Below are 230686 nucleotides of genomic sequence, written 5' to 3'. Positions count from 1 at the left end.
GGCATTTGTGAAACGCTAACTGGCTTAAATTTACCACTGCGCATTAGATCAGCAGCAATAACATCGCTAAGCTGCTCTGGAATAGGGCCAATACCTTGGTATTTAAAAGGCACAATCGCAATCGGTCTTGCACCGTCTATTCCTTCAGTAATAACAATTTCAAGTGCCGCGTGTGCAACGCCCTGAAACCCTAATATTAAAACTAAACAGGCTATTTTAATTTTGTTAAACATGTCATCCCTTAAAACTCTGGCGCGATGGTTATATTAATATTCTTTAATTGTTCGAATACGTCTTTATCTTTCGATACCGGTAATGTGTCAGCCATGCGAACCGCTCTTAAAGCAGCTTCACACACTAACTTATCACCGCCTAACGACTTAACCTGCGTAACCAAGCCATTAAACCCAAGACGGAGATTAATGCGGCATTGCTGGTTTTTCATTTTTTCATCAATTAATAAGTTTTGCTGAATACGCGCCATAATTAATGCACGGTATTTATCAACTTCACTCACTACTTGCTGTTGACGTATTTTATTACGAGCAGCCTGCTCTTTGGCAAGTTGCTCTTGCAGTATTTGTTCTTGCAATGCTTGCTGACGTTTACGCTCGGCTTCTTCAGCACGTTTTTTACGCTCTTCTTCCGCTTTTTTAAGCGCGGCTTCTTCGGCTTTGCGTTTGTCGGCAGCCGCTTTAGCAGCATCTTCAGCCTCTTGCTTTTGCTTTTGCGCTTGTTTGGCCTTTGCTCGCTCACGTTGTTCTATTTCGCGGGCTTTTTTAGCTTGAGCTTCGGCTTCAGCTCTTTCTTTCTCTTTAGCTTTGCGCTGCTGCTCTAGCTTTTTAATGCGTCTTGCTTCAGATTCACTTTGCTTACGTGCGTCTGCTGCGCGGCGTTCTAAATCACGAATGCGTTTATCTTCAGCGCGCCTTTTATCTTCTTCTTTTTTGCGTAACTCAGCAATTTTTTGCTCAACCTGCTGTTGATCCACGGTCACAGCAGACACCGCATTTTCTGGCTCAGGAATGGCGGCATTAAGCGTCACTTCCATTACTTTAGGTTTAGGTGGATGAATGTTTGCTGATGCATACAAAAATCCCCCTAATGCTAAATGCAGTATTACTGATTTGATTAACGACGTATTCATATGACTACTTGGTCCCCTCAAAGGATTCGGTCATTAAGCCTACCGATGGTACACCTGCATTCTTCAAAAAATCCATAAGCAGTAACACTTCTTGATACGACACTTTGCCTGAGCCTTTAATCATTACTGGAGTATCAGGGTTTTTCATTAGTTGTAGTTTAATTACAGCGGCTACATCTAATGCTTCCATTGGCTCTTCCGGATCAGTACCTATGCTTACATAATACTTACCTTGCGAATCAATAGAGGCAATAATGGGCGGCGTATCTTTGGTATCAACCAAGTCTGACTCTTCCATTTTTGGTAGGTCTACTTTTACGCCATGGGTTATCAATGGCGCAGTGGCCATAAATATAATAAGCAACACCAACATTACATCAATGTATGGTACTACATTAATTTCTGCGACTGGGCGACGCTTTTTACGCTGGTACATTCGCTTGAGCCTCTATTTGGGTAGCTGCTTGACGGTGTAAAATATTGGCAAATTCTTCCATAAAGTTAATGTAATGAGATTCTAACTTTTCAACTTTATTAGCAAATCGGTTATAGGCAATAACGGCAGGAATAGCCGCAAATAAACCCATCGCTGTTGCAATCAAAGCTTCTGCTATACCTGGTGCAACCATTTGTAAGGTTGCTTGTTTTACTTCACCTAAGGCAATAAAGGCATTCATAATACCCCATACTGTACCAAACAAACCTATGTAAGGGCTAATTGACCCAACGGTTGCTAAAAACGATAAGCTTGATTCTAGTTTTTCTATTTCACGAGAAAGCGCAACCCGCATTGAACGGTGCGTGCCTTCCATAACAATGCCTGCACTTTGAAAGGTATTTTTTTTGTGGCGTGCAAACTCTTTAAAACCTGAGGTGAATAACGCTTCAATACCCGTTGATTGACCACCGCGTGATGAAATTTCGTTATATAGCTTACTTAAGTCAACACCAGACCAAAAACGTTGCTCAAATTTTTTGGCATTTGCTAAGGCGTCAGAGATGGCTTTTTTACGTTGAAAAATAATAGCCCACGACATAACCGACATAGCAACCAACGCTAGCATTACTAATTGCACAAGCAAACTGGCTTCTAGAATTAGATCTAAAAAATTAAGCCCTGATCCCACGTTAAACTCCTAAATAATTAAAAACATCAAATTGATTTATTTGAGTAAGGTAACTTTGTAACACATTAGCCACCATTAAAGTTCAGCTAGTGTATCTAGTGTATTTACTGCTGACAACGATATTGCTGTGAATAGCCAACAAAAAACGTTAAAAAAATAGTTTTACTACTTAACTCTTGTTTTACTGTATAAATAAATAACAATAAAGCTATCTGTAAGCCCGCTTAATTTCACTAAAGAGTCACAAAAATACGCTGTTTATTCAAAATTAATGCATAAGCACTCATAAACACTACACACTTACCTTAACGTAATAGTAAAACTAATACCGAACGTTTATATGTTAATATACATAAACAAAGCATTTCATTAACTTATAGAATTAATGGTTAATTAACATGCAACATTAAGTAAAAACAGAAAACCCCTGCTATTAGTTTTTTTAATCTGAAAATATAAATTTTCTAGTTTGAACAAATTCTGCCGCTTCGGTATTATTCTCCCATACCGAGCTAGCGCATTAAATGAAAGCTATTTCATTGAATCCAGTTCTTCGTAATATGATTTATTTCGTATTACTTTTTTACTTCTTGGGGTATGACCTCAATAAGTAAAACGTAGTTCCCTAGATTACTTCCTTAAACTTGTTGTTTGCCCGCATTATTTGCGGGCTTTTTTTTGCCCGCAATTTGTCAAATCAGCTACACTCGGCCTCAGTAACGTTACAGCAGGCGCACAATAGCCTGATATGTCTTAACGCTCAGTGAATTATTGGCAAAGTAAAATACGTCTAAATTTAGCTTTTGCTCATACTAAAAAGCCACTGTCGTTAAAATGACAGTGGCTTTAGAAAGAGTCTAGTTATTCTGGTTATTTAATCTTTTTTAGGTAACAAGCCAAAATGGTGGTACGCATTATCAGAGACAATTCGCCCTCGCGGCGTACGCTGAATAAATCCTTGTTGAATTAAAAAGGGTTCAATCACATCTTCTATGGTTTCTTTCTCTTCGCCTATTGCCGCGGCTAAGTTGTCAAGGCCAACAGGGCCACCCATAAACTTTTCGATGATGGCGAGTAAATATTTACGATCCATGTAATCAAAACCGCTTTTATCAACGTCAATCATGTCGAGGGCTTGTTGGGCCACCTCAGCATTAACCGTACCGTCTGACTTTACTTGGGTGTAATCGCGCACTCGGCGCAATAAACGATTTGCAATACGTGGCGTACCGCGCGAACGTTTGGCTATTTCGGCCGCGCCATCGTCACACATTTCTAAACTAAGATAATGCGCTGAGCGCCCCACAATATGCGATAAGTCTTCCACAGAGTAAAACTCTAAGCGCTGAACAATACCAAAACGGTCACGCAGTGGAGAAGTTAATGATCCCGCACGGGTAGTTGCACCAATGAGTGTAAATGCGGGTAAATCAAGCTTAATAGAACGCGCTGCAGGGCCTTCACCTATCATAATATCGAGCTGGTAATCTTCCATTGCCGGGTAGAGTATTTCTTCAACTTGCGGGCTCAAACGGTGAATTTCATCAATAAACAGTACATCACCCTCTTCAAGGTTAGTGAGCAATGCGGCTAAATCGCCCGCTTTTTCAAGCACAGGTCCAGACGTGGTTTTAATATTTACGTTTAATTCGTTCGCCACAATATTAGCAAGCGTGGTTTTACCTAAGCCTGGTGGGCCAAATATCAATAAGTGATCCAACGCTTCGCTACGACTGCGCGCAGCTTCAATAAATATTTCCATTTGTTGCTTAACATGCGGCTGACCACGATAGTCGGCCAATAACTTAGGCCTAATAGCACGGTCTATGGTGTCTTCGTTGGTTTTTTCAGCAGCATCTATTAAGCGATCAGCTTCGATCATAATTTACTCACAGCATTGATTTCAAAGATTCTTTAATTAGAACCTCAGTCGACATATCGGGTTTGCTTACTGATTTTACTGCTTTTTGCGCTTGTGGCAATTTATAACCGAGCGCCACTAACGCCGAAACCGCATCATCGGCCGCATTATTGGCTATAGTTGCATCGCTCGCAGGCTCTATTACGGCGCTATCGCTAAATGGGGTAAATAAGTCATTACCCCAATTTTTTAATCTGTCTTTCATTTCGAGCACTAAGCGCTCTGCGGTCTTTTTGCCCACCCCTGGCAATTTAACCAAGGCAGTGGCATCTTCATTATTTACACAACTTACAAACTGCTGCGCCGACATGCCCGACAAAATGGCTAAGCCTAATTTAGGCCCTACTCCATTGGCTTTTAACAGCTCTCTAAATAACGCACGTTCGGTTTTATTATTAAAGCCAAACAATAACTGTGCGTCTTCGCGTACTACAAAATGAGTGTACACAATGGCGTTGTCGCCTACTTTAGGCAAATCGTAAAAACAGGTCATTGGCATTTGTACTTCGTAGCCAACGCCGCTCACTTCTAATAGTATTTCTGGGGGCTGTTTTTCAACTAACACGCCGTTTAAGCGACCTATCATTGTTATTTCCTTAGACGTCCTCTAACGGTTTTGCTTGCGCTACCCGCTAGTTTTATTAAATTTTGTTCAGAGTGGGCATGGCAAATTGCAATTGCAAGCGCATCCGCCGCATCGGCTTGCGGCGTACCTGGCAGTTTAAGTATGTTTTTAACCATATGTTGAACTTGCGATTTATCTGCCCCACCGTTACCCACAACGGCTTGCTTTATTTGCCGTGCTGAGTATTCAAAAACCGGTAAGTCGGCCATAGAGGCACCGACAATCGCAGCACCACGGGCTTGACCTAGCTTTAAAGCAGAATCAGGGTTATGCGCCATAAATACTTTTTCTATAGCAAATGTTTCAGGCGAAAATTGCTCTATAAGTTGCGTAATGCCCTGGTAAATCATTTTAAGTCGGGTGGGAAAGTCATGATCGGCTAATTTAATACAGCCACTGCCTAAGTATGTAAACTTGGCACCTTGATGCGCAACCACACCGTAACCCGTTAAACGCGAGCCCGGATCGATCCCTAAAATTATGGCCAAACAGCACTCTCATTATTGTTATTTATTAATAGTGCTAATAATGCCAGAGCACTGTATAAATTACCAGTACAAAGCAAAAACAAAAATGCCTACTTAAAAAGTAGGCATTTAAACGCTATTTGGCCGCAAAGTTTACGCTAAAGCGCGCACTAAGCTTTGAGTATTTTGTTTAAGCGTACGGGCAATCATAAAATAGCCTAACCCTGCTACAAACACGCCACCAGCAACGGGGCCAATAACCCAAATATTAGGATGCAGCTTACCTGCCAAATCAAACATTTGCTGCTGTACTATTAACAGTGCTATATCACTGAAAAATGCAGCCACCAGTCCGGCTAAACCGCCCAGTAATAAAAACTCATACAAGGTGGCATTCTTTATTAATCGGCTTTTAGCGCCTAACGTACGCAATATTACAATTTCTTGCATGCGCTCACCTAAGCTTGCTTGCACCTGCGATATAAGTACCAACGCGCCACACAACACCACAATAGCCAGTACAAAGCCAATAGCTAACGACACTTGCTCAATAGTCGATTGAATTTGTTTAACAAAGTTGTCTACATCAATCGCTGTAATAGTAGGGTATGCTCGCAATAGCTGGCTAAAGTCGCGCTTTTGCTCAGGCTCAATACGTACTGATGAAATATACGTGGCCGGAAAGCTGCTCAACACATCAGGGCTTAAAATAATGAAAAAGTTAGGTTTAAGCGTGGCCCAATTAACTTTACGTACACTGGTAATTTTAGCGTCGAACGACTGCGCACCAATTAAAAACGTGAGGGTATCGCCCATTTTCACATCAAGGCGCTTCATCATCGACTCTTCAAGTGAGGCCTCAGCTACTGCGTCATCGCCAAACCACTGGCCATCTATAATGTCATTTTGTGAGGGGACTTCGTTAAGCCAAGTTAAGTTAAGCTCGCGGCCAATGCCTGAGCGGGCTTCTTCGTCTTTTTTCTCGTTGTCTTGCAATGACACTTCACGTGCTACTGCTTCGCCATTTACTGCATTCACGCGGCCACGAATCGTTGGGTAAAACTCCGACACTTGAATGCCTTTTTGCGCTAAGTATTCATTTACCGGATCCAGCTCATTTTGCGTAATATTAACCAAAAAGGCATTAGGTGCATCGCTTGGTAACTGAGACTGCCAATCCGAAATAATGTCGTTTTTTAGCACAATTAAAAACAACAGTAATTTAATCGCTAGCGAAAAACTAATTAGCTGCACCGCATTAACGTTGGCGCGCTTTTGAATAGACGCAATAGCCAACGACCAGCTGTTACCTGGCTTTAAGCCAAGCTTTCGGCCCCCGCCAAATATTAATTTAGAAATTAAAAACAACACTAAAATAAGCGCAAGCGTTGAGGCAAATAAAATAAGGGTAATTTTAATATTGTTACTAAATAACCACATTAATAAAAATACCGTTAAGGCGCTAAGCCCTAAATGGATTTTACTTACCGCAAGGCGGTCGCCTAAATTACGGCGAAGCACTCTAAGTGGTGGAATATCAAATAAATCTAACAATGGCTTAATAGAAAACATAACCGCACAAATAACCCCGGTGCTAATAGCCACTAACCACGGTTTAAACCCTGCCATGGGCAGTTCGGTTCCCATGCTTTTTGCAAGGTAACCAGTTGCAACTTCTTGTAAACCGTAACCAATAGCAAGGCCAACGACTACCGCCATGGTACACACCATTAATAAGTGCATAAGGTAAATTTTGCGGATCATATCGCGGCTGCCACCTAAGGTTTTCATCATTGCGACTGGGTCATATTGGCGCTCACAATAGCGCTTAGCCGATACTGCAATAGCAACCGCGGCTAATATAATGCCCAGCAAACCTGCTAACAATAAAAAGCTTTCGGCTCTGTTTAAGCTATTTGAAATAGGAGACTGGCGGTCTTTTACACCATACCAGTTTTGGTTTTCTTTGAGTTGCGGCTTTAACCAATCGTAAAAACTATTGATGTCGTTTTCATCACCTGCATATAACTGGCGGTAAAATACACGACTGCCTGGCTGTATTACTTCGGTTTTTGCCACATCATCTATGTTTATGAGCACCCTACGGCTACTAGAGAACACATTAAATGGCGCGTCGGGTTCTTCTACAATCACCTTTTCAACGTTAAATAACGCGGCACCTAATTCAACTTGGTCGCCTACGTTTATGTTTAAGCTATAAAAAACTGACTCACTTAACCATACGTTACCAGGGCTTGGCGCACCGGGGGCAACCTCAGTTTGAGCATTCAAACCCGACTTAACTTTCAATTGGCCTTTAAGCGGGTAACTGTTTGATGCAGCCTTTACCGAGCTAAACTGCATTTGATCGTTTGCAAACAGCATAGTGTCAAAGTACACCATTTGTGCAGTTTGTAAGTTTTGTTGTTCTGCTTTGGTTATAAAGGCGGTATCTATGGCGTGATTGCTGGCAAGAACACGATCTGCTGCTATAAATGCACTGCTTTTTTGTGCAATACTTTGTGCAATTCGCTCAGTTACCATAGATAAAGTAAGCACGGTTAATACCGCTAAAGCAATGGCAGCACTTATTACGGTTAGTTCACCGCGGCGAAACTCACGAGAAAATAATTTAAGCGCTAATTTAGCCCACATTTGCCATTTCCTCTGTTGAATTTTGTACCAGCTCCCCCGCCTCTATTTGAATAATGCGTTCACATTTTTGTGCTAAGGCTTCATCGTGAGTGACTAAAATGAGGGTTGTACCGTTTTGCTTATTTAAATCAAATAATAACGACTCAATCATATGGCCATTTTTGCTATCTAAGTTAGCTGATGGCTCATCGGCAAACAATATTTTTGGTGAACCCACAAATGCACGGGCAATCGCAACACGTTGTTGCTCACCACCAGATAACTGCGACGGGTAATGATCAACCCGATGGCTTAAGCCTACTTTTTCAAGCAAAGCGAGCGCTTGTTCTTTGGCGTCTTCTTTACCTGCAAGCTCTGCCGGTAGCATCACGTTTTCAAGTGCAGTTAAACTTTGTACCAACATAAAAGACTGAAACACAAAGCCAACTTTTGCAGCTCTGAGTGCGGCCCGCGCTTCTTCGTCTAATTCGTGCAGCGGCTCCCCATCTAACATTACTTCACCGCTGCTTGCCGTATCAAGCCCTGCTAATAAACTTAATAAAGTGGATTTACCTGAGCCCGACGTGCCAACAACAGCAACAGACTCACCGTGCTTGACATTAAAGCTGATGTCGCTGAGGATGGACAACTCACCTTCAAGGGTAGATACAACTTTAGACAAACCATTTACTTGAATTATATTTAATTGAGAAAGCGCTGACATATGACTCATTCAATCCTACGTTTTGTATTTATTTTATTTTTAGTTATTAACCCGCTTACTGTGGCAGCTAACAACACGATTTTAATACTTGGTGACAGTTTAAGCGCAGCCTATGGCTTAAAACAAGAACAAGGCTGGGTGCAATTGTTACAAGATAAATACGATGCCGAGCAACGTAATCTCAATTTAGTTAATGCCAGTATTAGCGGTGAAACCACTGGTGGCGCCCTGCGCAGACTTGATGCATTGCTTGAGCAATATCAACCAACTCATGTGCTCATAGAGCTTGGCGCTAATGACGGTCTACGCGGTTTCCCAATTACTAAAATGCAAGACAACTTGACCGCTCTAATTGAAAAAAGCCAAGCAATAGATGCACAAACCGCGCTAATGGAAATTTATATTCCACCTAACTATGGCCCACGTTACAGTAAAATGTTCACCGATAGCTTTGCCAGTGTTAGCAAAGCCACAGGCTCGTATTTAATGCCGTTTTTTGTACTTAAAGTAGCAGGCAAAAGCGAGCTAATGCAAAACGATAACTTACACCCTAACAAAACTGCGCAACCAATACTACGAGATGAAATGTATAACACGATCAACCAGTGGTTAAATAAAGAGTAAAGCCGTGTAAAACTTCTGGCGCAAGCGCTTAATATTAAACGCTTGCGCAATAAACATCCAAACAAACAAATGCTTATTGATTTTTTTAAAAATACACGTACTATTGCAGTCGAAGTCGGTATGTGGCGCAGCTTGGTAGCGCACTGTCATGGGGTGGCAGGGGTCGAGAGTTCGAATCTCTCCATACCGACCATTTAAAACTCTTCAGAATTCAGTTTCATCCAATAAAAACCATTTTACTTTCGTACTAGCTAATTTAATAATAAAAAATATCGCACATTTATCGCACCAACCAATTTATTGACTGTTTTCCTGCTTTTTATGATTTCAAAGATATTGAGATTATGTGACCCCACAGTTAAATACTTTTCAAATAATAAAGAAGCACGTAACTGCTTTAATTATTGATGTATTGGTTTGAGGTCATTGATATGCAGCTATGAGTAGATGCTAAATAGCCGTAATGTCTGAAGTCAAGATTTACCCCTATGGTTTTCTTCAACTCAAGCTCAACGGTGTAACAAAATAACGTATGTTATACATACAGCTCACCGAATGTTCCATAGATACCGGCGGGAGTTAGAAAGCGTTTGAGAAGAAGTTTCATTTTGGAGCTTTCTTACACGCATAGCCCTCCCCGCAGGGTGCGGGTTACAAACTATTCAAATAAACTACTCTTTCAATATTTTGTCAATATTTCTTAAGCTTTGTATTGCTAGTATCAATTCATTCTTTGTTGGTGTAGTTATATTGCTTAGTGTATTAAGCTTAAATACGTTATTAAGCTTACATGTTTCAGATTTAATTAAATCCATCTTTCCATTAAGTGATTCATTATCGAATACAAGCTTTCGGTATGCATTTCTATTTTTCTCAAGCTCTTTTGTTAATTCTATAGTTTTATTATGAGCATTGAGATAAAGTTTATCAGCTTCAAGCAGTATTAGCTTATTGCACCAATAAGTATCGCAATTAAAAATCGCGACAAAGCTGCTGCCGTTTGTGTTAAGACTTCAGGCAAAGTTTACTTTGGTAGCGAGTGCCACACATAAATAGGCGTTTGGTAGAAATATTTAAGTTTGATCACTTTAGTTGGTTTATGTAATGGCAAAGCGAAGGTATTACTCACCATGGTCATTTTGTTAGCTACATCATATTTGAGTCTATCTTCAAACGCTAGCATACCAACAGGAAACAAGTAACACACCTGAGTAGACGCAGTACTGTGATAAGCATTTTTGAAGTCTTTGCGATAAAGAGTAAGGTTATTTAAACCCAAACTATATTTAATACGCACTAAAACCAACATACCCCAACCCGATCCTAAATCAATGTGCCTTTTTTAACCATAATGACTCGCTAAAATATAAGAAGAAACTATTAAAATGGGCATTTATATAACATGATCTTTCGCTAGATTTGCTGTTCATTACTTGTTCGACTATTACTATATTATGGGAACTAAATTTACTTGCGGGATGCTTGATGGACCTTAAAAAAGTAAATAAAAAATCTAACTCACCAAGTTTAACTGTAAATATGGATGAAGCATTTTTAACTCAACTAGTTAATTGTTTACCCATGGGGGCAATGGTAGTTAATACTGATGCTCAGATCCTTTTTGCCAATAATCAACTGTCTGAAATACTGGGCTATGAGGATTCAGAACTCATAGGGATGAACATAGATAATTTACTTCCAGCTCAATTTAAAGCCAATCATACCCACTTGATGAGTCAGTTTTTTGCTAACCCTCGAAAACGCTTAATGGGTGAAGGCCGTGAGTTATTTGCGAGTCAAAAAAGTGGTAAGCAAATCCCAATTGAAATAGGTTTAAACCCAATACAAGGACAACAAGAATTAGTTTTAGCCACACTGGTTGATATATCGCAAAGGCTGCGCGCTAATAATATGTTTCAACGCTCTATTCAAGCTGCACCACATGGTGTGTTAATAGTTGACCAAGCGGGCATTATTCAAGCGGTTAATCAATCGTTATGTAAATCTTTTGGTTACAGTGAAATAGAACTACTCGATAAAAAAATGGAAATGTTATTACCGCAGCGCTACCAAGGGCATCACTCAGCACTTCGTCATTCATTTCACCGTGAACCCAGTGTAAGAAGTATGGGAGTAGGTAGAGATTTAACCGCGTTACACAAAGACGGTAAAGAATTCCCGGTTGAAGTAGGCTTGAGTCCTTTTATAAACACCAATGATGAAGACATGGTGTTTGTCTCGTTGTTAGATATAACAGAACGAAAACAAATGGAAACTGAGCTAAGAGAAAATAACACTAGCCTGAAAGAGTTTACCTATGTGGCCTCTCATGATTTACGCTCTCCATTGCGTGGCATTTCAAACTTAATTGAATGGATAAAAGAAGATTTAGGCACTACCACGCCTGAAGTAGAGTACAACTTAACGCGTATTGATGATCGTATTCATAAAATGGAGACGTTAATTGATAATTTATTGGCCTATGCAAGAGCTGGCAAAGCTACCCTAGATACTCAAGTAATCGATATGCATAAATTAATCTCTAACGTTACCGAACTATTAGATTTACCTGCTGGAATGAAGCTTCATAAAGACGTTCAATTAGATACTATCGTCACTGCATGGACGCCACTTGAAACCGTTGTCCGCAATTTATTAAGTAACGCCATTAAACATCACGACAGTAAAGAGGGAACTATAGAGATTCGTTGTGTAGCAGAAAATACGCTTTGCCATATCACTGTGACTGATGATGGCCCCGGTATACCACCAGAAGCTTACGAACGTATTTTTAGTTTATTTCAAACAACCTCTGACGATAAGTCAGGCTCAGGTATTGGGCTGTCTATTAGTCGGCGTCTGGCACAAGCTCATGGTGGGCGCATTTCCGTTAGCTCAAATGAACCGCAAAAAGGGTCTACATTTCATGTTTGGTGGCCGCGCTTTGCAAGGAAAGAGAATTTATGATCAAAAATCTATCTATACTGCTTGTTGAAGACGATGATGTTGCCGCGGAAGCCGTAACAAGAAGCCTAAAAAAAGTGGATCCTAAAATTAAAATAATTTGGAAACAAAATGGAAAACTTGCGTTAGATGCGTTACGAGAAAAAGCACAACAAAAAGTAATATCAGAGCCCTACTTAGTATTGCTAGACCTGAATATGCCAGTGATGAATGGGTTTGAATTTTTAGAGCATATTCGTAAAGATAAAAAATTAAACGATACCGTTGTATTTATACTCACGACCTCCAATGAGGATAACGATCGTACTCGCGCGTACCATAACAACGTAGCAGGTTACATGGTTAAACATGCAATTGGCCCGCAGTTTGCCAAATTAGCGACACTTATGGATGCTTATATACATGCCGTTGAGCTTGAATAAGCCATTTTGCAAGAGATATGGATATGATAACTTCAATAGATAATTTTGAAACCTGCGACAGTATTAACCTACTCATTGTTGATGACGATGCGGTTGATAGAGAACAAATACGTCGTATGATATCTCGCTCAAATATACAGGCGAAAATTTCAGAGGCATCCTCTATTGAAAGTTCGATGTCTTACCTTGAACATGGTGAGTTTGATTGTGTCATAGTTGATTACCGATTAGGTATCGGATCGGGGCTTACCCTGCTAAATAATATTAGAAAGACTGAAAATAACCACTGTGCTGTGATTATGATCACGGGCTTAGGAGATGAAAAAATAGCAGCAGAAGCTATGCGGCTAGGAGCAAGCGATTATTTACTTAAAAATCAATTAAAAAGCGATCAGTTGATACACTCTATATCTAGCTCAATTCAACGCGCAAACTTAGAAAAAAAACTTCATGACATGGCACACTACGATAGCCTAACAGGCTTAGCAAGCCGCCCTATTTTAATTGATCAACTCCAACAGGCCATTACATCTGAGCAAAAGCTCGCCGTTGCCTATTTAGATTTAGATAATTTTAAACCCATTAATGACAAATACGGTCACGAAACCGGTGACTTCGTTTTGAAAACTATTGCCCAAAGACTAAAAAGCACATTACGCAAAGAAGATACACTCGCGCGTATTGGCGGAGATGAGTTTATCTTTTTATTAAGAGGGGCTGCGCACACGATACAAGAATATGAGACTCTGTTACAAGAGGTGCTGATTGAGGTAAACGACCCAATAAAATTAGCAGAGTTTTCGTGCTCCGTTCAAATTTCAGTCAGCATCGGCGTTGCACTTCCCAGTGATGATGGCTTAACTTGTGATGACATTTTACGCAGAGCCGATCAAACAATGTACCAAGCAAAAAGATCAGGAACAAACCGAATTCTGTTTTTTGATCCAGAAGAAGAAAGCCTAAGGCATGCAAAACATGATTTATTATTGGCTGCTGAAAAAGGCATTGCTCGCAAAGAGTTTATTTTACATTATCAACCAAAGGTAAATTTGATGGATCACCAGTTGATTGGCGTTGAAGCCTTAATACGCTGGAATCACCCTACTTTGGGTTTACTTTATCCTGGTCACTTTTCAGAGGCATTAGAGCATCCACACATTGGTATTTTAATTGGTGAATGGGTACTTGCTGAGGCCTTAAAACAGCATAAAATTTGGACAAGAAATCATCTTTCTATGAGTGTAAACATCTCTCCAGCTCATTTACTTAGTGAGGGCTTTGTTGAAAACCTCAGAGAGTTACTCATCAGCACTAATAATATAAAACCAAAAACCCTCGAATTGGAAATTTTAGAGAGCACTACAATTGGAAACGTTGACCAAGCAGTCGACGTTCTCAATGGCTGCCGCGATTTAGGGGTAAGTATTGCGCTAGACGACTTTGGTACAGGTTATGCTTCGTTGAGTTACTTAAAAAAATTACCTTTAGATACATTAAAAATAGATCAAAGCTTTGTTAAAAAGCTCCTATCAGACCATGAAGACAAGTCCATCGTTACGTGTATCGTGGCGCTAAGTAAAGCATTTGGGTATAACCTAGTTGCAGAGGGGATAGAGTCACAAGAGCTCGAAAAAGTACTTATAGGCATGGGTTGCTATCATGGGCAAGGTTATTATATTGCCAAACCAATGTCTGCAGAGAAGATGAACTTATGGATAAAAAATATGACATCCACTAAGCACTGACCCGAAATAATACTCATCTATTTGGGTTGCCAGTGATACACATAAATCGGTGTTTGGTAAAAATCTTTAAGCTTGATAACGTTAGTTGGTTTGTATGATGGCAAAGCGAAGGTGTTACTCACAATAGTGATTTTATTATTAACTACGTCATGTTTTAACTTTTCTTCAAGCGCTACCATACCACCTGGAAACAAGTAACACACCAGAGTAGACACTGTACTAAAATCGGCATTTTTAAAGTCTTTACGATAGAGGGTAAGGTTATCTAAACCTAAACTATATTTAAAAAGCATTGAAATTAACCAGGGAAACCACGATAACTCATAGCCAATAACCTGTTTATTAGGATGCTTTTTGGCAACCGCTATAACGAGCGTTCCCCAACCTGAACCTAAATCAATTAATGCGCCTTTTTCATCCATGCTTATTGCATTAAGCATAGCTTGTCGCGCTTTGCTTGAGCTCATCATCGGTGAAATTCCCGTTTTTAGCGTGCTCCAAACAATAGATAAAGCGATTAGAAGAACTAAAAAGAAAAATGCGGTAGCAATAAAGTCCATACTAACTAACACCTAATAACGGTTGAATCATCATAATCTCACCTTATCGATTATTTGTTTCTATATAGTAAAACCATTACAAAGAGCACCGTTAGTATAAATTTATTTTATATTTAACAACTGTTTAAAATAAACCACAAAAAAAGCGCCATTTGGCGCTTTTTAGATTAGTAGCAAGGAATTAATGCTTACGCCCTACGCCGTTGCGCACCATGTCTTGGCCGCTTTGAAAAATCTCTTCGGTAATTTCGCGTGCTAATAAAAGTTGTTGCTTGTCATCAAACACCGCAACAAAACGGCTGCCGTCAGCATTGTTAGTTGCCATGCCCACGCCTGCTACGCCGGTTAAACCTAAGCCGCCGTTTTCAACTTGCAGTAAAAAGCTTTCAAGTTCAGCGAGGGTGTCGATTGCAGTTAGTTTGTTTTCCATTGTGGTTGCTCTATGTGTTGCTCGCCATAGCGAGTCTGTCAATAATATGCGGTTATTTTACAGCACACAGTAAAAACTTAAACCACCTTATAGGCAAAGTCATAACAACATTCTGTAAAGCAAAATTAAAAGTATTTGTAAAAACCCCGCAAATGCGGGGTTTTAAGTATTAGCTTTGCTTCATTGTGCCTTGTTGTTCAAGGCGGGTATGCCAGCTGAATGCTTCTTCTAAAATATGAGGCGTATGGCCGCCACGTACACAAGCACGCTCGTAGTAATCAAGCATAGCGTTGCGATAATCTGGGTGTACACAGTGTTTAATTACTTCAACAGCCCGTTCGCGTGGCGCTAATCCACGTAAATCAGCAAGGCCTTGCTCGGTCACTAAAATATCAACATCGTGCTCGGTATGATCGACGTGGCTTACCATAGGTACCACGCTTGAAATAGCGCCGCCTTTAGCAATTGATTTAGTTACAAACACCGATACATGGGCATTACGTGCAAAGTCGCCTGAACCACCAATACCGTTCATCATTTTAGTACCGCATACATGGGTTGAGTTAACGTTGCCATATATATCAAACTCAAGTGCCGTGTTAATTGCAATAATACCTAAACGACGCACAATTTCAGGGTGATTCGACATTTCTTGTGGGCGAAGTACTAGCTTATCGCGGTACTTTTCAAGGTTATTAAATACTTGTGCGTTACAACGCTCTGATAAAATAATTGAACACCCAGAAGCAAAATTAAGTTTACCCGCATCAATTAAATCAAAGGTAGAATCTTGTAGTACCTCTGAGTACATAGTGAGGTCTTTAAAATCTGAGTCTAATAAACCCATCATGACTGCATTGGCTATGTTACCAATACCCGCTTGTAATGGGCCTAAGTTTGCAGGCATGCGCTGTTGCGCTACTTCTTCTTTAAAAAAGTTAACTAAATGGCGGGCAATAGAGGCGGTATCGGCATCTGGGTCGGTTACTGTTGAAAATGAGTCACTTTGATTGGTAAATACAATACCCACAATTTTAGCCGGATCGATTGGAATAGCAGTACTACCGATACGGTCATCTACTTTCACTAGCGGCACTGGAGTACGCGTAGGACGATACGATGGAATGTATATGTCGTGCAGCCCTTCAAGCTCTGGCTGATGTAACATGTTAATTTCTACAATTACTTCTTTAGCAAAAATAGCAAAGCTTGCTGAGTTCCCCACTGACGTTGTAGGTACTATGTGGCCTTCTTCTGTAATAGCTACGGCTTCAATGACCGCTACATCTGGCATAGTTAACTGATGATTACGTAACTGTTCAACAGTTTCTGATAAATGCTGGTCAATAAACATGACCTCACCGTTGTTAATTGCTTTACGTAATGTGCTGTCTACCTGAAATGGCATACGACGCGCTAACGCACCTGATTCAGTAAGTAGCTTATCTAAATCGTTACCTAATGACGCGCCCGTCATTAGGTTAATTTTCATTGGGTTTTCACGTACACGCTCGGCAAGTGCACGTGGTACAGCTTTCGCTTCACCAGCACGAGTAAAGCCACTCATGCCCACGGTCATGCCGTCTTTAATAAATAAACTGGCCTGCTCTGCAGACATCACTTTGTTGTGTAAGTCACTACGACGAATTCGTTCTAATTGCATTTGGAACCCCTTAAACCCCATTATTATTTGGGCGCTATTCTAAGTATTTCCTTATGCTTCGTAAGCTAGACCTAAGTCTCATTTACGCATAGTTGGTATAAAAACGTTGCAGAGCGCTTTAATTTTGTACACTTTATTACTTAACTTATTGCTGTTATTGGGGTTAGAATACCAAAAGATTTATTCAGTGATTTAACTAAACAAGCTTAAAAGAAAATATAATTAATTTAAATCAATTGCTTATAAATCCAGCCAGGAAAGCTGAGATTATAAATTGTATAAAAATAAAGCCGTACAGGCCAAATCTTACAAAATAATAAACTGGTCATTCATTGGGCAGTAACCTTGTAAGGAATAGAATCTACGATTTACGTATTAAGGAAAATACATGGATTTGTCTGACGAAGAAATTAACTTTTTATCTGGGTTGTTTGAACCTAGTCAAAGTACAGCATTAATTAATGAAACAAAACTAACAGTACAAACATCAATACCAGATGGTATTGCGCATTTACTTGGTCAGGCTAAATTAACCCTATTAGCAGAAGTAGCTCATTACCAACTGTGGTTTCCACTTCAATTTAAAACTGATGAATTAGGCCATTTCAGTACTGTGTTAGCAGCCCCAGAAGTGATTGATACTAAAGGCACTCAACGTAGCTGGCGATTAAGTGAATTAAATATTCAAAGCCAAGGTTTTTGCATTGAATCTATCTCAAGCACAGGAATATTTTTAAAACCCACATCAATAAACAGTGAACTTGATGAGTTACAAAATATGCAATTTATTTTACCCAATGAAGCGGCTATATCATTAGACATAGAACCCGTTAGGCACAGTGAGTGTGGCATAGCAGCTAAAATAAAGCATATTCACCATGGTAAAGAGCAACTGAGAGCGTATTTATTTGAAGTGCATAAACGTGAATATTCAAGCTTATATCAACTTGAGCATAAGCAAGAACTGGGGCTATCAAACTAAAAAGCCACACTAATTAAGTGTGGCTTTACGGATTAAATAAACTTAATTTAGGTCATTTTTACTTTAATCGTTTTGCTATTTCAGCAACGCGCTCACCGTATAAACGAGCCGTTTCTAAATCGCCTGATGGAATAGCCGTTTCGTCAGCATCAGTAGGTGATTGTACTAATACGCCAACCGAACCGCCTAAGTTATTGATGTCTTGACGGGTTGATTCCAATTTATTGGCGGGTGGTAACCCTAGGCTTACCCAAAGTCCACCATGCTGTGAAGCTAACGTTTGCATACTAATTAGGGTGACTTGTTTGTCGCCATTTAGGCTGCCGCTATTAGTAAAACCGCCAAACACTTTATCTTTCCAACCCATGGTAAACCACACTTTAGAGGTGGCATCGACAAACTTTTTAAACTGCCAAGGGTATGAGCCCATATAGGTAGGTGCACCAAAAATAATGGCGTCTGCATTGTTTAATGCATCCCAATCGGTGTCTTTAATATCACCATTTTCATCGATTGCAATAAGCTGAGCGTTTGCTCCATCAGCCACAAATTCCGCCACTTTTTTGGTATGGCCATATCCAGAAAAATAAATAACCGCTACTTTACTCATGAACCTTCCTTTTGTTGTGATTTAATAACACGCTTTAAGTATAGTATGGCCGCTTAATCTAAAATCAACTAAGCAGCGTGTTTAATTAAATTAAAAGGTACTCACTGAAATTTCTAAATTACTCACCGCACAGCCATACTGCTCAGCACTAATACGGTGATAAGCCGACTCAGGCTTAGTTGATAGACTAATAATAAACGCATCTTGCTGACCAACAGCTGTTTGTTCTTGGCTCAAGCACATGGCTTGCGTTAAAGAGCGCAATTTGGCATCCGTTAAAATATTGCCGAAACGCTGAACCGGCAAAGGCGGTATTTTAATTGCTGGCAATGCTTGGCTAATACTGCGCTGACTTAAGGTAAAATCATTATTTTTAATATCAATCACACTGCCAGCAGGCCAGTACGAGTAACTGTAGGTTTTAGTTTCAGCCTGAGCCTGCCCTGTTGATTTAACCATCACCACACCATTTTTACCAATTACGGTCATTAAATTCCCTGATTCAGATTTAATAACCACTAAGGCGGTGGTTTCGTCTACACCAAAACCAAATGCGGGTTGAGCTTGATTTGCACCAAAGCTGTCGAGCAAAGTGCCTAGTCTTAATGTACGGTTTCGCTCGCTAAAGTGTGTATCGAGTACACCGTAACTAAATGTGCCTAAACCCCCAAAGCGGTTGTAAGTTAAACTATCGCTGTTTGAGCGCTCACTGGGCGCATCAATGGCTTGCGCGCCTTCTTTCAATGCCGATAAACTTGTGCCATTAGTGATCATAACCACATTACCACCGTGCGCTTGCCCGCCACTTTGCACTGCGGTGCCTGCACTTGTACCTACAACAGGGCGAGACTGTAACGCTTTTGTCCATGGATATGGCTGATTATTTTCATCAAACAATACCTTGCGCGTTAAGCTTTGATCGCCGCCATTAAACATAACACCGGTACTATTTTTGATTAGCTGCACTAAAGCGCCTGTGCCGTTTTTACACAGCAAATATTCTGCTTGAGTGCGATCAGGGTAAATATGTTCACGTTGATATAGCCCCATTTCAGAGTGCCTAAGCGTGTTTAAATCATCACATTTATTGGTAGTTATTGCTTTAGCAAGCGCAGGAGTTAATGCAAGCCATTGTGAATTTATATTGGGAAAACGAAGTAATCCTTCGTAAAAATCAGCAGATTCATAAGGGTCTCTGCTTGAGGCGGTAATGGCTAGTATGCTCGGGTTAGTACTTTTTACTTTTAAACTGCCCGATATAAATTGCAAAATATCTGTCGCGGCGGATTCGCTATTAAGCGCGGTATTGACCTGCTCTTTTAGTCGCGTATTGTCGCCCTGCAGCTGCGCTACTTCAAGCATATCTATTACAAAATTGTATTCTTGATCCGTTAAACTATTGAGCTGTTTACTATCAATATCGCGCCATAACCATAACAGCTCTTTTTTTGACAATGTGGGTGATGATTTAGCCTGCATTGTTGCTAAATTTTTAATAGTTTTGTTTTTAGCTTGCGTATTTTTACTTGGCCATTGTTGCTTTATTTGACTAATTTTAGCGTGGGAGAGCGTAAATACATTATGTATTTTACCCGGAATTTGTGTGTTTTTTTCACAATTTTTAGGGCTTAAACTAGCACACGTTGTGAGTGCACCGCCGACTAATACTAACGTTTGTTCAGATTCTTTTGCGCTTAACTGCAGCGAAAAAGCAATAAAAAACGAAAAAAGAGCCGTTATTATGCGCGATTTAGCTAACCGTTTGTTTGGTAAATATATTCGTTCCATTATGTTATACTCATGTAAAAAATTATAAGAAATAACTTGCGAGAGCGTCTCTCACTTGCTATAAAAAAAAGGAACTTTAAAACGCGAGTAAGCTAGCACCCCTTTGCTGGCTTTGTCAAAAACCTTTTGGAATGAGAATTATGTTTAAAAAAGCACGTTTGCTTACAACATATTTCTACTCACCACACTATCTTTCGGAGTGGTTTGACGAGTAGCCCACCACCTCACTTTTTCACAGTGAGGGGCTTAGCGTGTCATTTCACCACTGCCCTGTCTAAAAATATAACAATTAAAAGCCACAGATCTGTTTGTATGTTTTTGTGCGCTTAAAAGACAAAAGGTATTTAAGATGTTTCGTCAACTAACAATTGCGGCCACAGTAAGCGCATTACTGAACCCGATCACTTTTGCACATGCACAAGAAACCAACACCGACACCAACATTGAACGAGTAGAAGTAACAGGATCTCGCTTAAAAGGCGTTGATCTTGAAGGAACTATCCCATTAACCGTACTAGACCAAGATGCAATCAAACGCTCTGGCGCTAATACCATTCATGAATTACTCAAAGATTTATCTGTTTTTAAGGGCGGAAGCGGCACATTTTCAACCTCTGAAAGTGGCGGTACGTCTACCTCAACACCAGCGGGTCAATCAGCTGCGAGCTTAAGAGGCATGGGGCCATCAGCAACGCTGACATTAATAAATGGGCGAAGAGTTGCACCTAGTTCATTTGCTGCAGGTACTGAAAACTTTGTAGATGTAAACTCTATTCCACTAGCCGCCATTGAGCGCATTGATATTTTAGCCACAGGCGCATCAGCCGTTTATGGTGCCGATGCTGTGGCAGGTGTTATTAACTATATTTTAAAAGATGATTTTGAAGGCGCTGAAATCAATACTTCGTTTGCCGATAGCTTTGATCAGCATGACGAAAGTAAAAAACAATTAAACTTAGTTTATGGTACAAAAATAGGCGAAAGTAATTTAACGGTATTTGCTGATATATATGACCGTAACGCTTTTAAAGCGACCGATCGTAATTACACGGCCTCTCCCTCTTTAGTGAATGGTTACTCCTATTTACCTAAGCTGGAGAACTCACCTAATATTTATTATTTCAGCAGCCGAGATGGTAACGAACTTCCATCACCAAACTGCAAAACCGAATTAGTTACTACTGAATTAGATGAACAAATTTGTGCTTACTACCCTAATCAAGATGATTACCTAGAAACGCCATTTGAAAGCATTTCAACCGGCTTTATGTTTAATAGTGAGCTTGGTGGTATGCAATGGCATACTGACTTTTTTTACAGTCAGACCAAGGCAAAAGCGTACTCATCGCCCTCACCTATTAACCAAATTAATGACGACGACGGCCCGTATGTTTTAGAAGACGCCTTATTTATTTACGATAATGCCGATGGTAGTAATGATTTATTAGATCAACTCTACATTGACCCATTTGATACCCAAAGTGGTCGAGAAGTGTATGGTTTTGCATTTGATGCGCGCTTTAATGCCCCAAGAACGGTGGAAGTAGAAACGAAAAACTTTCGCTTGGTAAGCAGTCTAAGTGGTGAAATTGGTGATTGGGGTTGGGAATCTGGGGTAACCTTTTCTCGCTCACGTTCAGAGCAAGAAGCGATTGCAGGAGTTTATAATCGTTACCAGTTCCATGGCGCTATCACCGGCGAGCTATGTTCAGACGGTACGCTGGCAAGTTATGACGGTACTGACTTAAACTGTGCATCGGGAGAACTGCTGCCTTTTTACAACCCTTTCCTTCAAGGCGACGCCGCTAATGATGCCGTTTTGGCAACAGCGCAAGCTCGCCCAACACGCAGCGGAGAAAGTACAGTTTACGGCTGGGATGCTAATTTTAATGGTGAGCTATTTACCTTTAACGACCTACCTGCCTATGCCTCATTTGGGGTAGAAGCACGCCGTGAAGAGCTAAGCGACATTCCTTCGCTTGATTCACAAGCTCAAGCAGATAAAGACTATCTTGTTGATGTATTTGGCTTTGGCTCTAGTTTATCAGAAGCCGATCGCACTCAATATGCAGCGTTTGCTGAATTAAGTATTTCACTCACAGAGCAAATAGAGCTGCAAGCAGCAGGTCGATACGATCATTACGATGATTTTGGTGGCACCTTTAATCCTAAAATAGGTTTGAGCTATCGCCCAACTGATTCGTTAGTTGTTCGTGGTTCATGGTCAACCTCGTTTAGAGCACCATCATTAACACAGGCTGGCGTTAAATTAAGAACCACACAATCTACTTTTGACTGTGGTGCAAACCAAGCTGTAGCCGATTTATACTGTATGGGTGATGGCACCCAAGTGAGTGTTAATTCGTTAGAGTTAGGTAACCCAAATCTAAATGCAGAAGAATCTGAGGCTATTAGTGTTGGTTTTGCATGGAGTCCCTCGGCTAATACTAATTTAACCATTGATTATTGGCAGTTTGATCATGAAGAAGTAATCGATACCAACATGACCGCTGTGTTAGATCGCGCCATAACCGATGCATCACTTCGTCACTGTGGCATTGTACCACCGGGCGAGCAAGGCATATCGTACGATGAAGCATTATGTGATGTCACCGACAACAGTGGTTTAAACATAGAGCAAGACGGCGCTAATTTAACTGAGATTTTAGCTAACTATGTTGATGAAGATAACAAAGCTGGCGATAAAAACCCAGATAACTTTAATCCCCGTCCTGGTGAAGACTACTTACCCTTATTCCGCGACCATGTCATTCCGCTTGAAAACACTGGTACACAAACGTTAGCGGGTATTGATATTAAATTTGACCATCGCTTTGCGTTATCTGGCGGCGACTTAACCTTCGCTTTTGACGGTACTCACTACCTTGAATTTGAACGCAACAAACCGGGCTCAGACTCAATTGAAAAGCTAGTGGGTACATATCGTTATCCTGAAAATATTGCGCGTATGTCAATAGATTGGGAAGCGCAAAGTTACTACCTTAACTTAGGTGCAAACTACACCAGCAGCTACGAGGATGATATAGAAGGCCTGCGTAGCCGTGAAATTGATGAGCTAGATTCACTTGGCGTATTAGACTCAAAAGGTGAGCATCAGGTTGATGACTGGCTCGTTTGGGATTTATCAGCGGGTTACTATGTTAATAAATCGCTGACTTTGCGCGCGCGCATCAATAATATTTTTGATAAAGAGCCACCCACACTTTATGGTTCAAGCCGTGGCTTTGATTCAATCAACCATAATGCCCTAGGTGCTAATTACAAATTAAGTATTAGCTACCGTTTTTAACCGCTTAGCCGCAAAGCAAACGCTTTGCGGCATTCCTTTTATTACAGGTCATGGCTACAGTGACACTGCCTATTAAGTGCTAAAGTACGTTTAAGCGTTTATTTACGCATCAACACAATGACCTTTTATTAAAGTGAAATTATGAAACAAAAACAATTTTCTATGCCCGATGCAAGCATCATTTTGCTTTGTGTGGCTGTGATTGCCTATATGGCCACGGTATTTATTACCCCTGGGGTATTTAATGCAGAGCCTGACAGCCATACTGTGCAGCTTTCACAATATCAAGCCGTTAACGACCAACAATCACCACCTGTTTTTGCACAAGGTGGCGAGATTGGTTTAGCTAATGTATTGTTTGAAGGCCTCGTGTCGGGTGATAAATATGGTGCAGCGATTGGCGTAATGGCGTTTATTTTAATCACTGGCGGTGCCTTTGGCATTATTATGAAAACCGGTGCGATTAATAACGGTATTATGGCACTTATTAATAAGACCCAGCGGGTTGAATGGCTGTTTATTCCCTTACTGTTTTTACTATTTTCGTTAGGCGGCGCGGTATTTGGTATGGGCGAAGAGGCTATTGCCTTTTGTATTGTGCTGCTCCCTATTATGCAACAACTTGGCTACGACGCTAAAGTCACTGTACTTACAACTTATGTGGCCACGCAAATAGGCTTTGCCACCTCATGGATGAACCCTTTTAGCATTGCTATAGCGCAATCGATAGCTGAAATCCCAGTGTTTTCAGGTGCGGGCTTTCGTATGTTAGCATGGGCTTGTTTTACCCTTGTAGGCCTTGTGTTTACTATACGCTATGCAAAACGGATAAAAACACAACCCCAAAAAACGGGTGATCAGCCAACGATTAAACTTAGCCTAGCCGATGCACTCACATTATTAGTGTTTGTATTGGGCATAGCTTGGGTTGTATGGGGGGTGATGGCGCGCCAATATTATATTCCTGAGCTTGCTGCACAGTTTTTTTGCATTGGCCTTATCAGTGCAATAATTGCCATCGTGTTTAAAAAGCTAACCGCGAATGAGTGCGCGGATGCGTTGAAACACGGTGCACAAGAATTATTGCCAGCGGCGTTATTGGTCGCATTGGCTAAAGGCATTGTATTACTATTAGGGGGTAGTGATTTAACCACTCCCTCAACCCTCAACACCCTGCTTTATTACTGTGCAAACAGCATAGCCAGTGTGCCAGATTACATTGCAGCTTGGGGAATGCTGGTGTTTCAAAGTGTATTTAACTTTTTTGTTTCATCGGGTTCAGGGCAAGCTGCCATCACTATGCCACTGATGTCTCCACTTGGCGATTTGCTCAATGTATCAAGGCAAATTGTGGTATTGGCCTTTCAATTAGGCGATGGATTAACCAACATTTTAATTCCCACCTCAGCTAGTTTAATTGGTTGTTTAGGGGTAGTGAAATTAGATTGGGGAGAATGGGCTGCGTTTATTTGGCGCTTTGCCCTAGCACTTTTTGTATTAGCAAGCGGCTTTATATTTCTTGCTTACTTTATTAATTATCAATAAAAAGAATTTGTTATGTTAACTTTAATTCAAGGTGCAACCGTTTATGCACCTACCTTCCTAGGCACACAAGATGTTTTAATTGGCGGTGGTAAAATCATTGCTATTGACGAAAATATAACCCTCGACAGCAGTGTACTCGTCAAACGGATTGCCGGTAAAAATAAGCTGGTTGCGCCGGGGTTTGTTGATTCTTTAGTGCATATTACCGGTGGCGGTGGCGAGGCTGGATTTGCCAGCCGCACCCCTGAAATGAACCTAACAGATGCAACCTTATCGGGCACCACCACGGTGGTGGCCGCACTGGGTACCGATTCAAGCTCACGTACACTGACCAACTTGGTTGCCAAAGCAAAAGGCCTAAAAGAGCAAGGGCTGAATGTATTTTGCCATACCGGTTCGTATCATTTACCCGCGAAAACACTCACCCACTCAATTACTGACGACATCATGTATATAGAGGAGTTTATAGGTGTTGGCGAAGTGGCGATTTCTGATCATCGTAGTAGCCAACCTACGGTACAGCAATTAGCAGAATTGGCAGCAGAGGCCAAAGTAGCCGGTATGCTCAGTGGTAAAAAAGGCACTGTGAGTATTCATGTTGGCCCTGTTGATAGCCATTTAACTATTTTACATCAGGTGGCTGAGCAAAGTGATATTAAGCTTAAACAGTTTTATCCTACGCATATGAACCGCAATAAAGCACTTCTTGATGCCGGTATTCACTTTTGTGATCAGGGCGGTACTATCGACTTTACCACCAGCACAACCGACTATGATTTAGCCCATGGTGAATATGCAGCAGCCCATGCCCTTGCCTACTGCTTAGAACAAGGCGTAGCACCAAATCAACTCACTATGAGCTCAGATGGCCATGCCAGTTTACCTATTTTTGATAAAGACTTTAATTTATTAGGGCTTGAGGTGGGCAAAGAGGCATCTTTATTAACCTCGTTTCAGCAAGCAGTCAAAGAATATAACGTCCCTATTGAGCACGCTTTAATGAGCATAACCAGTAATCCTGCCGATATTTTAGGAGTTGATAAAGGCCGTCTTAAAGCAGCGAGCGACGCGGATGTTGTCCTTCTCGATAAAGAGACCCTAACCCCTGAGTATGTATGGGCTAACGGCACATTAATGGTGCAAAACACCCATGCAGTTATAAAAGGAGTGTTTGAATAAGCTAGTACAGCTAAAATGCTGCTGAGATATTTCAGCAGCATTTAACACCAAAGAGTTTTTTACCCTAGTTTAAACAAATATCAATCCAACAAGGTCACTAGAACCTAGTTGTTAAATTCAGCTACTTTTCGCCGTAGCTAAGTTTTTTGTCGTAAAAAGCAGACCATTTTGATTTATATATTCAGCATAAACCTGAGCACTCATAGGTTTAGAAAAGTAATAGCCTTGAAACTCTTTACATCCCATTTCGGACATTATTAGGACCTGTTCTTCGGTTTCTACTCCCTCGGCTACACACTTAATATTAAGTTCATCACACATCACATGCACGGCTTTAACTAAGCTTTTTTGGCGTGTAGAGCTTGTAACCTTACTTATTAAAGAGCGATCCAATTTAAGTTTATCAATGGGATAATCAGCAAGTCGTGCAATATTCGAGTATCCAACACCAAAATCATCCACTGTAATAGTGAACCCCCAATCTTGCAGAGTTTGCATAAGTTTTAGAGAGTGAACTTGGTTAGCCTCAAGTGACGTTTCAGTAAGCTCTAATTCTATTTGATTCGGTTTTACATTAAAATCCGCCAAATATTTTACCAACTTTGACATAAAATCAGCTTGGCTAAAATCGAGTAAAGATATGTTTATTGCTACGGGTAAAAGTGGCAAACCAACTTTACTCCATTGGGCAATTTGAGCGCAGACTTTTTGAATAATTAAGTCCGTTAATCGGCTAATCATTCTATACTCTTCTGCAATAGGAATAAATACAGCGGGCGATACACTGCCAAGTACAGAGCTATGCCAACGAGCTAATGCTTCAAGCCCTATACATTCACCTTTTGCATTCACTTTAGGTTGATAATGTACTGACAGATCATTTTGTTGCAAAGCTTCATCAAGTAACATGGAAATTTCATACTTTTCCATAAAGGCCTGTGATTGTTTTTGATTGTAACCATTAAATGGCGAGTTATAGTCTGCGAGTTTGAGCGCCTCACACGCATTACTAAGAACAATCGCACTATTTTCACCATGCTCAGGACACTTAGCAAAACCAAATAAAAATGATTGTTGGTAATTAGTACCAAACACATCATAAGCTTGATCTAAGGTGCTTTTAATTTGTATTAATAACTTGTTTTGCTGTTCACTTGAGCTTGAACCAATAATAAAGCCAAGTTTGCCACCTTCTATAGACGCACAAAGCAAAGGCCCCTCTGACATTGCTTTTAAGCGCTTATAAGCAGTAATTAGCAATGATTGCGAGTCAGCTTTGTTAAGTTTTAAATTTAAATATTCACTATTTGCGCTTTGTGTAACGACAATATAAAACCCTTTTTGGTATTTAGACGTTAACCTATCGCATTGCATTTCAAACCACTCTCGATTAGGCAATTTCGTTTGCGAGTCTCTAAACCTTAGACGTTTGTTCTCTTGCTCCATCATAGACAAGTTTTGTTTAATTAACTGCTCTTGCGTGCAATCATAAAAGTCATACACTCGATAATTTGTACTCATTGCTATTTGCTGATAATTACTCTTATAGTAGCGACTCTTATATTCTATGATTTGATTTTTTATATTTAACTCTTTGCTATTAAGTGCAGGGAATAACCCATCAATTCTGACAGCCTTTTCTTTCAAGCTGTTTTTTAATCCAAACATTTCAATAGCATGTTGATTTAAATCTGTAATTACTAAATTTTCGTCGACAATAATTTTAGCTTTATTAGATTCAGTAAATAAGGTGCGATAAAGCTCGTTTTTATCTTTAAGGAAGCTATTAGCATTTAACATGGTTTTGTTTAAACGTTTGGCAGCAACAATTGTTCGCGCAGTGGCAAGTGGGATACAAATATTAAAAAATAAAAATATTAGGCCTGTAATATATAAGTCAGCTTCTGGTAATTGGCTTGCTATTCCTGAATAGCCGGATAAATCAACATTATTAATAATCATGTAAAAAGGTATGATGTTTAAAATACCGTAGGCCAAAGCCGTTCTGTAACCGAGTAGCATAAGAGCAATGATGGGACATGAATACATAAACATAGAACCCACCTTGGCAAGCTCTAAGTCAGTTAAAAATAAATTCATTGATAAACTACCGGCAACGATAGTTAATAGAAGTGCATTTGCACTAAATGTGTAAAATCGCTTACTTGCTAATAAAAGACTAAAAGCAATAGTGAAAAAACTAATAGTAATAACTGCAATATAAATTAGGTTAAATTCAATTGCGCGGGTGTATGTATAACAAACGACCAAAAAACAGAGCAAAGTAACGAGCGTTAAAATTATCCGTAGTGCACTCACCCGCCAGTGTGCGACTTCATCATGGGCAGTATGATGATCGTTAAGTAAGAAGTACTTATTGAGAAAGTGCATAATAAAAATCAGTTAAGACATATCGCCTCATTAAACATTGATAAGTTGTTAAGATCAATTAAATAAGCTCAAATATCAATCCAATTGAAGTAGCTTATAAAATAAACCTAATACAAAAAGCTAAACAATATGCCCGCTTTCAACTATAGGCGTAACCCAATATTTTAACGGCGTGTACTTACAAACAGGGCTTAACGCCGTTTTTACTATGGCAAGTTCAGGTAATAATATATGCACCTCAAACTGATAAAAGCTGCGATGCCCTTCTACTTGCTCGGCAATGTCAAATTCACTGTGCTCTTTACTGTAGCCTTCAATGTTTTTTAAGTTAAAGCCGGTAATGCAGTCTATGCCAATTAATATATCAACCACGTCATCTTTTATGTTTGTGGGTACATTTAGGGTAAAAAGTAACTGTTCAGCCATGTTTTTTCTCCAACCAACCATAAAAGATAGGTAATAAATAAAGTGTTGTAATTGTTGAGGTAATTAACCCGCCAATAACCACAATCGCCAATGGCTTTTGAATCTCAGCGCCGGGGCCGGTGGCAAATACCAGTGGCAGTAAACCAAACATGGCGGTTGTGGCTGTCATTAACACTGGGCGAAGGCGTCTGCTTGCGCCATCTAAAATGCGCTGCGTTACATTGGCAGAAAACATTTTTATTTGCTCAAAGTAGCTGATCATCACAATACCATTGAGTACCGCTACGCCAAGTAAAGCAACAAAACCAACCGATGCAGGCACCGAGAGGTATTCATTACTAATAAATAGGGCAATCACTCCCCCCATTAATGCAAACGGAATATTAGCAATTATCAGCGTTGATTTAGATAAGGATTTAAACGTGGTAAATAAAATAATGAAAATCAGTATTAATGCCACAGGAATAAGCACCAGCAAGTTTTGTGTTGCACGTTGCTGGCTTTCAAATTCGCCACCAAACGACAAGGTAAAACCACTGGGTAACTTTATGCTGCTATTAATTTTAGCTTCCAGTTCATTTACATAACTAACCACATCGCGGTTATCCACATTAACGCTTACAGAAGCAAAGCGCTTTGCTTTTTCTCGCTCTATTAACAATGGCCCCGTTTTAAAGCTAATATTAGCCACCTCTTCAAGTGGTAGTAGGCTGTTGTCGGGCATTAAAATTAACTTTTGTTTTAATGCGCTCATTGACGATAACTCAAAGTGTGCTGCGCTTTCGCCTTTTTGTGCATTAAACACAATAGGGATCACGCGGTTTCCTTCTTGCAGTGCCGATACCTGTAGGCCTTCTAATTGCGACTTTAAATAATCGCTTAATCCTTCGGTGGTTAAACCAAACTGACTGGCAACCTCAGGAATAAGTTTAATATTTACGTATTTACCCCCTTCAATAAGCGCCATTTGCACATCACTTGCGCCGTCAATATTAGTGGCAAGTGCCGTGATTTTTTCAGCTAATGAGGCAAGTGTCGCAATGTCATTACCGAATACTTTAATCGAAATATCACCGGTGCCACCGGTGAGCATTTCTGATACCCGCATTTGTATTGGCTGAGTAAAGCCAATATTTACCCCTGGAAATTGCGTAAGTGTTTGTCGAATATCCTCGATTAGCCGCGCTTTGGAGTCAAAACGCCACGTATCTTTTGGCGCTAATTCCATAAACACATCGGTTTCGTTTAACCCCATAGGATCAAGCCCGAGTTCATCGGAGCCGGTACGGGCAACAATTTGTACGATTTCTGGGGTGTTTTTTAGCAGTGTGGCTTCAATTTGTTTATCGATATCCAGCGAGGCTTGCAAGGAAATACTCGGCGATTTTTCCAGTTGCACAATAATGTCGCCTTCATCTAAAACGGGCATAAAGCTTTTACCAAGCCCCTGAAATAACACCCCACTGAGCACTAAAACAGCTACCGATATAACACTAATAGCCACCGGCTTTTTAATTGCTTGGGCAAGTGTTTTAGTATAAAAACCTTGTAATAGCGTGACCATTTTAGGCTGGGTTACGGGTTCATTTTTTAATAACAATGAGGCTAAAATTGGAATAACCGTTAACGACAACAACAGCGCACTTAGCATGGCAAACACGATAGTGAGCGCCACTGGGGTAAATAACTTGCCCTCTAACCCTGTTAACATTAATAGCGGTGAAAACACGATAATAATAATAATTGTGCCTGAGAACACTGGCGCCGCGACTTCTTTACAGGCGCGATAAATAACATGCAGCCGAGGGAGGTGCTGATTATTAGCCAACCGATTCACTATGTTTTCAACAATAACTACCGATGAGTCCACCAGCATACCAATGGCAATCACTAAGCCGCCTAAACTCATTAAATTAGCCGATAAATCAAACTGCTTCATCATTATAAACGTCAGCAATGCCGACATAGGTAAAGACAAAGACACCACCAATGAAGAGCGAATATCACCTAAAAACAAGGCAAGTAGCACTATCACTAAAATAATCGCTTGGCCTAATGCGCTGGTAATGGTGCTAATTGCGGTATTTATTAAGTTAGAACGGTCGTAAAACACATTAATTTTTGTGCCTTGCGGTAATGACGCTTCAATGGTGCGAAGTTTATCTTTTACATCTGCAACAACTTGCGCTGTATTACTATTTTTAAGCGCAATTATAAGCCCTTGTACCGCCTCTTCACTGTTTTTAGTGACTGCGCCATAACGGGTTAAACTGCCAACGTGTACCGTGGCAATATCACTTAACCGAATAACCTTATTTTGAGTGGACTTAATCACGGTATTTTCAATGGCGGTTATATCGGTGTATTTGCCCTCAGTGCGCAAAATTAAGGTGTCGTTGCCTTTTTCTAAGCGCCCTATGCCACCGTTTTGATTCGTTTGCGTGATTGCTAACTTCATTTCATCAAAGCTGACTTGATGCTGTTGCATCAATAAAGTATTGGGAAGTATTTCATAGGTTTTTGAAAAGCCGCCAAGGCTATTTACATCAGCAACGCCGGTTACAGTGCGCAGTAATGGACGAATTTGCCAATCTAAAAGCTCTCTTTTTTCAATCAGCGATAAGTGAGTACTTTCTATGGTAAACATGAACACCTCGCTCAAAGGCGTGCTCATTGGCGCCATGCCGCCACTAATATTACTGGGCAAGGTGGGCAAAATATTTAATAAACGCTCATTAACTTGCTGACGGGCCCAATAAATGTCGGTGCCCTCTTCAAAGTCAATGGTAATATCGGTAATAGAATACTTAGTGGTAGAGCGCAGCATTTGCTGTGACGGAATACCCAGTAATTCGGTTTCAATCACCCGTGTTACTTGCGATTCTATTTCAAGGGCGTTCATGCCGGGTAATTTGTAAACTATTTTAACTTGAGTAGGTGATATTTCTGGAAAAGCATCCACTGGAATACTTAACCAAGATTTAGCACCAATGGCCATAGCAACAATAACAAAAATACTAACAAACAAACGCTGAGTAAGTGAAAACTTAATAAGCTGGTTTAACATTTACTCTCTCCCTAAGTGAAGCAACATACCTTGTAGCGCACTTACCGAGCTTATTAGTACCTGCTGATCATCTAGGTTTTTATTGGCAGTAAATACATAGTCTTTGCCTTGTGTACCCTTGAGCTCAATCGGCAGTAACTCAAGGTTATCGCCAGACTTTAAAGCAATGTAATTAACATCTTCAAATTCAAACACCGCTGACTTTGCTATTTTAAAGCCCGTTAATTTATTTACCGGTGTGACTTTGATAGTTTGCCCCAGTCTAAGCTGGCACTCATTTGAGCTTGGCGACGCCCACACTATTTGATGGTATTTATCTGCAATACTGTCATAGCTCTCAATATTTAAGCTGCAACTTTGTGACAGCTTGAAATGCGCTAACGTGTTGGTAAAACTAAGAGGGACTTTAATCTTAACGCGAATACTACTTGCATCGATAATATCAAACGCGGTGTCACCCATCACACGGTTTCCCGACTCATTAGTGAGTTTTAAAATGCCCGTTTTTGGACTCACTAAGGTCACATTTTCATTATCATCAATGTTTAAAAATGCCATTTGATGTTGCATATGTTCAAAATTTAGCTTGGCTTCAAAATAGCTTTTTGTGATTTCAACCCATTCAGAACTTCTTATTATTTTGTTTTTTAAGTGTTGTTGGTTTATGTCGTAATGGCTTTTAGCAATAGAAAGCATGTCTTTTGCTGATTGATAGGCATCTAAAAAATGGTGTACATCACTGCCCTCAACGCTTGCAATAGTAGCGCCCTTTTCAACCATGCTGCCGTTAGGGTATAAGTAACGAACCTGCTGTACATCAAACGCAAACAGCACCGTATAATTGACCCCAGGTTTGAAATTAACTTCACCAATTAAACTTTGCCCGTTAATAAACTCTGTTTTTTGAATCGGCGCAAATTCAACATCAAAACCACTGAGTGACGAAAGCCCTACAGGTGCTAAATTTTGCGAAGCAAACACAGGATTAAATGTTAATAAAATCACCGTAAAGAAGAAAAATAACGTATATTGAATACGCAAAAAATGACGCGTTTTTTTTGTAAAATTTAACTGCATTTGGTTTGTTCGCATGTGATTAATTTTATAGAATAACCATGCCTTTTTTGTGGGGTTATCGCATCAGGCATACGCCTTAATATGCTTATAAACCCTGATTTTGGCAGTACAGTACATATGTCCATTGCAAATTTAACCTACTGATATTAGAGAACTTAATGAGAGATAAAATAATCGCAGCAACGCTATTGGTGATCATGGTGTTAAATTTTTTTGACGTGATCATGGATTTAAAATTAGGGGTGCCGCAGTGGCATATTTTTACTGAGAGCTTAATTGTGATTATTTCTGCCTTGGGTGCTCTGTATTTAATTAAAGATATTAACGCGCGAACTAAAAAAATTATTAACCTTAAGCGCGAATTACACAGTTCTGTGACTCAGTTAAACAACATATCGCAGGAAATGAAAGACGCGCGTCATCAATACAGTGGTGTTATACAAACGCAGTTTTCTCAGTGGACACTCACTCGTAGCGAGCAAGAAGTCGCGATGTTATTACTTAAAGGCTTAAGCTTTAAAGAAATAAGCGCACTAAGAAACACAAAAGAAAAAACCGTTCGCCAACAAGCATCAGACATCTATAGTAAAGCCGATGTAGAGGGCAGACATGAGTTTGCCGCATGGTTTTTAGAAGACTTTATGCAACAAAGGCACTATCCGCATTCAAGCTCAGCCATTAACTAATGCAGTGACTATCGCATATACTTGCGCGCTATTTTAGTCAGCGTTAAGCTAACGCTTTATTTTCGTCATTATGGTCTATGTGCTCTATAGCCCGCAGAGATAATTCAACGTAAAGGTTTAATATGAATAACAGTACCTACCCTATTGGCAACCCTGGTGAAAAGTGGAATAACAATCATAAACTCCAATGGCTTGAAGCCCAGAAAATTAAACGTAGTTATAACGATGAAGTATTAACGCTAATTAATGAGCTAAAAGATACGCTTGTTGTAGATCAATATGGTGAACTTAATTATGCTCAAAACAGTTACCCTTTGTTTGCATTAAAAACCCAACACTTTGATAAAAATAAACACACAGTGCTAATCACTGGCGGCGTACATGGCTACGAAACCAGCGGAGTACACGGTGCGTTAAGGTTTGCAAAAACATTGGCAACTCAATACGCAGAGAAATTTAATCTGGTGATTACTCCCTGCATTAGCCCATGGGGTTATGAAACAATAAACCGCTGGAACCCAGAGGCAATTGATCCAAACCGTTCTTTTTATGAAGGCAGCCCAGCGCAAGAATCTGCATTGGTAATGAATTATGTGCAATCTTTAAATACTGATTTAATCGCGCATATCGATTTGCATGAAACCACTGATTCAGATAACAGTGAATTTCGCCCTGCACTTGCAGCGCGCGAAGGTAAAATAAATACTAATTGGAATATACCAGACGGTTTTTATTTAGTCGCTGACAGCAACAAACCAGAGCCTGCTTTTCAAAAAGCTATTATTGAATGTGTTGAAAAGGTCACACACATCGCTCCAAGCGATGAAAATAAACAATTAATTGGTGTACCTCAAGAACAATTTGGGGTAGTAAACTATGCAGCAAAAGAGTTAGGTTTATGCATGGGGTTATCTGATGCAACCTACGTTACAACCACTGAAGTTTACCCAGATAGTGCAACGGCCAACCCTGAAGAGTGCATATTAGCGCAAGTTGCGGCAATTTCGGGTGCGTTGGACTACATTATTAATAAGTAATAGTTATGGTATTCATCAGCACATAGTAAGGTGCAGACAAAGGAGCGGCTATTGGAATTTAAAAATAATTACGGCAGTTACAGTTTTTATGTTGAGGGAAATATTGTTATTGCCCAATTTAAAGGCAACTTAAACCCTGAGTTATTAAATCACTTTAAAGCCGCTCTGTTAGACACCATTACAACGTTTAAACATCAACCTTGGGGCTATATTAGCCATTCGCCCGACGTTGTGGCCGCCACCCCTGACGCTGAAAAAAATATGATCGATGTTAGCCAAACAATGGGGATAAATAATTGCATAATGAGTGCCTTTATACTCACCTCTCCCATTGCCATAAGGCAACTACAACGTATTATGCACAGCTCAGGTCGTGACGCTTATTTACAAGAATGCTTGTTTGATGACTTGCCAAGCGCTAAGGCATTTATAAAAAGTCAGCTTACCTCAGCCGAGTAAATCAATTACACGACCGAGGTATAGTCAACGAAAAACCAAATGGGCTAGTTTTTATAAAACTGACTCTCTTTAGTAATTGAAATACTATTGTCCTCTTGTGCGGTGATTTTAAACTTCAGCTTACTCACCTTCGTGGGTATATCATATCCATCGGCAGTAACCGTTACAGGAACACTTTTCATCAACCCTGGCTCTACCAACACGGCGTTAGGACTTTGCAAGCTCGCACCTTCTAACCCACTAATTGAAATAGAATAATGCAAAGGTTGCTGCGTTTTGTTAATGATGGTGAGTGTATAAGGGTTTTCGACTAACCCTTCATAATTTACCCGATACAGTGCGTTTCTGTCTCTAAGCACAGAGGCTTCGATAGGCGTACGTTGTAGCATCCAAGCAAACATAGAAATAATTAACAGCGCAGTTAAAGCGCCATAGCCCACTAACTTGAGCCTAAATGGATTAGTTTTTTGCCCCGCCATTTGCTTTTCACTGGCGTATTTAATTAAGCCTTTTTCGTAGCCAAACTTATCCATGGTATCGTCACAGGCATCAATACATAAGCCACAGTTAATACATTCATATTGCAGTCCATTGCGAATATCAATCCCAGCAGGACATACTTCAACACATAAGTTACAGTCTACACAGTCACCTAAATTAAGCGCATTAGGATCGGCTTTACGTTTACGTGGACCGCGGTTTTCACCTCGTTCGCTATCATAGGTTACCACCAGCGTGTCTTTATCAAACATCACTGATTGAAAGCGCGAATACGGACACGCCACTGTGCACATTTTTTCTCGTAAGAAACCTGCGTTGCCATAGGTACAAAACGCAAATAAAAACACCCAAAAACTGGTAATTCCAGACCATTCAAAATTAACCATTTCTAGGTATAAGGTTTTAGCTGGAATAAAATACGCTAAAAAAGAAGTGGCAGTTAAGAGTGAAATAACCAGCCATGCACTGTGCTTAGTAATTTTTTTACGCCACTTGGTAATATCCCATGGGCTTTTATCAAGCTTAATACGCTGGTTACGCGTTCCCTCAATACGTTGCTCCACCCAAGAGAACATCAACATCCAAATTGTTTGCGGGCAAGTATAGCCGCACCACACACGGCCAAGCCAATTGGTCACAAAAAATAACGCAAACGCCCCCACCATAAATAGCATGGCGAGAATCATAAAGTCTTGAGGTAGTAAGGTTAGGCCAAAAATAGTAAACTTTTGGGTGGCAACATCCAATAAAACCGCTTGCTGACCGTTATATTGAATCCAAGGAATGGCGATAAAGCTGAGCATTAGCAGCCAACCTAAATTACGGCGTATACGCTGAAAAAACCCTTTTTGCTCGCGTATATAAATTGGCCCTTCTTCTTTGTAGGGCTTAATGATCATGTCTTCTTCTTTAATATCAAACTTCATGTTACTTACTTAATAGTGACGGGTATTAAGTACGATTTTGCAACTTTCAGACCACAGTGAAAGTTAATTTAACTTATTGATATTAATTAATTTTACATATACTACCCAAGCGAAAATTCGCGACATTTAACGACATGCACGATATATCGCGAGTTAACGTGTGCGTTGCACTGCCAATTTTCGCATTTTTGAGCGAAGCGTACTCTCAGGTAAGCCCAGCTTATTTGCCGCGCCTTGTTCGCCTGCAATTTTCCAGTTACATAACATCAGTACGGAGATAATATGCTGTCTTTGCGCCTCATCCAGTGTAAGCGTTGGGTTAACGGCATTCGCATCACCGGCTTTTAGCGGCTGACTTAACTGCAGTGTGGGCTGTGTAGATAAAATAGCTTCTCTCTCTAACACGTTTTGCAGCTCTCTGATATTGCCTGGCCAGTCATAGGCTTGTAGTTGCCTAATAGCTTTCTTACTTAACCCCTGTAATTGCTTACCTAGCCGCTTGTTTATTTGAGCAATTAAGTTTTGACATAAAAAAGGTATATCTTCTTTTCGCTCTTTTAGTGCTGGCACTTTGATAGGAAACACGTTCAAACGGTAGTATAAGTCCATTCTAAACTGCCCTGCTTGTACCATTTCCCACAAGTTACGATTGGTTGCAGCAATGATACGAATATCGACTTTTAGAGTTTGGCTGCCCCCTACTCGCTCAAATTCGCGCTCTTGTAATACTCGTAATAATTTACTTTGTGACTCTAACGGCAGCTCTGCCACTTCATCTAAAAATAAAGTGCCCTTATCAGCAAGTTCAAAACGCCCTTTACGTCGCTCATTTGCGCCGGTAAACGAGCCTCGTTCGTGTCCAAACAACTCCGATTCTAATAAGCTAGGGGTAAACGCCGCACAATTAACTTTTATAAACGCCTGCTCATTGCGCTTGCTTAATCTATGTAAGTTACGCGCCACCAGCTCTTTGCCAGTACCGTTTTCGCCAAGTATCAACACCGTACTGTCGGTTTCGCTCACTAACTGTATTTGCTGCAACATACGTTGAAATACATCACTGCGCCCTACTAGCCCCGAGTCTTGCCAATCTTGATTTAGCTCGGCAGTAAGGTAGTCGTTTTCATCTTTGAGCTGCTCGCTTAAATGCTTTACTTGCGCTAAAGCATCTTGGAGCGCGGTTTGGGTTCGCTGCTGCGCTGATATATCGCGAAAAACGGCCACGGCACCAATAAGCTGGCTATTTTTATAAACAGGCGTGGAGGTATATTCAACAGCAAAGGCGCTGCCATCTTTACGCCAAAATACTTCGTTTTTAACCTCGCGGCGTTTGCCATCAAACATGGTGCAGTAAATTTGGCATTCATCGGCAGGGTAAGGCGTGCCATCTGCATGACTGTGATGATGATATTGATGTATTTTTTTACCCAGCAATTCATCGGCTGTCCAACCCGTCATTCGCTCTGCCGCTGGGTTTACAAACACCGCATTACCAGATAAATCAAATCCATATATGCCCTCACCTACCGCATTAAGTAATAAAGTAGGATCGTTTAAAAAGTTTTTTATCATTGCAGACCTCGCGAAATATCGCGAGTATTATGCCAATTCTCTCTTGCTTTAGCACCTAGTAATGGCTAAATAATGCCTTAATATCTATTTTTGCTTCTAGCCGTGCTGCGATTAAATACAAGCCCGCTAGCTTACGGTGAATAAACAACGCATCAACAGGAGGCGTATGCCATTGCTGCGACTGTGCGCTTAACTGCAAGCCTGCATCTTTAATATTGCTAGCAAGCGCGCTATTTTTAAAATCAAACTCGCCGTTATAGCGCAGTGGCTCGCAGGCCATTAAAAATAAATCAATCACTTTTTCTTTGTAATTGTCTTTGAGGGAATCTTTAAAATAGCCAATATCGGTGGCGGCATTGAGCACCCCTTCACGATCGTTATTACTACCAGCTTTAAATAAAGCTAGATAGGCATTACTTAGTGCTGGGGTAATTTCTCGTGTGGCACCAAAGTCAAATAATACTATTTTTTGTGATTCAGGTTGGTAATGAAAATTTGCAAAGTTAGGGTCGGTTTGGATTAAATTAAAGACAAACATTTCTTTAAAAAATAAATCAATCAGTTGTTCAGCAACTCGGCTTCGCTCTGATTGTGGTAAATATGTAATGCCCTCTATAGGCTTGGCATCTACATACTCCATGGTTAGCACTTGCGCAGTACTGTGCTGGGGATACACGCTAGGGACTTTGAAATGCGCGTTATTTGCTAACAGATTTTTGTAACGTGATAAATATTCAGCTTCTCGAGTGTAGTCGGCCTCTGCTAATAGCTGTGCCTTGGCTTCAGCCACTAGGGGTTTAATATCCAGCTCTTTAGGTAATAACCGCGATAAAGTAAGTAAAGTGATCACGTTATCTACGTCATTCACTACACTTTTTGCGATTCCAGGGTATTGAATTTTAACTGCCAGTTGCGCGCCATTTTCTTTATAAGCTAAATGAACCTGGCCAATGGACGCCGCCGCAAACGGCCTGAGCTCAATATGAGAAAAACGCGATAACCAATCCTCTCCCCATTGCTCTTTTAAAACACTAACCAGTTGTTTGTGTGGCATCGGGTTGGCATCTGAGCGCAATAAAGACAGCAATTGAGCAAGTTCGGGGGTTAGTAAGTCGCCAGCATCCATTGAAAGCAGCTGCCCAAGCTTCATTGCCGCACCGCGCAGGTGTGAGAGTTGAGTGGCTAGGTTTTCAATATTTTTAGGCTGAAGCAATAAGCTTTTATTATCCCAGCCTTTACCAGAAAGCGCACTTTTAGCCCCGCCCACTAACATATTCGTGGCGACGCCAGTGGCTAATGAGCCTAACTTTGCAAAACGTGAAAGTCGAGATGTGGGAACGGATCGCTCATTAGCCATAATTAACCTAATCTATTAATAATAAGGTCAACTAATACGTTTTATTACGCCTATTGGATCTAAATTATAACCGAGGGACTAGCTTAATAGCGCCTTCTACTACTTTTAAATCTAAAGGTAAATTACTTAATAATGCCATTTTAGGATCGTTCATATTTAACTTATAAACGGGGTTAACGGCTAAAAAAGCATTCATTACATCCATGGCCTCGTTATCCAGCACTTCTAAATTACCTTTAAAGCCACCGGGATCAATGCTTGAGTCGAGTAACTTAACATTACGTAAAAATACCGCTTTTTTCTCGCTGTCATAAAAAGGAGTGCCCTGTATTTGCAGCTTTAAGCGCACTGGGTACTTTAATGCAAAAGCATTAATCTCGGCGCTAGAATCTGCACCTAATAAAACATAATCACTATTATCTGGGCCAATATTAACGCTTAAATCATTCACATCAAACTGCACAGGTAAGCCCATCAGGCTAACTTTTTCACTTAATTTAGGTAACTCTTTATTTAGTAACGACTCAACCTCTGAATTTGTAAATGAATAAACCGAAATACCCTGCGTACTGTTACAGGCAGTTAAAAATAGTAGTGAAATAAAAACAAAAATTTTCATGCAAAACCCTATTGGTTAATCGTATAGGCAGTAAGTAACCATAACAAAAAGCCGCTTTAATAGCGGCTTTTTCATTTTAGTTGATAAAAGTGATTGCGCTTAATTTACAGCAAAAATAACTTTTAACCTTGCTAGTGTGTCAGCTGTGACTGAACCCTCACTGAGTGCTAATAACTGCTTTAAATAATAATTTAAATCAGCGTGTTCGCCACGGTGCTTATCATCAAGCATAGCTACTTGCTCTACCATTCTTTGCGATGAGTTTTGCGAACTTACGCTCGCAAGTATTTCCATACGCGTTAACAGCTGCTCACAGCTCAATGCTGTTTTAACTGCACCATTAAATTGACTCGGGACTGGCTCGTTGTTCTCAAGTGCAACAAATAAAGCATCTAAATTAGCTTGCTCATTTTTAGCCGCTAACCCTGTCAGCTTTTCATCTATGGCTGATAACAAAGCAGACACTTTAGGGGTTAACGATTTAAACTGTTTATACCCTTTAACTTTGGTTTGCAAATCAAGTAATTGGGCTTTACCTTCAACACTATTTAATGCTGCTTCAAGCTCATTCAGCTCAGTTGTTGCCAGCTTATCTGACTCACTTTGTTCGCGCTTTTGCTGTTCAAACTCTTCGCTTCGTTTAGTGAAAGTTGCATCATTAAACTGACGAAATTTTTGCCACAATGCATTTTCAGCTTTTAAGCCTGCAAACCCTATGGTTTGCCACTGTTGCTGTAACTGCTTTAGCTGTTGGCAAGCGTCTGCTAAATTATCGCTTTGTGATAATTGCTGTGCTTGTTCAACGAGCTCATTTTTAAGTGCGGCATTGCCTTTATGAAACGCGTTAAGTGACGCTACAACCTGTTGCTGCTCTGCCTTATAACGCTCGTTTAATACGCGGTATGTTTTCGGGTCAACTTTACCCACACTTCGCCATGCCTTTTGCAAACGGTTATAGTGACTTTCTAGTTGTTTCCAATCTAAATCAGCCGTATCAGTTGCTTGTAAATGCAATGCATGCATATCAGCAATCAATTGCTCGCGCTCTGCTTTTGCTGCTTCACGTTGCACTTCTTGCTCAGCGAAGTAGCTGCGACAAGGGGCAAATAAAAGCTCAATTTTTTCATCGAACTCGTTGCCCTGTTGTTTCTCTTGCTCTGTATCAAGGCGTCCTAGCTCGTTCCAACGCTTGCGAAGTACTTTAACTTGATCAGCACGCTGTTGTGGATCGTTACACGGCTCATCAACTAACGCTGTTACTTCTTCTAAAAGTGCTGCACGTTTTGGTGCGGCCGCATATTTTTGCCAATCTTTAGCATCGGCTAATTGCGCTTCTAGGTCTGCTTTTAAGTTAACCAGCGGCTGTTGATACTTTTCAGTTAGGGCATTAAATAACTCTTCGAAGCCTTTAAATACACCAAATGCAACGTTAAAGCGCCCTTCTTCAATTAAACGTTTTACATCACGTGCCTTGCGTTTAGCTTGGCTCTGGGTTTTTTCAAGCAGCTTAGTGAGTTCGCTCATTGCAGCTAAAAATTGCTTTTTATGCGCATTAAGTTGGGTTTTAAATGACGCTTGTAAATCATTGCTAAGTACATCTAAATGGCTGCGTGCCTCTTTAAATGTGTGATTAAAGGCACTTAGTTGTTGATCGTAATCGCTAAGTTGCTCTGCAGGTTTTATTTCAATAAGCGTACTGTAGGCAATTTTATATTCTTTAATCGCCGTAGTTAGCTCAGGTAACTTGGCTACTTGTAAAAATAGTTGCTCAAGCTTATTAATCACTTGTTTTGATTGCTGATCAGCCATCAATTGCGTTTTATCTAGTGTGTCTTTTGCTTGTGCTACTTTTGCATTAAGCCAATCTTGCTGAATTTGCTCTGGGGTTTCTAATCCAAGTTGCAATGCATTTTCAATTTCTTCACTTAATGCTTCTAACGTAGCTAATGCTAAGACTTGGCGCTGTTGCTGCGCTAAACGTTGCTGCTCTATTTCATGTTGCGCTTTTAATGTGGCAATGTGAGCATCAAGCTTATCGGTAATTGATATATATTTAGCATCAAGGGTTTTTACATGTTCTTCACTTAGCCATTTTAATTCAAGAGCTTGCCACTGCGCCATGAGTTCTGCAGCTTGTGGGTCAACAATAGCGTAGTCATTTTTATCACGAAGTGCATTAAGCTTGGCTAAAATAACACGGGTTGCGTTTTCAACTTGCGATGGCATTTCAAGCGCTAAACGCTCGTTTTCAAGATGACTTTCTAGCGCAACTTTGGCTTCACCTTGAGCATGCTTTAACAGTGCTTTAGTTAACTGCTGAGTAATGACTAAATCAACTAACTGTTTTTGCAGCTCTTCATTTGCTTCTTTAAAGGCTTTTTCAATCAGTTTAGGGTTAGCTAGGCGTTTTAATAGCTTAACTCTCACTTGCAGTTCTTTTTCAGCAAATGCTAGTTTTTCAAGGGTTTTAACCGGTGCAAAGCGTTCAATGTACTCATTTTTAATCTGCGCCGACAAGCTACTTTCACTGTTTAATACAGCCGATGAGATTTGTTGTTCAGCAACATCTTTCAATGCCTGATCTTGTTTGTAAGCTTTCCACCACAGTGGTAAGTCGTTTACTTTTTGCAGTGCTTTACGACGAATTTCAGCCGATGAGTCTTCAAGGGCTAAGGTGCTTAAAATTGTTACGTCACGTGCCACATCAAGTTTTTCAATCGCATCTAAACGAACTTGTTGCTTTGGGTGTTTCCATTTTGGTGTAAAAAGGTGTTTAAAGATCATTTTCACTGAACCTAGCTATTTCGTTATCTGATTTGAATTCTTTTTGTAGTTGCGCTTTGGTTTTTTGGATCATTTCTCCATTTGCACCAATGGTAAACTGCTCGTTTGATTGTGCTACTTTTGCTTGGTACAACATCACTAGTTGCACTGTTTGTTGCTTTTGCTCATCTGATAAAGGCGTGCCATCTGGCCACTTTCCCGTTGCCGCGCCATACTGTAAGCGCTCAAATAATTCTGGAGTAATATTCTGTACTAGGTTGTCAATATTCATGTCATTTTTTCTTTTTCAGAGTCACTAAAATAATACGGTTAATAAGGTACCAAATACAGCCAATGCCAATGGCCGAGGTATACGCATACCACTGAAGTGTTTTTTCTTGAGGTTGTAGGAAGTACAAACAAAAGAAGCCACCTAAAAATAAGATCAGCGCTAAAAAGGAGTGGTTCATAAACATTTGCTGCTTTTTAATTCGCTGCTCACGTTGAAGTTGTTGAACTTGCTCGGCATTTAATTCAGCAACGTTACTTTGGCAATGTGGACACTGCGAATGTTTATCTGAAATTGATTTTGCACATTTGGGGCAACGAATAATCGCCATACATCTCTCTCCATACTACGCATAAAAAAAGCGCCTTTCGGCGCTTTTCATTGTACTTGTTTTATTGCTCTTTGTCTTTTTTGAATTTAACCCAATAGATGATATTAGGTTATTGGGATCTGTTTATTCAGCGTCTTTAGATTGCTTTTCAAGACGTTTTTCCCAGAAGGTGGCGTTTTTAATCCCTAACTTAACGGGATCAAATGTGATTTGGCCACCTTTTTTCTTCTGGTCTTCATAATCACTCAAACATGTTAAGGCCGGTTTAGCGACAAAGAAAATGGCTAATATACCCAATATGTTGATCCACGCCATTAAGCCAACGCCTATGTCGCCAATAGTCCAAATATAACCGGAACTGTTAACCATGCCGTAGGCTACCATAAACATAATCATAAGTTTTACCACTACAAGCGGAATACTTCCTTTAAAGTAGCGATTTAAGTACGCGATATTTGTCTCAGCAATGAAGTAATAAGCCAGTATGGTGGTAAAAGCAAAGAAGAATAAAGCGATACCTACAAACGCTTCTCCAAAGCTACCAAATACACTAAACAACGCCATTTGGGTGAATGCTGCTGATCCCACTTCAGTTGCCGCATCCACATTTTGTATAATGAATTGCCCTTCTGGCAAAGTACCGACTACATTGTATTGCTGCGTCATTAAAATCATTAATGCCGTTGCTGTACATACAAAAAGTGTATCAACATAAACAGAAAAAGCTTGCACTAAACCTTGCTGTGCAGGGTGATCAACTTCTGCTGCCGCCGCTGCATGAGGACCTGTACCTTGACCCGCCTCATTAGAATAGATACCACGCTTAACACCCCAGCCAATTGCAGCGCCAAAGCCTGCTTGGGCTGTAAATGCATCACCAATAATGAGCGAGAAAATACCCGGGACTTTGTCTATATTTAAAAATACGATAATTAAGGCCAATACGATGTAACCAAGCGCCATAAATGGCACTACAATTTGCGTAAAATTAGCAATGCGCTTTATACCACCAAAGATAATAAACGCTAAAACGATTAGAATAATGGCCAACGCAACCAGTTTAAAACTACCTACGTCACCAAAACTTGTAGACACCATAGTGCCATTGCCAAATACTTGAGTGAATGCGTTGCCCACAGCATTTGCTTGCACGCCCGGCAGGAAAACCCCACATGCTATAATTGCCGACACAGCAAATAATACAGCCAGCCACTTTTGCCCTAAACAACGATCAAAATAATACGCTGGACCACCGCGGTATTGGCCGTCTTCTTCTAACTTATAAATTTGACCTAATGTTGACTCCGCGTATGCAGTACTTGCACCTAAAAAAGCAACAACCCACATCCAGAAAATAGCGCCAGGGCCTCCAAAACCAATTGCGGCTGCCACACCGGCAATATTACCAACCCCTACTCGGCCAGATAATGAAACAGCAAGAGCTTGAAAAGATGAAATTCCTTTTTCTGAGGTGTTAGGGCTAAATAATAGCTTACACATTTCTTTAAAATGTCTAACTTGAGCAAATCGAGTTAGTACGGAGTAAAATAAACCTGCGCCTAGGCATAAATAGATGAGTGCATCACTCCAAACAACATCATTAACGGCGCTTACAAAAGCTTCCATGAACATCCTCACAGTTATATTTATTATTATTAATTACCATACTCTGCTACTCAGAATACCTGTCATAAGCTTTACGAAATAAGGGGTTAATCTTTTCCGTTTTTCTTATTGTTCAATCGATATTAACTTAAGTACCCAACCTTGTTAACAGTTAATTTTCAAAACAACTTATTGTTTATTTATATTGAGCCTTCCAGATCAACGTTTAACTAAGTGCAAATTGATTTAGACTATATGGTATTAAATCTGTCGAGAAGGTGTATTGAAACGTTTTAGTGCTGTGGTGGGTAAATGATTCTTATTTTTTGGTACGGTTGGTTTAGCTAAAAGTAAAAAGGGTATCAATATTTATTGATACCCTTTGAAACAAACGTTTTATCTTAAGTTGTCTACAACATTAACAATGGCTGCTAAAGTATCTTGACCAAATTGATATGAACGACGATCTGACCAACCATAATCTGGATCGGGTAAGTCATTATTATCTTTAAATGGCATTTCAACTGTGTAAGTTAGTGCTTTAAATTCTTCTGCTGTCGCTGATGAACCTACTGTTAGGTTAGCTTGACCTGGTTCGTCTTTATCGTAGCCATGCGTATCTTGAAACTCTGGAGTAATAGTTAAAAGCGCGGCCTTAAAGCTATCCTCTAAGCCTTTTAGGCGTGCATCATAGCTTGGTATGCCTTCGCTACCGGCAACAAAATTATATGGAATGGCTTCATCACCATGAATGTCTAGGTGCATGTCTAAGCCGGCTTCGCGCATTTTATTAAGCACTAAGTAAACTTCTGGGCTGTTTTCCATGCTGGGTGTTTGCCATTCACGGTTTAAGTTAACCCCTTTAGCGTTAGTGCGTAGGTGACCGCGTGCACTGCCATCTGGATTCATGTTTGGCACGATATAAAATACCGCTTTTGATAGTAACGCTGCTGCATGAGGGTCTTCATCATCAAGTAGCTTGTGTACTAAGCCTTCTACAAACCACTCTGCCATTGTTTCACCTGGGTGTTGACGAGCAGTGATCCAAATTACTTTTTTATCGGCGCTTGGCTGACCAATTTTAAGCACGCTCATGTCACGCCCATCAAGTGTTTGGCCTAGTGTTTCTAGTTGGCAAATTTCTTGGCTTTGTGCCCATGCTAATAAGTCTAAATGACGATCGTAGCTGTAAGGAGCAAAGTAGGCGAAGTAAACGCTGCTGCACTCAGGCTCAAGCTCAAATGTTAATGTGCCATTTTCATACGAAGACGGTACACGGAACCATGTTTGACGGTCGTATGAAGCGACAGCTTGGTAGTCTACCCAGCCATCAGGGTATGCAGACTTATCAAGATTATTAATATTTAACTGATGAAGTTGATAAGGCGTTGTTTCAAGGCGAAAGTGAAACCACTGATAAAACTCAGACTGATGATCTTTATTGATTTCTAGCTGAATATTTAACGGATCGGTGGCTTCAATAACTTTAATATTACCACTGTCGAAATTGCTACTGATTTTCATTACAACAAACCTATTAGTTAACTGTGTGTCTTTGACTAAGGCATTTAGCCAAGAGGTAAATACGTGTTACTGCACTTTAAAAGTGTATAAACGCGTACCCAATTTAATAAAGCGTACCATAACCGCTACACTTTAAAAATATTCAGGCCTAAAAAAGCCAGCAAGTGCTGGCTTTTCTTAATTGCTCATGTGTTTATCGAGGTAAACTTGGGAATGAGACTTCTGCCATGTCGCGCATACAGCGAACTACCTGGCAGCTATAACCAAACTCATTGTCGTACCATACGTAAAGTACAACACGGTTATCATCAACAATCGTTGCTTGAGAATCAACAACACCAGCGTAACGGCTACCCACTAAATCGGTAGAGACGATTTCAGTTGATGCTGTGTAATCAATTTGATCACGTAGGTCTGAGTGAAGTGCTGTTTCACGTAAAAACGCATTAAGCTCTTCAACCGTTGTACTCTTTTCAAGGTTCAAGTTTAAGATAGCTAACGATACGTTTGGTGTAGGTACACGGATTGCGTTACCTGTTAGTTTACCTTCAAGCTCTGGTAATGCTTTAGATACCGCTTTCGCTGCACCTGTTTCAGTGATAACCATGTTTAGTGCCGCAGCACGACCACGACGTTCCGCTTTGTGGTAGTTATCAATTAAGTTTTGGTCATTAGTGTACGAGTGAACCGTTTCAACGTGACCATTCTTAATACCAAACTGATCGTTTAATGCTTTAAGTGTTGGCGTAATTGCATTGGTTGTACAACTTGCTGCACAGACAATTTTGTCTTCCGGTAAAATATCTTGGTTGTTTACACCGTAAACGATATTTTTAATATTACCTTTAGCAGGCGCTGTTAATAATACTTTTGCAGCCCCTTTAGATTCTAAATGCTGACCAAGGCCGGCTTCATCTTTCCAGATACCTGTGTTATCAACGACTAATGCGTTTTCGATACCGTAGGCGCTGTAATCAACTTCACTTGGCGAGTTAGCGTAGATAACTTGAATGTAGCTACCGTTTGCTTTAATTGCATTACGCTCTTTATCGATGGTGATAGAACCATTAAATGGACCATGGATAGAGTCACGACGTAATAAGCTTGCACGCTTTTCTAAATCGCCATCTTTACCGCCACGCACAACAATAGCGCGAAGGTTTAAATCGGCATACGGGCCTGATTTTTCAATTAATAAACGCGCTAATAAGCGACCGATACGACCAAAACCGTAAAGTACAACGTCACGTGGTGCTTTTGGTTTAGAGTCAACAATTTCAGCAAGTTCATCTTTAACAAACTCTTCTACTGAACGACCATTCGCTGCATCTGTGTATAAATAGCTGTATGCTAATTTACCAATATCGATACGGGCAGAATTTAATTCCATTTTGCTGATAGCTTCTAAGAATGGGAAGCTTTCACGTAGGCGCAGTTTAGTCCCTTCAAATTGAGCTACTGATTTGTGAGACTTGATAATATCAATAGTGCTTGAATTTACTAATGGGCGGCCGTATACAGCGATTTCGATACCACGATTACGGTACAATTTACCAATAATAGGCTGCATGCTTTCTGCGTAATCTTGGCGTTCTTGCCAGCTACTTGTGTATTCTAACTCGTGAGATGAGGTCATTTTTTTTACCTAATTAAACAATTTTGAACGGATAGCCTAAGAATGCATCGAATTTTGAGAGCAACGCATTCCTTCGGGCAGGCCTATTCTAATTTAATCTCATTTTATTCTCTACTGTTAGAGACTAAAGTTTAGGCTAGAATAATACTATATGAGGGTCTGTTGACCTTTGCGGATTAAAATTTGTTCAAACTAGGGACAATTTAATCACGGCGCGAGGTTTGTAACCTAGTGGGCTAAGTAAAAACCGAGCAAAGCTTCCGCGTCCTGCTCACGCCCCTTACCTACATCCATGTAGGCAACAAAGAGTAAATCGCCCCTAGGCAGAACCCGAAGGGCAGCGCCTGTTTGGCATTGATGCTACGTTATCGCCTATTTATGGGGAACAACCACACCACATAGGCTCTGCCTTGTCTCAATACCAAACAGACTGCTGCAAATTCAACCTTGAAAGGTCAACAGACCCTAATAATTTGAGAGACTCGGATGGCTTTTAAGCGCATAACCCTCGCCTTTGCAATTTTGCTTACAGGCTGTGAAGAATCTTTAACCGTTGAAGGTATTTGCGTTCAATCGCCGGCCATATGTAGTGATCTTAACCAAGATAGTCACTGTAAAGCGCAGCGAGAACGTACTATTTTTTCTCGTCACCTTGAATCTTTACAACCAACCGATGAACACAAATATCAATTACTTAAAGCGTTTGAGCATTACAATCAATGTATTGCTTTGGCAGCCAACATTCAGCACATAAAACTAAAAAGCAAAACCACGGCTCGCCGACGTGCCCATTTAACGAGCATGAGGGAAATAGCGCGGATTTATCAACAGACAAAACACACCAGCCACCCGGGCTTGCTTTATTATCATTGGTCAAGAAACAATGACGAAAGTGCATTAACACGTTTGCTCGCTTTAGAACATACTGCAGAAGTTGAACAAAGTGCTGAGATGCAATTTTACTTGGCGTCTTATTACATTAAGGTTGATGAAGAAAAAGCGATTAATTTTTTATACAACACGCTAGCGCTGAATAAAGCCAAGCATGAACCGAACCCTGAAATATATATGTCTTTGATCAGCCTGTTTTATAAACATCAACAATATAAACATGCTTATATTTTTGCCAAAATAGCTCAGCTCTCTGGTATTGAACATATTGATATACTGTTAATTGAGCAGCAGTTAATAGCACAAGGAAAGAATTTAGAGAGTTTAGATAGGTTAGCCGAGCAGACTTTGCAGCAAATAGATCAAGGAACGTTTATTTCCCCCCGGAAATAATAAAACAGATACAAAAAAGGCAGCTTACGCTGCCTTTTTGTTTATTTTTTGCTTGTGCCTACTTCGACACGGGTTTTTAACTTTTGCCCCGGTCTAAAGGTAACCACGCGACGTGCTGAAATTGGGATATCTTCTCCCGTTTTCGGGTTACGTCCCGGCCTTTCTTTCTTATCTCGAAGATCAAAGTTACCAAATCCAGAGAGCTTAATCTGCTCGCCTTTTTCAAGCGCTGAGCGGATTTCTTCAAAAAACGCTTCAACTAAATCTTTGGCATCTTTTTTATTGATCCCGAGCTTTTCAAATAGGTGTTCAGCTATGTCGGCTTTAGTAAGCGCCATATCTAGTCCCTCAACGATGCATTAAACTGTTCGGCCAGTGCGGCCACCACGTTATCAACTACCTGATTGATATCTTTCTCTTCGAGTGTTCTATCAACCGCTTGCAGTGTTAGAGCAATCGCCAAACTCTTATAATTTGGCTCAATACCTTTGCCCTTATACACATCGAATAAGTTTAGGTCAACCAATTGATTTCCGCCAACTTTTCCGATGACGTTTAAAATATCACCTATTTTAACGCTGTCTTGTACTAAAATAGCGATGTCGCGGCGATTTGATGGGAATTTAGACACCCCAACAGCCAGCGGTAAATTTCTTTTTTCTAATGCCGACATTTCAATTTCAAACACAAAAGTAGCGTTATTGATATCTAACGATTTTTGCGCTTGAGGGTGTAATGCACCAAAGAAACCTACTTTTTTTCCATCAACATAAATAACAGCTGATTGACCAGGATGAAGCCCATCTGATTGCTCGGCTTTAATTTCAAAGCGGCTAACATCATTGGTAATAGCAAGTAATGCTTCAACATCCCCTTTTAGGTCGTAAAAATCAACGTTACGTTTTTCTTCAACCCAATGCTCGCCATGCACAAGCCCAGTAATAACACCACCAATAACCGGCACTTGGTAAACGCCATTTTCTGCGCTTTCATCGCTGATAAATTTAAGGCCATGTTCAAATAAGCGAATACGTGGTTGCTGGCGGTTTTGGTTATAGGCAACAGATGCTAATAAGCCAGGCATTAAACTTACACGCATCGCTGACATTTCAATTGAAATTGGGTGCGGCAATACCAATGCATTACACTCAGGGTGTAAAATAGCTTGCGCTTTAGGATCAACAAAACTGTAAGTAATGGCTTCTTGATAGCCACGGGTTACTAGCGCATTACGAAAACGGCTCAGTGCAACAGTTGACTCATCATGTGTGGTCATTTTAAGTTTTGCAGTCGGTGCAACATTAGGAATACTGTTGTAACCGTATACACGTGCTACTTCTTCAATTAAATCTTCTTCAATACGAATATCAAAACGGTAGCTTGGTACATCAGCGCTCCAGCTATCATTGTCAAATTTAACATCAAGACCTAAACGCGTAAGTATATCGGTTACTTTAGCATCGTCAATGTGATGACCAATAACACGGTCTAAACGTGAACGACGTAAACGCACTTCAGTTACTTTTGGTAGTTTATCTGCAGCAACAGCTTCAACGATTGGACCTGCGTTACCACCTACAATCTCCAGAAGTAACGCTGTAGCGCGCTCCATGGCATCGTGTTGTAGTGCAAAGTCGACGCCACGCTCATAGCGATGAGATGCATCAGTATGCAAACCATAGCTGCGTGCTTGTCCTGCAATAGCCACTGGGTTGAAGAATGCGCTTTCTAGTAAAATATCAGCTGTTTTTTCAGTAACACCCGATTGCTCACCGCCAAAAATACCAGCAATGGCTAGCGCTTTATGATGATCGGCAATCACTAATGTCGATTCATTTAATTTAGCCGTATTACCGTCTAATAAAACCAGCTCTTCACCTGGGGTTGCACTACGTACTTTAATTCCACCTTCAATCGCATTTAAATCAAATGCATGCATTGGGTGGCCAAGCTCTAGTAATACAAAGTTAGTCACATCAACAACCGGATCAATTGAACGTACACCACTACGACGTAGCTTTTCAACCATCCATAATGGCGTCTCAGCGTCTAGGTTAATGCCCTTAATAACACGCCCTAAATAGCGAGGACATGCATCATCGTTAACCAACTCAATAGATACTTTGTCTTCAATTGTCGGGGTTACCGCTGGAATGCTTAATGTATTTACATCAATACTGTTAAGTACGCCGACTTCGCGGGCAAGCCCTTTAATACCTAAACAGTCGCCACGGTTAGGTGTTAAATCTACGTCAATAATGTTGTCATCAAGCGCTAAATATTCGCGTAAATCGGCACCAATAGGCGCATCAAGTGGCAATTCCATAATGCCATCGCCTTCTTCACTAATACCTAGCTCATCAAACGCACATAACATGCCGTGTGAAGGCTGACCACGAAGTTTGGCTTTTTTAATTTTGAAATCGCCTGGTAACACTGCGCCAACAGTGGCAACTGCAACTTTAATACCTTGGCGGCAATTTGGTGCACCACAAACAATATCAAGCAGTTCATCACCACCAACATTAATTTTTGTTACACGTAGTTTATCTGCATCAGGGTGCTGGCCACACTCAACCACTTCACCTACCACAACGCCATTAAATTTGGCTGCTGCCGGCTCAACGCCATCTACTTCTAAACCAGCCATTGAAAGCTGTTCCGAAAGAGCTTGCGTATCAATTGCAGGATTTACCCACTCTCTTAACCACTTTTCACTAAATTTCATTTTATCTCTTCACTCTTAACGGAACTGGTTTAGGAATTTTAAGTCATTTTCGAAAAACGCACGTAAATCGTTTACGCCGTAACGCAACATGGTTAAGCGCTCAACACCCATACCAAAAGCGAAACCTGTGTATTTTTCAGGATCGATGCCTACAGACTTAAGTACGTTAGGATGAACCATGCCGCAGCCTAATACTTCTAACCATTTACCATCTTTACCCATCACGTCCACTTCGGCTGAAGGCTCTGTAAACGGGAAGAATGAAGGACGAAAACGAATTTCCATGTCTTCTTCAAAAAAGTTACGTAAAAAGTCATGTAAAATACCTTTAAGCTCAGTGAAGCTTACATCAGTATCAACCATCAACCCTTCCACCTGATGGAACATAGGCGTGTGTGTTTGGTCGTAGTCATTACGGTATACACGCCCTGGCGAAATAATACGCAGTGGCGGTTGCTCAGTTTCCATAGTACGAATTTGTACACCACTGGTTTGAGTACGTAAAACCAGCTTAGGATTAAAGTAAAAGGTATCGTGATCGGCGCGAGCTGGGTGATGCTCTGGTATATTTAACGCATCAAAGTTATGAAAATCATCTTCAACTTCAGGGCCTGATTTAACAGCAAAGCCAAGTTCACCAAAGAAGCTTTCAATACGCTCAATGGTGCGAGTTACTGGGTGCAAACCACCCGATGGCATAACACGCCCAGGTAAAGTTACATCGATTGTTTCTGCTGCTAGTTTTTCTTCTAATGCTTTACTTGCTAACAATTCACGCTTGTCATTAATCGCAACTTGCACGTCTTGCTTAGCTTGGTTAATTACTTGGCCTGCTTCTTTACGTTCTTCAGGGGCAATTTTACCTAACGTTTTAAGTAAGCTGGTAATTTCGCCTTTTTTACCAAGATAGTTAACCCTGATCTCTTCTAGCTGCGCGATTTCACTGGCACTGGCTACCGCCTCAAGTGCTTGCGCTAATATGTTTTCTAAGTTCATTCGATACCTGATCTTTCACAGAAGGTGATTACAATTTAGTTAGCTAATGATAACTGAAAGCAGGGTCTAGATTCTAGACCTACTACAGCTTTAGCGTTGATTTTATAAAAGGAATAGTCAATTTTCGTTGTGCAGCCATGGATGCGTGATCTAATTTGTCTAATACATCCAATAAAGCACGCATATCACGACTCAAACGCGTTAATAAAAATCGCGCACATTCATCGCTCAGTTCAAGCCCACGCATATTTGCACGCTTAACCAGCGCCTGTGCTTTATCATCGTCACTCATAGAACGAATTTGAAACGTAGTGCCCCACTTTAAACGGGATTCTAAGTCGGGCAAGCTAATATTAAGCATGTTAGGCAGTAAATCGGCAGTCACTACCAGCATTTTATTGGGCTCATTAAAGCGATTAAAAAAGTTAAATAACGCTTTTTCCCATGCATCATTGCCTGCTACCAAGTGCACATCATCAATACACAATACATCCAATGCTTCAAGCCCATCTAAAACCATTGGTCCAAAATGAATGACCTCGCGCATGGAAAGCAGCATATTAGATAAGCCACGCTCTTGTGCCTGAATACAAGTGGCATATAGTAAGTGAGATTTACCAGAATCTCCTAAGCCACACAAATAGGTATACTGAAAAGAGTGAGCAAGCTTAGAAAAGCTATCTTTGAGATGATTTACCTCGAGTGAGTCTTCACCGCCAAAGTAGGATGCAAATGTTTCATCGTCCGGTAAAGTAACCGGCAATGCCATTTGTATTGGCTCTTGAGTTAGCATTAATTTACAACCCATTGATACTCTAGGCTTTGCTCATCAACTATGTGATAAAAAGCACGAGGATCAACATAGTCTTTAAAGGCGTTATCCAGGCCAAGGGCTTTTTTAAGGTCACTCACAGTCCCCGTATGATGAAGCTCAAACTCAACCGAATCGGGAGTTTTACGTATAATAACCGCTTGGGTGACAACACTTAGGTTGAGTAGACGACGCTTTGCCAACTCTATATCCACAAAATTATCTGTCCCTTTTAAGGTCAAATTGGCAGTACGTTGCTCATAATACGCATTCGGATCGATCGCATATTCGCCAGCTAAACCTTGCGCTAAATCATCAATCATTTGCGCAACGATTTGCTGTCTATAGCCAATAATTCGGTTAGATTCAAACATTTCGTCATTAGTAAAACGCCAATCTAATACCCAATTATCGGAGTTAAACTCTTGATACATTCTAGCAGTAATACTGCGCTCAGCACTGTAGCGTTTAGATGCCTCTTCTACAGGCCCAGAAAAATTTCCCCAAACTTCAGGGACACCAACAAGCCGTCTGTCTTGTAAATCGAGTAAAGGCACAACAACCGGTAAACCGCGGCGGCTTGCTTTGTCGTAAATCAGTTGCTCTAACTGAGGATAACTCTCTTGAGTAACCAGCTCTCGCTGCCTGTTATCTTCAATGCCTAACCAGATGGCAACCAGTGGGCGTTGAGCTCCCCACAACGGCAAATTAAGATCTTTTATTAGTGCATTGATCTTTCGCGCTTCAAATTTAACTAGTAACTTAAGCGTTCCAGGAATACGCTCATCGTATTCAAATTTAAGCATATAATCAGATATATCTTTGGTGCGTTGCTGTGCTATCTGATTTTCATCTGCACTTTTATCACCACTCACTTTTACTAGTACGTTAAGAAGCGCTTTGCGACTAGCGTCTAAACGCGCATCACGAGATTTATCTTCTACGACCAAAATATCTTGATATAGATCAGTTACTTCAACTGCAGATACAGAAACACAAAAGAAAATGGATAAGGCGCTAATTAATAATCTATACACAGGCAAATCATTCTTGGTTTTAAACTGTTTTGATCCTAAATCAAAGCCACTAACAAAGCAAAATTATATTTTTCTCAGAAACGAGCACCGTTAAGCTTGCTTTAATAATATAAAAACTCAAAGTAAGCTGCGGCTCATTTGAGTCTGTTTGCTACTTCTTAGCAACAGCGCATGGCAAAACAGCGTTGAGAGCCATAATGAAAGCATGCAGGTAGCTTTTGGCTATTATTTTTTCCTTTTAACTAGTGCATTTCACCTTGCAACTTTATTTTTCACTTTTCTGCAGACGTAAAAAAGCCCGACTATTTCTAATCGGGCTTTCTCTTATTTGGAGCCTGGTAGTGTCGTGGTGCCCACAGCGGTAGAGAGCCACATAGCAAATGTATAGAGTCGGCATTAGGCGCTTATTATTTTCCTTTTACCTGATGCCTTTTACCTTTCACCTACGTTTTTACTTTTCTGCAGACGTAAAAAAGCCCGGCTCTTTAGAGTCGGGCTTTCTTGTATTTGGAGCCTGGTAATGTCCTACTTTCACATAACAAATGCTACACTATCATCGGCGCTGTTTCGTTTCACTGCTGAGTTCGGCATGGGGTCAGGTGGGTCCAAAACGCTATTGTCACCAAGCAAATTTGGTGTAAGTTCGATTTAATCGACCTTACTAAAATTTGGAATTTCTGATAATAAAGTCTTCAAGTATCTACTTTAGTTATATTAACTTCTTCGCTTGTTTCACTATCACATAAAACGCGTTTGGTGTTGTATGGTTAAGCCTCACGGGTAATTAGTACAAGTTAGCTTAATGGCTCACACCACTTCCACATCTTGCCTATCAACGTTGTAGTCTTCAACGGCCCTTCAGAGACTTTAAAAGTCTAGTGAGAACTCATCTCGAGGCCTGCTTCGCGCTTAGATGCTTTCAGCGCTTATCAGTTCCGAACGTAGCTACCGGGCAATGCCATTGGCATGACAACCCGAACACCAGCGGTTCGTTCACTCCGGTCCTCTCGTACTAGGAGCAACCCCTCTCAATTCTCAAACGCCCACGGCAGATAGGGACCGAACTGTCTCACGACGTTCTAAACCCAGCTCGCGTACCACTTTAAATGGCGAACAGCCATACCCTTGGGACCGACTTCAGCCCCAGGATGTGATGAGCCGACATCGAGGTGCCAAACACCGCCGTCGATATGAACTCTTGGGCGGTATCAGCCTGTTATCCCCGGAGTACCTTTTATCCGTTGAGCGATGGCCCTTCCATTCAGAACCACCGGATCACTATGACCTACTTTCGTACCTGCTCGACGTGTCTGTCTCGCAGTTAAGCTGGCTTCTACCATTACACTAACCGTACGATGTCCGACCGTACTTAGCCAACCTTCGTGCTCCTCCGTTACTCTTTGGGAGGAGACCGCCCCAGTCAAACTACCCACCAGGCACTGTCCGTAACCCCGATTCAGGGGCCAACGTTAGAACATCAAAACTACAAGGGTGGTATTTCAAGGACGACTCCACAAAAACTAGCGTCTCTGCTTCTAAGTCTCCCACCTATCCTACACATGTAGGTTCAATGTTCAGTGCCAAGCTGTAGTAAAGGTTCACGGGGTCTTTCCGTCTAGCCGCGGGTACACAGCATCTTCACTGCGATTTCAATTTCACTGAGTCTCGGGTGGAGACAGCGTGGCCATGGTTACACCATTCGTGCAGGTCGGAACTTACCCGACAAGGAATTTCGCTACCTTAGGACCGTTATAGTTACGGCCGCCGTTTACCGGGGCTTCGATCAAGAGCTTCTCCGAAGATAACCCCATCAATTAACCTTCCGGCACCGGGCAGGTGTCACACCGTATACGTCATCTTGCGATTTTGCACAGTGCTGTGTTTTTAATAAACAGTCCCAGCCACCTGGTCACTGCGGCTCCAATCAGCTTAGGGAGCAAGTCCCATCACCAATCGGAGCGTACCTTCTCCCGAAGTTACGGTACGATTTTGCCTAGTTCCTTCACCCGAGTTCTCTCAAGCGCCTTAGTATTCTCTACCTGACCACCTGTGTCGGTTTGGGGTACGATTCGGTATAATCTGAAGCTTAGAGGCTTTTCCTGGAAGTATGGCATCAGCAACTTCATCACCTTGGTGACTCGTCTCGTGTCTCAGCCTAACAGCAACCCGGATTTACCTAAGTCACTAGCCTACACACTTTCACATGGACTACCATCGCCATGCTTGCTTAGCCTGCTCCGTCCCCCCATCGCAATTATACCAAGTACGGAAATATTAATCCGTTTCCCATCGACTACGCCTTTCGGCCTCGCCTTAGGGGTCGACTTACCCTACCCTGATTAACATGGGATAGGAACCCTTGGTCTTCCGGCGTGCGGGTTTTTCACCCGCATTATCGTTACTCATGTCAGCATTCGCACTTCTGATACGTCCAGCATACCTCCCGGTACACCTTCAACCGCTTACAGAACGCTCCCCTACCACTCAAAATAAATTTTGAATCCGCAGCTTCGGTGCATAGTTTAGCCCCGTTACATCTTCCGCGCAGACCGACTCGACCAGTGAGCTATTACGCTTTCTTTAAAGGATGGCTGCTTCTAAGCCAACCTCCTGGCTGTCTGGGCCTTTCCACATCGTTTCCCACTTAACTATGACTTTGGGACCTTAGCTGGCGGTCTGGGTTGTTTCCCTCTTCACGACGGACGTTAGCACCCGCCGTGTGTCTCCCGGATATTACTTTACGGTATTCGGAGTTTGCAAAGGGTTGGTAAGTCGGGATGACCCCCTAGCCTTAACAGTGCTCTACCCCCGTAAGTATTCGTCCGAGGCTCTACCTAAATAGATTTCGGGGAGAACCAGCTATCTCCCGGTTTGATTAGCCTTTCACTCCTAACCACAGGTCATCCCCTAACTTTTCAACGTTAGTGGGTTCGGTCCTCCAGTTGATGTTACTCAACCTTCAACCTGCCCATGGCTAGATCACCGGGTTTCGGGTCTATACCTTGCAACTATTCGCCCAGTTAAGACTCGGTTTCCCTACGGCTACCCTAATCGGTTAACCTCGCTACAAAATATAAGTCGCTGACCCATTATACAAAAGGTACGCAGTCACCCAACAAGTGGGCTCCTACTGCTTGTACGTACACGGTTTCAGGTTCTATTTCACTCCCCTCACAGGGGTTCTTTTCGCCTTTCCCTCACGGTACTGGTTCACTATCGGTCAGTTGGGAGTATTTAGCCTTAGATGATGGTCCACCTATATTCAGTCAAAGTTTCACGTGCTCCGACCTACTCGATTTCACTTAAAATGCGTTTTCATGTACGGGACTATCACCCTGTATCGTGGCACTTTCCAGAGCCTTCCATTAACACATAATAAGCTTAAGGGCTGTTCCGATTTCGCTCGCCGCTACTATCGGAATCTCGGTTGATTTCTTTTCCTACGGGTACTTAGATGTTTCAGTTCTCCGCGTTCGCCTCGTTAACCTATGTATTCAGTTAACGATACCTGCAAGCAGGTGGGTTTCCCCATTCGGAAATCCTAGTCTCAAGTGCTTTTTACTAGCTTGACTAGGCTTATCGCAAGTTAATACGTCCTTCATCGCCTCCAACTGCCAAGGCATCCACCGTGTACGCTTAGTCACTTAACCATACAACCCAAACGGGTCTTTGTTTTGTGACAGTTTAACTTCGCCAGAAGTTAATATTGAATACTAAAGTAGATACCAATCAATAAACGTAAACGTTCATTAAATGGCACTGAATGATACTGCTATCATTCTTTTTTACTTTTGAAAACTCTGTACAAATACACTGTATTCATACGAATTTTATTATCAGCTTTTCCAAATTTTTAAAGAGCATATTAATTAGTTAAGCCAGTGGCTTAGCTAACTAACAATCATCTGTGTGGACACTACGAACAAATAAGTTCTAAATCGTATAAGGAGGTGATCCAGCCCCAGGTTCCCCTAGGGCTACCTTGTTACGACTTCACCCCAGTCATGAATCACTCCGTGGTAAACGTCCTCCCGAGGGTTAGACTATCTACTTCTGGAGCAACCCACTCCCATGGTGTGACGGGCGGTGTGTACAAGGCCCGGGAACGTATTCACCGCGTCATTCTGATACGCGATTACTAGCGATTCCGACTTCATGGAGTCGAGTTGCAGACTCCAATCCGGACTACGACGCACTTTAAGTGATTCGCTTACTCTCGCGAGTTCGCAGCACTCTGTATGCGCCATTGTAGCACGTGTGTAGCCCTACACGTAAGGGCCATGATGACTTGACGTCGTCCCCACCTTCCTCCGGTTTATCACCGGCAGTCTCCTTAGAGTTCTCAGCATTACCTGCTAGCAACTAAGGATAGGGGTTGCGCTCGTTGCGGGACTTAACCCAACATCTCACAACACGAGCTGACGACAGCCATGCAGCACCTGTATCAGAGTTCCCGAAGGCACCAAACCATCTCTGGTAAGTTCTCTGTATGTCAAGTGTAGGTAAGGTTCTTCGCGTTGCATCGAATTAAACCACATGCTCCACCGCTTGTGCGGGCCCCCGTCAATTCATTTGAGTTTTAACCTTGCGGCCGTACTCCCCAGGCGGTCTACTTAATGCGTTAGCTTGAAAAACAGAACCGAGGTTCCGAGCTTCTAGTAGACATCGTTTACGGCGTGGACTACCAGGGTATCTAATCCTGTTTGCTCCCCACGCTTTCGTACATGAGCGTCAGTGTTGACCCAGGTGGCTGCCTTCGCCATCGGTATTCCTTCAGATCTCTACGCATTTCACCGCTACACCTGAAATTCTACCACCCTCTATCACACTCTAGTTTGCCAGTTCGAAATGCAGTTCCCAGGTTGAGCCCGGGGCTTTCACATCTCGCTTAACAAACCGCCTGCGTACGCTTTACGCCCAGTAATTCCGATTAACGCTCGCACCCTCCGTATTACCGCGGCTGCTGGCACGGAGTTAGCCGGTGCTTCTTCTGTCAGTAACGTCACAGCTAGCAGGTATTAACTACTAACCTTTCCTCCTGACTGAAAGTGCTTTACAACCCGAAGGCCTTCTTCACACACGCGGCATGGCTGCATCAGGCTTGCGCCCATTGTGCAATATTCCCCACTGCTGCCTCCCGTAGGAGTCTGGGCCGTGTCTCAGTCCCAGTGTGGCTGATCATCCTCTCAAACCAGCTAGGGATCGTCGCCTTGGTGAGCCATTACCTCACCAACTAGCTAATCCCACTTGGGCCAATCTAAAGGCGAGAGCCGAAGCCCCCTTTGGTCCGTAGACATTATGCGGTATTAGCAGTCGTTTCCAACTGTTGTCCCCCACCTCAAGGCATGTTCCCAAGCATTACTCACCCGTCCGCCGCTCGTCATCTTCTAGCAAGCTAGAAATGTTACCGCTCGACTTGCATGTGTTAGGCCTGCCGCCAGCGTTCAATCTGAGCCATGATCAAACTCTTCAATTAAAAAGTTTTATGTCTTTCGACAGCTCAATGAATTCTGAATTATTTAATATCTTTCGATATTGAATTGACTGTGCTGAATAATTACCTAAGTAACTATTCTGTTGGTCACTCAGTTTCAATTGAGACTCTAAATTTGTTTGCCTCACTACCTAAGTAGCTTGGCTGTTAGAACTCAATCTGTACGAGTGCCCACACAGATGATTGCTTTATATTGTTAAAGAGCTATACCGGTTATCCGGTTGCGATTAAAGCGTTTAACTTTATCTCGCTAGGGCTGCGCATATTACGCTTTCCTATTTTTTTGTCAACACTTAATTTCTCTAAACTTGAAAGTTTTCGAAACTAAGTTTTACTCGACTCACTGATTAGCTCGTGCCTCGCTATGCGTTGCGCTCTGCCGTCTCAGTGGGGTCGCATTATAGGGCGAATCGATTTTAACGCAAGCGTTTTTAAAGGCTTTTTTGCATTTAATTTTTACCCCAAAGATACCCCACCTAGACACACACGTTACCCACAAAACCCTGTGGATAACTCATTTTTTTATGCTGTTTACTAAACTATTTACTGTGCTTGTGGTAAGTTGCGCCCGATATTTACAACTCGTTCACTAGGTAACGCACATGACAGATATAATAAATAGTATAAGTGGTCTCTTATGGGGTCATATTTTAGTGTACTTATTAATAGCAGCAGGGCTATTTTTTACAATACGTCTTGGTTTTATCCAATTTGTACAGTTTCCACATATGATTAAAGTCATGTTTCAAAGTCGTCAAGGCTCTGACGGCGGCATTTCTTCTTTCCAAGCATTTTGTACTTCTTTAGCAGCCCGTGTCGGTACTGGTAATATGGCAGGTGTTGCCGTTGCGCTTTATTTAGGTGGCGCAGGTGCTATTTTTTGGATGTGGTTAATTGCTTTAATTGGTATGGCTACTAGCTTTGCTGAAAGTACATTGGCACAAGCTTATAAAACTCGAGATGAAGAAGGTAACTTCCGTGGTGGTCCAGCCTATTATATGGAGTACGGACTTGGCAAGCGTTGGATGGGTGTTGTCTTTTCATTGTGCTTAATTTTAGCCTTTGGTTTAGTTTTTAACGCAGTACAGTCAAATTCTATTGCTGCGGCTTTTGAAGTCGCCTTTGGTATCCCTAACTATATAGTCGGTATCGCTCTTGTTATTGGTTCAGGTATTATTATATTTGGCGGTCTAAAAACCATTTCTCGATTTGCTGAATTAGCCGTTCCATTTATGGCTGCTGCTTACCTTGTGGTTGCACTTTATATATGTGCTGTAAATTACACTGAATTACCTGATGTATTTATGCATGTGATTAGAAGTGCCTTTGGTCTTGAACAAGCGGGTGCCGGTGCAATTGGTTATGGGGTAATGCAAGCGATGATCCAAGGGATCAAACGCGGCTTGTTCTCAAACGAAGCCGGTATGGGTAGCGCTGCGAATGCTGCAGCAACGGCAACGCCAAACCCACCTCACCCTGCTTCACAGGGGTATGTACAAATGCTGGGGGTATTTGTAGATACTATTATTATTTGTACTGCAACTGCCGCTCTTATTTTATTATCAGAGCAATTAGTGCCAGGCTCGGATGTAACGGGTATAGCGCTTACACAAGCCGCCCTTGAAGAACATGTAGGCAGCTGGGGTGCCATATTTGTAGCAGTCGCTATTTTGTTTTTTGCATTTACATCTATTGTGGCTAACTACTCGTATGCTGAAACGAACTTATTATTCTTAGAGCATAACCACGCATCTGGCATGTTGATCTTCAGGTTATTAGTGTTAGGTATGGTAATGTTTGGTGCATTGGGCGAATTACCACTAGTGTGGACATTAGCTGATGTATCTATGGGCTTAATGGCAATAGTGAACGTAATCGCATTATTTATGCTCTCAGGTGTTGTCGTGTGGCTTGCTAAAGATTATAACGCTCAGCGACGCGCCGGAAAGTTACCGACGTTTGATCCAAGTAAGAACGACAAACTCAATAAAACTATTCCAAAAGGTATTTGGCATAAATAATTAGTTTTTATACTTCAAGTTAAAAACCCGAAACGGCCATTGTCATTTCGGGTTTTTTATTGATTTAACTTTAATCTAAAAGTTATTGATAACAGTAGTCACTTATAAATTACTAGTGCGAAGATAGACGTTATTAAAGCCGCCCAACCTACCTATAAGCTCACCTTATCTAAACATTATAAGCATCCTACAAGTAAATTTAATAACCTATGTAGTAGGTCTGAATGCTTATAACGACATCCCTGCTTAGGTTTATATACATTACTGCATAACCATAATAACTAACACTGCGCTTATTATACCAATCCGCAATAATACTCAATCATTTTGCGGGGCTAAACGTGTCGCTATCTGTGTTGAAAAATTCTCATTTAGAACAACTAAATAGCTATTTTTTTGCCTAGCTATCACCCCGTTTTTCCTGCCTCAAAATAGACCGCTTAATTAAGCGAATTGGTATTAAAGAGTCTAGTTTATGATTTAGCTAACGACCTACACTACACCTTGATTAACTTGTAAAAAAGTCTGAAGTGTTCAATGACAGTCTATTGGTGAGCCAAGAGTATGTATCAGACCTTGCAACAAACCATTATTGCTAACAACAGGGGGTAGTAAATTAGTGTGCCTAAAGGGACTTAGTAATAAAGATATGATGATTTAATTAGATTTTACGGAAAGAATATAAAGTGGTGCCCGAGGCCGGACTTGAACCGGCACGACTTGTTAGTCGAGGGATTTTAAATCCCTTGTGTCTACCAATTCCACCACTCGGGCATCGAGTTTGCTAATTAAAGCGTGTGGAGTAATTATTTGGAGGCGGAACCCGGAGTCGAACCGGGGTAAACGGATTTGCAATCCGGTGCATGGCCACTCTGCCATTCCGCCTAAACATATCAAATAATATGGAGCGGCACACGAGGCTCGAACTCGTGACCTCGACCTTGGCAAGGTCGCGCTCTACCAACTGAGCTAGTGCCGCATCATATTAATTCTAAATAAGATTTTTTATAAGTTACATATTGGTATATGTAACCAAACCACAAAGTGGTGCCCGAGGCCGGACTTGAACCGGCACGACTTGTTAGTCGAGGGATTTTAAATCCCTTGTGTCTACCAATTCCACCACTCGGGCATCGAGTTTGCTAATTAAAGCGTGTGGAGTGTTGATTGGAGGCGGAACCCGGAGTCGAACCGGGGTAAACGGATTTGCAATCCGGTGCATGGCCACTCTGCCATTCCGCCTCAATACTAGGTTAGCTTTAAGATAAACTGGAGCGGCACACGAGGCTCGAACTCGTGACCTCGACCTTGGCAAGGTCGCGCTCTACCAACTGAGCTAGTGCCGCTTTGTTTATCTAGGGGGCTATGCCCTCTCAACACGGACGCATTCTACAGAGATTATTAAACGCGTCAACACAAAAAATGCTACTTTTGAACTGTTTGATTATTTTTTATCTAAAATGGTGCGTTATTAGACGTTTACAATCAATTTTTGGTCAATTCTGCCCATGCTGCAACTAAATATTGCACCATAGAACTGAGCGTTAAAAACGTCGCTATATAAAGTAAGCCATAGCTTAAATACATCATCCAGGTATCGTACTGCCAAATTAGGCCAATAATGGCTAACATTTGCGCTGCGGTTTTTAACTTACCCATATCGGATACAGCTACATTGCCGCGTTTGCCTTGCTCAGCCATCCATTCTCGTAGCGCCGATATAACAATTTCACGGCTTATAATAATAAGTGCAGGAATAGTCATATACAAAGATTGATAATGCTCTGATAAAGCAACCAAGGCAGCGCACACCATTACTTTATCAGCAACAGGGTCTAAAAACGCACCAAAAGGCGTTGATTGTTCAAGCTTACGCGCTAAATAGCCATCGAGTATGTCTGTGATTGAAGCAAGCCAAAAAATAAAGGCAGCAACAAAGAATGCCCATGAATAAGGCATATAAAATATCACCAAAAAAATGGGGATAAGAAAGAGTCTAAACGTTGTGAGTGTGTTTGGAATATTCCACATAACTACTTGGATATGTCTTTTTTTCTATATTCGCACATAGGGCTAGCCCTTGTCATGCAAATGGTTAAATATCTTCTCAGCCATGTCAGGACTGATCCCAGGAACTTTCTTTAGCTGTTCTATATTAGCAGCTTTTACGCCTTGCATGCCCCCTAAATATTTTAATAATGTTTGTCGACGCTTTGAGCCAACGCCATCTATTTCTTCTAATAGCGACTGAGTTCGCTGTTTTTGACGCTTATTTCGATGTCCTGCAATAGCAAAGCGATGCGACTCATCGCGAATATGCTGAATTAAATGCAGTGCGGGTGCATCAGAATCCATAGGAATAGTTTTACGCCCACCGTCAATAAGTAAAGTTTCAAGGCCTGGTTTACGGCTAGTGCCTTTTGCAACCCCAACTAATAGTGGCATTTTTGCATGCGGCCAGTTTTCAAAGTATTGTTCTGCCCTACCTAATTGGCCTTTACCACCATCGATAAAAATAACATCAGGAATTTTATCTTCATCCACTAACTTGTTATAACGTTTGTTTAGTGCAAATTCCATAGCGGCGTAATCGTCGCCACCGGTTATGCCCGTGACGTTGTAACGACGATATTCTTTATTGTTAGGCCCTTGAGAATCAAAGACAACACAACTGGCCACGGTGTTTTCGCCCATGGTGTGGCTGATATCAAAACATTCCATGCGATTAATGTCATCAAGACGCAAGGTAGCCTTTAATTGAGCATAACGCTTGTTTATAGAGTCTTGAGTGCTTTGCTTAACCGTAATACTATTTAATGCGTTTTTATTGGCTAACTGTAAGTACTGTGCTCGCTCACCACGAGTAACCACTTTAAGCGATACTTTACGTTCACTAATTTGAGTTAGTGCTTCGCTGAGCGCATCACTTTCTTCAATTTCAAATGGTAAGATGATTTCTTTGGCAATGCGTCCTGTTGCTCCCGGTGCTAAGTAATATTGGCCTAAGAAAGAGGTTAAGATTTCCTGCTCCTGTGAGTCTTTAGGCACCTTTGGAAAGTAAGTCTTACTACCCAGCACTTTATGATCGCGGATCATTAGTAGATGAATCCCATTTAAGCCATTTAAATGGGCAAAACCTACAACATCCATTTCAGCAAAATTACCTGAGATAGACTGCTGCTCCTGCATTTTACGCAATAGCATAATTTGGTCGCGAACTTTAGCTGCGAGTTCAAAATTAAGCTGCTCACTGGCTTTTTCCATTTTAGCGATAAGATCGGCTATTACTTCATGGGATTTACCGGTTAAAAATTTACGGACATAATCAACTTGCTGCGCGTATTCATCTTCAGAGACTTTATTAACACACGGCGCAGAGCAACGTTTTAATTGGTATTGCAAGCATGGCCGACTACGCGCACGGTAGTAAGCGTCTTCACATTGACGTACCGGAAATATTTTTTGCATTAAACGCAAACTTTCTGATACGGCTCCAGCGCTTGGAAACGGGCCAAAATATTCGCCTTTTACTTTTCTGCTACCACGATGAAAGGCTAAACGAGGGTGCTTATGATTCGTGAGTAATATGTACGGGTACGATTTATCATCACGTAACAGAATATTATAACGTGGCTGATATTTCTTAATGAGGTTATTTTCAAGCAGAAGCGCTTCTGTTTCTGTATTAGTAAGTGTCACCTCAATATTACAAATATTACTCACTAAAACACGGGTTTTGCTGTCGGTAATGTTGCTGCGAAAGTAACTACTCACCCGCTTTTTTAAACTTTTAGCTTTACCGACATAAATAACTTGGTTGTCATTATCGAGCATGCGATAAACGCCAGGCTCACTCGATAAAGTTTTTAAAAACTGGGCATGATCAAATTCAGACATATATATCGACTAGTAAGAGATATCTATATCAATCATTTTGTAACGTATGGCTAAATGAGTAAGCTCTACATCGCCTCCTACGTTTAGCTTTTCAAACATACGATAACGATAACTGTTTACTGTTTTAGAGCTTAAATTTAAGCGCTCAGCAATATCCTGTGCTTTTTCACCTTTGGTGATCATTAGCATTATTTGTAGTTCACGCTCAGACAAACTTTGAAATGGGTTTTCATCGGTACGCCCGGTTACCTGTGCAAGTGCAATCTGTTGCGCTATTTCTGGCGCAATATAACGTTGCCCTGCATGCACGCAACGTATAGCACGCACCATTTCATCAGATCCTGCCCCCTTGGTTAAAAAGCCATGAGCACCAATTTGCATGACCTTGCTTGGAAATGGGTCTTCACAATTAACTGTAAGCACAATAATTTTTACATCGGGACAATAACGGCAAACCTTTTTAGTTGCCTCAAGCCCGCCCATACCAGGCATGTTCATATCCATTAATACTATATTTGGCGCATGTTGACGACAAAACTGCACAGCCTCTTCGCCTGTTTTAGCTTCACCTATTACTTTAAAACCACGTATATCATCAAGAATACGTCTGATCCCTGTGCGCACAAGTTCATGGTCATCAACTAAAAGTACGTTAATCAATGGAACACCCTCACTAGCCTAATAAGATGCAAGTTAACAAAATTAATTCTCAACATTAGCATAGATACGACGAAACCATAACTAATATTATGCTTTCGTAATCGGTCTTTATGACCGATATGATTAAAAGCGTATTTACCTACAGCAGGTAAATACGCCCCAATGATTTATGCTGACGCCTTTTCACTAAAACGATCTACCCATAAAGCAATAATACCATCGCCAGTTACATTACACGCAGTGCCGAAGCTATCTTGCGCTAGGTAAAGTGCAATCATTAGTGCCACCGCACCTTCATTGAAACCAAGCATGCTAGTTAATAAACCTAACGCCGACATTACCGCACCACCTGGGGCGCCTGGCGCTGCAATCATCACTACACCTAACATCATAATGAATGGCAACATAGCCATTAGTGAAGGTACTTCCATGCTAGGCGATAAAAACATTACAGCCATAGCACAGGTAACTATTGTAATTGTTGAACCTGACAAATGAATAGTGGCGCATAATGGCACTGTAAAGTTAGCTACATCCTCTTTAACGTTATTTGCTTTACTTGATTGCAAAGATACTGGAATGGTTGCCGCGCTCGACATGGTTCCTAATGCAGTAAAGTACGCAGGTAACATATTTTTAATTAGCTCAATAGGATTACGCTTAAGTAATAGGCCTGAGGTAATGTATAAAACACTCAACCATAACCAATGCATCACTAACGCAGCAATAAGTACTACACCAAATGCTTGTAATGTATCAACAACGGTGCCTGCTACGGTCATTTCAGCAAATACACCTGCAATGTAAAATGGTAATGCCGGAATAATTACTTTTGAAAGTAAACCATCAATAATATCGCGCCCCTGATCCGACACAGTTTTTAATGTGTCTAAGCCAAGCTGGCTCATACCAATACCAAATACAAATGCTGTGACTAAAGCAGTCATTACACCCATTAATGGTGGAATTTCTAAGTCAATAAAGCTACCTACTTCGGTCACTGCTTCAGCTTCAAATGAAATACCGCCGCTTAAAAACGGAATAACCGCCGTCACTAATAAAAACGCTAAAGTACCAGCTATAATTGTTGAGCCATATGCAAAACCCACCGTTTTTCCCAGTAGATGCCCTGATCCTTTAGGAAGCCCGGCAATCCCAGAGGCAATAAAAAATAAAATAATCAGTGGAATTGTAAAACTAATAAGCTGGCCGATAAGCTCTTTTACTGTATATAAAAGCTCAACGCCAGTTAAGGGAATATAGAGCCCGACTAAGATACCGGCCACAATACCGGCAATTAATTTTAAAATTAACTTCATGGTGATTACTTTATTGAATTTAGATAATGTGTTTTTACCATGTTTTGAATAGTTTGTGTCAATAAACTGTTCAACCGCAGTTCATTTGCACAATTAACCGACAAAATATAAGTGTGTTGTGTTGATTTGTTTAAATAACGACTACATAAAGAAAAGATAAAGTACAAAGTTAAAAACGAACAAATGATTTCAAGTTCGCCTTTTTAATAACTAAAAAATTAACAGATTGAGTTTTTAGTTCAATCCGTTATAAGCGTAATTAATATATGTTATAGCCAAAGCTTACTTTAACTTTTTTTATCTCACAGTAAAGTAGGCATATAAAGTTAACAGAATAGTTGTTAACGTGTTGATCAGATTGTACCTAAAGGAACATTATGTCTACTATTTTTGAAGATAACTCACTAAGCATCGGTAACACACCGTTGGTAAAACTTAACCGTGTTACAGGTGGGAATGTATACGCTAAAGTTGAATCACGAAATCCTAGCTTTAGTATTAAATGCCGTATTGGTGCATCAATGATTTGGGAAGCTGAAAAATCAGGTCAACTTACCAAAGACAAAGAACTTATAGAGCCAACATCAGGCAATACCGGTATTGCATTGGCATTTGTAGCTGCTTCTCGCGGTTACAAGTTAACGCTTACAATGCCAAACACCATGAGCTTAGAACGTCGTAAACTATTAAAGGCACTCGGTGCTAACCTAGTGCTCACCGATGGCGCTAAAGGCATGAATGGCGCTATTGCAAAGGCCAAAGAAATTCAAGCAGCAGACCCAGATAAGTTTATTTTGCTACAACAATTCGAAAACCCTGCAAACCCTAAAATTCACTTTGAAACAACAGGCCCAGAAATCTTTGATGCACTTGATGGCAAAATCGATTTCTTTGTTGCAGGCGTTGGTACTGGTGGAACTATCACAGGTGTAAGCCGTTATCTTAAAAAAGAAAAAGGCTTAAATGTAAAATCAATTGCTGTAGAGCCAAGCCATTCTCCGGTAATTAGCCAAACTCTTGCTGGTGAAGAAGTAAAACCTGGACCACATAAAATACAGGGAATTGGTGCAGGCTTTATTCCTGGTAACTTAGACCTATCAATAATTGATGGTGTAGAGCAAGTTTCTAATGAAGAATGTATAGCAATGTGTCACGAACTAATGAAAAAAGAAGGAATTTTAGTCGGTATTTCATCAGGGGCAGCGGTAGTTGCAGCAAAACGTATTGCTGAACGTCCTGAAAATGCAGATAAAAATATTGTGGTTATTTTACCAAGTGCAACAGAACGTTACTTATCAAGCCCGATGTTTGACGAAGAGTTTAGCGAACAAGAGCTTGTTCAATAATCGAGCGTTCTGATTAAAAAAGGATGTTTTTTAACATCCTTTTTTATTGCTTTTTTAATAAGTTACTATCTATTTAGTTCACTCCTCTTTACATCTTCTCCATTCCATCACACACTTTATGTATAAGTAATCAACCTGACCAAATATGAAAACAATTTTAACCATTTTTGTGCTCATTTTTAGTATTTTGATCGTTGGCTGTAATGAAAATACTAAACCTAAAGAGCAGTATATTGACAATGATCGTCCAGGCGACACTGCTACTGTGTATTTTGATGCGCTTTATAACCAGCATAACTTGCAAAAAGCCAGCGATTTCGCAACGCCTAAATTAGCCCGCATAATGAAATCGTATGGGACGGCCAAACAGTTTGCGCGTAGTCTTATTAATTTACAATACGATGAAGTTGTGATTGAAATTGATATGTCAAATTCAAGCCTGCGAGAACAGTATGGCAATCAGGCTAAAATAAACATTGTGTTTACCGGTTATTTTAATGGTAAAAAAATCGATGATTTCCGCAGCATCGAAATGCTTAAAATAAAAGGTAAGTGGTACGTAGATAAAATCATCGCCGATCCTTACGGGCGCTGATCAGTCATTCAGAGCCTTAGTAACGATAACCGTATATTCGAGCTTAAAAAATACACAACATAAAAAAAGCCTTAAATCATAAATTTAAGGCTTTTTTATTATCTTCTTTATTATTATAACTCAGCGTTAGATGTCTTCTGGTTTAAAGTTATCAACCGCAATAGCCTGCATTCTTAGCTTATTAGCATGATGCATTGCCTCACCATCAACCTTCGTTACGAGCTCGTGTTCAAGTGCGTAATCAATCGCTTGTTCAATATCATAGGTGGCAGGCACCTTGCCTTTTCGTTGCCACTGTTTCAACTGCTTAAATTGATTGTGCATATCGTGCATTGCTAAGAAAGCATTTTCCATAACACCCGTTCCGGCATTTTCATCCACATAACACAAATGGGTAAGTCTATTTCTAAATACCCCTGGTTGAGTCATGTGCTCGCAAATACGCTGGGCAATAGCATCACTTGGTTTGTGATAATGGTTACCTAATGGAAAAACAATACGCTTAAGTGCAAAGTTAATCACTGGATTAGAAAAGTTTTTAAAGAAGCCATCAAATGCTTGGCCTATTGCATATAACGATGTCTCTATAGCATATTTTACAAAAGGCAAATCAGCTTGTTGACGCCCTTCATCTTCAAAACGCTTTAATACCGTTGATGCAATATATAAATGACTTAACACATCGCCTAAACGTGCCGATATCATTTCTTTACGTTTAAGTTCACCACCTAACATCAACATTGCAACATCCGTTGTAAACGCCAATCCTCGGCTCATTCTACCTAATTGTTTATAATAGACGGCCGTCTCTCCACACACAGGCGCTTTGGCAAAGTAGCTGCGAGTCAAACCATGCACCAAGGCCATACTTGCATTACTCAGTGCAAATACAATGTGCTTCATTAACAAGCCATCAAATTGCTCAAGTGCAGCATCATCGTCATCCATTGCTGCAACTTCCATTTCTTTTAACACAAAAGGATGACAACGGGTTGCACCTTGGCCAAATATCATAAGGTTACGGGTAAGAATATTGGCGCCCTCTACGGTAATAGAGACGGGAATACCCATATAACCGTGTGCTAAATAGTTATTAGGCCCAACCTGAATCCCTTTACCTGCATGAATGTCCATTGCATCATTCATTACCGTTCGACCCATTTCTGTCATGTGGTACTTTGCAATTGCAGTTACTACTGACGGGCTAAGTTTTAAATCAATTGCACCTGCGGTCATTAATCGGCATGATTCCAATGCATAAGTTAGTCCACCAATACGTGCCAACCCTTCTTGTACGCCTTCAAATTGCCCAATTGACACGCCAAACTGTTGGCGTACAACCGTATAAGCCGAGGTCATCTTAGCTGCCAAGTGCCCTGTTGCAGTGCTTAATGCCGGTAATGAAATACCACGCCCTGCGCTTAAACACTCTACTAGCATGCGCCAACCGCGCCCTGCCCCTTGCTGGCCACCTATAATCCAATCAAGCGGAATAAATACATCCTTACCGTACGTTGTGCCATTCATAAACGCCATGTTAAGTGGGTAATGACGCTCTCCTGTTTTAACACCTGGGTGATCAGTTGGAATAAGTGCACACGTTATTCCGAGCTCTTTTTCATCGCCTAACAATCCATCTGGATCGTACATTTTAAATGCAAGACCTAACACAGTCGCCACAGGCGCAAGGGTAATGTAACGTTTTGACCAATTTAAACGCAGTCCCAACACTTCCTTACCATCATGCTCGCCTTTGCACACCACGCCTGAATCTGGAATACTGCCAGCATCAGAGCCAGCCTCTGGGCCCGTTAATGCAAAACAAGGTACATCGTCGCCTTTTGCAAGGCTAGGTAACCAACGATTTTGTTGCTCAGTTGTTCCGTAATGCAGTAATAACTCACCAGGACCTAAGCTATTTGGTACCATGACCGTTACGGCGGCCGTTAAGCTTTTAGTCGCAATTTTTGACACTATGGTGGAATTAGCAATAGCAGAGAATTCAAGACCCCCAAATTTTTCTGGGATGATCATTGCAAAAAAACCTTCGGTTTTTAAAAAGTCCCAAACCTCTTTAGGTAAATCTTTGTCTTTTTGTACAATTTTATAGTCATCAAGCATGGCTAATAAAGTTTCAACTTGATTATCTATAAATGCAGTTTCTTTTTCACTTAACTTAGGGCGCGGATAATTATGTAATTTTTGCCAGTCAGGCTCACCACTAAATAACTCGCCATCCCACCAAACATCGCCTGCTTCCATGGCTTCTCGCTCTGTTTGCGATAATGGCGGCAACACCTTTTTAAACATCTTAAAAGTAGGTCGAGTAATTAAATTAAGGCGGATATCTTTAATCGCAAACACCACGACCACCACAACCAGTAATATAATAAATACTGACATGAGCACATTCCTTTTACAGTTATAAAAACATTGATTTAATTATGACCGATCTTAATTTAAATACAATGGGCTGTCAGACGAGTGCCACTAAATGATGAAGTTATTCTATTGCGATTAAAATATAACGATGAGTAAAGTCACTAATTTATTACACACAGCAAAAAGCCCACAAAATGTGGGCTTTTTACTACTTAACTGGTTTTAATTATTTAATTAAAACTGAAAACGCATGTTAGCAAAGTAAGCATCGTTATCTGAGTCATCTGCGTTGTTGCCGTAACCCACTTTTAAACCAATGTTTTTATTGATGAAGTGTTGAGCACCAAAGCTGTAGTTGTCTTCTTTATCGTAAGCTGCAAATACAGAAGTCGCTTTAGAGAAGTAGTAGTTTGTTTCTACGTTCCATTGATCATCTGCTTCGTCAAGGCTTACAAATGTACCTTCTACTGTTAAGTAGTTACCTTGTTGTAAATCAACAAAGTATTTAGCAGCTACTGAACGAGAATCAAAATCATCATCTGATTCTACAGTGATACCTACGTAATCTGTATCGTTTAGCATGTGGTTGTATGCTAAAGAAAAGAATGTAACGTTATCACCATCTTTTTGATCAACAAATCTTACTTTTGCAAGTAAGTCAGGGTTGAAGAAGTAACCAGCAGAAAGTGTGTATGACTCGTTGTTAGAGTTGTAATCAGCATTTTGGTAAGACGCACCAACAACAAAATCTTCAACGAAGTATTCACCACCAATAGCAGTCACATCGCCAAAATCGTCATCAGCGTAGCCACCAAATACGTTGCTTTGCTTGTTAATGTATTCGAATTGGTCGTATGGACCTAGTGTGCTCTTTGGAGAGAAGTAGTAAGTAGAGTCCACGCTGATAGTATCGTTGTTATCAGTATCTGTGTAGCCTAAGTTACTGATTGATTGATAGCTATCTGCAGCGTGTGCAGCACTTGATAATAAAAGACCTGAAATAATAATTGCTAACTTTTTCATAATGAAACATCCCTATGTACATTGTTTTTGTACTTTAACTACATTGCTAAAGTGGGGGTATGCTAACGCCGCGAAACTGAACGAAAACTGAATCAAGCAATTGTATTTGTTAGGGAATTTGTAAGAAAGTGTTGGAGTAATTTATGTTAAAGTAATCGCAACAAGCTGTAAACAATTACTTTAATTTTACACCGATTTTTGTTTGTTTCTATAATGAATACTGGCTGATTATCCTATAAACATCATTTATGTTATCACCTGCTTTAAAGTCCTTGCTAATAGGCGTTGGATCTGAACCTACCCATATTTTTAACTCGGCGTCTAAATCAAAGTGCCCCGCACTCTCTTTACTGAATTTAGTAATTTTAGAATAGGCAATACTGATCATTTCCATTTTAGACCCTGTCACGCCTTGCTTATCGATTAAAATAAGTCGCTTATTAGTAAAGATAAACATATCACGGACAACTTTATACGCTTTTTCAACTTGCTCACCTTCAATAAGGGTATTTGCCAACACTTTCTCTAAATCAGCGTCATCCACTTCACTGGCATTACCCATTAAACCACTAAATAGTCCCATTATAGTTTCTCCTGTTTAAATATTTGATTTTCTAATGTATGGCCATTTACTAACTGCCGATACTGCCAATTATGTTGGCGACAAAATTGCAATAGTGCTATATCGAGCGGATCACTGGTTGGTTGATACTCAATCACGTACTCTTTGTGCTGGCTCATATAAACACGACTCACCCCCTCAAGTGCTTGGAGTTGTTGCTCCACATTTTGATACACGTCGCTAAGCATTAAGGTGTAAAAGTGCTTATCGGTGTTCACTGCTTTAGTTTGGTGCTCGCTTAATACGCCTTTATCCAAATGGAGTACTTGGGAACACAGTCGTTCTAATTCAGTTAAATCATGTGAACTTAAAATAAACGTCGCTTGGTCACTTAACTGAGATACCAACTCGCGCACTTCTCTGGCATGAATAGGATCAAGCCCTGCCGTGGCTTCATCTAACATTACAATTTGTGGTGAGCCAATTAATGCTTGCGCTATGGTTACACGCTTGCGCATACCGTGGGATAAATCCCCAGCGCGGTTTTTTGCAATTTCGCTAAGGCCCACTAAATCAAGCACACGAAGTGCCTCTACGTGGCTTTGCTTAGTACTCATGCCTTGTAGCTTGGCATAAAAACTAAGTTGTTTATCTATATTAAAACGCGGATCAAGCTGGGCATCTTGCGGTAATGCACTCACTTTATTAAATAAAGCAGCGCTGCCTGGTTTATGGCCGAGTATTTCAAGCTCTCCCATGCTAGGGGCTATATAGCCGCACAGCAAACTAAATAAAGTAGTTTTTCCTGCGCCATTAGGGCCAACAAGCGCAACGGGAGCACCTTTTTGAATCTCAAAATTCACATTATTAAGAGCCAGTTTTGAGCCGTACGATTTACTTAAATTACGCCCTGTGATTAATGATTTCATAGTGAGCTCCTTGCAAAAACACGTTGCGCAACCACAAGTAGCACCGCTGTTTGCACAAGCGGAATAGCCAATGCACCCAATAGCGGTAAGTTCTGTCCCGCTAATAACTCTATTTGCACACCAGGGAATAAATAATCAAGCACACTTAATGCGGGTATTTGCCACTCCAGCAATCCAACAATAATGCCACCGGCTGTAAAATATAAAATGGCTAACACAATAGATAAGCGAGATGAGCTCGCAAAAGTATTAATCAAACTCATTAACGCAACAAACGGCGCAAAAGTAACAATGAGAATTAAAAATATTGAAACTGCACGGCCAACGCCACCAGCAAGTAAGCTCGGATCGCGAAACCCGAGCACCGCCAATGTCGCTACCAATGTAATGCCAACTAAACAGGTTAGTACCGCTAACTGCCCTAAAAATCGACCAAAGAGTATTTCAAAGCGGGTTGAGCGCAGTGATAAAAACCTTAAAGTCCCCCTCTCTCTGTCACCCACAGTTTGATCACTACAAATAAATAAGCTAAAAACAGGAAAACTATACAAAGCAATTAGCCAATACATAGCAAATTCGGCTTCAGGCCAATCAAGTAACTTATTTAATCCAATAGAGCCGGAAATATCACGGGCTATTTGTTCAAAATCGGGGGAGCTGATAATGCCCACTGCCTGCCCTATGGGGTAACGTAAAATAACAAGCCACACTAGTGCAAAAGCCGCCAGTGCAATAAGTCCTCGTTTAGTTAAAAACATACGTACAAGCTCAAAACCCGCAATTTGAGTTAAGCGCCCTACGTTTATTGGTAATGGTGTTGCCATTGACTATCCTTAATGACGTTGTTCATGCTTTAAAATAAGCGTTATTTAACAACACTAAGTGTAAACACGTTGAATTGCTAGCAAAAAAAAGCCTACTCAGAGGTAGGCTTTGTAACAAATAATGTAATTTAAACAATTAGTAATTATAAATGTTGCTCATAAATAGCTAATGCTTGCTGTAAGTCGGCAATTAAATCTTCAGCATCTTCTAAGCCAATGTGCAAACGAATAACAGGTCCATGCTCCCATCCTGTTTGCGAGCGCAGCCCTTTCATTGATAGGTTTGCCGTTACTAAGCTCTCAAAGCCTCCCCAAGAAAAGCCCATTTTAAAATGCTGCAAGCTATCTAAAAAAGCATCAATGGCCTTTTGGTTACCGGTTTTCATTACAAACGAAAACAAACCATTACTACCGTCAAAATCGCGTTTGAAAAATTCATGCCCAGGACATGTTTCAAATGCTGGGTGGCGAATATGATCAACTAACTCGTGCTGCTCTAACCATTTAGCAACCTCAATAGCCGCTTTTTCATGCTGATTTAATCGCACCGCCATGGTACGCAAACCTCGTAGTGCTAAATACGCATCATCTGCACTGGTGCATTGCCCGAGTAAATAAGAGTGTTCACGAAGTGTTGGCCAATATTTTTTATTCGCTACAGCTACGCCCATCATCACATCTGAATGACCTACAATATATTTGGTTGCCGCTTGAATACTAATATCAACACCATGTTCAAGTGGGCGATAGTGCAAACCATTACCATAAGTGTTATCAAGCACTGTCATCACATTATGATCATTTGCCACTTGCACCATAGCGGGAACATCTTGAATTTCCATGGTAATTGAACCCGGAGATTCTAAAAACAACACTTTGGTATTGTCTTGAATGTACTCTTTTATATCTGCGCCAATCATGGGCGGATAATAGGTCGTAGTAATGCCCAGCCCCGCTAAAATCTTGTCGCAAAAATCACGGGTTGGCTCGTAAACAGTATCCACTATTAAAATATGATCACCGGACTTTAAAAACGATAACAATGTTTGGCTTATCGCTGCCGCGCCACATGGGTATAAGGCACAGCCTTCACCCCCTTCGAGTTCAGTAATTGCCTCTTGCAGGGCAAAATGCGTAGTGGTGCCACGACGGCCATAAAATAACGTTTTATCACCGCGTGTTTTAGCCGCTTCTTTAAGCTCACTCACAGAATCAAACACAATCGTTGAAGCGCGCTGTACCACAGGATTGACTACGCCATGGGTGTACGCTTTTTTGCGCCCTGATGAGACTAACTGAGTATTTTTATTTTTGCTCGACATGATTCATCCTTCTATCTGAGTACGCCAATATTCAATTAAATAACGCGAAATTGAATCAGCTCTAGGTAGCTTTAAATGCTCCCCTTGATGGTGCCAATCTTTAAATTGCGCAAGTTCTTCGCGAGAAAACCACTTTGCATCTTCAAGTTCATCTTGCTCTGTGCTTATTTCATCACTGCTTGCTGTGGCAATAAAACCTAGCATAATTGACGAAGGAAACGGCCAAGGTTGCGAAGCAATGTATTCTGCTTTTTCCACAGTAATACCCGCCTCTTCTTTTACTTCTCGGATCACGGTTTGTTCAAGGGTTTCACCAGGGTCAACAAAGCCTGCAAGGGATGAATACAATCCTTTTGGCCAAGTTGCTTGGCGACCCAATAAGCAGCGTTCAATCCCATCAGAAAATGTTTTAGTTACTACCATAATAACCGCAGGATCGGTACGCGGAAAAGTCTGGTGCAAACACGCAGGATTGTCGCATAATCGAGAGTGACCCGCTTCAACTAAGTGATTTTTGGTACCACAACGACCACAAAAACTATGAGTGGCATGCCAGTAACACAACCCACGGGCAAGCGCTGCATTTGAGCCATCTTCAAGCGCCACCTGTGTACCAAACTGGCGAATATCTGCAAACTGGGCTCCATCAATAATCGTTGCTAATAACGACTCGTCGAGTGCGGTTACATCTAGCGCAAATACGGCATTATCCTGCTCATTTGAACCTAAAAAAATAGCCTGCGTTAAATCTAAATGTGCCACCTGTAGGTAAGCCAAATACACCACCTCAGGGCTACTGTTAGCAAATAAGGTGTGATTGCCTTTAACTAAAAGCCATAAGCTGTCTGCTGTTTTTTTTGCGTCTACCCAAGTAGGGTCTTTGCGCGCATTTGAGCCTCTGTCTAATGGCATATTACTGTAGTTAAGCATGTAATTCCTTGATACTAATTGATTCTTAAAATTACCATAATCATCCACTAAACCCAATTTATTACCGCCATAAAAAAAGCCTAAATTAGGCTTAATTAATCTATGCACCCGCTGTATTAAAAATGCTCATGTTGAAGGTGGGCATTCTGCTCAAAATTACACCGAACCAACGCAGCGCTTATACTTTTTAAAGTAGTAACTGATTGTCAATTAAATGAAATTGCTCAGCACTTTGCTTAAGTACCTCTGCGGTTAATTTATCAGCACCGTATACATCACACGAAACATTGTATTGATTTTTTAAGTGCCCAAGTAATAACGCAAAGTCACCGTCACCCGAGAGTAAAATAACCTTATCAAGCTGCTTTCCCTGCTCTAGCATATCTATGGTTATACCTACATCCCAATCGCCTTTGGCACTGCCGTCACGGCGTTGAATAAAGGGTTTTAGTTTTACTTCAAAGCCAATAGCGCGCAAAATATTTTGAAACTGATTTTGCTTTTCATCACCTCGGTATATTGCATAAGCAAACGCACATTCAATATCGTATTGTTGCTCTATCATTCGCCAAAAGGCATTGTAATCAAAGTTTTTACCGTAGCTTTCGCGACAGGTGTAATAAATATTTTGTACATCGACAAAAATACCTACACGAGGTTTGCTGCTTTGTTGTGAGGTCATTATTATGTCCTAATGAGTAATACTTGCAATTGCGTGTTAAGTAACCTAAATTAGTTACCAAACCCAATGTAACCAAATACGGTTACATTTTAAGATGTAACCAAAATTAGTTACATATAAATAATCTATCTGGATTTATATGATTGGTGTGATCAGCGGCGATATAATTAAATCGCAAAAAATACCTAAACAACAATACGATGCCATGCTTTATCAGCTAGAGCAAAGTTTACGTGCAAATTGTAATAAAACAACATCTTGGGATATTTACCGTGGGGATGCATTTCAGCTGCAAGTAGAAAAAAGTGAACGGTTAGTTACCACCGCTATTCTTATCTATCTACAGCTCAAATCTGCCGGCTATGAATTGCGCCAAAGCATGGCATTGGGACACATAGATAACCCTGGTACGAGTATAAAAACTGCTACAGGCTCTGCATTTACTCTCTCTGGTCATGAGCTAGATAAAATGACAAACCAACGTTTTACATTTGCTATTGCAAAACAACCAGTTGATGAGAGCTTTAAGCTAAACCTAGCGTTTGTCGATGTATTACTGTGTAAAATAACCCAAAAACAAGCAAATGCTTTGTATGTATATTTAACCCATACTAATAACAACCATGCAGCCTTAGCTAATGAGCTCAACACCAGCCGCGAAAACGTTACTAAGCTGCTTAACCTTGCTAACTATCAGCTGATAGAACGATTTATTTTACATGCACAACAACAGCTTAAAAGCATACAGCAAGGACATGACTAATGGAATTTTCAATATTGCTCGTCGCACTGATTATTAGCCACTTACTCGCTGATTTTTATTGGCAACCCATGAGCTGGGTAAACGACAGAAACACCCGTCATTTTAAAGCAAAAAAACTTTACTACCATGTATTGGTTCACGGAGTTACCAGCGCTGTCGTTGTTGCACTTTGGGAATATAGCTTTGGCTGGCAACAACTAAGCAGCGTATTACTGGCCACCGGTATTATTATGATCAGCCACTACTTTATTGATATTGCAAAATCGTATTCAAATAAAGGCGTGGTGCCTTTTTTATTAGACCAAATTGCCCATATCACCGTCCTTGTTGTGATAAGCATTTGGCTCACTGATAATCAGCAATTTACTAACAATTTTATGGCGTTATTGTTCAACGAAAAAGTGCTGTGGGTTATAACTGGTTACCTTATTATTTTAAGTCCCAGTGCGGTATTTATAAGAATGATGTTAGAGCGTTTAACTAATCACTTTTCTAGTGATGGTAGCCTCCCTTTAGCAGGACAAAGTATTGGTATGCTCGAACGAGTACTTATGCTGACATTTATTTTATTAGATCAGTTTGCTGGGCTTGGGTTTTTAATTGCCGCCAAATCCGTGTTTAGATTTGGCGACTTAAGTGCCAGCAAAGATAAACAACTCACGGAATATGTGATGCTAGGCACGTTACTGAGTGTTAGCGTTACGCTGTTTGTTGGCCTAGGCATTAATTACTTACTGATAAATTAAAAACAAAAAAGCGCTAACCTTAAAGCTAGCGCTTTTTTTGCAGCTGCGTTTAACTAAACGCAGTGACAATTAGTCGTTATTTGCTGGACGACGACGGCGCTGACCAGTGCCCCCTACCGATTGGCGTTTTGCCCAAGGGTTTTGTGCATTCTCGTCTGTTTTTGCTGCTGGCTTTTTAGAACCACCACGACGTGGGCCTGTACCATTGCCACCATTGTTAGGCTTTTTGCTATTAGGTTTGCTGCTATCAGATTTAGGCTTATTAAATGGTTGTTTTTTCTTTGGCTTTTTAGCAGGCAGTGGGCGAGCATCGAGGGCGCGCTCAGCAACAGGGTTAGCCGGTTCAAAGCCTTCTTCTTCAGCACGAGGAATTAACTCGCCAATAAAGCGTTCAATACCGTATAAATCCACTGCATCGTCGACCGTTACAAACGAAATGGCATGCCCTGATGCACCCGCACGACCAGTTCGGCCAATACGGTGAACATAATCTTCATATACATTAGGTAAGTCGTAGTTAACTACGTGTGGAAGCTCAACAATATCTAAACCACGGGCAACAATATCGGTTGCCACTAATACGCGCACTTCACCACTTTTAAAGCCTTCCAATGCTTTAACACGTGCGCCCTGAGATTTATTACCATGGATTGCTGCGCCAACAATATCATCACGTTCCAGTTGCTTAACTAAACGGTTAGCACCGTGTTTAGTACGGCTAAATACCAGTACTTGTTGCCAATTGTTGCTACGAATTAAATGGCTTAATAAGGCCGTTTTACGCGCTTTATCTACTGCGTACACGCATTGAGTCACGCTTTTAGCAGTCGTGTTTTTGGCAGCGACTGAAATTTCAACCGGATCGTTAATTAACCCTTTGGCCAATGCACGAATGTCGTCAGAAAAGGTTGCTGAGAACATTAAGTTTTGACGTTTTTCAGGCATTTTTGCAATTAAGCGTTTAATGTCGTGGATAAAGCCCATGTCTAACATACGGTCGGCTTCATCTAAAACCAGTACTTCAATGCTATCAAATTTAACCGCGTTTTGATTGTGTAAATCAATTAAACGCCCAGGTGTGGCCACTAAAATATCAACCCCTTTACGCAGGCGCTGCATTTGTGGGTTAATTTTTACACCACCGTAAACCACAAACGAACTCACATCAGAATGCTTAGCGTATTCTTCAACGTTTTCGCTTACTTGCAACGCAAGCTCTCGGGTTGGCGTTAAAATAAGCGCACGTACATGATTACTTTTTGCTTTAGTGCCCGACGATAAACGCTCAATTAGTGGCAAAGTAAAACCAGCGGTTTTACCGGTACCTGTTTGTGCTGCGGCCATTACATCGCGACGCGCAATAATTGCTGGGATAGCTTGAGCCTGAATAGGCGTTGGCGTTTCATAGCCCTTTTCTAAAACCGCATTAACTAAAGACTGTGATAAACCTAAACCATCAAAACTCATATAAACTCTCTATTTCAAATTAGGCCAAAGTGGCCAGTTGCGCGCATTATACCTTTAGTAGCTCAGAATGCATGCCATTATTTACTTTGTGTCAAATCAATACACACAAATACTAAAAAAAGCGGCTAAACAGCCGCTTTTTATTTACCTGAGCATTACATATGCTAAAGGATTATTTTACACCTAGCTCACGTAAACGCTCTTGTAAGTAGCTATCTGCTGTGTAGCGTTCAGATAACACCACATCTGGACGAGGATGCAAAAACAAAGGTAATGAAATACGTGATTTGGTTGTTGCTTTACCTGATGGATTAATTACACGGTGAATCGTTGATGGGAAATAGCCACCTGATGCTTCTTGTAGCATGTCACCAATATTAATAATTAAACTACCAAAATCACATGGCACATCTAACCAACCGCCATCGGTTTTTTGTACTTGTAAACCTGGCTCGTTTGACGCTGGTAATACAGTTAATAAGTTAATATCACCGTGCGCAGCAGCACGAATAGCACCTGGCTCTTCATCACCTGTCATTGGCGGGTAATGTAAAATACGTAACAACGTTTGCTCAGACTGGGCAATCATATCTTTTAAATCGATAGAGAACTTAGCACGGACTTCTTCAGGCGCTTCAGCCTGAACCCAGCTTAATAATGTTGCCGCAAACTCATTAGCTAAACGGTAGTACTCACGCACATCAGCCTCTAGTTGTGCAGGAACACGGCCTTTAGGGTAAACATGAAAGTACTCTTTAATGTCTTTTACTGTATGGCCTTTAGCAACTTCTGATACCGACGGTGGAAAATAGCCATCTTGCGTTTCTTTTGAAAATAAAAACTCATGCTTTTGCTCTGAGTTAAAAAAGTCTTGCCAATTTTTATAAATAGACTCAACTAAAGATTGCGGAATAGGATGGTTTTTTAATACGCCAAAACCAGTATTTCTCAACGATTCAACAAATTGCGCAGCCGCATCGTCCGCTTTATAATCAACTGTAGGTAATTGCATGGTACATTCCAGTAAGTAGGTTGTTAGAAGCCATTTACCAATTCGCTTGAGTGTAGGTATATTTAACGATAAAAAAATAAAGTTCTAACTAAGCAAAAAATTATATCTAGTTGTTCTAAATAAAATTTTTTTAATAACGTTAGAAAATGATTTAAACCGTTAAATTATTCAAATATTTATACGAATTGGTATTACATTCAAATATAGCTGAACTACTTAATTCAAGTAATAAAGACTGCATTTTTATGCTGTGCGAGGATAGACAAACCCCTTTGAAATTATAAGGACATATGTCCGCACTCAATTGGCAAGCCCTTTCTAGCTTGATCGAGATCAAAATAATGCCAATATTGAATTTTCATCCCACCGTACCAATCTCTTATTTATCAGCACCACACACTTTATCAATTAGTTAAGGTATTCTCATGCGACAAAAAGTCTCTTTTAAAAGCGGTGAATTAGAACTTGCTGGACAACTTGAACAGCCCTCTGGTGAGGTGAAATTTTATGCCTTATTTGCCCACTGTTTTACCTGCTCTAAAGATGTAGCGGCTGCAACACGAATAAGCCGCGCACTCACTCAGCAAGGCATTGCTGTATTACGCTTTGATTTTACAGGGCTTGGTAATAGCGATGGTGACTTTGCCAACAGTAACTTTTCATCAAACATTCAAGACTTAGTGGCTGCTGCCAATCACTTAAGAACACACTTTAAAGCACCTCAGTTATTAATAGGTCACAGCTTAGGTGGTGCTGCGGTGCTTGCAGCAGCAGAGCACATACCCGAAGTGTCAGCTATTACGACTATAGGCGCGCCATCAGATGCCCAGCATGTTACTCATAACTTTGCTGCTCATTTAGATGAAATAAACCAATCGGGTGAAGCAAAAGTGTGTTTAGCTGGGCGTGAGTTTACGATTAAAAAGCAATTTATAGATGACATCGCCAAATACGATAACAGCCATATAGGCAAGCTTAAGCGTGCTTTGTTGGTTATGCACTCTCCTATTGATGCCACCGTGAATATTAGCGAAGCCGAAAAAATTTACGCCGCTGCCAAGCATCCAAAAAGCTTTATAAGTTTAGATAATGCCGATCACTTACTCAGCAATAAAGAAGACGCTAACTACGCAGCCGATGTCATTGCTACGTGGGCTAATCGCTATGTTAAATACGAGAAAACACCCTATAGTGCAAAATTAACTAACGGCAGTGTATTAGTTGAAGAAAAAGATCATCAATTCACTCAGCACGTGAGTACTAAAAACCATACATGGCTTGCTGATGAGCCTACTGATGTTGGTGGTAAAAACTTAGGCCCAGACCCTTATGATCATTTACTCGCTGGGCTTGGAGCGTGTACTGCAATGACACTTCGCATGTATGCAAGTCGCAAAGAGTTACCGCTAGAGCATATAAAAGTAGAGCTTAACCATACCCGCAATTACAACCAAGATTGTGATGATTGCGAAAAAACCGGCAATTTAGAGGCTATTACTCGCAAAATAACCTTACAAGGAGATTTAACTGACGCTCAGCGAAATCGATTACTCGAAATAGCCGATAAATGCCCTGTGCATAAAACGCTACATAATAGCCCTTTGGTGGTGAGTGAACTGGTAGAGTAACTTAAAACTAAAATAGCGCAGTAGGCCTGCGCTATTTTTAGGATTTTAATTTAAAAGCTGACTGTATCGTTTAATTTTCTAAAAACGCCGCTACCTCTTTACTCATTCTATCCACCAGCCATTTAGGGCCGCCATCGTACATATCGTTATGACGTGATTCTGCTATCAACGTTTGTGTAACAGGATAAACAGTTAACTCTTGGTCGGTTAAAAGCACGTTCACATCGGCTGGGTAATCACTACCTCGAAGTGTGAGCACATGTATGTTTTTATTGCGTGGCAATAACATGCGGCGGTGATCGAGCGTAATTAATTGGCTTACTTCACTTGGATAAATAGCTGTATACAAGGCTGAGATATCCCCACCATTTGAGTGGCCAAATAAAGTGAGTTTTGTAAAATCATACTCAGGGTATTTAACACTTAGCTCATTAACTAAAAATTTGAGGGTTACAACACCCCGGTGCCAATTTTCCATACGAGTAGTTAGGTATGGCTGCGCACGATTAAGCGCAGGGTCACTTTTAAGCTCATGTGCTACCGCGATGCTTAAATAGCCTTGCGCATTAAATAACTTACTTACAAAGGTATATTCATTGTGGCTAATGCCGTACCCCGCATTTACAAATACCACTGGGCATTTTACTTGCGCGCTGCACTTAAGGTGGTTAGTTGGTAGGGTAATATTTACAGGTATAGAGCGATTACGACTATCATCAATGATTGCATCGTCTTGGGCATAACTTGATGATGCAAATAGCGTAGTACTTAAAGTAAGCGCACTTAATATTAAACGCTTTTTTATAATTTTTAACATGCATTTCATTGTATTATCTATATATTTTTAACTAGTATTAATTTTTATTATAAAGGTTAGCGCGCGCCTTTGCTAATTTGTGCGATAATAGCGATTATTGTTTTACTATTATCGCAAAAGAATCCATTCATGAAATCATACAGCAGCATTGAACAGCGCATCAATATTTTACAAAGCAGAATTGAAGCCTACCAAGAAGAAATTAAAGTGTTACAAGCCGAGCCGAAAAGTAACAACGAACGCATTATTTTTAAGTTTATTGAAACCGGCAGTACAGGTAAAACCAAAGACTTTGTGAGAGAGCTTGGGATTAAATCACCGCGTGATAGCTTATATTCATCTGGTGATGTAACTAAACTGATTAAAGATGGCGCTGATGATATTTCGCCTGAGCTACTGAGCATAGCCCGCGCACTTGCTAGTGCACGTAACAAAAATGGCCCTGCTTGCTAATAGTAAATATACGTATTAGCCGTAAGCTCTTGCGGCTAATCAACCAGCTCGATATCAAGTCCTGTTAATAGATTTAACGCTTCAAGCCGTTCAAACTTTGCATTACTCACATCATTGCTTGTTATATCAATATTAAATTGCGTTGCGCCAACAAAATTTGCTTTTCTCACATTAGTTTGATGAAACAGGCTGTCTCTAAAGTCAGTATCCGAGAAGTTGCTTTGAGCTAAGTTAGCGTGTCTAAAATCGACATCTTTGGCAAAACAGTTCGTCATTGTTAAGGCTTTTAACTGTAATTCAAAAAACGAACTATGGCTCAGCTCACACTGTTTAAAACTCACCGGTGACGTTAGCGCTAATTGCGGCCAATTTACTTGCCCCCACACTATGCTATTGAGCTTACAATTTGCAAAGCTCACCTCTTCTAAGGAGCTGTAATTCCAATTAAGTTCAGTCAAATTACAGTTAATAAATTCACACTCTATAAACCGACAGGCACTAAACTGGCTGTGACTAAAATCGCAATCAATAAACTGACATTGTTCAAACTCAATATCGCTAAAGCGCTTTGCATTTGCTGTAAAGTTTGAAAATGATTGATCAAAATAATGACTATCTTTAAATAACTCGCTCATAAAAATAAAGCACCTAAATTGGGTTATGCCAAACAAAAAACCCCTTAGGTATTCAGCCTAAGGGGTTTTAATCTAACTAAAAGCTAGCTTTATTCTGCGCTTGGTAATTCTTTCTCAACTACACTAATAGCAAGCTCTGTCAGCGAATCGCTGTTTGCTTTGCTAGGCGCATCGGTTAATAAACACGATGCTTGTGTGGTTTTAGGGAAAGCAATAACGTCACGAATGTTATCAGTACCACATAACAACATAACTAAACGGTCTAAACCGAACGCTAAACCTGCATGCGGCGGTGTGCCGTATTTAAGTGCATCAAGTAAGAAACCAAATTTATCTTGCTGCTCTTGCGCTTCAATACCTAAAATTCTAAATGCCGCTTCTTGCATATCTGCATTGTGAATACGTACCGAGCCACCGCCCACTTCGTAGCCGTTTAATACCATATCGTAAGCATCTGAAATAGCCGCTGCTGGGTTTGCTTCAAGCTCACTGGCACTAATATCTTTTGGTGCAGTAAATGGATGGTGTACAGCGTGTAATGTGCCTTCGTCATCTTCTTCAAACATTGGGAAGTCAACAACCCAAAGTGGTGCCCAGCTATCTAAATTAGTGATTTCTAAATCAATACCAATTTTTAAACGAAGTGCGCCCATGGCTTCATTTACCGTGTTGCGTTTATCCGCACCAAATAAAATGATATCGCCTGTTTGTGCATTAGTACGTTCAAGTAACTGCGTGATCACATCTTCATTTAAGAATTTAGCGATTGGCGATTGCACGCCCTCAACGCCTGCATCGCGGTCATTTACTTTCATCCATGCTAAACCTTTAGCACCGTAAATACCGATAAACTTAGTGTAGTCATCTAGTTGCTTACGAGAAAGTGATGCACCACCTGGTACCGTTAGTACTGCAACACGGCCTTTTTCATCATTTGCTGGACCCGAGAATACTTTAAACTCTACGTCTTTTACTAAATCGGCTACATCAATTAGCTTCATTGGGTTACGTAAGTCTGGCTTATCAGAACCATATAGGCTCATTGCCTCAGAGTAAGGCATAATTGGGAAATCACCTAAATCAACATTTAGTAATGACTGCCACATTTCACGGATCATTTTCTCTGTCATGCCACGTACTTGATCAGAGCTCATGAACGAGGTTTCTAAATCTATTTGAGTAAATTCAGGTTGACGGTCAGCACGTAAGTCTTCATCACGGAAACATTTGACAATTTGGTAGTAACGGTCAAAACCCGACATCATCAACAATTGCTTAAATAACTGTGGCGACTGCGGTAATGCGTAAAAGCTACCTTTGTGTACACGACTTGGTACTAAATAATCACGCGCACCTTCTGGCGTTGCTTTAGTTAATACTGGCGTTTCGATATCTAAAAAGCCATTTTCATCTAAAAAGCGACGTACAAAGCTGCTTGCTTTAGCACGTAATTTAATACGGTCGCTCATTTCTAAACGACGTAAATCTAAGTAACGGTATTTTAAACGACGCTCTTCTGAGTTCACTTGGTTAAAATCAAGTGGCATAGGCTCAGAGCGGTTAATAATCGTTAAACCCGTGCCTAAAATTTCTACTTCACCGGTAGCCATGTCTTTATTTACTTGGCTGTCTGGTCGAGCGCGTACAATCCCTTTTAACTGAACACAAAATTCTTGACGAAGTTTGTTAGCTGTTTCCATTAATCCTTCAACTTCCGGATCGAATACAACTTGTACTAAACCTTCTCTATCGCGTAAATCGACAAAGATAAGTCCACCAAGGTCACGTCGTTTGTTGATCCAGCCACATAGTTCAACTTCCTGATCTACGTGAGTTTTATTTAGCTGTCCGCAGTATATAGAGCGCATAGTTTTCCTGTCAGATAAAAGGCATATAGCGGTTAAACACTGTTGTTTTAAAAGTTTTTATAAACACCAAAATGAAAATAAAACCGCTAGCAATTCAAAATAATCAAATTAAGCCCTGCATTATACCCAAGTAGGTTGAAGATGCTAGGGCGTGTTTACCTTTCGAGGTTGAATTTACAGCGCACTGTTTTGTTATTTGTTACACTACAGGCACTTTATAACAAGGCTTTTGTTTGTATGCTATATATTGGATGCCCGCAGTGGTCGAGCAGCGCATGGAAAGGAAATTTATTTTCACGCCAGTGTAAAAATGCCGATATGCTTAGCGAATATGCGCAGCATTTTAATTCGGTAGAAGGTAATACTAGCTTTTACGCCGATCCCTCGCCTGACACCGTATTACGATGGGCTGCCAGTGTACCTGATGAGTTTAAATTTACCTTTAAATTTCATCGGCGCTTTAGTCACGAACTCCAACTTACTAACGTGCAACATGAGCTAACTAATTGGCTTAATTTATTCGCCCCTCTATTTGAAAAAACAGGGCAAATAATGCTGCAATTACCTAAGGCGTTTGCGCCACAACATTTAGCTAAGCTTGCCGCTTTTATTGAGTTACTTCCTAAAGAGCTAAACTATGGGGTTGAGGTACGCCACCCTGATTTTTTTAAAAAAGGTGAGGCCGAAATCGCACTTAATCAGCTTTTAATGGCAAATAATATAAACCGTATTGCTATGGATACTCGGGCGCTCTTTGCAGTAAAGCCAACCACCGAAGCGCTAATAGACGCACAACAGAAAAAACCGCATTTACCAGTTCACGCTATTGCTACGGGCTCGCAGCCTATGGCACGTTTTGTTATTGCTGATTTAGAAAACGATTATAAGACCTTTTATCAGCCTTGGCTTAGCAAAGTAACTCAGTGGCTTGATGAGGGCAAAAGTCCTTATGTGTTTTTTCATACCGCTGATAACCGCGAAGCGCCGCTGCTTGCTCGTCAGTTTTGCCAAGATTTGGGGTATAATCACAATGTACTCAACCCATTTAGTGGCGAAAAAGAAGCCCACCAGCAAGCACTTTTTTAAAAATAAATTCAAAATACAGAGACAATAATGAGTGAATACGCACGTTACTTTACCGGCTACCCTGCCAATATCGTTGAGCAAGTATTAAGCCTAATAAAAGCAGGAAAAGTAAGTGAGTATTTACTTAAAAAATACCCGCAGGCGCATCGAATTACCAGTGATAAGTTACTGTATAGCTACGCCACTGAGCTTAAAAAGCAGTATTTAAAAAACGCCCCGCCATTTGGACGCGCTGCGTTTAAAAAACAAGGTGATATGGTTACCAATGCACTCGGTACCCACACGTACCGTATGCATGGTAAAACCCGCAAGCACGATTTAGCAATAAACAGCGATTTACTGCGCGCGCCAGAGCCATTATTAAAAGCATTAGTGGTGCACGAACTCGCGCATTTTAAAGAAAAAGACCACAATAAAGGCTTTTATAAACTGTGCTGTCATATGGAGCCACAGTACCATCAGCTAGAGCTAGATTTACGGATTTTTTGTGTGGCTATTGCGATGGGTGAGAATCCGTATAATTGAGCGGTCAGCGGTCAGCGGTCAGCGGTCAGCGGTCAGCGGTCAGCCAAAATAATGACACACGAGTTCACAATGAAAGCCCTCGTTAACAAAAAACGCGATATACATCGCGTTTTTATTATTGTCACTTTCTAATCTGACAGCTAAGAGCTTAAAAGCGTGTTAGGTTTCGTTTCACTTAACCCAGCCTACGTAAAAACGTTAAAGCCCTAATTCGGCCATAAAGTCGTCATCGCTATCATCTTGCTTTGGCTGTTTCGCTTTTTCTTTATCCGCTTTTTGCTTAGCCTCATTTTCGATAATATCGTCTGGGTCTATCGCTTCTACAATGTCAAAGTCGTGAAGTTTAATAAACTCTGTTTTATCCATCGCCAATTCTAAATAGAAGATATTTTGATTGCGAGTTGTAAACGTTACACGGCGAGCTTGCGGGCGATCCATAGTGGTATCAACCGATATTTGCACCTGTTTATTAATAGCCATCATTTTTGGCTGATTTTGGGTAATAGAGGTATGCAGTTGTTCACGCACTTTTGACGTGAAGTCGCCCACTATTTGGTTCATCAACTCACCCATCACGTTTGAAACGTCATCAGATAAGTGACTATGCGCGATTTCGTCTTCTGGCATACCCATGTTACGCATATAATCGCCGTAAATTTCCATGGCCGCTTGCGCTGTAAAGTTGGTAACAACTAAGCCGGTAAAGCCCCCGTCAAATAAAACAAAACAGCCTATGTCTGGTCGCATACAAGTACGCGTTATTTTTTGTACCATGGCTGAATAGCTGATCTCGTTGCCGCTGGCTGATGAAAGTACACCCGTTACTGAGTGGCATAATGTTGCTAATATATCGTCGGTACTAATAACCTTACTTTTGCTCATTTAATAATCTCTTTTATACTTATTCTTCATAATTCTAGTCAAGCTACTGAATTTATCACTGACTATCCAGCATAAAATGTTAAAATAGCACTATTATTTTCAAAGAGACTGCCTTCGTGAGTATAAAAGACAGTATTTATGCCTCTGAGCAACAAGTAAAAGACTTTAGTTTTGATCAAAACGTGGTTGAAGTATTTCCCGACATGATCCAACGCTCGGTACCCGGTTACGCCACCATAGTAAGTACCATGGGAAAATTAGCGGGCGAGTATGCTCAGCCAAATTCAAATTTGTATGACCTAGGCTGCTCGTTAGGGGCGGTTACCCTAAGTATGCGCCGTAATATTCAAACAGATAGCTGCCACATTATTGCTGTAGATAACTCACAAGCCATGGTGGAGCGTTGTAAGGTCCATTTACAAGGGTTCAGATCGGACGTTCCTGTAACGGTTACATTAGGTGATATTAACGAGCTTGATATTCAAAATGCCTCAGTAGTAGCGATGAATTTTACTCTGCAGTTTATTCCACCTGCGCAGCGCAAAGCGGTACTTGAAAAAATATACGCTAATTTAAAGCCCGGTGGCGTTTTGCTATTAAGTGAAAAAATTAAAGCCGAAAACGAGCAATGCGATAACTTACTGATTGACTTGCACCACGACTTTAAACGTCATAATGGCTACTCTGAGCTTGAAATAAGCCAAAAGCGTACCGCCATTGAAAACGTAATGCGCCCCGATACACTTAGCACACATACACAGCGTTTAAGCGACATTGGTTTTAGCCAAACGCAAGTGTGGTATCAATGTTTTAATTTTTGCTCAATGGTAGCAATTAAATAATTTAGAGAGTGACACATGTCTGCATGGTTTAACCAATTTTACGCTGCAATTGCACAAAGCCCACTTAGCCACTGGCTAGAAACCTTGCCTGCGCAATTAAAGCATTGGCAACAAGAGGCTAGCCATGGCGATTTGCCTCAATGGCAAAAAGTACTAAAAAACTTACCTGAGGTATCAACAAACCACGTTGATATTGTCAGCAAAGTAGCAATAGGCGCGCCTGGCGAAATGACTGAAGGCGAAAAAAAGCAAACCACGCATTTATTAAAACGAATGATGCCTTGGCGTAAAGGCCCGTTTAACGTTCACGGTATCGATATTAATACAGAATGGCGCAGTGACTGGAAATGGGATCGACTCCTACCGCATATTGAGCCATTAAAAGGCCGTACTGTATTAGATATTGGTTGTGGCTCGGGATATCACTTATGGCGTATGCGCGGTGAAGGTGCACAGTTTGTGGTGGGTATTGACCCATCTGACTTATTTTTGTGCCAGTTTCAGGCAATTAAACACTTCAACCCTGATGAAAACGTGCATTTATTACCATTAGGTGTAGAAGCCCTGCCAGAGCTTAAAGCATTTGATACGGTATTTTCGATGGGAGTACTTTATCACCGTCGCTCACCTATCGACTTTTTAGCGCAATTAAAGGCACAGCTTCGCCCTGGTGGTGAGCTAGTACTTGAAACTTTAGTTATTGAAGGCGATGAAAACACCGTACTGGTTCCGACCGACCGCTACGCAAAAATGCGTAATGTATGGTTTATTCCAAGCACTGCGGCACTAAAGCTGTGGATGGAACGTGTTGGCTTTAAAGATGTGAAAATTAAAGATTGTGCTATTACAACGCTCGACGAGCAGCGTAAAACTGACTGGATGGAAAACGAATCTTTAGTTGACTTTTTAGACCCCGCTGACACCAGTAAAACCATTGAAGGCTACCCTGCACCACTTAGAGCGATACTTACAGCTAAAGCCTAATTTGTAGTATTAATTTTTATTTCCATATTAAAAAGCGCCATTGGGCGCTTTTTTTGTTTACTAATACAGCAACTAGCGGACAAGTGTCCTTGTCTTTAAAATCAAATCCAGATTTCAACTAGCCGCGCCCTTGCAATTGTTGTAAAATACGCGCGTTTCTAAGTAAGCATCAAAACAACTATTTTGAGGAAAACCTGTGAGCGAACAAAAACAGTCTCTAAGCTATAAAGACGCGGGCGTAGATATCGACGCTGGTAATGCACTTGTTGAGCGTATTAAAGGCGTAGTTAAAAAAACTCGTCGTCCTGAAGTGATGGGCGGAATTGGTGGTTTTGGCGCACTTTGCGAAATTCCTGAAGGTTATAAGCAACCTGTACTTGTAGCAGGCACTGACGGTGTTGGCACTAAGTTACGCTTAGCAATTGACCTTAAAAAGCACGATACTGTAGGTATCGACTTAGTTGCGATGTGTGTAAATGATTTAATAGTACAAGGCGCTGAACCCCTGTTTTTTCTAGATTACTATGCAACGGGTAAACTAGATGTAGACACAGCAGCCGACGTAGTAACCGGTATTGGTAAAGGTTGTGAAATTTCAGGTTGTGCCCTAATTGGTGGCGAAACAGCTGAAATGCCAGGTATGTATGATGGTGAAGACTACGACATGGCAGGCTTTTGTACCGGTGTGGTAGAAAAATCAAAAATTATTGATGGCACTAAAGTAGCTGCAGGCGATCAACTTATTGCCCTTGCTTCTAGCGGTCCTCACTCAAATGGTTTCTCTTTAATTCGTAAAGTTTTAGAAGTCTCTAACGCTGATACTAACCAAGTGATTGATGGCAAAACCTTAGGTGAGCACCTTTTAGAACCAACACGTATTTACGTTAAACCATTACTTGAGTTGTTCAAGCAAGTAGACGTGCATGCCCTTTCGCATATTACTGGTGGCGGTTTTTGGGAAAATATCCCACGCGTATTACCTGAATCTGCTAAAGCGGTTGTTAAAGGTAATAGCTGGCAGTGGCCAAGTGTGTTTAGCTGGTTGCAAGAAAACGGCAACATTACAACACACGAAATGTACCGCACATTTAACTGTGGTGTAGGCATGGTGTTAGTTGTACCTGCGGATGAGCTTGAAAATAGCTTAAATATCTTAAAAGATCTTGGCGAGAACGCATGGCACCTTGGTGAAATCCAAGATGCAGTTGCTGGCGAAGAGCAAGTTGAAATTGTAGGTGGTGCTGCGTAATGGCACCCACTCGTCTAGTAGTTTTGATCTCAGGCAGTGGCTCAAATTTACAAGCCATTATAGACGCCTGTGAAAGCGGCGAGATAAACGCCCATATAGCGGCTGTTATTAGTAACAAAGCAGACGCTTATGGGTTAGAGCGTGCAAAAAATGCAGGTATTGCCACACACGTGCTGAGTCATAAAGAGTTTGACTCACGCGAAGCGTACGATGCCCAATTAATGCATATAATTGACTCTTTTGAACCAAATCTAGTTGTATTAGCTGGGTTTATGCGTATTCTAACTCCTAGCTTAGTGCAAAAATATGTTGGAAAAATGTTGAACATTCATCCATCTTTGTTGCCTAAGTATCAGGGGCTGAATACCCACCAAAGAGCAATTGATGCAAAAGACGACATTCACGGCGTTAGTGTTCACTTTGTTACTGAAGAATTAGACGGCGGACCCGTTATTCTTCAAGCCAAAGTGCCTGTATTAGCAGACGATACAGCAGACACGCTCGCTAAGCGTGTGCATGCGCAAGAGCACATAATTTATCCTTTGGTGGTCAAGTGGTTCAGTGAACAACGACTTACGATGGAAGCAGATTATGCAGTTCTTGACGAAAAACAACTTCCTGCACACGGCGCGCACTACCCAAAATAAAAAATTAAGTGCCTGGCTATTATGTGCGGGCACTTTATTACTTCCTACCAGCCTGATTGCAGGTGAGTTAACCCAGTATCAAGCCAGCTACGATATTTTGCGCAAAGGCACTAATCATGGCAAAGCCGAGCGTGAACTAAAAAAACTCGATAATAATAACTACCAAGTCACTTACCACAGCGATATTGAATGGATGATTTTCTCTGACTCACGTCAAGAGTCATCAACCTTTAGCTTTATGAATGATACAGTAGAGCCTATTGATTACACGATGATCCGAACAGGCACTGGGCCTGACAAAAAGTATAAAATTAACTTTGACCGTCTAACCAAAACTGTTACCAGTAACACCAGCGATTACCCGTTAAAATGCCAATGGCATGATAACTTCCAAGATGGTATTTCTTATCAAGTACAAGTTCGTGAAGGACTTAAAAAAGGAAAAACCAGTTTCTCGTTTCCACTGGTTGATAAAAAAGGTAATTGCCGTGACTACGACTTTGAAGTGGTAGAAACCGAAATGATTTCTCTGCCTATAGGTAATGTAGAAGCAGTGAAAGTTAAACGCTTATACGATAACGATAAACGCCAAGCTTTAGCCTGGTTTGCCCCAGAAATGGATTACATGCTAGTGCGCATGTGGAAGGGTGAAAAAGGTGTGGAGCAGTTTGAAGTGCAAATGAAATCGTTTACCGTGATCAATCCACCTGCTTTATCTGCAGAAGTTAAAAGCGAACTAACACCAGAATAAAATGCTTACAAGGTGCTAATAAAAAGCCCAAGTGTGATAACCATAACTTGGGCTTTTCATTTCAATACTTAAATTTGAAACTTTAAGTTGAGTTTCGTTTTACTCTACCAACCTACATTAATTCACCCATTTTAAATAACGCAAACTCTCCTGGCTGCATTTTTTGCCAGCGTTCATCGTTGGTTAGCGGCCTTGTTGCTATAACCGTTACCACATCGTTTGGTGTGGTTTCTTGTTGAAAGTCGACCACCATATCAGCATCAATAAGTGTTGCTTTACCAAATGGCGCACGGCGCGTTATATAATGTAAATTATTAGTACAATACGCTAAAACAAATACACCATCGGTCAATAACATATTAAACACGCCTTTTTCACGTAGCGTATGCGAAAGCTTAGCCGCATATCTAAAAACCGACGCCATATTACTTGGTCGCTGCGGGTACTTTTCACGAATTTTGTCAAGCAACCAGCAAAATGCCAACTCGCTATCGGTATTACCCACAGGTCGATAATATTCAGGTTTTAAATCATGATAATTTGAAAGCTGCCCGTTATGAGCATAGGTTATTTCACGCCCCCACAACTCACGAGTAAACGGATGGGTGTTTTCAAGACACACTCGCCCGCGGTTGCCTTGACGAATATGACTTATCACCGATACGCTTTTAATCGGATAAGCTTTAACTAATTTAGCTATTTCTGACTGGTAACTTGGCTCAGGATCTTTAAAGGTTCTACAACCTTTGCCTTCATAAAAAGTAATGCCCCAGCCATCTTTATGCGGCCCCGTATTGCCACCGCGCTCCAACAACCCTGAAAAACTAAAACAAATATCCGTTGGCACATTGGCTGACATGCCAAGTAATTCACACATAAAATAAATAAACCTTTAAAAAGCTAAACATAGAATATCGTTCTATTTTTAATAAGCGTACACTGAAAATCATAAGTATATTTACTTAATTAAACTTATATTACTACTAGATTAATTGATTTTTTAACGCTTATATTTTTTATGATAAGCCAAAATAAACGATTACAGCCAAACTGTTCGTATAACATACAACGGATTGTAATAATCGTACCGATAACTACACTTTAATCTAAGTAATGTACTTGAAACTTAGCGTTACTAGCGCTACTCTAAACAAGGTGGTCTGACCTCTATTAAGGAATTAGCAATGACACTCATATTTACACTCGGTTTAATCGCACTGCTCAGCATTGCGCTTTACCACAGAGCGAGTTGGAACACAGCACTTGGTGTTTCTGCCGCAACATTATTAATTGGTACCTTTGCTGGTGCTTTTGGTTTAATTAGCTGGGTGATCTTTTTAATCATCGCAGTGCCTCTTTCTGTTACTGGCATTCGTCAGCAATATATTATCAAGCCTATTTTCAAGGTCTTCAAAAAAGTTACACCGAGCATGTCTGACACCGAAAAGTCAGCTATTGATGCCGGTACAACTTGGTGGGAAGCTGATTTATTTTGTGGTAACCCAGATTGGAAAAAGCTTCACCAGTATCCAGTTCCAAAGCTTACTATTGAAGAGCAGGCATTTATCGACGGCCCTGTTGAAGTTGTATGTAGTATGCTGGACGATTGGGAAGCTACGCATGAGCTAACGGATTTACCTCAGGATGTATGGCAATATCTGAAAGATAACAAATTCTTTGCCATGATCATTAAAAAGGAATACGGCGGCTTAGAATTCTCTGCATTTGCACAATCGTGTGTACTGCAAAAACTAACCAGTAAATCAACATTGCTTTCGTCAATTGTTGGAGTACCTAACTCGTTAGGCCCGGGTGAGTTATTACAGCACTACGGTACTGAAGATCAAAAAAATCATTACTTACCGCGTTTAGCAAGCGGTCAAGAAATTCCATGTTTTGCTCTTACTTCGCCAGAGGCAGGTTCTGATGCAAGCTCAATTCCAGACTACGGTGTAGTATGTAAAGGGCAATGGAATGGCGAAGAAGTAGTCGGTGTAAGCCTTACATGGAACAAGCGTTACATTACACTTGCACCTGTAGCTACGGTTCTTGGTCTAGCATTTAAATTACAAGATCCAGATGGATTATTAAGTGACGTTAAAGAGCCTGGTATTACCTGTGCACTTATCCCAACAGATACCCCTGGGGTAGAAATTGGTCGTCGTCACTTCCCGCTTAATGTGCCGTTCCAAAATGGCCCTACTCGCGGTAAAGATATTTTTGTACCACTTGATTACATTATTGGTGGCCCAGAAATGGCTGGTCAAGGCTGGCGTATGCTGGTTGAGTGTTTATCGGTTGGTCGTGCAATTACATTGCCGTCAAATTCAGCCGGTGGCATTAAAATGATTGCTGTAGCAACAGGTGCTTATAGCCGTATTCGTCGTCAATTCCGCTTACCAATTGGTAAAATGGAAGGGGTTGAAGAGTCAATGGCGAAGCTTGCCGGTTATGCTTACAGCTCAGACGCTGCAGTAAGTATGTCTACCGGTGCTGTTGATTTAGGCGAAAAACCATCTGTGATTTCGGCTATTATTAAATACCACCTTACCGAGCAAATGCGCGATGCCACCATTCATGCAATGGACGTGCTAGGCGGTAAAGGGATCATGCTTGGGCCAAATAACTATTTAGGTCGTGGCTATCAAGGTGCACCTATTGCCATTACCGTTGAAGGTGCAAACATCTTGACCCGTAATATGATTATTTATGGTCAAGGTGCTATTCGTTGTCATCCATTTGTACTTACCGAGCTAGGTGCGTGTGAAATTGAAGACCGCGAAGAAGCGCTTAACGTATTTGATAAAGCGCTAATGGGCCACATTGGCTTTACCATGTCTAACCTAGTACGCACTAAGTGGCTTGCACTTACTGGCGCTCGCTTTACTAGTGTGCCGTACAAAGACGAAACGGCAGAGTTTTATCGTATAGCTTCACGCTTTAGTGCATCGCTTGCACTTATGTCTGATATTAGTATGGCAGTATTTGGTGGTTCACTTAAACGTAAAGAACGTATTTCAGCACGCTTAGGTGACTTATTAAGCTACCTTTACTTAGTGTCTGCAACGCTTAAACGTTATAACGACGAAGGCCGTAAAAAAGAAGATTTTGCACTGGTTCAGTGGAGCTGTCAGGATCACCTTTACCACTGTCAACGTGCGCTTGCTGATTTAATCAACAATATGCCATCTGCACCACTTCGTGGCGTATTAAAAGTATTGTTATTCCCGTTTGGTCGCCCGGTTCGTAAACCTACCGACAAACTTGAGCATAAACTAGCGCAATTACTGCAAGTGCCTAGCGAAACGCGTAATCGTTTAGCAAGTTATGTATACCTTACAAACGAGCCGCTTAACCTTGTAGGTCGTCAAGAGCAAACGCTTAAAGACGTGCTAGAGGTAGAGCCTTTATTTGAACGCGTATGTAAAGAGAAAGGCGTTAAATTGCCATTCTTCCAACTTGATAAAGTGGCGCAAATGGGCTTAGAAGCCGGCATTTTAAGCCAAGCTGAAGCTGATAAGTTAGCAGCTGTTGAACAAGCTCGCTTAGACGTTATTAACGTTGACGACTTTGACCCTGCAGATTTACTTGCCGGCAAAGCAGCGCGTAATAGCAAAGCTAAATCTAAAAAGGCAGATGCCGCTTAACTAGTTTAGTAAAGCTAGCAGCAACCCTGCTAAAATTAGCCAAACCAGCGCATAATGCGCTGGTTTTTTTTGTGCAAGGTAAACCTGTAATACACACCACATATTTCCAATGACAAATAATACAATATGAGTGTAACCAAAAATAACGCTATAACTTATTGTGGCTAATAAAAACAGCAATATGCTAGGTAAAAACTGGCTAATATAAAAGGCGCGTTCTTGCTCGCATGTTTTAAAAAATAATCGATACTGCTCATACACCCTACCGCAATCAAATTGCAATGAACTACTAAAGAGTACAATAAAAGCCATGGCTAATATCACAAGTATAGGTACTAAATCAGCACGTTCGTTTATTAGCGCAGCTGATGCCATGAATACACATAAAAGTAACGACACGCGCCAAACAAGTGTCCAACAATGGTTTAATAAATAACAAAACCAAAAGCCCAATAATGAACTTACTGCAATACGCCCGTTAACATTAACCACGGGGACAAAAAGGCTCAGCGCAAACAATAAAGCAAAGCCCATATGATAAGTGAGCGGCTGCATATGAATAGGAACCAGCACTAATATCGTGCTAAACAAAAAGCCATATACCAGTGCGCTGGTTTTGTATAAACACAAAACGCCCAAGATAAACTGCAGCAACATAAATACAATAAAATGCGGTACTTTAACCCATTGTGTTAGCGTTAAATCTAGCGCAATTAATACACTGGCTATAAGCCATGCATTACTGAGCGTTAATAGTTTAATATCGACTAAATTTAACCAAACTGATCGTGCAATAGTTTGCTGAAATAACCGCTGCTTACTATTTTTAATTGCTGACTTCATTGCGCTGAGCATCACACTTTGTAGTAACAAATAAAATAAAGCCATTTGTGCACCGTATTGGGGTGCTGCGCTGCTGTCTATAATTTTTCCAAGGCCTAAAAAAAGTAGCAATATCAAACCCAACACTGACGAGCCTAACACCACTAAAAATAACAACCCAAAGCTTTTTAGTTGTAACAATAATTGCGTGAGTTCAGTTTTGTAAGCCTGATAACGATAATCCATAAAAGAGCGATATTGCCCGATTGATTGTTTTAAATTTGCAATCATAACGGTATACACTCAAAGCCACGCTCAATAAATGGCGCTGGTTCATGGCAGGTGATGACTATTTGCCCATTTGGCTTATCTATTAGATATTCATCAAGCAGTACTAATAAATACTGAATACTGGCTTGATCAAGTGCTGCGCTGGGTTCGTCTAGAAGTAAATAAGGTGCATCACGCATAAGCGCTAAAATTAACTGGCATTTCTTTTGATTACCTGACGACAGCGCATCAAAACGAGTATTTAAAAATTCATTGAAATTAAACCCATCTATTATTGTCGTTGGCCAATCACAACCCAGCGTATTCACGGACAAGTTAATAATTTGCTTTGCCGTAAGAAAGTCAGGTAAAGCAATACAGTCTGATGCTATAGCAACTTGTTTATGCGGTTCGGTTAATGCTTTTTTAGAAAATAAAATCTGCCCACTTTGGCGCGTTTCGAGCTCTGCCAACATCATCAACAGCGTTGTTTTACCTTGGCCATTAGGCGCTTCAATGCATATTTTAGGTGCACAAAACTGCACACTATAACCACTGTACAATACGTTTTCAGCAAACTGTTTATGTAACCCAATGACTTCTATCATAAATACTCCCTGATTTTGAAAGTGAATTATAACTGGTTTTCTATTTTCGTGGGCTACATGGTTTGTAACACTTTATTGCAGTTCGAATAGGCTAATTACTTGCGTTTAAAAAACCTTCGGTTAACACTAAAAGTCCATAATTATAATCCAAGGAATGTATCTATGAAAAAAGCCCTCAAATTTGCCTGTATTACCTGTGCAGTATCAATTGCATTAACAGGTTGCAGTCAATCTAATAATTCAGCCTCTACCCCTGTGGCAACTGAGCAAACACGACAAGTAAAAACCTATAACGCTAAAACCTTTTTTGATACAACATCTATCATGGGCAGTAGCTTTTCCCCGACTGGCGATAAAGTTCTAGTTAGTAGCGATGAAAGCGGTATTTACAGCTTGTATGAAGTTGATGTAAAAACAGGTAGCAAAACGCGCCTAACCAATTTTGAAGACAGCACCTACCCTATTCGCTATTTCCCAAATGATGAGCGTGTACTATTTACCAAGGACTCAGGCGGTAATGAGCGCTACCATGTTTATGTGCGTGAAGTTGATGGTTCAATCAAAGATTTAACCCCAGGGGAAGAAACCCGCGCGAGTTTTGCAGGCTTTACTAAAGATGGCAGTCAGTTTTTTATTACCAGTAATCAACGCGATGCCAAGTTTATGGACTTGTATCGCGTAGATAGCAAAACCTATAAAGTCACGCCCGTTTATCAAAACACACAAGGACTAGATGTGGGCGCAATTAGCCCTGATGGACGCTACATTGCGCTGTCTAAAAATAATACCAATAAAGACAGCGATACGTTTATTCTTGATACCTATAAGAAAACCCTCAAGCCGCAATTAATTTCAAAACACGATACACCAGCACAATATACGCCTGAGACCTTCTCTGTAGACAGCAAATATTTATACTACTCAACAGACGCTAAAGGAGAGTTTTCAGAGGTGTGGCAATATGAGCTCGCCACAGGCAAGCACAGTCCAGCATTAAAAGATGATTGGGACGTTAGCTTTATTGATTTTTCTAAATCTGGGCGATACCAAGTAAGCGGTGTAAATGCTGATGCCAGCACAAAGGTCACAGTAAAAGACACGCAAACTGGGGATGAAATTGCCATGCCTAAATTACCTGCGGGAAATCTACGTGGTGTGAATTTCTCAAGCGATGAGAAAACCATGGCGTTTTATTTAAATTCAGATACCTCACCAAGCAACTTATTTGTTTGGCAAGTTGGCAGTAATGAAGCCAAGCAACTTACCAACACATTAAGTGAAGATATAGATCAAAACGACTTAGTAGAGAGCACCATTGTGCGCTTTAAAAGTTTTGATGGTTTAGAAATACCGGGCGTATTATACAAACCAAAACAAGCCAGCAGCACCAATAAAGTACCTGCACTTATTTGGGTGCATGGCGGCCCAGGTGGGCAAAGCCGAACTGGTTATAGCGCAATGCAGCAACATTTAGTTAATCATGGCTATGCTATTTTTGCCGTCAATAACCGCGGTAGCTCAGGCTATGGTAAAACATTTTTCCATTTAGACGATAAAAAACATGGCACCGATGATCTACAAGATATTATCTACGGTAAAAAACACTTACAAAGCCTAGATTGGGTCGATGCAGATAAAATCGGCATCATGGGTGGTAGCTACGGCGGTTTTATGACCGCAGCCGCGCTTGCCTTTAAACCGGAAGAGTTCAAAGTAGGTATCAATATTTTTGGTGTGACTAACTGGGTACGCACACTGAACTCAATTCCACCATGGTGGGAAAGCTTTAAAAAGGCGCTTTACGATGAAATGGGCGATCCTGCCACCGATGGTGAACGTCACCGTGCTATTTCACCGCTGTTTCATGCCGATAACATCACTAAGCCTTTAATGGTAATACAAGGTGCTAATGATCCACGCGTATTACAAGTTGAAAGCGATGAGTTGGTTGCTGCGGTTAAAGCTAATGGTGTGCCAGTAGAATATGTATTATTTGATGATGAAGGACACGGTTTTAGCAAAAAAGAAAACCGTATCAGCGCCTCAAACGCCTACCTCAACTTTTTAGATACTTACTTAAAAGAGTTATTTGGCCCACAAGGATAATTGCAAGCCAATTTATATTAAAGCCTGCTGCGTTTTCATGTAAGCAGGCTTTTTATTACTTTTTTATTGCTTGGTTAATCTGGGTTCCAGTAAAGCGAACGCCAAACCAAATACAGCAGCCAAAATACCTAAAAACTCAAACCAACTATTGCCTGCATGTGGTATTGTTCGCGAGAGTTCATCTACGTTATAAAGTCGTTTACCTCCCTCGACTTCTTCAACAAATGATTCACCGATGTATTCATCCATTAACTTAAAACAGGGTACCCTTCTGGCCAGCATTTCACGAGTTTTTTCCTCTCTTTTCTCTCGGTTTGAATCAATAATATAATTGCTCCAATGAGTAAAAACATTCAGGGGTTCATCTGTTTTGATCACACCCAGTGATTTGTATTCGTAAAAGCGTTCATTAAACAGATAATTTTTATGTCCTGCATAAAATAATGCACAGCCAAAAGAAATCAGAAACATAGCGAGGTATATAATTTTACGCTGTGCGACTGAGCTCTTTACTGCTTTACTTTTAAACCACAGCTCTAAATCGGGTATTTACATGAGTCTTGTTTTGTCATGGCTGTAGGTAAGGGGCTTCATAAACTCATCAATTGAAAGGTCTAATGCTATCAATAAAGCTCTAAATATTTCATTCGAGGGAATTGATTTATCGTTTTCAAGTTTTGATATATATACCTACTTGCTGGGCAAATTCAGGTTGGCTCAATTTTTTATTATTTCTTAGCTGCTTTAATTGCTGACCTAATGTACTCATCTTAATGCTTCCTTTTTTAAAGTGAGATTAGATTCTTGGTAATTCATGCAGAGATAAGAAGCTGAATATTGAAGAATAGACAAGAATATTAGCAGGTTAGTATATAAGAGTCGAGCTGATAGCTGATAGCTGATAGCTGATAGCTGATAGCTGATAAAATGATGTTTGTATTTATTAATAAGTAAATTATTTATTGCTTGTTATTGAGGAAATAACAAGTGGCGGAGTGGACGGGACTCGAACCCGCGACCCCCGGCGTGACAGGCCGGTATTCTAACCAACTGAACTACCACTCCGCATTTTCGTTGCTGTCTGAGTCTCCCCTGACAGCGGCGTGAATAATACGAACCAGCCCCTACTTCGTCAAGGGCTTTTTTGTTTTTTTACAGGTTTTTTAGTCATCTGACATCGAAAGGTTTAAAATTTCACCTGTTTTGTCATTTTTTGAGCCATTTTCTGCATCAGTTGTTTTTTGCTGATCTGATTTTTTTGCCTCGGTTGCTTTCTTTTTCTTTAAAAAAGCAAAATTCAATTTAAGTTTTATCGGTTTATTCTGCACAAAAACACGAATACATAACCAACCAATAAATAATATGGCCAAATTCCCACCAATAATTAAACTAACCATTAATCCCGTGGCCATTACTTTTGGTTTTATAACAGGCTCTGGAATATTTTCTTCCTTAATGATGCTCGCTTTTGGAATTTCAGGAATAACTTCTATCGGTCTTTCTATTTCAAATAAATAGGTTGGCAACGTAGCCATAAACTCTCTGTCATTTACTGTTGAGCCAAACACAGAAATTTCAATGTTGTAACGTCCCCATCCGTAATCTTGTAAAGCCAGTTCTCTTACTGCGGTGTTATTAGTGTCTAAGTAAAATACTTGCTCTTCATTATTGGGATAATAAATTTTCCCTTGCATGATCACGGTTTCAGGCTTTAATAACTTTTCATCAATATTTATAGTAATACGGTGATCGTCCCCCTCATCGGTTGCTTCAACTGAGGTAAAACTAAAAGGCGGCTCATGCACAACTATCGTGTCTTGAACAACTCGTCGCTCAAGGACATCGGTGGTAATATAAAGTTCTGGCCGCCACTCGCCTGGAGTGAAATTTAAGGTAAACTCACCCGTAAACACACCGTCTTTTGCACTTTCATCAAATCCGTAGCCATCGTCTTTAAATTCAGTAACTTGCTGTATGCCCGCTCCAAAATTTTCAAAATTTTCATTATTGGTACTCACAAAACTCACATTGAGCGATACCGCATCTTTGAAAAGATTAGCGCGAATGGGCTCGCCATCATTTAAAATCTCACCGGTTACCTTTACAGTTTCACCCTGAAAAAGAATCTTAGGGAGTGGATCAACCTTAAGTGATAGCTCACCAATTACAACAATACGGCTCTGTGGCATTATTTGGCCAATAACTTGCCATGGCCCAGGCATAGGGTTGCGAATAACCACTAGGTCGTAATTTAATTCGTCGTACCAATCTAGGCTGGTGTTTCTTACCGCATTGGTTGCAAAGTATTTAGTGCCATCGGGTCTAACTAAAATAACGGCAGGCGACCCAGGACGTCTAAAAAATATTAATTTTATTTCATCAATTTTGTCATCTATACGAAAACGGTTATCCAGTAACGGTATTTCATTTTGTTTACCGCTGCCTTTTAACTCTTCAACTTGTTTAACGCTGTGTGCATCGGGAATGAAGCACGCGGCTATTAAAAACAGTGAAACTACTAATAGCGTTTTCATAATAGTGCCTTATTCAGCGCGCCATAAACAATGGCCGCCCTCCTTTTGTACAATGTCTAAACGTGATTGATGTGCGCTTTGCTCTGCTTCGCTTGCTGCTACAACAACCAAAGGGGCTCTATCGCTGTTTAAGCGCCTAATACCGCCCTTTTGATCTTCACTTGAGTCATCTTTATTTTGATTTAGATTTAGCTTTACTTGTCCCCCGGTCATTGCCAGGTAAACATCGGCTAAAATCTCAGAATCCAGTAAGGCGCCGTGTAACGTCCGCTTAGTGTTATCAACATCGTAGCGACGGCAAAGCGCATCTAGGTTGTTCTTTTGTCCTGGATGCAAGTCACGCGCCATTTTAAGGGTATCAAGCACGCCACAAAAATCATGGGTGTTTTGATAACCTTGATTTAATAACGCAAATTCATTATCCATATGGCCAATATCGAACGGCGCGTTATGAATAACGAGTTCTGCGTCTTTAATATAGTCAAAAAACTCTTGGGCAATGTCTCTAAAAAGCGGTTTGTCACGTAAAAATTCGTTGGTAATACCGTGAACGTCGATTGCTTCTTCTTCAATGCTGCGTTGTGGATTTATGTAAACGTGAAAATTATTGCCGGTTAACCGACGATTCATTAGCTCCACACAGCCAATCTCAATAATACGATGCCCTTGTTTAGGGTCGATGCCGGTGGTTTCTGTATCTAAAACTATTTGTCTGCGTGCCATATCGAATTAAGCCTGACTCTGGTATCTTTCTATAATCACTTTATTGTACATAATATCAAGGTAAAACAGTGCAAAAAACCGTAGAGATTTACACCGATGGTTCGTGTTTAGGTAATCCAGGCCCCGGTGGTTATGGTATTTTTATGATTTATGAAGCCCACGAAAAAAAATTAAGTCAAGGTTACAAACTCACAACAAACAACCGCATGGAAATGCTAGCTGCCATTGTTGCGCTAGAATCACTTAATCGTTCATGCCCTGTTACCCTGACTACCGATAGCCAATACGTAAAACAAGGCATTGAGTCGTGGATCACCAATTGGAAAAAACGCGGTTGGCAAACCTCTGCTAAAAAGCCGGTTAAAAATGTCGACTTATGGAAACGTCTCGATAAAGCCTGCGCCGAGCACGACGTTACCTGGAAATGGGTAAAAGGTCACAGTGGCCATAAATATAATGAAATTGTTGACGACCTTGCACGTGATGCGGCCAGCGGCAACAACTTAATTGATGATGAAGGTTACCAACCATAACCCTCAACATCGCACTATTTTTTATTTTGCTGATAATGTTGTTTTGAGGTCTGCCTAAGCCCTACCCCTTTTATTGGCGCAAATTGTGGCCGTGCATGCCACTTAGGTTTTATTGGCGTAAGTGGCGCAACACGCTTTCGTGCCACCAGCAAATATACACTGCCCATAGGTTTTAAATATTGCTTGGTAAAGCTGCGCCAAAACGCAAACCGCGACAACCGGTTACCGCGTGCCAACGATGAATAAATAAAGCGTTCATCGGCCACAATTTCAAACCCAAGCAAATTAAGCCAGTCTTTTACCCGTGCAGGGGTAAAAAAGCGCCCTGTCCACGGTAATTTTTGACCACTAAATGGCAGTAATTGCGCTAACCCACAAAAGCTAAACGGATTAAAACCGGTAATGGCAATATAACCGCCGGGAATAAGCGTACGATGAGCCTCACGTAATATATGATGTGGATCTGAGTGATACTCTAAACAATGGCTCATAATGCACGCATCTATACTGTGCTCATAAAAAGGCAGTTCGTCTATGTCAGCCACCACTCCGGTATAAGGGCCTGGCTCTGCAACGCATACTTGATGCTTAATGGAACTTTTGCTGGTATCTAACTCGCCACTTAAATTACCCAATTTAAGCATATGATAGCCAAACATACGTGGTAACCACGGCGACAATTTGCGTTCTATATCACAACGTAAATAATCACCATGCGGAAACTGTTGCCATGACAACGGTTTGGGGCCTTCTTGAAAACTAAGGGCTGGTTTCATTATATAAGCTCGTTATAATATTAATTAAATACCACTTTATAGAGCAACGATACATGGTGCAAGTCAAAGCAATTAAAGCCTTTTCTGATAACTACATTTGGTGCTTAACCACCGAGCATAATAATCAAGCGTGGGTGGTTGACCCTGGCCAATCTGCGCCGGTCACTGAGCATTTAGCACAGTATAATTTAACCCTAGGCGGTATTTTAATAACGCATCATCATTATGATCACACTGATGGCGTTGCCCAATTAGTAAAACAGTATCCAAACGTTGAGGTTTATGGCCCAAGTAACAGTCCATTTAAAGGAATAACAGAGCCTTTAAATGAAGACCAAACGATTACCGTTTTAGGCACCTCATTTAATATTATCACCACGCCTGGCCACACACTCGATCATATTTGTTATGTTAATGATGCACTTGCCTTTACTGGCGACACATTATTTAGCGGTGGTTGTGGGCGCTTATTTGAAGGCACTCCAGAACAAATGTGGCATTCATTTAATAAACTTAGTGCACTACCGAGTGATTGCAAAGTGTATTGTACTCATGAATACACCCAGGCGAATTTGGCGTTTGCAAAAGCGGTTGAGCCACGAAACCCCGAGTTACTCGCTTACAGCCAGCAAGTGGATGAATTGCGTAATAAAGATGAAATAACGTTGCCAAGTACCATAGGCCATGAGCTGAAAATTAACCCTTTTATGCGTAGTAATTTGCCAAACATTACAGAATTAATACCAAAAGAATATTGTTTAGTTACAAAAAACAATGAACCTTGGGAAAACTTTGCTAGTCTGAGAAAGTTCAAAGATCATTTTTAATTTGGGCCTGTTGACCTTTCAAGGTTAAACATGCGCTAGCAACAACAATAATAAAACGATTAGTTAATAAACAATAAGTTAACATTTTCTAATCATATTTGTTTGGAACTTTTAACGGTCATAAGTGGCAATGTTGACTCATTATGGGTAGTATTCGCCGAGTTTTTTACCCTATGTATTGGTATTTATGAATAAATCTCCTCTTTTATTGGTCTTAGCGATGACGCTAAGCGGTTGTCAAACTCTGACAACGTTAAACACAGATTCACAAAATCAGGCACTAGACCAGCTTGAAGGCGCAAGCCCAAACGATATTAGCACGGCGCTGATGATGAACGCGCAATATCAACAAGTGAACGATATCGAAGAGGAAGCCCCTGTGTTTGACGATGTTTGGGAGCGTATTCGTTACCAATTATCTATCGATATTCCACAAAATCGCCCAGTAGTCGCTGAGCGTAACTATTATGCGCGCCATCAAGCATACTTAGATCGTATCTCTAAACGTGCTGAGCCGTATTTGCACTTTATTGTTGAAGAAATTGAAAAGCGTGAAATGCCAATCGAAATAGCACTTTTACCTATAGTAGAAAGTGCTTTTGACCCTTATGGCTACTCGCATCGCACCGCATCAGGTATTTGGCAATTTATGCCAGCAACCGGCGAGCGTTTTGATTTAAAACAAAACTGGTGGTATGACGGCCGTCGCGACATTGTGCAATCAACTCGCGCAGCGCTTGATTATCTCTCATACTTACACAAAACCCTTGAGGGTGACTGGCTGAACGCAATTGCAGCTTATAACTCAGGTGAAGGCCGCTTACTGCGTGCGATTAAAAAGAATCGTAAAAAGCATTTACCTACCGATTTTTGGTCACTTGATTTACCTCGTGAAACCACTGCCTACGTGCCTAAATTATTAGCATTAGCCGATTTATTAAAGCGTGCTGATGATTTTAATGTGTCATGGAAGCCTATTATTAACGCGCAAGTGGTTGAAGTGGTCAATATTGAGTCACAAATTGATTTAGCGCTGGCAGCCGACATGGCCGACATGACCCTCACCGAGCTATACAGGCTAAACCCTGGATTTAACCGCTGGGCAACAGACCCTGATGGTCCACACTTTTTATTAATACCCACCGATAAAGTAGAGCAATTTACAGAAAAATTGGCTGCAACTGACATTAAAAATCGTCTTCGCTGGCAACAATACAAAGTTAAAAAAGGTGATAGCCTGTCGGTAATTGCCAGTAAATTTACCACTAGCACCAATGCAATAAAGTCATTAAATAAGCTTAATTCAAACGTCATTCGTGTTGGCCAACAAATTTTAGTGCCGCTAACAGATGGTAAAATTAACAGTGAACATTTACCTCAGCAAGTACGCGCGGCTGCTAATAAAAGTTTGCGTACTAAGCTCTCACACACGGTAAAAAGTGGTGACACATTGTGGGACATAAGCCGCGAATACGATGTCACTATAGGTGAATTAGCTAAGTGGAATAAGCTGAAGAAAAATGCAGTACTGCGTTTAAATCAAAAATTGGTTGTTTATAAATCAGCAAATCAGCCTAAAGAGTCAGCGAATAACACCAATCGCACTATTACTTATAAAGTGCGTCGGGGTGATTCATTAGCGCGTATAGCCTCTAAGTTTAATTTAACCGTGAGCGATATAATTAAATGGAATGACTTGGCTGGGCAAAAATACTTACAGCCAGGCCAAAAGCTTAAACTCAAGGTTGATGTGAGAAGTAGCTAATAAACATAACCAATAAATAAAAAAAGAGCGCATGCGCTCTTTTTTTATTTGGCTTAGCTTACAATGCCCAAAGGCTGTGCGGTTTGCCATGCCCCGCGAGTAAAATCGGGAATATCTATTGAGCGGCTACGCTCACTCACAGACTGGGCTGATAACGGCGAAATAACCGACCATGCCGCCCCGTCATAAACGTCTTGATCTAGCGGTTCACCATTTCTTAAGCAGTAAATCATCCGCCAAAACATTAAAAAGTCCATGCCACCGTGACCACCATTGCGCTGCGCCTCTTCACCCATTTTTGTCCATAAGGGATGGTCGTACTGCTCATACCATGCGCTCATATCATAATCCCACTCATGAAAACTTTTTGAGCCACCAGTTTCAAGGGCAATACGATTAGGGAAACCTGCAAACACGCCATTCGTGCCTTGTATTAAGTTATGTCGTGAGTACGGCCGAGGGGTTGTCGTATCGTGCTGCACCATAATACTGCGCCCTTTGAGAGTTTTAATCAGCGTCGTGTTCATGTCACCGGCAATATAATTGAGCTGGTTACGGGGGTGTTCGGCAGCAAACTCACGTTGCGCATAGGCGCTTCGGCCAAGTGAAGGTGAGCTCATTGAGGTTAAAAAATCGAACCGATCGCCACGATTTATATTCATGTATTGCGATACCGGCCCTAATCCATGCGTAGGATATAAATTACCGTCACGTCTTGCATGCCACTGCGTTCGCCATGAGCCTGTTTTGTGCTCAAGCTCTTTCATTTGCCAGCGCAGTTCATGAATATACGCCGCTTCGCCATGTAACAGCTCCCCAAATACACCTTGGCGTACCATGTTTAATACCATTAACTCGTCGCGGCCGTAGTTAACATTTTCCATCATCATGCAGTTTTTTTGCGTACGCTCTGCGGTATCAACAATTTGCCACATTTCATCAACAGTCAGTGCTAGAGGCACTTCAACAAAAGCATGTTTTGCGTTGTTCATGGTATCGATAGCCATTGGCGCATGCCATGCCCATGGTGTTGAAATAATCACAATATCAATGTCTTGTCGTTCGAGCATTTGTTGATAAGCGCGCTCACTGCCACTATACAATGCAGGCTTTGCCACTCCCGTATCAACTAAATAATTAGCGGCACGTTCTAAAACCTCTGTATGAGTATCGCAAATAGCCACTATTTGAGTGCCTTCAATGTGGCTCATACGCTTTACATGGCCAAACCCGCGCTGACCCACACCAATAAACCCTACTCTCACCACATCCATTTTAGGTGCGACCAAACCGATAACGGAGCGCCCTTGTTGCATAGGCGCGCTAGTATGAACACTGCCACTAGATGCACAGCCACTAACTACACCAGCAGCGGCAGCTACACTGGCTGTCTTTAAAAAATCCCGACGATTAAATTGCTTCATTACATATCCCTTTTGTTATTATTTTTAACTTACCTAATGGCGATTAATGGGTAAAGGGCCAAAGAGGTAAGCTGCATAAAAATAGGTTTAAAAGGGATAAAAATTCGCATTGTGTTATTGTTTGGGGTTATAGTCGAAAAAAATATTATTTCCTAACTTATTATGTCTTATATAAAAACCATCACATTTTTTTTAGTTATTGTACTAACGGGTTGCTCAGAGTCTGCAACCCCCACTTCCTCGCTCGAAAACAGTCCGGGCGTTAGTTTAAATAATATAAAACAGCATATTAAAACCCTTGCCTCTGATGACTTTGAAGGTCGCGGTCCATTAACATTGGGTGAAGTAAAAACCGTTGGCTATTTGAGTGAACAATACAAAGCCATAGGGTTAACTGGTGCCTATAACGGTGATTTTTTACATCCGGTTAAAATGGCCATGATCACCGCAGATCAAAACATGCAATTGACCATGGGTGATTTAAGCTTTAAAGCGGGTAAAGACTTTACTGCTCGTACTAAACAATTGCAGCCAGTTATTGATGTTCGCAGTTCTGATGTGGTCTTTGTCGGTTATGGTATAAATGCCCCTGAATATAACTGGAACGACTACGCCAATATTGATGTAACCGGTAAAACCGTTATTGTGCTGGTAAACGATCCGGGCTTTGCCACTCAAGACGATACGTTATTTACTGGTAATGCCATGACTTATTATGGTCGTTGGACTTATAAATATGAAGAAGCCGCGCGCCAAGGCGCTAAAGCGGTATTTATTGTTCACGAAACAGCTCCTGCCGCATACCCTTGGGGGGTAGTTGAAAGCTCAAATACCGGCACTAAATACAGTCTAATGGATAACAACCTCAATGCATCTGAATTGCCCGTTATGGGCTGGCTAACACTCGATGCCACCGAGCAAACATTTGCATCAGCACACTTAAATTACCAACAATTAAAACAACAAGCACTTAGTGAGCAATTTCAAGCTAAAGCGTTGAATTTAAAAGCAACCCTTGCATTTAAAAACGAAGTGTCACATGCAAAATCACATAATGTGGTCGCAAAAATCACAGGCAGTGAAAGCCCAGATGAATACATCGTTATTAGTGCCCATTGGGATCACTTTGGCACTAAACAAACCGACAGCGGTCCTAAAATTTATAATGGCGCCGTTGATAACGCATCAGGCACCGCGGCCACCCTTGAGATTGCTCGAATAATGCAAAAAATGCATCAGCAAACACCGTTTAAACGCTCGATTATTTTTGCCAACTTCACCGCCGAAGAAACCGGTTTAATAGGTTCAGCGCAGTTTGCCTCTGGTGACCTGATCCCAACAAAGAATATGGTTGCCCTACTAAATATTGATGGGATGAACGTACTCGATAGCACCGACTATATTTTACAGTACGGTAAAGACCTCTCGACTATGGAACACTATTTAGCTAAAGCCGCAAACGCGCAAGGACGTCAAGTTAAACTGGATCCTCGTGCGCAAAATGGCTTATTTTTTAGATCGGATCATTTTTCACTCGCCAAACAAGGTGTGCCAAGCTTACTGTTTATGAGCCTAGGTGATACCGATCCTGACTACATCACTCATAAATACCATAAAGAAGCTGACGATTACTCAGCTGATTGGTCATTAGGTGGGGTAAAACAAGATGTAGAACTGATTGTTGATATAGCCTCACAACTGGCGAATAACGGTGATTGGCCAAAATGGACAAGCGAGTCTGACTTTAAAGCCAAACGCACCGCTGACAAACAATAAATACAATTAAACATTACTACTTAAAATCCTCCTACTCGGAGGATTTTAGTTTTACCCGTGCCTGTGTAAGCAATTTTTCAGCTTTTGCCCCTAAATACACATATATCGCTAAAGCAATTAAAAGTCCCACCACTGCAAGCATCATCGCTATAGCTGGCATTAAATACTCTGATTGCCCTAATGCGGCTTTAAACATAGTGAGTAGTGCTTCAATTGATATAGCAATTAACACGGTAGAGATAAACCGGGTAATGGTTCGTCGTGTTGATGAGTGTCTAAAAATATCTTTATGCATGAGGATTTCTTCTTCAAGAATTGTTTTGCCAAGATCAAAAACAGCCAATGCTAACGTGATATAAATAATGATGCTAAAGGGTTCTAGGGGATCGGACGAACTATTTACGTGAGTTATTAATTCATAGATGTCGATAAATACGATGTTGAGTAAAAAAAGCACCAAACTAAATAAGCACGCCACAATAATGCCATAACCTGCTTTAAAATAAGGTGACATAGTCGCACGTGCGGTATCACCCATCACAAACTCAATAAGCTGCGTTAAACTTACATCAACAACTAAATAATGTTGATTATTGATAGGTTTGTTTAATTCTTTAATCGCAGATATACATAAATGGTTGGTCGCAATAGAAATATAAGGCGCAGTAAAACAAATAGCATTACAGGCTTTTACATTTAAAAAATAAGGCCGCTCACTTAAATCCTGATTATTGCCTCTCTGTGCTAATTTTTTATTGTAGGCACGTTTAAAACAAACGTTATTGCCCTGTTGTGAGCCCTTCTCGTCCAAACAGTATTGTAATTCTAAAAAAGGATAATGCTTTGTTAAATAGCGCATATCACGATTATTAGCGATGCCGTCATCTATACTCATTAAAATTGATTCTAATAAGCTATGTATTATCTGCTCATATTCGTTATAGCGCTCAACACTACTTATATAACTCATTCTCGCCATAGTTAGGCTCCTTAAATACCCTAATCAACAGCTAAGCAAGTTTAAAACCAAAAATTAAAGAACTTAAAAATCAATAACTTAATTTAAATTCATTGACGCCATTGCACTATTTTAGTGACAACTGCACACACTATTTCTCGCCACGCACAAAAAAGCAGCTGAGTATTTACTACTTAGCTGCTTTTTATGTCTCGTTTATAAATTACATAAACGCTTTCATCCGTAATGTAATTACTGAATTTTTGCGAATTCTTCTTTTGAAAGCTCACCGTTGCTATCAACATCTAAATCATCAAATAATTGAGCTAGTTGTGAGTTAGCTTGTGCTTCAGACTGGCTAATAACGCCGTCGCCATCAGTATCGAAAGAATCAAAGTCAACCGCAGCAAAAGCCGCTGAAGATGAAGCAAGTGCTATTAAAGCGAGTGTTTTAGTAAATGTTTTCATAATTAATCCTTAGGCTAAATGCCTTAATTAAAATGGTAAGAAGTCCTTTTCAAAGATCCTTAAGGGAAACTAGTACGCTGAAAATTCGTCTTTAGAAAGTTCACCATTACCATCTACATCTAGCTCTGCAAACTGCTCCATAAGCTCAGCAGCAACCGATGCCTCTGCTTGGCTGATGGTGCCACTGCCATCTACATCAAGCGTTTCAAAGTCTGTGCTTGCAAATACTGCAGATGAAGAAGCAAGCGCCATTAATACCAGTGTTGATTGTAACTTTTTCATAATATAATCCTTCAAAGTGTGCAATGTTCGTCAAATAAAAAATAATTGGCTCAAAACTATCAACCTCATATCCTTGCGATTCTTTGTCATAGGCTCCCTTGCCTATTTAGGTTGTCTTGGGCAACTCAGAATCAATGGTAGTATTGAGCACTAAAGCTGGTTACGCCTTAGAAAACTCTGCTTTAGATAACTCACCGTTTTGGTCAGTATCAAGCTCAGTAAACTGGCTCATAAGTGAGGCGTCAACTGATGCTTCAGCTTGGCTAATAGCGCCGTTGCCATCCACATCAAGAGTGTCAAAATCGGTTGCCGCAAAAGCCGCTGATGAAGAAGCTAAAGCCATTAGTACCAGTGTTGATTTAAGTGTTTTCATAATGTAATTCCTTCATTAGGTTGTGTGATGAAGCGATATGCTTTATCACGTTTTTGCTAAATACAGCTTAGGTATTACAACTTCGATGCCATGTTTTTAAAGTTATTTAAAAACATGTATTTAGAACGATTTTGAAGTATTTTGATAAAAATAAACCATGATTTTGTTGCTTTTTAGCAACAGCCACAGGGGCTGAAATAAATAAACATTTAAAATCAATAAGTTAAATTATAATAAAAAGAGACATGGGAATGAAAAAACTGGAAAAATCATGTTTAGAGCAGTTATGAGAATAAACCGACTCTGAACACATCCGACATACTTACTTTAACGGTATAAAATAGTACATATAACGTATTGAAATATAATAACTAAAATAATATTTCTATTATTTTTATAAAAATTTTTTAAGAGCGAATTAAAAACTATCGTTTTGTTGCCAAATGGCGAATTGGGATGAAAACAAGCTGTAATAGAGGAGAGTCGCTAGCAATGTGTTGCTCTAAAAATCAATAAACTAGTCGCTCATACTCATAAGGGCTATGAGCGTGAGCAATGTGTTTTAAACAGCCTGCTTTATTTCCAACCTTGCAGCCATTTTTGTTGATCTTTTAAATCGCGCCACTGGATTGGGTATTGGTTTTTTGACATTACCGCCTCAGTGATACATTCAATGACGTTGCCGTCTTCATCAAACTCAACCTCAACAATAATAAAATGTTTTTCCTTATTAATTGCTGGGATCGCTGTCCATTTACTATTAAGCAGTTTTTTAGGGTTTAATTTATTCATACTACGCCTTCTAAGTTTTCTACTTGAACATACGCATCAGAGCCATTTTTAGTTTTATTAATCTGATATTCAAGACACTAATAACGTGCCTTTATACATTTGCATTTGGCAATGAAAAGCATATTCACCCACTTTAAGTGCCGGCAGCTCAACAGTGTTATTCTCACCCATAGCGAGCGTTTTACTGATATCGAGTGAAGGAAACACCACCGTTTCGGCGCATGGAGCGCTGTCTTGTCGATTAAACGTCAGCGTTACTTTTTTATCAGCAGCCACTTTAATATGGGCAGGATAATAAACGCCGTTATCAACCACTATCGTTATTTTGTTGTTATTACTCTGCACTTGCTTAGGTTTGTATAGCCAAAACCAGTATATAATAACCGCAATTAACAACGCGCCGAGTATATTGATCATCAACATAATGCTACTCCTATTTATAAAATTACGATTTACTGGGTTTAAAAAAGCGCAGGCGATTGGCGTTTGTGACCACAGTTAGTGATGACAACGCCATAGCAGCACCTGCAACAACCGGGTTGAGTAATATACCAAAGAATGGATATAACAGCCCCGCAGCAATTGGAATACCTGCCACATTGTAAATAAATGCACCAAATAAATTTTGCTTAATATTGACTATAGTGGCGCTACTAAGCGCAATGGCATCGCCAAGACTCTGTAATGAACCGCGCATTAAGGTGATATCAGCGCTCTCAATCGCCACATCGGTGCCAGTGCCAATAGCAAACCCAACATCGGCTTGTGCCAGTGCAGGCGCATCGTTTATACCATCACCCGTCATACCGACTATTTCACCTTTAGCTTGGCGTTTAGTTACTTCACTGGCTTTGTCATCAGGCATTACTTGGGCAATAAAGTCCTTAATACCGACTTTGTTAGCGACGGCTCTGGCGGTAGCTTGGTTATCACCGGTCAGCATAACAACATGGATACCTTTTTTTTGTAGACGTTTAATGGCCTCTGCTGAATCGTCTTTTATCGGATCGGCCACCGCTATAATGGCTTGTAGTTGGGTATCAATTGCAAAATACATTGGCGTTTTAGCGGCGCTGGCTAATTGCTCAGCTTGCTCTTTTGCCTCTGCAATACTGATATTGTGTTGGCTCATAAGCGCTTCATTGCCAAACAATAAAGTTTGCCCATTTAATCTGCCTGTAACACCTTGCCCCGTCACAGCGTTAAAATCGCTGACTTTTTCAATCGTGATATCTTCATTTTCAGCATAACTTACAATAGCTTGCGCTAAAGGATGTTCAGAGCCGTTTTCAAGACTAGCGGCAAGCTTTAGCACGTGTACTTTATCGCTGTCATTAAAATTAATGATATCGGTAACGGTGGGTTTTCCTTCTGTGATCGTGCCAGTCTTATCTAAAATCATGGTGGTTATTTTAGAGGTGGTTTGCAGCGCTTCTCCATTACGAATAAGTATTCCCGATTCAGCGGCTTTACCTATCCCAACCATAATTGACATAGGGGTTGCTAAACCCAGCGCACACGGACAGGCAATGATAAGCACCGTGGTCACGGCCACTACCGCATAAGCAATGCTCGGCTCGGGGCCAAAATTAAGCCAAGCAAGGCCCGCGAGCACTGCAATAATCATTACCGTAGGAACAAATACGCCGGATATTACATCGGCTAAACGCCCTATGGAGGGTTTAGAATTTTGTGCTCGTTTAACCATATTAATAATACTGGCAAGTGTGGTTTCACTGCCAATATGGGTGGCTTTAAATAGTAACGTGCCACTTTTATTAATGCTGCCTGCAACAATGATATCGCCCTCAATTTTGTTCACTGGCATAGGCTCACCCGTGAGCATTGACTCATCCACTGAGCTGCGACCTTCAATGACTTCACCATCCACAGGGATTTTTTCACCGGGGCGTACACGCACAGTCTCGTTTTTTAGTACCTCACTAATAGCTATATCTTGCTCTTTGTTATCACGCACTACCCGAGCGGTTTTTGGCTGCAAACCGATTAAGCGTTTTATCGCCTCAGAAGTACGACCGCGGGCTTTTACTTCAAAGGCAAGGCCTAGGCTAATTAAACCGATGATCATCGCTGAGGCTTCAAAATAAACATGCCTAGCCACCTCGGGTAGCACGCTTGGCGCAATGACTACCACCATAGAATACAACCACGCGGTACCTGTGCCCAACGCAATCAGTGTATCCATATTGGCGGTGTGGTTTTTAAATGACTGCCATGCGCCGTTGTAAAACTGTTTACCCGCAATGGCCATAACCACTAAAGTGACTATACCAACAATAAACCAGCCAATACGCTGCGCGTTGGTGGTGACACTCATATCAAAAATAAGCCCATACAACATAAGCGGAGCGCCAACGCCTAGCGCCAATACCATATTACGCATTAGCTTTTTATAGTGTGCGCTATCGGCTTTGGCTTTTTCATCTAACGCGTCTTGCTCCGACTCGCTATTCATTGGCTTAGCCTTGTAACCAATATTTTCGACTGCTTCAATCAGCTCTGCTGATGGCGCATTGCCTTCAACTTGCACACTGCGATCAGCAAAGTTCATTTCAACACGCTGCGCACCTGATACACTTTTTAGCGCTTTTTCTATTTTTGCGACGCAGCTCCCGCAATTAGCACCTTCAATTATAAAGTTTTGCACTGTGTCTTTATTGTTGCTCATTTTGCTTCCTCGGAACTAACTTGCTCGTTAAGGGGATCTACAAAGGTCTCAATTAAACTACATATATCGGCACTTACAGCACCATCGCTTGAGTTTTCCCACTGTTTTACCGCTGCTTGCATACGCGTTCTTAGTTTGAGTGTTTCTTGAAATAGCCGTTCTGTTTCTTCGAGCCGTTTAGTTATTAATTGTCGTGTCAGTGGACACGGACAATTCCCTTGCTCCGACTGAGCAACTATTTGCTGAATATCTTTAATAGAAAAACCAAGTTGCCGTGCACTAATAATAAACTTTAAACGTCGTTGATCGTCTTTGGTATACACCTGATAGCCATTGTTTTGGCTACGAATGGGTTTAAGTAGCTTTATACGCGTGTAGTGCCGCACTGTATCTTGGGTCACTCCCATGATTTTAGCTAGCTGTTTAACATACATAACTCACTCCATCGGGTTTTAATAGTGACATAATAAACCTATGTGTAACACACAGGTCAACCGCTATTTTAAAACTCTGGGAATGCGTTCTCGGCACATTAAATAAGTGATTACGTTTGCTTAAAGAAGAGGAAGAATACAGCAGTCACAAAATAGTGACTGCTAGAAAATGTAGACGTTATTTTGCTACGACTTAGGTTAACTATAGTTTAGTTTGCTTCACTACGCGATTGTTTAAGTGCTTCACCTAGCTGCCCAGCAATTGCTTGGATCTCAGGCATGGCTTCTTGCACTAGAGATTGTGACATTTGCATAGATGCTTGCATCACCTGTGGCATTTTTTTCAAAATAGCTTGCCCTGACTCTGTTTTATAAAAATCGAGCATATCGCTAATCTCTTGCTCACTAAATTGCTTATCATAAAGGTTAACCATCATAGGCTGCATTTTTTGCCAGCTCATTTTGGTTTTTAGCACCTTAGTCATATCGGCATAATATTTGTCAAATATTGGCTTTTCATCTGGCTTTACCCCCATTTGCACCGACATATTTTGCATCATGCCCTCAACTTGAGAATACATAGAGTCAACCATGGCGTCCATATCCATCACCTCTACCAGCTCATCAATTTTTTGTTGCTTAGTAGTTTGCGCTGCATATAGGCTAGTTGAAAAAATAAGTAGTGATAAAAGTAATACCTTACCCATATTAATATCCTTTTTGTATTTGAATTTACGCCATACTCACATGTTCAATAAGTGTTGTAAATGGGAACAACCAAAAAAACAAAAAGCCGAATAACTACCATTATTCGGCTTTTTGTCGTTTGTTAGGGTTAATCTTTTTCGATATTATCGAGTCCTTTCGTTCCATCTTTGGCTTTTAACTTATGATGAATAGCGGTTTTAATTAGCATATAACCACTAATGGGCGCCGTGATTAATAAAAATATAGTGATTAATATTTCTTTTACGCTTAAGCCACTAGCTGAATTGGCAAAAAATACCATCGCAGCCGTGAGTATACTTGCCATCCCTAAAGTAGTGGCTTTGGTTGGTCCATGTAAACGCATAAAAAAATCAGGTAATTTAATTAAGCCTATAGAGCCAATTAAAATAAATAATCCACCTAACAGCAGTAATATTGATACGATCCATTCACTTATCATTTTAATACCTTACTCAATTATGTCGCCACGAAGTAAATACTTACATACTGCTACAGTGCTTATAAAACCAAGCATGGCAATAAGTAAGGCCGCTTCAAAGTACAGCCCCGTGCCCATACTGATGCTATATAAAATAATCAGTGCAATCACGTTAATATACATAGTATCGAGCGCTAAAATGCGATCCGGTACTGACGGACCAATAATAAGTCGCCATAAATTAAGCAGTAATGACAATCCAATCATTGAAAAAACAATGAGTAATACTGTATCTAACATTGAAATATCTCCTTTAGGGGAGCTTCGTAACGTGCTTTTATTTGTTTGATAAGCGCTTGCTCATCATCTAAATCCAGCACGTGAATTAATAAATAACGCTGTGCAGGCTGGTCATCGTCATTAAGCGATTTAATAATAGGATAAACCTCTGCACTGACCGTCCCAGGTGTTAAAGACACGCAACTGGCTAAAATAGTAATTGGCATTTCGTGCATTAAATCTATTGGTACTTTAACAAAGCCTGGACGCAGATTTTTTGACGGGCCCATTATTAATAAGGCCACTTGTAAATTAGCCACAATAATATCGTAAAGCACAATCAGTAACTGCTTAAGCGCAAGCCCTGGTTTTAATATAAGCGGCTGTGGATCTCTAAAAGACATACTAAATAAAGGAATAAGCAGTGCTAACAATGCACCCAATATAATATGCCCTACAGACACACTGTTATTTAATAATAGCCATACTATAAATAAAAATAGACTACGAAACGGTGTGGGTAACCAACGAAAACGAGCTTGTAAGCGCATTACATACCTCCCTTAAGTACCGCATTAATACCACCACTAATATCGTGAAGTTGTGTTGCCGTCTCGAGTGCGTATTGCGTTGCCGCATCACCAAAAACTACCAGCAGTATTGAACTGGCTAATAGAGCAACAAGTACGATAACTTGTAACGGATGTGCATTGGCAACATCGCCAGCCTCACCGCTTTTGTCTTTACGTTCCCAAAATAAACTCGTGCCTGCACGAGATATAGCCACAATGAGCGCTAAGCTCATAATTAAGTAAACAGGCCAAAATACCAATGCTTGCTCACTATTTAAGGTGGTTTTTAAAATCCAAATTTTGCCTACAAATCCCGAAAATGGCGGCATACCAACCACTGTTAGCCCTGCAATAATAAAACACGCCCCCAATAAAAATGGCTGTTTAACTGCGCGACCGCCAACTAATCGATCGCCGGCTTTACCCCGTTGTGTTGAAATGAGATCGGCTAATAAAAATAACGCCGCAGTAACTAACGTTGAATGCACTAAATAATATAATAATGCAGCAGTTGCATTAATATTTTGGAGTGCGACTAATGCCACCAACGTCCCTACAGAAACCAGTACTAAATTCGCAATCAGTTTTCGTAAATCTTGTGCAGCCAACACCCCTATTGCACCAATCACTATGGTTGCAATAGCCAAAGCCCATAGCCAAGACTGCGCCATATGTTCAAGCTCACCCGCCTGCTCACCAAATATCACCGTATATACACGCAAGGTGGCATAAACACCGACTTTGGTCATAATCGCAAATAACGCAGCAACCACAGGTTTAGCACTAGAATAAGCATTGGGGAGCCATAAATGCAGTGGTAATAGTGCACTTTTAAGTGCAAATACAACCAGTAGCAGTAAACCACCGGCTTTTGCTAAATAAACATCATCACCGGTTAGCTTTGGCACTTTATGGGCCATATCGGCAATGTTTAAGGTACCCAGTACGCCGTACAAAATTCCTAAGCCAATTAAAAATACGCTTGAGCCCACTAAATTTAAAATAACATAATGCAGTGCCGCACGTGTTTTGGGCTTGCCGCCACCGTGCATTAACAGCGCATAAGAGGCAATTAATAACACTTCAAAAAATACAAATACGTTGAATAAATCGCCCGTTAAAAACGCACCGTTCACCCCTAATATTAAAAAATGAACCAAGGGATGAAAAAAGCTGCCTTGCTCGTCATCGCCTGCACAACTATATAAAACCACGCCAACGCCCAAAAAGGCGGTTAAGGTAACTAGTAACGTTGAGAGCATATCCGCAACCAGTACAATACCAAACGGTGCAGACCAGTTACCTATTGCATACACGATAATCCCGTTATCTTTTACCTGAACCAGCAGTAATACTGTAATTGCAAAGGTTAAAATAGCCATTAGGCTTGAGGTTAATCGTCGTGCAAATAAACTTTTGCCACACGGTGGCAGCAGCAAAATAATTGCCGCTAACATAGGCAGTAAAACAGGCAAAGACGCTAAATGCTGAATCATTTTCTCTCCTTGCGTTTACTTCTTGTTAGGGTGCCATCAACGTGATCATTCCCTAAGTCCGCTCGACCCCGAATCGATAAAATAACCACAAACGCAGTCATGGCAAAGCCTATTACAATGGCTGTTAATACTAAGGCTTGTGGCAGCGGATCGGCGTAATCAGCACCAGTTCCTAGTACCACCGCTTTATTGATAGTTAAGCGCCCTGATGAGAATAAAAACAAATTAACCGCGTAAGAAATCATTGTCAGCCCTAATACCACCGGAAATGTGCGCGCTCTTAATAATAAGAACACGCCACAGGTGACCAGCACGCCAACGCAAGATGCGTATAACAGTTCCATTAAATATTTACCTCTTCTTTCTCAGCGTTCGCTGTCATATTACCTAAGCTCGCAAGGATCATTAGCGTCGCGCCAACGACGGTTAAGTACACGCCCAAGTCAAATACAATGGCGCTAGCTAGCTCTGTTTTGCCAACAAACGGAATATCAAAGTAATCAAACCAAGTAGTTAAGAATGGTTTATCGAAGAACCAACTTCCGACACCCGTAAACATGGCAATAGCGATACCTGATGCAATAATTTTTCGATAGTTAACATCAAAACGTTCATTAATCCACGCAGTACCATGGGCCATATATTGTAAAATAAAGGCAATAGAGGTCACGAGGCCGGCAATAAATCCACCGCCCGGTAAGTTATGACCACGTAAGAAAATATAAGCGGATACTAATAGCGCCAATGGTAATAAGCTTTGTGAAATACAAGCCAATAAAATAGGATGACGGTCTTTAGACCATGGGCGCCCTTCACTGTCGCTTGCTGGCATATAAAGCGGAATTCTTGATAACAGTTTAAATATACCCAGTGCTGCAATCCCTAACACGGTGATTTCACCTAAGGTATCAAAGCCCCTAAAATCAACTAAAATAACGTTAACAACGTTAGTACCCCCACCGCCTGTTTTAGCATTAGCAACAAAGAATTCAGAAATTGAATTAAGTGGACGGGTTAGTAATGCATAACAAATACTAGCAATAATTACCCCCACCGTAGAGGAAATAACCACATCACGTAAAATACGCAACGAGCTTGACTCTCTTGGCGTACTTTGCGGTAAGAAAAACAGTGCCAACATTAATAATATGATGGTCGCAACTTCTACTGTAAGTTGCGTTAAGGCCAAGTCAGGCGCTGAAAAACGTGTAAACGCTACCGACACCATTAATCCCACAATCGACAGCATTAATAACGACACCATCCGAATTCGATGCCAAATAACGGTAGCAATAGCACCAATAATCAGTAGCCCTGCACCTATAGCATTTTGAATATCAACTGGGGTGTTAGGTACACTGCCAGCTAGCTGTTTCATTTCAAATAATGGCCAACCTGAGGCAAGTAATACAACGCCTAACATAATAAATACATAGCGTTGTAATGAGCCATTTTCTGTTGATTGGATTTTGTTTTGACACCAATTAACCACAACCGCTAAAAAACGCTCGAAGATTTTTTTAGCGTTAAAAGGAGGTAACGACGCCTGAAACTGGAACAAGTACTTACGATTAACGTAAATAAATAAACCACCAATCACCGCCATACCACTCATAAGTAGAGGTAAATTGAAACCGTGCCAAATAGTTAGCTTGTACTCAGGCATAGCTTGACCAAGTACGGCCAATGAGGCAGCCGATAAAATACCATCTACTGCAAAGTGCGGAAAAATCCCCACTAAAATACATAGCACCACTAAAATTTCGATAGGCACACGCATATAACGTGGCGCCTCATGAGGGGTGCGTGGTAAGTCTATCGGTTCACCATTAAAGAACACGTCATGAATAAAGCGAGATGAGTACGCTACCGACAGCGCACCTGCAACGGTTGCCAGCACAGGAATTAACCACGACATAGAGCCAAGTACTTGCTGACGCAGTGTTTCAGCAAAAAACATTTCTTTAGATAAGAAACCATTTAATAGCGGTACACCCGCTATAGCGGCAGCGGCCACCATCGCCAATGTGGCTGTATAAGGTAAGTAGCGCCACATGCCATTGAGTTTGCGCATATCACGCGTGCCGGTTTCATGGTCAATAATACCCGTGGCCATAAATAACGACGCTTTAAACGTAGCATGGTTAATAATATGAAAAATAGCGGCTACGGTTGCAAGTTGTGTGTCTAGGCCGAGTAATAGAGTAATTAGGCCTAAATGACTAATTGTTGAATAGGCTAATAAGCCTTTTAAATCATGTTTGAATAGCGCAATGTAAGCGCCAAATAAAAGTGTAGTTAAACCCGTCAAACCGACTAATAAAAACCAAGTGTCGGTTCCCGCCAGTGCTGGATAAAAACGCGCAAGTAAAAAGATACCCGCTTTTACCATAGTGGCAGAGTGTAAATAGGCACTAACAGGCGTAGGTGCTGCCATGGCGTGGGGTAACCAAAAATGAAACGGAAATTGTGCAGACTTGGTAAAGGCGCCTAGTAATACTAACACCAGCGCTAATTCGTATAAATCATGTGATTGAATAATCGCTTTGCTAGCTAAAATAGTGTCTAGGTTGTAGCTTCCAACAATATCACCTAGCAGCATTAAGCCGCCCAGTAATGCTAAACCACCCGCACCGGTTACCGCCAGTGCCATACGCGCCCCCTTGCGCGCCTCTGATTTATGCCACCAGTAACTAATCAACAAGAACGAGCTAATACTGGTTAGCTCCCAAAATACCCATAACTGAATCACATTGTTTGACATAACAATGCCCAGCATGGCAGTCATAAATAACATTAAGTAACTAAATAGCTTTGGCAGTGAATCGTTTTGACTTAGGTAATAACGGGCATACAAAATAACCAGCAGCCCTATTCCTAAAATCATAAATAAAAACAGTAAACTCAATCCATCTAAGCGTAAGGAAATATCCAGCCCTAAAGCAGGTATCCACTGCGCGCTAAAACGAATGGTTTCTCCCGCGAGAACCGCAGGCGCATGATAAAGTGTAATTGCAAGCGCGGCTAAAGGCGCAATAGCCGTTAGGCTCGTTGCCTGATTTCGAGAAAGTTTGCCGGTGCATGCAGAAATAACACTGCCTAATAAGGATAACAGGGGTATCCAGAGCAAAGTCATAATGAAGGGCCTTTTTGAATCATAAAGTTTATCAATTCGCTACTTGTTATTATTAAATACCAAAGTGACTTGGGTATACGTTTTATATCTGTTTTTTAACAACATTAATACGTACAGTTATACTGATAAACACGGTTTTTGTCTATAGAAAGCGCTTCTAGCGGGGCAATAATCAAACAAAAAAGTCTATAAATTAATGAACTGGGATAAAACCGGCTCAGCTTTTAAGCAGTTTTAATAGGCTCATATAATCATTGGTTAAACAACCTAAAAGCACTCTATTTAATGATTAAAAGCGCGGGAATAAATCTGCATGTTGCTCTATATGAGTTTGCCACAAAGCCCGATATTGCTCTGAAAGTCCAACCTGTTGATATTGCATAATAGACCACTGTGCGCTTGGCTTATAAGCAACACCTCCTTGCTGACAGCTTTTGCTTTTGTGCCATCCTTTTGGCGCATCAGTGTTATGAGCAATAAATAAGTTAGGGGCAACCAACCCCTCAAGCTGACAAAGCCAAGCTTGTTTTTTTGCTGGTAAAGCGTATTCATCTTCAAAACCATTAAAGTGCATTAATTCATGTAAAAAGACTGCATAATTAGCCTGCGAGTTAATATGCATTAAGCCCTGATGCACATTGGCAGTACCTTGCTTGGGCATCATAATCGCAAAATCGAATCCTTTAGGAAGCCGCTGCTTAAGTGATGACTGTTGCCAATCGCACTGCGCAAGCGTTGCTTTAGTGCTGTTACAAGCAATTGTATTACCAACATATATAGGCTTTGAAAAACAAAATGCATTACTACTAGGCTCTGGGTGTTGTGCGTATTTTTTCACAAAGTGGTTGAGCCTATATAAACCATCACGGTGATCGCTCAGCATTAGCACATTAAATGTGCATTGCTTTTGTATCTCAATTTGCTCGCTCGCTACCAAAAACCCTAATTTATTCATAAAGGGTTGGTTTAATGCATCGAAGGGAGCACGCTGTTGTAACTGTAAATGATAAAAGGCATCCCCTTTAGGTAACTTATTGTGAGCTTTTAATAACGCTAAATCTTGCCAACGCCGTTGAGCAAGCAATGAAGCTGCGAGATGTTTTTGTTGTTTAATTGTTATCTCATCGAGGCTTGCTTGCCAAAAGAGCTTGGCGGTTTCAGTTTGATTATTGGCTATTAATGATAACCCATATCCGTATTGTGCATGGGCTATTTTATTGCGTGCTAAGGTGGCTAATGAGGTCGGGGGGAGTTGTAAAATATGCGATGCAAAGTAACCAGGGAATTGCCAATAACTATCAATCACATTGGCTTTGGCGTGCAATACTTGCCAAAAGCCAATGCTATTTTGTTTATTACTGGAGCCACTAATTAAGCTAGTGCACAGTAATAAAACGCTTAATTTAAAAAAGTTAGCCCGCGCTTTCACTAGCCATCAACTCAAGCTCTAAACGTGCATATTTATATTCTATAAATTCATGAACGTTCGTTGCTAGCGCCAACTTAAAGTAATCTGTTGCAATTGAAAGCTCACCTGCGGCTTGGTGCTGTTTAGCTAAGTAAAAATAAGCTTCACATAAACGTTGAGCATATTCTTGTTGTGAACTTACACCATCGGCTATCCCTGAAAAAAATGCTTTTTCACTCATATCACCTACATACAAGGCAATAAGCTGGTATGCCCATTCATTTTCATCAAGGGCCGCCGCATTAGCTTTTAACGAAGCGAGTGCCTGAGTTTTATCTTGTGCGGCCTGCGCTAAATAAAGCCACAGCACACGATAAGGATCGTTAGGAGAGCGCTCCAAAAACGTTTTAAAGTCATCCTTTGCAAGCGTGGCTCTATCACCATAGTACAAAGCAATACCACGATTTAAATACGCATATTCATGTTCTTGGTCTAACTCTATGGCTGAATCAAAATACTCGTATGCTTTTTCGTATTGCTGCATCAAGGTATGTTGAATCCCCAAAAAGTTATACACTTCAGCCAAATCAGGTTTCAGTTTAACTGCTCGGTTAAAATCAATTCGCGATAAAGTGGTCATGCCTAAGCTATCAAACAGCACACCACGGTCATAATAGAGCTTTGCTTGTTGCTCTGTACTTAAGTCTGCTCTATTTAATAGCTCTGAAAAACGAGCAATGGCAATTTCATTTCTAAAGTCTGATGCAAGTGGCGCAGTAAATGGCACATTAATAATAGCAGCGGGTTTAGTAGTAGCCTGACAAGCGCTTAAAGACAAAATAGCAAAAGATGCCAAGGCTAAATGTTTAAGTCTCATTAAAATCCTTAATACCGAGGTAAGTAGCAAATAGATAAGACATAAGCTGTCTTGTAAGGTTCATTCTTGTTATATGTTACTTAACGTCTTGAACATAATAGGTTGCTAACATTAAAGCATAAAAAAAGGGGCTAAACAGCCCCTTTTTATACTATCCAGTAATTATCTGGATGAAAGATTAGCAATTACGCGTCTTTAGACTCGTCAGCTGCAGGTGCTGCTGATTCCATTGCTTCTTTAATACTTAGACGTACACGGCCTTGGCGGTCTACTTCTAGTACTTTAACTTTAACTTCTTGACCTTCACTAAGGTGATCAGCAACGTTGTTAACACGCTCTGTGCTGATTTGTGAGATATGCACTAGGCCATCTTTACCAGGAAGAATGTTTACAAACGCACCGAAGTCAACGATACGTACAACTTTACCTTCGTAGATAGTCCCAACTTCAAGCTCAGCAGTTAATTGCTCAATACGGCTAATTGCATTTGCTGCACTTTCACCGTCTGTAGCAGCAATTTTGATTGTGCCATCATCACCGATTTCAATCGTAGTACCTGTTTCTTCAGTAAGTTGACGGATAGTTGCGCCACCTTTACCGATAACTTCTGCGATTTTCTTCTGTGGAATTTGCATCGTGTAAATACGCGGTGCAAACATAGATAACTCTTCAGAAGGTGCAGAAATCGCTTCGTCCATCACACCTAGAATGTGTAAACGAGCTGCTTTAGCTTGCTTAAGCGCGATTTGCATGATTTCTTGCGTGATACCTTCAATTTTGATATCCATTTGTAGAGCAGTGATACCGTTAGTTGTACCCGCTACTTTAAAGTCCATGTCACCTAAGTGATCTTCATCACCTAAGATATCTGAAAGTACTACAAAGTTTTCTTCTTCTTTAACTAGGCCCATCGCGATACCCGCAACAGAAGCTTTAATTGGAACACCTGCGTTCATAAGCGCTAGAGACGTACCACAAACCGATGCCATTGAAGATGAACCATTTGATTCAGTGATTTCAGATACAACACGAATTGAGTAAGGGAACTCAGTTAATGTTGGCATTACAGCTTGGATACCACGCTTAGCTAGGTTACCGTGGCCGATTTCACGACGCTTAGGAGAACCTACAAAACCCGTTTCACCTACACAGAATGGAGGGAAGTTGTAGTTAAGCATAAAGTGGTTTTTGTGCGTGCCAGTTAAATCATCGATTAACTGTGAGTCACGTTCTGTACCAAGTGTTGCTGTTACTAATGCTTGCGTTTCACCACGTGTAAAGATTGCAGAACCGTGAGTACGTGGAAGTACACCAGTCATTACATCTAGTGCACGGATCATATCTGGTTCACGACCATCGATACGTTTTTCGCCAGCAGCGATACGGCCACGAACGATTTTCTTCTCAAGTGAACCGAATACTTTACCTACTTCTTGCTTATCAAGCGTTTCGCCTTCAGCAAGTTCGCTAGTAAGCGCTTCAACTACGGCATCTTTTGCTGCAGTTAATGCTTCTTTACGCGCTACTTTATCAGTAATACGGTAAGCTTCGCCTACTTTATCAGCAGCAAGTGTTGCTACTTTCTCTTCTAATGCAACGTTTTTCTCAGGTGCAGTCCAATCCCAAGTAGGCTTGCCTGCTTCTGCTTTAAATTCGTTGATTGCCTTGATGATAGACTGTGATTGCTCATGGCCGTATACAACTGCGCCTAGCATTACGTCTTCCGCAAGTACGTCTGCTTCTGATTCAACCATAAGTACGGCGTTATCAGTGCCAGCAACAACTAAATCAAGTTGGCTTTCTTCAAGCTCTTTTAGTGTTGGGTTAAGTACGTATTCACCGTTGATGTAACCAACACGTGATGCACCAATTGGACCGCTGAACGGGATACCAGAGATAGCAAGTGCTGCTGATGTACCAATCATCGCAACCATATCAGGTTGGATTTCAGGGTTTACAGAAACAACAGTCGCGATAACTTGTACTTCGTTTACGAAACCATTTGGAAAAAGTGGACGAATTGGACGGTCAATAAGACGTGCAATTAGCGTTTCGCCATCGTTAGGACGACCTTCACGCTTAAGGAAACCACCTGGGATACGACCTGCAGCGTACATACGCTCTTGGTAGTTAACTGTTAGTGGGAAAAAGTCTTGGCCTGGTTGAGCTTCACGCTTACCAACAACCGTTACGAGTACTGACGTGTCGCCAATGCTTGCTAGTACTGCGCCGTCTGCTTGACGAGCGATAGCACCTGTTTCTAGCGTCACTGTGTGTTGACCTAGTTGAAATTCTTTTATAATTGCTTGCACTTAAAATATTCCTTAAATGTATTTTTAGTATTAATTAAGTTTTCATCAAAGTACCAATTACAGTACATAATTGTATTCAGTTGGAAATCAATTAAGTACTACAATTGGCAATGATGTAAATAACCGTAGATAAACCTTTTTATCTACGCGCCATAGTATATAACAAAGTCAGGTAAAATTGCGAGCTTAGCACCGAGATAAAATAGTGCTTACAGCAATGCCAAAAACATTCGCTTTGTGAATGATAATAGTATGGCTTTTATTCGATATTTCAAGGGGTTTACTGAAAAGTACTGGGGAAGACGAGAAAATTTAAGCACAAAAAAAGGAGCTAAAAAGCTCCCTTTTTGATAATCAAGTTCTTAGCGACGTAGGCCAAGCTCTTTGATTAACGCAGTGTAACGCGAGATATCTTTACCTTTAAGGTAATCAAGCAGTTTACGGCGAGTGCTTACTTTACGAAGCAGACCACGACGTGAGTGGAAGTCATGCTTGTGATCAGCAAAGTGACCTTGAAGCTTGTTGATATCAAAAGTAAGTAATGCTACTTGTACTTCAGGTGAACCAGTGTCGCCTTCAGCGCGTGCGAATTTAGCAATGATATCGATTTTTTCTTGATTGCTTAGTGACATAATAACTCCAAAAGTTAAATTTAATAGGTGCTTTAGCCGATCACTAATTCAGCCAAAACGATTAAGCGGGCGTATTCTACCAATTATCAGCATAACTACAAGTTAAACTTTACTCTGGTTGCTGATTAGACAAGCCACGTTTTGATTTTAGATGGCCATCAGGATTACGTTCACCAGTACCAATAAAAATTCCGTCAGCCAGAACTTTTATTGCACCTTCAGGTAATTCTTTACCTAGCACCACAGCTTGACCATGGCTAAATGCTATTCCCTGCTCTTTAGTAATTTCCACAACAGGTAAATCAACTAACGCGGTATCCATTGGCAATAATAGTTCGTCAAGGTAAGTAGAAGGCGCAACGTCTTGTTCTTTCGCTTGATTTAATAACGTTTCTAACTGCTCAAGTGTGACCATTTTATCTGCTGGGTAATGCCCTACAGCACTACGATGCAGCATAATCACATGCGCGCCGCAGCCAAGGTTTTCACCTAAGTCATCAACAATAGTACGAATATACGTGCCTTTAGATACATGGGCAGTCATTTGTATTTCGTTAGCTTGCTCATCAAACTCATCAAGCGTTAAGCTAAATACGTTAATTTTTCGACACTTACGAGGGACTTCTATGCCTTCGCGCGCGTATTTATATAAAGGCTTGCCTTCATATTTAAGCGCTGAGTACATTGATGGGTATTGATCTGACTCACCTAAAAATTTAGCAATTTCCTGTGTAAGCAGTTCAGCAGTAACATTAACATCACGCGTTTCGACCACTTCACCATCAGAGTCTGACGTGGTAGTACGCTCACCCAGTTTTGCTCGCACAACATAGGTTTTATCTGTATCGAGTAAAAACTGGGTAAACTTAGTGGCTTCACCAAAACAAATAGGCAGCATACCGGTCGCAAGCGGATCGAGCGCACCAGTGTGCCCTGCTTTTTGAGCAAAATAAATACCTTTCGCTTGCTGCAGTGCTTTGTTTGATGAAATACCTTCTGGTTTGTTTAACAACAAAATACCATCAACTGGACGGCCTTTACTGCGTCTTGCCATTAGTCTTTAGTGCCTTCTTCGCTATCTGTTTCATCATCAACATGCTTAGCATTATCTTCACGAATGATAGAGTCCACTAAGTTAGAGATTCGCATCCCTTCCATTAATGAATTATCAACCACAAATTTAAGCTCAGGCATGATACGCGCACGAATACGTTTACCTAGCAACGAGCGGATATAACCGGTTGCTTCGTTAAGTACTTTGGCACTTTGTTTGGCTGCATTTTCATCTTCAGTGTTAAACACGGTGATAAAAACTTTGGCATAAGATAAATCGCGCGATACTTCTACCGCAGACACTGTCACCATGCCCAAGCGTGGATCTTTAATTTCGCGTTGTAAAATCACCGCAATTTCTTTTTGAATTTGCTGAGCAACACGATCAGTGCGAGAAAATTCTCTCATTTCACTTTCCTAAAATTATAACTTATTGAAAAATAATAATAAGCTAACTAAATAATGGATACACAAATGGGGGCTGAGCCCCCATTTAAAATCTTAGCATAGGTTATGTTGGGCTATCGAGGTACAACCTTGAATGTCCAACACCACCTAATAACAATTAAAGAGTACGTTGTACTTCAACTGTTTCAAATACTTCGATTTGGTCACCAACGCGAACATCATTGTAGTTCTTAACGCCGATACCACATTCCATGCCGTTACGAACATCAGCAACGTCATCTTTAAAGCGACGTAATGACTCAAGCTCGCCTTCGTAAATAACCACGTTATCACGAAGTACACGAATTGGTGCGCTACGCTTGATAGTACCTTCAGTAACCATACAACCGGCAATTGCACCAATTTTTGGAGACTTAAATACGTCACGTACTTCAGCAAGACCAATGATCTCTTGTTTAAACTCAGGCGCAAGCATACCAGACATGGCTTGCTTAACTTCTTCGATTAGCGCGTAGATTACGCTGTAGTAACGAAGATCTAGGTTTTCAGAGTCAATCACTTTACGCGCTGATGCATCAGCACGAACGTTGAAGCCAACCACAATCGCGTTAGACGCTGCCGCAAGAGTTGCATCAGTTTCTGTGATACCACCAACACCAGAACCAACAATCTTCACTTTTACTTCATCAGTAGAAAGCTTAGTTAGTGAGTCTGAAATTGCTTCGATTGAACCTTGAACGTCTGCTTTAAGTACCACGTTAACTTCAGATACGTCGCCTTCAGTCATGTTAGTAAACATGTTTTCAAGCTTCGCTTTTTGTTGACGCGCTAGTTTAACATCGCGGAATTTACCTTGACGGTAAAGTGCAACTTCACGCGCTTTACGCTCATCTTTAACTACAGTTGCTTCATCACCGGCAGCTGGAATACCAGACAGACCTAAAATCTCAACTGGAATAGAAGGACCGGCAGACTTAATGTCTTTACCGTTTTCATCGCGCATTGCACGAACACGGCCGTATTCAAGACCACATAATACAATGTCACCTTGATTAAGCGTACCTGACTGAACAAGAATAGACGCAACAGGACCACGGCCTTTATCAAGACGTGATTCAATAACAACACCTGCAGCCATACCTTCGGTCGGCGCATTTAACTCTAAAAGCTCAGATTGCATTAATACAGCTTCTAGTAGGTCATCAATACCTAAACCAGTTTTTGCTGAAATGTGCACGTACTGTGTATCGCCGCCCCACTCTTCTGGGATAACGTCTAGCTGAGCTAGTTCGTTTTTAACGCGATCTGGATCTGCGCCTTCTTTATCCATTTTGTTAACAGCAATAATTAAAGGAACGCCAGCTGCGCGAGCATGCTGTACCGCTTCTTTAGTTTGTGGCATTACGCCATCATCAGCTGCAACTACTAGGATCACGATATCAGTCGCTTTTGCACCACGAGCACGCATTGATGTAAATGCGGCGTGACCCGGAGTATCTAAGAAAGTGATCATGTTGCCGTTAGTTTCAACGTGGTATGCACCAATGTGCTGTGTAATACCACCGGCTTCGCCTGATGCAACTTTAGCTGAACGAATGTAATCAAGCGTCGATGTTTTACCGTGGTCAACGTGACCCATAACAGTTACTACTGGCGCACGTGGCTCTGACTTACCATCTTCATGGCGGTCATTAAGTACTGTTTGCTCTAATTCGTTTTCTTTAACGATGATAACTTTATGGCCCATTTCTTCTGCTACAAGTTGCGCAGTTTCTTGGTCAATAACTTGGTTAATAGTAACCATGTCACCCATTTTCATCATAGTTTTTACAACTTCAGCACCTTTAACCGCCATGCGTGATGCAAGCTCAGCAACTGTAATTGTTTCACTAATACGCACTTCGTTTTTAACATCAGCCGTTGGTTTTTGGAAACCGTGCTGTAATGACGCTGGCGCTTTTAGCTTACCTTTTTTACCTTTAGACGCTGCAAATTTATCTTTTGCTGGCGCTTTTTTCTTTTTCTTCGCACGGCGAGAGCCTTGCTCTTCGCGAGCATCAGCTACATCTTCTGCTTCACGTGCGTACGTTGAAGTCGTAAGGTGGTGATCCGCGGTTTCTTCGCGTTTCTTACGTTCTTCTTCTTCTTTCTTCCAGCGTGCTGAGTTCTCTTCAGCTAGCTTTCTTGCCTCTTCTGCTTGACGTTTCGCTTCTTCTTCAGCTTTCTTCAATGCGGCCTCTTCTGCTTCTTTTTGCAGACGCTCAGCTTCGATGCGATCTTTCTCAGACTTAGCACTTTGCTCAGGGGTCATCTGCTGTTGTTTCGCTTTACGCTCAGCATCTGCTTTGCGTTTAGCTTCTTCTTTGGCTTTACGATCAGCATCTTCTTTCGCTTTACGTTCTGCCTCTTGTTTTGCCTTTAATTCAGCAGCGGCTTGTTCAGCTTTTTGCTGCTCTTCAAGACGTGCTTTTTCTTCAGCGGCTAGACGTTGCTGTTCTTGCTCTTGCTCAACGGCACTTTTTTTCACATAAGTGCGTGTTTTACGAACTTCAACTTGCACAGCTTTTGCTTTACCCGTAGAGCCCGTCACACTTAATGTGCTTTTGCTCTTACGTTGCAATGTCATGCGAGCAGGGCCTTCAGAGCCCGTGCCACCATGTTGCTTGCTTAGGTGATCAAGTAACGTCGCTTTTTCAGCTTCAGTTACATTATCGCCTGCTTGTTTAGTAATACCGGCTTGTGAAAACTGCTGTAGTAATTTATCAACAGTTGTACCTATATCACCGGCTAGTTTTTCAACATTTACTTCTGCCATAGTCTCTAATACCTCCGTTAATAAATTACTCGTCTGCAAACCAACAAATATTACGTGCAGCCATAATTAGCTCGCCCGCTTTCTCTGAAGATAGCTCTGTAATATCTACAAGCTCATCAATGCCTTGCTCAGCTAAGTCTTCAAGTGTTACTACACCCTTACTTGCCATAACAAATGCTAAATGACGCTCTAAGCCTTCTAGCGCAAGTAAGTCTTCAGCAGGCTCAGCGCCTTCTAAGCTTTCTTCCGTTTTAAGCGCTTTCGTTGTTAATGCATCTTTTGCACGTGAACGTAATACGTCCACTGTTTCTTCATCTAAGCCGTCGATTTCTAAAAACTCTGAAGCCGGAACATAAGCAACTTCTTCAAGTGTTGAGAAACCTTCGTTGATAAGTAATGATGCAAATTCGTCATCAATATCTAAGTTTTCAGTAAATAAGTTAATTAACTTATCTGACTCAGCTTCGTTCTTAGCGCGCATTTCATCAACGGTCATTACGTTTAATTCCCAGCCAGTTAATTGGCTTGCTAAACGTACGTTTTGACCATTACGACCAATAGCTTGTGCTAAGTTATCAGCTTCAACAGCAATATCCATTGAGTGTGTATCTTCATCCATTACGATTGAAGCCACTTCTGCTGGTGCCATTGCGTTAATAACAAACTGTGCAGGGTTGTCATCGTAAAGTACGATATCAACACGCTCACCGCCAAGTTCTGACGATACCGCTTGAACACGTGCGCCACGCATACCAACACACGCACCAACAGGGTCAATACGCTTATCGTTAGATTTAACCGCGATTTTAGCGCGTGAACCTGGATCACGTGCTGCAGCGCGTAATTCAATCATTTCTTCGCCAATTTCTGGCACCTCAATGCGGAATAATTCCATCAGCATTTCTGGTTTAGAACGGGTTACAAATAATTGTGCACCGCGTGCTTCAGGCTTCACTTCATATAAAAGACCGCGGATACGATCACCCGGGCGGAAGTTTTCACGTGGCAGCATGTCGTCACGATAAATAACCGCTTCTGCGTTGTTACCTAAATCAAGTACGATTGCATCACGGGTTGCTTTTTTAACAACACCCGTTACCAGCTCGCCTTCTTGATCTTTATATGCTTCAACGACTAAGGCGCGCTCTGCTTCACGTACTTTTTGTACGATCACTTGCTTAGCCATCTGTGTTGTTATGCGGTCAAATTTAATTGATTCAATCTGCTCTTCTACGTAGTCGCCCATTTTCAAGTCAGGTTCTTCAACTTGAGCAGCTTCTAACGTGATTTCGCTGTATGGATTCTCTAAAGAACCATCTTCTAAAACTTCAGCTATTTGCCAGCGACGGAAGGTATCGTAATCGCCGGTTTTACGGTCAATTGCAACACGTACATCAATTTCACCATCATGCTTTTTCTTTGTCGCTGTCGCTAATGCGAACTCTAGAGCTTCAAAAATCTTTTCTTTTGGAACCGCTTTCTCATTGGAAACGGCTTCAGCAACCAATAATATTTCTTTTGCCATGGGTAATGCCTCGCTTGCCCTATTCCTTCGCACTCGAATTAAAACTTTGCGATTATGTTCGCACGTTCAATGTTACTAAGCATGATTAAATGCTCCGCACCATCGCTAGATAGTGTGATCATATCGCTGCTAACTGCTATTAAGTCGCCTTTAAAATTACGGCGACCATCTTGTGGAAGCTTAGTACGCACGCGTACTTCCTCTCCTTGCGCCTGCTCGTAGTGATCTTGTTTGAATAATGGACGATCAACACCAGGAGACGACACTTCCAAATCGTATTCGTTTGTAATTGGGTCTTCGACGTCTAAAATCGCACTAATTTGACGACTTGCATCGGCGCAGTTGTCAACTGAAATCCCATCCTCATGAGCAATGTATACTCTTAAGGTAGAATGGCGACCCGCTTGTACAAACTCAAGCCCATGTAATTCAAAGCCTAACATTTCTACCGCAGGCGTTAACATGGTTACTAAATCTTGTTCAAGTTTTGTCACGAAAATCCTCCATACAAACAAAAAAAGGGCTTATAGCCCTAAAATACTGAGTTTAAATTTTGATTTAATCGATAAACATTAAATCAAACGGTGCAGATACAACAACGCCCCGAACCAAGCGGGGCGTCACACCAAAAAACGCAAAACTGTGTGGCCTAGGGCCAAGCTTGGTTGCGAGTCAGTACCCTGACCAAATTAAACTTCATTAGCTTAAACGCAAAACGCGCATTACTTAGAATGCGCGATATAAAGTAGTAAGCATAAACCTACTATTAAGATTGGTTGCGGGAGCCGGATTTGAACCAACGACCTTCGGGTTATGAGCCCGACGAGCTACCAGACTGCTCCATCCCGCGCCAATAGATAAAAAGTTAATAACTTAATATCGCTGTTAGTAAATTTTATAACCTACTAAACAATGGCCGTTATTATAAAGATATACACCTAAATTAGCAACCACAATAAGTAATAAGTTGATAAAAAAAGCAATGCTGTTTATTGCTTTGCTCTATGATTAAAACGACATGTAGAAATCGATCGCTTTTTAAAATACAGCGTATAAAAATAATTTTGGCTCATTATGAAAAAATTCAAAACCTTAAAACTAATTTTAGGTGACCAGCTAAACCCCGCTCATTCTTGGTTTAAAGATAAATCCGATGACACCGTGTTTGTGATTGCCGAGCTCATGCAAGAAGCGCAGTACGTAAAGCATCACGTGCAAAAAATATCAGCCTTTTTTAAAGCCATGGAAAACTTAGCTAACGCCTTAAAAGATGCCGGCTTTAACGTGTTGCATTTAACGTTAGATGACACCAAAGACGATAATAACTTACCCGCTCTTTTAACTCGCTTAGCTAAGCAGCATGAATGCACCTCAATTGAATATCAATACCCAGATGAGTACCGTTTAAAAACACAACTGCACGACTTTGCCACTAACAGCGAATTAGCTGTGACTGCCTGTGACAGCGAGCATTTTTTATTAGCATTTAACGATATAGACAAACGCTTTAAAAAAGATAAACACGTCACTATGGAGCATTTTTATCGGGCAATGCGAAAGCAGTTTGATATTTTAATGGACGATGAAAAACCTCATGGCGGTCAATGGAATTTTGATGCGAATAACCGTAATAAGTTTTCAAAAAGCGATTTAGCCGATATCCCCAAACCCAAATTATTTAAAAATGATGTTAGCACCATCATTGAGCGTTTAGATAAACATAAAATAAAATACTTTGGGCAAATAGAAACCCAATTAAGCTGGCCAACAACCCGTAAACAAGCAATAAGCGCACTTGATCACTTTTGTGCACATTTACTCCCCCGCTTTGGTCAATTTCAAGATGCGATGACAGATCAATGCCCTGATAAAGATACCTTTTATCACAGCCGGTTATCATTTGCGTTAAATGCCAAAATTTTACACCCTCGCTATATTATCGACCGTGTTGTCAAAGAATACCAACAACGCCAAGATGAAATATCTATTTCTCAGGTTGAAGGCTTTATTCGTCAAGTACTGGGTTGGCGCGAATATGTGCGTGGCGTGTATTGGAAAAACATGCCCGATTACGCTTACAAAAACCAGCTTAATGCAACCCGTGCACTGCCACGTTATTTTTGGAATGGTAAAACAAAAATGAACTGCTTAAGCCACTCATTAACACAAAGCTTAGACAGCGCGTATGCCCATCATATTCAGCGCTTAATGGTAATAGGCAATTTTTGTTTATTAACCGCCATCAGTCCCGATGAAGTGGATGAATGGTATTTAGGTGTTTATATCGATGCAATTGAATGGGTAGAAATGCCTAACGCCCGAGGGATGAGCCAGTTTGCTGACGATGGCATCATAGCCACTAAGCCTTATGCGGCTAGCGGCAACTATATAAATAAAATGAGCGACTACTGTAAAAGCTGCCAATACAAAGTAAAAGAAAAAGTGGGTAAAGACGCTTGCCCGTTAAATAGCCTCTACTGGCAGTTTATGCAAAAACACCGAGAACGACTTGAGAAAAACCCGCGAATAGGCATGGTTTATCGTAATTGGGATAAACAAGATGAATCATTGCGCCAAGAAACCTTAGAGCAAGCTAACAACTATTTAAATAATATTGAAAAGCTTTAAATATAAATGCCGTCAATTGACGGCAGCATTCTTGATAGTTAATATTAAAGTACCAAAATAGGTAATATTATTAATTAAATGTTTTATTTGTCATGTCAGTGTAATGAGCTTATTTTTTAATAGCACCTCTTACTCCAAACTATGATGAGAATAAAATGAAAAAACAATTAATTGCAGCGACACTTTTATTACTCGGTACAAGCCAAGCTCAAGCTTTTAGTCAAGAAACTCACAAACGTATTGTTCTTGATGCCGTAAATTATATGCAGCAACACCCAGCCAGCACCGAATATGCTGCCCTACGTCAGTACGCTGCACAAAACAATCTGACAATCTCTGAATTAGCCGAGCTGCTGGGACAAGCTGCTTATGATGTAGATGACTTTGAAGACACCTTTTTCTGTGGTGCTATTACAGGTTCATGTGTTCAAGCGCCAGTATGGGGAGCAGCGCAAAGTATAGTTAAATATACAAGCTATTGGCATTTTCAAAATCATACCCAAGGTGCAGACCAACATGGAAACGATTTTGGTGGTTATAATTATGAAAAGCTCACCGTTTGGGGAAATATTGATAATCTTGCATCTGCTTGGCTTAAAGGTGACTATCTTGATGATGGTAAAGGGGGAGAAACAGGTTGGTTTAATGCCGATTCTTCAAAATATAACAGTTATGGTGTAACAGAATCTCACTACAGAATCGATAGCAACTCAACCTATTCTATGTACGATGACTTTGAAGAAATGCCATTTCAACCTATCGATAATTTAGGGCAATATTGGTATCAAAGTTACTTACAAAGCGGCAATCCCCAAGTATTAGGGTTTGTATTTCATACTACTGATTTATTACAACCTCACCACACATAGACCACATCAGATCTAAATCATTCTAGTTGGGAAAGTTGGGTAAACGATTACTATGACCAAGAGCAGCTCAACGATTTATCACTCGTTACTCAAGCAATGCAAACGTTCTCGCCTTTAGATAAAAATAGCCAAGATGTTCGCCCATTATTAACTCAAGGCGGTTCATTTTCTTATGCACAAGGTGGGATTGTACTCAACTCAGAAGATCATTTTGATCGCCTTAATATAGCTAAGCAGGTCGTGCCCCATGCAATAGCAATGGTGGTGCACTTATTAAACCACGCCATGGTTGCTCGCTAATGAAAAAAATGGCTATTTTAGTGATCACATTACTAGGTGTGTTTTACCACTCCCTAGTAATGGCATCATTTACACAATACAGCAGTGATGAAATTAACTTTATGCATCGTGCTTATTTAAAGCACAACCCTGATATTACAATCAATGAAGTTAGAACTCGTCTGTATGAGAATCAGTTTTTATTACAACAAGCTGCGCTAAAAACACCTGCGATAATAAAACGACAATCTGCCGTTGGTTTTAGTACTCAATACCATGTTGAACGTTACTTAAAAAATCTGTTCGATTCACAATTAGTTATAAGCACACAGTCAAGCCCGATAAAGCTTGAAACTTATGATAACCAATGGCTTAAACACACATTAGGGCCCTACCCTAAAAATGGCCAGTATGTGCAAAGCGCCATCAAAAAAATGCAGCAGTTTGATTTAACCCCTCTTTTGTATAACGCTATTAATTTATATGAATTTGTCGATTCACTATCAATGCAGGTACGCTTTAAACTCCACAAAGGAGATAGTGAACTATTCAAAAGTGAATTAATAAAAAAACGGCAATTCAATATAGCGTTTTCAAAAGCCAAACCGATTTTGGCAAAACAGAATATTGATATTGTACATCTGTATGAAATAGCTAAAGGAGATATTCTGCGCCCCTCCATTCAAAGCTGGCTAGGCATAAATACAATGATGCATATGCAAAGCCCCGTTCTTGAAAAACTAGAGAAACAAGTAAACAAAAACGAAATTAAAGCGTTTTATCAAGCCAATAAATCGCAGTTTAAATTTTTAAGCCACGTAAAAGCACATGGAGCTCAATTTGCTCATCGAGCCAATGCTGTAGGTTTTCGCACCTTGGCCGGTAACAAAACGCTAAAACAAGCATTAGTAATATCAGGAAAACAAGATATATATGCTCAATACAACAGTGAATTAAACCGTAAAAACAAAAGTAGCTGGGTTGTACAACTTGCGTTCACAACTAAAGAAAACACTATTTCTCCTGTTATACGTACACCCAGTGGTGAATGGGTGGTGATACACAGTTATGAGCATCAGTTTGAGTACTTTTCGCCAGAAGATGAAACCGTTCGATACCAAGCAACAAAGGCCATCGCAAAACAAAAAGCGGTACAACAGTATGAGGATACTTGGCTCAAGTGGCAAAATAAGACAGGAGTAATTTTATGAGCAAAAAAGTTTTCGTTTCTGTTGTTGTAGCTTGTGTTGGTATGTACGCACTTTTTACTCAATATACTAGTAAACCAACGATAAAGAATATTGATTCCCTTAACCAAGCTAAAAGTGTTAAGCAAATAACGTCACTTGAGCTGACTACTGCTGACATGACCCAAGAGCTGAAAAGCACGCAATTGAAAACGGCTACAATTAGTAATACTAGCCCTCAGCCTTTGCCACCAATAACCTCTCCTGCCTATTTACCCAACATAGTAAAAAATACTCAGCCAGTTGCTCAGTACAGCGGTGATTTAAATAATCACCAGGCATATCAAGATTTCCACCTTGAACAGCAAAGACAGCTAGAGCAACGTTTTGTTATTGCTGCAAAAGCCAAAATATTAAAGCTTGAAGACTTACTTGCTAAAGGCCGGCAAAAAAAGCTTTCACAAGAACAACTGCAAGTTGCGATAGATAAAATTAACGCTTTAAAACAAATGCAAATAGATTTAAAAGACTAACAACGCAAAAAGCCGCCAAATGGCGGCTTTTCACAGGGAAAATACGTGTGCTAGCTTAGCTATTTGCTTTCGAGCATATTGCCTGAGCCAATTTCAATTTTACGCGGCTTCAGCGCTTCTGGGATCTCACGTTCAAGGTCGATGCTTAGTAAGCCGTTGGCTAGGTCTGCGCCAAGTACTTTAACGTGGTCACCTAACTGGAACTTACGCTCAAAGTTGCGCTCGGCAATCCCTTGATGAATAAATTTGCGCTCATCGTTTTGATCTTTACCTGCTTTAGTGCCTGATACAACTAACGTGTTGTTTTCAGATTGTAGGCTTAACTCGTCTTCACTAAATCCAGCAACTGCCATAGTGATACGGTATTTGTCTTTATCAAGCGCTTCGATGTTGTATGGAGGAAAACTTGGCTGCTTGTCAGTTCGTGCAGCGGCATCCATTAATGATGCTAAATGATCGAAACCAATGAATGAACGGTATAGGGGTGATAAATCTACTGTACGCATAATAATATCCTCATATTTAAGCGATATATTGCTGCCACTTTTCGTTTGAACAAGTAACAGCAAAATTTAATTAATAATATAATTTTCAAATAGTTCTGTTTAAATGAAGACCCATCAGGCGTCCTCAAATAACTATTTATGGGCGGACAATTTTATTTCAAGATTTTTTATAAAATATTTTTATTTTTTACAGGCCCTAAAAAAAGCGAACACAATAATCGTTTTTTTGCACTGTAATAAATAATGAAATTAGTTAAACTAGGGTCAACTAATTTGAGGAGAGCGTTATGTTAACAGTAATTTTTGGCCGTGAAGGCTGCCCTTTTTGTGTTCGCGCTAAAGATGTTGCAGAGCAACTTGCTAATGACCGCGATGATTTTAAATACCGCTACATCGACATCATCAAAGAAGGTATCAGTAAAGAAGATTTAGAGAAGTCTGCAGGCAAGCCATGCCCGACTGTGCCACAAATTTTTGTAGACCAAACACACATTGGTGGTTTTACTGAATTTGAAGCCTACGCCAAAGAAAACCTAGGCCTTTACCAGTAAATTTGTAGGTATATTGTTAACCAGCTTAATTAACGCACAACTTGAGCTGGTTAAATTTCGACCAACATCAAACACATATAAATTAGTTGTAATTTATACAAGCATTTGCCTCGTATTTCCTATACAATGCGCGCCTCTTTAAATTCGTTGAGGCGTATTAATGTCAGAACCAGTCACGTTTGAATCTCTAAATCTTTCTCCTGCAATTTTAAAGGCAGTTGAAGAGTTGGGTTACAAGACACCATCTGAAATCCAAGCTCAATGTATACCGTTATTGCTAGAAAGAAAGGACGTACTGGGACTAGCACAAACGGGTACAGGTAAAACAGCAGCATTTGCACTGCCATTACTAAATAATATTGACCCGTCTGTGAAACAGCCACAGATCCTTGTACTCACACCAACCCGTGAGCTTGCGATCCAAGTAGCTGAGGCATTTGAACAATATGCAAAACACACTCGTGGTGTTGAAGTACTGGCACTATATGGTGGCCAGAGCTACAGCATCCAGTTGAGCGCACTTCGTCGTGGCGCACAGATTATTGTTGCTACACCGGGTCGTTTAATCGATCACATAAACCGTGGCACTATCAAGTTTGATGCTTTACAAGCACTTGTACTTGATGAAGCCGATGAAATGCTACGTATGGGCTTTATCGATGATGTTGAAAACATCATGGAAAAAACGCCGCGTGAAAAGCAAACATGTCTTTTCTCTGCGACTATGCCTAAGCAAATTCAAAACATCAGCAGCAAATATATGAACAACCCTGAACAGGTTCATATTTCTGCACGCAACTCAACTGTATCGTCAGTAGAGCAAGTGTTTTGGAATGCACACGTACATAAAAACAAAGCCATTGTTCGTTTCTTAGAAGCAGAACAATATGAAGGTGCTATTGTTTTCGTACGTACACGTAACGATACAGTGCAACTAGCTGAGTTATTAGAGCGCGAAGGTTTCTCTGCTGCTCCACTTAACGGTGACATGAACCAGCAAGCGCGTGAGCGCACAGTTGATCGTTTAAAAAGCGGCATGCTAAACGTTGTTATTGCAACAGACGTAGCGGCACGTGGTCTTGATGTAGACCGTTTAAGCTTAGTTATCAACTACGACATTCCACAAGACTCTGAAGCCTACGTTCACCGTATCGGCCGTACAGGTCGTGCTGGTCGTACTGGTAAAGCGATTCTTTTCGTTAAGCATAACGAGCGTTACTTACTTAAAAATATCATTCGTCATACTAAATCTGAAATCGCACAAGTTGAATTACCTACAGCTAAAGTTGTTGAAGAAAAACGTATCAATGCCTTACAAGAAAAGCTTACGCTTGCTCTTGAAAACAAAGATATTACTTTCTTCAATGAAGTGGCTGCTAACATGGCACAAAAACTTGAGCTTGCTCCTGAAGACTTAGCGGGTGCGTTACTGTGTTTAGCACAGCAACAATCACCAATTAAAGTTGAAGAAGTTAAGATTCAACCGCGTGAGCGTAACGAACGTAATGATCGTAATCCTCGTAGCAATGACCGTGGTCGTCGTAACGAACGCGGTGGTGAGCGCGCTGAGCGTAAACCACGCGAGCGCAACAGCCGTGATGCAGGCCCTATGGATACATACCGAATCGAAGTAGGTCGTGAGCATGGTGTTCAGGTTAAGAACATTGTTGGCGCAATTGCTAACGAAGCAGACATTTCAAGCAAGTTTATCGGTGACATTCGTCTTCACGACAGTCACAGTACGGTACAATTACCGCAAAACATGCCTAAAGATGTACTTGATCACTTCCAGAAAGTGTTTATTTGTAAACGCCCAATGGGTATGACATTAACACAAGATCAAGGCCCTTCTGAGCCACGCGGCGAGCGTTCTGAACGCCCTGCTGGTGACAAGAAGCGTAGCTTTAATAAAGATGGTCAACGCCCTGATAAGCGTAGCGGCCCTCGTAAAGAACGTCGCCCAGTTAGCTTTACCGCTAAGTAAGCAACGACTCTTTAGAAAAAAAGCCTTGGCATGAAAGTGCCAAGGCTTTTTTGTGTCTAGAATTCAGCTATCTGCTTAATTTCCGTAACTTGAAGCCGCAAGTCAGTATTAGGCACTTAACTAACAGATTGAATTAAAAATATTTTTTTGTTTTCTCTAACCAGAGATTGCAGTGAAAACAAGGCGAAATTACGCGTCAATAGCTAGCCTATTGTAAGTAAATTCAACGTAATTAGCGTTGAAAAAGCTGATTGAGATAGCTTTATTATCCAAAACTCAGATTACTTAATGTGTATAAACATGTTTTCTTTGATTTTTAAAACAATAAAATTTATGTAAACTAAGCAAAGGCTATAATTCATGGACGAATTAAAAATTGAAAAGAAATTACGACAACTTACTCTTTGTAGTAATAATGTTACCTATTTTATTATGCATAATTATTCCTATTTTAATGGACTTTACAGATCCACCATTTATCACAAATGAAATATACGACGTTATTTTCTTTATAGCATTCCCTATTATTTGTGGCGCATCATTCATCTATTTAAATATACTTGTATTCAATAAATATAGACGCTGCAGTAAATACAGAGAGCACCTTAAATATAGTTTTTCAGATACAAAAACGAAATTATCATTAATATTCGCGTACCCATTAATCCCTTTGTTAATCTATGCAAGTCTCTATTTTTTATTCTCTGCCCCCATTAAATTATGGGCTTACTACACGCAAGGCGACTATTGGTATAAGGAATATATCCTAACTGATGTGCAAAAGTGTGGTTCTGATTATGAAGATAATTGTACTCGTTTATATTTTAAAGATCCTAAAACAAACGAAACTCATGATTTTAGATGGTACGAAGATAAGTCTACAATAATGAATAACAAAAACGATTATGTTTATATTTTTGGTGAGGCTAGTTTGTTTGGCTATATAGTGAGAGATTTAGAAAGGTAACTTAGACTTACTTTGAATATTACAGCACTTTTATATAAACCTCACTCGAGTGAGTGAGGTTTATGAATCAAGATTTAAGTTAAGGCGCTACTGCTGGGTACACGTAGCTGGCATCAAGCCCTAATGGGATACCAAGTGCCCAGTAGCCTAGCAAGAAGATACTCCAGCCAATCATAAAGGCGATTGAATACGGTAGCATCATCGCGATAAGCGTACCTATGCCTGTGCCTTTAACGTATTTTTGACAGTACACCACAACTAGTGGGAAGTATGGCATGAGCGGAGTGATAATATTAGAGCTAGAATCTCCCACACGGTACGCCGCTTGCGTTAAGTCTGGCGAAATACCGAGTTGCATTAGCATAGGTACAAATACCGGACCTAATAGTGCCCACTTAGCCGAACTTGAACCAACAAATAAGTTTACAAAACCAGTTAAGAAAATAATCCCTACGACCGTTACAGAGCTCGGTAACTCCATTGCTTTTAATACCTGAGCCCCTTCAATTGCCAGTAAGGCACCTAGGTTTGATTTACTAAATGCAGCAATAAATAATGAACAAAAGAATGCCATAACAATGTAATACGCCATACCATTCATGGCTTTGCTCATCGCATCTATCATGTCTTTAGAGCTTTTAAAGGTGCCTACGGTAAAACCATATACTGCGCCTGGGATCCAAAACAGTAAGAAGATTAGCGGCACTATTGACTGCATTAGTGGTGAACTAAAGTTTGTTAAAGAGCCATCGCTGCTGCGCATCGCTGAATCAGCGGGTGCGGATACATACGCTAATAACGCAATACCTGCAATCATTACGGAACTAGCAATAAGAAAGGCGCGCTTTTCGTCACTACGGGCATCTTCAAATGCTGGTAGGTCTTGAGTTTCACCATCTACTGGTGAATTTTTTAAACGTGGTTCAATAATTTTATCGGTGATGTACCAGCCTAACATTACAATAAATAAGCTTGATGCTGAAGCAAAGCCCCAGTTATTAAGCGGGTTAATGCTCATTGTTGGATTAATAATTTGTGCTGCACTTTGCGTAAAGCTTTGCAGTAACGGGTCAATCCCAGATGGAATAAAGTTAGCGCCAAAGCCACCGCTAACCCCTGCAAATGCCGCTGCAATACCTGCAAGCGGATGACGACCTGCTGCAAAAAATATTACCCCAGCAAGTGGAATAACCAGCACATACCCTGCATCGGTAGCCGTATGGCTCACAATAGCTACCAAAATAATTGAGGGTGTTAGTAATTTTCTAGGCGTTACTTTGAGCATTAATTTAAGGCCGGTATTAATAAAGCCCGAATGCTCTGCAACGCCTACACCTAGCATAGCAACCAGTACTACACCCAGTGGCGCAAAACCGGTGAATGTTTTTACCATAGAAGATAAAAAAGTGGCCAACGAATCGCTGGCAAGCATGTTATTAATAATAATGGCTTCGCCAGTACGAGGGTCTATTGCATCAAATGTGACGCTTGAAAACCACCAAGACAAAAACCGATTAATAACATGGCAAACAAAAAGATAATTGCTGGATCAGGAAGCTTATTACCTACCCGCTCAACAAAATTTAAAAATCGCGCAACTATGCCAGTTGGCATTGTCGCATCATTATTGTTATTCATTTCACTTGTTCCCTAGAATTTAGACTGTGCTACTTTAGCGTATCTAAGGAATGAGGTAAATTTTAACTGAATAAACAAGTTCTTTTTTAGGCACAAAAAAACACGGCTCAGTAGCCGCGCTATTTTTAATGAATAAAAAAAGCTTATGCGAGTGCTTTTACTTCATCCCATATTCTTACTACGAGTGCTTTATCATCTTCATTAAGTTCGCCATTGCGATAAGCTTTTACTAAGCTTTTTTCAACCGTGTCGTTTAGTTCTGCAATTTCTAGATTTAACTCTTCAACTTGTGCATAACCTACGGCTAAATCAAAGTGGCCGCGTAAATAACCGCCAGCAAATAACTCGTCATCGGTTGCTTTTATCACTAAATCATCAAAATATTGCTGCGCAGCATCTATGTAATTTACTAAACTCATGTGTTACTTCTCCTCTGGGTGCAGCCCATCTTGATGACCTACTGCATACATAATATGGTCGTTAAACCCACTGGTTACACGTATATAACCGCTTAATTCATCATCTAATTTGCTATCGCCGGTATCACAAATCAGCGGTCGGCCATTTAAAGCCTGTAATTTTGTTTTAGTAGCCACCACAATAATATTATCGCGGCCTATCGCTTTAATTAACGCAGGACTGAGTTGTTGATTGCCTCGACCAAAAATATGCCCTTGACCGCCAATTAGGGTGATCACTAACTTTGTTTCACGTTCTTTGGTAAGTTCAAGAAGTTGCTGGGCTGTTAGGTCTTGCCCTACTAAAGCTTGATCTTCAACGAGATCAACACCGAGTAAGGTGTTTTCAAGCCCCATCTCTTCCATCACTGCGCCAACGGTAGAGCCACTACCCATGACATAGAGGATATCGGCATCCATTTCACTAACGACATAAGCAGCTATATCTGCTAGCACCAGCTCGTCAGTTTCTTTACCGCCATTTTTAACCGCTTGTACATAGCGCACTTCACTTGGCACTTGCATTTCACCATAACGTTTTGCTTTTACTGTTCCTTGGCGAAAAGCCACTTCATCAATGTCCATGACATCAGCATCGCTTAATGTTACCAGCTCACCTTTTACCAGCATTTCAACTACACGGCCTGCGGCTTTTGGCGTTATGGCATAGACGCCGGAATGAATTTTACACCCAGCAGGAATGCCCAACACGGGTACAGAGTCTTCTACAGCATGGCAAATATTGCGCGCCGTTCCGTCGCCACCAGCAAATAAGATTAAATCTACACCTTGTTGCTGTAATAAACGAGCTGCAGCTTCGGTATCGTCACTGGTTGTGGGTGAGTTACTTTGATAAACCACTTGCGTATTAAAGCCCAACGCTTTTGCTGTTTGCTCCCCCATTTCATCATTAACAGTATAAATAGTAATGTTTGATTGATGAGGTACAAGCACTTCAAGTGCAGCTTTAGCGCGGCTATTTGACTTAGGCTCTGCACCTAATGCAATGGCTTTAGCAGCGGTGTCTTCACCGTCACTGCCCTTAAGCGCAACACTACCACCGAGCCCTGCGACCGGATTTACAATCAATCCTAACTTAAACTGCATCTTTTAACTCCTCGGGAGAATGCCATGAAAACTGCGCAGCATGTAATGGCCACGTGGTGTTATAAAATTTACACAGTGCTTTTAATAGTAAGGTTGTTCTTGGGTTAAACCCGTTTTGCAATAACTCTAATAACTTTGCATGAACGCGAGACTGAAACGCAAATCGACATGTTTGCTCACCATTTAAATTATCTACCGATACGTTAAAATCAAACCCGGCAGCCACACTCAATGCCCACTCTATTGCTTGAGGTTTTACCTCTACTGATTCAAACTCCGCTTGCTGTGAAGCATCGCGCCCATCAGGGCAATACCAATAACCATAATCTTCAACTAAGCGGCGCTGAGAACCTGCCACTAACCAATGGGCTATTTCATGCAATGCGCTGGCATAAAAACCATGGGCAAACATAATTTGATGATGCGGGGTTGTATCATTTGCGGGAATGTAAATAGGCTCATGATCACCTTTTACCAAACGCGTGTTATAGCTTTGGTAAAAAGTGTGTTCGAAAATAGAAATCAGATCAGCTACTTGGTGCATAAATACTTCGTATACTCGTTTGAACCCGATGCTTTAAAGACAGATGAAATTAGTATAAAGCACACTAAAAACGAAGCGAATTGTACGTACTTTTATCTACAAAGTAAAAAACAAGTGATTAAAAACATTGTTAGCGCTAAGCGGTTTAATTTTAACGCTTTGGCCCTAAGTTATATATTTAGAAATATCTACTTCATCTATTTGTTCAGCATTGAGATAACGCTTAGCATAATCAAGATAAATACCTGAACTTAAAAATAATTCAAATACGGCTTTATCAACATGCTGATCGGCCACCATTTTAGCTAATATACCGATGGACTCACTGAGTGTTTTTGCCTTTTTATAGGGCCTGTCGGCTGCTGTTAATGCTTCAAAAATGTCAGCAAGTACCAACACCCGCTCAGGTATCGATAAGTCATCCGCATTGAGTTTACGCGGATAGCCTGTGCCGATTAATGTTTCGTGATGGGTAGAGGCATAACGCGGTACGCGCTCAAGTTCTTTAGGGAACGGCAGTGTATCGAGCATACGTATCGTACTTATCATGTGCTCATTAATTTTAAACCTATCCTCTTTAGTAAGAGTGCCTCTTGAAACTGTTAAATTATAAAGCTCCCCTAGGTTATATTTATATTTACATGGGGCAATTTTAATCCCTAAACGCTCATCATATTCAATCGGCTTATCATGAGGAATTAAGTGCCAAGGTTTATCACTGAGTAATTTTTCTGTGATGGGAAGCGTGTCATCAGTCCCTTCATAGCGATACATTTCTACTGGTGAAAGCCCCAACTTATCGTCAAAATGACGCTGCCAAGTAATATTACTCAACGCAGTTAAACGCTCAAGGGCAGCTTCTGTGATTTTTTCGCCGCCAATATTACACTGTGCAATAAAAGCAAAGTCGTCCAGCAACTGTTGCTGTTTAGCTGCCAACTGCTTGGTTAAGTCGAGCTGATTTTGAGGACTGTGTTGCAATGATTTATAGTAATCAAGTTCGGCATCTCGCCAAAGTACCTCAAAACGCGTTCTAATTTCATGAATACGATTATAAATAGTCTCCAGCTTAGTGTCTTTATCAACTATGTGCTCTGGAGTGGTTATTTTACCGCAATCATGTAGCCAAGCGGCTAAACTAAATTCTTCAACCTCATCATCATTTTTAAACTTAAACCCTTTAAAAGCGGGTAACTCTGACTCTGAAGCGGCCTTAGCAAGCTCAATACCGAGTTCAGGTACGCGCTCGCAATGCCCCGCTGTATAGGGAGATTTATCATCAATGGCTTGTGCTATTAACTCGATAAACGACGCCATGAGTGCTTTTTGACTGTCTTCATGTTGCTGTATCGACTTACTCATATCAACCATAGAGTAAGCTAACGTATTAATTTCTTTAATATGACTTTTTAAAGTCGAGACTTGTTTAAACTGCCGATTTTTAATTTTATTGTTTTCACCCACCAGCGTTTTAATAGGACCGACAATGGGGGATGCAAAAAACCACGACACTGGTAACATCATAATTAAGCAGGCAACCGTAATTATTATTGAAAGCTTTATTTTTTCTCTTGTGGAGCTCAATACATCTTCTTTAGAAACCATAATGGCTAAATAGCCCGTACTAGCTAGCGCTAAATAATCAGATAGTGGCTTAATAAAAACATACTGTTCTTTACCATTAATGTTCACTAACTGTAGCTTAGAGAAGTTACTATCATCATCCAATAAAGTGATTAATTGCTCATCAGGAACAGTGCCTACAATTTTTGATTTTTTCCCTGAGTTAGTATTGAGCCATTTATCACTAAGCTGTTGTTTAAATTGCAGAGGAAGTTGCGTGGCGGCGTAATCAAACAAAGCTTTTAATTGTGCGTCTTGGTTTTGAAACAATAAATGGTAGTCATTTGAAAAAAGCGCGGCACTGTCTTCATCAAGCGGATTGTACTGGATCCCCTCAATAAAAAATTGCTGCTGTATATATTGCAATACGGCTTTGCTGTCTATTCCCGCATAAGTATCACCATTGGCAACATGCATTAACAACGCCTTTGTGTTGGGAACTTCCACGAGGTTAATTTCTGGAAATTGCGCTCGTAATATTTTTACAATTGACCAGCCCTCTCCCACCGCAACTGACTTACCAGCAAGTTGCTGCATATGGGTAATTGGTGGATTGTTTTGTTGATTAACAATACTTAAAGGCAAAGTTACCATGGGTATACTGAGCATACCCAATGTATTATTCGATGCTGTATTAAGTACCGGATGAATCACATCTATCTGCTTATTTTCAAATAAATTAAGTAATTCTTGCCAACTGAGTCCATTAATATAATTAACCTTAATACCCAACAGTTCAGCAATCGCATTTATATATTCAACACTGTAGCCTTTAGGCTTACCACTGACACTAAAATCCATAGGTGCCCAATTGGTTTCATTTGAAACTGTGATAGTAGGATATTTGGCAACTATTTTTTGCTGTTGCTCATCCAGTACCAACCGATTTAGCCTTGCCTCAACCGTTGAGCTAAAGGGCTGATTTGAGGCAATAATTTCTCCTTCTCGGTTATAAATAAGTAACTGTGTTGAGCTGTGCATCTCCAAACGCTGTTTCTGTTCGATTAAATAATTAGACATGTTATCAACGATAATCCCTAAGCCAAGCACATGATTTTTACCCGCTATCTTAATCGAATACGTTTGCCCAGAGGTTTGTAAATGGGTAAATAGATAAGGCTTGGTTTTGTTTACTTGCTGTGAGTTTGCTTGCTTAAACCATGCTTGCTCGCGGGGATCAAAATACGTCGGTTTTTTGGTTTTTTCTCTTAAGCTAAATGACGCATCAAAATAAAGCGTTTGCTGTATTCTTTGCCCTTCTTCAGATTTTATTTGAATAACGACCCAGCGGTCATTATCCGTTGCACCAAGGCGCTGACGAACCATCGCACTACTTTCAAGATTAATAACCTCAAAATAGTCACCATTGTTATAGCCCATATAAAAAGCATAAAACAAAGGATTCAAATCCATCATTTCACTTAATACATTTCGTAGCTCTGTTTTATCTGAAAGGTTTTCACCGACTAACGAGGTGTTTTTTACCATCATATATAAAGTATTTTCAGATTTTTCATTAATGCGTGTTAGGTAATCAGCAACCGATTGAGTGGTCATATTAAAGTGTTGCACATTCGACTCGAGCGCCATTTTTTCACTAAAATAATACTGTAAGCTCGTGGCTATAATAGCGGTAATAGACGTTGCCAACACAAATACTGCCACAACCGTCAAACGAATAGAAAAGCGTACTGTTTTTGTTAACTTTTTAAGCGCTTTAAATATCATTGAACGTTCCTTGCGACACTTTTAAAAGCAGTAAATATACGTCGTTGAAAATTGCAATTTAGCAATATTCAAAGCCTATGAAGTAAGTTAATCATTAATTGTTTGAGCTAAAATAATATTAGTCACAAAATCAGAAATTTAAAAACTTTATGCCTTTATTTACTGAACACCTAATTGCGCTTACCATATGCAAACTAAAAACCTAAATGAATACACTCTTATGGTTAAACAACACACCACTAAAGCATGGCCAGTTAGCATTCTTACTTTTTTAGCGCTACTGAGTGCCTCTGCCAATAGTTATGCAAAAAGCGTGAGTATTAACGTGTTTGCTATTCCCTCTTCGCCAATTGTTGAGCTCATGGCTACAACCAGCAATGAACTAGCCAAACAGCAAATAACCACGTTTTATCAGCAAGGCTTACCCGTGCATGCCACATTATATTTGACTGATTATCCGCAAGAGGCACAAAATGAAATTAAGCAGGTGGTGGAGCGTATTGTAAAGAAACATCAACCTTTTGAAATTAAAGCCAATGGGTTTAGTGTATCTGCCAGTAATTGGGCCTTTATAGACTTAGAAAAATCTTATCAGTTACAACGCTTAGCCGATGAAGTGACACTTAAACTTGAGCCACTTCGCGATCATCAAGCGCCAGTACCAAGTTGGGTAAAGCATTACCCTAATAAACTCGTGGCCTTTGAGCGTTATGGTAGCCCAAATGTGTTTCAAAACTTTCAGCCACATTTAACCCTACTTGCAAATGAGCAAAACCCTGCATTGGCTGCGTTTAATAAAGTTATGCAAGCTGAGCCACCGCAAGCACAAGGTGAAATAATTGGGATTGGAATTGGAATTTCTGATCAGTTTGGGCAACAAAAACAGATCATCGCTAAGTACTTCTTTGATACCAAATAAATAATTAATAATGGGAGCTAATTACACATTTATTAACTTAAGTGGTTTATGGATTTGTGGTTAGCTTATCGCTTAAATGCTTTTTAAGTATGCGGGTATTGCGCGTATTTGCTTTGAACATGGCATCAAAAATATCACCAAAAAATGGAATAAGCCCACCTACAAAATCAACTAACATGTTTAAAATAATCCGGCTTTTTACTCGCTTACTAACACCTAATCGCTGCGCTTCAATTAATACATACCCAGATAAAATAAGCCCGGCTAAATCGCCTACCACTGGCAATAGCCCAATCAATGATTCGACACCGAAACTAAATTTAGTAAACGGAATACCAATGCTGCTGTCGGTAAAGCGGCTAAACTCTTCAAGCCGTTTTATGGTGGCTTTATATTCAGCTTGTGTAACGTGAGATTGATTATTTTTTTGCATAATAACTGCTCTTTATTTTTAGGTGCGCTAAGCACATGGAAATTATTGAGCGGCAATAAAGATGTATAGCCTGTACATAATAAACGCGCTAGTGCGCGTTTATTATTAATTTATAGTAAAGCGCGCTTAAATAGCGCCTTTAATTGGCCCATGTTCGTGGTTAACATGTGGGTTTTGACCGCGTTGACGTAGTAAATGATCCATTAAAGTAATGGCCATCATTGCCTCAGCAATCGGAATAGCACGAATGCCTACACAAGGATCGTGACGACCTTTGGTGATCATCTCGACCGCTTCATTTTCGGTATTAATACTATTACCGGGAATGGTAATGCTTGATGTTGGCTTAAGCGCAATGGATGCGATTATATCTTGCCCTGTAGAAATACCTGCCAATACGCCGCCGGCATGATTTGAGGTAAAACCATCAGGGGTTAACTCATCACGGTGCTCTGAGCCTTTTTGCTCAACCACATCAAAGCCATCGCCAATTTCAACGCCTTTTACAGCGTTGATACTCATTAATGAATGGGCAAGTTCGGCATCTAGCCTATCAAATACCGGCTCACCTAAACCAACTGGCACATTTTTAGCCACTACTTTTACTTTGGCACCCACTGAATCACCTTGCTTTTTAAGCTCGCGCATATATTCATCGAGTGCTTCAAGCTTGCTAACGTCTGGGAAAAAGAATAAGTTATTTTCCACCTCATCCCAATCGTAATTTTCGGCTTTAATTGGCCCTAATTGGCTCAAACACGCACGTACTTCAATACCATGAAATTGCTTTAAATACTTTTTAGCAATAGCGCCTGCGGCAACCCGAATAGCGGTTTCGCGCGCAGATGAACGGCCACCACCACGGTAATCGCGAAGGCCGTATTTGTGCCAGTAGGTATAGTCACCGTGGCCTGGGCGAAATACATCTTTAATTTTGCCATAATCTTGTGAACGTTGATCGGTATTTTCAATTAATAAACCAATGCTGGTACCAGTGGTTTTACCTTCAAAAACGCCCGCTAAAATTTTGATTTGGTCGCTCTCACGGCGCTGCGTGGTATAACGACTTTGCCCAGGTTTGCGTCTGTCTAAATCGTGTTGTATGTCGGCCTCAGTGATTTCAAGGCCTGCGGGCGTGCCATCCACTACGCCGCCTAATGCAACGCCGTGGCTTTCGCCAAAGGTGGACACTTTAAATAACTGCCCTATGCTATTACCTGCCATTAACTTTCCTCATTCCTAATGACTTATAGCCGAGGATTAACTCTGCTATTGTTTTGCCCAGCCATTTCGGATGAATGGCTAGTACTAATTATTACTGTGCAAAGTAGGCATCTAGTTGTTGTTTGCTAATAACAAACACCCCTAATCCGCCTTGTTCAAACTCAATCCATTCAAATGGTGCGCCTGGATACAGTGCATCCATATGTACCATAGAGTTACCTACTTCGACAAATAACAAACCGTTATCTGTTAGATGCTCACTAGCTTGATCTAAAATAGTACGTGTTACATCAAGACCATCGTGTCCCGATGCTAATCCTAGCTCTGGTTCATGGTGGAATTCACGTGGTAAATCAGCCATATCTTCAGCGTCAACGTACGGTGGGTTTGCTACGATTAAGTCGTATTTTTGCCCAGGTACACCACTGAATACGTCAGACTGAATCGGTAATACGCGGTCACTTAGTTGATAGTCAGTGATATTAATATCAGCCACTTCAAGCGCTTCATAGGATATATCAACCGCATCAACTTGCGCATTCTCGAACGCTTGTGCCAAGGCAATAGCAATACAACCTGAGCCTGTACATAAATCTAAAATACGCCCTACTGACTCTGGTTTTTCTAACCAAGGGGTGAAGCGATTATTAATAAGCTCAGCAAAAGGCGAGCGAGGAATTAATACGCGTTCATCCACATAAAATGGCATGTTAGCAAACCATGCAATGTTGGTAAGGTAAGGTACTGGGGTAAAATCGTTAATGCGCTCGGCAATCAAGCCCGCTAAACGATTTTTTTCAGTACTGGTTAAACGCGCATGCATCAGCTCTTTGGGTGCATCGATAGGCAAACTAAGCGCCGGTAATAACAAACTTACCGCTTCATCCCATGCGTTATCGGTGCCATGACCAAAGAAAATACCGCTACTTGCAAATTGACTAGTTGTCCAACGAAGCCAATCGTGTAAGGTTGAAAGTTCTGCAACAGCTTCATCTAGGGTTGCTTCTTCTATTAGTAATTCACTCATCAGTATTATCTGCCTGCTACTTTCAAAAAAATAAACTCAATCGGGGCGCATCATTGGCCCCATGATTGCCCTATTGTATACCCAAGCCACCTTTAGGTGCGAGCGCAGTTAGTATTAAAAGCGATTTAGGTAAGGCTTTGATTGCAAATAATAGTCACTCTATTGTTCAAATCAATAACGCAGTATAAATCGCTTTTAAACTAACCTTAATGGCGCTGTAATATGCACCTCAAAGCTGCTTGGGTATCACACCTTTTTACTCGATTTTTACCGCTTTTTTGTTTAGACTGCCGCTATGAAAAAAGATCCCCACTCAAACAGCCTAATTAGTCCTGACGACATTGACTTGTTTCGTCAAAGTATCAGTGGTGCGCGTGTATTTAAACAAGACACTCACCGTTTTAGCAATAAACCTAAAGTGTCACAAGCGAAGCAATTTGCCCAGCAAAAAAAGCAACAACAGTCAGAATTTTTCTTTTCTGATGAATATGTGCCCGATATAGACACACATGGTACCGTTAATTATGTACAACAGGGTCAGGATCGTTTTTTAGCCAAACAACTTCGTCGAGGGGATTTTATTCCTGATTTAACCCTCGACCTGCATGGCTTGAATAAAGAGATAGCCAAAGATGAACTCGCAGGGCTTATTCATGAGTGTAAAAAAAAGCATTACTATTGTGCCTGTGTTGTACACGGAATTGGCGGCCATATCCTCAGGCATAAAGTACCGCAATATTTAGTGCAACACCCCGATGTAATTGCTATGCACCAAGCTCCGCTTGAGTATGGCGGTAAAGGGGCGGTACTCATATTAATTAACTTACCGCAAAGTGATGAGTTTAGACGCTGAGCACTAGAGCCAATCAATAAGAGTCTTTTTTAGTGCATATATTTTCGATTATATTTCCGCTTATTTTTATTGTGTTATGCGGCTACATAGCAAGCCGAAGTCAGTTTTTAGAACGCATTCATATAACAGGGCTCAGTAAATTTACTTTTTACATTAGTGTACCCAGTTTTTTATTTTTAAATATGGCCCAGGCAGACCTAAAAACCAGCGTGAGCTTAAATGGCTTTTTAAGCTTTTATATTCCCGTTATTTTAATTTATTTTTTTGCGCTCATTATTGACCGCTACACTCTCTCTAAACATCCTCAATATGAACGTCACAGTGTATTTGCCCTTGGCAGTAGTTATTCAAATACCGTATTGGTGGGCTTGCCCATTATTATTGCAGCATTAGGTGAGCAAATGATGGGCATTATTTTTATGATCATCACCTTTCATAGCGCGCTATTGTTCACCCTTACCTTTTTAATTAGTGCAAACAGTGCCAGTCATGTGTTTTCTTGGTCAACATTTGCCAAAAATATGCTACTCAACCCTGTCGTATTGAGTATTAGCACGGGTTTGTTGGTAAATTTAGCAGGGATTACTTTATTTTCTGATTTAACTAATGGCTTAGCGCTTTTAGCTAAACCTGCCATTGCCTGTGCGTTATTTGTTTTAGGCGCAAACTTAGCTTTTTATAAAATTAGCGATAACTGGCAAGCGGCAGCTATTGCCAGCCTGTTAAAGCTAGTTATATTGCCCGCCTTAGTATTAGTGTTAGGCTCACATGTATTTGCTATTAATGAGTCACTCTTAAAAGTACTCGTATTATTGAGCGCATCGCCCTTGGGGGTTAATGCGTACTTAATTGCATGCCAAATAAAACAACATCAAGATACGTTAGCCAGTGCGGTTGTTTTATCGACAGTTTTGAGTGTGGTGAGTTTTAGTATGTGGTTAACAATTCTACTGTAGACAAATACCTAAAAGTATTGGCATTTATCTAACAGAAAGTAGCTTAGCTAAATGCTCGTTTACACGCTATGCATCTACATTCGCTGGTGCATTAATGGTGATAAAATCACTTTTATGGCGAGTTTCATCATAACTAATTTGTGCAACAGCGCCGGTATTAAAAATAGGCATGTGCCCAGCACACAACTGATCAACCAAATAGCTCACCATAGGCATATGGGCAACCACAAGCCAAGTATCGCATTCCGGATGAAGCGCGATTAACGTTTCTAAATAATCTGCAGCAACCTGCGGGTTACCTTCAGGAATAATATCTTGGCAGGTCTCTTCAAATAAAAAGGTATTATTTTTTTTAACACCCTCAGCTGTTTGCTGCGCTCTTACATAAGGACTCACTAATAACCCCGTTGGAGCATGCTTTTTTTGTAACCACAGCCCCATTTTTTCTACCTGCTGATGGCCCAAAGGAGTCAAATTTCTACTGACATCATCAGAGTGCATCGGTATTGCTTCACCATGACGCATTATCAAGATTGTTTTCATAAAAAATCAACCAATTAAAGAATATAAAACAGTAGCCAGTTTGCTCGAATTTCCGCTATATTAATAACTCAAACCTATTTATTTTCTTAAAATAGTTCTTTCATGATGTTCAGGTAAATAGCATTGCATTCCTGAAGTTATCATCTGTTGTTAACAATTATACGTTTAGTTTCAGGAGCATCATTTGAAAATCAGCACCAATGATAACAGAGCTTACCGCACACTAACACTGGACAATGGTCTAAAAGTACTTTTAGTGCACGATCAAGACTCAGCAAAAGCTGCCGCATCCATGGCTGTTAACGCTGGTCACTTTGATGATCCACTTGATAGACAAGGCCTAGCGCACTTTTTAGAGCATATGTTGTTTCTAGGCACTGACCTTTATCCTGAATCAGGAAGTTTTAATAATTTTGTCTCGCTGTCTGGTGGCAATACCAACGCGTGGACTGGCACAGAGCATACCTGCTATTTCTTTGATATTAATAACCATCATATTGAAACAGCATTAGCACAATTTAGTCGGTTTTTTATAGCGCCCACACTAAACCCCGCTGAAACAGAAAAAGAACGTAATGCTATTGAGGCTGAGTTTAAATTAAAAATTAAAGACGATGGCCGTCGAATTTATCAAGTGCATAAAGAAACGGTTAACCCTGCACACCCATTTGCTAAATTTTCCGTAGGCAACTTACAAACGTTAGCAGATAGAAAGCGCTGTATTAGTGATGAATTACGTGACTTTTTTAATAGGCATTACCAAGCTCAGTGGATGACGTTAGTGATTTGTGCCAATGAGTCATTAGATACACTTGAGGCATGGGCAACCCAGTATTTCTCCCAGATAAAGGGAGATAAACACCAATTAAAGCCACCTATAGAAGCGCCGCTTTATCGCAGCCAAGACTTGGGTAAGTTGCTTCATATTGAACCACACAAACATGTACAAAAGCTGATTATTAGCTTTGCCATGCCAAACATTGACGATTTTTATCGTCATAAAACGGTCAGCTTTATTGCGCACTTACTAGGTTATGAAGGGCAAGGCTCGTTGTATTCTGTGCTTAAAGAGCAAGGTTGGATCAATGCCCTCTCTGCAGGTGGCGGAATTAATGGCAGTAATTTTAAAGACTTTAATATTAGTATGGCGCTGACCGATGAAGGCATTGAATACTACGAAGATATTATTGAAATGGTGTTTGAATACATTTGTTTAATTAATAACAACACCAGCAAATTACCTCGCCTATATCAAGATAAGCAAAAACTATTACAAATCGCATTTGATAACCAAGAAAAGTCTCGCCTAATTGATTGGGTCAGTAATTTAAGTATTAACATGCAACATTACGATGAAGTTAATTACTTACAGGGTGACTATTTAATGGAGGGCTTTAAAGCCAGCACGCATGAAATGGCTATGCAGTGGTTAACTCCGCACAACATGCGTTTAGTGCTTATTCATCCTGATGTAGAGCCTGAACACACAGCTGCTTGGTATAACACCCCCTATAAAATTGAAAAATTGTCGCTACATTGGCTCGAAGCACTTGCACAGATTAGCCAGCCACAAAGTGAAATGCTATTGCCCACGGCTAATCCTTATTTAGCTAAAGATGTCATTTTATATCCGGTTGAATCACAGCAACGACATCCAACATTACTGATAAAAGAAGCAGGCTTTGACTTTTGGTTTAAACAAGACGCCACCTTTAGAGTCGCCAAAGGGCATTTTTATTTAGCCATGGACTCTGACTTTGCAGTAAAAGATGTGAAACATATGGCACTGACGCGGTTATTTTCAGATTTATTCATGGACAGTGTTGGCGAACAGTTTTACCCAGCGGAACTTGCGGGCTTAAGTTATCACTTAACCTCTCATCAAGGTGGCTTAACGCTTCACACTGCGGGGCTTTCTTCAAGCCAACTCGAATTAGTCGATCAGCTGATTGATGCACTATTTAACGTAAAAATTTGTGCCAAACGCTTTGCAGAATATAAAAAGCAACTGGTAAGGCATTGGCGTAATAGCAATCAAAACAAACCCGTTAGTGAGCTATTTAGTATTTTAGGCGCTAAAATAATGCCGTGGAATCCTCAGCCTGACGAGTTAGCAAATGCACTCAAAGACACCTGTTTCCATCAGTTTAATGAATTTAGACAAGCGTTTTTTAATGCCCTTCATGTTGAGTCTTTTTTACATGGTAATTGGCAGCAAAATGATGCGCTTGAGTTTCAAAAGAAGGTCGCCCAGCACCTTAAAAAATCAGCCGTTATCGACGATTTAAAGCGCCCACTTTATGAAATTACTAAAGTGACCCGCTACGAGCTTGAACTTGCCTGCAGCGATAATGCCATGGTGATTTACTACCAAGCACAAAGCGATGACGTTAATGAAAAAGTGAAAATGATGGCGCTAAATCATTTAATTAATCAAGATTACTTTAATGAACTCAGAACCACGCAACAACTCGGTTATTTAGTAGGGGCAGGATACGCTCCTTTTAATACCCGTGCTGGTATTGCCTTTTATATACAATCACCAAAATTTGAGCCCACCACGTTACTGCACAGGCATAATTTATTTATTAGCCAGTATTTAGCAACAATCGATGAGCTAACAGAACAAGACTGGCTGCAACAAAAACATGGATTAACAACCCATATTGCTGAAAAAGACAAAAATTTGCGTTTACGTTCACAACGTTTATGGCTTGCTATAGGTAATGGCGATCATCGGTTTAATATGCAGCAACGCCTGCTGGATTCTTTAAACGCATTAACGCTTGAAGATTTAAAAGCCTACGCCGCTGAAATTTTTAATGCAGATCGCCCAAGATATGAGCTTTTAAGTGCCAAATCTGTGAATTTGTCTGAGAAACTACCACTTTATTCGCATTCTCTTTGACTCTTGCTCGCGCTTGATTTAGATTGTCTTTTGTTAATAAGAAGTAAGACAATGAAAAAAATAAAAATAATAAAATACATTCTATTGTTGGCCACTTTGGCCACAGCCTACTCTGCGAGTGCATTCGAGTCATCGTTTAACTTGAATTTAAATGCGTTGGTCGTGAGCGTGTGCGCAATAATGTCGTTAGTTGTGGTTTATTTGTTAACGATTGTTCACTCACTCAGGCGTTCACACTCTCAATTACAGCTTTCTGAAAAACGATTAAAAAGTACCGTAGAAGGCAGTGGTGATACTCTATGGGATTGGAATATCAAAACCGGTAAAGTTATTCGTATCAATGACAAATACGTGATGAATAGTAATAACCTAGTAGAATTTCCACCGAATAAAAGCTTGATCCACCCCCGCGATTTAACCCATGTTGATTACCTACTAAAAAAACACTTTGCCGAAGAAAGTACTTTTTTTGAAGCAACTTATCGTATTAAAGACAGCTTTGGTAAATGGCACTGGGTGCTCGACCGCGGAAAAATCATTGAAAAAGACGCTAACCTAAGCCCACTGCGAATGACTGGCACAGTCAGAGATATCTCGCAGTTAAAATCAACGGAAGATCGACTTAACTTATTTGCAAAATGTGTTGAGTCACTCACTGATGCGCTGGCCATTTATGATAAAGACTTTAGGCTTGTGGATATTAATCCAAGCTTTTTAACTTTGTTTGGCGGCGTACGCGAGCAATACCTAAAGAAAGAGTTTCATTTAGCCGGTTACGACAAAAGCTATATAGAATCCATAAAAAATACCGTTAGAAAGCACGAACATATTCAAGAAGAAGTAAAGCTTCGCAATAGCGATCATGCTCTGCTGCCATTTGAAATATCAATAGACGAAATTAAAAACGCGCAAAATCAAATAACCAATTATGTGGTGGTGTATTCAGATTTAACCGAACGTAAAAAGACCGAATCTGAACTGAATAATTTATCAAACCGAGATCGCACCACCAGCTTACCCAACCGTAATTTGTTTTTTTCTGACTTACAAAAACTTGCAAAGCAGCATTCTCATCATGCATTACTCGTATTTGATTTAGATAACTTTAAAAAGATAAACGACTCATTAGGCCATCAATTAGGTGATAGTTTACTGGCAAAGCTTGCTATGCGTTTAAATAAGCTCACCCGTGAAAATGACGTATTTTATCGCCTTGGCGGCGATGAATTTGCACTAGTTATGTCAAACACCAACGATATTCTCACTATCACTCGCATGGCTAAACAGTTTTTGGCGGCCATAGCTACACCATTTAAAATGGCAGGCCATGAACTTGCTATCACCTCAAGCGTTGGTATAGTGTTGTTCCCCGAAGATGGTAACACCCCCGAAATACTATTAAAGAACGCCGATACTGCGATGTATCATGCTAAAAAGAAAGGCAATAGCTACCTGTTCTTTAATGACACCATGAACCGCCAAGCAGTAAAACGACTGCAAATAGAAAACCTAATGCGCTTTGGCTTAAAAGAAGATCATTTTGAGGTGTATTACCAGCCTAAAATGAATATTCGTACTGGTAAGCTTGCTGGAATGGAAGCGTTGGTACGTTTTATTACCCCGAAAAAGGGGGTTATTAGCCCAGGGGTATTTATTCCAATTGCCGAAGAAACAGGGCAAATTATTGAAATTGGTGAAGTAGTTTTAAACAAAGCTTGTCGCGATGTAAAACAGTGGTTAGATGCAGGCTTATTTAATGCCCGTGTTGCTGTTAACTTATCAGCAAAACAATTTAGCCTACCCGATCTAACCTCGCGCATAGATGTGATTTTACAAAAAAATGAACTGCCCTCGTACTTTTTAGAGCTTGAGATAACTGAAGGCACCGTAATGGACGATCCACAAGAAGCCATTGCGATTATGCGCTCTTTAAGTGCCCGTGGAATTCACTTAGCAATGGATGACTTTGGTACCGGCTATTCATCACTTGCGTATTTAAAGCAGTTTCCACTCAATACGCTTAAGGTAGATAAAGCCTTTATCGATGATATGAAGACTGAACGTGGCCGCAATATGGTGGACTCTATCGTCACTATTGCGCATAACCTTGATTTGCATGTAGTTGCCGAAGGGGTGGAGCAAGCGTCGCAAATAAGCATACTTGAAGAGCTAAACTGTGAAACACTGCAGGGTTATTACTACTCTAAACCACTCTCAAAAGATGAATTTACTGCGTTTTTAAAACAACAACAAAGCCAATCAAAACTCAGTTTAATTAGAGCGACCAGTTAAGCACGCCATAGACACGCATTTACACCTATATTGCGTATCAATGCACGTCGATAATGTATATTAAACAAGCACCAAGCAACAGGACCAAATACGCCACCTAAAAATAACCAGCGTTTAACAGGCATGCCCTTTTTAATGGTTTCTAAATACATAAGCGCTATAAATACACCGCTAAGCAAAATAAATAACACCACCACCTCAACCAGCTCAAAAATAAGGCGCGTATAATAGCGTTAAATTGGCTAAATTTGAAGCAACGCATGCTGCTAATCAGCAATAATGCTGAATCAATTTGAGGGGCAAATCAGACACAAAAAAGCCGAGCAACTTAAATACTCGGCTAATCATCATAGATTTATAGCGGCTTACTTGTCAGCACGGCCCATAAACTTATGCTCTGCAGTATTAATACGGATGCGATCGCCCGTAGAAATATGCTCTGGCACTTGAATAGTTAAGCCGGTTGATAAACGAGCAGGCTTTGAACGCGCGCTGGCTGAAGCACCTTTAATTGAAGGGTCGGTTTCCTCAACTACAAGCTCAACACTTGAAGGAAGATCAAGCCCAACTGGCGCACCATCAATCACAATAACATGCACGCCTTGGGTCTCTTCGTTAACAAACTGAATCTCTTCAGCTATGGCCTCTTTAGCCAAGTTGTAAGGCGTGTAGTCTTCGTTATCCATAAAGACATACTCATCGCCATCAATGTACGACAGCATCGCTTCACGACGGGTTAAATCCGCAAGGTTAAGCATGTCGCTGTCTTTAAATGTTTCGTCAACTTTGCTACCCGTGACCACATCGTATAAACGCATACGGTATAAACTACCACCGGCACGACCTTGTGGTACAGAACGTACGATATCTTTTACTACTAATACACGGCCATTAAAGTCAATAGCCGTCCCTTTTTTAACATCACTTGCCTTTGGCATGGGTGAATTCCTATTGTTTTTTTGATTGCGAGAAACATACCACGAAACTGATTTTGTTCAACAATAAAGTGATATGATTAGCTTCTTACTTCGTACTGACTCATAAATCTGTAATTTAGACTTAAACTCGTGTTATCTAGTGGCAAAAAGCTGCTATGGTTAAGTTATCGATTATGACCTCAAGGAATGGCTCATGAACCAACAAACTGTACATACCTATTTAATGAACAAGCCGTTAGTTAAACTAACCCAGCCTTTTGCTAAAGATGTTGATGTGTATAAAGTAAATCATAAAATGTTTGCCACTCTTGCACTTAGCAATGAGGGTGAAACCGACGAAAATGGCGAACCTATTTGGTGGCTAAACTTAAAGTGCGATCCTGATGAGGCGCAATCATTACGAGATATTTTCCCTGCCGTTATTCCAGGTTATCATATGAATAAACGCCTTTGGAATACCGTGATTTTAGATGGCTCAGTACCACAGGGTGAAATTGAGCGTATGATTGATAACTCGTTTAATTTGGTGGTCGACAACATGCCTGATAAAGATAAAAAGGCCATTGAAGCGTTACTGTAAATAAGCGTCCAGACGCAACTTTTACCAATTCGATTGATTAAGTATTATTGTTGATTATCGAACACAAAAAAGCCGCATAATTTGCGGCTTTTTTACGTTAACTTAAAACATTAATCTTTGTGTTCAGTCGTCTCATTTGGAGTGTCAGTTGATTTATCATCACCTTGCGCTAACTCCACTTCAGCTTTATTAGCGGCTGTTGTGTAAAACTTATCGCCCTTGTCAGCCATTGCAAGTAAAGTATCACAAGGTGTAAAAATAGCGTTGCTGTTAGCCAGAGTAGACATATCAGAGCTTATTTTGCCTGCGCCTAATTTATCCATATAGCTAAACGGGCCACCTAAGAACGGTGGGAAACCAATACCAAAAATAGCACCAATATCACCATCACGCGGGCTGGCAATAATACCGTCATCTAAACAGCGAACGGCCTCATTAAGCATTTGTGAGATACAACGCTTAGCAATTTCGTTTTTATTTAAACGTGGAGCTGGGGTTACACCTAGTAGCTCATAGACTGACTCATCAACCTTTTTGCCTTTCTTGTCGTATTCATAAAAACCACGACCCGTTTTACGGCCTAAGCGTTTTGAATCAATCATGCGCGAGAAAGCATCTGGGCCTTTAAAACGCTCACCGAGTTCTTTTTCAAGAATTGGCGCGATTTTAGAACCAATATCAATACCGACTTCATCAAGCAGTGCCAACGGCCCTACTGGAAAACCAAACTCAACTAAGGCTGCGTCAATTTTTTCAATTGGCTCACCGGCAAGCATTAAGTTTGCCGCCTCATTCAGGTATGGCGCTAAAATACGGTTAACATAAAAACCAGCCATATCTTTTACCACAATTGGCGTTTTACCTTGCTTACGCGCAAAGTTAACTACACGAGCAATCGTTTCTTTTGAGGTGCCTTCGTGAGGAATAATTTCTACCAGTGGCATTTTCTCTACTGGTGAGAAATAATGTAAACCAATTACATTTTCAGGACGCGCTGCTTTAGCTGCAATTTGCGAAATAGGTAATGACGAAGTATTACTTGCGAAAATAGTATTCGCTTGGCAATGCTGCTCTACATCAGCAACCATACCTTGCTTAAGCTCTAAATCTTCAAATACGGCTTCTATCACTAAATCTATGTGTTTAAAACCGCTGTAATCGGTAGTGCCGGTAATGCGGTTCATGGTTAACTGCATATCGGCTTTAGACATAATACGGCGTTTAAGACGCTTATCTAAAATTTTGTATGTGTAGTTCATGGCATTACTTATGCCCTGCTCTGCCACATCTTTAATTCGCACCGGCAATTTAGCTTTGACCGCACTCACATGGGCAATACCTGCACCCATTAAGCCACCACCTAACACGGCAGTTTTACTAATCGCGGGAGCATCATCATTGCGCCATTCTTTTTTCATTTCAGTGGTTGCAAAGAAAATACCGCGCAGCGCCTTAGACTCATCACTCATTACCAATGTGGCAAAACCTTCTGCTTCGGTTTTATACGCTTTCATTTCATCAAGCTCTACGCTTGCACGTACCGCTTTAATAATTGCAAGCGGCGCAGGGTAATGACCACCGGTTTTTTTAAGAACGTTTTCTTTAGCTTTTTTAAAGATAAAGTTACGACCAAACGGGTTTGATTCTAATAACTTACTGATCTTATCAAGTTTAGGCTCTTTAGCTTGTGGCTTTTTCTTCGCCGCAAACTCTTTGGCCACTTTTAGCAGTACGCTTTGTGGTACACAATCATCCAATACACCGGCTTTTTTAGCTTGTTTAGGACGAATTTGTTTTCCGGTTAGCATCCACTCAAGGGCTTTTTGAATGCCCACGATTTTAGTTAAGCGCTGTGTACCACCACCGCCAGGTAATAAACCAAGTTGCACTTCTGGTAAACCAATTTTAGTTAAATCGCTATCTGTACCTACGCGGTAATCACAGGCTAAAGCAAATTCTAAACCGCCACCAAGCGCTGCGCCATGTATAGCACTAACTGTGGTGTACGGAAGCTTTTTCATATCAAAAAATGCTTGATGGCATAATTCGCTAATAGCTAATGCATCTTCACGCTTTTGCACGCTGTCTAGCATTTTAACATCGGCACCAGCAATAAAGTTATCGCTTTTACCACTAATAAATACCATACCTTTAACTGCGTGCTCTTTAGCTTGTGCTAATAATGCTTTTAAATCATCAGCAAAGCTATCTCGCAGGGTATTCATTTTCTCACCCGGCACATCAATGGTCACTACGGCTATTTTGTTATCATCAACCGTTAAATTAAATACTGAATCTGTCATTACGCACTCTCCAATACAAAGGCTGCACCTAAACCACCCGCAGCACAGGCAGTCGTTAACGCTAAACCACCGCCACGACGCTTAAGCTCGTATAAACTTTGTGTAATTAAACGCGCGCCGGTTGCCGCAAATGGATGACCATATGCAAGCGAGCCGCCGTTCACGTTAAACTTATCCATGTTAATTTCACCTATGGCTTTATTACGCCCTAAGTGCTCTTGTGCAAATTTATCTGAAGCAAACATTTTCATATTCGCTAAGGTTTGCGATGCAAACGCTTCGTGCATTTCAATTAGATCTAAATCGGCTAACGTAATACCTGCTCTATCAAGTGCGATAGGCGTTGAGTGAGCCGGCCCCATTAGCATGTCTTTTTCTACGCCAATGGCTGAAAACGCAAAACTGCGTACGTAGCCTAAAATTTCGTAACCCAATGCTTTTGCTTTGCTTTCGCTCATCATTAACACTGCGGCTGCGCCATCGGTTAATGGGGTTGCATTGGCTGCAGTGACTGAGCCGTGTTGACGGTCAAATACCGGCTTAAGCTTGGCATAACCTTCAACCGTTGAGTTTTTACGAATATTGTTATCTTCTTCAATAAAGCTTTTATAAGGCGGTAAATGAGCCGTCATTACTTCATCTTTAAGCTTGCCATCAGCCCAGGCTTGAGTTGCCAGTGAGTGAGAACGATGCGCTAAGGCATCTTGATCTTCACGGCTAATGTTATGGGTTTTAGCCATTTGCTCGGCTGTTTGTCCCATTGATAAACCCGTTGAGTACTCAGCAACCGCTGGCGGCACTGGCAATAAATCTTTTAAACGTAGTTTTGAGAATATTTTTAAACGCTGACCAAGCGTACGTGCTTTGTTTAAATCAACTAAGCTACCCGCTAATTTTTTACTTACACCAATTGGCAATACAGATGATGAATCGGCACCACCGGCAATACCTACGCTTACAGAGCCTGCCATAATTGATTCGGCAACGTTTGCTATCGCTTGAAAACTCGTCGCACAAGCACGCGATACAGAGTACGCATCAACCGATACTGGCATCCCAGTACCCAATACAATTTCACGCGCAATATTTGGCGCTTCTGGCATTTGTACTACTTGCCCAAAAACCAATTGATCGATTTCTGACTTGTCGAAATTTAATCGCTCAAGCATTTCATTAACTACTAACTTACCCATATCCAACGCTGGTACATGGTGGAACGCAGTCGCTTGCTTAGCAAAAGGAGTACGTAAGCCGCTTACGATGGCAATACGGTCGCCTTTTGGTGTTTTAAGTATGTTTTGCTCAGACATTTATTATTCTCTCCCGCTGACAGGTCAGACCTGTATGTTTTCTCCGATTCTAAACAACCCGTGTGATAAAGCCAATAGATAAAGGTAAATTAATACAAAAGCGCCATTGTAAATCACTACATACATTGTATGAGGGTAATACAATAGGCTTTTTTAGCTGGTTTTACAAAGTTTTATGTTAGGCTAAAAAATCGTTAAAAAATAACGAACTATTTTTAAAAAATCAGTCTAACTCTTGAGTTATCCACTTATAAACCTTATAACTAGCTCAGTATTTGTTACCTAACCAATTTAGGTATTATTTAAGCTGACGAGGACAGTCCACTTATTATGGCAGCTAACGCATTTTCACAATTAAAAACGTATTTAGACACCCAAATTATTGGCCAGCCTGCGCTCACTCAAGCACTATTAATTGCTATTTTAGCCGATGGTCATTTATTAGTTGAAGGCCCACCGGGGCTTGCAAAAACACGCGCTGTTAATGCCTTAGCAAAAGGTATTGAAGGCTCGTTTCAGCGTGTTCAGTTTACCCCAGATTTATTACCAGCCGATGTGACCGGCACCGATATTTATCGCCAACAAACCAGTGAGTTTGTGTTTGAAAAAGGCCCTTTATTTCATAACCTTATTTTAGCGGACGAAATAAACCGAGCACCAGCAAAAGTACAATCGGCATTATTAGAAGCAATGGCCGAGCGCCAAGTCACGGTGGGCAAAAACACCTATCCACTCAGTGACCTGTTTTTAGTGATGGCAACACAAAATCCGCTTGAGCAAGAAGGTACTTACCCGCTACCAGAAGCGCAATTAGACCGTTTTTTAATGCACCTAAGTATTAATTACCCAGGTGCTGAGCATGAGCTTGATATTTTACGTTTGACCCGTGGTGAAGCACTTAATGATGAAGCCCCAGTGCTTGAGCAAATTTCACAACCCGATTTGTTTGCTGCGCGAAAAGCAATTTTAGGTCTGTATTTGGCCGAGCCATTAGAGCAGTACTTAGTTCAATTGATTATTGCTACTCGAGAAGGCGCAAACTTAGATGAGCAACTTGGCCGCTGGATTGAATACGGCGCAAGCCCTCGCGCTACTATCGCTCTTGATAAGTGTGCCCGCGCTCATGCGTGGCTAAGTGGCCGTGATTTTGTATCACCTGATGATATACAAGCTGTTGTACATAATGTATTGCGCCACCGTATTATTTTAAGTTACGAAGCACAGGCCGATGGTATTACAAAAGATCAGGTTATTAGCCGTATTGTTGAACTAGTCGCAGTACCTTAAGTTATGCAAACACACGTTGATTCTCAGGCATGGCTTAAATTAAGCCATAGCCATGGTGTTAATTTATCGCTTAAAGAGCTGATGTATTATAAAGCAAAAGCGCAACTGCTTGAGCTGGCACCTAAAGTTAGAATAAAAAACACCTTGGCGGGGCAATACCTTGCGCCCCACAAAGGCCGGGGTATGGAATTTGCCGAAGTGCGTCATTATCAAAACGGTGACGATATACGCTCTATTGATTGGCGCGTTACCGCACGCACAGGCGAAACCCACACTAAACTTTTTCAAGAGGAAAAAGAGCGCCCGGTATTTGTGTTTACTGACTTTTCAAACTCAATGCTATTTGGCTCGCAATTACTGTTAAAATCGGTGCAAGCGGCACATATTAGCGCCTTAGTTGCGTGGTCAGCGTGTCAGCGTGGCGACAGAATTGGCGGTATTGTGTTTAATCAGCACTCGCATTTAGAGCTAAAACCCAGCGCTCGTGAAAAAGCGGTATTAAAACTATGCCATAATTTATGCGATGCGCATCAGCTGGCTCTTGAGAACATTGATAAGCCGGCCGCGAATAATTTTAGCGATAACCTCAAACGTTTAAATCACTTAGCTAAGCCCGGTAGTTTGGTTTATATCGTGTCTGATTTTAACGCCTTGGATGACGCCAGCTTTAAGCAACTTGAACTTTTAGCGCGTCATTGCGAACTGATTGGGTGTCATATTAGCGACCCCTTTGAACATCAATTACCTGCTTTTAAACAAACGGTAACCGTCAGTGCTAATAAGCAGCAATTTGCCCTGCCCTTAATGGACAAGAGCTTTAGACAACGATTTGCCAAAAATGCCGAGCACGCATTTAGCGCGCGCATTAATCGCTTAACAAAGTCTGGACTCACCCTATTATCATTTGATGCAGCCACTGCGCTGGAACTGCAATTAGTGAGAAAATAAATCATGCAAACCTCTCCACTTGATGGTCTACACGATATTATTGCTCCCACCCAAGTCGACTGGTGGCCACTCGCTCCTGCTTGGTGGGTTGTTATTGCAATTGCTGTGTGTTTATTGTGTAGCTTAATTGTCATAATTTATAAAAATTATCGCTTTAAAAAGCCAAAACGTGATGCCATTGCATTAGCTAATCAACAACAGTCAGCGCAGCAATTACATGTCATTTTAAAGCGTTTAGTGATCACCTATTACGATCCGCGTTTGGCCGCGCAATCAACAACGCATTGGTGCAACACATTAAACCAACTTTCAGCTATTGGCTTTACAGAAGAAGAAATTTTAAGCCTATATAACGCTAATCAAACACAGGCAGCCCTCAGTGATAAATTTCGCCAAGCCATTAAACAATTTAAACTAAAGGAGCCGCTGCATGTTTGAATTTAGCTGGCCATGGCTGTTTTTATTACTGCCGCTGCCTTTAGTATTGTTACTATTAAAACCCGCCGCCAATGATGCCAACACGCGTCTGCGCATTCCAAGTTTTGCATCACATAATTTAAGCAATCAAAGCATAGAGCCAAGTGCGCGTAAATTGAATATTATCGAGTGGTTGCTATGGTTATTATTAGTGACCGCATCAGCAAATCCAACGTGGTTAGATGAGCCCATATCGCTACCCAACGAAGGCCGCGATATAATGCTCGCTGTGGATTTGTCAGGGTCAATGACCGAACAAGACATGGCTTACAATGGCCAATATGTTGACCGTTTAACCATGGTTAAAGCAGTGCTAAGTGACTTTATAGAGCAGCGCCAAGGCGACAGACTCGGCCTTATATTGTTTGGTGATACCGCTTTTTTACAAACCCCATTGACGCGTGATGTGAAAACCGTCAGTAAAATGCTCTCTGAGGCGCAAATTGGTTTAGTAGGACGCGCCACGGCGATTGGTGACGCTTTAGGTTTATCGGTAAAACGCTTTGCCAGTAAAAAAGAAAGTAACCGTATTGTGGTGTTGCTTACAGATGGACAAAACACCGCGGGAAATTTAAACCCAGAAGATGCACTGTTACTTGCCCGTGAAGAAGGTATAAAAGTGTACACCATCGGAGTCGGTTCAGATAACCCGCGCGGCTTTAGTTTATTTAATATGGGCTCTGGGGGCAGTAACCTAGATGAGGGCTTATTGAAAAAAATTGCTGAGCAAACAGGCGGTCTGTATTTTAGAGCAAAAGATGTCGCTGGCCTGCAACAGATTTACGCTGAGCTTGATAAGCTTGAACCAATTAGTGCCGATGAGCAAACCTTTCGCCCACAAACAGCCTTGTTCTATTATCCGTTATTACTGGCCATTTTACTCATAAGTGCAATGGCATTGATAAAAACGGTGCGCGCAATGAAGGAGCCGAACTAATGGATTTTGAATTTATTCGTCCTGCTATTTTATGGCTGTTACTCCCTGCCTCAGGGTTATTTTTTATCGCCTTACTAAAACATAAAAAAACCCAGTCAGCGCCACTTATTGCGCCGCATTTGGCACCATTTGTAATGAGTGAATCAAATAATAAAGCTCGCCAGCCGCTGTGGCTGGTTGCGTTATTTTGCAATTTAGCGATTATATTTAGTGCAGGGCCAAGCTTTGAAGAGAAACAAGTACCCGTGTTTCAAAGTAAAAGTGCCCGCGTTATTGTCATGGATATGTCCTACTCTATGTATAGCACCGACATTGCTCCCAATCGATTAATGCAATCACGTTTTAAAGCCCTCGATATGGTTGAGCTATTCAAAGAAGGCGATACCGCGTTAGTGGCTTACGCAGGCACTGCCTATACCATTTCACCACTGACCAACGACGCTAAGACTCTTGCCAACCTTATTCCTAGTTTAAGCCCTGAAATTATGCCAGATAAAGGCTCAAACGTACTCGCTGGCTTAGATATGGCACAAGAGCTACTAAGCCAAGCCGGCTACCTCGATGGCGATATTATTTTGATCACCGATGGTATTGAGCAACAACAGCAAAGCGATGTAAGCCGTTTTACCAACAGTAGTCAATATCGACTTAATATTTACGGCGTAGGCACCGCACAAGGAGCCCCTATAAAGTTACCTGAAGGCGGGTTTTTAAAAGATAATTATGGTCAAATTGTGGTGCCAACCCTCAATGCATCTTTACTTGAAGGACTTGCAAAAAATAGCGGTGGGCAGTTTGCCGATTATCAGCCAAGCAATCGCGATATTGCCGTTTTTTCACCGCAAGCAAACAGTGAAGTATTAAAAAGTGAAAAACCAAATTTAGCCTTATGGCGAATTGACGCCGGTATTTATGGTTTGCTTATTTTACTGCCTTTAGCTTTGTATTTATTTAGACGATCTGCATTAGTTAGCGCAGTACTATTACTTAGCTTTTTACCTCAACAAAATGCGCATGCCGCAGAGCTGCCAACCCTGTTTAAAAATACGGATCAACGGGCATTAGAGGCATACAACAACAAAGAGTATCAACAAGCAGCTCAGGCTCGCTCAAGCGCTCTCAAAGGGGCTGCACTTTATCAGCAAGGGCAATTTGATGCTGCCTTGAATGAGTTTAGCCAAGATAAGTCAGCAACCGGTTATTATAACTATGGCAACGCCTTGGCTAAAGCAGGACAATTAGAGGCTGCCATTGACGCGTATAAACAAGCGCAAGTAAAGCAAGATAACTTTAGTGAAGCCGCTGAGAATCAAGCGCTTGTTGAGCAGTTACTGAATCAACAGCAAGACCAAGAAAATCAGCAAGGCAATGATTCGCAAAATCAAGATGAGCAAAGTCAAGATGATGCAGATAAATCAAAACAAGATCAGCAAAAAAATGGCGAGAAAAACAGCGCAGATAAAAGCGAAGAGGACAGCCAAAACAGTGAACAACAGCAATCAGATCAGTCCTCGGAACAATCAAAAGATCAACAAGGCCAATCTGGTGAGCAATCAGACAAACAGAATGAGCCTGACATGCAAGCTCAGTCACAAAGCCAACAAAATGAAAATAAAGACGAGAATAAACCGCAGCAAGATGAGCCGCAAAATCAACCTAATGAAATGAGTGAGCAACCGCCCTCTGATGAGCAAAAACAGCAGGCACAGCAACAAGCCATGCAGGCACAAGCCGCTGAGCTCACTAATGAAGAAAAAGAAAAAGCACAGCAACTAAATCAGTTATTAAGAAAAGTGCCCGACGATCCCGCTATTTTATTAAGAAACAAAATGCAATTAGAAGCCCAAAAAAGACAATATCAACGTCGTCCAACAGGAGTAGAAAAATCATGGTAATGCGATTATTTTGCTGTTTATTGCTATTAACTGCCATGCCATTAATGGCCGCCACCACTTTGGAGGCAAGCGTTGATAAAAACCCAGTATTAGCGGGTGAATTTTTTATGCTTAATATTAGCATTGATGATTCAATAAAAGGGCAACAACCCGACACCTCAGCATTATTAAAAGATTTTGTAGTCGGCCCTATGAGCTTAAGTAGCCGCACTAACATTATTAATGGCAGTATAAAAAAACAAACCTCTTGGTCTGTTAAACTAATGACCCGCAAGGCGGGTGAATACACCATTCCCAGTTTTAGTGTTGCAGGGCTAAACTCGCAACCAATTAGTTTATCGGTTAAAGAGCGCAGCAGCGACGCAGATAAAAATAACGATATATTTTTAAAAACCTCACTCTCAAACAACAGCTTATTTGTACAAGAGGCTGGCGTTTACACCATTAAGCTTTACTTAGCCAAAGAGCTTCTTGATGGCAGCTTAAGTGCGCCAAGTATGGAAAATGCACAACTTACCCAACTCGGTAAACAAAGCGAAGATTATGAACTGGTTAACGGTAAACGTTATTTAGTGATCACCCGTAATTATTTAATTCAGCCCCAAAAAAGTGGCGCCTACACTATTGCAGCTCCCGTTTTTCAGGGGCGTATTCAGCAAAACTATCGTCAATTGGAAGTGTCAGCGCTTGGCGATGAGCAGCAAATTGAAATTAAACCTATCCCTGAAAACTATCAAGGAGACTGGTTACCCAGTGAACTGGTGAGCTTAACCGAGCAATGGCAGCCAGAGGATAATACCGTTGAAGCCGGCACGCCGATAACACGTACAATTATGCTCACCGCGCTAGGGGTGACTAAAGAGCAGTTACCCGAAATTGATATGCCTACTATTAATGGTATTCGCAGCTACCCTGATGAAAAAGAAACCAATAATGCGGTACGTGATGGTCGAGTGGTATCGCAGCAAAGCGCCTCGTATGCGCTACTGCCACAAACACCTGGCACTTACACATTACCTGAAATTAGCTTGCCTTGGTATAACACCAAAATGAATCGAATTAGTTACGCGACCTTACCTGAGCGTACTATTACAGTAACCCCCAGTACAACAGCGCCAGTGCAAACGCTTAATCCGCCAGCTGAAAACAACCTAAATAACACTATGGCAGAGTCAACGGAGCAAGCAGTTACAGTGCAACAGCAAACTGTCACACCACTGTGGCTAATTATTGTGGCCTCGCTTGGTTATGTTTTATGGATTGCGACGGTGATTTTTTACTTTATTAAACGCCCAGCTAAAGAAGTGCAACAAGCGGCTCAAACAACTAATAAAACAAATCAACAACCATCTTTAAAAGCCCTGCTGGTATTAGCTAAAAGCCATGACGAAAAAGCATTTTACGATGCGCTTAATCAGTATGCACTAACCCTTACAGGTAAAAAGGTAGGGGCCTTATCCCATTTATGCGCTATGATAAACAACTCAGAGTTCACCGCGCAGGTAAACGATTTACAAGCACAGTTGTACAGTAAGCAAACGGCTAGCGCCAACTTAGACGCTATAGTTAGCATGTTAAAGGCACATCAATCGCAAACAGCTAAGCCATCATCACCTGCGTTAAAAGAGCTGTATTCTTGATCTCAATTGTATTTTGCTTTTTTGGCCTATAATAATTTTAATTAAAAAGTGCTTATGTTTGGAAATAAAAAATCGAATGATCGGGTCTTATTAAATATGGCTGAAAAACAACAACGCTACGAAGCCCTGGTTCACGTTTATCATAAGGAACTCTATCGCTTCGCTTACTGGTTATGTAACGATCCGAATATTGCAGATGACTTAGTGCAAGAAACCTTTTTACGTGCTTGGCGCTCGCTTGACTCGTTACTCGATCAAAAAGCAGCTAAGCCATGGTTGCTAACAATTTTAAGACGTGAAAATGCAAGGCGCTTTGAGCGCAAGCAATTTGATTACAGTGATGTAGACAACGACACGCTAGTGGATCAAACCAGTCATTCTTTAGATGATGAAATGGAGCAAACCGTTATTCAACGGCAAATTTCGTTGTTGGCCGATGAATACAAAGAGCCGCTACTATTACAAGTGGTTATGGGCTGCTCTGGGGATGAAATTGCAGACATACTCGATTTAAACAAAAATACGGTTATGACACGTTTATTTCGAGCAAAAAATCAACTTAAAGAGGCACTAAGCCGTGATGATGAACAACTTAAAGGGGCATCAAAATAATGGATGAACTTGAGTTTCGTCGCCGCACGATTGCACAGCCAAACGAGCTAGACAAAGAACTACTGGAATTTGCAAACAGCAGTCCCGATAGACAACAATTTTTAAATGAAAACAAAACATTTGATAAGCAACTCAATGATGCGCTTGATATTCCTGTGCCTGACAACCTTGCTGAACGGATTATTTTAAACACCTCGTTAAAAGAAAAAGTCAGAAAAGATGAGCTTGAACAAAAAGACAATGTCATTGATTCACGCTCACGCTTTAAGTTTGACCGTGTATATTTGGCGTTCGCTGCTTCATTTGTGATTGCGGTAAGTGCGTTTATGTTTAGCACAGAGCAAAACTTGAATCATGCGGCTGGCGAGCATGCATTGGCGCATGTTTATCATGAACTTAACGCGTTAAATAAAACTCAACCTATCAGCTTACAAACAGTCAATGAAAAGCTGGCTTTACTTGGCGGTCAACTTAATGATTTACCTGGGAAAGTTACTTATGTTAACTTTTGCGATTTTCAAGGCGAGAAAGGCATCCATTTAGTGTTTGAATCGGACTTTGGCCCTATGACCGTGTTTATTGTCCCTAGTGATAACAAAGTCTTTGAAATTGGCTCGGGTGACTTTAGTGACTCTCGCTACGTAGGCCATATAAGCCGAGGAAAACAAGCTGATACTGTACTAATAGCAAGCCTAGGCTCACCGGTTGATATGTATAATGAACGTATTGCAGGCGCTATTCGCTGGCTGTAATACCAATTTGTATAAATATTTGAACAATTTAACGAGTTAAACTCCCTTATATCTAAGCAGATTGATATAAGGGGATGGGTATTACAAACAATAAAAAAACCGCAACGAGTGTGCGGTTTTTTTATTGCTAATAAGCTAAAACTTATTATTGGTTACTTACATACATCAGCAACAGCGTTAGCAAAGTAATCGATGTTTGCTTGACTAATTCCCGCCACGTTTACACGGCTAGAGCCCACAATATAAATACCGTAGTCTTTTTGTAGACGCTCGATTTGCTCTTTATTAATACCTAAGAAAGAGAACATACCGTGTTGGCGGTCTATAAATGAGAAGTCTTGAGCAATGTCTTTGGCTGCAAGGCTGTCTTTAATTAAACTACGTAAACCATTAATACGGTTACGCATTTCATCAAGTTCACTGTGCCATAACTGCGTTAACTCTGTGCTGCTTAAAATGGTGTTTACAATGTCTGCACCGTGCGCTGGCGGCATAGAATAAATGCTACGTACCACACTTAATAATACCGAGTTTGAAATATCAGCGGTTGCACTGTCTTTTGCAATAATTGAACACGCACCAATACGCTCACGGTATAAGCCAAAGTTTTTAGAACATGATGAACAAATGATCAACTCTTCAACCGCATTGGCTAAAATACGTAAACCATTCGCATCTTCTTCTAAAGAAGAACCAAAACCTTGGTATGCAATATCAATCAATGGCGTAAAGCCCACATCTTTTGCAAGTTCAGCAATGGTATTCCATTGTGTTTCGTTTAAATCCATACCACTTGGGTTGTGACAACATGCATGTAATAACACAACATCGCCCTTAGGCACCTGTGTTAATGTTTCAACCATTTCATCAAACAATAAATCTTTGTTTTCGTAGTCGTAGTATGGGTATTCTTTAACAGTTAAGCCTGCAGCTTCAAATAAGCTAATGTGGTTAGCCCACGTTGGGTTAGTAACCCATACAGTAGCGCCTGGGTTACAACGTACAATAAATTCTGCTGCAACACGAAGTGCGCCTGTACCACCAGGTGCTTGTGCTGTGCGTACGCGATTAGCTAATAATGCCGGGTGCTCACCAAGAAGAAGATTTTCCATTTGTTGACAGTAATCTAAGTTACCAGCAAGACCAATGTAAGATTTGCTCATTTCATTTTCTAAACGAAACGCTTCTGCTTTTTTTACTGACTTTAATACCGGGGTATTCCCCTGCTCGTCTTTATATACACCAACCCCTAAGTCAATCTTATTAGGGTTAGTATCTTGCTTATAGGCCGCCATAAGGCCAAGAATAGGGTCTGTTGGTAATGGTTTTAATACTGAGAACATTGACTATCTCTTCGTTATTTAGGGGTTAGCTGTTGCGCTAAGCTTAACATAAAAACTCACTCGATTGACCAGTGTTATTTACACTAAAAAGTGAGGAATTTTAATACAGCATGCAATTAATAACGCGAGTGTCGCATTATCAAAAAAATCCGTGCTAAAGGCTTCGCCATCGACAATGCCAATGCACTGCTTTTGCGCATTAAATAGTGGTAAACAGGCCTCTGCTTTTACTTTCGGATCGCAGGTGTAATACTCACCACCCGCGGCTAAATATTGCTCAACATTATTAATGACACGTCCTTTACCACTGAGTGCCACTTGCACATTATTACTGCCGGTTGCAAATTCAGCGGTGAGCGGAAATAAAGGGCGACTCGGTGCACCAAAATAAGCGAGCTTTAATAACTGCTCGCCTTCAGGGGTGGCCGTATTTTGATAGATGCCATACCAATCTAACTGGGTGTTTTCGATTACATAGTCAACAATCAACTGAAGTTGCGCTAACTTTGCCGTTGTTTGCGTATTTTGGCTAACGTAATCGTTTAAATTAAACGGCTCATCTTGCAAGTAGCCGAATAAACTACATGCGCCACCTTCACCGAGTTCTGGAATTTGATACTGCCAACGCACGGCCGGTGCAGCATTGCTATTTAAGTACTGCTCAAGCTTTTCTAGCTCAGCATTAATTAACTGTTGCTCTACATTAAGCTGAGCTTGCTCTAAATAAGAATTTATCATTTGGCCATCCATACATCTATAATGCCGAAATAGTAGCATGGATATTTTTATAGCGCTAGCCAATTTAAAGCGCTTTTTAAAATCCTTAAGCACTTTTATTCATAAGCACTATTGCGGTACTTAAACAGAGGATGTTTATCTTTGCGGGATTAAAAGGTGTTCAGCTTAGGCGCAAAAATTACGCCTTTGCGTCACAAATTTGTTATTATTTAGCCCAATATTAGATTCAATCTTAGATAGGTTAATTATGAGTGATAATCACTTAGTGTATTCAACAGCAACAGGGCGAATTGACCAGCCAAAGCCAGAAAAAGAACTGGATGTAAAACTATTTAAAGACGGGTCTATTCGCATAGAGCGTCAAACCAAAGGTCGAAAAGGTAAAGGCGTAATGCTAGTTGTAGGATTAGATCCCCAACAGCACGATTTAAAAAAGTTAGCAAAAACAATAAAAAGTAAGATGGGCCAAGGTGGCGCAGTAAAAGAAGGAGTTATTGAAGTACAAGGTGATGATCGCGATAAGTTAAAGGCGATTTTAGAAGGATTAAAGTTTAAGGTGAAAATTGCGGGTGGTTAACCCGCAATTTTTGTTCTATTCAGGGACTTTTAACGCAGCTAATTGATCAAACAACACAGGGATATCGGCTTCGGCTACGGGCTTACTAAAGTAATAGCCTTGCACAATAAAACAATTATTGTTTTGTAAAAATTCAACTTGCTCTATTGTTTCAACCCCTTCAGCAACCACATCAAGCTTGAGCTTTTGTGCCATCGCAATAATCGCAGCGGTGATCTCCATATCATTATCATCTTCAGGGATATCTTTAACAAACGAGCGGTCAATTTTAAGAATATCAACAGGAAAACGTTTAAGGTAACTCAACGAAGAATAGCCCGTACCAAAATCGTCAATAGAAATTGAAATACCCAGCTTTTTCAATTGATGTAGCTGATCAATAGCCGCCTCAACATTACCCATTAGCATGCTCTCAGTCAGTTCAAGGTGCAGGCTTTTAGCATTAATTTGCGTCTCTATGATTATTTTTTTCAGCATAGGTACTAAGCTTGCGTCTTTAAACTGCCTTGCTGACAGGTTTATCGACATGTTGCTCGCTCTACCTTGTTGCTCTAGTCGTTTAGTGAACTCACACGCTTGTTGTAATACCCACTTACCAAGTTCCACAATTAAACCCGTTGCCTCAGCAATAGGAATAAATTTGGTAGGTGGAATGAATTCCTGCGTAGGATGGAACCAGCGAAGCAATGCTTCATATCCCACTACACTATTATCGCGACAATCAACTTGTGGCTGATAATGCAGTGTGAGTTGTTTTTCTTTAATTGCATGGCGCAACTCATTTTCAAGGAATAATCGCTCATTGGCGGCTGCATTTAGATCTTGGCTATAAAAGTGGAACGTATTGCGCCCTTTCGCTTTTGCTTCATACATGGCTAAATCGGCATGTTTTAATAACTGATCTTCTTCTAAGCTATCAAATGGCGCCAAAGTAATACCAATACTGGCACTAACAATCACTTCGTTACTACCTAATTTTATTGGCTGATTTAACGTTTTTTGAATGGTGTCAGCGACTTCCGATGCTTCTTTTTGATGCTCAATACCACTGAGTAATACCGCAAACTCATCACCGCCTAAACGGGCTATAGTATCTTCTGCTCGTAAGCGCTGCTTTAAGCGTGTTGCCACTTCAACCAATAGTTGATCGCCTGCATCATGACCTAAAGTATCGTTAATACGCTTAAATTCATCCAGATCAAAATAAAATAAAGCAAACGAGTAACGCCCTCTTTCAGCAAGCGCCATCGACTTTCTAAGCTGCATTCTAAAGAATGTACGATTAGCAAGCCCGGTTAATGTGTCGAAGTAAGCGAGCTGTTCCATTTTGCGTTGGCTTTCTTTTACAAATGAAATATCTTGCGCTGAAGCAACGTAACTGGTGATTTTTCCACCATCTTCACGAATAGGTGACACACTCAGCGATACCCATATGGGTGGCTTGTTTTGCGCTTCAATAAGGGTATCCCCTCGCCAGTAATTACGGTTGCGCAAATCAATGTCAATGTCCTCTACCAGCATGGTCATTTCATTAGCAATAATAGTCAGAAGTGGCTGGCGCAGGAAATCACTTTCTGCAAAGTCGGTCATTTCCAGCATTTTTGGATTAACATATTCAATCACAAAGTTTTCATCAGTAATCACCACACCTGTGCCCGAGAAGGCAACCGCTTTAGACAAGCGATTTGCAGCCTTTTCTGCAATTTCTTTTTCTATTATGCGCTGGTTTAAGCCATCGATGAGTTTGCGGATTTCAATGGTCATATCTTTAAATGAACCATTAAGCGTACCGATTTCATCTTTATTTTCTTTTGGAAAATCAATTTCTAACTGGCCTTTACCAAAGTTAGTAACCGCATAAACCAATGAATGCAGGCGTCTTAAAACTAATTGATAAAGTGCTTGATGTAATAACAAAGCAACTAAAATGGCATACAGAATAAACAAGCCAAAAAACTTCAGTTTTAAGTCTTTCAGTGCCGATAGTGTAGAAGAGCGCTTTTTATATACGCCCACGTACCAATTTACACCTTCAACTTTATGGATATTTATAATGTAGTCTTCACCATTTAATGAAAACGAGTCGGCATATTCCGGCAATTGTATTTGCCCTGCATTATCAATAACTCGCTTTAGCTCAGGAGAAATAAAATCGCCAGGTAGCAACTTTTTACCCGCCTCTCCGTATTGGGTATAACTATCGGCTCCTAAATTAGGGTGCGCCAATAGCTGCCCTTGCTTATCGAACACCACTAAATGTTTTTCTTTTCCGCCGACGGGCAATTGCGATATGAGAGAGTCGAGAGAAATATCACTACCCGTAACTCCTAAAAACTCATCATTTTTATAAATAGGTACAATTAAACTAACGACCCACTTATTCCAAACGCCATCGTAATACACTCGTGACCACAGCGGCTCGCGTTGTGGGTTTGTTAACGATTTTGCGTAATTAAAACTTTTGCTTTGATTAAAGGTGTAATCTCCGGGGACATTAAGTGCCCAATTTGGTGGCGCAACACGGATAAAATTATCTTTGGTGATCAGGTAAAAATTATAAAAATCTTGAATTAACGTGGGGGAAATCACTTTCCAAAGCGATTCAGAATCTGCAATTAACTGTTTATAAAAAGGAGAATAAGCATTTTCGGGAATGAACGCCGCAGATAAGCCATCGGCAGATGCGCTGCGCACTGAACCATCATTGGTGACTTGCATAGTCGGGGCATTGTTATTCTTAAATGATAATTGCCCCTCAAATAACTGCTCGCTAACAACAATATTAGCTTGCTCAGCTATTTTAACTTTGGTCGCTATCAAATTATTAAACTGGTTTATTAATAATTCATTTGATTGCTTTAATACCTCATGCTCTTCAAATACAAGCTGTTTCTCTTCTGATTTGAGCATTAAAGCAGCCGCACAAATACCTGCAACTAAACAAATGCCAGAGATCAACAGTGATAACTTGACACTGAGTGAGTTTATTCCAAATCGAGATGGAGGGCGTCGATACACAAAAGGCCAACCTTATTTATAATTATTATTTTTGCGAGTAGTAGAAATATACCAGATCTCAAATCAGAATTATAAATTATTTGTAAAGTTTTTAAAAAACAATATGTTTTGTATATATATCAGGTAAAAAACCTATTTAATATAAGTGCTTGTTGACATTAGAGGTTACTCTTCATACATTAAGGGCATGAATATAAAATACTCACTTACTTTCTTATCTTTTTTTAGCTTCTTTATATAGAAGAGGCTTCCCTGTTTGTGAGATAAAATCAATCGAATAGTAAAGCCTCCCAACTGGGAGGCTTTTTTGTTTACGCTGTTAAATACAGTGACATTTTTGGAATGAGGAAAACCAAATGAGCAATGATGTTTTAGACACGCTTAGGCACGATATAAATGAAATCGATTCTGACCTACTTGTGTTATTAGCGAAGCGACGCCGTATTAGCCATGGTGTTGTTGAATATAAGATAGCGAATAATAAACCAATTCGTGATGAAGCACGTGAATTAGCATTACTCGAAAAATTAATCGGTTATGGTAAATCTCTTGGTTTAGATGCCTACTATGTAAATAATGTTTTTCAAACCATATTAGAAGACTCAGTATTACATCAACAAGCTATGCTGCAAAAAAACCTCAACCCTGATGCGCTAAGTGAAACCCATCGGGTGACCTATTTAGGCGGACAAGGATCTTACAGTCAACTTGCGTGTCATAAGTACTTTAGTCGCCGACCAGGCAAATTAATTGAAATTGGCTGTAGTTCTTTTGATGAGATCACCGGTAAAGTAGAAAATGGCCAAGCCGACTTTGGCTTGTTACCTATTGAAAATACCAGCTCAGGCAGTATTAATGAAGTATTTGATTTACTCCAGCACGCGCAAGTCTCTATTGTCGGCGAAGTCACTCACAGCGTAGAGCATTGTTTATTAGCCGCCCCAGACACAGAACTTAACCAATTAACCAAAGTGTTTGCTCACCCGCAACCGTTTGCTCAATGTAGCCGTTTTTTACAAGGGCTTGGCGATTTGCAGCATGAGACCTGCGATTCAACATCGAGTGCATTAAAATCAGCACTTGAAACACCTAACAGTGCGGCTATTGGCTCTGCACAAGCAGGTAAAAATGTAGGGCTTGAAGTCATTAAGGCCAATCTTGCTAATCAAAAAGAAAACCATAGTCGCTTCATTGTGGTTGCACGTAAACCGCTACATGTATCTAAACAAATCCCCACTAAAACCAGTTTAATTATGGCAACTAAGCAACAAGCAGGCTCACTCGCCGATGCGCTGATGATTTTTAAACAGCATAATATAAATCTAGTAAAATTAGAGTCTCGCCCTGTACCAGGAAATCCATGGGAAGAAGTATTCTATGTGGATTTAGAAGCGAACCTTGCTGATAGCCAAGTGAAACATGCGTTAGAAGAGCTTAAAGAGCATACCCAGTACGTACGCGTATTAGGCTGTTATCAAAGCGAATCACTGCAAGCGGTGAGTGTACAAAGCTAGCCTAAAGCAACATTAAAAAAGGGCCTGCGGGCCCTTTTTCGTTTTAATTAATCTGTCACGTTTAATCGAGTACTTTGGCGTCGTTCGCTTTATTTAATAAACTGCGACTTTGTGTCAAAAAGTGCGCTGTGGAGTCAGAAAAGTAGGCTTTTGCATCAGCAAAGGCATCGATTAAGGCTGGCTTATCCCCTGCTTTTAACTTTTTAAGCGTCTCTGAGAACAAACACTGATACTGCGCTAATAAGCTTTCTACATTATCAAATTGCGCCAGCATAATATCAGTATACAACTCTGGCGATTGCGCAAAGAGACGACCGACCATCATCAGCTCTAACTGATAAATAGGTGATGAGCAACTACGCAGCTCTGCCAGTGTATGTCCTTGTTTTGCTAAAAACTGACCGTACACAAAGGTGGTTAAATGGCGCATAACCTGAATGATTTGCATCGCTTCATCGTGTTTTTTAGCATCAAGTTCTACTAACTGACAGCCCCAAATTTGTAGCTGCTTTAATAAACCTTGTGCCACTTCAGGATTACGCCCTTCACATACCACCACGGTTTGTTTCACCCAATGAGAAATATCAGGACCAAACATGGGGTGTAAGCCAACAACAGCGCCATTGTGAACTTTTTTGAGCACATTTAACGGCGCTTGTTTAACCGATGTAATATCAACCAGCAAACAATCATCATCGAGTTTAGGTAACGCGTTAACAACCGTTTCGAGGGCATTAATTGGCACACTGATCATCACCAGTTTTGCGCCTTTTAAAATCTCTGCTGCCTGTGATTGCTGGGCTTTATCTAAAACTTTAACTTCGTAACCCGAGCGCTGAAATTGTTTTGCAAATAGCTGCCCCATTGCCCCTTCACCACCAACAATGACAATCGGAGATAGTTGTGAGTCGGCACAAGCTAATTTGGCCTGTTGATTTTGATAAGCTTCACGCATCATGCGCCTGAGAATGTCTTCGACTAAATCAGGGTTTACACCTTGATTAATTGCCTCTTGGCGTCGTGCAGCTAATAAATCAGCTTCTCTATCGGGTGCATGTAGTGGCGCGCCAGTTTGTTGTTTTATTGCGCCAATTTGTTGAGTAATACCATTGCGCTTTGCAAGTAAGGCAACCAGTTGCGCATCGCATTCATCTATACCTTTTCTTAGCTGCGCTAAATCACTTATCTCTGCCACGTTCTCATTCCATCCAAAAAAGCAAAATCGTAAATTAATAATTACAAAAAAGTAAACTAATCAATACGATAAATACTAACAGGATACGTTAGGGGTTAAAAGGCTAATTAGTGAAAAGATCAGTATGAGTCACTCAACTGCGACCAAGGTAGGATAATTAAATGAATAGAGCACAGCTTGCGTAAAGTGAATTAAAAAGCATATAAAAATGTAAGTCTATGCCGAGTTTAAACAATGAAAATTAAAGTGGCTTAATAGCCACTTTAATTAGCACTTTTTATCTAATATTCCAATGCCATAGTCGCAAGCGACATAACACTTTCAAATGATTCTGCACCGGCGATAAATAGGCCATTATGGCAAAACATAGCATCATCTATACCGGTCACTGCTTGAAATTCACTATCAGATAATCCAGCCCACGGTGCAGGTAATGGCTTTCGGTCTTCAAACGAGCCTAGCTCTGCAGGTACCGTTTGCACTATCCACTTACCAGAATGCGATGGATACACTACATATAGCGCCTCTTCTGATAAGCTATGTACGGTTTTTTTCCACGGCGTATAACGCTCTAGTACGATTAATCGTGGATCGTCTGCCTGTTTAATTGCTTGAGCAACAATCTTTTTAGCATTTAAACCACCCTGCGCTGAGGCAACAAAACGAAGCAGCAAAGTGTGTGCAAATTCAACCGCTTGATCAAAAGCAGCATCAAAATTACTTTCTTCTTCCCATGTTGGGTTAAACATAGAAATTGTTTGGCTTAAACTAATTCCTGTGGCAACACCTTCAACATGACCACAATCAATGGCATCAATAGTTGATACAAGCCCTGCATCAACTGCATTCGCCACATCTTGATTATCATCACATATTGCTAAGCCATATTTTTTCCACACCAAGCCAAATGACGAAAAAGGAATCCCATTTTCGCGAGCACCGGCACCGCCGCGCTGATGATGATCAAACCGGTCAGTTTCTGGGTCATATTGGCCGCCAACATCAATAACCACATCAGCGTCATTAATAATCGCATTATCGCGTGTGCGGATAAGGGTAAAAGAAGGGAAAATAATTTTAAGCGCAGCGATACTAAAAACATCATCTGCATGAAAATTGCCGTTGTGCGTAACTATCGTTTTATCATTCATTTTTGTACATCATTTTTTGCAAGAAGTGAGAAGATATTGTGCTTTGAAGTGAACCACACTTTAACGCATGCTGGTTAAGGTGTGTATTGGTTTTTAAATGTAGCGATATAAAAATTGCAATAGCATTAAAACCAAAACGGGTTGCAACCCAAAGGTTGCAACCCGTTTTTTTGCGTTGATAAACAGCGCGTATTAGTTAAGTTTTTCTCTAATACGTGCAGATTTACCTGAACGCTCACGTAGATAGTAAAGCTTAGCACGACGAACCGCACCGCGACGCTTAACTGTTACGCTATCAATAAGAGGGCTGTGCGTTTGGAATACACGCTCAACACCTTCACCGTTCGAGATTTTACGAACTGTGAATGCTGAGTGAAGACCACGATTACGCTTAGCGATTACAACACCTTCAAAGGCCTGTAGACGCTCTTTAGCACCTTCTTTTACTTTTACCTGTACAACTACTGTATCACCAGCGCCGAATGCAGGTACGTCTGTTTTAAGCTGCTCTTCTTCAAGCGCTTTAATAATATTTTGGTTTACTTTTGCCATTATGTTTCTCACTTTCCTAGGTGTAACTGTCTTCTAGCCACAAGCTTTTTGGTACTCTTGCTGAAATTTCGCGAGTAATACCGCTTGCTCCTCAGTCAGAGCTAGGTTATGCAACAAGTCAGGACGGCGAAGCCAAGTTCTACCTAATGACTGCATAAGCCGCCATTTTGCTATCTCTTGGTGGTTTCCGCTGAGTAATACAGCAGGCACCTGTTTGTCGTCCAATGTTTCTGGCCGTGTATAGTGAGGACAATCTAGCAAGCCATCCGAAAATGAATCTTGCTCTGCTGACTGGTTGTGTCCTAACACCCCTGGCACTAATCGAGCTACTGCGTCAATTAATGTCATGGCAGGTAGTTCACCTCCACTCAAAATAAAATCACCAATTGACCATTCTTCGTCAACGTACGATTCTATTATTCTCTCGTCTATACCTTCATAGCGACCGGCAATTAAAATCAGTTTTTCAGAGCTTGCGAGTTCGCTAGCCCCTTGCTGATCTAGTTTGCGCCCTTGTGGCGACATATAAATTACTTTTGCACCATCCCCTGCAGCCTGTTTGGCTTCAAGAATGGCTTGTTTAAGCGGCTCAACCATCATTAACATGCCTGGCCCGCCCCCGTAAGGACGATCATCTACGGTTCTATGCTTATCAGTTGCATAGTCTCGTGGATTCCAGCAGTTAAAGTCGATTAAACCCTTTTTAACAGCGCGACCGGTTACACCTTGCGTTGTAATTGCATCAAACATATCCGGGAAAAGGCTGATAACCCCTACCCACAACGAACTTGTTTGACTCATTAAAAGCTTGGATCCCAATCTACAGTAATTTCTTTCGCATCATATTTAACCTCTTGAATAACTGAATCAGTTAAAAAAGGAATTAAACGTTCTGCTTGGCCAAATGCATCTTTACTGTTTGCTTTCACAACCAGTACGTCATTTGAGCCTGTCTCCATAAGGTCATCAACAATGCCTAAGTTATAACCTTTATCAGTTACAACCGACATGCCAATGAGATCTCGCCAATAGAATTCACCTTGCGGTAATTCTGGTAGCTGCGCTGAATCCACAGAAATTTCAACATTGGTATAAGCCATTGCTTGGTCTCTGTCGTTTACTTGCGCAAACTTAGCGATAAAGCCTTTGTTGTGGCGACGCCAGTCGACCACTTCTAAGGATTGCCATTTACCTTGCTGCCCTATCAACCACGGGCTGAAATCGAAGATCCCTTGGGGATCATCAGTAAATGAATGCACCTTAAGCCAGCCCTTTATACCATATGGGGCGCCGAGCTTTCCTACGACAATTATTGATGAGGTGTTCTCTTGACTCATGGTTACACTTACGCCTATTAAGCCGCTTTACGAGCGTCTTTAACTAATTTAGCTACACGATCTGAAAGACCTGCGCCTTGACCTAACCAGTGCTCAACACGTGGTAAATCTAAACGAAGTTTTTCTTCTTGACCTGAAGCGATTGGGTTAAAGAAACCTACTTTCTCGATGAAGCGACCGTCACGCGAGAAACGGCTATCCGCAACCACAATTTGATAGAAAGGGCGTTTTTTAGCGCCACCACGTTGCAAACGAATAGTTACCATACCGTCCTCTAAATAGATTGACTGTTTTCATTAATAAGATTTACTCCCCAGTATAGGGAGCCGGTGAATTGTACGAGTTTTTAGCAACAATGCAAGTAAGAAGTGATGCAAAAAGGCAGTTTAGTAGATTAAACCGTGATCCAAGATGAAAAAGTATATGAATAAGCTATTCTGTGCATAGTTTATTCAACAATAAAGAGGCATTTTGCCTCTTTATTGATTACTTTTTATCTCGTATTGGAGGTATTAAAGGTTAAATTATTAAAATTTTGGACCACCGCCACCCATCATGCCAGGTGGTAACATCCCTTTCATGCCACGCATCATTTTTTGCATGCCACCTTTACCTTTCATCTTCTTCATCATTTTTTGCATTTGCGTAAATTGCTTAAGCAGTTTATTGATCTCTTGTACTTGCGTACCAGAGCCCGCAGCAATACGCTTTTTACGCGAACCTTTGATGATTTCTGGGCGTGCACGCTCTTTTTTGGTCATAGAGCTAATAATCGCTTCCATTTGAATAAAGGTTTTATCACCCATTTGCCCTTTAACCGCATCTGGGATGTTTTGCATGCCAGGCAGTTTATCGAGCATCGACATCATGCCACCCATGTTTTTCATTTGCTTTAATTGATCAGCAAAGTCATCCAGCGTAAAGCCATCACCTTTAAATACTTTTTGTGCTACTTTTGCCGCTTGTTCTTTGTCTACTTTCATCTCGACTTCTTCGATTAATGAAAGTACATCACCCATGCCTAAAATACGTGAAGCAATTCGGTCTGGGTGGAAAGGCTCAAGGGCATCAGTGCGCTCACCCACACCCATAAATTTAATTGGCTTACCAGTAATATGACGAATAGATAAAGCAGCACCACCTCGGGCATCACCATCTGTTTTAGTCAGTATCACACCGGTCAGCGGTAAAGCTTCGTCAAATGCTTTTGCTGTATTTGCCGCATCTTGACCTGTCATTGCATCAACAACGAATAGCGTTTCGATTGGATTAATTGCATGATGCAAGGCTTTAATTTCATCCATCATGTCGCTATCAACATGCAAACGACCCGCAGTATCGACTAATACAACATCAATAAATTTCTTTTTCGCATGAGAAATGGCGGCAGTTGCAATATCAACTGGTTTTTGCGAAATATCACTTGGGAAAAATTCTACATTAACTTCTGTTGCTAAGGTTTCTAATTGCTTAATTGCCGCTGGACGATACACATCGGCACTCACCACTAGCACAGACTTCTTCTTGCGCTCTTTTAAAAACTTAGCCAGCTTACCCACACTGGTGGTTTTACCCGCACCTTGAAGACCAGCCATCATCACTACCGCTGGCGGCTGTGCGTTAAGGCTTAGCTCTTCGTTAGCTTCACCCATGGCTTTTTCAAGTTCTTCACGAACAATTTTTATAAATACTTGGCCAGGGCTCAAGCTTTTGGTGACTTCAACACCAACCGCACGCTCTTTAACTTGCTTTACAAACTCGCGAACAACAGGCAACGCCACATCGGCTTCTAAAAATGCCATTCGCACTTCACGAAGTGTATCTTTAATGTTGTCTTCAGTTAAGCGACCACGGCCACTAATATTTTTTAGGGTTTTACCTAATCGTTCTTGGAGGTTCTCAAACATGTAACGGTTCCGAAAAGACGTTTATATCAACTCTATTAATAAGGTCGATGTTATTAAAATTCAATTGAAAATAGTATACCGTAAATGGTGGCATACAATACAGTGCTGAAGTGCTGCTTATTGAGTTTCTTTTTACAGGGTCTATGCATTTGCGTTGCTATAAAATACAATGACCAGATAACGAACACGAATTATTTGACTTCAATTAAGTGGCCAAAGCAAAATGCTGATTATTAGTTTAACTATTATTGCCAGTTTATTTTATGTGTTAGCAACGTCTCACGTGCTTTCGCGATTGTTTCATCGTCAGGGACCAAGCCAAAAAATTACTATAATACTGAGCACTGTCGCTATTTTGGCGCATATGCTGCTTTTAGTAAACTCGGTGTTTAGAGCCGATGGCCAAGATTTAAGTATTGTTAATGTTGCATTACTGACTTGTTGGGTAATAGTGCTTTGTGTCACCACCGTCTCTTTGAAGTTTCCTGCGACACTGCTATTACCTGTTGTATACGGCTTTGCTGCCCTGTTAACTATTGCTAGCCTGTTTATTCCTCATCACGTTTTACTTCATAGCATTAATGTAGAGCTTGCGTTAGTTGCGCATATTTCACTGTCGTTATTAGCCTACTGTATCTTAATTATCGCCACCCTTTACGGCGTACAATTTTACTTTATTGATAAACGTTTGAAACGTAAAGATTTAGCAATAGTACATAGCCATTTACCGCCACTAATGGTGGTAGAGCGTCAACTTTATCAACTATTAAATTTAGGCACAGTATTATTAAGCGTGGCGCTGATTACAGGGTTTGTATTTCTTGATGGCATGTTTGCCAAAGAGTTTATTCATAAAACAATCTTATCTTTAGTTGCTTGGGCTATTTTTGCTACGATTGCCGTTGGCCATGTAAAACGAGGTTGGCGAGGGAAAATGGTGGTAGTGAGTATTATGATTGCCGCATTTACACTCACACTCGCTTATTTTGGCAGCCGTTTTATACAAGAAGTGGTTCTAAATAAGTTTTAACTTGACTCTGAAAGCTCACTCTAGCTTAATACGCATTGGTTTATAAAAAAAGGATCCATCGTTGGACGACATATCGACAAGTACGCTGTTTATCATTTTAGGTTTATTGGTACTTTTTTCTGCTTACTTCTCCGGGTCAGAAACCGGAATCATGTCAATCAACCGTATTCGTTTACGACACCTCGCTAAAGAGAATCATCGTGCTGCGAAACGCGTTAGTAAATTACTCAGTCGACCTGACAGGTTGATAGGTCTTATCCTTATTGGTAATAACCTTGTCAATATTGCGGCTGCCCAAGTTGCCACCATTATTGGTATTCGTTTGTATGGTGATTTAGGTATTGCTATAGCAACAGGTGCATTAACACTTGTGGTGCTGATTTTCGCTGAAGTAACGCCAAAAACACTGGCCGCCCTCTATCCTGAGCGAGTCGCTTTTCCAAGTTCGGTGATACTCAAAGGGTTACTAAAAATTCTCTTCCCATTTGTTGTCGTTGTTAACTGGATGACCAATGGTATATTGCGCTTATTTGGTATTAGCGCTGCACAAATAGATGAGCACAGCATGAGTAAAGAAGAATTAAAAACCGTGCTAAATGAATCGGGGGCGCTGATCCCCGCTCGTCACCAAAGTATGTTGACCTCTATTTTAGATTTAGAGCAAGTTACCGTTGAAGATATTATGATCCCTCGCAATGAAATTGTGGCGATTGATATTAATGACGATTGGAAAATAATCAGTAAACAACTTACTCACGCTCAACATACCCGGGTGCTTTTATACCGCGACAATATTGATGATGCTGTTGGCTTTATTCACTCTCGTGATGCGCTTCGCCTTTTAACTAAAGAGCAGTTTGATAAGCCTTCGCTATTGCGTGCGGTACGTGAAATTTACTTTATCCCTGAGGGCACCTCGCTGAACACTCAACTACTAAAATTTCAGTTATCAAAAGAACGTATTGGTATTGTTGTTGATGAATATGGCGACATTCAGGGCTTAGTCACTCTTGAAGATATTCTTGAAGAAGTTGTGGGTGATTTTACTACCACTCAAACTCGGACACCGAGTGAAGAAGTAACCACACAAAACGATGGCTCTTATATTGTCGACGGCGGTGCTAACGTTCGCGACTTAAATAAAGAAATGGGCTGGGAATTCCCATTAGACGGTCCTAAAACATTAAGTGGCTTGATTGTTGAGTACTTAGAAGATATACCCGATGCTAATTTAAGTATTCGTATTGCAGGCTATCCGGTTGAAGTACTTGAGGTAAAAGAAAACATGATTAAACAAGTTAAAATTCAACCAAACAAACGTAAAAAATAAACCAATAAAAAAGGAGCCTGCTGGCTCCTTTTTAATCTAATCTAAAAGAACAATCGCTCTAACCAACCTTTATCTAAATCATCTTCGCAGCGTCTTAGCTGTGCGCCATAACGGCTTGCCCGATGTTTTACTTTATTGGCAACGCTCATTAGCCATTTTTTCTTACGATAGGTGCCTCGTTTATAACCGCCCCATCCCTCATGATAATTTAAATACTGTGCGTAGGCGTCCCACTTAGACACACCATTAACTTTATGGGTTTTATAAACAAACCACGCCATAAAATCAATCGCATCTTCAAATTCGTCTCTGTCGGCGCCACTGTTACCTGTTTCACGAATATAATCAGACCAAGTAGGCGTTTTAGCTTGAGAATAGCCATAGGCATCGCTTGCACGACCAGTAGGGATTATCCATAAGAAGTATTCCATAGGCGGTGCTGCATCGTGGCGAAAAGAACTTTCTTGATACATCATGCTCATTAACACATGTTTTGGGGAGCCCCACTTTTCCTGCGCGTCTTTGGCATCAAAATACCAGTCAGATTTCTCTTCGAAAATTTTACAAATATCTTCTGGTTGCTTTGGGGGAGCTGTTGCACACCCAGCTATAGTGAGCAGCAAAGATAAGGTAATAATATTTTTTTTCATTTTTTAAGATCTCACTGAACTTTTTAAAAAAGTGTGGGTCTGAATCTATGAATGCAGCAGTACAGCATTGTTTCATCCCTAAAGAATATTTACGCAGCTACTATGAGCTGCGTTTTTTTTGCCTGCTACTTACTTGGGTCTGTTGACCTTTCAAGGTTGCATTTGCAGCAGTTTGTTTGGTATTTAGGCAAGGCAAAGCCTATGTGGTGTGGTTATTCCCCATAAATAGGCGATAACGCAGCATCAATGCCAAACAGGTGCTGCCCTTCGGGTTCTGCCTAGAAGCGATTTACTCTTTGTTGCTCGGTTTTTACTTAGCCCACTAGGTTACAAACCTCGCGCCGCGATTAAACCGCTCCTAGTTTGAACAAATTGTAATCCGCAAAGGTCAACAGACCCTGAAATACGTATCTAAAAATGCGGTAAATGATTGTTTATCAGCTTGTTCAATTGCCTTTTGGGCTTGGTACGACTCTGCAGCTTGTTGCTCTAGCCACGATTTTGAAAATTCAGTATAACTTGCTGTTTCATGGCTTTGTTTGTACTTCTGAGCAAGTGACAGTGCAAAGTGGCCATTATCTAACCCAGACGCTTTTAACTGCTCAACATAACGACCAGAATACGTTAATGCCGGATCATGAATCCAAGTCGCCATGCGCTTAATAGTGTTTGAGTAGTAGTCAACATCGTAAGCAGTATCCATCCACTGAGCAACATCACTCAGCTGACTAAATATTTCATCACCCCAAGATTCTAGGCTGCGCTGCTCATTATTAAAATTAAGCATCAAGCCTTGTTCTCGACCTTGGTTAACCACAGTATCAAGATTTTCAGTGCTACGAGTTTGCTCTTGCCAATCCATAGGCGCTGAATCTTTTAATAAACAATAAGTTAAAAACACATCTAAAAAGTGTATTTGCTCTAAATCAATGCCAACTTCACTAAACGGATTAACATCCAATGCACGAATTTCAATATATTCTATACCCGCTCTTAGCAATGCATCGGTGGGCGTTTCACCATTTTTTGCATTACGTTTAGGACGAATTGGCGAGTAAAACTCGTTCTCTATTTGCAAAATGTTTTTATTTAATTGCTTTGGCGTAGCACTGGTGTAATCGTCAATACTGCCGTAAATATCTGAAGGCGTATTTATGGCTTTTTTAAGTCCTGCAACATATTCATCTAATGAGTTATACATTACTCGTAATGACGATTGTGCGCTATTGGTATAGCCTAAGTTGCCTAAACGTAATGCGGTGCCCACTTCCAAATATAAAGTGCCTTTACCGAGTTTTTTAAACGGTAAGTCGCTTTTACGCCCTTGTAAAAAAGAGCTACATAATGCCGGTGATGCGCCAAACATGTAGCTAATTAACCACAGTTCGCGTTTAAAGTTACGAATTAACGCCAAGTAACTATCCGATATAAAATCTTCAAGTTTCGCGTCACTTTGCTTTAATGAGTGCAGTGACTGCCATAGCGTTTGTGGAAAAGAAATATTGAAATGCACGCCAGCAATCGCTTGCATCATACTGCCGTAACGGTTCTTCAAGCCTTCGCGATATAGGGTTTTCATTTTACCGACATTAGAGTCGCCAAATTGTGCCAATACAATATCGTCTTGATGATTTATAAAGCACGGCATACTAATTGGCCACAATAATTCATCGCCCATATGTTCTAGGGTGAACTTTTGTAAATCTTTTAGCTGCTGCAAAGTTTGCGTTGATGACTCGCTAACCGGTGTAATGAACTCAAGTAAAGACTCAGAAAAATCAGTGGTAATATGCCCATTGGTGAGCGCACAGCCCACCCCTTGAGGATGAGCCTGTTTTGAAATGGAACCATCGTGATTAATTCTTAATGATTCTCTCTCAATACCGCGCATAATGCCTTTAATAGCCTGTTGATTATCTGCATTAGATAGCGCGTTGAGCGTGTTCTTTAAATTATAAGTTGTCAAAAAAAAGTTTCCTCGAGCCAAGTGGCTTAATCATAAGGTTATGGGGTCTTTTTACCTTTACTCAAGATTAAACGATGAAAAAACTATATGAATTTATTAGATATAGTTTTTACTGGATTTTAAACACGCTTTGTTTCACGCTATAAAAGATAATCTTGCCATTGCCACTACGAATATACAATTTCTTTTACATATTATTTGCCATAACCCCCCGCTGACAACATGGCGTTTTAAAACACTTTGATAAGATAGAGTTAAACCCTAAAAGTTTGTCATAACTGAAAAATTCAATTACGCTTAATATTGATAAAGATCATATAAATATCAAAAAAAATGTCTTATTCCTGCTATTTTACACATATCACTAACGTACATTAGTTTTAGTAATTACAATAGCCGCCATAATAAAGAATGATAAAGAGTCACTATGCGTCGTAATCAAAGCTTAATAGATGAAGAAGTTAACTTCGAAGAACACCAAGAGTTGGTTTCAACCACTGACTTACGCGGTGTTATTACTTATGCCAATCATGAGTTTTGTAGTATCGCAGGCTACGAGATGGATGAACTGATAAATAAAAATCACAATATCGTTCGCCACCCTGATATGCCAAAAGCTGCATTTAAAGAAATGTGGGACACCTTAAAACAAGGCCATTCGTGGCGTGGCGCGGTAAAAAACTTATGTAAGGACGGCCGCTATTATTGGGTTGATGCATTTGTAACGCCTATTTTTGAGCATGGCCAACTTATTGGTTATCAGTCTGTACGAATAAAACTAGAGCAACGCGCAAAACGCAGAGCGCAAAAGCTCTATGCCAAAATTAACGCTAATAAATCATTATTTAGCTGGCGCGAACGCACATCATTAAGACAAAGTTTGAGCATTGCCGGTATTATAATTTGGTTAGCCAGTGTCGCAATGTGGGGCTCTCTTTCGCTTGCCGCGATTAACTTATTAGTATGTATTGTTATTTTAGTTTTAAATTATGATGAGCTGGTAATAACACCTGCAACCCTCAAACAACAAAAAAGCCAAGCAGACTCTGTATCTCGTTATGTGTTTAGTGGCTCGCACCCACATAGTATTAGTGAGTATAGAGAGCAGATGCTCAGTGCTAAATTAAGAACGGTACTGGGACGGGTAAAAGATTCAACCTTGAGTTTTAATTCGATTGCCCAAGGGTTAGATCAACAATCGACGTTGACCGAGCAAGGTATTTCTTCTCAAGGCACTCAGCTAGAACAAATTGCTTCAGCGATGTCACAAATGAGTACCACGATTGGTGAAATCTCTAACAATACCAATAACACGGCTGATAAAGTAGGCATTACTTATCAAAGCTGCTCTGATATCAAAAATCATATTGCAGATAACAGTAAAATGGTGTCTGACTTAGCTGTACAAGTTGAGCAAGCGGCCGCCACAGCAACGGGGCTTGCCTCTGAAGCGGATAAAATTGGCCAAGTCATGAGTGAAATAGAAGGGATTGCTGAACAAACTAACCTATTGGCACTCAATGCGGCTATTGAAGCGGCACGCGCCGGTGAGCATGGGCGTGGTTTTGCCGTTGTTGCCGATGAAGTAAGAGCGCTGTCATCACGAACTCAAAATGCCACAGCACAAATTCACAGCTCAATTAAAGAAATTCAAGATACCTTGTTTAGCTGGTCTAAAATCATGCAGAGCACAAAACAACAAGCCGATGACTGTGTTAATACAACAGGACAAACACAACAAGAGCTTGATAGTATTTTTATTCAAATTAGTGAAATTTCACAGCTCGCCACGGATATTTCAGCCGCAGCAGAACAGCAGCAGGTTGTAAGTAAAGACATTGGTAGTAATGTTGAAAAGATTAAAGGCTTAGGGGATGACAATTTACAATTGAGTTTTAGCGTAGCACGCGGTGCGGCTGAACTAGTGGAAGGCTCAAGAAAAGTGAATGACTTATTACTGACTTTTAAAGTTTAACAAACGCCCTAAAATAGAAACAAAAAAGCCGCTGTAAACAGCGGCTTTTTGCTGTGCTCAGATTATCGACTCGTAAACACTAAGCCGTCTTCGTTAGCATCAATGACAATGATACAACCTGGTTGAAATTCATTATTAAGCAGTTTTTGTGCTAATGGATTTTCAATGGTTTGCTGTATTGCCCGTTTAAGTGGACGAGCGCCATAGACAGGATCAAAGCCACTGGCAGCAATTCGCTCAAGAGCAGCATCTGTCAACTCAAGTAAATACCCCATCTCTGTCAATCGTTGACGTAATTTGCTTAACTGAATATCTGCAATTTCTTTAATATGACTATGTGAAAGTGAGTGAAATACCACAGTTTCATCAATACGGTTAATGAACTCGGGTCTAAATTCATTATGTAAAACACCCATGACTTTTGCTTTAAGCTCGTCATAGTCATTACTTCCCGCTTGCTCTTGAATGATATCTGAGCCCAAGTTGGAGGTCATAATGATAACCGTATTTTTAAAATCAACCGTACGCCCTTGGCCATCCGTTAAACGCCCGTCATCAAGGACTTGTAATAAAATATTAAACACATCTGGATGCGCTTTTTCTATTTCATCAAGCAAAATAACCGAATAGGGTTTACGACGAACAGCTTCGGTTAAATAACCACCTTCTTCGTAACCTACGTACCCTGGAGGCGCACCGACTAGACGTGCGACTGAGTGTTTTTCCATAAACTCAGACATATCTATACGCACCATGGCACTTTCGGTATCAAACATATAGCCTGCTAGTGCCTTGGTAAGTTCTGTTTTACCAACCCCTGTAGGCCCTAAAAATAAGAACGAGCCAATTGGACGATTGGGATCAGCAAGCCCTGCACGCGAACGACGAATGGCATTAGCCACCGCAACGACGGCCTCATCTTGACCAATGACTTTGTTATGTAACTGCTCTTCCATTTGTAATAGTTTTTCACGTTCACCTTGGAGCATACGCGCCACTGGGATCCCGGTCCAACGTGATAAAATTTCTGCAATTTCATCTTCGCCCACCTGATTTTTAAGCAAGCTCATTTCTTGCATTTCTGCTTGTGATGCTAAATCGAGTTTGCGCTCAAGCTCAGGTATACGTCCATATTGCAGTTCAGACATACGCTGCAAGTCACTTGCTCTGCGAGCCACTTCTAAATCAAGTCGTGCCTGCTCTAGCTCAGCTTTAATAACCTGCGTGCCTTGTAAAGACGCTTTTTCTGCATTCCATACTTCATCTAGTTCACGGTATTGCCCTTCAAGCTCAGTGATCAGCTCGACCATTTCTGTACGGCGCTTTTGACTTGCTTCATCTTTCTCTTTGGCCAATGCGTTATCTTCAATTTTTAATTGGATAATGCGACGCTCTAATTTATCTAAAGCTTCTGGCTTTGAATCAATTTGCAAGCGAATAGAAGAGCCCGCTTCGTCAATTAAATCGATTGCTTTATCGGGTAATTGGCGATCACTAATATAACGATGCGATAACTGCGCTGCGGCAACGATTGCAGGGTCGGTGATCTCCACTGAATGGTGTAATTCGTAACGCTCTTTCAAGCCACGCAGAATAGCAATGGTGTCTTCTACTGAAGGCTCTTCTATTAATACCTTTTGGAAACGGCGCTCAAGCGCAGCATCTTTTTCAATGTATTTACGGTATTCATCTAAAGTGGTTGCGCCTACGCAATGGAGTTCACCGCGTGCTAAGGCAGGTTTTAACATGTTACCCGCATCCATAGCGCCATCACTTTTACCAGCACCAACAATGGTATGAATTTCATCAATAAATAAAATAACTTGTCCTTCTTCTTTAGCCAACTCATTAAGTACTGATTTTAAACGCTCTTCAAATTCACCTCGGTATTTTGCACCAGCAACTAATGCGCCTAAATCAAGTGATAATACGCGCTTGTTTTTTAAGCCCTCAGGCACTTCACCATTAATAATACGCTGTGCAAGCCCTTCAGCTATGGCTGTTTTACCCACCCCTGGCTCACCAATTAACACAGGGTTATTTTTGGTACGGCGTTGTAATACTTGAATAGTGCGGCGAATTTCATCATCACGACCGATTACAGGGTCAAGCTTACCTTGCTCTGCACGCTCAGTTAAATCGATGGTGTACTTTTCAAGTGCTTGGCGTGTTTCTTCCGCATTAGGATCGTCAACTTTTTGGCCACCACGAATCGCCTCAATTGCCGTTTCAACCTTACTCGCAGTAATGTTAAGTGCTTTAAAAACACTGCCAAGCGGACCTTTATCTTCACACGCAACTAATACAAACAACTCACTTGAAATGTATTTATCTTTACGCTTTTGGGCGTATTTATCACATAGGTTTATCAGTGACACCATGTTATTTGACAACTGTACATCGCCACCAACACCTTCCACTTTAAATAACTTTTCTATCTCTTGTGATAATTTAGTGTTGAGTTCATCAACGCTGATGCTCATTTGTGCAAATAGTGCACGTACACTTGAGCCGCTTTGTTTTAACAAAGCGTACATTAGATGCACAGGTTCAATAAATTGATGATCGCGACCTAGCGCTAATGATTGCGCATCTGAAAGCGCAGACTGAAATTTACTTGTAAATCTATCTAAACGCATGGGGGTTTACCTATAAAAAAACGAATTACTTAATAGATGGGTATGTTAGCGGGTTTGTTCAAGGTATTGTGGGAAAAATAATCACCTAATGATTATTTACTTGCGCCAGATCAAACTTGCCATACGACCGGTTTGGCCATCGCGCCGATAAGAAAAAAACAAGTTAGCTTGAGTTACAGTGCAATATTCCCCCCCGCTAATGTTTATAACGCCCTGTTGATTAAGTAAAATAGTTGCTATTAGATAGATATCAGCTAAATACTTTTCATTATTTTGAGCTTTGAACGCGCTGTGCATTAGGGGGTTATTTGCTGTAAATAACTCGACTACCTCTTGGCCTACTTGAAATTGATTAGCCCCTATTGCAGGACCTAACCAAGCATGTATATTTGCCGAGGTATTTTTAAAACATGCCAGCGTATTGTTTATCACCCCTTGCTCTAACCCTCGCCAACCGGCATGAATTGCGGCCACTTCTTGCCCGTCACTCGATGAGAGTAAAATAGGTAAACAATCAGCAGTCATTATGGCTAAAGGTTGATTGCGTAATTGCGTATATAACGCATCGCCTGTGAGTATTTGATTGGGGTCAAATCGCTCATCCACTGTAATTACATCAGCGCTATGAACCTGATTTAACCAAATTGCCGGTTTAGGCAAATGAGCATTTACACGTGCTCTGTTATTTAATACATCTTGGCTGTTATCACCTACATGCAACCCTAAATTCAAACTATCGAATGGAGGCTGAGATACGCCCCCTTCACGTGTAGTACTCAATGTATCTACACCATGAAGAGATTGCCATGTAGCTGATAAGCCAAACATTGTTAACTCGCTATATCAGGGTTTGCTTTTGTGTCTTCGCGCAATGCTTGAGTCATTTGGACCATATCATCAGGGATAGGCGCTTGCCAGGTCATCATTTCACCGGTGATTGGATGCGCAATACTTAATTTAACGGCATGAAGCGCTTGGCGTTTAAAGCTACGCAGTAACTCAAATAACTCAGGCGTTGCCCCTTTTGGTGGACGAGGACGACCGCCATAAGATTGATCGCCAATTAATGGGTGGTTTAAGTATGCCATATGCACACGAATTTGGTGTGTACGCCCTGTTTCAAGACGTAAACGCAAACGTGTATGGGCGCGGAATTTTTCGGCAACACGGTAATGCGTAATAGCTGGTTTACCCATTTCATGTACTGCCATATGCGTACGCTGCGTAGCATGACGACCAATTGGTTTTTCAACCATACCACCGGCTGTCATAGTGCCATTACATAACGCTTCATATTCACGTGTAAAGTTTTCGCGCTTTTGCAGTGCTTTAACTAAATGTGTTTGTGCCTGAATCGTTTTAGCAACAACCATTAAACCTGTTGTGTCTTTGTCTAAACGATGCACAATACCCGCTCGTGGTACGTTAATAATTTCCGGATAGTAGTGTAATAAAGCATTTAACACCGTACCATCAGGGTTACCTGCGCCAGGATGAACCACTAATCCCATTGGTTTGTTGATCACTAAAATATCATCGTCTTCATAAACGATGTTTAATTTGATATCTTGTGCTTCGTATTCACGAGGTGCTTCTATTGTTGTTTCAACAGCTACAACTTCACCACCGAGTAGTTTTTCACGCGGGGTGTTGAAAATTTCACCATCAACGGTGATTTTATCATCTAAAATCCACGTTTTTATCCGTGATCGTGAATAATCAGGGAACAATTGTGCTAATACTTGGTCTAGACGTTTACCACCTAAGTCTGTTGGGACCTCGGCTTGGAGAGATATTTGCTCTGACATTAGTAACTTTACCCAATTTACCAGTGCAAGCTTTGCTTGACTGGGTTAGAATCGCTTTTAATAAAAGCATAACATAATACGCATAGTTTACTCGGTTTTACCCACTTGGCCTAGCCGAAGACATCGAAGGTAACAAATAAAATGATAAATAAAATAGGGAAACGTGCATTCGCCATTGTTTTTTCAGTTTCAGTGCTTAGTTTAGGGGCCTGCTCGTCTGCACCTGACCAAGAAGATATTCAACGCGTACCCAACAGATCGGCACAAGCACTATACGAAGATGCAAAACAAACGCTTGATTCTGGTTTATACGCTCGTGCAATTGAATTATTAACGGCAATTGATTCTCGCTACCCGTTTGGTCCGTTTTCAAAACAAGTCCAAATGGATTTAGTGTATGCACATTACCAATCAGGTAATACAGAGCAAGCGCTTGCTACAATCGACCGTTTTATTCGCTTAAACCCAAACCACAAAGATTTAGATTACATGTACTACATGCGTGGCTTGGTTAATATTAAGGCGGATAAAAATGCTTTCCAAGAATACTTTGGTGTAGACAGAGCTGACAGAGATGCTAAACGCACCCGTGTTGCTTATACCGACTTATCAACTTTGGTTAAACGTTTTCCAGAAAGTGATTATGCGCCAGAAGCAAAACGTCGTTTAGTTTGGTTATTAAACCGCATGGCACGTTATGAGTTAAAAGTGGCAACTTACTATTACGAACGTGAAGCCTATTTAGCAGCCGCAAATCGCGGTAAATATGTGGTAGAGCACTACTCACAAAGTAGTTATCTTGATGCGGCACTCGCCATGATGGAAAAAAGTTACGAGAAGCTTGGCTTGACTGAACTAAGTCAGCATGCAGAGCAAACGCGTAAATTTAATAGCAGAAATAAATAACACGAAAAAGGCGCTAGTTATAAAATTAGCGCCTTTTTTACGAGGTTTACTCGACTATATAGCCTCTTCATCCTCTTCTGCAGTACGAATTCGAACCACACGTTCTACGTCAGTGACAAATATTTTACCATCACCGATTTTGCCAGTTTGTGCTGTTTTAACAATAACATCAATAGCACGTTCTACGTCTTCATCACCGAGCACAATATCTAGTTTTACTTTAGGTAAAAAGTCAACCATGTACTCAGCACCACGGTATAGCTCTGTGTGGCCTTTTTGACGCCCAAACCCTTTTACTTCACTTACTGTCATACCCGTAATGCCTACATCAGATAATGCTTCACGCACATCATCGAGCTTAAACGGTTTAATGATTGCTTCTATTTTTTTCATAGTAATTACTTTTGAAAGCTTCAGTTGCCTCGATTTTAGACAATCATGAGGTTCATAGCAAACAAAGAGATTGAATAGCACCGGTGAAAAATAATCATGGTATGATTATTTTAATAAAAATAACTATACTAAAACATCACCGAGTTAATGAGATTTATATGAAAACTAAGCACCGTGGATTTACCCTATTAGAGTTAATGGTCACCGTGGCCATTGTTGGCATTATAGCCACTATTGCGTTGTGGAACAGTAGCGATATGCTGGAAGAAAACCGAGGTGAAAATTTTTTATTAGAACTTAAACGTAATATTAGCTTTGCACGCTCACAAGCGGCTAGTACCGATGAGATCGTAATTGTGTGCGCTGCTCCAGGTACAAAAGTAAAAAGTGATGATAAAACCCTAACTTGCTCAAGTAAATGGGATGTTGATCAAATAATTATTACCTTTATAGATGCTAATAATAATGGCCAATATAATAATGAAACAGATAGCTTGATCAGAGTCATGGAGGAAATTAGTCCTAATGATCGCGTTTCATTTACAGATACCCGTATACGATTTAATACCAGCGGACGTATAACTACAAATCCTGGGAACTTCATATTTTGTCCTAACGGCGACAACAAAAACCAAAAAGCGTTAACATTAACGCAATCAGGCACCGCTTTTTATTTAGGGGATACCACAGAGAGCTGTGGTTAAAAGCCATTTCATACTTTGTCGTTTTTTTGATTGTTTACTAAACTAATATAATGGACTGTTCAATGAAAGGCTTCAGGGATGAAGTTAATTATAAGTGCTCACAAAAATGGTGGCGTTACATTATTAGAATTACTAGTAACCATTTCAGTTATAGCGATACTAAGCCAACTCTCATTATGGTTTTTTCCTGATTTCTTGGCGCTCAATCGCGCAGATAACCAGATTAATCTATTACACAGAAACATTAATTATGCACGTCTTTATGCAATAGAAAATAATAGCTACGTCACTCTATGTGCCTTGAAAAATAATGAGTGTTTAGAAGATGATTGGGACAATCAGGTGTCACTTTTTATTGATAACGACAAGTCAACCTCTTTAGATGATGACGAGCGCCTTATTAGTACCTTTGAACATATCCATCCCTCTGATAGCTTAGAGTATCCTCGGGATGCCATCACTTTTAGACCCGATGGCTCTTTAAACGGCTTTCAAAACGGTACTTTTATCTATTGCCCAAATAACGAAAAAGCAAGCCTTGAGGGGCTTGCTCTGTCAATAAGTCAAACTGGGCGAATACGAATAAAATCTACTAACAAATGCCAAAAATAACTAATGTTATCTACCCCAGCAATAGTTGATGTCGGTATTGCCTTTACTACCCGTTGCTCCTTTTAAGCCAACGTCATTAATGGTTAATGACGTGCAATCAGCATCCCCTTTCACAGCACCAGCAATGGGTTTAGCAGTGATTGTAAATTCATTGCTATTAACCACATTAATTGTTAGCTCAAAATGACCGTTTTCAGTTTTACTTTGAATACCTAAGTCGCTAAACGAAGTTGAATATGCTCGGTTATCCACAAAGTATTGCTCTTGCTTGTTTGCCGCATCTAAAAGCGCAGAAGCGGCTTCTGCGCGTGATGCCCTTTTTATATATTCACTGTAATTAGGCACTGCAATGGCGGCAATGATGCCAACAATCGCAACGGTGATCATTAACTCAATTAATGTAAATCCTTGTTGTGTCTTATTCATATACAGCCCTTAATTGTTGATCTCATCGTTTTCTTCACGCTTATAAATATATGTTTGCTGCGTTTTAAAACCAAAGCCAATGGGTTGTTTATCATTCACTAGCTTAATTTTACCATCTACCACTTTTAAGCCAGGTCCTGTAATTTCTATTGGCTTAAGTGGATTTTCAGCTTGTTCCCCTTTGATCCCAGGACCAATTAGAAAAAACTGGCTCTCTTCGATAACATCTTCCTCTGGATTATCATCACATTTTCCATCATTGTTAGAATCAGCACAGGAATTAGTCGCACCAAAATAAAGCTGTGGTGTATCTGGCACATCATAACTGGTTGCAAATTTTAGTTGTTCATACACTTTAGTACCGTAATGCAAATGAAAAGCATAAAGTGCGCCGCCACCGCCACTTAAAGAACATTGATTCTCTACAACTTCATCAGATGCTGGCGTGAAAGAGGTAAAATAAGCAACCCCACCAACAACGGTAGCTGCAGCTAATGACTTTTCACCTTTCGCTAGCTCATAACGCCACCCTTTCTTTTTCGCCAGTTCAGCTTCAACAAGGGTGAAACCATCTAAGTCATCTAAAGTATTACCAAAGGGGTCACTATTCATCACCATTAAATCTGCAGGCACAATTGGCGCAGGAGCATTAGTTTTAAATGAACGCGTCAGAGTATTCTCATCACGGATCATAAACAATTGATCTTGCTCGTTTGTATTCGTTGGTTTTGAACGGTTACCGCTGCCAATAACAACTGCATCATAAGGAGTATCTAAACGAGTAATCACTTTATTACCATTAACCGTGGTCTCTGTTACTTTACTAAACAAAGTACGCGCAACCAATGGCTTATAAAAGAAGCGTCTATCTTGAGTATCTTGATTACTACCTAGCTCTGCAAGTTTGAAATGGCTAAACTCACTGCTATCTTCTCCAGGCATATCAATTCGCCAAATATTACCACCGGTATCTGAAGCATATATTCTGTCAATATAGCCATCATAATCTGAATCAAGCGTAGTTAAATCAGCAGCAATGCTGTGTTTACCTTTAAAGCCATTACTGTCTGGGGTTAACGCCCAAACTAAGCTGCCTGTTTTTGCCTCAACAATATAAATACCACGCCCTTTTGAGTCCTCTGCTCTTATTGCCGCATCTTTATTTGTATCGTAACCCGCGCCAAACACAAGCAAAGGCTTATTACCAAAAGCTTTAATATAAGCTATTTGTGGCTTTGACCACGTTTGTGCCAATTCAGTAAAGTCGCCTTTACCCCCTTCAATTGGTTTGCTCCAAAGACGTTTTGGCTGATTAGGATTTGTAATATCTAAACCATAGTAGTTTTTACCACCACGGCGCATTCCAGCAAAAGCCCATACCTCGTCTCCTTTGCTAGCATCTATAATACCGTCATTCAAACCTTCACTATTTAAGCTTTTATTACTAAAGTAGACACTGATAGGGCCATCCATACCATATACTTTACTATCTGCTTGTTTATTTCTAAGTGGTTTAATAATGTCAAACAGTGCTGAAGGTATAAATGCCCAACTTTCACTTACAGTCTCACCGGCATCTTTAAACATATGTAAGAAGCCAGCATTTGTCCCTATGAGGATGCGAATATCATCATTACCATAATCAATTGCAATTGGTTTTGAATGCAAAGGATCACCAAATATATCAGCGCGTTGGTCTTGTGATGAGCCATCTTTGTCCTCATCATCAACATCTACTCCTCTTGCCCAATTAACATCTTGAGTGGATAAGGTCAGCGGGTTATTAACAATGCCACTGAGAATGTCACTAACAGCCGAAGTATCAAAACTAATAATCGAGCCTTGATTCTCCGTAAATAAATTACGAGCAAGTGGATCTATGGTGCTTAAATAATGGTTTACCCCCCCCTGCGCAACCGCGTTACCATCAGCGGGTTGGCCCGCAGGTAACCAAAATGTTTTTGCCTCTTTTGAAATTAAACCGTCACTATTAAGGGCTTGTTTGTTGGTTGCATCGACTATTTGGCTGCCCGATACCTTTAACTTTTTCAGGTTACCACGCCAGCGCGCCCCGGTTTCTGGATAAAACATAGCAAAATAAATAGCATCACGACTTCGAGTTTGATCTACATTGTTACTCGCCACTGACGGCGATGAAAAACTGTCATTTACTTCACGAATACGAGAAATCGTATTTTTAAGTGCATCAGATAGTTGCGCAGCTGTATTCGCATGTAAGTATTGCCCACCACCGTAATCTGCAGTCTCAGTAAGTAAGTTTTTACCTGAGTCACTCATACCCGTACCAAAACCGATAGGAAATACACGTCCTATGTCAAGTACATTCTTAGTTTTGCTATACAAGTCAACTTTTACATCATCTGTACCGTGAATAATTTTTGCTAGCGCCGCCAAATAGCTGTTACTAACAGCAGGCGGATTACCAGAGAAATAACTATTATGAAGGTTGTATATATCATTATTTCTATTTGAATCGTTGGTTGGATCGCCGTCTGTCATTAAAATAATATTAATACTGTTATCACACCTAAGTGGCTCGCCAGTAACAGGCGCAAAGGGTGATTTATATATCCCTGATGACTCTGCTGTAAAATCTCGTTCATTAGTATTTCCCCCGTAATATACGTTTTGTCCCGTGATATACAGGTAGGCTTCCCAGAGTGTTTCTGTTAATGGAGTTGAACCACTTGCAGGTAACTCTTCTACTTTATTTAGTAAAAATGACTTTTCAGCCCCTACTCTGGCTAAAACATACCCACCATTACTACCATTAAAGCGCATTAAACCAAATTCAATATCATCGTTATCGTTCACTAATTGGGTGATAGCATTTTGCGCAACTCTTAAGCGGCTATCACTACATGTGGGTTCATAATTGTAGTAACTAGTTCTTTTATAACATTGCTCATTTCGTTTATAACTGTCTTTACTTTCAAAGCAATCAACCTCGTAATAACTATTACCGCTTCTTTTATAACAGGCATCACCATCATTTACATCCCATGCCATACTTCCCGATGTATCAAAAATCATGATTACGCGAGGCTTTTCATTGGTTTGTACATTATGATTAACATACAGCTCTATATCTTCAGCGCCTGCTGACATGCTAAGCATTATTCCTATTAAAGAAATGAGTGCTTTATTTAGTATCAGTTTCATTTTAAATCCCCTTGCTTAGGCTAGCCATCTCTTGGGCTACGCCTGTCACAATTGTTAGTTGGTGCTTACTTTTAGAGCCATACTCAATAGTTGTTGAAACTTGTACCATGTTGCATGAGATCCCAGCTGTAAAACTAAAACGACGAGGACATTCTAAATCAAGCACGCCTTTATTTAAGTTAATCATTCTACTTTGCATATCATTATGTTCGGCTATAACCATGCCTTTTTCATTGCCAGACGCCATGGTAGTTACTTCCTCTGGCGTTAAAAAAAATTGATTTGTTGCACCATTGCTCGCTTCATCGGCAATCATGCGCTGCACTTCGCCGATAAGTTCATTTTCGGCAACTTCTCGCTCTTGTGCTGAATTAGTAATTTTAATATCTATACTACTGCTACTCATTAACGTCACTGCAATACCTGTAACGGCTATGACCATTATTAGTGCAGTGATAAGCACCACACCTTGCTGTTTATTTTTCATCGGGATTAAATACGCCATAAATTTGCTCCCACGTTATTTAAACGGATAGTTGTTGTGAATACAGTACGTCTAAAGTTATCTGAAAAAGTAAGGGTGCGTTTATTAGCATCTTCCCCTAATACATAGGTTTGGTTTTTGAGTGTAATACCTGGATCAGGTTGCAGTGCTCTAATCAATAAAAAAACTTGTACCGTTAAAATACCTTTGCGGTTTTCCCAGTCTGTGGCTGTCATGTTATTAATGCTTTTATAGGTATCCACGCGACTGTCGGTGGTGGTATCTAAACCAAACACAAAACGCATATTCTCCACGCCTTCCATTATAGTTTCTGTATTCATAGAACCAGCTACTAAACGTTTTCGCATGAGTGCGGGTACAGTAATACTTTTATTATTGACTGTATAAGTTTGCTCAGCAATATAATAACTATGATGGCTGTAAGGCCAAACACTGGCATTAACATTTAAACTATCAGGGTCGATAACACCTCGAACAAAGCGTGCATTTTCTTGCTCAGCAATAAAGTAATTCTCATCACTTTGCGTTTCATTAACACCTGCGGCATCAACTTCTAGTTGGTGACCTTGTAAAAACTTAACCTGTAAAATATCAGTACCCGCTAAAGGGTTATTAACACAATTAAGTTCACTTGAACTTGCCGCTGTTTTTGCATAAAGGGTTTTAAAATTACTGCTGCTGGTTAAATCAGGAAAGCTGCCATTGTTGAGACCTTCGAAGCAATCACCTGTAGGATTTGTTAATGATGATGTATTTATTGCAGTAAACGAATCATCATAAAATGTTCCCCAAAAGCCTACTTGTTCTATATCGCGTTGCATAATATTAATGGCTAATCGACCAGACTCTTGCAGCTCACCTATTGTCATCGTATCGCGGGTCGTCACTTTCATACCAATATAGGTAAACATTACGCCACCCAAAATTAATCCCCCTATAAATAAAGAGATCATCATTTCAATGAGTGTAAAACCAGCTTGCTTCATCTTAGCTCCTAACGTAAATGTAGCTAGTAAGTACAACTAAACGGCGCCTTTTATCTGCTACACCACAGCTAATTTTGCCTGTTGCTTCACTCGCCTTAAATTCTTGACGACCCTGCCAAGAAACAATGACCTCAATATTAAACGCCTTACCGCCAGAGCCTGCTACCGACTCTGGATTAATACATACGGTGGCACCATCAAGTGATCCCGTATTTTCGCGGGCACGAATAGCACGCTTCCACTGCTCTATATCTAAACTCGCAATTTGTGCATTACTGCATGAACTTGTAAAACAGGTTGTAGAGGAATTAATACTTGTCTCGCTGGTAAACTCAAGGTCGTATAATGTAGCTAGTTGCGGTGTGTCATTAGCCCGTATTCGTTGAATAATATCATTACCAAGCGCAACAGCAGCGGCACGTTGCATTGAGTCAAAACTAGCTTGCTTAGCTTTAGCTTGTAAGGCAACGGCCCCTAATAAACCAAAGCTAAGAATAATAAACGCAATCAGGACCTCAATAAGGGTAAAACCTTTTTGCAATTTAAACGTGCTCAAAGACATAGTAAAACCAAATAATAATTATCTGATACTAAGTGTATGCAATAAAAAAATAGATTCAACTAGGACCACGACCAACGGTTAATTATGTTGATAAGCGGTTAATAGGTCGGTGTGCTAAAGTACGCTTTTTACGCTTTTGAGCGCTCGACGACTAACAGCTAAAAAAGGTGAACACCCTTTGAGTTCAATAACATGTTGATGGTTTTTAAGTGTATGGAGTGCCAAAATTTTATTTTTATTCACTAAGGTATTTCGATGAATTCGCAATATGTGACGAGGATATTGCATTTCAAGTTGCTTTAAACTGTCTTCAATTAGAGCCTCCCCACCATCGAACACAACTTTGGTATACTTTTCCTGTGCATAAAAATAAAAAACATTTTCTATTTTTATACTTCTTACGGTGCCTGCTAATTGATAGGTTATTTTTTCTGTTTGTTGTTGTTGCAGGTGTACTCTGTTTAAACGTCCTAGCTGTTGTAATGCATGTTGCAAACTTTTTTCTGATATAGGTTTTACCAAATATCCGGCTGCATTTAACTGCATCGCATCAAGTGCATGCTCAGGATGAGCGGTTATAAAAATAATCGCCGGAGGTACCGCTAGATCATTGAGTTGATTGGCCACTTCGATGCCATTTAAGCCTGGCATATCAATATCTAAAAACACTAAATCAGGCTGCTGCTTTTTCATTTGTGTTAAAGCGTCGTTGCCATTACTAGCCTCTCCTTGCACATGAATGGATGTATGGTTCTCAGCGAGTAAACGCTTCAATCGTGCCCTTGCTAAGGGTTCATCATCTACAATCAATACATTCATAACGTATTCTCTGCTTGTTTTGGGATGACTACTTTGACTCTAAATTGATTATCTTTGTTGGTTATTGTCAGTTGCGCCCGACCTTTATAATAAATACTTAAACGAGAACGAATATTATCAAGAGCCATACCGTTATGCTCTCTAGTATTTTCAGTTTCAGTAGGTACAGGATTAGTTACAATTAAGGTTAAATAATGTGTTGTCACATGCAGTTCAATACTTATAGTAGCACCACTTTGGCTTGGCTCAATGCCATGACATACTGCGTTCTCTACCAAAGGTTGTAATGTTAGATATGGAATATAGAGCGCAGGGAGATGTTCTGGTAATAACCACTCAACCTTTAAGCGCTCTGCAAAGCGCCATGATTCAAGCGCAATATACTGTTTAGTTAATGTTATTTCATCACTGAGTAATACACTTTGACCTGAACGCATTGCAGCTTGAGACAGCGCTGCTAGTGCTAAAATTGCATGCTCTGCAGCCTCAACGTCATGATGCGTTAATTCTGCCGCCGTATTCAAGCTATTATATAAAAAGTGGGGTCGGATCCGTGCCTGCAAAGCATCAAGTTCTGCACGAGAAAGTGCTTTGGTTTGCTGCTCTTTTTCAAAATGAATAAGCAAAAATTGTACAAACAGTAAGGTAAGCAAAAATACAATAATGCAATTACGCAGCACAAAAAACGTCAGTTGTTTTTCGTTTTCAATATCAAAAGCAATATGAGAAAACACCAGACTAAATACAGCAGTACTGAGACTATATGAAGCAATAAAAAAACTGATCTGAATAAACTGAGTCTGTTTTGCGAGTAATCGACGACAAAGATATAAAAAAGAGGTACTGACCAGCACAGTTACATGGAGAAACAAACTGATCGCCCCCAAATGCAGCCATATGTCATCGCCAGCATTAGGAGCAAAAGCTAATATAATAGCCACAACCTGTGTTACTACGAGGGATGCAAGCACACCACGCTCATTAAAAAGGGCCGAAAAAAGTAACGCATCTGGTGACAGTTGCTTACCCATTCGACCCTCCTTTTATGATTTATCTCTAAATTAACGCAGCTCTACTGGTACAGCAAAAACAATGTTTTCTTCTTCACCAGGATTTTCTGTTACTTGGTTACCACCGAGCTCTTTTAAGCGGGTAATCACTTGCTGCACTAGCACTTCAGGTGCTGAGGCGCCTGCGGTAACCCCCACACTATTGATACCATCAAACCATGACGCTTCAACATTGCTGGCATCGTCAATTAAGTACGCACGCGTACCCATTTTATCAGCTAGTTCTCGTAAACGATTGGAGTTAGAGCTATTTTTAGCGCCTACAACCAATAGCACATCGACTTTGTCTGCTAAGTCACGTACTGCATCTTGACGGTTTTGAGTTGCATAACAAATATCATCTTTACGCGGACCATCAATAGCAGGAAACTTGCTGCGTAAAGCATCAATCACATCCGCAGTATCATCTACCGACAAGGTTGTTTGGCTGCAATAAAAAAGGTTATCTGCATTCTTAACATCAAGCTTTAACACGTCATCAACGGTTTCAACTAGGTAAATGCCACCTTGTTGATTGTCGTATTGACCCATAGTGCCCTCAACCTCGGGGTGTCCATGGTGACCAATTAAAATGCATTCAATGCCTTTTCTGCTGGCACGGGTAACTTCCATATGCACTTTAGTCACTAACGGGCAGGTTGCATCAAATACTTTAAGCTCACGGCGTTTTGCTTCACTGCGTACAGCCTGTGATACACCATGAGCACTAAATATAACAATACTGTCATCCGGTACCTGATCAAGCTCTTCAACAAACACAGCGCCGCGATTTTTTAAGCCATCAACCACATAACGATTGTGTACCACTTCATGGCGCACATAGATTGGTTTTTCAAAAATATCTAAAGCGCGCTCAACAATGCTAATTGCGCGGTCAACACCGGCGCAAAAGCCTCGTGGATTAGCTAATAATATTTCCATTAACCTTGCACCTCAATAATATCAACTTCAAACGTTAAGCGCTGGCCCGCTAATGGGTGATTAAAATCGATAGTAACTGACTCGCCTTGCACTTCACGCACCAAACCCGGAAGCTCGGTGCCATCAGGTTGAGTAAACGCAATAATAGCACCTACTTTAGCCGGCGTTTCTACACCAAACTTACTACGATCTACATAATAAATATTATCTGGGTTTGGTTGACCAAAGGCATCTTCCGGCTCAAGCTCAAATGTTTTGCTCTCACCGGCCGTTAGGCCAAGTAAACATTTTTCAAAATTAGCGGTTAAGCTGCCATCACCCATAGTGAGCTTAGCCGGCTTGTTATGCACTTTCGTTGAGTCAGCGGCAGAGCCATCTTCTAGTTTAATAGAAAAATGAAAAATAACGTCTGAGTTTTCACCAATTACAGCTTGGCTCATGCTTTATGCTCCTTTGGATTTTCGCCGGTAAAGGCGTCAAATAGTAATAATGCAGCACCAATACAAATAGCGCAGTCTGCAATATTAAATACGGGAAAATGTGAGTCTTCGTAAAACACATGTAAAAAATCAATAACGTAACCATAAGCAATGCGGTCGTACAAGTTACCAATAGCACCGGCTAAAACTAACGAGTAAGCACCACATAATACTTTATTAGACGCTGGAAGACGTTTTAACCACCACACCAACAAACAACTAATCGCGATTGCTATTGCACTTAAAAACCAACGCTGCCAGCCACCCGCTTCGCTTAAAAAGCTATAGGCTGCACCGTAGTTATGTACATAAGTGATGCTAAAAACAGGCAGTAAATTAATTGACTCACCATAAGCCATGGTGTTTACAACCAGTGTTTTACTGGCAAAGTCTATTACAAGCAGTAATAGACTCAACCAAAGCCACACTAAACCACTTTTTTGGGTTAGTTTGCTCACTAAAAACAACTCCTAAGCGAATTGACGCTTTTCACCTTCACCGTCAACGTTACTTACACAACGACCACAAATTTCGGGATGAGCAGGCTCAACACCTACATCTTCACTGTAATGCCAACAACGTTCACACTTTTTAGCATCTGTTGCTGATACGCTAATGTATAAGCCATCAATTTCAGTAGTTTGTGAATCTGCAGGTTGACTGTCTACCTCGGTAACGTTAACCGCAGAGGTTAACAACACAAAACGTAGCTCATCGCCTAACGCCGCAAGTTTTGCTGCAAGCTCTTTGCTGGCAAACAGGTTTACGGTTGCTTGTAATGTTGCGCCAATCACATCTTCTTTACGTGCAGCTTCTAACAGACGGTTCACTTCGTCACGCACATTTAAAATAGCTTGCCAGTCTTCATTACTAAACTTGGTCGTTGTTGGTGCTTGTAATCCCTCATACCATGTTGAAGTAAATACATAGTCACTGCGCTCACCTGGAAGTGCTTCCCAAATTTCTTGCGCTGTAAAGCTCATGATTGGCGCCATCCAGCGAGTCATAGCTTCAGCAATATGATAAAGCGCTGTTTGACAAGAACGACGTGCATGGCTGTCGCTTTTTGCCGTGTACTGACGGTCTTTTATAACGTCTAAGTAGAACGAACCAAGCTCACCGGTACAGAAGTTCATTAGCTTTTGCGTTACTAATAGCATTTGGTAGCTATCGTAAGCCGCTAAAATATCATCTTGTAACTGTGCTGCGCGCCCTACAATCCACTTATCAAGCTCAACCATATCATCAACAGCAACTTGATCCGTTTTTGGATCAAAACCACTTAGGTTAGCAAGTAAGTAACGGCTGGTGTTACGAATACGACGGTAACGATCTGCCGAACGTTTGAATATTTCATCGGATACGGTCATTTCTGCTGTGTAATCAGTTGATGCTACCCATAAACGTAAAATATCAGCGCCCAGTTTATTCATCACATTTTGTGGCGAAATAACATTGCCTAATGACTTAGACATTTTGCGGCCGTTTTCATCAACCGTAAAGCCATGCGTAAGCACTTGCTTGTATGGTGCATGACCATTAATTGCCACTGAAGTCATCATTGATGACATAAACCAACCACGGTGTTGATCAGAACCTTCAAGGTATAAATCTGCAGGACCAACTAAATCTTCACGCGCATCAACAACACAGGCATGAGTCACACCTGAGTCAAACCACACATCTAGCGTGTCTTGTACTTTCATGTACTGTTTAGCGTCTTCTTCACCTAGCAAAGTAGCAGGCTCTAGGTCATACCATGCTTGAATACCTGATTTTTCGACAAGTACTGCAGCTTGTTCAATCAGCTCTTGAGTATTTGGGTGTAATGCACCCGTGTCTTTATCAACAAACAATGCAATAGGTACACCCCACGTACGTTGACGCGAAATACACCAATCAGGGCGGCCTTCAACCATGTTGGCAATACGGCTTTCGCCCCATTCAGGTAACCATTGAGTATTTTTAATTTCAGCCAGTGAATCTTTGCGTAAGTTAGCCTGATCCATGCTAACAAACCATTGTGGTGTGGCACGGAAGATAATAGGCGTTTTATGGCGCCAACAATGTGGGTAGCTATGAGTTAATGCATGATGATGCATTAAGGCATTATTTTCTTTTAATACCTCAATTACACTCGCATTGGCTTTAAACACATGTTGACCGGCAAATAATTCAGTGTCAGGTAAGTACACTCCGTTTGCGCCAACTGGGTTAGCTACTTCAAGATTATACTCAAGGCCTGCCACGAAATCTTCTTGACCATGACCAGGTGCAGTATGTACAACACCCGTACCAGAATCTGTGGTTACGTGTTCAGCTACAATAACCGGTACGTTAAAGTCATAAAATGGGTGTGCAACGTTTAAGTTTTCAAGTGCTGCACCTTTAACATAGCCAAGGATATGGAAGTGGTTAAAGCCAAAACGATCCATCGCATCTTTAACAAGCTCAGAACCTAAAATCAGACGCTGCTGAGCACCTTCATCGTCTACTTGTACTAGCGCGTATTCTAAATCAGCATGCACAGCAACCGCACGGTTAGCTGGCAAAGTCCACGGTGTCGTAGTCCAAATAACAGTCCCTACACTGCCAGTGCCTTGATGACCATCAGCTAAGTTAAACGCATTTACTACTGCGTCTTGATCAGCAAAAGTAAAACGTACATCGATAGCTGGCGATTGTTTATCTTGGTATTCAACTTCTGCTTCTGCTAATGCAGAGCCACAATCTGTACACCAATGCACAGGTTTTGCGCCTTTATGTAGATGGCCATTTTTTATAATGCGACCTAGTACACGAATTGCATTGGCTTCAAAGTCAAAGTTCATGGTTAGGTAAGGCTTATCCCAATCACCAAAAACGCCTAAACGTTTAAAGTCTACTTTTTGACCTTCCACTTGCTTTTTAGCATAGGCACGACATTTTTCGCGAAATTCTGCAGCAGTTACCTTAACACCGGGTTTACCGACTTTTTTCTCAACCATTAACTCGATTGGTAAACCATGACAGTCCCAACCCGGTACGTATGGCGCATCGAAGTCTGATAAGGTTTTAGACTTAACAATAATATCTTTTAATATTTTATTTACTGAATGGCCTAAATGGATATCGCCGTTTGCATACGGAGGGCCGTCATGCAAAATGAAAGTTTTTTTACCTTTCTTTGCGCTGCGAATTTGACCATACAGGTCGTCTTCATACCATGCTTTAAGCATTTTTGGTTCACGTTGTGCCAAATTGCCACGCATTGGAAACATTGTTTCCGGTAAATTCAAAGTATGTTTGTAGTCGCTCATTAATCCTACTTTCCGTCTCTATCGGCTACCTAATTTAAACCAAAACACTGCTTAGCGGCGGCAACATCGGTTGCTATTTGTGCCGTCAGTTGTGTTAATGTCTCGAATTTTTTCTCGTTGCGGAGTTTTTCAATCAACTCCACATGCATAAATTGTCCATAAATATCTTGTGCAAAATCAAAAAGATGAACTTCTAATAAGGCACGAGTTCCATTAAACGTGGGTTTGTTTCCAATGTTAGCCACCCCAAAAACTTGCTTTCCTGCGATCATCACTTGAACCGCAAATACACCATTGACCGGACAAACTTGACGTTTTAGCGCAATATTTGCCGTTCTAAAACCCAGTTCGCGGCCTTTTTTCCAGCCATGAATAACACGTCCAGATATTGCATAATTATGCCCAAGCATAACTTTTGCACTAACTAGGTCACCTTCTGCAAGCGCCTCTCGTATCAAGGTGCTGCTTACTCTAGCATTTAATTGCCTAAAGCTGGCAGTGCTTTTAACACTCATTCCCGCTTGGGTGCCCATAGTTGCCAATAGACTAAAGTTACCTTGGCGCTGTTTACCAAACCTAAAATCATCACCAACCGTTAATGCTTTAACGCCCAGCTTTTTAATTAAAATATCGCTAACAAACTGCTCAGCATGCATGTTTGCAAAAGCCTGATTAAAGCTAATACAAATAACGCGTTCAATTCCTAAGTTACTCAATAGGCGTAGTTTATCACGCAGTCGAGTCAGCCTAGCCGGAGCGTTATTTTTTGCAAAAAACTCTTGTGGCTGAGGCTCAAATAACATTACGGTGCTGGGTAAATTATTTTCTTTTGCATCAGCTAAAAGCCCTTTTAATACGGCAGCATGACCCAAATGAACACCATCAAAATTACCAATGGTCAGCACACAACCAAAGTGTTGTGGGCGTATATTGTGTATACCTCTAATTAACTCCATGCCACCTAATGCCTTTTTCAGCGAGCGATAAAATGCGACCTCGGGCCGCAGAGTGTCCGATTATAATCTTTTTTTTAATTTGATTCAGTAATTGCTACACTTTTTATCGTATTTAGTCTAACACCCATCAAAAACAACATAAAAAAGTAACTAACAATCGCAATAATTAATAACACAACCAATAACATAACTTGTTCGCTAAAGTGCCAACTAACCCAGTCATATTGCCTACTAGTAAACCAAACCAATGCGCCCATTGTTATACTTGCCAACAAACACTTCAAAGTGAAGTAGCCACTCATGCTGGAAAACTGATAAACATTCTCTTTTTTAAGCTGTCGGTACAGTAAGTAGGCATTACAACTAGCCGACATAGAGGTTGCCAGGGCTAAGCCTAAATAGCCAATAAAGGGCGCCAGCATAATATTAAACACCATGTTAAGCACCAAAGTGACAATACCAATGCGCACCGGTGTTTTCGTATCTTGGCGAGAATAAAACCCAGGCGCCAACACTTTAATTAACATAAAACTGACTAATCCCACCGAGTAGGCAACCACCCCTAAGCTCACTGCCTTAACGTGATCAATGCCAGCCTCTTTAAACGCACCGTGATCAAACAGCACGGTAATAATCAACGGGCTAATAATCATCAACCCTATCATGGCCGGGAGCCCTAAAAAAATAACCAATCGCACTCCCCAATCTAGGGTATGTTGAAAGTCGCTACTTTTTTTACTGCTGTGTAATTTTGATAGCGCAGGTAAAATAACCGTCGCAATACCAATACCAAATAAACCAAGTGGGAATTCAATCAGTCTATCTGAGTAATACAGCCAAGCGATAGAGCCTGTCATCAATAATGAAGCTATTACCGTATCGAGTAATAAGTTAATTTGACTAATTGATACACCAAATAACGCTGGGAGCATTAATTTACGTACTTTTTTAACATTTTCGTCTTGCCAACCCCATCGCGGGCGGGCCAACATTTTTGCTTTATATAAAAACGGCAGTTGAAATAATAGCTGTACCACGCCCCCTAAAAATACGCCTATTGCTAATGCATATGCACCAACAGAAAATTGGTCATGCAATAAAATGGCACAACCAATAATAGAAACATTAAGTAATACAGGAGTAAATGCGGCAACTGCAAAACGGTTGTACACATTCATTACTGCGCCACTAAGCGCCACTAAGCTTACAAAAAATAAATAAGGAAAGGTCAGCTTTAATAGTGAACTGGCAAGCTCAAACTTTTCTGCGTCAGGGCCACCTTGCCACCAATCAATAAACCAACCAGTGCCGAATAAAGCAGCAATAACAGGTGACGCTATCACACCAAAGAGCGTCACTATCAGTAAAATAGTGCCTAACGTGCCGGCGGCTTGGGCAACAAATATTCTGACCTTCTCATCGCCTTGCTGCTGTTTAATTTCACTTAATACCGGTACAAACGCCTGTGCAAAAGCCCCTTCAGCAAATAAACGGCGTAAAAAATTAGGAATACGGTTTGCAAATAAAAACACATCGGCAGCAGCCCCTGCCCCCAACAAGTTAGCTACGACGGCATCTCGTACTAGCCCTAAAATACGCGAGATCATTGTCATTGCACTTACAATCATCCCGGAACGAAACAAACCTTTTGACACTATAAATCCATATTAAAAATCAGCAATTAAGTTAATTATGCCATAGTCTTTTTTATAAATCGCTTTAAAGCACTAGGCTCGAACCCCTTGCTTTGTTACAATAGCGGCATTAACTGCTAAAGCGGCAAATTGATGTTCGTTATAAGGAGCAGTTTTTCTTGGATTGTTAAAATTAAATTGACATTCATGATAAAAACAGGCATATTCCACGGCCTTTAATTTAAGCTTTATTTAAGATTGTTAGGAGCAAACCTTGGCTAACATCAAGTCTGCAAAAAAACGCGCTATCACAAGCGAAAAAAACCGTCAGCACAACGCAAGCCGTCGTTCAATGATGCGTACTTACTTCAAAAAAGTAATCGTAGCTATTGAAGCTGGCGATAAAGAAGCTGCACAGCAAGCTTTTTCTGTTGCTACACCTATCCTAGACCGTTACGCAACTAAGGGTCTAATCCACAAAAACAAAGCTGCTCGTCATAAGAGCCGTTTAGCTGCTAAAATTAAAGCGCTATAATTTGTTTTTGCAAGATTAAAAAAACCGGCTTTTGCCGGTTTTTTTTTGCCCAAAATAAATACGCTTTTTAAACGTTATCGAGCTCTGGATAAAACTTTTTCAGCATCGCCGCAATTTTCTTCGGAGAAAAAGGCTTAACCACAAATCCTTTTGCCCCTCTATCTATTGCATCCTTCACATTTTCAACGCCTGAATGCGCCGACACCATCACCACGTTTGTCTCTGGTGATAACTCATTTATCTGCGCAATAAGCTCTTTACCATCGCCGTCAGGTAGCTCTATATCTAAAAATATAATGTTAAAGTTTGCTGCACGGCATTCACTTATGCACTGCGCGGCCGTAGACGCTTCTTTTACATTCTCTATCCCTAAATGCATCAATGTTTGACTTAGAAAGCTACGCACCGTGCTAACATCATCAACTATTAAAATAGATAGCTGCGTATTCATATATAATCCTTATAGGCTAAAAGCCGTGTCTGCGAAATTGGTGATTTGCTTAAAATACAAATATTTACTTTATTATAGAGAGCTAAGCCAAAAAGGCCAGATTTGCTTTATGTCGAAAAATACAAAAAAGAGTCGTCGCAAAAAAAAAAAGCGGCCTATGTTAAACCAATACTTAGTAACAAGCCTGCAAACCTTAGCTCACAATCAAACCCGCGCGCAGTAGGTGTAAAACGTGGCGCCAAACTAACCGCATTTTTTATTTTCACGATATTATTACTTATATTTGTTTTAGCGCCAAAGCCTAGTTTACTCACCTATAAAAAATCAGCCATGGTTAGCAAAAGTATTTATTGGCCAGGGCTATTTGCCAATAAACCAAAGCTACTGGATTCAACGCTGCACCCTAGACTAGATAAGCATCGCAGAACACTATACCTCTGTGTAGATCTTCAGCAACCACAAAGCTGCCAAAAATATCATGTTATTGCTGAAGAGGGATTATTTTCGGTATTAATGACCTACCTTTAGCATTAAAAAAACTAATCTGAAAATTTAAAATTACTTGGTTGAAAGCTGTGCAAAAGATCAACATAATGGCGCTCCTTTTTTCAACAACTGAACTATTGAAACGACCATGCTAAACGAGCTAGATTGGCTTTTAAATACATTACTACTTGCACTAGGTTTAGGTGCATTCTTTATCAACCAACTGACACTGCTTCGCGTTGCTGCGATTAGTGCGTGTGGTTTGTTATTCCTATCATTTAGCTTAGATCTTATGTCGTCGAGTATTATTTCAAATATGAGTTTAGTGTTGATCAACACATTTTACTTGTTCAAAGTTTATACGTTTGGGCAATTTAGCGTATCTCAGCATTAATTACTTCCCCTTAGAATATTTTATAGCCCAGTTTTTCTGGGCATTTTTATATCTCACTGTTAAAAATCTTGGGTCTGGGTTTGAACTAAGTTAAAATTTATCTCGTAACAGGGTCTGTTGACCTTTCAAGGTTAAATTTGCAGCAGTCTGTTTGGTATTTAGGCAAGGCAGAGCCTATGTGGTGTGGTATTCCCCATAGATAGGTGATAACGCAGCATCAATGCCAAACAGGCGCTGCCCTTTGGGTTCTACCTAGGGGCGATTTACTCTTTGTTGCTCGGTTTTTACTTAGCCCACTAGGTTACAAACCTCGCGCCGCGATTAAACCGCCTCTATTTTGAACAAATTTTAATCCGCAAAGGTCAACAGACCCTTGCCTAATTTGAGATAAGCCCATGCCATTGTCAGATTTCGATTTATTCTTATCTTCTATGGAAGATGTTACCCCCATAACGCATGACACTGTGACCTTACCACCTAAAAACCATAAAGCGGTCATCGCCCAGCAAGAAAAAATAAAGCAGCACAATCAGATTTAGTCTCTGAACAGTTCAATCCGTTGGATGAACCACTTGAATTACTCGATCCATTTGCCATATTAAGCTTTAAAAAAGAGGGCGTACAAAGCGCGGTTTTTAAAAATGTAAGATTAGCGAAATATCAGCTTGATGCGACGCTTGATTTACATGGGCAACTTTTAAAAAATGCACACGCATCATTATTAGCCTTTGTTCAAGACTGCCATCAGCGAAATATAAGAATGGTACTCGTTCGCCATGGCATAGGTATTAAAAATAAAACCAAGCCAGGGATATTAAAAAGTTACGTAAATCAGTGGTTACAAACAATTCCATGCGTTTTAGCGTTTCATACTGCACTTAGGCAGCATGGAGGAAGTGGTGCGACGTATGTTTTATTGAAGAAAAGTGATGATAAAAAGCATCAAAATAGAGAAATACACAGCAAGCGTAGCTAAATCTTGCTGTGAAAATAAGGGTCAGATCAGCAGCGCTGCCGCATTGGCTTGATTAAACCAGGCAGATATTCCTAATATAATGATAGATACAACCACGATGCTAATTTTTGCGCCCCCTTGATTGGGTTTCATAATTCATCCTATTTTTTTATTATTGTTAGAACTGTTTTTAACAATAATAAAAATTACAAATGTTAACAAGCTGTTTCTGTTAAAAATTAAACAAATTTTAATCCTTGAAGGCCAACAACTGCCAATTAATAACCTTGCTGCTTATCAATGCAATTTATTAATGGCTGTTTCGCTTTTAAACGCAAAATGTTTTCTGCTATTTGTTCAATAACACTATCCAGATCTGACAACGCAGCACAGTGCGGTGTTAAAGTAATACCTGGATGCAACCAATAAGGGTGTTCGCTTGGCAGTGGTTCACTGGCAAACACATCAAGCGTTGCTGCGCGTATACGTGTATTGTTAAGTGCATCAAGTAAATCAGCTTCTACTATATGCCCACCTCTGGCCACATTAATCACCACAGCATGTTCAGGCAGTTGCTCAAGTAACTGTTTATTAATAATGCCTTGGGTACTGCTGGTAAGCGGTAATAAACATACTAAATAATCGGTTTGCGCAAGCATCTGTGTTAAGCCGTCATCACCATGATAGAGTGTCGCAATGTTTGATGTTTTAGGGCTTCGGCTCCAAGCATTTACGTTAAAACCGTTATTAACCAGCCTATGTGCACATGCTTGACCTAGTTCGCCAAACCCTAAAATGCTTACTTGATTATGTTTATGCGCTCTTTTAGGTTTCCATATACTTTGCTGTTGCTTTATTGCATATTCTTTTAATCGCAATTTTTGTGCTAATACATGGGTAAGTACGTATTCAGCCATATCGTTGGCTAACTGTTTATCAACAATACGCACGACCTCTACATCCGCAGGTAATAAACTTAAATCAATGCTATCAACGCCTGCGCCAAATGATGACACAGCCTTTAGGTTTGGTAACGTGGGCCACAGTGATGCAGGCGCATTCCACGCTAAAACGAACTCTACACTCTCTAAATTTTGGCAATCATTAAGTTCTTCAATTCGAATACTAGGCAATCGTGATTGCATTTTTGCTATTAATTTTGTGTTGTCTCGGCCTGTTATAGCCACCAAAACTGACATGATGATTCCTTAAAAAGTAACCCTGAATAGTAGTACTGATATGGTTCAATTCAATAGTATGTAAACGGTTTTAAAAAGTCACACAACTGACCGCGTATTGTCATATCCGCACTCTAAGCTAAACATATTGGCTTTAGCCTAGTATAAAAAAGAGGTGCGTATGATCAGTGTAGATAAAGTAATTGCGACTAACTTACCACAGTTAACTAACTCATTTAAAATAAAAAAACTGGTAAAAAAGAGCCTTAGCTACTTATTACATGAACAAGAGTTTACAAACTTTGCAACAACTTATCCCCATCTTCAAGGAATAGAATTTGTCGAGCAAGTACTTGATGAACTTGATTTTGACACTCGATACAAAGCAAAACAAATAGAAAATATTCCCAGTGAAGGGAAAATTGTCATTATTGCTAATCATCCAATTGGATCCTTAGATGCGCTTGCATTAATTAATGTGTTATCGACGGTGCGTGCCGATTTAAAAGTCGTGGCTAACCGAATGCTAATGACCGTTGATGCAATGCATTCATTATTACTACCCGTTGATAATTTGTCGGGGCAAAGTAAAAAACAAGAGCTTAGTAATATCCACCAGCATTTAAAAAATGAAGGAGCATTACTTATTTTCCCTGCGGGTGAAGTTTCTCGACTTCGACCAACAGGGATCAAAGACTGTAAATGGAACAGCGGGTTTTTACGTATCGCTAAAAAAGCCAATAGCCCAATTTTACCCATACATATAAAAGCCAGAAACAGCCCGCTTTTTTACGGTGCCTCTATGCTATATAAACCGCTTGCCAGTTTATTACTAGTCAAAGAAATGTTTAAACAGCGCCAAAAATCGCTCGAATTTGAAATAGGCGCCTCCATTGCTCCTGAATCTTATTTAATACCCGATTTAAAAGACAAGGAAGTGGTCGAGCTTATACGAAAACAGCTGTACCGTTTAACCACTAAAAAAACACTGCCACTAAAAACTCATGCCCCTATTGCCTCACCAGAGTGTAAAAAAGAATTAAAAAAAGCCATCGAAAGCTGTGAACATTTAGGTAAAACCAGTGATGGCATGGTTATTTATTTATACCAATACCAAGGCAGCTCACCGTTATTTCGTGAACTGGGTCGCTTACGGGAAATTGCCTTTCGTGCAGTAGGTGAAGGCAGTGGCAATCGCCGTGATATAGACAAATACGACATGCATTATCAACACTTAGTCTTATGGGATGCACAATCACTCGAACTAGTTGGCGCTTACAGATTAGCCTGCGCGCAGGATGTGATTGAACAGCACTCTCAACGTGGGCTTTATACCGATAGCTTATTTAATTATACCCAAGAGATGACGCCATACTTCAAGCAAGGCATAGAATTAGGCCGTAGTTTTGTACAACCCAAATACTGGGGCAGAAAAAGCCTCGACTATTTATGGTATGGCATTGGTGCTTTTATTAATCGCTACCCCCAGTATCGTTACTTATTTGGTGCAGTGAGTGTGTCAAACGCACTGCCAGAGCAAGCAAAATCCTTACTGGTGCATTACTATCAGCACTATTATGGCTCTGAAAAGTCACTCGCAACGCCTAACAATGCTTTTCGTCATACCCGTGAGCAGCAGATTCAATGCACTAATTTGTTTATGGGTAACAACATCAAAGAAGACTTTGTAGAACTTAAACACATACTGGCTAATATGGGCACCCATGTACCCACACTATTTAAACAATACACCGAGCTATGTGAGCCAAATGGGGTAACGTTTTTAAGTTTTAGTATTGATCCGCAATTTAATAATTGTATTGATGGATTGGTATTGGTCGACCTTAAGAAAGTAAAACCGAGTAAAGCAAAACGCTATTTGGGAGCGCAAGACACCGCCTCAATAAACTAAGCTTTGCCGTTAAAATATTAACTTAAGCGCCTAAGCTTGGGCGCTTAAACTTAAATACTTAAACTTAGGCAATTTCATATTTATCAAATCCCCTGATTATTAGACTGAGTAAATATATGTACTAATAGTTGGGTGTATATTTTCTCTATTTGTAACAAGTCGCTAATGGGCACATGTTCATTAACTTGATGAATGGTCTGGTTTAAAACCCCGCACTCTATCACTTGCGTGTTTTTACTTGCAAAAAACCGCCCATCTGAAGTCCCGCCGCTGGTACTAAGTACTGGATAGCTTCCGGTCACGTTAAATATTGCCTGCTCTAGCTGGGCGAGTAAGCAGCGCTCTGCCCTATGGCTTGTATAATAAGGCTCACATGGGCGCTCCCATTGCACCGTTAAATATTCGTTTAAATCATTCAGTGCAGTAAGTACCAGCTGTTTCACATCTGTACTTTTATACCCATGGCTGTAGCGAATATTAAACGTAATATCACATTGAGCAGGCACTAAATTATCAAGCACGTTATCAATATTAATACCGGTAACTTGCAAGCTTGTTTTTGAGCTTGGCTCATCTAAAAGCCAATCAATTTGGGTTAATCTATTCACTACTTCAGCGCTGATATGCGCAGCATTGATGGTATTTTCAGGATAGGCCACGTGTCCTGCTTTTCCTTGAATGGTTAAACGTGCTGACAGCGCGCCACGTCGGCCATTTTTTATGGTGTCGCCCACTTGCAAATGACTTGTAGGCTCACCAACAATACAGCCATCAAGTACAACACCTTGTTGTGCTAGGCGTTTCGCAATCAACACTGAGCCATGCTCTGCCTCACCTTCTTCATCAGAGGTGATCAACCAATACAAGGTGCCCTGCTTTTGCTGCGCACTATGTATTAGCGACTGCGTTGCGCTAAGCATGGCTGCAATGCCTCCTTTCATATCGGCGGCACCACGCCCATAAATCGCATCATTAATTATTTTTCCATCAAACGGATCAGCTAACCAGCCACCTTGCGCAGCAGGGACCACATCAATATGACCAGAAAATGCCACCACAGGGCCTGCTCCAAAAGATATTTTAGCAATTAAATTAGTGACATTATGGGCACTAAACTGCTCAATGCTAAAACCTAAATCAGTTAGCTGATGTGCCAGCCACTCAATACCACCAGCGGAATTAGGCGTAATTGACTTAAATTGGATCAGCGTTTGTAAGTGACTGAGCGTTTTTAACTGTGCAATAGTTAAGTACGGCGCGGGTACTTTTTTGTTGATAGCTTTTGTCATAATAAACACACCTCGTTTTAGCAGTGTATTTATTACAACGACTTTTTATGACCGCATTATGAAAGTACAGGCTAACGTGTGCCCTCTTCTATTAATGTTTCTCGTGTCACCTGCACAATGTGTTTATCTTCTTTGGTTAATCTGGTTTTTTTCCATGCGCCACGCATAAACCAAGCGAACGCTATCAGTGCGATGGTTATGTTCGTAATTGCAAACGAATACCATATTCCCTGATCGCCAAGCAAAGTGTGATTAGAAAGAATATAAGCGGCAGGAAACTGCACCACGCATTGTGATAATAACGCGATAATCATGGCATTAAGCATATTCCCAGAGGCACGAAAAGCAGCAACAATACAAAGCTGAACACCAATTCCCCCCCAGCTTAAACACATCACTTGAACAAACTGCGCGCCTTTATTTATTACACTGTTATCTTCGGGAATAAAAAATGCCACCAGCGTATCAGCATACAAGTAAGCAATGCCCCCAACAAAAGAAAGGCCTATTAATCCCCACATACTGGCAAGCTTCGTTATTTGCTCAGCCCGTTTAATATTGCCGGCGCCCATATTTTGCCCCACCAAGGTTGATACCGCCATTGATAAACCCATGGCAGGGATCATCACCATTTGCAAAATATTAGAGCCCACGCCATAAGCCGCAATGGTAACGGTTCCAAAGCTTGCCACTAAAAATGACATGATGATCAAGCCAAAAGCACGTGTTGATAATTCAATAGAACCAGGCGCTCCTAAGAAAAAAGCCCGTTTCATATATTGCCAATCGGGATAGAAGCTTTTTAGCTGTAATTGAATGCCATGGCGACCGCGTAAAAATATAATAATGCCCGCCAGCGCCGCTAAACTTTGTGTAACTAAAGTCGCTAGCGCAGCGCCCATAACGCCAAGCCCTTCAAAACGGCCATAACCAAAAATAAATAGCGGATCGAGAATAAAATTAAGTAACACTGTGGTGCTAACTATGATTAAAGGTACTTTAGTTTGCCCAATGCCCCGCATTAGCGATTGGAACATGGCGTAAATAAACACAAAAATAACGCCAATAAAGGACACATGCATAAACTTAAGCGCATCACTGTAAACCGCCTGCTCAACGCCTAGCAGTTTTAAAAAGTATGGGGAAAGTACATAACCAAGTAGCCCTAACACTAAGGCGGTAAATGCAACCATTAACACCGTTTGCGCTGCAACATGGTTCACTTTATCTTGCTGACCTGCGCCCATGTATTGCGCCGATAAAATAGCACCGGCCATTGCAAGCCCAGAGCCTATAGCAATGACTAAAAAAGTGATCGGGGTACTAATAGACACTGCAGCGACTTGGGTTGCTCCTAATCGCCCAACCCAAAATGCATCCGTAAGCTGATAAGCCGACTGCAATATATTAATGAGGATAATAGGAATACCTAATTTCAACAGCGCTTTAGCAATGGAGCCTTGAAGAAATAGTTGACCAGAGGGATTCATGAGGTCGCTTACTTTTATTAAACCGTGAACATAGCCTTAGTTTAACAAAACTAGCTGATTATATTATGAATACTTCGTTTGCGGCTTGTATTTAAGTGATCAGTCAATAATTTTTAAGCACTAATTAAGTAAAAGTTTAATCTAAATCAATAAATAGAGGCTCTTTACTCATCCGCTTTTGAAACTTTGATCTAGAACAGGTTTTTATTTTTAACCTCGAGCAATAATAGCCTCAATCAACAAATAGTCACACAGTAGTTCACGGAGAACAACATGAAAACTAAACTAAGCATTGCAATACTTACTTCTTTACTGGCTCTTTCTCCTGCAGCACACGCTAACTTTAGTGTTAATGTTGGCGCAATTAATGTTAATCCAGATAACGATGGTTCAAAAATTAACGAAGCACCTACTCTAGGCTTAAAAGGCGACTCAGATACTCAGTTAGGTATTACTGTAGATTACGCATTTAACGACCAATGGGTATTAGAGCTTATTGCAGCAACGCCGTTTTCTCATGATGTAGAAGGTACTGGTGGTTTAGCTGGTAATAAAATTGCTGATATTAAACATTTACCACCATCACTGGTTGCACAGTACCACTTTTTAGATAGCAGCTATGCACTTCGTCCGTTTGTAGGTGTGGGAATTAACTATACGACCTTCTTTGACGAACAGCCTTCTGCAGCACTTAAAGCAACGTTAGGAACTAACGATGTAGAAGTAAAACTAGATGATTCATTTGGTTTTGTTGCTCAAGTAGGTGCTAACTACAAGATTGATGAAAAATGGGGCCTACACGCTATGGTATCTATCATGGATATTGATACTGATGCGACTGTTTATGCTAATGGCGCAAAAGCATTAACATCAACCGTGTCACTTGACCCTGTTGTAGCTATGTTTGGTCTTAAATACTCGTTCTAATAACGTTTATGTGTGTGTTAAAAAGGCCGTTAGGCCTTTTTTTTTGCCTGT

General features: G+C 40.7%; 197 protein-coding genes, 9 tRNA genes, 3 rRNA genes, 3 pseudogenes and 1 other annotated feature (1 of these 213 cut by a window edge). Of the genes and pseudogenes, 68 read left to right on the top strand and 144 right to left on the bottom strand.

Going from position 1 to position 230686, the window contains the following annotated elements:
* The 9 genes from tolB to PSM_RS05810 all read right to left on the bottom strand — a co-directional run.
* Positions 1–233: the beginning of a Tol-Pal system beta propeller repeat protein TolB gene (gene tolB, locus PSM_RS05850; protein WP_013464640.1), read on the bottom strand. It extends 1126 nt beyond the left edge of the window; only the first 233 of its 1359 coding nucleotides appear in the window; it begins with the start codon at positions 231–233; its stop codon lies off the left edge, out of view.
* Between the two features lie 8 nt (positions 234–241).
* Positions 242–1147, bottom strand: a complete 906-nt coding sequence (gene tolA, locus PSM_RS05845; RefSeq protein ID WP_013464639.1) for a cell envelope integrity protein TolA — start codon at positions 1145–1147, stop codon at positions 242–244.
* Between the two features lie 4 nt (positions 1148–1151).
* Positions 1152–1583, bottom strand: coding sequence for a protein TolR (gene tolR, locus PSM_RS05840; protein WP_016899822.1), 432 nt, complete (start codon positions 1581–1583; stop codon positions 1152–1154).
* Positions 1570–2274: a protein TolQ gene (gene tolQ, locus PSM_RS05835; RefSeq protein ID WP_016899821.1), complete on the bottom strand. Its 705-nt coding sequence runs from the start codon at positions 2272–2274 to the stop codon at positions 1570–1572. Before tolQ ends, tolR begins: the two co-directional genes overlap by 14 nt.
* Positions 2275–3148: 874 nt before the next feature.
* Positions 3149–4156, bottom strand: a complete 1008-nt coding sequence (gene ruvB / locus PSM_RS05830) for a Holliday junction branch migration DNA helicase RuvB (protein ID WP_013464636.1) — start codon at positions 4154–4156, stop codon at positions 3149–3151.
* Positions 4157–4163: 7 nt separating this feature from the next.
* The gene (gene ruvA / locus PSM_RS05825) at positions 4164–4781 is read right to left on the bottom strand and encodes a Holliday junction branch migration protein RuvA (protein ID WP_008114133.1); all 618 of its coding nucleotides are present in this window, start codon (positions 4779–4781) and stop codon (positions 4164–4166) included.
* Positions 4782–4783: 2 nt separating this feature from the next.
* Entirely contained in the window at positions 4784–5308 is a 525-nt protein-coding gene (ruvC, locus tag PSM_RS05820; RefSeq protein ID WP_008114131.1) for a crossover junction endodeoxyribonuclease RuvC, read from the bottom strand.
* A gap of 132 nt (positions 5309–5440) precedes the next feature.
* The gene (locus PSM_RS05815) at positions 5441–7942 is read right to left on the bottom strand and encodes an ABC transporter permease (protein ID WP_013464634.1); all 2502 of its coding nucleotides are present in this window, start codon (positions 7940–7942) and stop codon (positions 5441–5443) included.
* A complete protein-coding gene (locus tag PSM_RS05810) occupies positions 7932–8645 on the bottom strand; it encodes an ABC transporter ATP-binding protein (protein WP_008114127.1) in 714 nt (237 codons plus the stop codon). The genes PSM_RS05815 and PSM_RS05810 overlap by 11 nt, the downstream gene beginning before the upstream one ends.
* Here PSM_RS05810 and PSM_RS05805 point away from each other — a divergent pair, their 5' ends adjacent.
* Positions 8646–9269 carry an arylesterase gene (locus PSM_RS05805; RefSeq protein WP_013464633.1) on the top strand — a complete coding sequence of 208 codons (624 nt, stop codon included), beginning with the start codon at positions 8646–8648 and terminating at the stop codon, positions 9267–9269.
* A gap of 116 nt (positions 9270–9385) precedes the next feature.
* Positions 9386–9462, top strand: a tRNA-Pro gene (locus PSM_RS05800).
* An 831-nt stretch (positions 9463–10293) separates the two neighbouring features.
* Here PSM_RS05800 and PSM_RS05795 read toward each other — a convergent pair.
* Positions 10294–10578, bottom strand: coding sequence for a hypothetical protein (locus PSM_RS05795; protein WP_013464631.1), 285 nt, complete (start codon positions 10576–10578; stop codon positions 10294–10296).
* A 176-nt stretch (positions 10579–10754) separates the two neighbouring features.
* Here PSM_RS05795 and PSM_RS05790 point away from each other — a divergent pair, with 176 nt between their 5' ends.
* Genes PSM_RS05790 through PSM_RS05780 form a run of 3 tightly spaced genes read left to right on the top strand, consistent with a single transcriptional unit; the run spans position 10755 to position 14400 of the window.
* A complete protein-coding gene (locus PSM_RS05790; RefSeq protein ID WP_013464630.1) occupies positions 10755–12236 on the top strand; it encodes a PAS domain-containing sensor histidine kinase in 1482 nt (493 codons plus the stop codon).
* Positions 12233–12655: a response regulator gene (locus PSM_RS05785; protein ID WP_013464629.1), complete on the top strand. Its 423-nt coding sequence runs from the start codon at positions 12233–12235 to the stop codon at positions 12653–12655. Before PSM_RS05790 ends, PSM_RS05785 begins: the two co-directional genes overlap by 4 nt.
* A 23-nt stretch (positions 12656–12678) precedes the next feature.
* The gene (locus tag PSM_RS05780; RefSeq protein WP_235190276.1) at positions 12679–14400 is read left to right on the top strand and encodes a GGDEF domain-containing response regulator; all 1722 of its coding nucleotides are present in this window, start codon (positions 12679–12681) and stop codon (positions 14398–14400) included.
* Between the two features lie 17 nt (positions 14401–14417).
* Here PSM_RS05780 and PSM_RS05775 read toward each other — a convergent pair whose 3' ends face one another.
* The 3 genes from PSM_RS05775 to PSM_RS05765 all read right to left on the bottom strand — a co-directional run bounded on the left by PSM_RS05775 (position 14418) and on the right by PSM_RS05765 (position 17053).
* Positions 14418–14960, bottom strand: coding sequence for a methyltransferase (locus PSM_RS05775; RefSeq protein ID WP_013464627.1), 543 nt, complete (start codon positions 14958–14960; stop codon positions 14418–14420).
* 181 nt (positions 14961–15141) lie between these two features.
* Positions 15142–15390 carry a hypothetical protein gene (locus tag PSM_RS05770; RefSeq protein ID WP_008114111.1) on the bottom strand — a complete coding sequence of 83 codons (249 nt, stop codon included), beginning with the start codon at positions 15388–15390 and terminating at the stop codon, positions 15142–15144.
* 169 nt (positions 15391–15559) lie between these two features.
* The gene (locus tag PSM_RS05765) at positions 15560–17053 is read right to left on the bottom strand and encodes an acetyl-CoA hydrolase/transferase family protein (protein WP_013464626.1); all 1494 of its coding nucleotides are present in this window, start codon (positions 17051–17053) and stop codon (positions 15560–15562) included.
* 388 nt (positions 17054–17441) lie between these two features.
* Here PSM_RS05765 and PSM_RS05760 point away from each other — a divergent pair, with 388 nt between their 5' ends.
* Positions 17442–18035, top strand: coding sequence for a hypothetical protein (locus tag PSM_RS05760; RefSeq protein WP_013464625.1), 594 nt, complete (start codon positions 17442–17444; stop codon positions 18033–18035).
* Positions 18036–18093: 58 nt separating this feature from the next.
* Here PSM_RS05760 and PSM_RS05755 read toward each other — a convergent pair whose 3' ends face one another.
* Together PSM_RS05755 and PSM_RS05750 are read right to left on the bottom strand one after the other, a co-directional pair.
* Positions 18094–18645 carry a flavodoxin family protein gene (locus tag PSM_RS05755; protein WP_013464624.1) on the bottom strand — a complete coding sequence of 184 codons (552 nt, stop codon included), beginning with the start codon at positions 18643–18645 and terminating at the stop codon, positions 18094–18096.
* Positions 18646–18735: 90 nt separating this feature from the next.
* Positions 18736–20433 carry a cyanophycinase gene (locus PSM_RS05750; RefSeq protein ID WP_013464623.1) on the bottom strand — a complete coding sequence of 566 codons (1698 nt, stop codon included), beginning with the start codon at positions 20431–20433 and terminating at the stop codon, positions 18736–18738.
* Between the two features lie 349 nt (positions 20434–20782).
* Here PSM_RS05750 and PSM_RS05745 point away from each other — a divergent pair, with 349 nt between their 5' ends.
* The 3 genes from PSM_RS05745 (at position 20783) to iadA (ending at position 26467) form a co-directional block, all read left to right on the top strand.
* Positions 20783–23743 carry a TonB-dependent receptor domain-containing protein gene (locus PSM_RS05745; RefSeq protein WP_013464622.1) on the top strand — a complete coding sequence of 987 codons (2961 nt, stop codon included), beginning with the start codon at positions 20783–20785 and terminating at the stop codon, positions 23741–23743.
* Between the two features lie 141 nt (positions 23744–23884).
* Positions 23885–25288, top strand: coding sequence for a putative basic amino acid antiporter YfcC (yfcC, locus tag PSM_RS05740; RefSeq protein ID WP_013464621.1), 1404 nt, complete (start codon positions 23885–23887; stop codon positions 25286–25288).
* Positions 25289–25300: 12 nt separating this feature from the next.
* Positions 25301–26467, top strand: coding sequence for a beta-aspartyl-peptidase (gene iadA, locus PSM_RS05735; RefSeq protein WP_013464620.1), 1167 nt, complete (start codon positions 25301–25303; stop codon positions 26465–26467).
* A 117-nt stretch (positions 26468–26584) separates the two neighbouring features.
* Here iadA and PSM_RS18350 read toward each other — a convergent pair whose 3' ends face one another.
* The 4 genes from PSM_RS18350 to PSM_RS05715 form a co-directional block, all read right to left on the bottom strand.
* Complete coding sequence (locus PSM_RS18350; RefSeq protein ID WP_016899758.1) at positions 26585–28858, bottom strand: EAL domain-containing protein; 2274 nt, start codon at positions 28856–28858, stop codon at positions 26585–26587.
* A 120-nt stretch (positions 28859–28978) separates the two neighbouring features.
* On the bottom strand, positions 28979–29284 hold the full coding sequence (locus tag PSM_RS05725; RefSeq protein WP_013464618.1) for a DUF3240 family protein: 306 nt from the start codon (positions 29282–29284) through the stop codon (positions 28979–28981).
* Positions 29277–32351 carry an efflux RND transporter permease subunit gene (locus PSM_RS05720; RefSeq protein ID WP_013464617.1) on the bottom strand — a complete coding sequence of 1025 codons (3075 nt, stop codon included), beginning with the start codon at positions 32349–32351 and terminating at the stop codon, positions 29277–29279. Before PSM_RS05720 ends, PSM_RS05725 begins: the two co-directional genes overlap by 8 nt.
* Positions 32352–33428 (bottom strand): hypothetical protein, encoded by a 1077-nt coding sequence (locus PSM_RS05715; RefSeq protein WP_013464616.1) that lies wholly within the window; start codon positions 33426–33428, stop codon positions 32352–32354.
* A 158-nt stretch (positions 33429–33586) separates the two neighbouring features.
* On the opposite strand from PSM_RS05715, the gene PSM_RS05710 reads away from it, so the two are divergent.
* The 3 genes from PSM_RS05710 to PSM_RS05700 all read left to right on the top strand — a co-directional run bounded on the left by PSM_RS05710 (position 33587) and on the right by PSM_RS05700 (position 35610).
* On the top strand, positions 33587–34114 hold the full coding sequence (locus PSM_RS05710) for a helix-turn-helix transcriptional regulator (protein ID WP_013464615.1): 528 nt from the start codon (positions 33587–33589) through the stop codon (positions 34112–34114).
* A gap of 122 nt (positions 34115–34236) precedes the next feature.
* Positions 34237–35151: a M14 family metallopeptidase gene (locus tag PSM_RS05705; protein WP_013464614.1), complete on the top strand. Its 915-nt coding sequence runs from the start codon at positions 34237–34239 to the stop codon at positions 35149–35151.
* A 51-nt stretch (positions 35152–35202) separates the two neighbouring features.
* Entirely contained in the window at positions 35203–35610 is a 408-nt protein-coding gene (locus PSM_RS05700; protein WP_013464613.1) for a hypothetical protein, read from the top strand.
* Between the two features lie 44 nt (positions 35611–35654).
* Here PSM_RS05700 and ccoG read toward each other — a convergent pair whose 3' ends face one another.
* From ccoG to PSM_RS05650, 10 genes are all read right to left on the bottom strand, one after another.
* A complete protein-coding gene (gene ccoG / locus PSM_RS05695) occupies positions 35655–37037 on the bottom strand; it encodes a cytochrome c oxidase accessory protein CcoG (RefSeq protein WP_016899754.1) in 1383 nt (460 codons plus the stop codon).
* A gap of 153 nt (positions 37038–37190) precedes the next feature.
* Positions 37191–38609: a sigma-54 interaction domain-containing protein gene (locus tag PSM_RS05690; protein WP_013464611.1), complete on the bottom strand. Its 1419-nt coding sequence runs from the start codon at positions 38607–38609 to the stop codon at positions 37191–37193.
* A gap of 55 nt (positions 38610–38664) precedes the next feature.
* Entirely contained in the window at positions 38665–39966 is a 1302-nt protein-coding gene (locus PSM_RS05685) for an ABC1 kinase family protein (protein ID WP_013464610.1), read from the bottom strand.
* A gap of 64 nt (positions 39967–40030) precedes the next feature.
* Entirely contained in the window at positions 40031–40585 is a 555-nt protein-coding gene (locus PSM_RS05680; RefSeq protein WP_013464609.1) for a DUF1439 domain-containing protein, read from the bottom strand.
* Positions 40586–40684: 99 nt separating this feature from the next.
* Complete coding sequence (locus PSM_RS05675; RefSeq protein WP_013464608.1) at positions 40685–43369, bottom strand: DUF349 domain-containing protein; 2685 nt, start codon at positions 43367–43369, stop codon at positions 40685–40687.
* Positions 43359–43640, bottom strand: coding sequence for a YeaC family protein (locus tag PSM_RS05670; RefSeq protein WP_013464607.1), 282 nt, complete (start codon positions 43638–43640; stop codon positions 43359–43361). Before PSM_RS05670 ends, PSM_RS05675 begins: the two co-directional genes overlap by 11 nt.
* A gap of 1 nt (position 43641) precedes the next feature.
* Positions 43642–43968 carry a hypothetical protein gene (locus PSM_RS05665; protein ID WP_013464606.1) on the bottom strand — a complete coding sequence of 109 codons (327 nt, stop codon included), beginning with the start codon at positions 43966–43968 and terminating at the stop codon, positions 43642–43644.
* A gap of 123 nt (positions 43969–44091) precedes the next feature.
* The gene (locus PSM_RS05660) at positions 44092–45594 is read right to left on the bottom strand and encodes an alanine/glycine:cation symporter family protein (RefSeq protein WP_013464605.1); all 1503 of its coding nucleotides are present in this window, start codon (positions 45592–45594) and stop codon (positions 44092–44094) included.
* Between the two features lie 375 nt (positions 45595–45969).
* Positions 45970–47097 (bottom strand): M14 family metallopeptidase, encoded by a 1128-nt coding sequence (locus PSM_RS05655; RefSeq protein ID WP_013464604.1) that lies wholly within the window; start codon positions 47095–47097, stop codon positions 45970–45972.
* Positions 47098–47290: 193 nt separating this feature from the next.
* Positions 47291–48733: a glyceraldehyde-3-phosphate dehydrogenase gene (locus PSM_RS05650; protein WP_013464603.1), complete on the bottom strand. Its 1443-nt coding sequence runs from the start codon at positions 48731–48733 to the stop codon at positions 47291–47293.
* Positions 48734–49219: 486 nt separating this feature from the next.
* Here PSM_RS05650 and PSM_RS05645 point away from each other — a divergent pair, with 486 nt between their 5' ends.
* On the top strand, positions 49220–50017 hold the full coding sequence (locus PSM_RS05645; RefSeq protein WP_013464602.1) for a DUF2989 domain-containing protein: 798 nt from the start codon (positions 49220–49222) through the stop codon (positions 50015–50017).
* A gap of 41 nt (positions 50018–50058) precedes the next feature.
* On the opposite strand, the gene ihfA is transcribed toward PSM_RS05645, so the two are convergent.
* The 8 genes from ihfA to PSM_RS05605 all read right to left on the bottom strand — a co-directional run bounded on the left by ihfA (position 50059) and on the right by PSM_RS05605 (position 61065).
* The gene (gene ihfA, locus PSM_RS05640) at positions 50059–50355 is read right to left on the bottom strand and encodes an integration host factor subunit alpha (RefSeq protein WP_008114070.1); all 297 of its coding nucleotides are present in this window, start codon (positions 50353–50355) and stop codon (positions 50059–50061) included.
* Between the two features lie 2 nt (positions 50356–50357).
* Positions 50358–52745, bottom strand: coding sequence for a phenylalanine--tRNA ligase subunit beta (gene pheT, locus PSM_RS05635; RefSeq protein WP_013464601.1), 2388 nt, complete (start codon positions 52743–52745; stop codon positions 50358–50360).
* Positions 52746–52760: 15 nt separating this feature from the next.
* Positions 52761–53741 (bottom strand): phenylalanine--tRNA ligase subunit alpha, encoded by a 981-nt coding sequence (gene pheS, locus PSM_RS05630; protein WP_013464600.1) that lies wholly within the window; start codon positions 53739–53741, stop codon positions 52761–52763.
* An 82-nt stretch (positions 53742–53823) separates the two neighbouring features.
* Positions 53824–54534: a DnaA inactivator Hda gene (gene hda / locus PSM_RS05625; protein WP_024603126.1), complete on the bottom strand. Its 711-nt coding sequence runs from the start codon at positions 54532–54534 to the stop codon at positions 53824–53826.
* The gene (locus PSM_RS05620; protein ID WP_013464598.1) at positions 54534–55589 is read right to left on the bottom strand and encodes a DUF2066 domain-containing protein; all 1056 of its coding nucleotides are present in this window, start codon (positions 55587–55589) and stop codon (positions 54534–54536) included. Before PSM_RS05620 ends, hda begins: the two co-directional genes overlap by 1 nt.
* A 512-nt stretch (positions 55590–56101) precedes the next feature.
* Positions 56102–56216 (bottom strand): 5S ribosomal RNA (gene rrf, locus PSM_RS05615).
* A gap of 136 nt (positions 56217–56352) precedes the next feature.
* Positions 56353–59239, bottom strand: a 23S ribosomal RNA gene (locus PSM_RS05610).
* Between the two features lie 293 nt (positions 59240–59532).
* Positions 59533–61065: ribosomal RNA gene (locus PSM_RS05605) — 16S ribosomal RNA — on the bottom strand.
* The 16S, 23S and 5S rRNA genes sit together here, the layout of an rRNA operon.
* A gap of 620 nt (positions 61066–61685) precedes the next feature.
* Here PSM_RS05605 and PSM_RS05600 point away from each other — a divergent pair.
* Positions 61686–63104, top strand: a complete 1419-nt coding sequence (locus PSM_RS05600; protein WP_013464595.1) for an alanine/glycine:cation symporter family protein — start codon at positions 61686–61688, stop codon at positions 63102–63104.
* A 687-nt stretch (positions 63105–63791) separates the two neighbouring features.
* Here PSM_RS05600 and PSM_RS05595 read toward each other — a convergent pair.
* The 10 genes from PSM_RS05595 to PSM_RS05550 all read right to left on the bottom strand — a co-directional run bounded on the left by PSM_RS05595 (position 63792) and on the right by PSM_RS05550 (position 68980).
* Positions 63792–63878 (bottom strand) — tRNA-Leu (locus PSM_RS05595).
* 37 nt (positions 63879–63915) lie between these two features.
* Positions 63916–63989 (bottom strand) — tRNA-Cys (locus PSM_RS05590).
* A gap of 18 nt (positions 63990–64007) precedes the next feature.
* Positions 64008–64083 (bottom strand) — tRNA-Gly (locus PSM_RS05585).
* A 66-nt stretch (positions 64084–64149) separates the two neighbouring features.
* Positions 64150–64236 (bottom strand) — tRNA-Leu (locus PSM_RS05580).
* A 36-nt stretch (positions 64237–64272) separates the two neighbouring features.
* Positions 64273–64346 (bottom strand) — tRNA-Cys (locus PSM_RS05575).
* 28 nt (positions 64347–64374) lie between these two features.
* Positions 64375–64450: transfer RNA gene (locus PSM_RS05570), tRNA-Gly, on the bottom strand.
* Between the two features lie 139 nt (positions 64451–64589).
* A complete protein-coding gene (pgsA, locus tag PSM_RS05565; protein WP_013464594.1) occupies positions 64590–65135 on the bottom strand; it encodes a CDP-diacylglycerol--glycerol-3-phosphate 3-phosphatidyltransferase in 546 nt (181 codons plus the stop codon).
* A 42-nt stretch (positions 65136–65177) separates the two neighbouring features.
* Entirely contained in the window at positions 65178–67001 is a 1824-nt protein-coding gene (gene uvrC / locus PSM_RS05560; RefSeq protein WP_013464593.1) for an excinuclease ABC subunit UvrC, read from the bottom strand.
* A 9-nt stretch (positions 67002–67010) separates the two neighbouring features.
* Positions 67011–67661, bottom strand: coding sequence for a UvrY/SirA/GacA family response regulator transcription factor (gene uvrY, locus PSM_RS05555; protein WP_013464592.1), 651 nt, complete (start codon positions 67659–67661; stop codon positions 67011–67013).
* Positions 67662–67828: 167 nt separating this feature from the next.
* On the bottom strand, positions 67829–68980 hold the full coding sequence (locus tag PSM_RS05550) for a dicarboxylate/amino acid:cation symporter (RefSeq protein WP_010391481.1): 1152 nt from the start codon (positions 68978–68980) through the stop codon (positions 67829–67831).
* Positions 68981–69357: 377 nt separating this feature from the next.
* On the opposite strand from PSM_RS05550, the gene cysK reads away from it, so the two are divergent.
* A complete protein-coding gene (gene cysK / locus PSM_RS05545) occupies positions 69358–70326 on the top strand; it encodes a cysteine synthase A (protein ID WP_013464591.1) in 969 nt (322 codons plus the stop codon).
* A 145-nt stretch (positions 70327–70471) separates the two neighbouring features.
* A complete protein-coding gene (locus PSM_RS05540) occupies positions 70472–70921 on the top strand; it encodes a hypothetical protein (protein ID WP_013464590.1) in 450 nt (149 codons plus the stop codon).
* A 126-nt stretch (positions 70922–71047) separates the two neighbouring features.
* Here the strand turns inward: PSM_RS05540 and PSM_RS05535 are convergent, their stop codons facing one another.
* From PSM_RS05535 to PSM_RS05500, 8 genes are all read right to left on the bottom strand, one after another.
* Entirely contained in the window at positions 71048–73324 is a 2277-nt protein-coding gene (locus PSM_RS05535; protein ID WP_013464589.1) for an acyl-CoA dehydrogenase, read from the bottom strand.
* Between the two features lie 213 nt (positions 73325–73537).
* Positions 73538–74326 (bottom strand): putative porin, encoded by a 789-nt coding sequence (locus PSM_RS05530; protein WP_013464588.1) that lies wholly within the window; start codon positions 74324–74326, stop codon positions 73538–73540.
* A gap of 208 nt (positions 74327–74534) precedes the next feature.
* Positions 74535–74909: a PH domain-containing protein gene (locus tag PSM_RS05525; protein WP_013464587.1), complete on the bottom strand. Its 375-nt coding sequence runs from the start codon at positions 74907–74909 to the stop codon at positions 74535–74537.
* Positions 74909–75817 (bottom strand): ABC transporter ATP-binding protein, encoded by a 909-nt coding sequence (locus PSM_RS05520; protein WP_013464586.1) that lies wholly within the window; start codon positions 75815–75817, stop codon positions 74909–74911. The genes PSM_RS05525 and PSM_RS05520 overlap by 1 nt, the downstream gene beginning before the upstream one ends.
* Positions 75814–76641 (bottom strand): ABC transporter permease, encoded by an 828-nt coding sequence (locus PSM_RS05515; protein ID WP_013464585.1) that lies wholly within the window; start codon positions 76639–76641, stop codon positions 75814–75816. Before PSM_RS05515 ends, PSM_RS05520 begins: the two co-directional genes overlap by 4 nt.
* A 143-nt stretch (positions 76642–76784) precedes the next feature.
* The gene (locus tag PSM_RS05510) at positions 76785–77963 is read right to left on the bottom strand and encodes a cystathionine beta-lyase (protein ID WP_013464584.1); all 1179 of its coding nucleotides are present in this window, start codon (positions 77961–77963) and stop codon (positions 76785–76787) included.
* Between the two features lie 3 nt (positions 77964–77966).
* The gene (nudC, locus tag PSM_RS05505; protein ID WP_013464583.1) at positions 77967–78893 is read right to left on the bottom strand and encodes an NAD(+) diphosphatase; all 927 of its coding nucleotides are present in this window, start codon (positions 78891–78893) and stop codon (positions 77967–77969) included.
* A 187-nt stretch (positions 78894–79080) separates the two neighbouring features.
* A complete protein-coding gene (locus PSM_RS05500; protein WP_013464582.1) occupies positions 79081–79575 on the bottom strand; it encodes a LabA-like NYN domain-containing protein in 495 nt (164 codons plus the stop codon).
* Positions 79576–79714: 139 nt separating this feature from the next.
* On the opposite strand from PSM_RS05500, the gene PSM_RS05495 reads away from it, so the two are divergent.
* Entirely contained in the window at positions 79715–80338 is a 624-nt protein-coding gene (locus PSM_RS05495) for a hypothetical protein (protein WP_013464581.1), read from the top strand.
* A complete protein-coding gene (locus PSM_RS05490; protein WP_013464580.1) occupies positions 80338–81084 on the top strand; it encodes a DUF3307 domain-containing protein in 747 nt (248 codons plus the stop codon). Before PSM_RS05495 ends, PSM_RS05490 begins: the two co-directional genes overlap by 1 nt.
* A gap of 69 nt (positions 81085–81153) precedes the next feature.
* On the opposite strand, the gene PSM_RS05485 is transcribed toward PSM_RS05490, so the two are convergent.
* Both PSM_RS05485 and PSM_RS05480 read right to left on the bottom strand, forming a co-directional pair.
* Complete coding sequence (locus PSM_RS05485) at positions 81154–82551, bottom strand: DEAD/DEAH box helicase (protein ID WP_013464579.1); 1398 nt, start codon at positions 82549–82551, stop codon at positions 81154–81156.
* Between the two features lie 172 nt (positions 82552–82723).
* Positions 82724–83563, bottom strand: coding sequence for an isopenicillin N synthase family dioxygenase (locus PSM_RS05480; RefSeq protein WP_013464577.1), 840 nt, complete (start codon positions 83561–83563; stop codon positions 82724–82726).
* A 425-nt stretch (positions 83564–83988) separates the two neighbouring features.
* Here PSM_RS05480 and PSM_RS05475 point away from each other — a divergent pair, with 425 nt between their 5' ends.
* Positions 83989–85191, top strand: coding sequence for a bifunctional alpha/beta hydrolase/OsmC family protein (locus tag PSM_RS05475; RefSeq protein WP_013464576.1), 1203 nt, complete (start codon positions 83989–83991; stop codon positions 85189–85191).
* A gap of 70 nt (positions 85192–85261) precedes the next feature.
* Here PSM_RS05475 and PSM_RS05470 read toward each other — a convergent pair whose 3' ends face one another.
* On the bottom strand, positions 85262–86008 hold the full coding sequence (locus tag PSM_RS05470) for a hypothetical protein (protein ID WP_013464575.1): 747 nt from the start codon (positions 86006–86008) through the stop codon (positions 85262–85264).
* Between the two features lie 129 nt (positions 86009–86137).
* On the opposite strand from PSM_RS05470, the gene PSM_RS05465 reads away from it, so the two are divergent.
* The gene (locus PSM_RS05465) at positions 86138–86461 is read left to right on the top strand and encodes a hypothetical protein (RefSeq protein ID WP_013464574.1); all 324 of its coding nucleotides are present in this window, start codon (positions 86138–86140) and stop codon (positions 86459–86461) included.
* 35 nt (positions 86462–86496) lie between these two features.
* Here the strand turns inward: PSM_RS05465 and PSM_RS05460 are convergent, their stop codons facing one another.
* Together PSM_RS05460 and aspS are read right to left on the bottom strand one after the other, a co-directional pair.
* Positions 86497–87096 carry a pentapeptide repeat-containing protein gene (locus tag PSM_RS05460; RefSeq protein ID WP_013464573.1) on the bottom strand — a complete coding sequence of 200 codons (600 nt, stop codon included), beginning with the start codon at positions 87094–87096 and terminating at the stop codon, positions 86497–86499.
* A gap of 89 nt (positions 87097–87185) precedes the next feature.
* A complete protein-coding gene (aspS, locus tag PSM_RS05455) occupies positions 87186–88964 on the bottom strand; it encodes an aspartate--tRNA ligase (protein WP_013464572.1) in 1779 nt (592 codons plus the stop codon).
* Between the two features lie 237 nt (positions 88965–89201).
* Between aspS and PSM_RS05450 the strand changes: the two genes are divergently transcribed.
* Positions 89202–90050, top strand: a complete 849-nt coding sequence (locus PSM_RS05450) for a DUF72 domain-containing protein (protein WP_013464571.1) — start codon at positions 89202–89204, stop codon at positions 90048–90050.
* 27 nt (positions 90051–90077) lie between these two features.
* Entirely contained in the window at positions 90078–90575 is a 498-nt protein-coding gene (locus PSM_RS05445; RefSeq protein WP_013464570.1) for a M48 metallopeptidase family protein, read from the top strand.
* A gap of 198 nt (positions 90576–90773) precedes the next feature.
* Here PSM_RS05445 and PSM_RS05440 read toward each other — a convergent pair whose 3' ends face one another.
* Positions 90774–91457 carry a DUF3334 family protein gene (locus PSM_RS05440; RefSeq protein WP_008111638.1) on the bottom strand — a complete coding sequence of 228 codons (684 nt, stop codon included), beginning with the start codon at positions 91455–91457 and terminating at the stop codon, positions 90774–90776.
* Between the two features lie 116 nt (positions 91458–91573).
* Here PSM_RS05440 and cmoA point away from each other — a divergent pair, with 116 nt between their 5' ends.
* The 5 genes from cmoA (at position 91574) to PSM_RS05415 (ending at position 95930) form a co-directional block, all read left to right on the top strand.
* Positions 91574–92299, top strand: a complete 726-nt coding sequence (gene cmoA, locus PSM_RS05435) for a carboxy-S-adenosyl-L-methionine synthase CmoA (protein WP_008111640.1) — start codon at positions 91574–91576, stop codon at positions 92297–92299.
* 15 nt (positions 92300–92314) lie between these two features.
* Entirely contained in the window at positions 92315–93283 is a 969-nt protein-coding gene (gene cmoB / locus PSM_RS05430) for a tRNA 5-methoxyuridine(34)/uridine 5-oxyacetic acid(34) synthase CmoB (RefSeq protein WP_013464569.1), read from the top strand.
* 196 nt (positions 93284–93479) lie between these two features.
* Positions 93480–94532, top strand: a complete 1053-nt coding sequence (gene purM, locus PSM_RS05425) for a phosphoribosylformylglycinamidine cyclo-ligase (protein WP_013464568.1) — start codon at positions 93480–93482, stop codon at positions 94530–94532.
* Entirely contained in the window at positions 94532–95179 is a 648-nt protein-coding gene (purN, locus tag PSM_RS05420; RefSeq protein ID WP_013464567.1) for a phosphoribosylglycinamide formyltransferase, read from the top strand. Before purM ends, purN begins: the two co-directional genes overlap by 1 nt.
* Positions 95133–95930 carry a DUF3108 domain-containing protein gene (locus PSM_RS05415; RefSeq protein WP_013464566.1) on the top strand — a complete coding sequence of 266 codons (798 nt, stop codon included), beginning with the start codon at positions 95133–95135 and terminating at the stop codon, positions 95928–95930. The genes purN and PSM_RS05415 overlap by 47 nt, the downstream gene beginning before the upstream one ends.
* 112 nt (positions 95931–96042) lie before the next feature.
* Here the strand turns inward: PSM_RS05415 and PSM_RS05410 are convergent, their stop codons facing one another.
* A complete protein-coding gene (locus PSM_RS05410) occupies positions 96043–96807 on the bottom strand; it encodes a class II glutamine amidotransferase (protein ID WP_013464565.1) in 765 nt (254 codons plus the stop codon).
* A 307-nt stretch (positions 96808–97114) separates the two neighbouring features.
* Here PSM_RS05410 and fadE point away from each other — a divergent pair, with 307 nt between their 5' ends.
* Positions 97115–99577 carry an acyl-CoA dehydrogenase FadE gene (fadE, locus tag PSM_RS05405; RefSeq protein ID WP_013464564.1) on the top strand — a complete coding sequence of 821 codons (2463 nt, stop codon included), beginning with the start codon at positions 97115–97117 and terminating at the stop codon, positions 99575–99577.
* Here the strand turns inward: fadE and PSM_RS05400 are convergent, their stop codons facing one another.
* Positions 99578–100690, bottom strand: a complete 1113-nt coding sequence (locus PSM_RS05400) for a DUF6136 family protein (protein ID WP_013464563.1) — start codon at positions 100688–100690, stop codon at positions 99578–99580. It lies immediately after the preceding gene.
* Positions 100687–101277: an ABC transporter ATP-binding protein gene (locus PSM_RS05395; protein WP_013464562.1), complete on the bottom strand. Its 591-nt coding sequence runs from the start codon at positions 101275–101277 to the stop codon at positions 100687–100689. The genes PSM_RS05400 and PSM_RS05395 overlap by 4 nt, the downstream gene beginning before the upstream one ends.
* Positions 101278–101439: 162 nt before the next feature.
* Here PSM_RS05395 and PSM_RS05390 point away from each other — a divergent pair, with 162 nt between their 5' ends.
* Positions 101440–103383, top strand: a complete 1944-nt coding sequence (locus PSM_RS05390; protein WP_013464561.1) for a S9 family peptidase — start codon at positions 101440–101442, stop codon at positions 103381–103383.
* 63 nt (positions 103384–103446) lie between these two features.
* Here PSM_RS05390 and PSM_RS18725 read toward each other — a convergent pair whose 3' ends face one another.
* From PSM_RS18725 to dnaQ, 6 genes are all read right to left on the bottom strand, one after another.
* Positions 103447–103854, bottom strand: a complete 408-nt coding sequence (locus tag PSM_RS18725) for a hypothetical protein (protein WP_013464560.1) — start codon at positions 103852–103854, stop codon at positions 103447–103449.
* Between the two features lie 78 nt (positions 103855–103932).
* Positions 103933–104040: a hypothetical protein gene (locus PSM_RS18720; protein ID WP_236613536.1), complete on the bottom strand. Its 108-nt coding sequence runs from the start codon at positions 104038–104040 to the stop codon at positions 103933–103935.
* 13 nt (positions 104041–104053) lie between these two features.
* The gene (locus PSM_RS18715; RefSeq protein ID WP_016899469.1) at positions 104054–104152 is read right to left on the bottom strand and encodes a helix-turn-helix domain-containing protein; all 99 of its coding nucleotides are present in this window, start codon (positions 104150–104152) and stop codon (positions 104054–104056) included.
* Positions 104153–104371: 219 nt separating this feature from the next.
* A tRNA-Asp gene (locus PSM_RS05380) sits at positions 104372–104448 on the bottom strand.
* Between the two features lie 98 nt (positions 104449–104546).
* Complete coding sequence (locus tag PSM_RS05375; protein ID WP_013464559.1) at positions 104547–105917, bottom strand: TIGR03503 family protein; 1371 nt, start codon at positions 105915–105917, stop codon at positions 104547–104549.
* Positions 105918–105926: 9 nt separating this feature from the next.
* Positions 105927–106640 (bottom strand): DNA polymerase III subunit epsilon, encoded by a 714-nt coding sequence (dnaQ, locus tag PSM_RS05370; protein ID WP_013464558.1) that lies wholly within the window; start codon positions 106638–106640, stop codon positions 105927–105929.
* 68 nt (positions 106641–106708) lie between these two features.
* On the opposite strand from dnaQ, the gene rnhA reads away from it, so the two are divergent.
* Positions 106709–107173 carry a ribonuclease HI gene (gene rnhA, locus PSM_RS05365; RefSeq protein ID WP_013464557.1) on the top strand — a complete coding sequence of 155 codons (465 nt, stop codon included), beginning with the start codon at positions 106709–106711 and terminating at the stop codon, positions 107171–107173.
* Positions 107174–107187: 14 nt separating this feature from the next.
* On the opposite strand, the gene PSM_RS05360 is transcribed toward rnhA, so the two are convergent.
* On the bottom strand, positions 107188–107949 hold the full coding sequence (locus PSM_RS05360; RefSeq protein ID WP_008465729.1) for a class I SAM-dependent methyltransferase: 762 nt from the start codon (positions 107947–107949) through the stop codon (positions 107188–107190).
* A gap of 53 nt (positions 107950–108002) precedes the next feature.
* Here PSM_RS05360 and gloB point away from each other — a divergent pair, with 53 nt between their 5' ends.
* Both gloB and PSM_RS05350 read left to right on the top strand, forming a co-directional pair.
* Positions 108003–108776: a hydroxyacylglutathione hydrolase gene (gloB, locus tag PSM_RS05355; RefSeq protein ID WP_013464556.1), complete on the top strand. Its 774-nt coding sequence runs from the start codon at positions 108003–108005 to the stop codon at positions 108774–108776.
* Positions 108777–108963: 187 nt separating this feature from the next.
* Entirely contained in the window at positions 108964–110541 is a 1578-nt protein-coding gene (locus PSM_RS05350; RefSeq protein WP_013464555.1) for a lytic transglycosylase, read from the top strand.
* 53 nt (positions 110542–110594) lie between these two features.
* Here the strand turns inward: PSM_RS05350 and PSM_RS05345 are convergent, their stop codons facing one another.
* Complete coding sequence (locus PSM_RS05345) at positions 110595–111965, bottom strand: Gfo/Idh/MocA family protein (protein WP_013464554.1); 1371 nt, start codon at positions 111963–111965, stop codon at positions 110595–110597.
* Between the two features lie 162 nt (positions 111966–112127).
* Here PSM_RS05345 and PSM_RS05340 point away from each other — a divergent pair, with 162 nt between their 5' ends.
* Positions 112128–113741: a M28 family metallopeptidase gene (locus PSM_RS05340; protein ID WP_013464553.1), complete on the top strand. Its 1614-nt coding sequence runs from the start codon at positions 112128–112130 to the stop codon at positions 113739–113741.
* Between the two features lie 31 nt (positions 113742–113772).
* On the opposite strand, the gene PSM_RS05335 is transcribed toward PSM_RS05340, so the two are convergent.
* The 25 genes from PSM_RS05335 to PSM_RS05215 form a co-directional block, all read right to left on the bottom strand.
* Positions 113773–114720, bottom strand: a complete 948-nt coding sequence (locus PSM_RS05335; protein ID WP_013464552.1) for an EAL-associated domain-containing protein — start codon at positions 114718–114720, stop codon at positions 113773–113775.
* Between the two features lie 231 nt (positions 114721–114951).
* Entirely contained in the window at positions 114952–115167 is a 216-nt protein-coding gene (locus tag PSM_RS05330) for a calmodulin (protein WP_013464551.1), read from the bottom strand.
* A 69-nt stretch (positions 115168–115236) separates the two neighbouring features.
* Entirely contained in the window at positions 115237–115449 is a 213-nt protein-coding gene (locus PSM_RS05325; RefSeq protein WP_008467121.1) for a calmodulin, read from the bottom strand.
* Between the two features lie 160 nt (positions 115450–115609).
* Positions 115610–115822, bottom strand: a complete 213-nt coding sequence (locus tag PSM_RS05320) for a calmodulin (protein WP_008467122.1) — start codon at positions 115820–115822, stop codon at positions 115610–115612.
* Positions 115823–116398: 576 nt separating this feature from the next.
* Positions 116399–116614: a TIGR02450 family Trp-rich protein gene (locus PSM_RS05315; protein WP_008467123.1), complete on the bottom strand. Its 216-nt coding sequence runs from the start codon at positions 116612–116614 to the stop codon at positions 116399–116401.
* A 69-nt stretch (positions 116615–116683) separates the two neighbouring features.
* On the bottom strand, positions 116684–117037 hold the full coding sequence (locus PSM_RS05310) for a cupredoxin domain-containing protein (RefSeq protein ID WP_013464550.1): 354 nt from the start codon (positions 117035–117037) through the stop codon (positions 116684–116686).
* 22 nt (positions 117038–117059) lie between these two features.
* Positions 117060–119303 (bottom strand): heavy metal translocating P-type ATPase, encoded by a 2244-nt coding sequence (locus PSM_RS05305; protein ID WP_013464549.1) that lies wholly within the window; start codon positions 119301–119303, stop codon positions 117060–117062.
* Positions 119300–119737 carry a MerR family transcriptional regulator gene (locus tag PSM_RS05300; RefSeq protein ID WP_013464548.1) on the bottom strand — a complete coding sequence of 146 codons (438 nt, stop codon included), beginning with the start codon at positions 119735–119737 and terminating at the stop codon, positions 119300–119302. Before PSM_RS05300 ends, PSM_RS05305 begins: the two co-directional genes overlap by 4 nt.
* 209 nt (positions 119738–119946) lie before the next feature.
* The gene (locus tag PSM_RS05295) at positions 119947–120444 is read right to left on the bottom strand and encodes a DUF2059 domain-containing protein (protein ID WP_013464547.1); all 498 of its coding nucleotides are present in this window, start codon (positions 120442–120444) and stop codon (positions 119947–119949) included.
* 128 nt (positions 120445–120572) lie between these two features.
* Positions 120573–120905, bottom strand: a complete 333-nt coding sequence (locus PSM_RS05290) for a Na+/H+ antiporter subunit G (protein WP_013464546.1) — start codon at positions 120903–120905, stop codon at positions 120573–120575.
* Between the two features lie 9 nt (positions 120906–120914).
* Positions 120915–121184: a K+/H+ antiporter subunit F gene (locus PSM_RS05285; RefSeq protein ID WP_013464545.1), complete on the bottom strand. Its 270-nt coding sequence runs from the start codon at positions 121182–121184 to the stop codon at positions 120915–120917.
* The gene (locus PSM_RS05280) at positions 121178–121714 is read right to left on the bottom strand and encodes a Na+/H+ antiporter subunit E (protein WP_013464544.1); all 537 of its coding nucleotides are present in this window, start codon (positions 121712–121714) and stop codon (positions 121178–121180) included. The genes PSM_RS05285 and PSM_RS05280 overlap by 7 nt, the downstream gene beginning before the upstream one ends.
* Complete coding sequence (locus PSM_RS05275) at positions 121714–123231, bottom strand: monovalent cation/H+ antiporter subunit D (protein WP_013464543.1); 1518 nt, start codon at positions 123229–123231, stop codon at positions 121714–121716. Before PSM_RS05275 ends, PSM_RS05280 begins: the two co-directional genes overlap by 1 nt.
* A complete protein-coding gene (locus tag PSM_RS05270; protein ID WP_013464542.1) occupies positions 123228–123575 on the bottom strand; it encodes a Na+/H+ antiporter subunit C in 348 nt (115 codons plus the stop codon). The genes PSM_RS05275 and PSM_RS05270 overlap by 4 nt, the downstream gene beginning before the upstream one ends.
* Entirely contained in the window at positions 123575–126367 is a 2793-nt protein-coding gene (locus tag PSM_RS05265) for a monovalent cation/H+ antiporter subunit A (protein WP_013464541.1), read from the bottom strand. The genes PSM_RS05270 and PSM_RS05265 overlap by 1 nt, the downstream gene beginning before the upstream one ends.
* Positions 126368–126656: 289 nt before the next feature.
* Positions 126657–127796, bottom strand: coding sequence for a hypothetical protein (locus tag PSM_RS05260; protein WP_013464540.1), 1140 nt, complete (start codon positions 127794–127796; stop codon positions 126657–126659).
* Positions 127780–128652 (bottom strand): lipoprotein NlpI, encoded by an 873-nt coding sequence (gene nlpI, locus PSM_RS05255; RefSeq protein ID WP_013464539.1) that lies wholly within the window; start codon positions 128650–128652, stop codon positions 127780–127782. The genes PSM_RS05260 and nlpI overlap by 17 nt, the downstream gene beginning before the upstream one ends.
* Before the next feature lie 185 nt (positions 128653–128837).
* Positions 128838–130964 carry a polyribonucleotide nucleotidyltransferase gene (gene pnp, locus PSM_RS05250; protein ID WP_013464538.1) on the bottom strand — a complete coding sequence of 709 codons (2127 nt, stop codon included), beginning with the start codon at positions 130962–130964 and terminating at the stop codon, positions 128838–128840.
* Between the two features lie 362 nt (positions 130965–131326).
* Positions 131327–131596 carry a 30S ribosomal protein S15 gene (gene rpsO, locus PSM_RS05245; protein ID WP_006793376.1) on the bottom strand — a complete coding sequence of 90 codons (270 nt, stop codon included), beginning with the start codon at positions 131594–131596 and terminating at the stop codon, positions 131327–131329.
* Positions 131597–131705: 109 nt separating this feature from the next.
* Complete coding sequence (gene truB / locus PSM_RS05240) at positions 131706–132650, bottom strand: tRNA pseudouridine(55) synthase TruB (RefSeq protein ID WP_013464537.1); 945 nt, start codon at positions 132648–132650, stop codon at positions 131706–131708.
* A complete protein-coding gene (rbfA, locus tag PSM_RS05235; protein WP_008467148.1) occupies positions 132650–133057 on the bottom strand; it encodes a 30S ribosome-binding factor RbfA in 408 nt (135 codons plus the stop codon). The genes truB and rbfA overlap by 1 nt, the downstream gene beginning before the upstream one ends.
* A 157-nt stretch (positions 133058–133214) precedes the next feature.
* A complete protein-coding gene (gene infB, locus PSM_RS05230) occupies positions 133215–135872 on the bottom strand; it encodes a translation initiation factor IF-2 (protein WP_013464536.1) in 2658 nt (885 codons plus the stop codon).
* A gap of 25 nt (positions 135873–135897) precedes the next feature.
* Complete coding sequence (gene nusA / locus PSM_RS05225; protein WP_013464535.1) at positions 135898–137397, bottom strand: transcription termination factor NusA; 1500 nt, start codon at positions 137395–137397, stop codon at positions 135898–135900.
* 38 nt (positions 137398–137435) lie between these two features.
* Positions 137436–137891, bottom strand: coding sequence for a ribosome maturation factor RimP (gene rimP / locus PSM_RS05220; protein ID WP_008114543.1), 456 nt, complete (start codon positions 137889–137891; stop codon positions 137436–137438).
* Positions 137892–138170: 279 nt separating this feature from the next.
* Positions 138171–138247 (bottom strand) — tRNA-Met (locus PSM_RS05215).
* Between the two features lie 224 nt (positions 138248–138471).
* Between PSM_RS05215 and PSM_RS05210 the strand changes: the two genes are divergently transcribed.
* From PSM_RS05210 to PSM_RS05195, 4 genes and pseudogenes are all read left to right on the top strand, one after another.
* A complete protein-coding gene (locus PSM_RS05210; protein WP_013464533.1) occupies positions 138472–140025 on the top strand; it encodes a cryptochrome/photolyase family protein in 1554 nt (517 codons plus the stop codon).
* Between the two features lie 155 nt (positions 140026–140180).
* A pseudogene (locus tag PSM_RS05205) lies at positions 140181–141194 on the top strand (phospholipase).
* Complete coding sequence (locus tag PSM_RS05200) at positions 141194–142384, top strand: peptidyl-prolyl cis-trans isomerase (protein WP_013464530.1); 1191 nt, start codon at positions 141194–141196, stop codon at positions 142382–142384. Before PSM_RS05205 ends, PSM_RS05200 begins: the two are co-directional and overlap by 1 nt.
* Complete coding sequence (locus PSM_RS05195) at positions 142381–142893, top strand: hypothetical protein (RefSeq protein ID WP_013464529.1); 513 nt, start codon at positions 142381–142383, stop codon at positions 142891–142893. The genes PSM_RS05200 and PSM_RS05195 overlap by 4 nt, the downstream gene beginning before the upstream one ends.
* A gap of 59 nt (positions 142894–142952) precedes the next feature.
* On the opposite strand, the gene PSM_RS05190 is transcribed toward PSM_RS05195, so the two are convergent.
* The gene (locus PSM_RS05190; RefSeq protein WP_010391385.1) at positions 142953–143399 is read right to left on the bottom strand and encodes an Hsp20 family protein; all 447 of its coding nucleotides are present in this window, start codon (positions 143397–143399) and stop codon (positions 142953–142955) included.
* 287 nt (positions 143400–143686) lie between these two features.
* On the opposite strand from PSM_RS05190, the gene PSM_RS05185 reads away from it, so the two are divergent.
* The 3 genes from PSM_RS05185 (at position 143687) to PSM_RS05175 (ending at position 146901) form a co-directional block, all read left to right on the top strand.
* Entirely contained in the window at positions 143687–143950 is a 264-nt protein-coding gene (locus PSM_RS05185; RefSeq protein WP_008114535.1) for a GrxA family glutaredoxin, read from the top strand.
* Between the two features lie 160 nt (positions 143951–144110).
* A complete protein-coding gene (locus PSM_RS05180; RefSeq protein WP_013464528.1) occupies positions 144111–145934 on the top strand; it encodes a DEAD/DEAH box helicase in 1824 nt (607 codons plus the stop codon).
* Between the two features lie 415 nt (positions 145935–146349).
* Positions 146350–146901, top strand: a complete 552-nt coding sequence (locus tag PSM_RS05175; RefSeq protein ID WP_236613528.1) for a hypothetical protein — start codon at positions 146350–146352, stop codon at positions 146899–146901.
* Positions 146902–146980: 79 nt separating this feature from the next.
* On the opposite strand, the pseudogene PSM_RS05170 reads toward PSM_RS05175, so the two are convergent.
* The 5 genes and pseudogenes from PSM_RS05170 to PSM_RS05145 all read right to left on the bottom strand — a co-directional run bounded on the left by PSM_RS05170 (position 146981) and on the right by PSM_RS05145 (position 153999).
* Positions 146981–148539: pseudogene (locus PSM_RS05170) on the bottom strand (AbgT family transporter).
* Positions 148540–148682: 143 nt separating this feature from the next.
* Complete coding sequence (locus PSM_RS05160; RefSeq protein WP_010391380.1) at positions 148683–148958, bottom strand: YfcL family protein; 276 nt, start codon at positions 148956–148958, stop codon at positions 148683–148685.
* 3 nt (positions 148959–148961) lie between these two features.
* Entirely contained in the window at positions 148962–150104 is a 1143-nt protein-coding gene (locus PSM_RS05155; RefSeq protein WP_013464526.1) for an ATP-NAD kinase family protein, read from the bottom strand.
* Positions 150094–150648: an elongation factor P hydroxylase gene (locus tag PSM_RS05150; RefSeq protein WP_013464525.1), complete on the bottom strand. Its 555-nt coding sequence runs from the start codon at positions 150646–150648 to the stop codon at positions 150094–150096. Before PSM_RS05150 ends, PSM_RS05155 begins: the two co-directional genes overlap by 11 nt.
* Before the next feature lie 165 nt (positions 150649–150813).
* Positions 150814–153999 (bottom strand): HD domain-containing phosphohydrolase, encoded by a 3186-nt coding sequence (locus tag PSM_RS05145; RefSeq protein ID WP_013464524.1) that lies wholly within the window; start codon positions 153997–153999, stop codon positions 150814–150816.
* A 220-nt stretch (positions 154000–154219) separates the two neighbouring features.
* Here PSM_RS05145 and PSM_RS05140 point away from each other — a divergent pair, with 220 nt between their 5' ends.
* A complete protein-coding gene (locus PSM_RS05140) occupies positions 154220–154918 on the top strand; it encodes a 2'-5' RNA ligase family protein (RefSeq protein WP_029609924.1) in 699 nt (232 codons plus the stop codon).
* A 46-nt stretch (positions 154919–154964) separates the two neighbouring features.
* On the opposite strand, the gene PSM_RS05135 is transcribed toward PSM_RS05140, so the two are convergent.
* From PSM_RS05135 to prmB, 3 genes are all read right to left on the bottom strand, one after another.
* Entirely contained in the window at positions 154965–155351 is a 387-nt protein-coding gene (locus tag PSM_RS05135; protein ID WP_013464522.1) for a DUF4112 domain-containing protein, read from the bottom strand.
* A 126-nt stretch (positions 155352–155477) separates the two neighbouring features.
* Positions 155478–156575 carry a chorismate synthase gene (gene aroC, locus PSM_RS05130; RefSeq protein WP_013464521.1) on the bottom strand — a complete coding sequence of 366 codons (1098 nt, stop codon included), beginning with the start codon at positions 156573–156575 and terminating at the stop codon, positions 155478–155480.
* A 91-nt stretch (positions 156576–156666) separates the two neighbouring features.
* Positions 156667–157602 (bottom strand): 50S ribosomal protein L3 N(5)-glutamine methyltransferase, encoded by a 936-nt coding sequence (gene prmB, locus PSM_RS05125; protein ID WP_013464520.1) that lies wholly within the window; start codon positions 157600–157602, stop codon positions 156667–156669.
* A 295-nt stretch (positions 157603–157897) separates the two neighbouring features.
* Here prmB and smrB point away from each other — a divergent pair, with 295 nt between their 5' ends.
* Complete coding sequence (smrB, locus tag PSM_RS05120) at positions 157898–158455, top strand: endonuclease SmrB (RefSeq protein WP_016899440.1); 558 nt, start codon at positions 157898–157900, stop codon at positions 158453–158455.
* A 32-nt stretch (positions 158456–158487) separates the two neighbouring features.
* On the top strand, positions 158488–159411 hold the full coding sequence (locus PSM_RS05115) for an AEC family transporter (RefSeq protein WP_013464518.1): 924 nt from the start codon (positions 158488–158490) through the stop codon (positions 159409–159411).
* A gap of 66 nt (positions 159412–159477) precedes the next feature.
* Here PSM_RS05115 and sixA read toward each other — a convergent pair whose 3' ends face one another.
* The gene (gene sixA / locus PSM_RS05110; RefSeq protein WP_020476934.1) at positions 159478–159954 is read right to left on the bottom strand and encodes a phosphohistidine phosphatase SixA; all 477 of its coding nucleotides are present in this window, start codon (positions 159952–159954) and stop codon (positions 159478–159480) included.
* A gap of 184 nt (positions 159955–160138) precedes the next feature.
* Between sixA and PSM_RS05105 the strand changes: the two genes are divergently transcribed.
* Together PSM_RS05105 and PSM_RS05100 are read left to right on the top strand one after the other, a co-directional pair.
* Positions 160139–162862, top strand: a complete 2724-nt coding sequence (locus PSM_RS05105) for an insulinase family protein (protein WP_013464516.1) — start codon at positions 160139–160141, stop codon at positions 162860–162862.
* Positions 162863–162913: 51 nt separating this feature from the next.
* Positions 162914–165154 carry a sensor domain-containing protein gene (locus PSM_RS05100; protein ID WP_013464515.1) on the top strand — a complete coding sequence of 747 codons (2241 nt, stop codon included), beginning with the start codon at positions 162914–162916 and terminating at the stop codon, positions 165152–165154.
* Here the strand turns inward: PSM_RS05100 and PSM_RS05095 are convergent.
* Positions 165151–165345, bottom strand: a complete 195-nt coding sequence (locus PSM_RS05095; protein WP_138686387.1) for a hypothetical protein — start codon at positions 165343–165345, stop codon at positions 165151–165153. The genes PSM_RS05100 and PSM_RS05095 overlap by 4 nt on opposite strands.
* A gap of 174 nt (positions 165346–165519) precedes the next feature.
* Positions 165520–166092 (bottom strand): elongation factor P-like protein EfpL, encoded by a 573-nt coding sequence (gene efpL, locus PSM_RS05090; RefSeq protein ID WP_013464513.1) that lies wholly within the window; start codon positions 166090–166092, stop codon positions 165520–165522.
* 193 nt (positions 166093–166285) lie between these two features.
* Between efpL and PSM_RS05085 the strand changes: the two genes are divergently transcribed.
* Positions 166286–166672 (top strand): MmcQ/YjbR family DNA-binding protein, encoded by a 387-nt coding sequence (locus tag PSM_RS05085; protein ID WP_013464512.1) that lies wholly within the window; start codon positions 166286–166288, stop codon positions 166670–166672.
* Between the two features lie 110 nt (positions 166673–166782).
* Here the strand turns inward: PSM_RS05085 and fadJ are convergent, their stop codons facing one another.
* Both fadJ and fadI read right to left on the bottom strand, forming a co-directional pair.
* The gene (gene fadJ, locus PSM_RS05080) at positions 166783–168975 is read right to left on the bottom strand and encodes a fatty acid oxidation complex subunit alpha FadJ (RefSeq protein WP_013464511.1); all 2193 of its coding nucleotides are present in this window, start codon (positions 168973–168975) and stop codon (positions 166783–166785) included.
* Complete coding sequence (gene fadI, locus PSM_RS05075; RefSeq protein WP_013464510.1) at positions 168975–170285, bottom strand: acetyl-CoA C-acyltransferase FadI; 1311 nt, start codon at positions 170283–170285, stop codon at positions 168975–168977. The genes fadJ and fadI overlap by 1 nt, the downstream gene beginning before the upstream one ends.
* Before the next feature lie 330 nt (positions 170286–170615).
* Here fadI and PSM_RS05070 point away from each other — a divergent pair, with 330 nt between their 5' ends.
* The 8 genes from PSM_RS05070 to PSM_RS05035 are packed head-to-tail and all read left to right on the top strand — an operon-like array spanning position 170616 to position 178833.
* Complete coding sequence (locus tag PSM_RS05070) at positions 170616–171572, top strand: AAA family ATPase (RefSeq protein WP_013464508.1); 957 nt, start codon at positions 170616–170618, stop codon at positions 171570–171572.
* 3 nt (positions 171573–171575) lie between these two features.
* The gene (locus tag PSM_RS05065) at positions 171576–172520 is read left to right on the top strand and encodes a DUF58 domain-containing protein (RefSeq protein ID WP_016899439.1); all 945 of its coding nucleotides are present in this window, start codon (positions 171576–171578) and stop codon (positions 172518–172520) included.
* Positions 172521–172523: 3 nt separating this feature from the next.
* Entirely contained in the window at positions 172524–172958 is a 435-nt protein-coding gene (locus PSM_RS05060; RefSeq protein ID WP_013464506.1) for a DUF4381 domain-containing protein, read from the top strand.
* Positions 172951–173934 (top strand): vWA domain-containing protein, encoded by a 984-nt coding sequence (locus PSM_RS05055; protein ID WP_013464505.1) that lies wholly within the window; start codon positions 172951–172953, stop codon positions 173932–173934. Before PSM_RS05060 ends, PSM_RS05055 begins: the two co-directional genes overlap by 8 nt.
* The gene (locus PSM_RS05050) at positions 173934–175829 is read left to right on the top strand and encodes a vWA domain-containing protein (RefSeq protein WP_013464504.1); all 1896 of its coding nucleotides are present in this window, start codon (positions 173934–173936) and stop codon (positions 175827–175829) included. Before PSM_RS05055 ends, PSM_RS05050 begins: the two co-directional genes overlap by 1 nt.
* On the top strand, positions 175823–177469 hold the full coding sequence (locus tag PSM_RS05045; RefSeq protein ID WP_013464503.1) for a BatD family protein: 1647 nt from the start codon (positions 175823–175825) through the stop codon (positions 177467–177469). The genes PSM_RS05050 and PSM_RS05045 overlap by 7 nt, the downstream gene beginning before the upstream one ends.
* A gap of 54 nt (positions 177470–177523) precedes the next feature.
* The gene (locus PSM_RS05040; protein WP_013464502.1) at positions 177524–178081 is read left to right on the top strand and encodes a sigma-70 family RNA polymerase sigma factor; all 558 of its coding nucleotides are present in this window, start codon (positions 177524–177526) and stop codon (positions 178079–178081) included.
* Entirely contained in the window at positions 178081–178833 is a 753-nt protein-coding gene (locus PSM_RS05035) for a DUF3379 family protein (RefSeq protein ID WP_013464501.1), read from the top strand. The genes PSM_RS05040 and PSM_RS05035 overlap by 1 nt, the downstream gene beginning before the upstream one ends.
* Positions 178834–178985: 152 nt before the next feature.
* On the opposite strand, the gene PSM_RS05030 is transcribed toward PSM_RS05035, so the two are convergent.
* Positions 178986–180176: an amino acid aminotransferase gene (locus tag PSM_RS05030; protein ID WP_008464755.1), complete on the bottom strand. Its 1191-nt coding sequence runs from the start codon at positions 180174–180176 to the stop codon at positions 178986–178988.
* Between the two features lie 78 nt (positions 180177–180254).
* Positions 180255–180914 (bottom strand): GAF domain-containing protein, encoded by a 660-nt coding sequence (locus PSM_RS05025; protein WP_013464500.1) that lies wholly within the window; start codon positions 180912–180914, stop codon positions 180255–180257.
* A 247-nt stretch (positions 180915–181161) separates the two neighbouring features.
* Between PSM_RS05025 and PSM_RS05020 the strand changes: the two genes are divergently transcribed.
* On the top strand, positions 181162–181491 hold the full coding sequence (locus tag PSM_RS05020; protein WP_008464752.1) for a translation initiation factor: 330 nt from the start codon (positions 181162–181164) through the stop codon (positions 181489–181491).
* A gap of 15 nt (positions 181492–181506) precedes the next feature.
* Here the strand turns inward: PSM_RS05020 and PSM_RS05015 are convergent, their stop codons facing one another.
* Positions 181507–184509, bottom strand: a complete 3003-nt coding sequence (locus PSM_RS05015) for a bifunctional diguanylate cyclase/phosphodiesterase (protein ID WP_013464498.1) — start codon at positions 184507–184509, stop codon at positions 181507–181509.
* A gap of 189 nt (positions 184510–184698) precedes the next feature.
* Positions 184699–184821, top strand: a sequence feature (Phe leader region).
* Positions 184822–184865: 44 nt separating this feature from the next.
* Between PSM_RS05015 and PSM_RS05010 the strand changes: the two genes are divergently transcribed.
* A complete protein-coding gene (locus PSM_RS05010) occupies positions 184866–186023 on the top strand; it encodes a chorismate mutase (protein ID WP_013464497.1) in 1158 nt (385 codons plus the stop codon).
* 61 nt (positions 186024–186084) lie between these two features.
* Here PSM_RS05010 and tyrA read toward each other — a convergent pair whose 3' ends face one another.
* The 7 genes from tyrA to ffh all read right to left on the bottom strand — a co-directional run bounded on the left by tyrA (position 186085) and on the right by ffh (position 192165).
* Positions 186085–187218, bottom strand: coding sequence for a bifunctional chorismate mutase/prephenate dehydrogenase (gene tyrA / locus PSM_RS05005; protein WP_013464496.1), 1134 nt, complete (start codon positions 187216–187218; stop codon positions 186085–186087).
* Between the two features lie 281 nt (positions 187219–187499).
* On the bottom strand, positions 187500–188369 hold the full coding sequence (locus tag PSM_RS05000; protein WP_013464495.1) for an MYG1 family protein: 870 nt from the start codon (positions 188367–188369) through the stop codon (positions 187500–187502).
* Between the two features lie 192 nt (positions 188370–188561).
* Positions 188562–188921, bottom strand: coding sequence for a 50S ribosomal protein L19 (rplS, locus tag PSM_RS04995; RefSeq protein ID WP_008114473.1), 360 nt, complete (start codon positions 188919–188921; stop codon positions 188562–188564).
* Positions 188922–188954: 33 nt separating this feature from the next.
* Positions 188955–189722 carry a tRNA (guanosine(37)-N1)-methyltransferase TrmD gene (gene trmD, locus PSM_RS04990; RefSeq protein ID WP_013464494.1) on the bottom strand — a complete coding sequence of 256 codons (768 nt, stop codon included), beginning with the start codon at positions 189720–189722 and terminating at the stop codon, positions 188955–188957.
* Positions 189722–190258: a ribosome maturation factor RimM gene (rimM, locus tag PSM_RS04985; RefSeq protein WP_008114470.1), complete on the bottom strand. Its 537-nt coding sequence runs from the start codon at positions 190256–190258 to the stop codon at positions 189722–189724. Before rimM ends, trmD begins: the two co-directional genes overlap by 1 nt.
* 17 nt (positions 190259–190275) lie before the next feature.
* Positions 190276–190524: a 30S ribosomal protein S16 gene (rpsP, locus tag PSM_RS04980; RefSeq protein ID WP_008114468.1), complete on the bottom strand. Its 249-nt coding sequence runs from the start codon at positions 190522–190524 to the stop codon at positions 190276–190278.
* A gap of 261 nt (positions 190525–190785) precedes the next feature.
* Entirely contained in the window at positions 190786–192165 is a 1380-nt protein-coding gene (gene ffh, locus PSM_RS04975; RefSeq protein WP_013464493.1) for a signal recognition particle protein, read from the bottom strand.
* A 223-nt stretch (positions 192166–192388) separates the two neighbouring features.
* Between ffh and PSM_RS04970 the strand changes: the two genes are divergently transcribed.
* Positions 192389–193195, top strand: coding sequence for a cytochrome C assembly family protein (locus PSM_RS04970; protein WP_013464492.1), 807 nt, complete (start codon positions 192389–192391; stop codon positions 193193–193195).
* Positions 193196–193256: 61 nt separating this feature from the next.
* On the top strand, positions 193257–194525 hold the full coding sequence (locus tag PSM_RS04965; RefSeq protein ID WP_013464491.1) for an HlyC/CorC family transporter: 1269 nt from the start codon (positions 193257–193259) through the stop codon (positions 194523–194525).
* 41 nt (positions 194526–194566) lie between these two features.
* Here the strand turns inward: PSM_RS04965 and PSM_RS04960 are convergent, their stop codons facing one another.
* Complete coding sequence (locus PSM_RS04960; protein WP_013464490.1) at positions 194567–195175, bottom strand: transglycosylase SLT domain-containing protein; 609 nt, start codon at positions 195173–195175, stop codon at positions 194567–194569.
* Between the two features lie 388 nt (positions 195176–195563).
* The gene (gene gshA / locus PSM_RS04955; RefSeq protein WP_013464489.1) at positions 195564–197141 is read right to left on the bottom strand and encodes a glutamate--cysteine ligase; all 1578 of its coding nucleotides are present in this window, start codon (positions 197139–197141) and stop codon (positions 195564–195566) included.
* Positions 197142–197568: 427 nt separating this feature from the next.
* Between gshA and PSM_RS04950 the strand changes: the two genes are divergently transcribed.
* Complete coding sequence (locus PSM_RS04950) at positions 197569–199116, top strand: methyl-accepting chemotaxis protein (RefSeq protein WP_013464488.1); 1548 nt, start codon at positions 197569–197571, stop codon at positions 199114–199116.
* Between the two features lie 62 nt (positions 199117–199178).
* On the opposite strand, the gene clpB is transcribed toward PSM_RS04950, so the two are convergent.
* From clpB to rluD, 3 genes are all read right to left on the bottom strand, one after another.
* Positions 199179–201755 carry an ATP-dependent chaperone ClpB gene (clpB, locus tag PSM_RS04945; RefSeq protein ID WP_013464487.1) on the bottom strand — a complete coding sequence of 859 codons (2577 nt, stop codon included), beginning with the start codon at positions 201753–201755 and terminating at the stop codon, positions 199179–199181.
* A 96-nt stretch (positions 201756–201851) separates the two neighbouring features.
* Positions 201852–202583, bottom strand: coding sequence for a peptidoglycan editing factor PgeF (pgeF, locus tag PSM_RS04940; RefSeq protein WP_013464486.1), 732 nt, complete (start codon positions 202581–202583; stop codon positions 201852–201854).
* A gap of 2 nt (positions 202584–202585) precedes the next feature.
* Positions 202586–203563: a 23S rRNA pseudouridine(1911/1915/1917) synthase RluD gene (rluD, locus tag PSM_RS04935; RefSeq protein ID WP_013464485.1), complete on the bottom strand. Its 978-nt coding sequence runs from the start codon at positions 203561–203563 to the stop codon at positions 202586–202588.
* A gap of 141 nt (positions 203564–203704) precedes the next feature.
* Here rluD and PSM_RS04930 point away from each other — a divergent pair, with 141 nt between their 5' ends.
* On the top strand, positions 203705–204469 hold the full coding sequence (locus PSM_RS04930; RefSeq protein WP_013464484.1) for an outer membrane protein assembly factor BamD: 765 nt from the start codon (positions 203705–203707) through the stop codon (positions 204467–204469).
* 54 nt (positions 204470–204523) lie between these two features.
* Here the strand turns inward: PSM_RS04930 and PSM_RS04925 are convergent, their stop codons facing one another.
* Positions 204524–204862 carry a P-II family nitrogen regulator gene (locus PSM_RS04925; protein ID WP_013464483.1) on the bottom strand — a complete coding sequence of 113 codons (339 nt, stop codon included), beginning with the start codon at positions 204860–204862 and terminating at the stop codon, positions 204524–204526.
* 158 nt (positions 204863–205020) lie between these two features.
* Between PSM_RS04925 and PSM_RS04920 the strand changes: the two genes are divergently transcribed.
* Entirely contained in the window at positions 205021–205566 is a 546-nt protein-coding gene (locus PSM_RS04920; RefSeq protein ID WP_013464482.1) for a GspH/FimT family pseudopilin, read from the top strand.
* Positions 205567–205644: 78 nt separating this feature from the next.
* The gene (locus tag PSM_RS04915; protein ID WP_013464481.1) at positions 205645–206178 is read left to right on the top strand and encodes a GspH/FimT family pseudopilin; all 534 of its coding nucleotides are present in this window, start codon (positions 205645–205647) and stop codon (positions 206176–206178) included.
* A 6-nt stretch (positions 206179–206184) separates the two neighbouring features.
* Here PSM_RS04915 and PSM_RS04910 read toward each other — a convergent pair whose 3' ends face one another.
* The 13 genes from PSM_RS04910 to murJ all read right to left on the bottom strand — a co-directional run bounded on the left by PSM_RS04910 (position 206185) and on the right by murJ (position 220997).
* On the bottom strand, positions 206185–206604 hold the full coding sequence (locus PSM_RS04910; RefSeq protein WP_013464480.1) for a type IV pilin protein: 420 nt from the start codon (positions 206602–206604) through the stop codon (positions 206185–206187).
* A 9-nt stretch (positions 206605–206613) separates the two neighbouring features.
* Positions 206614–209787, bottom strand: a complete 3174-nt coding sequence (locus PSM_RS04905) for a pilus assembly protein (RefSeq protein WP_013464479.1) — start codon at positions 209785–209787, stop codon at positions 206614–206616.
* A gap of 1 nt (position 209788) precedes the next feature.
* Positions 209789–210292, bottom strand: coding sequence for a hypothetical protein (locus tag PSM_RS04900; protein WP_016899436.1), 504 nt, complete (start codon positions 210290–210292; stop codon positions 209789–209791).
* Positions 210280–211278 carry a PilW family protein gene (locus tag PSM_RS04895; RefSeq protein WP_013464477.1) on the bottom strand — a complete coding sequence of 333 codons (999 nt, stop codon included), beginning with the start codon at positions 211276–211278 and terminating at the stop codon, positions 210280–210282. Before PSM_RS04895 ends, PSM_RS04900 begins: the two co-directional genes overlap by 13 nt.
* A 1-nt stretch (position 211279) precedes the next feature.
* Positions 211280–211840: a type IV pilus modification protein PilV gene (gene pilV / locus PSM_RS04890; protein WP_013464476.1), complete on the bottom strand. Its 561-nt coding sequence runs from the start codon at positions 211838–211840 to the stop codon at positions 211280–211282.
* A gap of 114 nt (positions 211841–211954) precedes the next feature.
* Positions 211955–212659, bottom strand: a complete 705-nt coding sequence (locus tag PSM_RS04885) for a LytR/AlgR family response regulator transcription factor (RefSeq protein WP_013464475.1) — start codon at positions 212657–212659, stop codon at positions 211955–211957.
* Positions 212656–213690, bottom strand: coding sequence for a sensor histidine kinase (locus PSM_RS04880; RefSeq protein ID WP_013464474.1), 1035 nt, complete (start codon positions 213688–213690; stop codon positions 212656–212658). Before PSM_RS04880 ends, PSM_RS04885 begins: the two co-directional genes overlap by 4 nt.
* Positions 213691–213720: 30 nt before the next feature.
* Positions 213721–214650, bottom strand: a complete 930-nt coding sequence (gene ispH, locus PSM_RS04875) for a 4-hydroxy-3-methylbut-2-enyl diphosphate reductase (protein WP_013464473.1) — start codon at positions 214648–214650, stop codon at positions 213721–213723.
* Positions 214650–215090 (bottom strand): FKBP-type peptidyl-prolyl cis-trans isomerase, encoded by a 441-nt coding sequence (fkpB, locus tag PSM_RS04870; RefSeq protein ID WP_013464472.1) that lies wholly within the window; start codon positions 215088–215090, stop codon positions 214650–214652. The genes ispH and fkpB overlap by 1 nt, the downstream gene beginning before the upstream one ends.
* Complete coding sequence (gene lspA / locus PSM_RS04865) at positions 215087–215587, bottom strand: signal peptidase II (RefSeq protein ID WP_013464471.1); 501 nt, start codon at positions 215585–215587, stop codon at positions 215087–215089. Before lspA ends, fkpB begins: the two co-directional genes overlap by 4 nt.
* A 12-nt stretch (positions 215588–215599) precedes the next feature.
* Complete coding sequence (ileS, locus tag PSM_RS04860; RefSeq protein ID WP_013464470.1) at positions 215600–218428, bottom strand: isoleucine--tRNA ligase; 2829 nt, start codon at positions 218426–218428, stop codon at positions 215600–215602.
* Positions 218429–218457: 29 nt separating this feature from the next.
* Positions 218458–219384: a bifunctional riboflavin kinase/FAD synthetase gene (gene ribF, locus PSM_RS04855; protein ID WP_010391271.1), complete on the bottom strand. Its 927-nt coding sequence runs from the start codon at positions 219382–219384 to the stop codon at positions 218458–218460.
* A gap of 74 nt (positions 219385–219458) precedes the next feature.
* Positions 219459–220997 (bottom strand): murein biosynthesis integral membrane protein MurJ, encoded by a 1539-nt coding sequence (gene murJ, locus PSM_RS04850; RefSeq protein ID WP_013464469.1) that lies wholly within the window; start codon positions 220995–220997, stop codon positions 219459–219461.
* 295 nt (positions 220998–221292) lie between these two features.
* On the opposite strand from murJ, the gene rpsT reads away from it, so the two are divergent.
* Positions 221293–221553 (top strand): 30S ribosomal protein S20, encoded by a 261-nt coding sequence (gene rpsT / locus PSM_RS04845; protein WP_008114420.1) that lies wholly within the window; start codon positions 221293–221295, stop codon positions 221551–221553.
* A 67-nt stretch (positions 221554–221620) separates the two neighbouring features.
* Here rpsT and PSM_RS04840 read toward each other — a convergent pair whose 3' ends face one another.
* The gene (locus PSM_RS04840; RefSeq protein ID WP_008114419.1) at positions 221621–222004 is read right to left on the bottom strand and encodes a response regulator; all 384 of its coding nucleotides are present in this window, start codon (positions 222002–222004) and stop codon (positions 221621–221623) included.
* A 102-nt stretch (positions 222005–222106) separates the two neighbouring features.
* On the opposite strand from PSM_RS04840, the gene PSM_RS04835 reads away from it, so the two are divergent.
* The 3 genes and pseudogenes from PSM_RS04835 to smrA all read left to right on the top strand — a co-directional run bounded on the left by PSM_RS04835 (position 222107) and on the right by smrA (position 223860).
* Positions 222107–222532: a hypothetical protein gene (locus PSM_RS04835; RefSeq protein ID WP_013464467.1), complete on the top strand. Its 426-nt coding sequence runs from the start codon at positions 222107–222109 to the stop codon at positions 222530–222532.
* Between the two features lie 106 nt (positions 222533–222638).
* Positions 222639–222884, top strand: a complete 246-nt coding sequence (locus PSM_RS04830; RefSeq protein WP_013464466.1) for a hypothetical protein — start codon at positions 222639–222641, stop codon at positions 222882–222884.
* 395 nt (positions 222885–223279) lie between these two features.
* Positions 223280–223860 (top strand): annotated as a pseudogene (gene smrA / locus PSM_RS04825) (DNA endonuclease SmrA).
* Between the two features lie 257 nt (positions 223861–224117).
* Here smrA and PSM_RS04815 read toward each other — a convergent pair.
* A complete protein-coding gene (locus tag PSM_RS04815) occupies positions 224118–225038 on the bottom strand; it encodes a 2-hydroxyacid dehydrogenase (protein WP_013464462.1) in 921 nt (306 codons plus the stop codon).
* A gap of 160 nt (positions 225039–225198) precedes the next feature.
* On the opposite strand from PSM_RS04815, the gene PSM_RS04810 reads away from it, so the two are divergent.
* Entirely contained in the window at positions 225199–226929 is a 1731-nt protein-coding gene (locus PSM_RS04810) for a GNAT family N-acyltransferase (RefSeq protein ID WP_013464461.1), read from the top strand.
* A gap of 83 nt (positions 226930–227012) precedes the next feature.
* On the opposite strand, the gene dapE is transcribed toward PSM_RS04810, so the two are convergent.
* Positions 227013–228218: a succinyl-diaminopimelate desuccinylase gene (gene dapE, locus PSM_RS04805; RefSeq protein WP_013464460.1), complete on the bottom strand. Its 1206-nt coding sequence runs from the start codon at positions 228216–228218 to the stop codon at positions 227013–227015.
* Positions 228219–228289: 71 nt separating this feature from the next.
* The gene (locus tag PSM_RS04800; protein WP_013464459.1) at positions 228290–229708 is read right to left on the bottom strand and encodes an MATE family efflux transporter; all 1419 of its coding nucleotides are present in this window, start codon (positions 229706–229708) and stop codon (positions 228290–228292) included.
* A 273-nt stretch (positions 229709–229981) separates the two neighbouring features.
* On the opposite strand from PSM_RS04800, the gene PSM_RS04795 reads away from it, so the two are divergent.
* On the top strand, positions 229982–230635 hold the full coding sequence (locus tag PSM_RS04795) for an OmpW/AlkL family protein (protein ID WP_013464458.1): 654 nt from the start codon (positions 229982–229984) through the stop codon (positions 230633–230635).
* Positions 230636–230686: the final 51 nt, after the last annotated feature.

The sequence above is a fragment of the Pseudoalteromonas sp. SM9913 genome, assembly GCF_000184065.1.
GTDB classification, from domain to species: Bacteria; Pseudomonadota; Gammaproteobacteria; order Enterobacterales; family Alteromonadaceae; genus Pseudoalteromonas; species Pseudoalteromonas tetraodonis.
This window is presented reverse-complemented; position numbering and strand designations above follow the sequence as displayed.

Coding starts and splice junctions, on each gene's coding strand:
- tolA (WP_013464639.1), bottom strand. CDS start 1,147: ATGAATACGTCGTTAATCAAATCAGTAATACTGCATTTAGCATTAGGG.
- tolR (WP_016899822.1), bottom strand. CDS start 1,583: ATGTACCAGCGTAAAAAGCGTCGCCCAGTCGCAGAAATTAATGTAGTA.
- ruvB (WP_013464636.1), bottom strand. CDS start 4,156: ATGATCGAAGCTGATCGCTTAATAGATGCTGCTGAAAAAACCAACGAA.
- ruvA (WP_008114133.1), bottom strand. CDS start 4,781: ATGATAGGTCGCTTAAACGGCGTGTTAGTTGAAAAACAGCCCCCAGAA.
- PSM_RS05815 (WP_013464634.1), bottom strand. CDS start 7,942: ATGTGGGCTAAATTAGCGCTTAAATTATTTTCTCGTGAGTTTCGCCGC.
- PSM_RS05810 (WP_008114127.1), bottom strand. CDS start 8,645: ATGTCAGCGCTTTCTCAATTAAATATAATTCAAGTAAATGGTTTGTCT.
- PSM_RS05805 (WP_013464633.1), top strand. CDS start 8,646: ATGACTCATTCAATCCTACGTTTTGTATTTATTTTATTTTTAGTTATT.
- PSM_RS05795 (WP_013464631.1), bottom strand. CDS start 10,578: ATGTTGGTTTTAGTGCGTATTAAATATAGTTTGGGTTTAAATAACCTT.
- PSM_RS05790 (WP_013464630.1), top strand. CDS start 10,755: ATGGACCTTAAAAAAGTAAATAAAAAATCTAACTCACCAAGTTTAACT.
- PSM_RS05785 (WP_013464629.1), top strand. CDS start 12,233: ATGATCAAAAATCTATCTATACTGCTTGTTGAAGACGATGATGTTGCC.
- PSM_RS05780 (WP_235190276.1), top strand. CDS start 12,679: ATGATAACTTCAATAGATAATTTTGAAACCTGCGACAGTATTAACCTA.
- PSM_RS05775 (WP_013464627.1), bottom strand. CDS start 14,960: ATGGACTTTATTGCTACCGCATTTTTCTTTTTAGTTCTTCTAATCGCT.
- PSM_RS05770 (WP_008114111.1), bottom strand. CDS start 15,390: ATGGAAAACAAACTAACTGCAATCGACACCCTCGCTGAACTTGAAAGC.
- PSM_RS05765 (WP_013464626.1), bottom strand. CDS start 17,053: ATGCAATTAGAACGAATTCGTCGTAGTGACTTACACAACAAAGTGATG.
- PSM_RS05760 (WP_013464625.1), top strand. CDS start 17,442: ATGGATTTGTCTGACGAAGAAATTAACTTTTTATCTGGGTTGTTTGAA.
- PSM_RS05755 (WP_013464624.1), bottom strand. CDS start 18,645: ATGAGTAAAGTAGCGGTTATTTATTTTTCTGGATATGGCCATACCAAA.
- PSM_RS05750 (WP_013464623.1), bottom strand. CDS start 20,433: ATGGAACGAATATATTTACCAAACAAACGGTTAGCTAAATCGCGCATA.
- PSM_RS05745 (WP_013464622.1), top strand. CDS start 20,783: ATGTTTCGTCAACTAACAATTGCGGCCACAGTAAGCGCATTACTGAAC.
- yfcC (WP_013464621.1), top strand. CDS start 23,885: ATGAAACAAAAACAATTTTCTATGCCCGATGCAAGCATCATTTTGCTT.
- iadA (WP_013464620.1), top strand. CDS start 25,301: ATGTTAACTTTAATTCAAGGTGCAACCGTTTATGCACCTACCTTCCTA.
- PSM_RS18350 (WP_016899758.1), bottom strand. CDS start 28,858: ATGCACTTTCTCAATAAGTACTTCTTACTTAACGATCATCATACTGCC.
- PSM_RS05725 (WP_013464618.1), bottom strand. CDS start 29,284: ATGGCTGAACAGTTACTTTTTACCCTAAATGTACCCACAAACATAAAA.
- PSM_RS05720 (WP_013464617.1), bottom strand. CDS start 32,351: ATGTTAAACCAGCTTATTAAGTTTTCACTTACTCAGCGTTTGTTTGTT.
- PSM_RS05715 (WP_013464616.1), bottom strand. CDS start 33,428: ATGCAGTTAAATTTTACAAAAAAAACGCGTCATTTTTTGCGTATTCAA.
- PSM_RS05710 (WP_013464615.1), top strand. CDS start 33,587: ATGAGAGATAAAATAATCGCAGCAACGCTATTGGTGATCATGGTGTTA.
- PSM_RS05705 (WP_013464614.1), top strand. CDS start 34,237: ATGAATAACAGTACCTACCCTATTGGCAACCCTGGTGAAAAGTGGAAT.
- ccoG (WP_016899754.1), bottom strand. CDS start 37,037: ATGAAGTTTGATATTAAAGAAGAAGACATGATCATTAAGCCCTACAAA.
- PSM_RS05690 (WP_013464611.1), bottom strand. CDS start 38,609: ATGATAAAAAACTTTTTAAACGATCCTACTTTATTACTTAATGCGGTA.
- PSM_RS05685 (WP_013464610.1), bottom strand. CDS start 39,966: ATGGCTAATGAGCGATCCGTTCCCACATCTCGACTTTCACGTTTTGCA.
- PSM_RS05680 (WP_013464609.1), bottom strand. CDS start 40,585: ATGAAAATTTTTGTTTTTATTTCACTACTATTTTTAACTGCCTGTAAC.
- PSM_RS05675 (WP_013464608.1), bottom strand. CDS start 43,369: ATGATCTTTAAACACCTTTTTACACCAAAATGGAAACACCCAAAGCAA.
- PSM_RS05670 (WP_013464607.1), bottom strand. CDS start 43,640: ATGAATATTGACAACCTAGTACAGAATATTACTCCAGAATTATTTGAG.
- PSM_RS05665 (WP_013464606.1), bottom strand. CDS start 43,968: ATGGCGATTATTCGTTGCCCCAAATGTGCAAAATCAATTTCAGATAAA.
- PSM_RS05660 (WP_013464605.1), bottom strand. CDS start 45,594: ATGGAAGCTTTTGTAAGCGCCGTTAATGATGTTGTTTGGAGTGATGCA.
- PSM_RS05655 (WP_013464604.1), bottom strand. CDS start 47,097: ATGAAAATCAGTAGCAATTTCGACAGTGGTAATATTAAAGTTATTGAA.
- PSM_RS05650 (WP_013464603.1), bottom strand. CDS start 48,733: ATGACCTCATCTCACGAGTTAGAATACACAAGTAGCTGGCAAGAACGC.
- PSM_RS05645 (WP_013464602.1), top strand. CDS start 49,220: ATGGCTTTTAAGCGCATAACCCTCGCCTTTGCAATTTTGCTTACAGGC.
- ihfA (WP_008114070.1), bottom strand. CDS start 50,355: ATGGCGCTTACTAAAGCCGACATAGCTGAACACCTATTTGAAAAGCTC.
- pheT (WP_013464601.1), bottom strand. CDS start 52,745: ATGAAATTTAGTGAAAAGTGGTTAAGAGAGTGGGTAAATCCTGCAATT.
- pheS (WP_013464600.1), bottom strand. CDS start 53,741: ATGAACTTAGAAAACATATTAGCGCAAGCACTTGAGGCGGTAGCCAGT.
- hda (WP_024603126.1), bottom strand. CDS start 54,534: ATGCTAACTCAAGAGCCAATACAAATGGCATTGCCGGTTACTTTACCG.
- PSM_RS05600 (WP_013464595.1), top strand. CDS start 61,686: ATGACAGATATAATAAATAGTATAAGTGGTCTCTTATGGGGTCATATT.
- pgsA (WP_013464594.1), bottom strand. CDS start 65,135: ATGTGGAATATTCCAAACACACTCACAACGTTTAGACTCTTTCTTATC.
- uvrC (WP_013464593.1), bottom strand. CDS start 67,001: ATGTCTGAATTTGATCATGCCCAGTTTTTAAAAACTTTATCGAGTGAG.
- PSM_RS05550 (WP_010391481.1), bottom strand. CDS start 68,980: ATGAAGTTAATTTTAAAATTAATTGCCGGTATTGTGGCCGGTATCTTA.
- cysK (WP_013464591.1), top strand. CDS start 69,358: ATGTCTACTATTTTTGAAGATAACTCACTAAGCATCGGTAACACACCG.
- PSM_RS05540 (WP_013464590.1), top strand. CDS start 70,472: ATGAAAACAATTTTAACCATTTTTGTGCTCATTTTTAGTATTTTGATC.
- PSM_RS05535 (WP_013464589.1), bottom strand. CDS start 73,324: ATGTCAGTATTTATTATATTACTGGTTGTGGTGGTCGTGGTGTTTGCG.
- PSM_RS05530 (WP_013464588.1), bottom strand. CDS start 74,326: ATGAAAAAGTTAGCAATTATTATTTCAGGTCTTTTATTATCAAGTGCT.
- PSM_RS05525 (WP_013464587.1), bottom strand. CDS start 74,909: ATGGGACTATTTAGTGGTTTAATGGGTAATGCCAGTGAAGTGGATGAC.
- PSM_RS05520 (WP_013464586.1), bottom strand. CDS start 75,817: ATGAAATCATTAATCACAGGGCGTAATTTAAGTAAATCGTACGGCTCA.
- PSM_RS05515 (WP_013464585.1), bottom strand. CDS start 76,641: ATGGCAACACCATTACCAATAAACGTAGGGCGCTTAACTCAAATTGCG.
- PSM_RS05510 (WP_013464584.1), bottom strand. CDS start 77,963: ATGTCGAGCAAAAATAAAAATACTCAGTTAGTCTCATCAGGGCGCAAA.
- nudC (WP_013464583.1), bottom strand. CDS start 78,893: ATGCTTAACTACAGTAATATGCCATTAGACAGAGGCTCAAATGCGCGC.
- PSM_RS05500 (WP_013464582.1), bottom strand. CDS start 79,575: ATGACCTCACAACAAAGCAGCAAACCTCGTGTAGGTATTTTTGTCGAT.
- PSM_RS05495 (WP_013464581.1), top strand. CDS start 79,715: ATGATTGGTGTGATCAGCGGCGATATAATTAAATCGCAAAAAATACCT.
- PSM_RS05490 (WP_013464580.1), top strand. CDS start 80,338: ATGGAATTTTCAATATTGCTCGTCGCACTGATTATTAGCCACTTACTC.
- PSM_RS05485 (WP_013464579.1), bottom strand. CDS start 82,551: ATGAGTTTTGATGGTTTAGGTTTATCACAGTCTTTAGTTAATGCGGTT.
- PSM_RS05480 (WP_013464577.1), bottom strand. CDS start 83,563: ATGCAATTACCTACAGTTGATTATAAAGCGGACGATGCGGCTGCGCAA.
- PSM_RS05475 (WP_013464576.1), top strand. CDS start 83,989: ATGCGACAAAAAGTCTCTTTTAAAAGCGGTGAATTAGAACTTGCTGGA.
- PSM_RS05470 (WP_013464575.1), bottom strand. CDS start 86,008: ATGTTAAAAATTATAAAAAAGCGTTTAATATTAAGTGCGCTTACTTTA.
- PSM_RS05465 (WP_013464574.1), top strand. CDS start 86,138: ATGAAATCATACAGCAGCATTGAACAGCGCATCAATATTTTACAAAGC.
- PSM_RS05460 (WP_013464573.1), bottom strand. CDS start 87,096: ATGAGCGAGTTATTTAAAGATAGTCATTATTTTGATCAATCATTTTCA.
- aspS (WP_013464572.1), bottom strand. CDS start 88,964: ATGCGCTCTATATACTGCGGACAGCTAAATAAAACTCACGTAGATCAG.
- PSM_RS05450 (WP_013464571.1), top strand. CDS start 89,202: ATGCTATATATTGGATGCCCGCAGTGGTCGAGCAGCGCATGGAAAGGA.
- PSM_RS05445 (WP_013464570.1), top strand. CDS start 90,078: ATGAGTGAATACGCACGTTACTTTACCGGCTACCCTGCCAATATCGTT.
- PSM_RS05440 (WP_008111638.1), bottom strand. CDS start 91,457: ATGAGCAAAAGTAAGGTTATTAGTACCGACGATATATTAGCAACATTA.
- cmoB (WP_013464569.1), top strand. CDS start 92,315: ATGTCTGCATGGTTTAACCAATTTTACGCTGCAATTGCACAAAGCCCA.
- purN (WP_013464567.1), top strand. CDS start 94,532: ATGGCACCCACTCGTCTAGTAGTTTTGATCTCAGGCAGTGGCTCAAAT.
- PSM_RS05410 (WP_013464565.1), bottom strand. CDS start 96,807: ATGTGTGAATTACTTGGCATGTCAGCCAATGTGCCAACGGATATTTGT.
- fadE (WP_013464564.1), top strand. CDS start 97,115: ATGACACTCATATTTACACTCGGTTTAATCGCACTGCTCAGCATTGCG.
- PSM_RS05400 (WP_013464563.1), bottom strand. CDS start 100,690: ATGATTGCAAATTTAAAACAATCAATCGGGCAATATCGCTCTTTTATG.
- PSM_RS05395 (WP_013464562.1), bottom strand. CDS start 101,277: ATGATAGAAGTCATTGGGTTACATAAACAGTTTGCTGAAAACGTATTG.
- PSM_RS05390 (WP_013464561.1), top strand. CDS start 101,440: ATGAAAAAAGCCCTCAAATTTGCCTGTATTACCTGTGCAGTATCAATT.
- PSM_RS18725 (WP_013464560.1), bottom strand. CDS start 103,854: ATGTTTCTGATTTCTTTTGGCTGTGCATTATTTTATGCAGGACATAAA.
- PSM_RS18715 (WP_016899469.1), bottom strand. CDS start 104,152: ATGAGTACATTAGGTCAGCAATTAAAGCAGCTAAGAAATAATAAAAAA.
- PSM_RS05375 (WP_013464559.1), bottom strand. CDS start 105,917: ATGAAAACGCTATTAGTAGTTTCACTGTTTTTAATAGCCGCGTGCTTC.
- dnaQ (WP_013464558.1), bottom strand. CDS start 106,640: ATGGCACGCAGACAAATAGTTTTAGATACAGAAACCACCGGCATCGAC.
- PSM_RS05360 (WP_008465729.1), bottom strand. CDS start 107,949: ATGAAACCAGCCCTTAGTTTTCAAGAAGGCCCCAAACCGTTGTCATGG.
- gloB (WP_013464556.1), top strand. CDS start 108,003: ATGGTGCAAGTCAAAGCAATTAAAGCCTTTTCTGATAACTACATTTGG.
- PSM_RS05350 (WP_013464555.1), top strand. CDS start 108,964: ATGAATAAATCTCCTCTTTTATTGGTCTTAGCGATGACGCTAAGCGGT.
- PSM_RS05345 (WP_013464554.1), bottom strand. CDS start 111,965: ATGAAGCAATTTAATCGTCGGGATTTTTTAAAGACAGCCAGTGTAGCT.
- PSM_RS05340 (WP_013464553.1), top strand. CDS start 112,128: ATGTCTTATATAAAAACCATCACATTTTTTTTAGTTATTGTACTAACG.
- PSM_RS05335 (WP_013464552.1), bottom strand. CDS start 114,720: ATGGCGAGAATGAGTTATATAAGTAGTGTTGAGCGCTATAACGAATAT.
- PSM_RS05330 (WP_013464551.1), bottom strand. CDS start 115,167: ATGAAAACATTTACTAAAACACTCGCTTTAATAGCACTTGCTTCATCT.
- PSM_RS05325 (WP_008467121.1), bottom strand. CDS start 115,449: ATGAAAAAGTTACAATCAACACTGGTATTAATGGCGCTTGCTTCTTCA.
- PSM_RS05320 (WP_008467122.1), bottom strand. CDS start 115,822: ATGAAAACACTTAAATCAACACTGGTACTAATGGCTTTAGCTTCTTCA.
- PSM_RS05315 (WP_008467123.1), bottom strand. CDS start 116,614: ATGAATAAATTAAACCCTAAAAAACTGCTTAATAGTAAATGGACAGCG.
- PSM_RS05310 (WP_013464550.1), bottom strand. CDS start 117,037: ATGTTGATGATCAATATACTCGGCGCGTTGTTAATTGCGGTTATTATA.
- PSM_RS05305 (WP_013464549.1), bottom strand. CDS start 119,303: ATGAGCAACAATAAAGACACAGTGCAAAACTTTATAATTGAAGGTGCT.
- PSM_RS05300 (WP_013464548.1), bottom strand. CDS start 119,737: ATGTATGTTAAACAGCTAGCTAAAATCATGGGAGTGACCCAAGATACA.
- PSM_RS05295 (WP_013464547.1), bottom strand. CDS start 120,444: ATGGGTAAGGTATTACTTTTATCACTACTTATTTTTTCAACTAGCCTA.
- PSM_RS05290 (WP_013464546.1), bottom strand. CDS start 120,905: ATGATAAGTGAATGGATCGTATCAATATTACTGCTGTTAGGTGGATTA.
- PSM_RS05285 (WP_013464545.1), bottom strand. CDS start 121,184: ATGTTAGATACAGTATTACTCATTGTTTTTTCAATGATTGGATTGTCA.
- PSM_RS05280 (WP_013464544.1), bottom strand. CDS start 121,714: ATGCGCTTACAAGCTCGTTTTCGTTGGTTACCCACACCGTTTCGTAGT.
- PSM_RS05275 (WP_013464543.1), bottom strand. CDS start 123,231: ATGATTCAGCATTTAGCGTCTTTGCCTGTTTTACTGCCTATGTTAGCG.
- PSM_RS05270 (WP_013464542.1), bottom strand. CDS start 123,575: ATGGAACTGTTATACGCATCTTGCGTTGGCGTGCTGGTCACCTGTGGC.
- PSM_RS05265 (WP_013464541.1), bottom strand. CDS start 126,367: ATGACTTTGCTCTGGATACCCCTGTTATCCTTATTAGGCAGTGTTATT.
- nlpI (WP_013464539.1), bottom strand. CDS start 128,652: ATGAGACTTAAACATTTAGCCTTGGCATCTTTTGCTATTTTGTCTTTA.
- rpsO (WP_006793376.1), bottom strand. CDS start 131,596: ATGTCACTAAGCAATCAAGAAAAAATCGATATCATTGCTAAATTCGCA.
- truB (WP_013464537.1), bottom strand. CDS start 132,650: ATGGCAAGACGCAGTAAAGGCCGTCCAGTTGATGGTATTTTGTTGTTA.
- rbfA (WP_008467148.1), bottom strand. CDS start 133,057: ATGAGAGAATTTTCTCGCACTGATCGTGTTGCTCAGCAAATTCAAAAA.
- infB (WP_013464536.1), bottom strand. CDS start 135,872: ATGGCAGAAGTAAATGTTGAAAAACTAGCCGGTGATATAGGTACAACT.
- nusA (WP_013464535.1), bottom strand. CDS start 137,397: ATGGCAAAAGAAATATTATTGGTTGCTGAAGCCGTTTCCAATGAGAAA.
- PSM_RS05210 (WP_013464533.1), top strand. CDS start 138,472: ATGAAAAAATTCAAAACCTTAAAACTAATTTTAGGTGACCAGCTAAAC.
- PSM_RS05200 (WP_013464530.1), top strand. CDS start 141,194: ATGAAAAAAATGGCTATTTTAGTGATCACATTACTAGGTGTGTTTTAC.
- PSM_RS05195 (WP_013464529.1), top strand. CDS start 142,381: ATGAGCAAAAAAGTTTTCGTTTCTGTTGTTGTAGCTTGTGTTGGTATG.
- PSM_RS05190 (WP_010391385.1), bottom strand. CDS start 143,399: ATGCGTACAGTAGATTTATCACCCCTATACCGTTCATTCATTGGTTTC.
- PSM_RS05185 (WP_008114535.1), top strand. CDS start 143,687: ATGTTAACAGTAATTTTTGGCCGTGAAGGCTGCCCTTTTTGTGTTCGC.
- PSM_RS05180 (WP_013464528.1), top strand. CDS start 144,111: ATGTCAGAACCAGTCACGTTTGAATCTCTAAATCTTTCTCCTGCAATT.
- PSM_RS05175 (WP_236613528.1), top strand. CDS start 146,350: ATGTTACCTATTTTATTATGCATAATTATTCCTATTTTAATGGACTTT.
- PSM_RS05160 (WP_010391380.1), bottom strand. CDS start 148,958: ATGAGTTTAGTAAATTACATAGATGCTGCGCAGCAATATTTTGATGAT.
- PSM_RS05155 (WP_013464526.1), bottom strand. CDS start 150,104: ATGCAGTTTAAGTTAGGATTGATTGTAAATCCGGTCGCAGGGCTCGGT.
- PSM_RS05150 (WP_013464525.1), bottom strand. CDS start 150,648: ATGCACCAAGTAGCTGATCTGATTTCTATTTTCGAACACACTTTTTAC.
- PSM_RS05145 (WP_013464524.1), bottom strand. CDS start 153,999: ATGATATTTAAAGCGCTTAAAAAGTTAACAAAAACAGTACGCTTTTCT.
- PSM_RS05140 (WP_029609924.1), top strand. CDS start 154,220: ATGGTTAAACAACACACCACTAAAGCATGGCCAGTTAGCATTCTTACT.
- PSM_RS05135 (WP_013464522.1), bottom strand. CDS start 155,351: ATGCAAAAAAATAATCAATCTCACGTTACACAAGCTGAATATAAAGCC.
- aroC (WP_013464521.1), bottom strand. CDS start 156,575: ATGGCAGGTAATAGCATAGGGCAGTTATTTAAAGTGTCCACCTTTGGC.
- prmB (WP_013464520.1), bottom strand. CDS start 157,602: ATGAGTGAATTACTAATAGAAGAAGCAACCCTAGATGAAGCTGTTGCA.
- smrB (WP_016899440.1), top strand. CDS start 157,898: ATGAAAAAAGATCCCCACTCAAACAGCCTAATTAGTCCTGACGACATT.
- sixA (WP_020476934.1), bottom strand. CDS start 159,954: ATGAAAACAATCTTGATAATGCGTCATGGTGAAGCAATACCGATGCAC.
- PSM_RS05100 (WP_013464515.1), top strand. CDS start 162,914: ATGAAAAAAATAAAAATAATAAAATACATTCTATTGTTGGCCACTTTG.
- efpL (WP_013464513.1), bottom strand. CDS start 166,092: ATGCCAAAGGCAAGTGATGTTAAAAAAGGGACGGCTATTGACTTTAAT.
- PSM_RS05085 (WP_013464512.1), top strand. CDS start 166,286: ATGAACCAACAAACTGTACATACCTATTTAATGAACAAGCCGTTAGTT.
- fadJ (WP_013464511.1), bottom strand. CDS start 168,975: ATGACAGATTCAGTATTTAATTTAACGGTTGATGATAACAAAATAGCC.
- fadI (WP_013464510.1), bottom strand. CDS start 170,285: ATGTCTGAGCAAAACATACTTAAAACACCAAAAGGCGACCGTATTGCC.
- PSM_RS05070 (WP_013464508.1), top strand. CDS start 170,616: ATGGCAGCTAACGCATTTTCACAATTAAAAACGTATTTAGACACCCAA.
- PSM_RS05065 (WP_016899439.1), top strand. CDS start 171,576: ATGCAAACACACGTTGATTCTCAGGCATGGCTTAAATTAAGCCATAGC.
- PSM_RS05060 (WP_013464506.1), top strand. CDS start 172,524: ATGCAAACCTCTCCACTTGATGGTCTACACGATATTATTGCTCCCACC.
- PSM_RS05055 (WP_013464505.1), top strand. CDS start 172,951: ATGTTTGAATTTAGCTGGCCATGGCTGTTTTTATTACTGCCGCTGCCT.
- PSM_RS05050 (WP_013464504.1), top strand. CDS start 173,934: ATGGATTTTGAATTTATTCGTCCTGCTATTTTATGGCTGTTACTCCCT.
- PSM_RS05045 (WP_013464503.1), top strand. CDS start 175,823: ATGGTAATGCGATTATTTTGCTGTTTATTGCTATTAACTGCCATGCCA.
- PSM_RS05040 (WP_013464502.1), top strand. CDS start 177,524: ATGTTTGGAAATAAAAAATCGAATGATCGGGTCTTATTAAATATGGCT.
- PSM_RS05035 (WP_013464501.1), top strand. CDS start 178,081: ATGGATGAACTTGAGTTTCGTCGCCGCACGATTGCACAGCCAAACGAG.
- PSM_RS05030 (WP_008464755.1), bottom strand. CDS start 180,176: ATGTTCTCAGTATTAAAACCATTACCAACAGACCCTATTCTTGGCCTT.
- PSM_RS05025 (WP_013464500.1), bottom strand. CDS start 180,914: ATGATAAATTCTTATTTAGAGCAAGCTCAGCTTAATGTAGAGCAACAG.
- PSM_RS05020 (WP_008464752.1), top strand. CDS start 181,162: ATGAGTGATAATCACTTAGTGTATTCAACAGCAACAGGGCGAATTGAC.
- PSM_RS05010 (WP_013464497.1), top strand. CDS start 184,866: ATGAGCAATGATGTTTTAGACACGCTTAGGCACGATATAAATGAAATC.
- PSM_RS05000 (WP_013464495.1), bottom strand. CDS start 188,369: ATGAATGATAAAACGATAGTTACGCACAACGGCAATTTTCATGCAGAT.
- rplS (WP_008114473.1), bottom strand. CDS start 188,921: ATGGCAAAAGTAAACCAAAATATTATTAAAGCGCTTGAAGAAGAGCAG.
- trmD (WP_013464494.1), bottom strand. CDS start 189,722: ATGAGTCAAACAAGTTCGTTGTGGGTAGGGGTTATCAGCCTTTTCCCG.
- rimM (WP_008114470.1), bottom strand. CDS start 190,258: ATGAGTCAAGAGAACACCTCATCAATAATTGTCGTAGGAAAGCTCGGC.
- rpsP (WP_008114468.1), bottom strand. CDS start 190,524: ATGGTAACTATTCGTTTGCAACGTGGTGGCGCTAAAAAACGCCCTTTC.
- ffh (WP_013464493.1), bottom strand. CDS start 192,165: ATGTTTGAGAACCTCCAAGAACGATTAGGTAAAACCCTAAAAAATATT.
- PSM_RS04970 (WP_013464492.1), top strand. CDS start 192,389: ATGCTGATTATTAGTTTAACTATTATTGCCAGTTTATTTTATGTGTTA.
- PSM_RS04960 (WP_013464490.1), bottom strand. CDS start 195,175: ATGAAAAAAAATATTATTACCTTATCTTTGCTGCTCACTATAGCTGGG.
- PSM_RS04950 (WP_013464488.1), top strand. CDS start 197,569: ATGCGTCGTAATCAAAGCTTAATAGATGAAGAAGTTAACTTCGAAGAA.
- clpB (WP_013464487.1), bottom strand. CDS start 201,755: ATGCGTTTAGATAGATTTACAAGTAAATTTCAGTCTGCGCTTTCAGAT.
- pgeF (WP_013464486.1), bottom strand. CDS start 202,583: ATGTTTGGCTTATCAGCTACATGGCAATCTCTTCATGGTGTAGATACA.
- rluD (WP_013464485.1), bottom strand. CDS start 203,563: ATGTCAGAGCAAATATCTCTCCAAGCCGAGGTCCCAACAGACTTAGGT.
- PSM_RS04930 (WP_013464484.1), top strand. CDS start 203,705: ATGATAAATAAAATAGGGAAACGTGCATTCGCCATTGTTTTTTCAGTT.
- PSM_RS04925 (WP_013464483.1), bottom strand. CDS start 204,862: ATGAAAAAAATAGAAGCAATCATTAAACCGTTTAAGCTCGATGATGTG.
- PSM_RS04920 (WP_013464482.1), top strand. CDS start 205,021: ATGAAAACTAAGCACCGTGGATTTACCCTATTAGAGTTAATGGTCACC.
- PSM_RS04915 (WP_013464481.1), top strand. CDS start 205,645: ATGAAGTTAATTATAAGTGCTCACAAAAATGGTGGCGTTACATTATTA.
- PSM_RS04910 (WP_013464480.1), bottom strand. CDS start 206,604: ATGAATAAGACACAACAAGGATTTACATTAATTGAGTTAATGATCACC.
- PSM_RS04905 (WP_013464479.1), bottom strand. CDS start 209,787: ATGAAACTGATACTAAATAAAGCACTCATTTCTTTAATAGGAATAATG.
- PSM_RS04900 (WP_016899436.1), bottom strand. CDS start 210,292: ATGGCGTATTTAATCCCGATGAAAAATAAACAGCAAGGTGTGGTGCTT.
- PSM_RS04895 (WP_013464477.1), bottom strand. CDS start 211,278: ATGAAGCAAGCTGGTTTTACACTCATTGAAATGATGATCTCTTTATTT.
- pilV (WP_013464476.1), bottom strand. CDS start 211,840: ATGTCTTTGAGCACGTTTAAATTGCAAAAAGGTTTTACCCTTATTGAG.
- PSM_RS04885 (WP_013464475.1), bottom strand. CDS start 212,659: ATGAATGTATTGATTGTAGATGATGAACCCTTAGCAAGGGCACGATTG.
- PSM_RS04880 (WP_013464474.1), bottom strand. CDS start 213,690: ATGGGTAAGCAACTGTCACCAGATGCGTTACTTTTTTCGGCCCTTTTT.
- ispH (WP_013464473.1), bottom strand. CDS start 214,650: ATGGAAATATTATTAGCTAATCCACGAGGCTTTTGCGCCGGTGTTGAC.
- fkpB (WP_013464472.1), bottom strand. CDS start 215,090: ATGAGCCAAGCTGTAATTGGTGAAAACTCAGACGTTATTTTTCATTTT.
- ileS (WP_013464470.1), bottom strand. CDS start 218,428: ATGAGCGACTACAAACATACTTTGAATTTACCGGAAACAATGTTTCCA.
- ribF (WP_010391271.1), bottom strand. CDS start 219,384: ATGGAGTTAATTAGAGGTATACACAATATACGCCCACAACACTTTGGT.
- murJ (WP_013464469.1), bottom strand. CDS start 220,997: ATGACAATGATCTCGCGTATTTTAGGGCTAGTACGAGATGCCGTCGTA.
- PSM_RS04840 (WP_008114419.1), bottom strand. CDS start 222,004: ATGAATACGCAGCTATCTATTTTAATAGTTGATGATGTTAGCACGGTG.
- PSM_RS04830 (WP_013464466.1), top strand. CDS start 222,639: ATGCTAAACGAGCTAGATTGGCTTTTAAATACATTACTACTTGCACTA.
- PSM_RS04815 (WP_013464462.1), bottom strand. CDS start 225,038: ATGTCAGTTTTGGTGGCTATAACAGGCCGAGACAACACAAAATTAATA.
- PSM_RS04810 (WP_013464461.1), top strand. CDS start 225,199: ATGATCAGTGTAGATAAAGTAATTGCGACTAACTTACCACAGTTAACT.
- dapE (WP_013464460.1), bottom strand. CDS start 228,218: ATGACAAAAGCTATCAACAAAAAAGTACCCGCGCCGTACTTAACTATT.
- PSM_RS04800 (WP_013464459.1), bottom strand. CDS start 229,708: ATGAATCCCTCTGGTCAACTATTTCTTCAAGGCTCCATTGCTAAAGCG.
- PSM_RS04795 (WP_013464458.1), top strand. CDS start 229,982: ATGAAAACTAAACTAAGCATTGCAATACTTACTTCTTTACTGGCTCTT.